General features: G+C 62.9%; 229 protein-coding genes, 4 tRNA genes, 3 rRNA genes and 2 pseudogenes (2 of these 238 only partly in view). 108 read left to right on the forward strand and 130 right to left on the reverse strand.

What is annotated here, in order from left to right:
• From BDK88_RS15295 to BDK88_RS15310, 4 genes are all read left to right on the forward strand, one after another.
• On the forward strand, positions 1 to 615 hold the 3' portion of the coding sequence (locus BDK88_RS15295) for a hypothetical protein (RefSeq protein ID WP_130501194.1). The gene continues 81 nt to the left of window position 1, outside the view; the window shows 615 of its 696 coding nt (coding positions 82-696); its start codon lies beyond the left edge, outside the window; the stop codon is at positions 613 to 615.
• Positions 616 to 743: 128 nt separating this feature from the next.
• Positions 744 to 1,229 (forward strand): Lrp/AsnC family transcriptional regulator, encoded by a 486-nt coding sequence (locus BDK88_RS15300; protein ID WP_008010425.1) that lies wholly within the window; start codon positions 744 to 746, stop codon positions 1,227 to 1,229.
• A 2-nt stretch (positions 1,230 to 1,231) separates the two neighbouring features.
• Positions 1,232 to 2,389, forward strand: a complete 1,158-nt coding sequence (locus BDK88_RS15305) for a pyridoxal phosphate-dependent aminotransferase (protein ID WP_130501195.1) — start codon at positions 1,232 to 1,234, stop codon at positions 2,387 to 2,389.
• A 248-nt stretch (positions 2,390 to 2,637) separates the two neighbouring features.
• A complete protein-coding gene (locus tag BDK88_RS15310) occupies positions 2,638 to 4,497 on the forward strand; it encodes a PAS domain-containing sensor histidine kinase (protein ID WP_130501196.1) in 1,860 nt (619 codons plus the stop codon).
• 141 nt (positions 4,498 to 4,638) lie between these two features.
• Here the strand turns inward: BDK88_RS15310 and purL are convergent, their stop codons facing one another.
• Together purL and BDK88_RS15320 are read right to left on the reverse strand one after the other, a co-directional pair.
• Positions 4,639 to 6,795 carry a phosphoribosylformylglycinamidine synthase subunit PurL gene (purL, locus tag BDK88_RS15315; RefSeq protein WP_130501197.1) on the reverse strand — a complete coding sequence of 719 codons (2,157 nt, stop codon included), beginning with the start codon at positions 6,793 to 6,795 and terminating at the stop codon, positions 4,639 to 4,641.
• Between the two features lie 162 nt (positions 6,796 to 6,957).
• The gene (locus BDK88_RS15320; RefSeq protein ID WP_130501198.1) at positions 6,958 to 7,506 is read right to left on the reverse strand and encodes an OsmC family protein; all 549 of its coding nucleotides are present in this window, start codon (positions 7,504 to 7,506) and stop codon (positions 6,958 to 6,960) included.
• Between the two features lie 366 nt (positions 7,507 to 7,872).
• Between BDK88_RS15320 and BDK88_RS15325 the strand changes: the two genes are divergently transcribed.
• The 3 genes from BDK88_RS15325 to BDK88_RS15335 all read left to right on the forward strand — a co-directional run bounded on the left by BDK88_RS15325 (position 7,873) and on the right by BDK88_RS15335 (position 10,407).
• A complete protein-coding gene (locus BDK88_RS15325) occupies positions 7,873 to 8,388 on the forward strand; it encodes an OsmC family protein (RefSeq protein ID WP_165396976.1) in 516 nt (171 codons plus the stop codon).
• Positions 8,389 to 8,578: 190 nt separating this feature from the next.
• The gene (locus BDK88_RS15330; protein ID WP_130501200.1) at positions 8,579 to 9,262 is read left to right on the forward strand and encodes a PHP domain-containing protein; all 684 of its coding nucleotides are present in this window, start codon (positions 8,579 to 8,581) and stop codon (positions 9,260 to 9,262) included.
• The gene (locus BDK88_RS15335) at positions 9,259 to 10,407 is read left to right on the forward strand and encodes an asparagine synthase C-terminal domain-containing protein (RefSeq protein WP_130501201.1); all 1,149 of its coding nucleotides are present in this window, start codon (positions 9,259 to 9,261) and stop codon (positions 10,405 to 10,407) included. Before BDK88_RS15330 ends, BDK88_RS15335 begins: the two co-directional genes overlap by 4 nt.
• Positions 10,408 to 10,421: 14 nt before the next feature.
• Here BDK88_RS15335 and BDK88_RS15340 read toward each other — a convergent pair whose 3' ends face one another.
• From BDK88_RS15340 to BDK88_RS22120, 8 genes are all read right to left on the reverse strand, one after another.
• The gene (locus tag BDK88_RS15340; RefSeq protein ID WP_130501202.1) at positions 10,422 to 10,748 is read right to left on the reverse strand and encodes a cupin domain-containing protein; all 327 of its coding nucleotides are present in this window, start codon (positions 10,746 to 10,748) and stop codon (positions 10,422 to 10,424) included.
• 153 nt (positions 10,749 to 10,901) lie between these two features.
• The gene (locus BDK88_RS15345) at positions 10,902 to 11,993 is read right to left on the reverse strand and encodes an Mrp/NBP35 family ATP-binding protein (protein ID WP_130501203.1); all 1,092 of its coding nucleotides are present in this window, start codon (positions 11,991 to 11,993) and stop codon (positions 10,902 to 10,904) included.
• A gap of 241 nt (positions 11,994 to 12,234) precedes the next feature.
• The gene (locus tag BDK88_RS15350) at positions 12,235 to 12,546 is read right to left on the reverse strand and encodes a hypothetical protein (RefSeq protein ID WP_130501204.1); all 312 of its coding nucleotides are present in this window, start codon (positions 12,544 to 12,546) and stop codon (positions 12,235 to 12,237) included.
• The gene (gene nrfD / locus BDK88_RS15355; protein WP_130501205.1) at positions 12,543 to 13,895 is read right to left on the reverse strand and encodes an NrfD/PsrC family molybdoenzyme membrane anchor subunit; all 1,353 of its coding nucleotides are present in this window, start codon (positions 13,893 to 13,895) and stop codon (positions 12,543 to 12,545) included. The genes BDK88_RS15350 and nrfD overlap by 4 nt, the downstream gene beginning before the upstream one ends.
• Entirely contained in the window at positions 13,892 to 15,580 is a 1,689-nt protein-coding gene (locus BDK88_RS15360) for a 4Fe-4S ferredoxin N-terminal domain-containing protein (protein ID WP_130501206.1), read from the reverse strand. The genes nrfD and BDK88_RS15360 overlap by 4 nt, the downstream gene beginning before the upstream one ends.
• Before the next feature lie 409 nt (positions 15,581 to 15,989).
• Positions 15,990 to 16,664 carry a helix-turn-helix domain-containing protein gene (locus BDK88_RS15365; RefSeq protein WP_130501207.1) on the reverse strand — a complete coding sequence of 225 codons (675 nt, stop codon included), beginning with the start codon at positions 16,662 to 16,664 and terminating at the stop codon, positions 15,990 to 15,992.
• 123 nt (positions 16,665 to 16,787) lie between these two features.
• Positions 16,788 to 17,708 (reverse strand): alpha/beta fold hydrolase, encoded by a 921-nt coding sequence (locus BDK88_RS15370; protein ID WP_130501208.1) that lies wholly within the window; start codon positions 17,706 to 17,708, stop codon positions 16,788 to 16,790.
• A 96-nt stretch (positions 17,709 to 17,804) separates the two neighbouring features.
• Entirely contained in the window at positions 17,805 to 17,930 is a 126-nt protein-coding gene (locus BDK88_RS22120) for a hypothetical protein (protein WP_277613483.1), read from the reverse strand.
• Positions 17,931 to 18,147: 217 nt separating this feature from the next.
• Between BDK88_RS22120 and gatC the strand changes: the two genes are divergently transcribed.
• From gatC to BDK88_RS15385, 3 genes are all read left to right on the forward strand, one after another.
• A complete protein-coding gene (gene gatC / locus BDK88_RS15375) occupies positions 18,148 to 18,426 on the forward strand; it encodes an Asp-tRNA(Asn)/Glu-tRNA(Gln) amidotransferase subunit GatC (protein WP_130501209.1) in 279 nt (92 codons plus the stop codon).
• 2 nt (positions 18,427 to 18,428) lie between these two features.
• Entirely contained in the window at positions 18,429 to 19,697 is a 1,269-nt protein-coding gene (gene gatA / locus BDK88_RS15380; RefSeq protein WP_130501210.1) for an Asp-tRNA(Asn)/Glu-tRNA(Gln) amidotransferase subunit GatA, read from the forward strand.
• 88 nt (positions 19,698 to 19,785) lie between these two features.
• Positions 19,786 to 20,571, forward strand: a complete 786-nt coding sequence (locus BDK88_RS15385) for a formate/nitrite transporter family protein (RefSeq protein ID WP_130501383.1) — start codon at positions 19,786 to 19,788, stop codon at positions 20,569 to 20,571.
• 77 nt (positions 20,572 to 20,648) lie between these two features.
• On the opposite strand, the gene BDK88_RS15390 is transcribed toward BDK88_RS15385, so the two are convergent.
• Together BDK88_RS15390 and BDK88_RS15395 are read right to left on the reverse strand one after the other, a co-directional pair.
• Positions 20,649 to 20,999, reverse strand: coding sequence for a helix-turn-helix transcriptional regulator (locus tag BDK88_RS15390; protein ID WP_008010453.1), 351 nt, complete (start codon positions 20,997 to 20,999; stop codon positions 20,649 to 20,651).
• Positions 21,000 to 21,072: 73 nt separating this feature from the next.
• Positions 21,073 to 21,876, reverse strand: a complete 804-nt coding sequence (locus tag BDK88_RS15395) for an NRDE family protein (RefSeq protein ID WP_130501211.1) — start codon at positions 21,874 to 21,876, stop codon at positions 21,073 to 21,075.
• A 307-nt stretch (positions 21,877 to 22,183) separates the two neighbouring features.
• Here BDK88_RS15395 and BDK88_RS15400 point away from each other — a divergent pair, with 307 nt between their 5' ends.
• Positions 22,184 to 23,770 (forward strand): BCCT family transporter, encoded by a 1,587-nt coding sequence (locus BDK88_RS15400; RefSeq protein WP_130501212.1) that lies wholly within the window; start codon positions 22,184 to 22,186, stop codon positions 23,768 to 23,770.
• 94 nt (positions 23,771 to 23,864) lie between these two features.
• Here BDK88_RS15400 and BDK88_RS15405 read toward each other — a convergent pair whose 3' ends face one another.
• From BDK88_RS15405 to BDK88_RS15430, 6 genes are all read right to left on the reverse strand, one after another.
• Positions 23,865 to 25,442: a class I adenylate-forming enzyme family protein gene (locus tag BDK88_RS15405; protein WP_130501213.1), complete on the reverse strand. Its 1,578-nt coding sequence runs from the start codon at positions 25,440 to 25,442 to the stop codon at positions 23,865 to 23,867.
• The gene (locus tag BDK88_RS15410; protein WP_130501214.1) at positions 25,442 to 26,512 is read right to left on the reverse strand and encodes a mandelate racemase/muconate lactonizing enzyme family protein; all 1,071 of its coding nucleotides are present in this window, start codon (positions 26,510 to 26,512) and stop codon (positions 25,442 to 25,444) included. Before BDK88_RS15410 ends, BDK88_RS15405 begins: the two co-directional genes overlap by 1 nt.
• The gene (locus BDK88_RS15415) at positions 26,509 to 27,453 is read right to left on the reverse strand and encodes a 1,4-dihydroxy-2-naphthoate polyprenyltransferase (RefSeq protein WP_130501215.1); all 945 of its coding nucleotides are present in this window, start codon (positions 27,451 to 27,453) and stop codon (positions 26,509 to 26,511) included. Before BDK88_RS15415 ends, BDK88_RS15410 begins: the two co-directional genes overlap by 4 nt.
• Positions 27,454 to 27,516: 63 nt before the next feature.
• Positions 27,517 to 28,713, reverse strand: a complete 1,197-nt coding sequence (locus tag BDK88_RS15420; RefSeq protein ID WP_130501216.1) for a DUF7350 domain-containing protein — start codon at positions 28,711 to 28,713, stop codon at positions 27,517 to 27,519.
• 150 nt (positions 28,714 to 28,863) lie between these two features.
• Positions 28,864 to 29,754, reverse strand: coding sequence for a 1,4-dihydroxy-2-naphthoyl-CoA synthase (locus BDK88_RS15425; protein WP_130501384.1), 891 nt, complete (start codon positions 29,752 to 29,754; stop codon positions 28,864 to 28,866).
• Positions 29,755 to 29,995: 241 nt separating this feature from the next.
• A complete protein-coding gene (locus BDK88_RS15430; RefSeq protein WP_130501217.1) occupies positions 29,996 to 31,750 on the reverse strand; it encodes a transposase in 1,755 nt (584 codons plus the stop codon).
• Between the two features lie 105 nt (positions 31,751 to 31,855).
• On the opposite strand from BDK88_RS15430, the gene BDK88_RS15435 reads away from it, so the two are divergent.
• Positions 31,856 to 32,203: a hypothetical protein gene (locus BDK88_RS15435; RefSeq protein ID WP_015298774.1), complete on the forward strand. Its 348-nt coding sequence runs from the start codon at positions 31,856 to 31,858 to the stop codon at positions 32,201 to 32,203.
• Positions 32,204 to 32,465: 262 nt separating this feature from the next.
• On the opposite strand, the gene menD is transcribed toward BDK88_RS15435, so the two are convergent.
• From menD to BDK88_RS15450, 3 genes are all read right to left on the reverse strand, one after another.
• Complete coding sequence (menD, locus tag BDK88_RS15440) at positions 32,466 to 34,301, reverse strand: 2-succinyl-5-enolpyruvyl-6-hydroxy-3-cyclohexene-1-carboxylic-acid synthase (protein ID WP_130501218.1); 1,836 nt, start codon at positions 34,299 to 34,301, stop codon at positions 32,466 to 32,468.
• Between the two features lie 6 nt (positions 34,302 to 34,307).
• A complete protein-coding gene (locus tag BDK88_RS15445; protein WP_130501219.1) occupies positions 34,308 to 35,651 on the reverse strand; it encodes an isochorismate synthase in 1,344 nt (447 codons plus the stop codon).
• A gap of 61 nt (positions 35,652 to 35,712) precedes the next feature.
• Positions 35,713 to 36,309 carry a sulfite oxidase-like oxidoreductase gene (locus tag BDK88_RS15450; RefSeq protein ID WP_130501220.1) on the reverse strand — a complete coding sequence of 199 codons (597 nt, stop codon included), beginning with the start codon at positions 36,307 to 36,309 and terminating at the stop codon, positions 35,713 to 35,715.
• A 186-nt stretch (positions 36,310 to 36,495) separates the two neighbouring features.
• Between BDK88_RS15450 and BDK88_RS15455 the strand changes: the two genes are divergently transcribed.
• Together BDK88_RS15455 and BDK88_RS15460 are read left to right on the forward strand one after the other, a co-directional pair.
• Positions 36,496 to 36,795: a hypothetical protein gene (locus BDK88_RS15455; RefSeq protein WP_008014353.1), complete on the forward strand. Its 300-nt coding sequence runs from the start codon at positions 36,496 to 36,498 to the stop codon at positions 36,793 to 36,795.
• Between the two features lie 156 nt (positions 36,796 to 36,951).
• On the forward strand, positions 36,952 to 37,179 hold the full coding sequence (locus BDK88_RS15460) for a ribbon-helix-helix domain-containing protein (protein ID WP_008014354.1): 228 nt from the start codon (positions 36,952 to 36,954) through the stop codon (positions 37,177 to 37,179).
• Positions 37,180 to 37,361: 182 nt separating this feature from the next.
• On the opposite strand, the gene BDK88_RS15465 is transcribed toward BDK88_RS15460, so the two are convergent.
• On the reverse strand, positions 37,362 to 37,556 hold the full coding sequence (locus BDK88_RS15465; RefSeq protein WP_130501221.1) for a DUF7550 family protein: 195 nt from the start codon (positions 37,554 to 37,556) through the stop codon (positions 37,362 to 37,364).
• Positions 37,557 to 37,664: 108 nt separating this feature from the next.
• On the opposite strand from BDK88_RS15465, the gene BDK88_RS15470 reads away from it, so the two are divergent.
• The 4 genes from BDK88_RS15470 to BDK88_RS15485 all read left to right on the forward strand — a co-directional run bounded on the left by BDK88_RS15470 (position 37,665) and on the right by BDK88_RS15485 (position 41,544).
• Positions 37,665 to 38,369: a hypothetical protein gene (locus BDK88_RS15470; protein WP_130501222.1), complete on the forward strand. Its 705-nt coding sequence runs from the start codon at positions 37,665 to 37,667 to the stop codon at positions 38,367 to 38,369.
• Entirely contained in the window at positions 38,366 to 39,733 is a 1,368-nt protein-coding gene (locus tag BDK88_RS15475) for a transposase (RefSeq protein ID WP_130501223.1), read from the forward strand. The genes BDK88_RS15470 and BDK88_RS15475 overlap by 4 nt, the downstream gene beginning before the upstream one ends.
• Positions 39,734 to 39,792: 59 nt before the next feature.
• A complete protein-coding gene (gene hisF / locus BDK88_RS15480; protein WP_130501224.1) occupies positions 39,793 to 40,608 on the forward strand; it encodes an imidazole glycerol phosphate synthase subunit HisF in 816 nt (271 codons plus the stop codon).
• 63 nt (positions 40,609 to 40,671) lie between these two features.
• Positions 40,672 to 41,544, forward strand: coding sequence for a hypothetical protein (locus BDK88_RS15485; protein WP_130501225.1), 873 nt, complete (start codon positions 40,672 to 40,674; stop codon positions 41,542 to 41,544).
• Between the two features lie 78 nt (positions 41,545 to 41,622).
• Here the strand turns inward: BDK88_RS15485 and BDK88_RS15490 are convergent, their stop codons facing one another.
• A complete protein-coding gene (locus tag BDK88_RS15490) occupies positions 41,623 to 41,904 on the reverse strand; it encodes a DNA-directed RNA polymerase subunit L (RefSeq protein WP_130501226.1) in 282 nt (93 codons plus the stop codon).
• A gap of 1 nt (position 41,905) precedes the next feature.
• Entirely contained in the window at positions 41,906 to 42,043 is a 138-nt protein-coding gene (locus BDK88_RS21285) for a hypothetical protein (protein ID WP_165396977.1), read from the reverse strand.
• 27 nt (positions 42,044 to 42,070) lie between these two features.
• Here BDK88_RS21285 and BDK88_RS15495 point away from each other — a divergent pair, with 27 nt between their 5' ends.
• Positions 42,071 to 43,882, forward strand: coding sequence for a rhomboid family intramembrane serine protease (locus tag BDK88_RS15495; protein ID WP_130501227.1), 1,812 nt, complete (start codon positions 42,071 to 42,073; stop codon positions 43,880 to 43,882).
• A gap of 1 nt (position 43,883) precedes the next feature.
• On the opposite strand, the gene BDK88_RS15500 is transcribed toward BDK88_RS15495, so the two are convergent.
• Positions 43,884 to 44,534, reverse strand: coding sequence for an METTL5 family protein (locus BDK88_RS15500; protein ID WP_130501228.1), 651 nt, complete (start codon positions 44,532 to 44,534; stop codon positions 43,884 to 43,886).
• A 132-nt stretch (positions 44,535 to 44,666) separates the two neighbouring features.
• On the opposite strand from BDK88_RS15500, the gene BDK88_RS15505 reads away from it, so the two are divergent.
• Complete coding sequence (locus tag BDK88_RS15505; RefSeq protein ID WP_130501229.1) at positions 44,667 to 44,849, forward strand: zinc finger domain-containing protein; 183 nt, start codon at positions 44,667 to 44,669, stop codon at positions 44,847 to 44,849.
• A gap of 70 nt (positions 44,850 to 44,919) precedes the next feature.
• Here BDK88_RS15505 and BDK88_RS15510 read toward each other — a convergent pair whose 3' ends face one another.
• Positions 44,920 to 45,951, reverse strand: a complete 1,032-nt coding sequence (locus BDK88_RS15510) for a disk-shape morphogenesis protein volactin (protein WP_092933622.1) — start codon at positions 45,949 to 45,951, stop codon at positions 44,920 to 44,922.
• Between the two features lie 96 nt (positions 45,952 to 46,047).
• Positions 46,048 to 46,965, reverse strand: a complete 918-nt coding sequence (locus tag BDK88_RS15515; RefSeq protein WP_130501230.1) for a DUF7139 domain-containing protein — start codon at positions 46,963 to 46,965, stop codon at positions 46,048 to 46,050.
• Positions 46,966 to 47,142: 177 nt separating this feature from the next.
• On the opposite strand from BDK88_RS15515, the gene BDK88_RS15520 reads away from it, so the two are divergent.
• From BDK88_RS15520 to BDK88_RS15545, 6 genes are all read left to right on the forward strand, one after another.
• Complete coding sequence (locus BDK88_RS15520) at positions 47,143 to 47,727, forward strand: HalX domain-containing protein (protein WP_130501231.1); 585 nt, start codon at positions 47,143 to 47,145, stop codon at positions 47,725 to 47,727.
• 81 nt (positions 47,728 to 47,808) lie between these two features.
• Entirely contained in the window at positions 47,809 to 48,858 is a 1,050-nt protein-coding gene (gene dph2, locus BDK88_RS15525) for a diphthamide biosynthesis enzyme Dph2 (RefSeq protein ID WP_130501232.1), read from the forward strand.
• A gap of 240 nt (positions 48,859 to 49,098) precedes the next feature.
• Complete coding sequence (locus BDK88_RS15530) at positions 49,099 to 49,863, forward strand: DUF7344 domain-containing protein (RefSeq protein WP_130501233.1); 765 nt, start codon at positions 49,099 to 49,101, stop codon at positions 49,861 to 49,863.
• Between the two features lie 145 nt (positions 49,864 to 50,008).
• Positions 50,009 to 50,842 carry an MBL fold metallo-hydrolase gene (locus BDK88_RS15535; RefSeq protein ID WP_130501385.1) on the forward strand — a complete coding sequence of 278 codons (834 nt, stop codon included), beginning with the start codon at positions 50,009 to 50,011 and terminating at the stop codon, positions 50,840 to 50,842.
• Positions 50,843 to 50,898: 56 nt separating this feature from the next.
• A complete protein-coding gene (locus tag BDK88_RS15540; protein WP_130501234.1) occupies positions 50,899 to 53,067 on the forward strand; it encodes a midas domain-containing protein in 2,169 nt (722 codons plus the stop codon).
• An 80-nt stretch (positions 53,068 to 53,147) separates the two neighbouring features.
• Entirely contained in the window at positions 53,148 to 54,074 is a 927-nt protein-coding gene (locus BDK88_RS15545) for a hypothetical protein (protein WP_130501235.1), read from the forward strand.
• Between the two features lie 20 nt (positions 54,075 to 54,094).
• On the opposite strand, the gene BDK88_RS15550 is transcribed toward BDK88_RS15545, so the two are convergent.
• From BDK88_RS15550 to BDK88_RS21830, 4 genes and pseudogenes are all read right to left on the reverse strand, one after another.
• A complete protein-coding gene (locus BDK88_RS15550) occupies positions 54,095 to 55,408 on the reverse strand; it encodes a hydroxyacid-oxoacid transhydrogenase (protein ID WP_130501236.1) in 1,314 nt (437 codons plus the stop codon).
• Positions 55,405 to 56,211, reverse strand: a complete 807-nt coding sequence (locus tag BDK88_RS15555) for an N-acyl homoserine lactonase family protein (RefSeq protein WP_130501237.1) — start codon at positions 56,209 to 56,211, stop codon at positions 55,405 to 55,407. Before BDK88_RS15555 ends, BDK88_RS15550 begins: the two co-directional genes overlap by 4 nt.
• A 1,019-nt stretch (positions 56,212 to 57,230) precedes the next feature.
• A complete protein-coding gene (locus BDK88_RS15560; RefSeq protein WP_130501238.1) occupies positions 57,231 to 58,280 on the reverse strand; it encodes a tyrosine-type recombinase/integrase in 1,050 nt (349 codons plus the stop codon).
• A pseudogene (locus BDK88_RS21830) lies at positions 58,270 to 58,485 on the reverse strand (DUF5805 domain-containing protein); the annotation flags it as partial. The pseudogene BDK88_RS21830 and the gene BDK88_RS15560, both read right to left, overlap by 11 nt.
• A gap of 243 nt (positions 58,486 to 58,728) precedes the next feature.
• Here BDK88_RS21830 and BDK88_RS15570 point away from each other — a divergent pair.
• Complete coding sequence (locus tag BDK88_RS15570) at positions 58,729 to 59,118, forward strand: DUF5805 domain-containing protein (RefSeq protein WP_130501239.1); 390 nt, start codon at positions 58,729 to 58,731, stop codon at positions 59,116 to 59,118.
• Positions 59,111 to 60,118, forward strand: a complete 1,008-nt coding sequence (locus tag BDK88_RS15575; protein WP_130501240.1) for a tyrosine-type recombinase/integrase — start codon at positions 59,111 to 59,113, stop codon at positions 60,116 to 60,118. The genes BDK88_RS15570 and BDK88_RS15575 overlap by 8 nt, the downstream gene beginning before the upstream one ends.
• A 3-nt stretch (positions 60,119 to 60,121) precedes the next feature.
• On the opposite strand, the gene BDK88_RS15580 is transcribed toward BDK88_RS15575, so the two are convergent.
• From BDK88_RS15580 to BDK88_RS15595, 4 genes are all read right to left on the reverse strand, one after another.
• Positions 60,122 to 60,973 (reverse strand): site-specific integrase, encoded by an 852-nt coding sequence (locus tag BDK88_RS15580; RefSeq protein ID WP_130501241.1) that lies wholly within the window; start codon positions 60,971 to 60,973, stop codon positions 60,122 to 60,124.
• Positions 60,974 to 61,089: 116 nt separating this feature from the next.
• Positions 61,090 to 62,676 carry a PH domain-containing protein gene (locus tag BDK88_RS15585; RefSeq protein ID WP_130501242.1) on the reverse strand — a complete coding sequence of 529 codons (1,587 nt, stop codon included), beginning with the start codon at positions 62,674 to 62,676 and terminating at the stop codon, positions 61,090 to 61,092.
• Positions 62,673 to 63,161 carry a PH domain-containing protein gene (locus BDK88_RS15590; RefSeq protein WP_130501243.1) on the reverse strand — a complete coding sequence of 163 codons (489 nt, stop codon included), beginning with the start codon at positions 63,159 to 63,161 and terminating at the stop codon, positions 62,673 to 62,675. Before BDK88_RS15590 ends, BDK88_RS15585 begins: the two co-directional genes overlap by 4 nt.
• Before the next feature lie 196 nt (positions 63,162 to 63,357).
• Entirely contained in the window at positions 63,358 to 63,591 is a 234-nt protein-coding gene (locus BDK88_RS15595) for an HVO_2901 family zinc finger protein (protein WP_092933652.1), read from the reverse strand.
• 300 nt (positions 63,592 to 63,891) lie between these two features.
• On the opposite strand from BDK88_RS15595, the gene BDK88_RS15600 reads away from it, so the two are divergent.
• Complete coding sequence (locus tag BDK88_RS15600) at positions 63,892 to 65,013, forward strand: CNNM domain-containing protein (RefSeq protein ID WP_130501244.1); 1,122 nt, start codon at positions 63,892 to 63,894, stop codon at positions 65,011 to 65,013.
• 93 nt (positions 65,014 to 65,106) lie between these two features.
• The gene (locus BDK88_RS15605; RefSeq protein WP_130501245.1) at positions 65,107 to 65,538 is read left to right on the forward strand and encodes a universal stress protein; all 432 of its coding nucleotides are present in this window, start codon (positions 65,107 to 65,109) and stop codon (positions 65,536 to 65,538) included.
• Positions 65,539 to 65,578: 40 nt separating this feature from the next.
• Here BDK88_RS15605 and BDK88_RS15610 read toward each other — a convergent pair whose 3' ends face one another.
• Genes BDK88_RS15610 through BDK88_RS15620 form a run of 3 tightly spaced genes read right to left on the reverse strand, consistent with a single transcriptional unit; the run spans position 65,579 to position 69,085 of the window.
• Positions 65,579 to 66,994: a class II fumarate hydratase gene (locus BDK88_RS15610; RefSeq protein WP_130501246.1), complete on the reverse strand. Its 1,416-nt coding sequence runs from the start codon at positions 66,992 to 66,994 to the stop codon at positions 65,579 to 65,581.
• Between the two features lie 20 nt (positions 66,995 to 67,014).
• Entirely contained in the window at positions 67,015 to 68,634 is a 1,620-nt protein-coding gene (locus BDK88_RS15615; RefSeq protein ID WP_130501247.1) for a PH domain-containing protein, read from the reverse strand.
• A complete protein-coding gene (locus BDK88_RS15620; RefSeq protein WP_130501248.1) occupies positions 68,624 to 69,085 on the reverse strand; it encodes a PH domain-containing protein in 462 nt (153 codons plus the stop codon). Before BDK88_RS15620 ends, BDK88_RS15615 begins: the two co-directional genes overlap by 11 nt.
• A 212-nt stretch (positions 69,086 to 69,297) precedes the next feature.
• Here BDK88_RS15620 and BDK88_RS15625 point away from each other — a divergent pair, with 212 nt between their 5' ends.
• Positions 69,298 to 70,110, forward strand: coding sequence for an enoyl-CoA hydratase/isomerase family protein (locus BDK88_RS15625; RefSeq protein WP_130501249.1), 813 nt, complete (start codon positions 69,298 to 69,300; stop codon positions 70,108 to 70,110).
• Positions 70,111 to 70,137: 27 nt separating this feature from the next.
• Here the strand turns inward: BDK88_RS15625 and BDK88_RS15630 are convergent, their stop codons facing one another.
• Both BDK88_RS15630 and BDK88_RS15635 read right to left on the reverse strand, forming a co-directional pair.
• The gene (locus BDK88_RS15630; protein ID WP_130501250.1) at positions 70,138 to 70,398 is read right to left on the reverse strand and encodes a BolA family protein; all 261 of its coding nucleotides are present in this window, start codon (positions 70,396 to 70,398) and stop codon (positions 70,138 to 70,140) included.
• A gap of 64 nt (positions 70,399 to 70,462) precedes the next feature.
• On the reverse strand, positions 70,463 to 70,789 hold the full coding sequence (locus tag BDK88_RS15635) for a NifU family protein (protein ID WP_130501251.1): 327 nt from the start codon (positions 70,787 to 70,789) through the stop codon (positions 70,463 to 70,465).
• A 110-nt stretch (positions 70,790 to 70,899) separates the two neighbouring features.
• On the opposite strand from BDK88_RS15635, the gene BDK88_RS15640 reads away from it, so the two are divergent.
• The 4 genes from BDK88_RS15640 to BDK88_RS15655 all read left to right on the forward strand — a co-directional run bounded on the left by BDK88_RS15640 (position 70,900) and on the right by BDK88_RS15655 (position 75,329).
• Positions 70,900 to 71,403, forward strand: coding sequence for a DUF7523 family protein (locus tag BDK88_RS15640; protein ID WP_130501252.1), 504 nt, complete (start codon positions 70,900 to 70,902; stop codon positions 71,401 to 71,403).
• A gap of 83 nt (positions 71,404 to 71,486) precedes the next feature.
• Positions 71,487 to 72,533 carry a PAS domain-containing sensor histidine kinase gene (locus BDK88_RS15645; RefSeq protein WP_130501253.1) on the forward strand — a complete coding sequence of 349 codons (1,047 nt, stop codon included), beginning with the start codon at positions 71,487 to 71,489 and terminating at the stop codon, positions 72,531 to 72,533.
• Positions 72,534 to 72,625: 92 nt separating this feature from the next.
• A complete protein-coding gene (cysS, locus tag BDK88_RS15650) occupies positions 72,626 to 74,140 on the forward strand; it encodes a cysteine--tRNA ligase (protein ID WP_130501254.1) in 1,515 nt (504 codons plus the stop codon).
• 79 nt (positions 74,141 to 74,219) lie between these two features.
• Positions 74,220 to 75,329: a PAS domain-containing sensor histidine kinase gene (locus tag BDK88_RS15655; RefSeq protein WP_130501255.1), complete on the forward strand. Its 1,110-nt coding sequence runs from the start codon at positions 74,220 to 74,222 to the stop codon at positions 75,327 to 75,329.
• Here BDK88_RS15655 and BDK88_RS15660 read toward each other — a convergent pair.
• The 4 genes from BDK88_RS15660 to BDK88_RS15675 all read right to left on the reverse strand — a co-directional run bounded on the left by BDK88_RS15660 (position 75,326) and on the right by BDK88_RS15675 (position 78,157).
• Complete coding sequence (locus BDK88_RS15660; protein WP_130501256.1) at positions 75,326 to 76,351, reverse strand: presenilin family intramembrane aspartyl protease PSH; 1,026 nt, start codon at positions 76,349 to 76,351, stop codon at positions 75,326 to 75,328. The two genes, BDK88_RS15655 and BDK88_RS15660, sit on opposite strands and share 4 nt — an antisense overlap.
• A gap of 102 nt (positions 76,352 to 76,453) precedes the next feature.
• Positions 76,454 to 76,702 (reverse strand): H/ACA ribonucleoprotein complex subunit GAR1, encoded by a 249-nt coding sequence (locus BDK88_RS15665; RefSeq protein ID WP_130501257.1) that lies wholly within the window; start codon positions 76,700 to 76,702, stop codon positions 76,454 to 76,456.
• Position 76,703: 1 nt separating this feature from the next.
• A complete protein-coding gene (gene srp19 / locus BDK88_RS15670; RefSeq protein ID WP_130501258.1) occupies positions 76,704 to 76,985 on the reverse strand; it encodes a signal recognition particle subunit SRP19 in 282 nt (93 codons plus the stop codon).
• A 107-nt stretch (positions 76,986 to 77,092) separates the two neighbouring features.
• Positions 77,093 to 78,157 (reverse strand): PGF-CTERM-anchored ABC transporter substrate-binding protein, encoded by a 1,065-nt coding sequence (locus tag BDK88_RS15675; RefSeq protein ID WP_130501259.1) that lies wholly within the window; start codon positions 78,155 to 78,157, stop codon positions 77,093 to 77,095.
• Between the two features lie 60 nt (positions 78,158 to 78,217).
• Between BDK88_RS15675 and btuC the strand changes: the two genes are divergently transcribed.
• The 4 genes from btuC to BDK88_RS15700 all read left to right on the forward strand — a co-directional run bounded on the left by btuC (position 78,218) and on the right by BDK88_RS15700 (position 84,407).
• Entirely contained in the window at positions 78,218 to 79,315 is a 1,098-nt protein-coding gene (btuC, locus tag BDK88_RS15680) for a vitamin B12 ABC transporter permease BtuC (RefSeq protein ID WP_130501260.1), read from the forward strand.
• The gene (locus tag BDK88_RS15685; protein WP_130501261.1) at positions 79,312 to 80,670 is read left to right on the forward strand and encodes an ATP-binding cassette domain-containing protein; all 1,359 of its coding nucleotides are present in this window, start codon (positions 79,312 to 79,314) and stop codon (positions 80,668 to 80,670) included. The genes btuC and BDK88_RS15685 overlap by 4 nt, the downstream gene beginning before the upstream one ends.
• A 512-nt stretch (positions 80,671 to 81,182) precedes the next feature.
• Complete coding sequence (gene gatE / locus BDK88_RS15695; RefSeq protein ID WP_130501263.1) at positions 81,183 to 83,051, forward strand: Glu-tRNA(Gln) amidotransferase subunit GatE; 1,869 nt, start codon at positions 81,183 to 81,185, stop codon at positions 83,049 to 83,051.
• Between the two features lie 273 nt (positions 83,052 to 83,324).
• Positions 83,325 to 84,407 carry a DUF1214 domain-containing protein gene (locus tag BDK88_RS15700; protein WP_242611682.1) on the forward strand — a complete coding sequence of 361 codons (1,083 nt, stop codon included), beginning with the start codon at positions 83,325 to 83,327 and terminating at the stop codon, positions 84,405 to 84,407.
• Between the two features lie 36 nt (positions 84,408 to 84,443).
• On the opposite strand, the gene BDK88_RS15705 is transcribed toward BDK88_RS15700, so the two are convergent.
• Complete coding sequence (locus BDK88_RS15705; RefSeq protein ID WP_130501264.1) at positions 84,444 to 84,926, reverse strand: Lrp/AsnC family transcriptional regulator; 483 nt, start codon at positions 84,924 to 84,926, stop codon at positions 84,444 to 84,446.
• Positions 84,927 to 85,106: 180 nt separating this feature from the next.
• Here BDK88_RS15705 and BDK88_RS15710 point away from each other — a divergent pair, with 180 nt between their 5' ends.
• Complete coding sequence (locus tag BDK88_RS15710) at positions 85,107 to 86,060, forward strand: DMT family transporter (RefSeq protein WP_130501265.1); 954 nt, start codon at positions 85,107 to 85,109, stop codon at positions 86,058 to 86,060.
• A 208-nt stretch (positions 86,061 to 86,268) separates the two neighbouring features.
• Positions 86,269 to 86,928 (forward strand): HTH domain-containing protein, encoded by a 660-nt coding sequence (locus BDK88_RS15715; RefSeq protein WP_207225303.1) that lies wholly within the window; start codon positions 86,269 to 86,271, stop codon positions 86,926 to 86,928.
• Positions 86,929 to 86,955: 27 nt separating this feature from the next.
• Here BDK88_RS15715 and BDK88_RS15720 read toward each other — a convergent pair whose 3' ends face one another.
• Positions 86,956 to 88,011, reverse strand: a complete 1,056-nt coding sequence (locus tag BDK88_RS15720) for a hypothetical protein (RefSeq protein ID WP_130501266.1) — start codon at positions 88,009 to 88,011, stop codon at positions 86,956 to 86,958.
• Positions 88,012 to 88,066: 55 nt separating this feature from the next.
• Complete coding sequence (locus BDK88_RS15725; RefSeq protein ID WP_130501267.1) at positions 88,067 to 88,843, reverse strand: RNA methyltransferase; 777 nt, start codon at positions 88,841 to 88,843, stop codon at positions 88,067 to 88,069.
• A gap of 969 nt (positions 88,844 to 89,812) precedes the next feature.
• On the opposite strand from BDK88_RS15725, the gene BDK88_RS15730 reads away from it, so the two are divergent.
• From BDK88_RS15730 to BDK88_RS15740, 3 genes are all read left to right on the forward strand, one after another.
• Positions 89,813 to 91,042, forward strand: coding sequence for a Cdc6/Cdc18 family protein (locus tag BDK88_RS15730; protein WP_008014438.1), 1,230 nt, complete (start codon positions 89,813 to 89,815; stop codon positions 91,040 to 91,042).
• Positions 91,043 to 91,165: 123 nt separating this feature from the next.
• Complete coding sequence (gene folP / locus BDK88_RS15735; RefSeq protein WP_130501268.1) at positions 91,166 to 92,359, forward strand: dihydropteroate synthase; 1,194 nt, start codon at positions 91,166 to 91,168, stop codon at positions 92,357 to 92,359.
• 200 nt (positions 92,360 to 92,559) lie between these two features.
• The gene (locus BDK88_RS15740) at positions 92,560 to 93,264 is read left to right on the forward strand and encodes a 6-hydroxymethylpterin diphosphokinase MptE-like protein (protein ID WP_130501269.1); all 705 of its coding nucleotides are present in this window, start codon (positions 92,560 to 92,562) and stop codon (positions 93,262 to 93,264) included.
• Between the two features lie 29 nt (positions 93,265 to 93,293).
• On the opposite strand, the gene BDK88_RS15745 is transcribed toward BDK88_RS15740, so the two are convergent.
• From BDK88_RS15745 to BDK88_RS15755, 3 genes are all read right to left on the reverse strand, one after another.
• The gene (locus BDK88_RS15745) at positions 93,294 to 93,479 is read right to left on the reverse strand and encodes a hypothetical protein (protein ID WP_130501270.1); all 186 of its coding nucleotides are present in this window, start codon (positions 93,477 to 93,479) and stop codon (positions 93,294 to 93,296) included.
• A gap of 121 nt (positions 93,480 to 93,600) precedes the next feature.
• The gene (locus tag BDK88_RS15750) at positions 93,601 to 94,596 is read right to left on the reverse strand and encodes an MBL fold metallo-hydrolase (protein WP_130501271.1); all 996 of its coding nucleotides are present in this window, start codon (positions 94,594 to 94,596) and stop codon (positions 93,601 to 93,603) included.
• Positions 94,597 to 94,708: 112 nt separating this feature from the next.
• Positions 94,709 to 95,869: a tubulin/FtsZ family protein gene (locus BDK88_RS15755; RefSeq protein WP_130501272.1), complete on the reverse strand. Its 1,161-nt coding sequence runs from the start codon at positions 95,867 to 95,869 to the stop codon at positions 94,709 to 94,711.
• Positions 95,870 to 96,150: 281 nt separating this feature from the next.
• On the opposite strand from BDK88_RS15755, the gene BDK88_RS15760 reads away from it, so the two are divergent.
• Entirely contained in the window at positions 96,151 to 97,548 is a 1,398-nt protein-coding gene (locus BDK88_RS15760; RefSeq protein ID WP_130501273.1) for a cryptochrome/photolyase family protein, read from the forward strand.
• Positions 97,549 to 97,680: 132 nt separating this feature from the next.
• The gene (locus tag BDK88_RS15765) at positions 97,681 to 97,989 is read left to right on the forward strand and encodes a HalOD1 output domain-containing protein (RefSeq protein WP_130501274.1); all 309 of its coding nucleotides are present in this window, start codon (positions 97,681 to 97,683) and stop codon (positions 97,987 to 97,989) included.
• A 9-nt stretch (positions 97,990 to 97,998) separates the two neighbouring features.
• Here the strand turns inward: BDK88_RS15765 and BDK88_RS15770 are convergent, their stop codons facing one another.
• The 8 genes and pseudogenes from BDK88_RS15770 to trmB all read right to left on the reverse strand — a co-directional run bounded on the left by BDK88_RS15770 (position 97,999) and on the right by trmB (position 107,060).
• Positions 97,999 to 98,967, reverse strand: a complete 969-nt coding sequence (locus tag BDK88_RS15770) for a sugar phosphate isomerase/epimerase family protein (RefSeq protein WP_130501275.1) — start codon at positions 98,965 to 98,967, stop codon at positions 97,999 to 98,001.
• Between the two features lie 113 nt (positions 98,968 to 99,080).
• A complete protein-coding gene (locus BDK88_RS15775; RefSeq protein ID WP_130501276.1) occupies positions 99,081 to 99,326 on the reverse strand; it encodes a DUF7127 family protein in 246 nt (81 codons plus the stop codon).
• Positions 99,327 to 99,452: 126 nt separating this feature from the next.
• Positions 99,453 to 100,520 carry a Gfo/Idh/MocA family protein gene (locus BDK88_RS15780; protein ID WP_130501277.1) on the reverse strand — a complete coding sequence of 356 codons (1,068 nt, stop codon included), beginning with the start codon at positions 100,518 to 100,520 and terminating at the stop codon, positions 99,453 to 99,455.
• A 264-nt stretch (positions 100,521 to 100,784) separates the two neighbouring features.
• Positions 100,785 to 101,969: an ABC transporter ATP-binding protein gene (locus tag BDK88_RS15785; protein ID WP_130501278.1), complete on the reverse strand. Its 1,185-nt coding sequence runs from the start codon at positions 101,967 to 101,969 to the stop codon at positions 100,785 to 100,787.
• 4 nt (positions 101,970 to 101,973) lie between these two features.
• Positions 101,974 to 103,032, reverse strand: coding sequence for a carbohydrate ABC transporter permease (locus BDK88_RS15790; protein WP_130501279.1), 1,059 nt, complete (start codon positions 103,030 to 103,032; stop codon positions 101,974 to 101,976).
• Positions 103,032 to 104,111 carry a carbohydrate ABC transporter permease gene (locus BDK88_RS15795; RefSeq protein ID WP_242611683.1) on the reverse strand — a complete coding sequence of 360 codons (1,080 nt, stop codon included), beginning with the start codon at positions 104,109 to 104,111 and terminating at the stop codon, positions 103,032 to 103,034. Before BDK88_RS15795 ends, BDK88_RS15790 begins: the two co-directional genes overlap by 1 nt.
• A pseudogene (locus BDK88_RS15800) lies at positions 104,112 to 105,570 on the reverse strand (extracellular solute-binding protein). It lies immediately after the preceding gene.
• Positions 105,571 to 105,992: 422 nt separating this feature from the next.
• Positions 105,993 to 107,060 (reverse strand): HTH-type sugar sensing transcriptional regulator TrmB, encoded by a 1,068-nt coding sequence (trmB, locus tag BDK88_RS15805; RefSeq protein ID WP_130501280.1) that lies wholly within the window; start codon positions 107,058 to 107,060, stop codon positions 105,993 to 105,995.
• Between the two features lie 139 nt (positions 107,061 to 107,199).
• Between trmB and BDK88_RS15810 the strand changes: the two genes are divergently transcribed.
• Positions 107,200 to 108,204, forward strand: a complete 1,005-nt coding sequence (locus BDK88_RS15810) for a mechanosensitive ion channel family protein (RefSeq protein ID WP_130501281.1) — start codon at positions 107,200 to 107,202, stop codon at positions 108,202 to 108,204.
• Positions 108,205 to 108,314: 110 nt separating this feature from the next.
• Positions 108,315 to 108,758, forward strand: coding sequence for a universal stress protein (locus BDK88_RS15815; RefSeq protein WP_130501282.1), 444 nt, complete (start codon positions 108,315 to 108,317; stop codon positions 108,756 to 108,758).
• A gap of 24 nt (positions 108,759 to 108,782) precedes the next feature.
• Here BDK88_RS15815 and BDK88_RS15820 read toward each other — a convergent pair whose 3' ends face one another.
• Positions 108,783 to 109,193, reverse strand: coding sequence for a universal stress protein (locus BDK88_RS15820; protein WP_008014462.1), 411 nt, complete (start codon positions 109,191 to 109,193; stop codon positions 108,783 to 108,785).
• 183 nt (positions 109,194 to 109,376) lie between these two features.
• Here BDK88_RS15820 and BDK88_RS15825 point away from each other — a divergent pair, with 183 nt between their 5' ends.
• Together BDK88_RS15825 and BDK88_RS15830 are read left to right on the forward strand one after the other, a co-directional pair.
• Positions 109,377 to 109,616: a DUF5816 domain-containing protein gene (locus tag BDK88_RS15825; protein ID WP_092933727.1), complete on the forward strand. Its 240-nt coding sequence runs from the start codon at positions 109,377 to 109,379 to the stop codon at positions 109,614 to 109,616.
• A 234-nt stretch (positions 109,617 to 109,850) separates the two neighbouring features.
• Positions 109,851 to 110,159, forward strand: coding sequence for a DUF7116 family protein (locus BDK88_RS15830; protein ID WP_130501389.1), 309 nt, complete (start codon positions 109,851 to 109,853; stop codon positions 110,157 to 110,159).
• Between the two features lie 27 nt (positions 110,160 to 110,186).
• On the opposite strand, the gene BDK88_RS15835 is transcribed toward BDK88_RS15830, so the two are convergent.
• The gene (locus tag BDK88_RS15835; RefSeq protein WP_130501283.1) at positions 110,187 to 111,398 is read right to left on the reverse strand and encodes a pyridoxal-phosphate-dependent aminotransferase family protein; all 1,212 of its coding nucleotides are present in this window, start codon (positions 111,396 to 111,398) and stop codon (positions 110,187 to 110,189) included.
• 158 nt (positions 111,399 to 111,556) lie between these two features.
• On the opposite strand from BDK88_RS15835, the gene BDK88_RS15840 reads away from it, so the two are divergent.
• The 4 genes from BDK88_RS15840 (at position 111,557) to BDK88_RS15855 (ending at position 114,154) form a co-directional block, all read left to right on the forward strand.
• On the forward strand, positions 111,557 to 112,546 hold the full coding sequence (locus BDK88_RS15840) for a metal-dependent hydrolase (RefSeq protein ID WP_130501284.1): 990 nt from the start codon (positions 111,557 to 111,559) through the stop codon (positions 112,544 to 112,546).
• 64 nt (positions 112,547 to 112,610) lie between these two features.
• A complete protein-coding gene (locus BDK88_RS15845; RefSeq protein WP_130501285.1) occupies positions 112,611 to 113,225 on the forward strand; it encodes a hypothetical protein in 615 nt (204 codons plus the stop codon).
• Positions 113,218 to 113,877, forward strand: a complete 660-nt coding sequence (locus tag BDK88_RS15850) for a hypothetical protein (protein WP_130501286.1) — start codon at positions 113,218 to 113,220, stop codon at positions 113,875 to 113,877. The genes BDK88_RS15845 and BDK88_RS15850 overlap by 8 nt, the downstream gene beginning before the upstream one ends.
• Before the next feature lie 76 nt (positions 113,878 to 113,953).
• The gene (locus BDK88_RS15855; RefSeq protein WP_130501287.1) at positions 113,954 to 114,154 is read left to right on the forward strand and encodes a dodecin; all 201 of its coding nucleotides are present in this window, start codon (positions 113,954 to 113,956) and stop codon (positions 114,152 to 114,154) included.
• Between the two features lie 132 nt (positions 114,155 to 114,286).
• On the opposite strand, the gene BDK88_RS15860 is transcribed toward BDK88_RS15855, so the two are convergent.
• The 6 genes from BDK88_RS15860 to BDK88_RS15885 all read right to left on the reverse strand — a co-directional run bounded on the left by BDK88_RS15860 (position 114,287) and on the right by BDK88_RS15885 (position 118,669).
• Positions 114,287 to 114,661, reverse strand: coding sequence for a HesB/IscA family protein (locus BDK88_RS15860; RefSeq protein ID WP_130501288.1), 375 nt, complete (start codon positions 114,659 to 114,661; stop codon positions 114,287 to 114,289).
• A gap of 174 nt (positions 114,662 to 114,835) precedes the next feature.
• A complete protein-coding gene (locus BDK88_RS15865; protein WP_130501289.1) occupies positions 114,836 to 115,033 on the reverse strand; it encodes a hypothetical protein in 198 nt (65 codons plus the stop codon).
• A gap of 89 nt (positions 115,034 to 115,122) precedes the next feature.
• Positions 115,123 to 116,415, reverse strand: a complete 1,293-nt coding sequence (gene hisD, locus BDK88_RS15870) for a histidinol dehydrogenase (protein WP_130501290.1) — start codon at positions 116,413 to 116,415, stop codon at positions 115,123 to 115,125.
• Between the two features lie 43 nt (positions 116,416 to 116,458).
• Positions 116,459 to 116,680 carry a hypothetical protein gene (locus BDK88_RS15875; RefSeq protein ID WP_130501291.1) on the reverse strand — a complete coding sequence of 74 codons (222 nt, stop codon included), beginning with the start codon at positions 116,678 to 116,680 and terminating at the stop codon, positions 116,459 to 116,461.
• A gap of 70 nt (positions 116,681 to 116,750) precedes the next feature.
• Complete coding sequence (locus BDK88_RS15880) at positions 116,751 to 117,593, reverse strand: ABC transporter permease (RefSeq protein ID WP_130501292.1); 843 nt, start codon at positions 117,591 to 117,593, stop codon at positions 116,751 to 116,753.
• A complete protein-coding gene (locus BDK88_RS15885) occupies positions 117,590 to 118,669 on the reverse strand; it encodes an ABC transporter ATP-binding protein (protein ID WP_130501293.1) in 1,080 nt (359 codons plus the stop codon). The genes BDK88_RS15880 and BDK88_RS15885 overlap by 4 nt, the downstream gene beginning before the upstream one ends.
• A gap of 359 nt (positions 118,670 to 119,028) precedes the next feature.
• Here BDK88_RS15885 and BDK88_RS15890 point away from each other — a divergent pair, with 359 nt between their 5' ends.
• From BDK88_RS15890 to BDK88_RS21290, 6 genes are all read left to right on the forward strand, one after another.
• Entirely contained in the window at positions 119,029 to 119,661 is a 633-nt protein-coding gene (locus BDK88_RS15890) for a metal-dependent hydrolase (protein ID WP_130501294.1), read from the forward strand.
• A 686-nt stretch (positions 119,662 to 120,347) separates the two neighbouring features.
• Positions 120,348 to 121,821 (forward strand): 16S ribosomal RNA (locus BDK88_RS15895).
• A gap of 139 nt (positions 121,822 to 121,960) precedes the next feature.
• Positions 121,961 to 122,032: transfer RNA gene (locus BDK88_RS15900), tRNA-Ala, on the forward strand.
• Between the two features lie 227 nt (positions 122,033 to 122,259).
• Positions 122,260 to 125,177, forward strand: a 23S ribosomal RNA gene (locus BDK88_RS15905).
• 136 nt (positions 125,178 to 125,313) lie between these two features.
• A 5S ribosomal RNA gene (gene rrf, locus BDK88_RS15910) occupies positions 125,314 to 125,435 on the forward strand.
• The 16S, 23S and 5S rRNA genes sit together here with 1 tRNA gene alongside, the layout of an rRNA operon.
• Positions 125,436 to 126,057: 622 nt before the next feature.
• Positions 126,058 to 126,231: a hypothetical protein gene (locus BDK88_RS21290; protein WP_008013067.1), complete on the forward strand. Its 174-nt coding sequence runs from the start codon at positions 126,058 to 126,060 to the stop codon at positions 126,229 to 126,231.
• Between the two features lie 364 nt (positions 126,232 to 126,595).
• Here BDK88_RS21290 and BDK88_RS15915 read toward each other — a convergent pair whose 3' ends face one another.
• Entirely contained in the window at positions 126,596 to 127,987 is a 1,392-nt protein-coding gene (locus tag BDK88_RS15915) for an NAD(P)/FAD-dependent oxidoreductase (protein ID WP_130501295.1), read from the reverse strand.
• A gap of 177 nt (positions 127,988 to 128,164) precedes the next feature.
• Here BDK88_RS15915 and BDK88_RS15920 point away from each other — a divergent pair, with 177 nt between their 5' ends.
• Positions 128,165 to 129,139 carry a D-2-hydroxyacid dehydrogenase gene (locus tag BDK88_RS15920; RefSeq protein ID WP_130501296.1) on the forward strand — a complete coding sequence of 325 codons (975 nt, stop codon included), beginning with the start codon at positions 128,165 to 128,167 and terminating at the stop codon, positions 129,137 to 129,139.
• Between the two features lie 380 nt (positions 129,140 to 129,519).
• On the opposite strand, the gene BDK88_RS15925 is transcribed toward BDK88_RS15920, so the two are convergent.
• On the reverse strand, positions 129,520 to 129,828 hold the full coding sequence (locus BDK88_RS15925) for a HalOD1 output domain-containing protein (protein ID WP_130501297.1): 309 nt from the start codon (positions 129,826 to 129,828) through the stop codon (positions 129,520 to 129,522).
• A 142-nt stretch (positions 129,829 to 129,970) separates the two neighbouring features.
• Positions 129,971 to 131,005, reverse strand: coding sequence for an aspartate-semialdehyde dehydrogenase (asd, locus tag BDK88_RS15930; protein ID WP_130501298.1), 1,035 nt, complete (start codon positions 131,003 to 131,005; stop codon positions 129,971 to 129,973).
• Positions 131,006 to 131,254: 249 nt separating this feature from the next.
• On the opposite strand from asd, the gene BDK88_RS15935 reads away from it, so the two are divergent.
• The gene (locus BDK88_RS15935) at positions 131,255 to 131,512 is read left to right on the forward strand and encodes a hypothetical protein (RefSeq protein ID WP_394295556.1); all 258 of its coding nucleotides are present in this window, start codon (positions 131,255 to 131,257) and stop codon (positions 131,510 to 131,512) included.
• A gap of 259 nt (positions 131,513 to 131,771) precedes the next feature.
• Here the strand turns inward: BDK88_RS15935 and BDK88_RS15940 are convergent, their stop codons facing one another.
• The 4 genes from BDK88_RS15940 to BDK88_RS15955 form a co-directional block, all read right to left on the reverse strand.
• On the reverse strand, positions 131,772 to 131,963 hold the full coding sequence (locus BDK88_RS15940) for a 30S ribosomal protein S17e (protein WP_008013056.1): 192 nt from the start codon (positions 131,961 to 131,963) through the stop codon (positions 131,772 to 131,774).
• A 239-nt stretch (positions 131,964 to 132,202) separates the two neighbouring features.
• Positions 132,203 to 133,501, reverse strand: coding sequence for a cation:proton antiporter (locus BDK88_RS15945; RefSeq protein ID WP_242611684.1), 1,299 nt, complete (start codon positions 133,499 to 133,501; stop codon positions 132,203 to 132,205).
• Positions 133,502 to 133,648: 147 nt separating this feature from the next.
• A complete protein-coding gene (locus tag BDK88_RS15950) occupies positions 133,649 to 134,233 on the reverse strand; it encodes a DUF447 domain-containing protein (protein WP_130501299.1) in 585 nt (194 codons plus the stop codon).
• Positions 134,230 to 135,081, reverse strand: coding sequence for a triphosphoribosyl-dephospho-CoA synthase (locus BDK88_RS15955; RefSeq protein ID WP_130501300.1), 852 nt, complete (start codon positions 135,079 to 135,081; stop codon positions 134,230 to 134,232). The genes BDK88_RS15950 and BDK88_RS15955 overlap by 4 nt, the downstream gene beginning before the upstream one ends.
• 218 nt (positions 135,082 to 135,299) lie before the next feature.
• Here BDK88_RS15955 and BDK88_RS15960 point away from each other — a divergent pair, with 218 nt between their 5' ends.
• Positions 135,300 to 135,644: a cupin domain-containing protein gene (locus BDK88_RS15960; protein WP_130501301.1), complete on the forward strand. Its 345-nt coding sequence runs from the start codon at positions 135,300 to 135,302 to the stop codon at positions 135,642 to 135,644.
• A 25-nt stretch (positions 135,645 to 135,669) separates the two neighbouring features.
• Here BDK88_RS15960 and BDK88_RS15965 read toward each other — a convergent pair whose 3' ends face one another.
• From BDK88_RS15965 to BDK88_RS21295, 3 genes are read right to left on the reverse strand one after another with little or no spacing between them, the layout of a single operon-like run.
• Positions 135,670 to 136,185, reverse strand: coding sequence for a DUF7122 family protein (locus BDK88_RS15965; protein ID WP_130501302.1), 516 nt, complete (start codon positions 136,183 to 136,185; stop codon positions 135,670 to 135,672).
• Complete coding sequence (locus BDK88_RS15970; protein WP_130501303.1) at positions 136,185 to 137,093, reverse strand: RsmB/NOP family class I SAM-dependent RNA methyltransferase; 909 nt, start codon at positions 137,091 to 137,093, stop codon at positions 136,185 to 136,187. The genes BDK88_RS15965 and BDK88_RS15970 overlap by 1 nt, the downstream gene beginning before the upstream one ends.
• Positions 137,029 to 137,256 carry a hypothetical protein gene (locus tag BDK88_RS21295; RefSeq protein WP_165396978.1) on the reverse strand — a complete coding sequence of 76 codons (228 nt, stop codon included), beginning with the start codon at positions 137,254 to 137,256 and terminating at the stop codon, positions 137,029 to 137,031. The genes BDK88_RS15970 and BDK88_RS21295 overlap by 65 nt, the downstream gene beginning before the upstream one ends.
• 34 nt (positions 137,257 to 137,290) lie before the next feature.
• On the opposite strand from BDK88_RS21295, the gene BDK88_RS15975 reads away from it, so the two are divergent.
• The 5 genes from BDK88_RS15975 to BDK88_RS15995 all read left to right on the forward strand — a co-directional run bounded on the left by BDK88_RS15975 (position 137,291) and on the right by BDK88_RS15995 (position 141,904).
• Positions 137,291 to 138,037: a proteasome assembly chaperone family protein gene (locus BDK88_RS15975; RefSeq protein WP_130501304.1), complete on the forward strand. Its 747-nt coding sequence runs from the start codon at positions 137,291 to 137,293 to the stop codon at positions 138,035 to 138,037.
• 177 nt (positions 138,038 to 138,214) lie between these two features.
• On the forward strand, positions 138,215 to 139,696 hold the full coding sequence (locus BDK88_RS15980; protein WP_130501305.1) for an amidase: 1,482 nt from the start codon (positions 138,215 to 138,217) through the stop codon (positions 139,694 to 139,696).
• A 148-nt stretch (positions 139,697 to 139,844) separates the two neighbouring features.
• Positions 139,845 to 140,687: an aldo/keto reductase gene (locus BDK88_RS15985; RefSeq protein ID WP_130501306.1), complete on the forward strand. Its 843-nt coding sequence runs from the start codon at positions 139,845 to 139,847 to the stop codon at positions 140,685 to 140,687.
• 144 nt (positions 140,688 to 140,831) lie between these two features.
• Entirely contained in the window at positions 140,832 to 141,590 is a 759-nt protein-coding gene (locus BDK88_RS15990) for a hypothetical protein (RefSeq protein WP_130501307.1), read from the forward strand.
• A 119-nt stretch (positions 141,591 to 141,709) separates the two neighbouring features.
• Positions 141,710 to 141,904, forward strand: a complete 195-nt coding sequence (locus BDK88_RS15995) for a DUF7333 family protein (protein WP_130501308.1) — start codon at positions 141,710 to 141,712, stop codon at positions 141,902 to 141,904.
• Positions 141,905 to 142,045: 141 nt separating this feature from the next.
• Here BDK88_RS15995 and BDK88_RS16000 read toward each other — a convergent pair whose 3' ends face one another.
• Positions 142,046 to 143,017 (reverse strand): phosphoadenosine phosphosulfate reductase family protein, encoded by a 972-nt coding sequence (locus tag BDK88_RS16000; RefSeq protein ID WP_130501309.1) that lies wholly within the window; start codon positions 143,015 to 143,017, stop codon positions 142,046 to 142,048.
• A 350-nt stretch (positions 143,018 to 143,367) separates the two neighbouring features.
• Between BDK88_RS16000 and BDK88_RS16005 the strand changes: the two genes are divergently transcribed.
• A complete protein-coding gene (locus BDK88_RS16005; protein WP_394342677.1) occupies positions 143,368 to 144,510 on the forward strand; it encodes a glutamate-cysteine ligase family protein in 1,143 nt (380 codons plus the stop codon).
• A gap of 157 nt (positions 144,511 to 144,667) precedes the next feature.
• Here the strand turns inward: BDK88_RS16005 and BDK88_RS16010 are convergent, their stop codons facing one another.
• The 7 genes from BDK88_RS16010 to BDK88_RS16040 all read right to left on the reverse strand — a co-directional run bounded on the left by BDK88_RS16010 (position 144,668) and on the right by BDK88_RS16040 (position 150,166).
• Positions 144,668 to 144,979, reverse strand: coding sequence for a DUF7577 domain-containing protein (locus BDK88_RS16010; RefSeq protein WP_130501311.1), 312 nt, complete (start codon positions 144,977 to 144,979; stop codon positions 144,668 to 144,670).
• Positions 144,980 to 145,093: 114 nt separating this feature from the next.
• Complete coding sequence (locus BDK88_RS16015) at positions 145,094 to 146,371, reverse strand: PQQ-dependent sugar dehydrogenase (RefSeq protein ID WP_130501312.1); 1,278 nt, start codon at positions 146,369 to 146,371, stop codon at positions 145,094 to 145,096.
• Positions 146,372 to 146,536: 165 nt separating this feature from the next.
• On the reverse strand, positions 146,537 to 147,523 hold the full coding sequence (locus tag BDK88_RS16020) for a patatin-like phospholipase family protein (RefSeq protein ID WP_130501313.1): 987 nt from the start codon (positions 147,521 to 147,523) through the stop codon (positions 146,537 to 146,539).
• Positions 147,524 to 147,638: 115 nt separating this feature from the next.
• Positions 147,639 to 148,223 carry a DUF7110 family protein gene (locus tag BDK88_RS16025; RefSeq protein WP_008013015.1) on the reverse strand — a complete coding sequence of 195 codons (585 nt, stop codon included), beginning with the start codon at positions 148,221 to 148,223 and terminating at the stop codon, positions 147,639 to 147,641.
• 120 nt (positions 148,224 to 148,343) lie between these two features.
• Positions 148,344 to 148,688 carry a glutaredoxin family protein gene (locus BDK88_RS16030; protein ID WP_130501314.1) on the reverse strand — a complete coding sequence of 115 codons (345 nt, stop codon included), beginning with the start codon at positions 148,686 to 148,688 and terminating at the stop codon, positions 148,344 to 148,346.
• Between the two features lie 65 nt (positions 148,689 to 148,753).
• On the reverse strand, positions 148,754 to 149,551 hold the full coding sequence (locus BDK88_RS16035) for a M14 family metallopeptidase (RefSeq protein ID WP_130501315.1): 798 nt from the start codon (positions 149,549 to 149,551) through the stop codon (positions 148,754 to 148,756).
• 129 nt (positions 149,552 to 149,680) lie between these two features.
• The gene (locus BDK88_RS16040) at positions 149,681 to 150,166 is read right to left on the reverse strand and encodes a DUF309 domain-containing protein (RefSeq protein WP_130501316.1); all 486 of its coding nucleotides are present in this window, start codon (positions 150,164 to 150,166) and stop codon (positions 149,681 to 149,683) included.
• Between the two features lie 101 nt (positions 150,167 to 150,267).
• On the opposite strand from BDK88_RS16040, the gene BDK88_RS22125 reads away from it, so the two are divergent.
• Both BDK88_RS22125 and BDK88_RS16045 read left to right on the forward strand, forming a co-directional pair.
• Complete coding sequence (locus tag BDK88_RS22125) at positions 150,268 to 150,396, forward strand: hypothetical protein (protein ID WP_008013006.1); 129 nt, start codon at positions 150,268 to 150,270, stop codon at positions 150,394 to 150,396.
• 211 nt (positions 150,397 to 150,607) lie between these two features.
• Positions 150,608 to 150,690: transfer RNA gene (locus BDK88_RS16045), tRNA-Leu, on the forward strand.
• Between the two features lie 150 nt (positions 150,691 to 150,840).
• Here the strand turns inward: BDK88_RS16045 and BDK88_RS16050 are convergent.
• Together BDK88_RS16050 and BDK88_RS16055 are read right to left on the reverse strand one after the other, a co-directional pair.
• Complete coding sequence (locus tag BDK88_RS16050) at positions 150,841 to 151,494, reverse strand: hypothetical protein (RefSeq protein WP_130501317.1); 654 nt, start codon at positions 151,492 to 151,494, stop codon at positions 150,841 to 150,843.
• Positions 151,491 to 152,093 (reverse strand): hypothetical protein, encoded by a 603-nt coding sequence (locus BDK88_RS16055; RefSeq protein ID WP_130501318.1) that lies wholly within the window; start codon positions 152,091 to 152,093, stop codon positions 151,491 to 151,493. The genes BDK88_RS16050 and BDK88_RS16055 overlap by 4 nt, the downstream gene beginning before the upstream one ends.
• A 451-nt stretch (positions 152,094 to 152,544) precedes the next feature.
• Here BDK88_RS16055 and BDK88_RS16060 point away from each other — a divergent pair, with 451 nt between their 5' ends.
• From BDK88_RS16060 to BDK88_RS16095, 8 genes are all read left to right on the forward strand, one after another.
• The gene (locus BDK88_RS16060; RefSeq protein ID WP_130501319.1) at positions 152,545 to 153,135 is read left to right on the forward strand and encodes a protoglobin domain-containing protein; all 591 of its coding nucleotides are present in this window, start codon (positions 152,545 to 152,547) and stop codon (positions 153,133 to 153,135) included.
• Between the two features lie 57 nt (positions 153,136 to 153,192).
• Positions 153,193 to 153,993: an inositol monophosphatase family protein gene (locus BDK88_RS16065; RefSeq protein ID WP_130501320.1), complete on the forward strand. Its 801-nt coding sequence runs from the start codon at positions 153,193 to 153,195 to the stop codon at positions 153,991 to 153,993.
• 88 nt (positions 153,994 to 154,081) lie between these two features.
• Positions 154,082 to 155,203: a DUF63 family protein gene (locus BDK88_RS16070; protein ID WP_130501321.1), complete on the forward strand. Its 1,122-nt coding sequence runs from the start codon at positions 154,082 to 154,084 to the stop codon at positions 155,201 to 155,203.
• 114 nt (positions 155,204 to 155,317) lie between these two features.
• Positions 155,318 to 156,190: an NOP5/NOP56 family protein gene (locus BDK88_RS16075; protein WP_130501322.1), complete on the forward strand. Its 873-nt coding sequence runs from the start codon at positions 155,318 to 155,320 to the stop codon at positions 156,188 to 156,190.
• Complete coding sequence (locus BDK88_RS16080; RefSeq protein WP_130501323.1) at positions 156,183 to 156,815, forward strand: fibrillarin-like rRNA/tRNA 2'-O-methyltransferase; 633 nt, start codon at positions 156,183 to 156,185, stop codon at positions 156,813 to 156,815. Before BDK88_RS16075 ends, BDK88_RS16080 begins: the two co-directional genes overlap by 8 nt.
• A 73-nt stretch (positions 156,816 to 156,888) precedes the next feature.
• Positions 156,889 to 158,484, forward strand: coding sequence for a fatty acid--CoA ligase (locus BDK88_RS16085; protein WP_130501324.1), 1,596 nt, complete (start codon positions 156,889 to 156,891; stop codon positions 158,482 to 158,484).
• A gap of 73 nt (positions 158,485 to 158,557) precedes the next feature.
• The gene (locus BDK88_RS16090; RefSeq protein ID WP_130501325.1) at positions 158,558 to 159,640 is read left to right on the forward strand and encodes a glutamate--cysteine ligase; all 1,083 of its coding nucleotides are present in this window, start codon (positions 158,558 to 158,560) and stop codon (positions 159,638 to 159,640) included.
• 52 nt (positions 159,641 to 159,692) lie between these two features.
• Positions 159,693 to 160,286, forward strand: a complete 594-nt coding sequence (locus BDK88_RS16095; protein ID WP_130501326.1) for a helix-turn-helix domain-containing protein — start codon at positions 159,693 to 159,695, stop codon at positions 160,284 to 160,286.
• 24 nt (positions 160,287 to 160,310) lie between these two features.
• Here the strand turns inward: BDK88_RS16095 and BDK88_RS16100 are convergent, their stop codons facing one another.
• The 8 genes from BDK88_RS16100 to rpl7ae all read right to left on the reverse strand — a co-directional run bounded on the left by BDK88_RS16100 (position 160,311) and on the right by rpl7ae (position 167,454).
• Positions 160,311 to 161,414, reverse strand: a complete 1,104-nt coding sequence (locus tag BDK88_RS16100) for a M24 family metallopeptidase (protein ID WP_130501391.1) — start codon at positions 161,412 to 161,414, stop codon at positions 160,311 to 160,313.
• A 99-nt stretch (positions 161,415 to 161,513) separates the two neighbouring features.
• Positions 161,514 to 164,528, reverse strand: a complete 3,015-nt coding sequence (locus BDK88_RS16105; RefSeq protein WP_130501327.1) for an FAD-binding and (Fe-S)-binding domain-containing protein — start codon at positions 164,526 to 164,528, stop codon at positions 161,514 to 161,516.
• 163 nt (positions 164,529 to 164,691) lie between these two features.
• The gene (sod, locus tag BDK88_RS16110; RefSeq protein WP_130501328.1) at positions 164,692 to 165,294 is read right to left on the reverse strand and encodes a superoxide dismutase; all 603 of its coding nucleotides are present in this window, start codon (positions 165,292 to 165,294) and stop codon (positions 164,692 to 164,694) included.
• 215 nt (positions 165,295 to 165,509) lie between these two features.
• Positions 165,510 to 165,887 (reverse strand): DUF7344 domain-containing protein, encoded by a 378-nt coding sequence (locus tag BDK88_RS16115; RefSeq protein WP_130501329.1) that lies wholly within the window; start codon positions 165,885 to 165,887, stop codon positions 165,510 to 165,512.
• Positions 165,888 to 166,119: 232 nt separating this feature from the next.
• Positions 166,120 to 166,584 carry a nucleoside-diphosphate kinase gene (gene ndk / locus BDK88_RS16120; protein ID WP_008012982.1) on the reverse strand — a complete coding sequence of 155 codons (465 nt, stop codon included), beginning with the start codon at positions 166,582 to 166,584 and terminating at the stop codon, positions 166,120 to 166,122.
• Positions 166,581 to 166,856, reverse strand: a complete 276-nt coding sequence (locus BDK88_RS16125; RefSeq protein ID WP_130501330.1) for a 50S ribosomal protein L24e — start codon at positions 166,854 to 166,856, stop codon at positions 166,581 to 166,583. Before BDK88_RS16125 ends, ndk begins: the two co-directional genes overlap by 4 nt.
• The gene (locus BDK88_RS16130) at positions 166,856 to 167,080 is read right to left on the reverse strand and encodes a 30S ribosomal protein S28e (protein ID WP_006064297.1); all 225 of its coding nucleotides are present in this window, start codon (positions 167,078 to 167,080) and stop codon (positions 166,856 to 166,858) included. The genes BDK88_RS16125 and BDK88_RS16130 overlap by 1 nt, the downstream gene beginning before the upstream one ends.
• Positions 167,081 to 167,091: 11 nt before the next feature.
• Complete coding sequence (gene rpl7ae, locus BDK88_RS16135) at positions 167,092 to 167,454, reverse strand: 50S ribosomal protein L7Ae (protein ID WP_008012956.1); 363 nt, start codon at positions 167,452 to 167,454, stop codon at positions 167,092 to 167,094.
• Between the two features lie 398 nt (positions 167,455 to 167,852).
• On the opposite strand from rpl7ae, the gene tmcA reads away from it, so the two are divergent.
• The 5 genes from tmcA to BDK88_RS21300 all read left to right on the forward strand — a co-directional run bounded on the left by tmcA (position 167,853) and on the right by BDK88_RS21300 (position 172,225).
• Positions 167,853 to 170,105: a tRNA(Met) cytidine acetyltransferase TmcA gene (gene tmcA, locus BDK88_RS16145; RefSeq protein WP_130501331.1), complete on the forward strand. Its 2,253-nt coding sequence runs from the start codon at positions 167,853 to 167,855 to the stop codon at positions 170,103 to 170,105.
• A gap of 70 nt (positions 170,106 to 170,175) precedes the next feature.
• A complete protein-coding gene (locus BDK88_RS16150) occupies positions 170,176 to 171,048 on the forward strand; it encodes a DUF5518 domain-containing protein (RefSeq protein ID WP_130501332.1) in 873 nt (290 codons plus the stop codon).
• Between the two features lie 81 nt (positions 171,049 to 171,129).
• Positions 171,130 to 171,540: a hypothetical protein gene (locus BDK88_RS21835; protein ID WP_242611685.1), complete on the forward strand. Its 411-nt coding sequence runs from the start codon at positions 171,130 to 171,132 to the stop codon at positions 171,538 to 171,540.
• A complete protein-coding gene (locus BDK88_RS16160; RefSeq protein WP_130501333.1) occupies positions 171,525 to 172,010 on the forward strand; it encodes a DUF456 domain-containing protein in 486 nt (161 codons plus the stop codon). The genes BDK88_RS21835 and BDK88_RS16160 overlap by 16 nt, the downstream gene beginning before the upstream one ends.
• 44 nt (positions 172,011 to 172,054) lie before the next feature.
• Positions 172,055 to 172,225, forward strand: coding sequence for a hypothetical protein (locus BDK88_RS21300; RefSeq protein WP_165396979.1), 171 nt, complete (start codon positions 172,055 to 172,057; stop codon positions 172,223 to 172,225).
• An 86-nt stretch (positions 172,226 to 172,311) separates the two neighbouring features.
• Here the strand turns inward: BDK88_RS21300 and BDK88_RS16165 are convergent, their stop codons facing one another.
• The 3 genes from BDK88_RS16165 to BDK88_RS16175 form a co-directional block, all read right to left on the reverse strand.
• A complete protein-coding gene (locus BDK88_RS16165; protein ID WP_130501334.1) occupies positions 172,312 to 174,030 on the reverse strand; it encodes a glutamate--tRNA ligase in 1,719 nt (572 codons plus the stop codon).
• Between the two features lie 153 nt (positions 174,031 to 174,183).
• Positions 174,184 to 175,236 (reverse strand): geranylfarnesyl diphosphate synthase, encoded by a 1,053-nt coding sequence (gene idsA3 / locus BDK88_RS16170; protein ID WP_130501335.1) that lies wholly within the window; start codon positions 175,234 to 175,236, stop codon positions 174,184 to 174,186.
• A gap of 1 nt (position 175,237) precedes the next feature.
• Complete coding sequence (locus BDK88_RS16175) at positions 175,238 to 176,590, reverse strand: ribonuclease J (protein ID WP_130501336.1); 1,353 nt, start codon at positions 176,588 to 176,590, stop codon at positions 175,238 to 175,240.
• Between the two features lie 375 nt (positions 176,591 to 176,965).
• On the opposite strand from BDK88_RS16175, the gene trkA reads away from it, so the two are divergent.
• On the forward strand, positions 176,966 to 178,297 hold the full coding sequence (gene trkA / locus BDK88_RS16180) for a Trk system potassium transporter TrkA (protein ID WP_130501337.1): 1,332 nt from the start codon (positions 176,966 to 176,968) through the stop codon (positions 178,295 to 178,297).
• 12 nt (positions 178,298 to 178,309) lie between these two features.
• Here the strand turns inward: trkA and BDK88_RS16185 are convergent, their stop codons facing one another.
• The 4 genes from BDK88_RS16185 to BDK88_RS16200 form a co-directional block, all read right to left on the reverse strand.
• On the reverse strand, positions 178,310 to 178,519 hold the full coding sequence (locus tag BDK88_RS16185; RefSeq protein ID WP_130501338.1) for a hypothetical protein: 210 nt from the start codon (positions 178,517 to 178,519) through the stop codon (positions 178,310 to 178,312).
• Positions 178,516 to 180,066, reverse strand: a complete 1,551-nt coding sequence (locus BDK88_RS16190; protein WP_130501339.1) for a TrkH family potassium uptake protein — start codon at positions 180,064 to 180,066, stop codon at positions 178,516 to 178,518. The genes BDK88_RS16185 and BDK88_RS16190 overlap by 4 nt, the downstream gene beginning before the upstream one ends.
• 114 nt (positions 180,067 to 180,180) lie before the next feature.
• Complete coding sequence (locus tag BDK88_RS16195; RefSeq protein ID WP_008012940.1) at positions 180,181 to 180,867, reverse strand: potassium channel family protein; 687 nt, start codon at positions 180,865 to 180,867, stop codon at positions 180,181 to 180,183.
• Between the two features lie 111 nt (positions 180,868 to 180,978).
• Positions 180,979 to 181,224 carry a hypothetical protein gene (locus BDK88_RS16200; protein ID WP_130501340.1) on the reverse strand — a complete coding sequence of 82 codons (246 nt, stop codon included), beginning with the start codon at positions 181,222 to 181,224 and terminating at the stop codon, positions 180,979 to 180,981.
• Between the two features lie 426 nt (positions 181,225 to 181,650).
• Between BDK88_RS16200 and BDK88_RS16205 the strand changes: the two genes are divergently transcribed.
• Positions 181,651 to 183,189 carry a TrkH family potassium uptake protein gene (locus BDK88_RS16205; RefSeq protein ID WP_130501341.1) on the forward strand — a complete coding sequence of 513 codons (1,539 nt, stop codon included), beginning with the start codon at positions 181,651 to 181,653 and terminating at the stop codon, positions 183,187 to 183,189.
• 28 nt (positions 183,190 to 183,217) lie between these two features.
• On the opposite strand, the gene BDK88_RS16210 is transcribed toward BDK88_RS16205, so the two are convergent.
• On the reverse strand, positions 183,218 to 183,958 hold the full coding sequence (locus tag BDK88_RS16210) for an isopentenyl phosphate kinase (protein ID WP_130501342.1): 741 nt from the start codon (positions 183,956 to 183,958) through the stop codon (positions 183,218 to 183,220).
• On the reverse strand, positions 183,955 to 184,941 hold the full coding sequence (mvk, locus tag BDK88_RS16215) for a mevalonate kinase (protein ID WP_130501343.1): 987 nt from the start codon (positions 184,939 to 184,941) through the stop codon (positions 183,955 to 183,957). Before mvk ends, BDK88_RS16210 begins: the two co-directional genes overlap by 4 nt.
• Before the next feature lie 115 nt (positions 184,942 to 185,056).
• On the opposite strand from mvk, the gene BDK88_RS16220 reads away from it, so the two are divergent.
• Positions 185,057 to 185,980 (forward strand): thiamine-phosphate synthase family protein, encoded by a 924-nt coding sequence (locus BDK88_RS16220; RefSeq protein WP_130501344.1) that lies wholly within the window; start codon positions 185,057 to 185,059, stop codon positions 185,978 to 185,980.
• A 114-nt stretch (positions 185,981 to 186,094) separates the two neighbouring features.
• Here BDK88_RS16220 and BDK88_RS16225 read toward each other — a convergent pair whose 3' ends face one another.
• From BDK88_RS16225 to moaA, 15 genes are all read right to left on the reverse strand, one after another.
• The gene (locus tag BDK88_RS16225) at positions 186,095 to 186,511 is read right to left on the reverse strand and encodes a hypothetical protein (RefSeq protein WP_130501345.1); all 417 of its coding nucleotides are present in this window, start codon (positions 186,509 to 186,511) and stop codon (positions 186,095 to 186,097) included.
• Between the two features lie 183 nt (positions 186,512 to 186,694).
• The gene (gene rpsB / locus BDK88_RS16230; RefSeq protein WP_130501346.1) at positions 186,695 to 187,501 is read right to left on the reverse strand and encodes a 30S ribosomal protein S2; all 807 of its coding nucleotides are present in this window, start codon (positions 187,499 to 187,501) and stop codon (positions 186,695 to 186,697) included.
• On the reverse strand, positions 187,498 to 188,703 hold the full coding sequence (gene eno / locus BDK88_RS16235) for a phosphopyruvate hydratase (protein WP_008012924.1): 1,206 nt from the start codon (positions 188,701 to 188,703) through the stop codon (positions 187,498 to 187,500). Before eno ends, rpsB begins: the two co-directional genes overlap by 4 nt.
• Positions 188,700 to 188,885 (reverse strand): DNA-directed RNA polymerase subunit K, encoded by a 186-nt coding sequence (locus BDK88_RS16240; RefSeq protein WP_008012923.1) that lies wholly within the window; start codon positions 188,883 to 188,885, stop codon positions 188,700 to 188,702. Before BDK88_RS16240 ends, eno begins: the two co-directional genes overlap by 4 nt.
• 2 nt (positions 188,886 to 188,887) lie before the next feature.
• Complete coding sequence (locus BDK88_RS16245; protein ID WP_008012920.1) at positions 188,888 to 189,082, reverse strand: DNA-directed RNA polymerase subunit N; 195 nt, start codon at positions 189,080 to 189,082, stop codon at positions 188,888 to 188,890.
• 12 nt (positions 189,083 to 189,094) lie between these two features.
• Positions 189,095 to 189,493 (reverse strand): 30S ribosomal protein S9, encoded by a 399-nt coding sequence (locus tag BDK88_RS16250; RefSeq protein ID WP_008012916.1) that lies wholly within the window; start codon positions 189,491 to 189,493, stop codon positions 189,095 to 189,097.
• Positions 189,487 to 189,936 carry a 50S ribosomal protein L13 gene (locus BDK88_RS16255; protein WP_130501347.1) on the reverse strand — a complete coding sequence of 150 codons (450 nt, stop codon included), beginning with the start codon at positions 189,934 to 189,936 and terminating at the stop codon, positions 189,487 to 189,489. The genes BDK88_RS16250 and BDK88_RS16255 overlap by 7 nt, the downstream gene beginning before the upstream one ends.
• Complete coding sequence (locus BDK88_RS16260) at positions 189,933 to 190,286, reverse strand: 50S ribosomal protein L18e (RefSeq protein ID WP_130501348.1); 354 nt, start codon at positions 190,284 to 190,286, stop codon at positions 189,933 to 189,935. Before BDK88_RS16260 ends, BDK88_RS16255 begins: the two co-directional genes overlap by 4 nt.
• Before the next feature lie 87 nt (positions 190,287 to 190,373).
• A tRNA-Leu gene (locus BDK88_RS16265) sits at positions 190,374 to 190,458 on the reverse strand.
• Positions 190,459 to 190,587: 129 nt separating this feature from the next.
• The gene (locus tag BDK88_RS16270) at positions 190,588 to 191,337 is read right to left on the reverse strand and encodes a DNA-directed RNA polymerase subunit D (protein ID WP_130501349.1); all 750 of its coding nucleotides are present in this window, start codon (positions 191,335 to 191,337) and stop codon (positions 190,588 to 190,590) included.
• A gap of 3 nt (positions 191,338 to 191,340) precedes the next feature.
• Positions 191,341 to 191,730 (reverse strand): 30S ribosomal protein S11, encoded by a 390-nt coding sequence (locus BDK88_RS16275; protein ID WP_008012909.1) that lies wholly within the window; start codon positions 191,728 to 191,730, stop codon positions 191,341 to 191,343.
• A 3-nt stretch (positions 191,731 to 191,733) separates the two neighbouring features.
• A complete protein-coding gene (locus BDK88_RS16280; RefSeq protein WP_130501350.1) occupies positions 191,734 to 192,255 on the reverse strand; it encodes a 30S ribosomal protein S4 in 522 nt (173 codons plus the stop codon).
• Positions 192,255 to 192,773 carry a 30S ribosomal protein S13 gene (locus BDK88_RS16285; protein WP_130501351.1) on the reverse strand — a complete coding sequence of 173 codons (519 nt, stop codon included), beginning with the start codon at positions 192,771 to 192,773 and terminating at the stop codon, positions 192,255 to 192,257. The genes BDK88_RS16280 and BDK88_RS16285 overlap by 1 nt, the downstream gene beginning before the upstream one ends.
• Before the next feature lie 73 nt (positions 192,774 to 192,846).
• A tRNA-Ser gene (locus BDK88_RS16290) sits at positions 192,847 to 192,929 on the reverse strand.
• Between the two features lie 190 nt (positions 192,930 to 193,119).
• A complete protein-coding gene (moaA, locus tag BDK88_RS16295) occupies positions 193,120 to 194,109 on the reverse strand; it encodes a GTP 3',8-cyclase MoaA (protein WP_130501352.1) in 990 nt (329 codons plus the stop codon).
• Between the two features lie 151 nt (positions 194,110 to 194,260).
• Between moaA and BDK88_RS16300 the strand changes: the two genes are divergently transcribed.
• The 5 genes from BDK88_RS16300 to BDK88_RS16320 all read left to right on the forward strand — a co-directional run bounded on the left by BDK88_RS16300 (position 194,261) and on the right by BDK88_RS16320 (position 198,179).
• Positions 194,261 to 194,920, forward strand: a complete 660-nt coding sequence (locus tag BDK88_RS16300) for a helix-turn-helix domain-containing protein (protein ID WP_130501353.1) — start codon at positions 194,261 to 194,263, stop codon at positions 194,918 to 194,920.
• Positions 194,921 to 194,979: 59 nt separating this feature from the next.
• Positions 194,980 to 195,201, forward strand: coding sequence for a hypothetical protein (locus BDK88_RS16305; RefSeq protein ID WP_130501393.1), 222 nt, complete (start codon positions 194,980 to 194,982; stop codon positions 195,199 to 195,201).
• Positions 195,202 to 195,363: 162 nt separating this feature from the next.
• On the forward strand, positions 195,364 to 195,969 hold the full coding sequence (locus BDK88_RS16310; RefSeq protein WP_130501354.1) for a flavin reductase: 606 nt from the start codon (positions 195,364 to 195,366) through the stop codon (positions 195,967 to 195,969).
• Entirely contained in the window at positions 195,966 to 197,162 is a 1,197-nt protein-coding gene (locus BDK88_RS16315; protein ID WP_130501355.1) for a M20 family metallopeptidase, read from the forward strand. Before BDK88_RS16310 ends, BDK88_RS16315 begins: the two co-directional genes overlap by 4 nt.
• Before the next feature lie 9 nt (positions 197,163 to 197,171).
• Positions 197,172 to 198,179 (forward strand): DUF1611 domain-containing protein, encoded by a 1,008-nt coding sequence (locus BDK88_RS16320; protein ID WP_130501356.1) that lies wholly within the window; start codon positions 197,172 to 197,174, stop codon positions 198,177 to 198,179.
• Here the strand turns inward: BDK88_RS16320 and BDK88_RS16325 are convergent.
• Both BDK88_RS16325 and BDK88_RS16330 read right to left on the reverse strand, forming a co-directional pair.
• Complete coding sequence (locus BDK88_RS16325) at positions 198,176 to 199,636, reverse strand: RtcB family protein (protein WP_130501357.1); 1,461 nt, start codon at positions 199,634 to 199,636, stop codon at positions 198,176 to 198,178. The genes BDK88_RS16320 and BDK88_RS16325 overlap by 4 nt on opposite strands.
• Before the next feature lie 126 nt (positions 199,637 to 199,762).
• A complete protein-coding gene (locus BDK88_RS16330; RefSeq protein ID WP_130501358.1) occupies positions 199,763 to 200,194 on the reverse strand; it encodes an archease in 432 nt (143 codons plus the stop codon).
• Between the two features lie 186 nt (positions 200,195 to 200,380).
• On the opposite strand from BDK88_RS16330, the gene BDK88_RS16335 reads away from it, so the two are divergent.
• The 4 genes from BDK88_RS16335 to bcp all read left to right on the forward strand — a co-directional run bounded on the left by BDK88_RS16335 (position 200,381) and on the right by bcp (position 203,825).
• Positions 200,381 to 200,857, forward strand: a complete 477-nt coding sequence (locus BDK88_RS16335) for a GNAT family N-acetyltransferase (protein WP_130501359.1) — start codon at positions 200,381 to 200,383, stop codon at positions 200,855 to 200,857.
• Positions 200,858 to 200,938: 81 nt separating this feature from the next.
• Entirely contained in the window at positions 200,939 to 202,114 is a 1,176-nt protein-coding gene (priS, locus tag BDK88_RS16340) for a DNA primase small subunit PriS (protein ID WP_130501360.1), read from the forward strand.
• Positions 202,111 to 203,124 (forward strand): DNA replication complex subunit Gins51, encoded by a 1,014-nt coding sequence (locus tag BDK88_RS16345; protein ID WP_130501361.1) that lies wholly within the window; start codon positions 202,111 to 202,113, stop codon positions 203,122 to 203,124. The genes priS and BDK88_RS16345 overlap by 4 nt, the downstream gene beginning before the upstream one ends.
• A gap of 227 nt (positions 203,125 to 203,351) precedes the next feature.
• A complete protein-coding gene (gene bcp, locus BDK88_RS16350; RefSeq protein ID WP_130501362.1) occupies positions 203,352 to 203,825 on the forward strand; it encodes a thioredoxin-dependent thiol peroxidase in 474 nt (157 codons plus the stop codon).
• A 183-nt stretch (positions 203,826 to 204,008) separates the two neighbouring features.
• Here bcp and BDK88_RS16355 read toward each other — a convergent pair whose 3' ends face one another.
• Positions 204,009 to 206,270, reverse strand: coding sequence for a CDC48 family AAA ATPase (locus BDK88_RS16355; RefSeq protein WP_130501363.1), 2,262 nt, complete (start codon positions 206,268 to 206,270; stop codon positions 204,009 to 204,011).
• The gene (locus BDK88_RS16360) at positions 206,267 to 206,515 is read right to left on the reverse strand and encodes a DUF7127 family protein (RefSeq protein ID WP_130501364.1); all 249 of its coding nucleotides are present in this window, start codon (positions 206,513 to 206,515) and stop codon (positions 206,267 to 206,269) included. The genes BDK88_RS16355 and BDK88_RS16360 overlap by 4 nt, the downstream gene beginning before the upstream one ends.
• 223 nt (positions 206,516 to 206,738) lie before the next feature.
• Here BDK88_RS16360 and BDK88_RS16365 point away from each other — a divergent pair, with 223 nt between their 5' ends.
• Positions 206,739 to 207,515 carry an alpha/beta fold hydrolase gene (locus tag BDK88_RS16365; protein WP_130501365.1) on the forward strand — a complete coding sequence of 259 codons (777 nt, stop codon included), beginning with the start codon at positions 206,739 to 206,741 and terminating at the stop codon, positions 207,513 to 207,515.
• A gap of 83 nt (positions 207,516 to 207,598) precedes the next feature.
• Here BDK88_RS16365 and BDK88_RS16370 read toward each other — a convergent pair whose 3' ends face one another.
• Together BDK88_RS16370 and panB are read right to left on the reverse strand one after the other, a co-directional pair.
• The gene (locus BDK88_RS16370; protein WP_130501366.1) at positions 207,599 to 207,793 is read right to left on the reverse strand and encodes a DUF7511 domain-containing protein; all 195 of its coding nucleotides are present in this window, start codon (positions 207,791 to 207,793) and stop codon (positions 207,599 to 207,601) included.
• A gap of 314 nt (positions 207,794 to 208,107) precedes the next feature.
• Positions 208,108 to 208,920, reverse strand: a complete 813-nt coding sequence (gene panB / locus BDK88_RS16375) for a 3-methyl-2-oxobutanoate hydroxymethyltransferase (RefSeq protein WP_130501367.1) — start codon at positions 208,918 to 208,920, stop codon at positions 208,108 to 208,110.
• Between the two features lie 103 nt (positions 208,921 to 209,023).
• Between panB and BDK88_RS16380 the strand changes: the two genes are divergently transcribed.
• On the forward strand, positions 209,024 to 209,266 hold the full coding sequence (locus BDK88_RS16380) for a DUF5822 domain-containing protein (protein WP_130501368.1): 243 nt from the start codon (positions 209,024 to 209,026) through the stop codon (positions 209,264 to 209,266).
• 98 nt (positions 209,267 to 209,364) lie between these two features.
• Here the strand turns inward: BDK88_RS16380 and BDK88_RS16385 are convergent, their stop codons facing one another.
• From BDK88_RS16385 to BDK88_RS16400, 4 genes are all read right to left on the reverse strand, one after another.
• Complete coding sequence (locus tag BDK88_RS16385; RefSeq protein WP_130501369.1) at positions 209,365 to 209,904, reverse strand: HAD family hydrolase; 540 nt, start codon at positions 209,902 to 209,904, stop codon at positions 209,365 to 209,367.
• A 49-nt stretch (positions 209,905 to 209,953) separates the two neighbouring features.
• Complete coding sequence (locus BDK88_RS16390) at positions 209,954 to 210,871, reverse strand: dihydrodipicolinate synthase family protein (RefSeq protein ID WP_130501370.1); 918 nt, start codon at positions 210,869 to 210,871, stop codon at positions 209,954 to 209,956.
• Between the two features lie 56 nt (positions 210,872 to 210,927).
• Complete coding sequence (locus BDK88_RS16395; protein ID WP_130501371.1) at positions 210,928 to 211,608, reverse strand: helix-turn-helix domain-containing protein; 681 nt, start codon at positions 211,606 to 211,608, stop codon at positions 210,928 to 210,930.
• A 199-nt stretch (positions 211,609 to 211,807) separates the two neighbouring features.
• Positions 211,808 to 213,073, reverse strand: a complete 1,266-nt coding sequence (locus BDK88_RS16400; RefSeq protein ID WP_130501372.1) for an HAD family hydrolase — start codon at positions 213,071 to 213,073, stop codon at positions 211,808 to 211,810.
• Positions 213,074 to 213,235: 162 nt separating this feature from the next.
• Between BDK88_RS16400 and BDK88_RS16405 the strand changes: the two genes are divergently transcribed.
• Together BDK88_RS16405 and gfcR are read left to right on the forward strand one after the other, a co-directional pair.
• Entirely contained in the window at positions 213,236 to 214,360 is a 1,125-nt protein-coding gene (locus tag BDK88_RS16405) for a glucose 1-dehydrogenase (RefSeq protein ID WP_130501373.1), read from the forward strand.
• Positions 214,357 to 215,010 carry a transcriptional regulator GfcR gene (gene gfcR, locus BDK88_RS16410; protein ID WP_130501374.1) on the forward strand — a complete coding sequence of 218 codons (654 nt, stop codon included), beginning with the start codon at positions 214,357 to 214,359 and terminating at the stop codon, positions 215,008 to 215,010. Before BDK88_RS16405 ends, gfcR begins: the two co-directional genes overlap by 4 nt.
• A gap of 99 nt (positions 215,011 to 215,109) precedes the next feature.
• Here gfcR and BDK88_RS16415 read toward each other — a convergent pair whose 3' ends face one another.
• On the reverse strand, positions 215,110 to 216,072 hold the full coding sequence (locus BDK88_RS16415; RefSeq protein ID WP_006184711.1) for a transcription initiation factor IIB: 963 nt from the start codon (positions 216,070 to 216,072) through the stop codon (positions 215,110 to 215,112).
• A 162-nt stretch (positions 216,073 to 216,234) separates the two neighbouring features.
• On the opposite strand from BDK88_RS16415, the gene rnhA reads away from it, so the two are divergent.
• A complete protein-coding gene (gene rnhA, locus BDK88_RS16420) occupies positions 216,235 to 216,828 on the forward strand; it encodes a ribonuclease HI (RefSeq protein ID WP_130501375.1) in 594 nt (197 codons plus the stop codon).
• Between the two features lie 74 nt (positions 216,829 to 216,902).
• On the forward strand, positions 216,903 to 217,520 hold the full coding sequence (locus BDK88_RS16425) for a DUF7108 family protein (protein ID WP_130501376.1): 618 nt from the start codon (positions 216,903 to 216,905) through the stop codon (positions 217,518 to 217,520).
• On the opposite strand, the gene BDK88_RS16430 is transcribed toward BDK88_RS16425, so the two are convergent.
• Positions 217,517 to 217,876: a PadR family transcriptional regulator gene (locus BDK88_RS16430; protein ID WP_130501377.1), complete on the reverse strand. Its 360-nt coding sequence runs from the start codon at positions 217,874 to 217,876 to the stop codon at positions 217,517 to 217,519. The genes BDK88_RS16425 and BDK88_RS16430 overlap by 4 nt on opposite strands.
• A gap of 206 nt (positions 217,877 to 218,082) precedes the next feature.
• Here BDK88_RS16430 and BDK88_RS16435 point away from each other — a divergent pair, with 206 nt between their 5' ends.
• The 6 genes from BDK88_RS16435 to bluB all read left to right on the forward strand — a co-directional run.
• Positions 218,083 to 218,616: an inorganic diphosphatase gene (locus BDK88_RS16435; RefSeq protein WP_008012826.1), complete on the forward strand. Its 534-nt coding sequence runs from the start codon at positions 218,083 to 218,085 to the stop codon at positions 218,614 to 218,616.
• A gap of 134 nt (positions 218,617 to 218,750) precedes the next feature.
• On the forward strand, positions 218,751 to 218,885 hold the full coding sequence (locus tag BDK88_RS22130) for a hypothetical protein (protein WP_277613484.1): 135 nt from the start codon (positions 218,751 to 218,753) through the stop codon (positions 218,883 to 218,885).
• A 237-nt stretch (positions 218,886 to 219,122) separates the two neighbouring features.
• The gene (locus tag BDK88_RS16440) at positions 219,123 to 220,466 is read left to right on the forward strand and encodes an alkaline phosphatase family protein (RefSeq protein WP_130501378.1); all 1,344 of its coding nucleotides are present in this window, start codon (positions 219,123 to 219,125) and stop codon (positions 220,464 to 220,466) included.
• A gap of 66 nt (positions 220,467 to 220,532) precedes the next feature.
• Positions 220,533 to 220,946 carry a DUF371 domain-containing protein gene (locus BDK88_RS16445; RefSeq protein WP_130499821.1) on the forward strand — a complete coding sequence of 138 codons (414 nt, stop codon included), beginning with the start codon at positions 220,533 to 220,535 and terminating at the stop codon, positions 220,944 to 220,946.
• A 69-nt stretch (positions 220,947 to 221,015) separates the two neighbouring features.
• Positions 221,016 to 221,828, forward strand: a complete 813-nt coding sequence (locus BDK88_RS16450) for an endonuclease III domain-containing protein (protein WP_130499822.1) — start codon at positions 221,016 to 221,018, stop codon at positions 221,826 to 221,828.
• Positions 221,829 to 221,944: 116 nt separating this feature from the next.
• Positions 221,945 to 222,041, forward strand: the 5' end (the start) of a protein-coding gene (bluB, locus tag BDK88_RS16455) for a 5,6-dimethylbenzimidazole synthase (protein ID WP_130499823.1). It continues 605 nt past the right edge of the window; the window shows 97 of its 702 coding nt (coding positions 1-97); the start codon lies at positions 221,945 to 221,947; the stop codon falls past the right edge of the window.

Below are 222,041 nucleotides of genomic sequence, written 5' to 3' on the forward strand. Positions count from 1 at the left end.
AAGTACGGCTTCGTCCGCGAACGCGATGCCGTCCAGTTCCTGATCGACAATCTCGACGGCGAGATCGAACTCGACGCCGACGAGTTCGACTCCTCGGCGACCGACGACGTCGCGGCCTCCGTCGGCGCTGCCATCGACGGCGACGACGATCCCTACGAACTCGAGGAAGTCTCCTACAGCGAAGACGAGGCAACGACGGGCGACAAGCGACTGGACGACGACGCCGACCGCGAACCCGAGGTGACTGACCTGGCGGCGACCGACGACGAATCCGCAGAGAGCGGCTCGGAGACGGACGACGGGAACGACGAATCCGGTCTTGGGACGGACGCAGCCGACAGAATCGAGACGGATGTCGACGAAGGCACGACGACGGACAGCACTGATGGCACTGATGCGATCGGCTCGACCAACGATGGCAGCGACGGGGATGGATCGGCCGACGATGACGATATGTTAAACGAGATGATGAGCCTGCTCGAGACCCACGACGACAAGTGGCAGGAATCGAGTTCGGCGGACTACCGGTATGCCGTCGACCTCCCCGACGGCTCGACCGAACAGGTCCAGACGAAAGACGACGTGCGGGCGTTGCTGTTCAAGAATTACCGCTGAACCTCGACGACGAGTACGGCACGGTCTTTGCCTCATCCGGGCAGTCACGCGGGAACGCAGCCTGTCGTCGGTGCGCCGAACGCGACAAGAACGTTAGACCTTTACTCGCGCTCGCGCTTCGAAGGGATATGAGCGAACGCGAGGTGCTCGAGTTGCTTCGTGAGAACGCGCGATACTCGGCGGCCGATATTGCGCGAATGACCGACCTCGAGGAAGCCGAGGTCGAGGCAGCCATCGAGGAACTCGAGGCAGCAGGTCTGGTACGTGGCTACCAGGCGGTCGTCGACTGGGATCGGCTCGAGGACGAGCGCGTCCGCGCCGAGGTCGAGTTGAACGTCCGTCTCGACCGCGAGACGGGCTACGACGACATCGCAGAGCGCCTCGCACGGTTCCCGCAGGTCACGGCCTTGCGGCTGGTCAGCGGCGATTACGACTTCGATATGGAAGTCGAAGGCGACTCCATCCGCGAGGTTTCCCAATTCATCAGCGAGAAGGTCGCGCCCGTCCCCGAGATCACCCAGACGGTCACCCATTACGTGATGACCTCCTACAAGGAAAACGGGATCGAACTCGGTGATGGCGAGGACGACGACCGCCTCTCCTATTCACCCTGACAATGACGTTCGAACTGTCAGACCGCGTGCAGGCGGTCCCACCGTCGGGCATCCGTCGGTTTTTCGAAATCGCCGAGGAACGCGACGATGTCATCTCGCTTGGCGTCGGCGAACCCGACTTCGCGACGCCATGGGCGGCCCGCGACGCCGCAATCACGTCCTTAGAGCAGGGCAAAACCTCGTATACGGCAAACCGCGGCAAGCGCGAGCTCCGCGAGGCGATCGCCGACTACGTCGCCGACCGGTTCGAGCTGGGCTACGACCCCGACGAGGAGATCATCGTCACCGCCGGCGCGAGCGAGGCCGTCGATCTGGCCTTCCGGGCGTTCGTCAACCCCGGCGACACGGTCGCGATCGCCCAGCCGGCGTACATCTCCTACGAGCCCGGCGTGATCTTCGCCGGCGGCGAGATGTTGCCGGTCCCAACCAAGGAGGAAGACGACTTCCGGCTTACCGTCGAGGGCCTCGAGGAGGCCGGTGCGGACGACGCCGACGTACTCGTCCTCTGTTATCCCAACAATCCAACGGGGGCGATCATGCCCGAAGGGGACTTAGAGCCGATCGCCGAGTTCGCCCGGGAGCATGACCTGACGGTCTTCTCCGACGAGATCTACGCCGAGCTCACCTACGACGGTGAGCACACCTCGATCGCGAGCCTCGAGGGGATGCGCGAGCGGACCATCGTCTTCAACGGCTTCTCGAAGGCCCACGCGATGACCGGTCTCCGACTCGGCTACGCGCTCGGGCCCGCAGACGCCATCGGTGCGATGAACAAGATCCACCAGTACACGATGCTCTCGGCTCCGACGACGGCCCAGTACGCCGCGCTCGAGGCGCTCGACTCCTGTGACAACGACGTCGCGGAGATGGTCGAGGAATACGACCGCCGGCGGCGGTTCGTTCTCTCGCGGTTCCGTGAGATCGGGATGGACGTCTTCGAGGCCAAGGGGGCGTTCTACTGCTTCCCCGAGGTACCCGAGGGCTTTACCGCCGAGGAGTTCGCCGAGGAAGTCCTGCGCGAACAGGGCGTCGCGGTCGTCCCCGGCGACGTCTTCGGTGACGTCGGCGAGGGCCACCTGCGCGTCTCCTATGCGACCGGCCTCGAAGACCTCCGGAAAGCGCTAAACCGGATCGAAGCGTTCGTCGCGGACCACACCTGACTCGCGCTCGAGCGTCGGTCCCTGGTATTGAACGAGAGCGTCCCGATCGGCGACGTTGATGGAGTTGCAACCCGAGTGACAGACACTGTTGGACACTCCCCACAGCGCCGCTCAGTCACGGCACTCAAATAGGGGTTTCACAAACAATGGGCTGACTGTCCGTCGATGATGGGAGCGATTGCGAGTGGTGTGTGCCTCGAGCGCACGAGTGAGACGAGCCGATCGGCCTGTGGAGGGACAGCGTCGTGATGACGCGCTCCATCCCGATCGTCGATCGCGTCACCGACGCCTTCTTCGCGCTCGACACTGGCTTTCGGTTCACCTACCTCAACGAGCGGGCCGAGACACTGCTGAAACGCTCCCGCGAGGAGCTGATCGGCCGGGTCATGTGGGACGAGTTCCCCCAGACCGTCGAGACGCAGTTCCCCGACGGGTTCCACCGCGCGATGGACGAGCAGGTACCAGTCTCCTTCGAGATCTATCACACACACCTCGAGACATGGTTCGAGGCCCGCGCCTATCCCTCCGAGACGGGGCTCTCGGTCTACATGCGCGACGTCAGCGAGCGTAAGGCCCAGGAGACGACACTGGCCCAACACGCCGCGGTCGTCGAGGCGATCCGCGACGCCGTCGTCACGTTGGATCGCAACCGCGAGATCGTCACCGTCAACGGCGCGACCGAGTCGGTCATCGGCGCGGATCGGTCGCAACTCGTCGGCGAACACGTCGAGACGCTGACCGAGCTGGCGGGCATCGACGACGACGATACCGTCGAGATCGGGCGGGCGATCACCGACATCGACATCGGCACCGCCGAGCGTCGCCAACTCGACCTTCCGTATATCGGCCCGGACGGCGACGACCGGATGGGCGAGTTCCGATTCGTCCCCATCGAGGACCACGCGGCGACTGTCGCCGCCATCATCCGAGATATTACCGATCAACACGAGTACGATCGCGTCGTCACGTCGCTTCACGAGGTGACCCGGTGGCTCCTCGGGTCCGACGACCCCGAAGAGATCTGTGCGATCGCCGTCCACTCGGGCAGCGACTTGCTCGATTTACCCATCAGCGGCATTTGGTTGCTCGATCAAGAACACGGCTATCTCGAGCCAGTCGCCGGCACTGCCGGTGCCCACGACGAGTTCGGCGGCCTGCCGCGGTTCAACCCCGGCGAGGGCCTCGTCTGGGACGTCTTCGAGGGCGGCGACGTCGAACTATTCGACGACCTCTCGGAGACTGACGACCTCTACAATCCCGAGACACCGCTTCGCTCGGAGATCATTGCGCCTATCGGTACCCACGGCGTGCTCATGACCGGCTCGTTCGATCCTCACCGCTTCGACGAGACCGACGTCGACCTCGTCTCGACGCTCGTCGAGAACACGCGCGCCGCGCTCGACCGGGCCGACAGAGAACGAGTCCTCAGAGACCGAACCGCCGAACTCGAGCGCCAGACCGAGCGTCTCGAAGCCGTCGCGGACATCCTCTCGAACGACTTGCAGCGCCAACTCGAAGCGGTCGCCGACGCACTCGAAGACGACGATATCGATGAGTGGGAGTTCCCGCTGGCAGAAAATACCGTCGAGACCACGCTCGACCGGGCCGAACGCCTCGTCGACGACGTCCGCGAGTTCGCCCGGAACGCCACGGCCGTCGGCACCCGGAGCCGCCTCCGTCTCGAATCGGCGATCGGCGATGCTGTCACCGACTCTCAGATCGACGAGGACGCACTCGTCGTCGACGCGACGGCCACGCTCCGGGCCGATCCCGACCGATTCGTTCGCCTCCTCGAGACGGCCTTCGACAGCGCCGCCGCGCGAGCCGACGACGACGTGACGATTCAGATCGGACTCGTCGGGTTCGACGACGACGGAACGCGCGGCTTTTTCATGTGCGACGATGCTGCTGAAATCCCGCCAACTGCACACGATCGGGTACTCGATCCGACCGCCGACGATGAGACTGCGATCGACGGACTCGGCCTCGCGCTCGTCCGTGCCATCGCCGAAGCCCACGACTGGACGTGTACCGTCACCAGTGGCGAAAACGGCGGCACGCGAGTCGAAATTCGAGATATCACGACCCTCGAGCGACGGCTCTCGTAGGCCTCCGCGTCGACGAGAGAATCGTGGTCGACGTCGGACTCGTCATCGAGCGCTCTCCGGTACTGATCGTTCGGTGGTCGAATCGATCCAATAAATACCAATATAAATACCGCCAGCGGAATCGATCCGTCGATCCGGCCGTTACTCGAGTTCGCGTTCGATCGTCGCGCGTCGCTTGGCGATTTCGCTCGCGTCGGTCTCGATCGTTCGATCGCCGACGTCGATCGTAAGCTGACCGTCGTCGGTCGCGGAGCCGAGTTCGATGACCGGTGCGACGCCGTCGAACGCCTCGCGAACCGCCTCGACCGACTCGGTCTGGATCAGTGCGCGACCGGGCTGTTCGTGGAAGAGCTCGCCAGCGGGATCGTCGCCGGGAAGCGATACCTCGAGTCCGGCGTCGTCAGTGACCATCTCGGCGAGTGCGACCGCGAGGCCACCGTGGCTGATGTCGTGGACGGCGAGTGTCGACTCGTCATTTGCGATTGCCGCCAGCGTTTCGACGACGGCAGCCGGCTCGTTGGGCAGTTCGGGGAACCGGTCGCTGCCATCGAACTGCGCGAGATACTCGGAGCCGCCCAGCCGAACGTCGCCGGCCTCGAGTCCGAGGTCACCGACGAGTACCAGCTTGCCGTCGGTTTCGACCGACAGCGGCGGCGCGTCGTAGCCGTCTTTGGCACCGACCATCGCCAGCGTCGGCGTCGGCGGGATCGGCCCTGCGACGGAGTCGTTATAGAGCGAGACGTTCCCGCCGACGACCGGCGTCGACAGCGTCTCACACATCTCGGCGAGACCGTCGACGATACCGGTGAAGCCGCCGTAGACGTCGTCTTTCTCCGGGTTGCCACCGTTGAGACAGTCGACTGCAGCCAGCGGCGTCGCGCCCTTGGCCGCGATGTTCGTCGCGTTCTCGAGCGCAACCGCGCGGGCTCCCTCGTAAGGGGCGACGTCGGTCCAGTTGGGTGCCGCACCCGAGGAGATGGCCAGTCCCTGTTCGGCTTCCCGAACTGCGATAATAGCCGCGTCGTCGCCCGGGCCGACGCTCGTGCGGACACCGACCTCGTGGTCGTACTGGCGGTAGACCCACCGCTTCGAGGCCGTGTTCGGACTCGCAACGACGGCGTCGAACGCCGACTCGAGATCGGCATCGGGCAGGTCGGTTTCGGGCTGTTCGGGCTCCTCGGTCGGAAGATCGTTCATCGGCGCGCCTTCGCCGAGGAAGTAGGCGTCGACGTCGACGACCGTCTCGCCGTCGAACGTACAGACGTAGTTGCCGTCGGTAACCTCGCCGATGACCGAACAGCCGAGATCGAAGCGCTCGACGATCTCGCGCACGCGGTCGACGTTGTCGGGCTCGACCTCGTAGCACATCCGCTCTTGGGATTCGGCGAGCAGGATCTCCATGGCGTTCATATTCGGCTCGCGCTGGTGGACGCGGTCGAGTTCGATCTGTGCGCCGAGATCGGCTTTGGCGACCATCTCGCTCGAGGCACCGCCGAGGCCGGCGGCACCGAGGTCGCGGGCCGATTCGATCAGGTTCTCGTCGACGAGCGCCTCGTTGGCCTCGATGAGCAGCTTCTCGGCGTAGGGGTCGCCGACCTGCACTGCGGGGCGGTCTTCGGTTTCGGCGTCTTCGGCGAGGTCCTCGCTGGCGAAGCTCGCGCCGCCGAGTCCGTCACGGCCGGTGGCGTTGCCCACGAGGACGAGCTTGTTGCCTGGCTCCTGGGCCTCGGCGGTGACGAGTCGCTCCTCGTTGGTCAGGCCGACACAGGCGACGTTGACCAGCGGGTTGCCCTCGTATTTGGGGTGGAAGTCGACGCTGCCGGCGACCGTGGGGACGCCGATACAGTTCCCGTAGTGGCTGATCCCCTCGACGACGCCCTCGAAGAGATACTTCGAGTGGTCGTCGTCGAACTCGCCGAAGTACAGCGAGTCCGCGAGCGCGATCGGGTACGCACCCATCGAGAGCGTGTCCCGGACGATGCCGCCGACGCCGGTTGCTGCGCCGTCGAACGGGTCGACGTAGGAGGGGTGGTTGTGGCTCTCGATTCCCATCGTGATGTACGTGTCACTGGTCCCGTCTCCGTCGCCGCTGTCGGGGAGTGCAACGACTGCCGCGTCGTCGCCCGGTCCGATGACGACCTGGTCACCCTCGCTGTCGAACGCCGACAGCAGCGGTCGCGAGGAGCGGTACGCACAGTGCTCGCTCCAGAGGTTCTCGAACAGCGCCGCCTCCGCCCGGGTGGGCTCTCGGTCTAACTCGGAGACGACGAGTTCGCGGTCCGAATCGGCAAGACTCATTCATCTAGGTGATGAAAGTCGGCCGGTAAAGGGGTTTCCATATGCACGTTCGTGGATATTGGTTTCGGTCGCTCGAGCGGGTGGCTCGCGGTCGAGCGATCAACAGCAGGAAAACGAAGCAGGAGTTGACGGTCCTCGACGGCTACGCGCGTCGTGACGTCCTTATTCGAAATCGAGATCGAAATCGAGGGATACCTGATTCGTCACGTTATCGTACAGCGGTGATGTCTCGAGGACTTCCTCGTGTAACGCCTCGAGTTCCTCATCCGACGCGTCGGCGTCGATGTGGGTCGTGGCACGAATCTCTTCGTACCCTGCCCGAACGTCGTCGCTCAACCCGAGGAAGCCCCGTAGGTCGATGTCACCCTCGAATTCGAAGTGCATATCGTCGATCTCGATGCCCTTCGCAGCGGCGTGTCCCGCGTAGGTCACGCTGAGACACGAGCCGATGGCAGCCAGGAGGTGTTCGACCGCGTTCGGGCCGTCCCGTTCGCCGAGCAACGCCGCTGGCTCGTCGCCGGTCACGGTGAACTCCGGCGACTCGATCGTTGTCCCGTCCTGTTCGAAGTCGCTAATGCGTGTCTCGCTTGCGAAGCCACCCGTCCACTCCGTCTCGGCACGGAACGTGAACGACGCTTGCGCTGGCTCTGCAGCGACTCCTTCGATAAGCGACTCGAGGTCGTCGACGTCGAGTCCGTTTACACTGGTCATGAGTAAATTGTGCAATACTCAGTTGTCTGCGGACTACGATAACCCTTTCGAAGTAGTCACAATATATGGTGTCGGATTAGGAAGAACTAGCAATATTCATATCTACTTAACACCGACTATTTTGCGTTCCTGGGTCGGGTCGCGATCGGCACTCGTTATTGAACCCTCTTGAACGAACAGTACTGGCCGTAGTACGTCTGCTTTCGAGACTACCATGCTCAGCGACACGCCTCAGAACGAGCTGTACGTCGAGTATAGTTATCTCATCCCATTCGGAAATAATGTCTATTTCCGCCGGGTTTACAACCGGTCCAGCGCTACCTGGTATTGGATAGTATCTGCATGACTCTGAAGAACGGAATCGATATGGAGAAGTTTGAACAGCTCACCGCCGCTGCCGAGGACGATCCGGAAAACGCGGCATTCCGGTTTTTCGCAGAAACGGAGTGGACGGGCGACACGACGTGTGAAACAACCGTCAGTGAGATCGAGAAAGGGGGCACGCTCGTCGACTCGCCCGAGTTCACCATGGAAGGTGCGTTGTTCGGCCATCGTGACGCACCGAACGCACTCGAGCAGTTGCTGTCTTCGCTCGGAACCTGTCTGACGATTACCTACGCCGCCCACGGCGCAAAGCGAGATATCGAGATTTCCGAGATTCGACTCGAGTTCGAAGGCCGTGCCGACATGCGCGGCCTCCTTGGGCTCGCCGACGATATCCGCCCTGGCTTCGATCACATCGAGTGTACCGCACACATCGAGTCGCCCGCATCGACAGCCGAACTCGAAGCGGTACAGGAGGCGGCACACGCGAGTTCGCCCATCCTTGACAATCTCGAGAACGAAGTGACGGTCGACATTCACCACGCGACAGCGGAGTAACGCGGCGTCGCGTTCGATCCGTGCATACTCACTCTGGCCTCGACGTCGACTGATCGAACGCTCGCGTTCCGCTGTCGCTTCCGAGCCGCCTCAAGTTCACTCGTTTTCCGTCTCGACGCGTGCCGTAATCGCGACGCGAGTCGCACGGCTAATCGAGGCGCTTTTGGTCAGGCCGTCTAAACGTACGTTCGTGCTGTCGGTCGAACTCCACACGCACTCGGCGCTGTCTTACGACGGCCGGGATCCGGTCGAACTCATCTTGGAGCAGGCCGAGGCGATCGGTCTCGATGCGATCGCAGTGACCGATCACGACGAGATCGACGCGAGTCTCGAGGCCGTCGAACGCGCCCCCGACTACGGCCTCGTCGGGATTCCAGGCATGGAGATCTCGAGCCAAGCGGGCCACGTGTTGGGGCTGGGCCTCGAGGAAGCGGTGCCACCCGGCTTGTCCTTCGAGTCGACGCTCGAGGCGATTCACGACCAGGACGGGCTGGCAGTCATCCCACATCCCTTTCAGGAGGCGCGCCACGGCGTCATGGCCCGGATCTCTCGCGAGCAACTCGCAGCAGGCGATGCCATCGAGGTCTATAATTCGCGGCTGTTTACAGGCCGGGCGAATCGACAGGCTGAACGCTACGCGCGATCGCGGAACCTGCCGATGACCGCCGGCAGCGACGCCCACATCAGCGAAATGGTCGGGCAAGCGGTCACCCGCGTCGACGCCGACGAGCGCTCCACCGAGGCGATCCTTGCAGCGATTGCGGACGGGCGGACGACCGTCGAAGGAAAGCGCACGCCGTGGCGGATCAGCGTCCAGCAGTTCGCCGGCGGCGTCACGAGACGAGTCGGCCGTGTTTTGAACCTCCTCAGATGACCGAACCAACGATCCGCGGTGCCGATCCAGCGACCGTTCGCGACGCACTCGCCGACGCCGAGTCACTCCCGGGAACGACCGGCTTCGCCGGCGAGCTCGACGGCCAACTCGTTCGTGACGTGCTCGGGCGGGTACCCCTGTACGTCGAAACCGACCCCGACCTCGACCCCGATGCCGAAAGCCAGACTGCGGCATGGGCATTCGAACCAAGCGCACTCGAGGATCCGACGCTTTTCCCGGCCGGCGCGGCCGCACCTGTCGGTGAGTCGCTGCCCGAGCCGGAATCACATTGGACACTGCCCGATCTGACTCCCGAGACGGACCACGCAGCCGCTATCGACGCCCTCGAGCGCGCCGTTCGGACGGCCAGCGAGGCCGTCAACCAGGACGACCGAGATATCGCCGTCGCCTTCTCGGGCGGCGTTGACTCGGCGCTGGTTGCCGAACTACTCGACGCGCCGCTGTACGTTGTCGGCTTTCCCGACAGCCACGACGTCGAGGCAGCGCGGACGGCCGCCGACGCGATGGGCCGCAACCTCACGGTCGTCGATCTCGAGCCGGCCGATCTCGAACGGGCCGTCCCCGAGGTCGCACGGGCGATCGGACGGACGAACGCGATGGACGTCCAGATCGCCCTGCCGCTGTATCTGGTGGGCGAACGCGTCGCCGCCGACGGATTTGACGCGCTCGCGGTCGGGCAGGGAGCTGACGAACTGTTTGGCGGCTACGAGAAGGTCGTCCACCTCGACCATCGGGTCGATGCCGAAACAGTCCGCGGAGCCGTCCGTGAGGGAATTCGGAGCCTTCCCGACCAACTGCCGCGGGACGTGCTGACAATCGAGGCGACAGGGCTGGAACCAGTCGCGCCGCTGCTTCACGACGCCGTCGTCGAGGCGGCACTTCGGCTCCCGGACGACTTACTGGCCGATGAAGACGAACGAAAACGTGGCTTCCGACGCGTGGCGGCCCGTTATCTGCCCGCCGAGGTCGCCAACAGAGATAAAAAGGCCGTCCAGTACGGCAGCCTCGTCGCCCGCGAACTCGACCGCCTCGCCCGGCAGGCCGGCTACAAACGCCGGATGGACGATCACGTCACGAAATACGTCGCGTCGCTGCTCGAGGATGGGGAGACGACGGCCGAGTAAGGACGTGCCTCGTCTCAGGACGGCATCGGACAGAGACTCGCGGTAAAGACGACCGTCTCGTCGGTTTCGTTTCTCGCACCGTGGATGACGCCCCGGTCGTGGTGGACGATCCCGGGCGCACCGATTTCGTCGTGCTCGTCGCCCTGGATGACTGTTACCGTCCCCTCGAGGACGTGAAAGACGTTCGTACTGTCTCCGTGTTCGTGTGCCTCGAGTTCCGCGCCCGGCCCGAGCGCGAACGCTTTCACGAGCACGTCGTCGCTGACGACCAGTTCCGTACTTTCGACAGCGCCGTCGGCCGGCTCGAGGTCGGCGATCGCGTTGGCGTATTCGTCGCGCATATCGAGTTGGTTCGACGGGCGAGCCTATAACGGCAGGGGAGAACTGCAGGTCAGAACGAGCTGTATGCGCTCATACGGGCTGCTATCGCTGTGTCCCGGCGCACCTGCGACACCTCATCCGGGTGTACCGGAACTGACTGGGAGGCGTCCGTCTCAGTCTTCCGTCTCAGTCGGCAGCTTGTTCGCCGGTTCTTGCGTGACGTTTTCCGAGACCGTCCGGCGGTTGGCCTCGCCGACGCGGTCGGCGACTTCGCCGACGACGTCCTCGAGATGACTCTGGACTTCGCTGTCATCGCTTTTGACGAGTGCGCCCTGGCTGCCGTCGGCCCCGAAGTCGGGATGGATCGGGATCCGGCCCAGCAATGGCACGTCGTACTTGTCGACGATGGTGTCTGCCCCGCCGGTGCCGAACAGGCCGTGCTGGTCGCCACAGGACGGGCAGATGAAGGAACTCATGTTCTCGACGACGCCCAGGACGGGGGTGTCGTGTTTGTTGAACATCTGGATCCCCTTGCGGGTGTCGTCGAGTGCCATCTCCTGGGGCGTCGTGACGACGACGGCACCGGTAACGGGCATCGACTGCAGCAGGTTCAGCGTCGCGTCACCGGTTCCCGGCGGCAGGTCGACGATCAGGTAGTCGAGTCGGCCCCACTCGACGCCCTCTAAGAACTTCATCATGAACTTGTTGACCATCGGGCCGCGGAGGATCGCGGGGTCGTCCTCGTTTTCCATCATCATGCCCATGCTGATGATGCGGACGCCGTCCGAGCGCGGCGGCACGATTTCCTCGTTGGGCGTGACGCCTGGGTCGCTCTCGGCCGGGAGGATCTGGGGAACGTTTGGCCCGTGAATGTCGGCGTCGAGAAGCCCGACCATCGCACCGCGTTTCTCGAGCCCGGCCGCGAGGTTGGCTGCAACCGTCGTCTTGCCGACCCCACCTTTCCCGGAGGAGACGGCGATGACGTTGCGAACGCGGGGGAGAACCTCGTCGTCGAAGCCGTGTTCCTCGTCGACGTGTGCTCGCAGGTCGGCCTCGAGACCGGCGTCTTCGATGACGTCGCGGATCTGGTTGCCAATCTCCATCTCGGAGGGCGCGTATGGCGCGTTAAACGCAAGCGAGATGCGAGCCGTCTCGTCGTCGATTGTGACGTCGTTGACCAGCCCAAGCGAGACGATGTCCTCGCCGATGTCCGGATCCTCGACCTCCTCGAGTTTGATTTCGAGCTCGTGTGCAGTGATGGTCATAGTGTCGATGTGCTAGCCGTACGAAGGGCCCGGAACGGGATACGTGTGATGGTTCGAGCGTGGAGAACGATATACGGAGTGGGGACTAGGAGCCACTAAAAGTCAGTGGCTACCTGATCGCACGACAGCTGTGCGGATAGTATAGAAGTTGTTTCAGGTGTTACTAGAGCGGTCGCAATCGGGGCTCTGACTGTAATCGCAAAAAACGAAATCGCTATTCAGAATTCGATACTGACGTCGGTTACGGTGGGCCGACGCTGCTGATCGGCTCCGGCGGACCGCCGTAGAAGACGACGCCGATCAGGACGGTCAGGATGAACATCCCGACCCACATCGAGGTCGTCAGGCCGACGAGATAGCCAACGCCGAGCAGTCCGGTCGACGTGTCTCGCGGCTTTCCAAGGAACCATGCTGCGAGCATGATGTAGACCGGAACCAGGATGATCGCGAAGATGACCCAGGTCCCCTCATTGGGGAAGCCGGTGAAGCCGCCGGTGCCGTCGTAGCCGTGATACAGGAGTTCCGATGCGAATGTTGTCAGTGCTGGACTCATGCTTCCACCTCGGGTTCGGTCGCCTCGTCACCGTGTGCGTGGTCGCCACGCATGTGCTCGACCGCGTGGAGCTCGACCACTGGGACGAGCTTCGAGAGGTTGAGGAATAAAAGTGCCACCAGTCCCGCCGTCCCAGCGAGCGACGCCCACTCGATCAGGCTCGGGAAGTAGGTCCCGGGCGTGTTGGCGTAGATGTCGAACACTGGGTGCTTGAATCCTTCGACGACGAACAGGACCTTCTCGGTCAGCGTGCCCGTGAGGATGATCCCGCTGGCGAGGAGCGCTCGCTTCTTGCTGAACAGCGACGGACGGATCGTCTGCAGGAAGATGTACACGAGCGTACTGAAGATCAGGAACATCGCAGCCTGATAGAGCGGATGGGCGAGCTTCGCTTCCGCCGAGACCGCTTTCGCGTTTGGTCCAAGGAAGACACCGTTGAGGACGAACTGGAGCTGGAACCAGAGGAACAGCAGGGTGAAGAACCCGAGCCACAGGAGCAGCCCGCGGAAGATGTCGTCAGTGATGATGTGGTCCCAGTCGTAGGCGCGACGGAACGCATACGAGATGATGGTCACACCGCCGATTGCCGACATCAGCGCGATGCTCAGGAACATCGGGCCCTGAATGCCGCCAGTCCAGGCAGGCATCGCCGGGAGCAGCGCGAACAGCCACGGGATAACGCCACCGTGGAGCAGGAGCGGGGCCATAATGATGACTGCGGCTGCGAGCCACCAGACCATCCGCTCGATGATCTCGTCTTCTTGCTTGGTGTAGCCAAGCGTCATGATCTTGTAGATCGGCTCGAAGCGGTCAGGGAGCTGGTCGCGCAGTCGGCTGACGTCGTATCGGAGCGTGAGCCCAAGATAGGTCGCCGACAGCACGAAGTAGGCCGTAATGACCGTCACGTCCCACACCAGCGGCGAGTTGTTGACCGTAATGTGGTAGTGACCGATGACGCTCGTGACCATCCGGTCCGGCCGGCCCATGTGGACCAGAATGTAGAAACCGGCAGCCGAGAGGCCACCGATGGTCGTCATCTCTGCGAGTCGGGCGATCGGCATGTACCGATCCATCCCGAGCAGCCGGACAGCCGCCGAGAGGATGATACCGCCGTGAGCGACACCGACCCACCAGATGAACGCGCCGATGTACAGTCCCCACGTCGAACCGCCACCGGAGCCCCAGTCACCGAGCCCGGTGACGACCAGCCCTTCCTGGAGCTGGTAGGCCCAGCCCGCGAGGAAGACCAGAAGGGCAAGCGTCGCGACACCGTACAGGACGAAGTACTTCTTCGTGAGCGTGTTGATCGGACGAAGGATGTCCGCTTCGGTTGGCTCCTTCGTGCTCATAGCGACACCCCGTCAATGTGACCGACGGTCTCGTTATCGAGTTTTTCCTGCCGCTTGTCGAGGAGCCCGGCGTCTTCGTACTTGGTCGGGCCGTCGACCTGATAGGCGTCCGATCCAGGCTCCGCACCGAGGTACGTGACGTTCGGGTTCGTCCCGATGTGGTCGAGCAGGTTGAACGAGCTCGGATTGCCCACGTACTGCTGGAGCTGGAACCGTGCGTTCTCTTCGCTGCCGTCGTCAAGGTTCAGCGTATCGAGGGCTTCCTCGCTTTCGAGGTCGACGTACCCTTCGATGGCGTCGAGGGACTCGAGAATGGTCCGTTCGTTCTGGATCATGGTGGTGTTCTTGTTGTCACCAGGCTCGAGTCGCTCGCTGACGATGTCGATCGCTTTCATCATCGACAGCACCTCCTCGTCGAAGGTCCGGCTCTCGTTGGCGGCGTCGAGCGCCGCGATCGCGGACTCGATGTCGTCGCTCTCGCTGAGCGTTTCGTTGACCGTCTCCGGACCGGGAACGTACCGATTGCTGCTGATGTGGTCGCCGCTCAGGTGGGCGACAGCTCGGCTCTTGACCGGGTGCTCGCGGTGCTGGTACGAGTCGCTCTTCTCGTCGTTGACGTCACCGAACTGGATCGCGTTCGGCGGACAGGCCGATTCACAGGCGGTCGTCCCGACCTGCTCGTCGCCCTGTTTGCCGTCCTGCATGGTCGGACAGAACGTACACTTGCTCATGACGCCACGTGGCGCACGACTGTCGACCCACCGCGTGCCGTGTTCGTACTCGGCGTGCGTGATCTCGTCGGGGTCTTCAGGGTTCTCGAGGCCGTCGATGTCCTCGTATTCGACGCTGGGATCTTCCCACTGGAAGTAGTTGACACCGTACGGGCAGGCGACCTGACAGTATCGGCAGCCAATACAGACGTCGTAGTCAGTCAACACGATCCCGTCCTTGTCGCGGGTGTGACGGGCCGTCGTCGGACAGACCTTCTCACAGGGAGCGTCCGTGCAGTGCTGGCACGGTCGCACGAGCATGTTGAAGTCACTCCCCATGTTGAAGTCGGTGTAAGCACCGGAGTCGACCAGTCCTTGCCCACCATCGGGAGAGGAGTGATTGCGGTCTTCCCAGGCCATGACGTACATCCAGTTGACGCCCGCGTCGAGGTCGTTTTCCTGCTGGCAGGCCGTCATGCAGGTCAGACAGCCGTCACAGCGTTCCAGGTCGATCGTCATGCCCCACTGGGTATCGGGGTGCTCGTGAGTCTCGGTGCCCCCACCGTGGCCACCTTCGGCGACGCTAGCCTCGGGACCGTCGTCGACGGTGCCCCACGCACCGACGCCGACGGCTGCCGCGCCGACACCCATCTTCTTCATCGCTTCACGACGGGTCTGCTCGCCGTCACCGTCGAACTTGTCGACCATCCGCGAGAACGTGCCCTTGGCCTCTTCCTGGGCCTTCTCGTAGGCCTCTTTCGTCGGGCGCTCGTCCTCACCGAACTCCTCCATCACGTCGTCGTGATATTTCTCGTGGAATTCGGCCTCGGAAAGTTCGCCTTCGGTGACCCGCATCGCGTCACGGGCCATGTCCATACCGAGTTGGCTATCGTACTCGGTATCATCGAGCATCGACTCGAGTTCGCCTTCCCACTCGTTTCCGAGTGGATGGAATGATTCGTCATCCGTACTCATCAGATCAGAACACCTCTGAATATGACACTGATGTCATGCCGAGAGTACTCGACGGCATGCACTTCAAATCGTTCATTTGTGGATCCTCATCCCTCGCTCACAACCCAAATCGGATGAAGTATAGAGCCGATTTCCAGCACGTGAGAATCGGGCCGACTATGTTCGTATATATAAGTCAACGACTGTCAACGTGGACCAGTGAGCGGGTTCGAGCGCGGCTGATATGTTTCGTTCAACGGTCGTGGGTCGCTCTCAACGCGTCGGCTCGACACCCGAGAAACGACAGTTCGGCACCAGATCGCCCGGAACACGGGTCAGCGTAACACTTCGATGAATGTTCTTCCCGGCGACAACTCTCGCAATGGGATCGATGTGTCTCGACGCAGTGGCCGACGATACAGAGACTGTCTCATGCGCTCGTCGGTCGATCCTCGAGCTCTACATGCTCGGCAACACCCGGAAGCGCTGCAACGAACTGCTTGATAATCGCTTCCTCGGCTCGGTGAAGCGTCTCGCTACACGTCGATTTGGCGATGTCGAGGTGAGCCGCGAGCTCGGTCAGCGAACAGCGCCGTGGGGTGTCGTAGTAGCCCGCGTCGATAGCAGCGACCACGACTTCGAGTTGTCGCTCCGAGAGAAGTTGCCGTTCCTGAAGTCGCTCGCGGACGTCGTCGATCCGGTACTGGAACCCAAACCGCTCGAGTTGGTCGGCGAGTTCCGCCAGCCGCTCTCTGGAGCCGGTGACCTCGACGGTTGCCTCGCCATCGACGATTTCGATCGGGAGTTCGATCGGCACACCAGACTCTCGTGAGGACACCAACAGCAGTGGCGTCGTTGCCTCGAAGTGAACCGTCGCCTCGTGAATATCCTGTTGGGCGACCGTAAGTTCCGTGAGCTGTGGATGCTCGGCCATCGCCTCAATCACTGCCGAGACCGTCGGACCAGTGATCCGAACGAGGGCAAACCCGGATTCAGGCCCGGGAACGGCCGCGAGTACCCGAAAGGTCGATTCGGGGTAGGCCGTCGATAGCTCATGAATCCAGACCTCCTCGGGCATCGTGATCGTGAGTGTCGCGTGGGCCATACGAGCGCGTTCAGTGTTCCCTCTGTCCTGTGGCTACGAATATGTTCGCAATCTTTTCAACCGTGATGAGCTGCTATGATCAAGCGTTGCCACCGCTCCGACCGGTTAAAGATGGGGACAGACCTATTCCCCTTCGAGGTGTTCGGTGAGGTGGTCACAGAGTCGGTCGGGCGCTTCGTGGGGTACCCAGTGACTCGTCGCCGGCAGGAGCTCGAGGCGACTCGTCGCACAGAACCCCACGCTATCGACCGCCAGCGAGGGGACGAGCGCCGCGTCGTCCTCGCCCCAGACGACGAGCGTCGGTGCGTCGATCCGGTCGGTCGGAAGCCGTGGCGGATCCCGCAGCGCCGCCCGATACCAATTCAACATCCCGGTGAGCGCACCGTCTCGGTCCCAGGCCTGCCGGTAGCGGGCCAGTTCACCGTCGGTGAACGTTCCCGGCGCGGCCGTCCCCCGAAGTGCTCGCTCGAGGAGACGATAGTTGTCGGACCGACAGGCGAGTTCAGGAAGCCATGGGAGCTGAACGCAGACGGCATACCAGCTCCGGCGCAGTTGCTCGGGATTTGAGAGTAGCTGCCGCCGGTAGGCGGTCGGATGGGGCGCGTTGACGATGGCGAGCCGATCGACGACCTCGGGGAACCGACAGGCAAGCTCCCAGGCGACGACGCCACCCCAGTCGTGGCCGACGACGTGGGCTGTGTCGCACGCTTCAGTTGCGATCAAGCCGACGATGTCCCGTGTGAGTTCGTCCGTTCGGTATGCTGGCACGCCGTCGGGTTTCTCGCTCCGGTTGTATCCCCGCTGGTCCGGAACGAGGACGCGATAGCCGGCATCGACGAGCGGGCCGATCACCTCCCGCCAGCCATACCAGTACTCGGGAAACCCATGGAGCAAGACGACCACCGGATCCGCTGGATCGCCAGCAGTGATGACGTGTAACTCGACGCCATTGACTGTTCTGCGGGTCGACATCGCGTCGACAGCCGGTGGCAGCACAGCCTCGAGTTGCGCCGCCGACGCCGTCGACCTCGAGTCCGTCCCCATTTGAGGACACCTGCACCGCGGATCGGGATATCGGTTGGGATATTATCGCCGCGGGTGAGGGTTGCATCCGGCGTGGGCCGAACCGCAGGCGGGTCATCACGTCCAGACGCGAAGACAGTCAGTCGAACAAAAGTGGAGATCGATGCGCTCCTCGCCGTCGGATTCGACGTAGGTTGTCAGTGTGTATGCAACCTCGTCGGACTCGCAGTTATCACAGTCCATAGTCCTCCTCGCGGGACAACACCCTTGAGTATGAACCTATTAGCCGATCACTTTCACAGTTAGTGATGTATTAGATCTAGATAATATCGTGTTGAACAGGTATTTTGATACGTTGATACTCTCAGATAAGTTATGAGTCCGCAGGAACAATCGAAGGAGACAGCGTCGCGACAGCAGTATCGAAACCCTTACTCTCCGGAAGCCGGTGCGAACACGTATGAGCGACGACGCCGTCAGTCCCGAGGAGGTCCGCCACGTCGCGGATCTGGCCCGCGTCGACCTCGACGACGATGAGGTCGACCGGTTCGCCGGACAGTTCGCGGACATCCTCGAGTATTTCGAGACCCTAGACGAGGTGCCGGAGGTCGACCGCGAAGCCGATCTCGCGAACGTGATGCGGCCGGACGAGGAACGGCCCTCCCTCGACAGCGAGGACGCGCTCCGGAACGCACCGGAAACGGAAGACGGCTACTTCAAAGGGCCGAACGTCTCGTAATCATGTCTGAGGATATTTTCATCACCGAAGAACGGATCGAGGGAGCCGACGACGGCCCGCTGGCCGGCAAAACGGTCGCGGTCAAGGACAACATCTCCACCGAGGGCGTCCGAACGACCTGCGGCTCGAAGATGCTCGATGAGTACGTTCCGCCCTACGACGCGACGGTCGTCTCCCGGCTCAAAGAAGCCGGCGCGACCATCGTCGGCAAGGCCAACATGGACGAGTTCGGGATGGGGACGACCACCGAGACCTCCTACTTCGGGGAGACGGACAACCCCGCCGCGCCCGGCCATGTTCCTGGTGGCTCCTCCGGTGGCTCGGCGGCCGCCGTCGCTGCCGGCGAGGCCGATCTCGCGCTGGGCTCCGACACCGGCGGCTCGGTCCGCTGTCCAGCCGCCTTCTGTGGCGTCGTTGGCATCAAGCCCACCTACGGGCTGGTCTCGCGGTACGGCCTCGTCGCCTACGGCAACAGCTTAGAGCAGATCGGTCCCTTCGGCGAAACCGTCGAAGACGCTGCCGCGTTGCTCGACGTGATTGCCGGCAGCGACGAGCGCGACGCGACCACCCGGGAGGCTGGTGACGACGCGAACTACGCCGACGCTGCGACCGGCGATGTCGACGGGCTCCAGATCGGGATTCCGACCGAGTTGCTCGAGGGTGCCGACGAGGGCGTCGTCGAGACGTTCTGGGACGCTATCGATGACCTCGAGGACAAGGGTGCGTCGTATCACGAAGTCAGCCTCCCATCGGTCGAACACGCCGTCGAGGCCTACTACGTGATCGCGATGTCGGAAGCCTCGTCGAACCTCGCGCGGTTCGACGGCGTCCGCTACGGGCATTCGGGGGGCTACGACGGCAACTGGAACGAGACGTTCGCGAAAGCCCGCGAGGAAGGGTTCGGCGACGAAGTCAAGCGTCGCATCCTGCTTGGCACCTACGCGCTCTCGGCGGGCTACCACGACAAGTACTACAAGAAAGCCCAGGACGCTCGCGCGTGGGTCAAACAAGACTTCGACGAGGCGCTTTCGGAGGCCGACGTGCTCGCCAGTCCGACGATGCCAGTGCCGCCGTTCGAACTCGGCGAGAGCCTCGACGACCCGCTCAAGTTGTATCTCGCCGACGCGAACACCGTGCCGGTGAACCTCGCGGACCTCCCCGCGATTTCGGTTCCGGCAGGCGAAACCGACGGACTCCCTGTCGGTCTCCAACTCGTCGGGCCAGCCTTCGGCGAGGAACGGTTGATCCGGGCCGCAAGCGCGCTCGCCTGAGAGACATCGGTCGCTCGTCGTCGTTGACCGGCCCCATCACGGCGTATTCAAGTCCGCTCCTTATTTATCAGCGATCAGTACGATGGGCGTGTCCGTCGCTCCGAATCCCACCGAAATATTCGACCGCGCCGTCGACGAAGGCGAACGGCGACTCACGCAGTCGACGCTCGAGCTCGCGGCGACCAGCTTCATTGCGGGGTTCACGGTCGTCTTCGGTATCGCTGCGCTGGGGGTCGTCGACGGACTGGTTCAACCGCGGTTCGGGGACATCGCGCATATTGCGGGTGCGCTTGCCTTTGGCGTCGGCGTTGTGTTCCTGGTCATCGGTCGAACGGAGCTCTTCAACGAGAACTTCGTTGCTCCGGCCGCCAAGGCGGTCGATCAGGACGGCTCGTGGATGCTTCGATCGCTCGGCCGCCTCTGGACTGTGACCCTTGTTTTCAATCTCATCGGTGGATTCCTCTTCGCGTTCGTCTTCGCCGTCGACGGCGTCCTTCCGTCAGGATCGGCGCATGCGTTGGCGCAGACCGCCGAGGGGATCGTTCATCGACCCACAACAGGGATGTTCGCGAGTGCGATCGTCGGGGGTGCACTCGTGAGCCTCCTGTCGTACCTCCTCGAGGCAGTCAACAGCGTCCGAAGCCGCATCACGCTGGCCTACATCGTCGGCTTCCTGCTCGCGCTCGGGCCGTTCGATCACGTCATTGTCACTGCGGTCCACGTCTTCTTTGGCTTCCTCTTCGATGCTGCGATCGGCTATGGCGCGCTGTTCGAGACGGTCGTCGTCGCTACTGCAGGGAACATCGTCGGGGGGCTTGGGTTAGTGACGTTCACCCACGTTGCGCAGGTTCGAGGTGCGAGAAAATCGGAGTAGTTCGCCCCGGACGGTCTGTCAGAGCAACTTGACGGGGCCGAAAACGGAGTTTCGATCTCGAGCGGCGATCGCGCCGATTATTCCTCGTATGCGAGGTTCATGATCCACTGCGAGAAGGCGTCGCTGTTGGGATCGACCTCTTCCTCGCCGATAAACGGCGAGAGCATGTCGCCGGCCATCAGCAGTCTGAAATCGAGGTCTCGTGCGGTCGGCGAGATGTAGTAGGTGTTGTGACCCTCGTAGACGGTTTCTTCGCGATCGACCAGGTCCTTTTCGACGAGCGATTCGACGATCCGGCTGCCCTTGCGCGAGGAAACGTCCAGTTCCTTCCAGAAGTCGCTCTGGTGGATGCCGCCGGACTCGCGGACGAGTTCGAGGCCGGCACGCTCGTCCTCGGTGAGTTCGGCTTCGGCCGTGGAAACGCTCACGGTGACCACCTCGCCGTGCGCGTCGCTACAGGCAGGAGTGCGTCCATACTACATCCAAGCGAGGGCGAGCCGCTTAAATGTGCCTTTCGTCGTCGACTGTCGATTCGATCGCGGTGCCCTGCCCCTCGAGCCCATCGCCGATCGTGAGGTCGACCTCGTCGTAGCTCGTTCGACATGGCGGCCCCGGCGCGAAGGCGTGATATTCCAGTTCGGGGCCGATCGCGAGCAGTGACGACGACTGGGTGCCGTATCCGTTCTCGTGAACGCAGGCCCCGTATTCGTGGTCGCCAAGGATCTCGCTTGCCCGCTCGAGCCAGTCCATCGCCGTCTCGTCTGGGTGAGCCGTCAGCACCTCGCGAAGCGCGTGCGCGTCGGCTGCCTGCTCGTGTCCGATCTCGGCCCGGCGCTCGGGAATGTCGACGTCGTCGTCGACGGCGACGTTGACGACGACATGGACGCCCGGCTCGAACGCGGTCAGCGAGCGCGTGCCGTCCCACTGATAACAGAACGCGTCCGTCGCGTCGGCGGCGACAAGGTAGAAGCCGCTGTACTCGTCTGCGTCGGTCGCCGCGTCGACGATCGCTTTCGCGTCCGCGGCGGAGCGAGCCTCAAGAACGTCCGCGACGAGCAGGCCACGCGAGCGCTCGCCGGCCAACTCGGCGTCAGTCCACTTGTTCGTGAGACCAACGAAGACGCCGAACTCGTTGTAGCCGATCCACGTGCCGCCTGCTTCGGCGTCCTGTGGCGCGATGGCCAGCGGTTCGTCGTTGTAGACGGCAGGTGGAAGCGACTCCCGGTCGACCATTTCGTCACGGTTGGCTGCGACTGCGACCGGCGCGTCATCAAAGACCTGCCAGGCGAGCGTGAGCGTACACACGCGTCTGGTTATGAACGCCATCGGCTTAACTTCGCGTCCGGCGGCAATCCGGTTCGGTCGACTGGTCTGGCAGTCTACAGCGAGGGCCGCGAGTCGTCCGACCCATCACTAGCCGATCGCGTGCCGGGTGCAGACTGCTCGATTGCGGTGTGGTAGCAGTACTATATCGGGTCCCGAGACAAAGAGCACTTGAGTAGCTAGTGGTGGGATCAGAGACACATCCGATGGTGACTCACAGATCCGTGAGTAGCAACGGCACGCGGTCGAACGACTGGGATCGAAACGACGCTCTCGGTCGGTACGAACGATGAACGGTGCGAAACTCTTCGGCCTCGAGGAAGCCTCGTGGGCGGAACGAGGGCTCTTCGTCGTGACGATGAGCGTGATGCTTGCACTCGGCGGAGTCGGATTGGCGCGTCCGTCGCTGCTGAGTCGCGCGCTCACCGGCGCGAAGGGGTGGATCCTTACCTACTTCGGCTGGTGGTTCATCCTGCTTGGATTCGTCTTGCTCGCGGCCGTGTTCGCCTTCACGGCCTCCCAATACGGACGGCTCCGAATCGGCGGGCCCGACGCCGAACCGGAGTTCGACCTGTTCTCGTGGCTGGCGATGGTGTTTACCGTCGGGTTCGGTGCCTCAGTGCTCATCTGGGGCGTCGCCGAACCGATCTCGATCGTCCAGCATCCGCCGCCGGAGCCGGCTCCCGTCCAGGGGGCATCCCTCGAGTCGATGGCACTGGCGTTTATGTTTATTCACGAGGTGTTCCCGGGGCTGGCGATGTGGTATCTCCCCGTCGCGATCGCCTTTGGGATCGTGGTCTACACCGACGGCGTCGGCGACTACAAGATCAGTTCGATGCTCGCCGGCGTCGTCGACGAGGATCGGATTCCTGGCCTCTACTGGCTTGTCGATCTGGCGGCGCTGATCGCGACGATCGGCGGCATTTCGACCACGCTCGGCTTCAGCGCACAGACGATGTCGGCGATCCTCGGCCGAGTGTTCGGGCTCGACGCGGCGCTTCTGACCTACGTCGTGTTCGCGCTCATCGGGATCGTGTTCCTCGGCGACGTCTGGCTCGGGTTGCGAAAGGGCATTCGCAACGCGGCCCGCGCGACGGTGATCCTCATCGGCGTCGCGATGGCCGTGCTCGTGGTCGTCGGTCCAAGCCTCTACATGCTCGAGTTGAGTCTGGACGCGACGGGCGTCTGGCTCAGCGAGATGTTTCGCCTGACGCTGTACACGGCCCCGAACGCCGACAGCAACTGGGCGGCCAACTGGACCGGCTTCTGGTGGGCCTGGTGGGCCGCCTGGAGCATTTTCGTCGGGAGCTTCGTCGCCCGCGTTTCGAAAGGGCGGACCATCCGGGAGATGTTCGCCGTCCTCGTCGTGGTCCCGACGGTCTTCACCTGGATCCAACACGGCCTTATCGGTGGCTGGGTGCTCGCACCGGACTATCAGGGACCGGTCGCCGAGGCGATGGCGTCGGCGGGCAATCCCGCAGCGATCGCGAAAGCCCTCCAGATCACGCCCTTTGGCACGGTGCTTGCAGTGTTGTTCGTCTTCATCATCGCCGGCTACATCATCACCTCACTCGACTCGGCGGTCTTTATGATCTCGGCGATCACGCTCGGTGACGAGAACCCGAACCCGCGAAACCGTGCGTGGTGGGGTGGGCTGCTTGCTGTCTTCGGGATGATGTCGCTCCGACTCGAGGAGTTCAGCGCCATCGAGTCGCTCTCGGTGACCATGGCGCTTCCGTTCTCGCTGTTCCTGTTGCTCGTCCTCTATGGCAGTTACGTCGTTGCCCGCGACTCCGTCCGCGACGACGAGACTGCCAACTCGGAGTCCCAGCAACCCAGTCAACAGCCAGCGGCCCAGAGCGCAGCCGACGACTGATCGACGCGTCGGCACAGAAATTCTGAACGCTGAGCGACGAAAAACACCCATCGCCGCGGCGCTCAAGACGGTTCCGTGGACGGAACGACGCCGATTAACTCATATCGATCCCAACTTCGAGCAGCCGCTCCCGAACCGCCTCGCGATCGACAGTCCCCGACGCCGTCCGGGGGAGCGCGTCGACGATCCCGACCGTCTTCGGCTGTTTGAATCCAGCAAGCTGGTCGTCGCAGTGGGCGAGGAGCGCTCGCGGCTCGATCTGACTGTCAGCTGCGCTCGAGTCCGTGGCTGGAACGACGAGTGCTGCAACCCGCTCGCCCCACTCCTCGTCTGCGAGCCCGACGACGGCAGCGTCCTCGACGCGAGGATGGTCACGAAGGGCTGCGACCACCTCACCGGGGTCGACGTTCTCGCCGCCGGTGACGATGCGGTCGCTGCGGCGGTTGAGGATCCAGAGCCGCCCGTCCGCGTCACGGTACCCGACATCGCCGGTGTGCAAGCCACGGTCGCCGAACGCCGCGTCGGTGTGTGCGTCGTCGAGATAGCCCGGCGTCACTGTCGGCCCCGAAACGACGAGTTCGCCCTGTTCGCCCGCCTCGACCGCCGCGCCGGTCTCGTCGACGACAGTGACGTCTGTGAACATGAGCGGCTGTCCGACGGTCCCCTCGTGGGTGGCAGCCGCCTCGGGCAGCGCCGTCGCGATCTGAGAGGCCGTCTCGGTCATGCCGTAGGTCGGACAGACCGGCACGTCACGCTCCCGGCAGCGCTCGAGCAACTCGCTCGAGGCCGGCGCGCCACCGAGCAAGACGAACCGAAGGGCGTCGGTCGGTTCCCAGCCGGCATCGAGCAGACGCTTGCACATCGTCGGGACGAGCGAGACGCCGGTTATACTGTAGTCTTCGAGCACGCGCGCGGTCGCAGTCGGGTCGAATGCGCGCTGGATCACGACGGGCGTGCCGTACAGCGCCGACCGAACGACGGGTGCCAGCCCGCCCATGTGATACATCGGGAGACAACACAGCCACCGGTCGTCGCGGTCGACGCCAAGCCGGAACGCGGAGGCGGTCGCGCTCGCGACGAGGTTGCCGACCGTCAACCGGACGGCCTTCGGCTCGCCAGAGGTGCCGGAGGTGAACATGATGAGCTGTGTCTCGTCGCGTGCGAGCGTGGCCGACTCGACTGACTGCGCGTCTCGCTCGGGGACCGACTCGAGCGTCGCGTTCGTTGCCGGCCGCGCCAGTGCCCGTGTCCGATCGCGCTGTGGGTCGTCGACCGAGTACACGTCGATCGAGTCGGCTTCAGACGCGACTGCAAGCGCAGCCGTCTCGGTCTCGCGTTCGCAGACGATGGCAGTGAGGTCAGTCCGTGCGGCTTTCGCAGCGAGTTCGCCGGTCGTTTCGCGGATGTTCAACGCGACCACGGTCGTGCCGGTCCGCATCGCGGCGAAAAAGAGCGTCGCGAACGCGGGGCGCGTGTCCATGAGGACGCCGAGCCGCTCGCCGGCGAGGCCCGCCGACTCGAGCGCCGCCGCAACGCGGTCGATCCGGCGGTCGTACTCGCGGAACGTCCAGTCCGTCTCCGTTGCGACGTCGATCAGTGCCGTCCGCTGAGGTGTCGCCGCAACGCGGTGGGCGACCGGATCGCGCGTCGGCCAGTCGATCGGGGCAGTCATCACTCGGTCCACACGTCGGCGACGCCGAGCCCTTTCGCTTGCGGAACGACTGCCGATCCCTTCTCGAGCAAGACGGGATCACGACCGAGGTCCTCCGCGAGGAGGTTCCCAGTCGCGAGCCCGCAGGCCGGGACGTCGGGGATCGCCGCCGCCAGGTGGACCGCACCGGTCCGCGCGACGACGCCGTCGATCGTCGTCGTGACCAGCGGCATCACCTCGAGTTCGGCCAGCCAGGCCGCAACCTTGCGTGCCACGTCGATCCCGCCCAGCGCCATCGGTTTCAGGACGACGACGTCTGCCGCGTCGGCGTCACAGATCGTGTCGACGCCATGCTCGAGGAGGCCCTCATCGAGTGCGATCGAAACGCCCGTGTTCTGAGCCCGCAGATCGGCGTGGCCCTCGAGTGCGCCTGCGGGCAGCGGTTGCTCGAGGATCGAGACGTCAAGGTCCGCAAAGGCCTCGAGTGCCGACTGGGCCTGTTCGTAGGTCCAGGCCTCGTTTGCATCGGCCCGGAGTTCCACGTCGGGGCCGACGGTCTCGCGCACGCGGCGAACGCGTTCGACGTCTTCCGCGACGCTTCGGAGCCCCACCTTCAGCTTGCAGGTGTCGAATCCACGGTCGACGGCTGCACGGACGTCACGTGCGGTGTCGGCCAGCGAGCCGTCGCCGATCGTCGCATTGACCGGCACCCGACCGACCATCGGTCCCTGGCCGAGATAGCGATACAGCGGCGTCGCCTCGCAGGTCGCCTGCAGATCGGCAAGCGCAAGCGAGACCGCGTGGCGGGCAGCGACCTGTTGATCGACGACCTCGAGAGCCTCGCTCGGACCGCCCGTTCGGAGTGCGTTCTGGGCGCGCTCGAGTGCCTGTTCACAATCCGCGAGCGACTCCGTCCAGCCCGGCAGCGGCGTCGCCTCGCCGTAGCCGACGACGGAATCGTCGCCGGCCTCGTCGACGAGTCGTACGAGAAACCCCTCGCGGGAGGTGATCGCGCCGTCGGCCGTCTCGAGTGGCTCCGCGAGCGCAAGCGAGAACGGGCGATACGCGAGCGAGAGGTCGGCGTCGGTCATAGCACCACCAGCCCACCGGCGAAGCAGACGGCATAGAGCGCGAGCAATTTCCCCGTCTGCTCGAGTGCGGGATTGAGCGCCTCGCCGTCGGTTCGCGTCAGGACGGTTCGGGCGACCATCGCGGCGTAGGGGAGCGTGACCAGCGCCAGTAACACGCCAGGGCCGTAGTCGGTTCCGAGCCAGAACCAGACGGGGACGACGTAGGCCAGTGCGAGCATGGCGAAGTACTCGAGGCGGCTCCACCGGTAGCCGAGTCGCACTGCCAGGGTTCGCTTGCCGGTCTCGGCGTCAGTTTCCAGGTCACGGATGTTGTTCACGACGATGATCGCCGTCGAGATCGCGGCGATCGGCAGGCTCGCGACGACGGCAGCAGTCGTGATCGTTCCTGCGGGGAGCGTCGTCGTCAGCGGCTCGGCGAGGACGGCTGCGGCCTGCACGTAGTAAGTCCCCGTCACGGCGACGAGCCCGAAGAAGACGAACACGAAGAGATCACCCAGACCGTGATACCCGAGCGGGTAGGGGCCGCCGGTGTAGGCCCATCCGCAGACGACACTTACGAGCCCGATGACGAGGATCGGCAGTCCGCCGACGTAGACGAGATAGGTTCCCGAGAGGATCGCTAGCCCGAAGGTCACGATGGTCGCGAGCTTGACCTGTGCGGGCGAAATCAGCCCCGACTGGGTAACCCGGGTAAATCCCTCGCGGTCCTCGGTGTCGGCACCGTTGATCGCGTCGTAGTAATCGTTCGCGAAATTCGTCCCGATCTGGATCAGCGCTGCCCCAACGAACGCAAACAGCGCCGGCAACGGCGCAACGACCCCGTCGGCGACTGCCAGCCCCGTCCCCACGATCACTGGAGCCGCAGCCGCGGGCAAGGTCTGGGGACGGGCTGCCATCAGCCACGCCTTCGTCCGTGAAATGTCGACCTCGGCCGAACTCATTACTCGTCTATCCGACTCGAAAGAGTGTCAACGTTGGCATTGTGAGCCGACACGACCGCGCGGTCACGCCGTGGGGACTACACACTCGAGGGGCTCCATCTCGAAAAACGCCGTTTCGTACCCCTGATGGCGGACCAGTTGCGGCGGGGACTCGACTGTGATCGTCACCGAATCGCCCGGCTGGATATCCGTGAGTGAGTGCCCGTAATGGAAGCCGAGTTCACCGTCGAGCGTCCCGACGTGGCGCTGTCGGTCGACGACCGTCGAGCCGTCGCGGTCGACAGTGGCCTGCAACGACATGTTCGAAAGTGGCACCCGGTTGTACGGTGTCCGCGGCGAGACGAGCAGATACCTGTCGTCGCCGTCGGCCAGTCGCGAGCCCGACTCGAGCAGCGAGACCACGAACACCGCGTCGCCGCTTCGTGGCAGGCCATCCCGTTGTTCGGGGTCGGCCTCACGTAACAGGGTGCCGGGATACGCATCGGCAGATGGAAGTACGGAGTACGGTATCTCGGAGTGCCTCCCACTATCTCCGTCACCACCGTGTGTCATCGGCTCGAGCGCGCCGCGTTCGCCCCACCGTTCCCGTTCGAGCAGTTCGATCCCGTCGACGACGGCTTCTCGGAACGCCGAGTCGTACGTAAACTCGAACGTTGCGGTCGCGCCGTCGTCGAACCGTCCCGCGAGCGCGCCGGTTCGCCGCGTCGTAACCGGTGGCAGATCGACACGCACGGTGTAGGTGCCGTCGGCCGGCAGCGTGACGTTGTCGCCAAAGTGGAGTCCCATCTCCTGGGAGAGCATCGGCCACAGCGACAGGCGTCGCTGCCAACCGTCGTCGCCCTCGAGCGTGGCCTGCGGACTGATATCGACCGGAAGCACATGTCCCGTCACGGCGTCCCAGACGACGAGCATCAGGTGGACGCCGCGACCGGCTTCCGGTTCGACGAGCTGGCGCTCGGTTCCAGTGACGAGCCAGAACGGATGCGGGTACGTGACCATCGGTGCCAGTCTGTAGTCACCGGCGGCGACTGGCTCGAGCATCCGCATCGATTTCCGGTGCCCGGGGAGATACACGGCGTCCGGCGGGTCCTCGAGCATCGGGATCGGCGCGGTTCCCGTAACGTTCCCGCCGCTTCCGGCCCCACTATCGCTTTCACTTTCGTTCCGATCGTCGGTACCATCCTCCGGAGCCCCACAGCCTGCGAGGGAAATTGCAGCCGGAAGCGGGGCCGTCCGATGGAGGAACTTCCGTCGGTTCATCAGTGGTGGACTCGAGTCGTGTCGCCGTCGACGTCCCGGTTCATACTGCTGGACAGAACGACGTGAAGCCGGTCGCACGTATGCGGCCGTCACCTATGGGGACGGCCGCGAATTCCCGACCGGCTTCGTATTGACTTCTGTCCAGTAGTATCAGTAGTGCCACGGGAACTCGTCGAACTCCGGCTCGCGCCCCTCGACGAACGCGTCGCGGCCTTCCTTTGCCTCGTCGGTCATGTAGCCCAGCCGCGTCGCCTCGCCGGCGAAGACCTGCTGGCCGATCATCCCGTCGTCGGTCATGTTGAAGGCGTACTTGAGCATCCGCATCGCCGTCGGGCTCTTCGAATTGATCCGGCGGCCCCACTCGAGGGCGGTCTCCTCTAATTCCTCGTGGGGGACGACCTCGTTGACCATCCCCATCTCTTCGGCTTCGTCGGCGGAGTAGGTCTTCCCGAGGAAGAACACCTCGCGGGCCTTCTTTTGGCCGATCTGTTTGGCGAGATACGCCGACCCGAAGCCGGCGTCGTAGCTGGCCACGTCGGGGTCGGTCTGGAGGAACTTCGCGTGCTCTTCGCTTGCGAGGGTCAGATCACAGACGACGTGCAGCGAGTGACCGCCGCCGACGGCCCAGCCCGGCACCACGCAGACGACGACCTTCGGAATGTGACGGATCAGGCGTTGAACCTCGAGGATGTGCAGTCGACCCTGCTCCGAGGCCCGTTCCTCGTCGCCGTCGTACTGGTAGCCGTCCTCGCCGCGGATCGTCTGGTCGCCGCCCGAACAGAAGGCCCAGCCGCCGTCCTTCGATGAGGGGCCGTTCCCGGTCAGCAACACACAGCCGACGTCTGTCTGGCGTTTCGCGTGATCCAAGGCGTCGTAGAGCTCGTCGACCGTTCCGGGGCGAAAGGCGTTGCGAACGTCGGGCCGGTCGAACGCGATCCGTACCGTCCCGGAGTCGACCGCGCGGTGGTAGGTAATGTCTCTGAACTCGTCGTTCAGGTCCGTCGGCTCCCACTGCTCGGGATCGAAGAGGTCCGAAACCATTTGCTCGAGTGTCATCGGCGACGCGTGAAATAGGTTCGCGTCCACGTTTCTGGGATGTAGAGCGTCTACAAACGAGCTTCGGAGGAACCAAATAAAATCCGAGTAGATATCTCTCGAATCCTATGTCGCAATCCTTGGTTCGCTAAGCAAGATGTGCTGAGCAGCGTTCAACACACGATTTAGGAGATAGAACGCGAGTCCTGCGGCTTGCCGCAGGCGAGCGACACCGAGTGCTTTCCGCTTAGCCACCTTGTCGGAGAGATTGACTGACCGCCCGGACGAATGTCCTGGCGGTCACGACCGGCGGCGACCTGATCTCGCGGTCTGTTCCGAGCTTCACCAAGTAATCGGTAAGCCTCCAGAGATTGTACAACAATGCTGCGAACGTGAAGCTGAACAACCGAACACGGTAGTCCTTCGAGGACGTCCTGGGAAGAAACGCTTTCACCGACTTGTACTGATTTTCGATATCCCAGCGTCGGCTGTAGCTGTTGGTGACGTGCATGATCTCCTTGGGAGCAACGTGATCACGGTTGGTCACGAACACGGCATAGCTTCCGTCAGCTTCCTCATCAGTCGCTGGTACGTACAGGAACTCTGCGGTGTGGTGGAGTTCGCCATTAATGGCGAACGGAACATCGTTCTTGACAGCGGCGTCAACTCCTTCTTTGCTCTTGATTTTCCCGATTGCCTCATAATCGTCTTCATACTTCGGCACTGGCGTCAGGTACACAAGCCCGCGGTCGTGAATCGTTGCGTACACCTCGTTACTGTAGAATCCCCGGTCTAGGAGCACTTCGTCGAGATCGACGTACTGCTGGGCTGTGTCCAGCAGTACGTCAACCACATCCGCCTTCGAATCGGCTGGCGCATCTTCTGGTTCCCACGCAGAGCGTTCCTTGACTGGCTCGATACCCAGGATGATTGGGACATCGTTCCCGACGATCGTGATCGTCGCGAACGTATACCCGTGCTTGATTTCACCGTCTTCTTTGTACCCGCTGACCATCGGCGGATACTCTGCTTTCGGGATTTTCTCGTCCTTGTCGATCCACGGCCAGACGTGGTAGGGAACGTGTGTGAAGTCGACGGCCGCCACGACGTGGCGGTCGTCGAAGGGATCCTCGTGACGAATCGTCTTGAGGATATTTTCGGTCGCCGCGTTGAACGAGGCCATCACAGCCTCTCGATACAGCTCAGTGAACGCGACGATATCCTCAATCTGCAACTCCTGAACGGAGCGCGTTACTTCCTCGTCGGATGGCGTCGCAAACTGCTTGATTACTCGGAGAAACGTCGAGTCGTCACAGATCTCGTTCTCTTCAAGGAACCACCCAGCTTCTCCCTCTGAATGAGCGCTCCCCTGCGTGAGGCACGCGTTGGAGAACAGATCAAGGATCTGTTCGTCCTCATAGACCCTGTTGTCGGCTCTATCGGAGTCGAACTCGGCGAAGCCGTGTCGGCGAGCGAGTTCGACGACCTTACTCCCGTGCTCGCGCACGTGTGCGCGAGACACTGTCGAATCGGATTTATCGTCGTTCGCTTCCTTTTCATCCAGGTTAATTGGAATGAGTGCCTCCGAAATAACGTCGTGATCACGGGCTTCACGAGCTATTCCCTTCGCAGCGGCCTCAAGCGTGGTCTTTGTCTGCTCGCTGAATTGGTTCCAAGCGTATGAGAGATTCTGCTGAGTCGGCACCCTGTTCAAACCTAGCTGTTTCAGCAGTGCTGGACGGTTCTCAAGCCGATCTGCGACCTCGCTTTGGGCGAGGTCGTAGATCGTCTGGTAGATGTAGACTCGTGCCATTGACTCGGTTCCGAACGAGACTTTGTGCTGTTGTCGAGTGTCTGTTAGTCCATCCACGGGAATCGAGACGTCTCCAAGTACACGCCAAAGATGATCAGCTGTTTCACAGACTTTCTTGGCGTGGATGACGATCGCCCCCGCCAAAGCGGGGGCATCGTCATCAACTGCAGGAGTGATGTTAGATGCCATTAACAGTCAGTCCAGATACTGAAACCGAAGGAGAGACTCCCCATTAGGGCACCTCATTTGGACCTACGCCGAACGGTTATTTACGCGCCAAGAGCTACTTGGAGTATGGCTCAAGATGGATCCCTTGTTGAATCGCTTCCAGACCGCCCACTCAAGGATACTGAGCGTGACTCACTCGAACGACACGAGAGCATCCAGTCAATAATGCCTCAGACGACGAAATTTGATCCGGAACACGGGATGGTTATGGACACCGCGATGTTCATTGGCTACGACTGGGTGACAGCCGTGACCTACGAAGCAGGTCACGGCTGGAGGATTATCTACGAGAGCGGTATGGAAGATAACATCCTCTCAGATGGGTTTCTGCGAAGCGAAGAACTCTACGAAGAGCATCCGATTCAGCAAGGAATGGACGCTATGAGCGCTGTTGCCTCGGAAGACGAAGAATAGTTTCTTTTTCAAACAGCTTCTCTGAGGACGATCGTAACGGGTGTCAGCTGTATGGTGGTTTGTAGAATTTGAGATCCCGAAGTTGTGTCGCGTCGCGACCCTCCGAATTTTGTATCGCATATATTGGTTCATCTGTTAGAAGCAGACCAAGTCAGGTGCTACCATATATCGTGGCAAGGACACACCAATCGCAGATGTGAGCAACGAGAGCCGACTCGAGCGATCGACAGACGATTGCAGGACTGCGGAGAAATCTTCGCGTTCAGTTCGACCCGTCGACGATGTTCTCGACGGCGCTCGTCACGCGTTCGTCGAGCGCTTCGCGCCGTCGATGGCTCGCTTCGGACTCGAACTCGACAGCGAGAACCTGCGTCCCCGGTGTCTCGAGTGAGTCGTGATAGGCAGCCGAGAAGTCAACGGGCGCGACGCGTTCGAACTCGAGCCCATACATATCGCCAAGCGCCTCGAACTCGAGGCCGTGGGGCGTCTTGAACTGGTCCGTAAACGGCGGTTCGAACTCCTCGATGGGCAGCTTGTGGAAGATACCGCCACCGTCGTTGTCCAGTAACACGATCGTCGCGTCCACGTCACAGCGCTCGACCGCGAGCAGCCCGTTCGAGTCGTGGTAGAAGGCCAGGTCGCCGGTCACCAACACCAGCGGATCGTCGGTCGCGCTGCCGGCTCCGAGTGCCGTGCTCGCGATACCGTCGATGCCGCTCGCACCGCGGTTCGCGAGCACCGTCAAGTCGGCCGCCCGCGGCCGACCAAAGCGGTCCGCGTCCCGGATCGGCATACTGTTCGAAACGAACACCGTGGCCGGGTCCGGCGCGTTCGCGATCGCCGATGCGAGGATTGCGCCCTCGAAGGGCTCAGACTCGAGCGCGGCCGCGGCCAGCGCATCGTCGCGGATGTCCCAGTGGCGGCGTTCAGCCGCGTCGAACCGGGCGCGCCACGCGTCGTCAGCCGAGCCGGGTGTGGCCGGCTCGGCGGGCTCGCGCTCGTCGAGTGCTTCGAGCACTCCCTCGACCACAGTCCCGGGCTCGGCAGCTAAGAGATCGGTCGCAGTGAACGTCGCTTCACGCCACGCGCCCGCGGGATCGATCAAGAACTGTCGTGCATCGGCGCCCCGAAGCCAGTGGCGAAGCCGTTTCGACGTCGGAGACGCGCCAAACCGGAGGACGACATCCGGTGCTGGCAGTGCATCGATGTAGGCATCATAGCCACCGTAGATCGTCTGCAGTGCATCGCTGTCTCTATCCGGTCGTTCGACGTGTGGGCCGTATCGCAGTCCCGAGAGTGGATCCGCAAGGAGCGGCGCGCTGAGCAGGTCTGCGAGGTCAGTGACCGCACCGGGATCGAGAGAGCTGAGAGCGGTCGGATCGGCAGGCCCCGCGACGAGCAGCGGCCGGTCGGCCGCCTCGAGCGCCTGTAGCAGCTTCTGATATTTGTCGTTCGTGAGCGTCTGCGTCCCGTCCGTCGTCTCGACGAACGGGCCGTCTCGTCCCACTGCTGCCAGCGTGTCGGCGAACGAGTCGGGGACGTCGCCGGGAACGTCGATCGGCTCGAGAGGCTTGCGGAACGGGCAATTGCAATGAACGGGGCCAGGCGAGACACCGGTCGTCTCCGCAAGCGCACGCGCGGCGGTCGTCCGGAGGCTCCGAACTTTCCGCTCGTCGGCTTCGGGTTCGGGCAACTCGGTGTACCACCGAACCGCATCGCCGTAGAGTTTGACCTGATCGACGGTCTGATTCGCGCCGCTGTCGCGCAACTCAGGCGGGCGGTCGGCAGTGAGCACGAGCAGCGGAACGCGGGCCTGATCGGCCTCCATCACGGCGGGATGGAAGTTCGCGGCTGCCGTCCCGGAGGTACAGACCAGTGCCGTCGGCTCGCCAGTGCGGCGAGCGCGACCGAGCGCGAAATAGGCCGCCGAGCGCTCGTCTAAGTGCGAGTAGACGTGGATATCCGGGTGGTCAGCGAACGCGACCGTCAGCGGCGTCGACCGGCTGCCGGGGGCGATACAGACGGCCTCGAGGCCGCCCTTGGCGAGTTCGTCGGCGAGGACGCGACCCCAGAGGGTCGCACGGTTCGGTGCAGTCATTGGATACTACCGCAGTTCGTCGAGAATCGGGCGGAACTTCAGCTGGACTTCGTCCCACTCCTCGTCGGGGTCGCTGTCGGCGACGATTCCGTTGCCCGCAAACAGCGTCACCGTCTCGTCGGCCGCGACGCCCGACCGGAGCCCGACCGCGAACTCGCCATCACCGGCGGCGTCGAACCAGCCAACCGGCGCGGCATACCAGCCACGGTCGAACGGTTCCGTGTCGCGGATCGTCTCCCAAGCTGCATCGGGTGGGACGCCGCCGACTGCGGGCGTCGGATGCAACGCCTCGACGAGTTCGAGAACGTGGTGCTCGCCCTCGAGCGTGGCCTCGATCGGCGTCCGCAGATGCTGAATGGTCGCCAGCCGGCGGATCGTCTGTTCGCTAACGGTGAGGTCGCGTGCGAGCGGCGCGAGTTGCTCGCGGATCGCGTCGACGACGAGGCCGTGTTCGCGTTGGAACTTCGGATCGTCGCGCATCCGGTCGACGTGTGCCTCGTCTTCGGCCGGCGTTTCGCCGCGGGGAACCGACCCGGCAAGCGCTTCCGTCTCGACGCACGCGCCGCGTTTCGAGACCAGTCGCTCCGGTGGCGCGCCGAAAAACGTGCCACCGATATCGTGGTCGACCAGGAAGCCATAACAGTTCGGATACCGACGGCGCAGCCGCTCGAGCGTCGCCGGGACATCGATCGGTTCCTCGAGATCGACCGACAGCGACTGTGCGAGGACGACTTTCATCAGCTGACCGTCAGCAATTCGCTCGAGGGCGGTGTCGACCTGTTCGGTCCAGGCCGTCTGCGAGGTCGTCCGCCGCGTCGCAGCGACGCCGGGCGTCGCGTCGGCTGGTCGCGTCGCCGGCTGGTTCATCAAGCGATCGTGCCAGCGCTCGAGGCGGTCGTCGACCGTCTCATCGTGTTCTCCAACGGCGGTCAGCCACGTCCCGTCGTCAGTTCGGGTTACGAACAACTGTGGAACGACGAACGAGGCCGCGTCGAAGCCGGTCCAGGGCGGGCCGGCCTCGTGGCCGTCGTGAAAGGAAAAGCCGCCGAACGCCCGCGGTCGCGCGTGTTCGGGGCCATCGTGTGCGAGTCCGTCGAAGGCACGGCTCGCCTGTGTTCGAATCCGATCGAATCGGTCGGTGCCGGTAGCGGTAAAGCGGGCGGCAACGCCACGACCGACGATTTCGAGTCCGTCAGGTGTGGCCCACTGAATTCTCGACGCGGTTTCATCCTCGAGCACCGCACCGAACGCGGCGGTCTCGAGTTCGCGACTCCGGCTGACGAGGTCGACGGCGTTGTCAACCGACTCGGCCTCCCCCGTTAGTCGACCTTCACCCGACGATCGGTCCATCGACACAACCTCAGGACCGGCCCGCCTTCAGCCTAACTATTCGCTGACCTGGTGTATACGTCTAGCTGTACCGTTCTTCCTGCCACGGATCTGCGGTCCGCGAGTAGCCGCGTCGCTCCCAGTAGCCACGCTCCGGTTCGGTGAGGAACTCGATACCGTCGACCCATTTCGCGCCCTTGTAGGCGTACTTGTGCGGTGTCACTACCCGAAGTGGGCCACCGTGGTCTGCGGGTAGTTCGTCGCCGTCGAACGCCCACGTAAACAGGACCTCCTCACGCATGCAGTCCTCGAGGGGCAGATCCGTGGTGTAGTTGTCCAGCGCGGAAAACAGCACGTGGACGGTATCGTCGTGAACGCCGGCCCGTTCGGCGATCTCGGGAAACGGAACGCCGGTAAACTCGCAGTCGAACTTGCTCCAGCCGGTCACGCAGTGAAAGTCCTGGCGCTGAGTTACGCTCGGCAGCGATCGGAACTCCTCCCACGAGAAAGACAGTTCCTCCTCGACCGCCCCGGTGACGGTAAACTCCCACGTCTCGGGGTCCCAGTCGGGCGTCGCGCTCTTCGAGAGAACGGGGAACGCGTCCGTCTCACGCTGTCCCGGCGGCAGTCGCTCGTCGCCAAACTCTCGATACAAGTCCGTTACGTCCGTCGCATCCATACACGTGGCTTCGTGCCGATCGACGTAGGTGTGACGCCATCGCCCGCCACCCTTCGAGAAACGCCGAATTTGGCAGCAAGCACAGGGGCAGAAACGAATTGAAACGGTCTCGAGACGACCACAAGCGGCAGTTTCCATTGAAACCCTCGCTACGCCTTAGTATGATCTCCCCGAGGCTATCGATGCATGGCGAGCAGACAACAACTCACGGAGCAGGACGTCACCGAGAAGCAACCGGAAGCGATCAGTGACGAGGCGATGGGCCCCGCAGTCCTCGCATCGGCGGCGTCGGTCGGACTCTCGCTGTACTACTACTTCATTCGCGGCGATCGCCAGCTCGGGACGTTCGTCGGTCTCTGGCCGCCGACGATCCTCGCGTTCGCGAGTTACTTCAACCAGCGAAAGATGCGCCGCCAACTCGAGACGCTGACCCAGCCGGGGACGAAGCTGCGAGAGGCGTTCGACTCGATGATGGGCAACCGATAAGCCAGCTCCGTCCTCGAGTCACGACCACCGATCAGGTCGTCAGTGAGCCAGCGGCGCTCGCACACCAACTGTCGTTTCGGCTGCCTGAATTTTTCTTTCCACTCCGTGTAGATTCCCCGTCAAACCTAAATACCCCCTCGCCGAAAGCCGAATCAGATGCCGAAAGTAGAGATCACTATCCCGGAGCACCTCGAGATGCAGATCGCGCAGATGGTCGAACGCGGTGAGTTCGTCAACCGCGAGGAAGCGATCGAGGACCTCCTGTCGACGGGTATCAAGGCCTACAAGACGAGTGGACCGATGGACGAAGATGAGGGCGCGACCGGCGGCACTGGCCTCGAAGACGACGGCATGATGGGCCACGACGACGAATACGTCTTCTAACGTCTGGTTTTTCGGCAGTTCGTTCGAGCGTCCGGCAGCGCATCGACCCGTCCCGCCGTCGATGACCGATTCGGCCTGCCGGACGACGATCAGTGCCGACTCGAGTATCGTGCGTCGCGGCTCGGCACCGTCACCTCCGCCGATCGCACGCGACCGGCGTCTAAATCGTGTTGACCGCCGGTTTACACGCCGACCGTGAGCAGCGGGATCCCGAAGGCAACTGCCACACCGACGAGCATGACGACGAAGCCGATTGCAACGTCCCGTGCTGAGTAGGGACTCATCGGTGCAGTCGTTCGCTCGGCCTCGAGGTCGTGACCGACGTCGGCTGCCGAGTCGTGATCAGTCTCCGTCGCGTGCTCACTATCGTCTGCCATGCCCGGGCGTTGGTCCCTCTTCGTCTTAAAGACACCTACGTGATGCTTGGAGGAATCGGTGAGACGTATCACCTAAGTATATTTATCAGGAGGATAACCTATCCCACGATGCCCTCCAGTCTCGGACCGTGCTCTCGCCGGCAACTTCTCGCCGGTGCGAGCGGTCTTACAGTCGCACTCGCCGGCTGTACCGGCACAGAGGAATCGACGAGCTCGAGCAGACGCGATCACACGACGCGTCAGTACGAGTCAACTACCGAGTACGAACCGTTGTTCGTCCGCTTCGAGAACGACGACCGCTTCGTCTATCGGAACGAGGACGAGGCCACGGCGGCGGAAAACGGCAAGGCCGCAGTGGGCAGCCGCTCGCCGCTGTTCGTCTGCTCTGAGAATGACGTTGCGGAACTCTGGATCGATCCTGCCCTCGCGGACGGCAAGACGCGCGAGTTCCGTGACTTCCTCGAGGCGACTGACTTCGGGAGCCAGTCGATCGTCGTCCTCCAGTGGCCGATCGAAGACTGTTACGAGCGGCACGTAATGGGCGTCCGAGCGCTCGACGACGATTTCAAGACATCGTTCTGTCGGTCCCTGAAAGCGCCAACGACGCCCTGTGAGACAGACCGGGAACTGATGGAAGCGATTATCCTCCGAATCGACCGGGCGTACGCGGAGCGTCCTTTGAGCAGCGGCGGTTCCGAGAGCGCCTCGTGTCGTGGTCCAATTATCGTTGCAAAGAGTAGCCCCGGCAGAACCGAGAACGCGAGTGCAGACGCGGCGCTGAACGCGACTGTGAAGATGGAGGGAGACGAATGATCGGAAACGACCGGCAGACACGCCGTCGGTTCCTTGCCGGTCTCGGTGCGGTCGCTAGCGTTGCTGTCGCCGGCTGCAGCACCCTCCCCTGGGGGGACGCCGGGACGGCCACGTCACTCCGGATGTCGCCGGCCGAGGCCGGGAGCGTCCTCACGGACAACGAGCCGACGATCGAGTGGCCGGCTCCGGTCCGGCCCGCCAAGAGCGCACTCGAGACCGAACTCGAGCGTGTCGACGCGTTGCTAGCCGACGTTCCCGACCCGTTGAGACCTGATGACGTGCCAAACGGCGTCGTTCGCGAGACGATCGTCGAGAAGCGTGACGAGGCGATGACCATTCGAGCGGACGGTGCCGACGCAACGGGAGCGGCGCAGTATCACGCGTTTCGGGAGACGAGAGACGCACGTGAGGCGGCCCGACACGCCGTAACGACGTGGCACGCTATCGACGCGGATAGAAAGTCGCTCGCCGCCGATCTCCACGACGAGCGAGACGCAGTCGATACCGCAGTGACGGACCGACACGAGGCGCTCGAGTATCGCGGCACCGACACGGCCGACGGGCGACTCCGTGCGTGTCTGTACTACTACCAACACGAGACCGACCTCACCAATGCGGCCCGGAGTCTCGACCGCTGGAGCGTTGCCGAGGCTGACGACGTTCTAGAACTCGGCGAGTCCGCCGGCACTCTCGAGTTCGCGACGGCGACGACGACCGTCTGGGAGCACCTCGATGCCCAATGGCTCGCGGACGACGAACCCGTCGCCCTCGAGTCGACTTTCGAGACCGTCCTCGAGCGCTCCATCGAGGCGGCCGACGAAGCCGGGTTCTCTGCCCAAGACGACGACTGGTTCGAAGCGATCGGGCTCGGCGATCTGGACGACCAGTACCTCGAGTTCGTCCTCTGGCGGGCCGGACAGCCGGTCGAGGACGCCCAGAATGGCATGAAAGAGGCGTTGCGAGAGGGCGACCTGGCGACTGGACTCTCCAACGCCCTCGAGTTCGAGGTGGCGTATCGGGGGTTCCAGACGGTTCGCGACCGGATCACCGACGGCGACGTTCGTGATCTCTCGGTCGAGGACGTTCGCGCCGAGCGCCGGGAAGCGCTCGCTGCTGCCCAGCAGGCGCGCGAAGCAGAACTCGAGGGCGGATCGCTCACCGAGCCGTCACTCGGTGCGTACATCCTCGCGGAGACGCTCCGGTCGCTCGCATGGGTTGACGACAGCGTGCGACGCGCTGCCGATCGGGAACCCGAGACGACCGTCTCGCTGACCAGCCAGTACCGCGACTACGTCCGATACCGGAGCCACCTCGAAGCACTGCCGGCCGCCGTCGAGGCGTTTCGCGCTCGGCTGCTCGAGTAGCCGGTTGTCCGATCCAGACCCCTTTACTACCCTCGGTGCGAACGATCCGCTAAGAACACATGGCACTGACCAAGCGAATCATTCCCTGTATCGACGTGGATCTCGACGAGGATGGGAATCCGGCGGTCTACACCGGCGTCAACTTCGAGGACCTGAAATACACCGGCGACCCCGTCGAGATGGCCAAAGCGTACAACGAGTCGGGAGCGGACGAGTTCGTCTTTCTCGATATCACCGCTTCCGCGGAGGGCCGCGAGACGATGCTCGATGTCGTCGAGCGCGTCGCCGACGAGGTCTTCATTCCGCTGACGGTCGGCGGCGGCATCCGCACCACCGACGACATCAAAGAGACCCTGCGGGCTGGCGCGGACAAGGTCTCGATCACCACCGGCGCGCTCGAGCGACCCGAACTGATCAACGAGGGCGCACAGGCCTTCGGCAACCAGTGTATCGTCATCAGCGTCGACGCCAGACGGCGCTTCGACGAACAGGGCGAACACTACGTCGAGATCGACGGCGAGTCCTGCTGGTTCGAGTGTACGAAGAAAGGTGGCCGCGAGGGCACCGGGATCGACGTCCTCGAGTGGGCCGCCGAAGCCGAGTCTCGCGGTGCGGGCGAACTCTTCGTCAACTCGATCGACAAGGACGGCACGAAAGACGGCTACGACCTGCCGCTGACGAACGCCGTCACTGACACCGTCGACACGCCGGTAATCGCCTCCTCGGGCTGTGGCAGTCCCGAAGACATGTACGACGTGTTCACCGAAGCCGATGCCGACGCCGGCCTCGCGGCCTCGATCTTCCACTTCGACGAATACTCGATCGAGGAGACGAAAGCCTACCTCGACGAGCACGGCGTGCCGGTTCGCCGCTAGACGAGACGGCCGGCCCGGACGACACCCACACGTTTATTTTCTCGGAGTCCCCCGTCTCAAGTAGTGAAATGGCGGTGTACGTGGTGTGGGAAACCGCACGCGGAGAACGACCCTCCCTGTGACAACTGCGGGCACAACACCTTCGAGAAGGCAGTCGTCCGAGCGGACGAGACCCGCGAGGGCCAGGGCGCGGCCGCCGGCGACGATGCCGACGGCGAACCGATACCGTCCGGAACCGTCGACACCGGCCCCGACTACGTCTGGGCCTGCACGAACTGTGGTCGCGAGCACGTCCGCAACTCCCCGCCGTGTTCTCGCTGTGGCAACCCCGACCTCGAGAAAGTCGAGCAGACCTACGAGGGACTCGAGCGCGACCTCGAGACGTCGAGCTGGCTTGCGGTCGCGAAACCCTACCTCCCGATCCTCGCCGTCGTCGGGATCGTCATCGCGCTGTTCGCGACGGGGATCATCCCACCCTCGATACTGCCTGGAATCGGCGCGCCGTCGCCGCCGGACGCGCCCGGCGAAGGGTCCGAAGCGGCAGGGATCGACCTCGAGGCGACCGAACGGGCGGTCCACGATCGGCTCGAGGCTGACCGAAATCAGTCCGAGTCACGAACGTACGACGCCGGGCTCGCGGACTACGCCGAATACATGAATCGTGCGTTCGTGGTGATCGAGTACGAGGAGTCGAGACCCGAGCCGGTCCAAGCGAGTGACTTCGGCACCAACTGCCAGCGTGAGCCATACGCCGGACGGCTCCCGGGGACGCTGTCGATCGCCGACTACGACGACGAGGCGGCACTCGCCGACGACGTCGCCACAGCCCTCAGCGAGGAGACCGGCGACAGCGATTTCGACAGGGAAGGGCTCGACCTCCACGTCGTTGACGGCTCTGTTTACGTGTTCTACGCGGCGTGTAGCAGTTCGAACTGATCGATCGATTACAGCTGGACCTCGGTCGTACTACACTACCGAAAGAGAACGATCGGGTCGAACCCGAGACGACAGTGCTTACGCAGCCGCTTCGAACGCGTCGCGGAACGACGTCGCCTTCTCGCGGACGTCGACCGCGGACTCCTCGAGCGCCTGCAGTGGGTCCGCGCCCTCGGTCTTGATCGTCAGGATGGGCTCGGTCTGGCCGCCCGACTGTTCGGGGTTGACGTCGTAGGTCGCTGCACTCACGTCGTCGTGCTCGAGCAGCGCGCCCTTGAGCACGTTCATGAACGTGTGGTCCTCGCCGGCGATTTCGATCGAGAGTTCGTCCTCGGTGCTCTCGGTGACCCGCAGTTCCATGTCAGTCAGTGCGGCCGTCGGCCGCTTGTACCTTTCGAAGCCGGCCCTCGGCACGGCTCACGTCACGCTCGCCGTCGCTTGCCGCGACAGCGGGGTCGACTGATCCGACAACGAGCGAGTTTCGCTGAAGGCAAACCACTATACGGCCCCGTTCGAACCACGGCATATGCGCACCCTCGCGGCCCTGCTTGCGGTCCTCGTCGCCGCGTCGCTGATCGGGTCGATCGCGGTCGTTAGATGGATCCACCGGCCGGGACAGCGCTGGCGCGACGTCGCTCGAGCGCGGCTCGTCTACGGGATTCCGTGGGGATCGCTGGTCGTGATCGCGTTCGTCCTCGCTGTCTATCTGTTCGTCCAGAGCGGACTGGCGGACTTTGACGATCCCGTGACGATTCCCTTCCGCACATGGTCGTATTTCTACCCGCTCGGGATGGCGACGGCGTCGTTTTCTCACGCCGGCCCCGGCCATCTCATCGGAAATCTCGCCGGGACCGCCGTCGTCGCCCCGATCGCCGAGTACGCCTGGGGCCACTATCCGGACGAGCGCGATCCGGTCCGAACCGACTCGTGGGCCGCCGATCCGCGCGTCCGGGCGGTCGTCGTCTTTCCGCTTGTCGTCATCGGCGTCGGACTCGTGATGAGCCTGTTCGCGCTCGGCCCCGTCATCGGCTTTTCCGGTGTCGTCTTCGCCCTCGCAGGCTTTGCACTCGTCCAGTATCCGATCCTGACGATTATTGCCACGCTCGGCGTCCAAGACGTCGTCTTGCGGCTCTACTACGCGCTCCAAGAACCCATCCGTGTCTATACCGCTGCGCCCCGCCCGCCGTCGGCACCCTCCTGGGCCGGTATCGCCATTCAGGGCCACGCACTCGGGCTCTTCGTCGGCTTCGTTCTCGGGGTCGCCCTCCTCAAACGCCGCCACAGCCGCCCCGATCCGCTACGGCTCTGGCTTGCCGTCCTGTTGTTTGGCTTCTCGAGGGAGCTGTGGGCGATCTATTGGTTCGGTGCCGAAAACACGTTCATCCTCTACCAGGGGCCGGGCGTCGCCATCGTCTCGATACTCGCACTCGTGGTCACGCTCTCGATGACCGCCCCCGACACGCCTCTACTCCCGCCGCCGCTCCGGCGACTGGTCGCACAGCCGGTCGACGACGAGTCGTCGCCGGTCACCAGGCCGCTAGAGCTCGCTGGCAGCGCTCGCGACCGCGTCGTCACTGCTCGTCTCGAGCGCGTGCGCGAAATCATCGGTGCGGGACAGGATCGCGAGCCGGGCCTGCTGGCGACGCTGACTCGCAGACGAGCCGCGTTTCTGGCGGTCCTTGGCGTGCTCGCAATCCTCGCTGGCATCGCCGTCCCCGCGAACTTCCTTGCCGTCGACGACGCGACAGCAGCATCGGATTCGCCACTCCAGATTCGAGACTACACGGTCGAGTACGTCGAGGGGGTCCCCAACGAATACGTCTCCGGGATCGGTATCGAGGCCATCGAGAGCGACGACGGCCTCGAGTCGAGCGGGGTGATCGTCGCCAGCGAGCAACGTGAGATCTGGCTCGAGGCGGTCAGCACCCAACGACTGGCCTTCACGGGCGAGGAGACGATTACCGTCGGCGGCCCCGGCTGGCGCGAGACGGTTCACGTCGACCGCAGCGGCTGGGAGCCGGTCGGCAACGACACCGTCTATCAGGTCTGGCTGTGGGAGGACGGCACCGATCGCCAGCTCGCGTACGAATCCAACGATTCGCGGGCCGATGTGCGGATCGCCGGCCGAAACGTGACCATCGGCACCGACGACGGCACGTTCGATCTCGCGGTCAACGCGAGCGAGGATACCGCCACCGCGACGACAGCGATCCCAGCCGAAAACGAGACGACGACGGCTGGCGGGCTGACCTTCGAGCGAGACGGAGAGACGATCTACGCGGCCGCAGACGGGACGCGGGTCGCGATCGCGAGCAAAGAGACGTACAACGGCTTCTGAACTATTCCGACGCTCGAGTCGGCCACTCGATACGGAAAACCTCGGCCTCGAGCGTCGCTTCTGCTTCGGTATGGAAGTCGAACTGCTTTGGCAGCGGGAACGCCGCCCGAAACGCGTGCGTTACCTCCCCGCCCTCGTCGGCGGCGAACGACTCGACGAACTCCTGGCTGCCCTCGTTGTGGATCGTATAGGAGACCGCCCCGATCTCGCGTGCCGTCTCGAGGAAGTCCCGATCCGCGTGGCGATTCCCACGCTGTGCGCCGAAGGGTGGATTCGAGAGCACGGTCGCATTAGTGACCGAAAACGGATGATGGGTGACGTCGCCGCGAAGCCAGTCGATAGCGCGACCGCGGTCATCATCAGCCACGACTGCCTGTTCGTTCCGTTGGGCGACTGCGAGCGCGTCAGCGTCGACATCGATCGCCGCAACGCGGTCGCCACCGGCCAGTGTGGCCGCGATCGCGAGCATCCCGGTTCCAGTACCGAGGTCGACGACCTGCCCCTCGAGATCGCCCTGCAATCCTGCCAGATGGCAGAGATGCGCGGCTAACTCCGGCGGGGTGAGATACTGCTCGAGGGCTGGTGACGGCTCCGAAAAGTCCTCGAGAGACTCGAGTCGGCGGGCAAGCGTGCGCCGAGAGGGACGGGACATGGTCAGGTGTCGGTACTCGAGTGTAATGGATCTCTCGAGGTCGCGGGCACGTTGCCGGTCGTGTGAGCGTATACGTTCCGCTTTCGTGATATATTCGAATAGAGTTAAGGAGAGTCCGTGGAAGTGATAGATATGGACGAGTGTCCACGGTGTGGGGGATCGATCAACGAACTCTCGCTTGGCGATGTGTCGACAGTCATGTGTTCACGCTGTGGCTTTGCCGACATCCCCGTCGAACACCAGCCGACCAGCGAGGAGGTCGAGTCCTGGCGGGACGCGCTCAACCGGTTTTACGAGCAGTCGGCCGATCGCTGAGGCCTCCGTTCGCTCGCTGCGCTGACTGACCGCAATAAACGCGAAAAAGAAACCCCACTGCGTCGACGGCTTACTCGTTTGCAGGCGCTGCTTCTGCCTCGTCCGCTTCTTCCTCGTGATCGACGTCCTCGTCGGAGCGAGCTGCGACGAGCCCACCGCGAGCGACGCTGTACAGCGGTTCGTTCGCGTGCGAGACACCGCTGATCGAGAACGGAATGTTCGCCTCCTCTAAGTGGTCGCGGAACAGCGCCTCGAAGCCGTTGGGGCTCGAGGTGCCGCCGGTGACGACGACGGGAATGTCGAGTCCTTCTTCGACGTCTTCCTCGTCGACTTCCTGGACGATGTTCTCGATGACGTAGTCGAGTAAGTTCTCGTAGTAGATCGACAGCGCACCCTCGACGCCGCCGACGTCGGTCGTGAAGTCGAGTTCGAAGTCGTCTTCCTTGATCGAGGTGACCTTGTCGACGGGCGTGCCGGTTGCGCGGGCGGCCTGTTCGTCGACCCAGTCGCCACCGCGGGCGACGGAGAACTTCATGACGGGCACGGCGTAGTAGGCCAGACAGACGTTGGTCATGCCGGCACCGAACGAGATCCCGAGGCCGGTGAAGTTGTTGTCCGCGAGTTCAGAGTAAATGACGGACATCCCTTCGTTGATCGGCTCGGCGTCGTAGCCCATGTCGTCGAGGAAGGATTCGATCGTCTTCTGGTGGTACAGCGTCGAGAGTTCGGAGTCGATCGGGTCCGCTGGTGTCGAGAAATAGAGCTTCTCGTCGGGATAGGCGGGCTCGCCGACGACCTGCTCGATGATGAGTTTCATCATCGGGATCGCACTCTGCTCGTCGTTCGAGAGGATCCCGTGTTTCATCGGCCGTCGAGTCTCCTTGTTGAAGATGTTCGCGAAATTGAGTGCGTCGTCGCCGACGACGTAGACCTTGTCGTCTTTGCGGATGTGGAGCACTTCGCTTCGCGAGAGCATCTGCTCGGCCATATCCGAGTACTCGATCTCGACGAATGAGTTACGCTGTTGCACGAATACCGTGTCGGTTCCATCCTGCTGTGCAGACAGGATGTTCATCGTCCCGACGTCTAGGCCTTTGGCCATGTGTGGGGAAGGAAACCGACGGATTATAAATCTATGTACGCCACTTACAGATCTGATACTATGAAGAACGATGCTATTTCTTTCCGCCGCCCTGCGTTAATTTCGTCGTGTCAGATCCCGGATCCGATCGAGTAGCTTTGCGATCGGTGACGTCACCGTCTCGACCGTACTCTTCTCGTCGGCCGTCGCCAGTTCCTCGGCCCGCTGTTGTTCGCGAAGCTCTTTGAGTTTCGCCGTCTGATCGTCGACCGTCGAACTCGAGGTGGTCTGCTTTGTCTCGCCGCCTTTGAGGCCTTTGAGACCGGCGACCTGTGCGTCGACACCCGACGAGCGGGTCGTCGTGGTCCCGACGTTGGTTTCGACGTCGACATCGTCGAAATCGTCCTCGGAGAAGCTCAGTCGTTTGTGCTCGGTCTTCTCGACGCCACCCCACGAAAGTTCGACGCCGTCCATCGCGTCGTCGATGTCCTGTTGGACTTCTGCGTCGGTTACGTCGGGGTCGTCGTCCTCGTCGTCGGTTGCCACTACGTCGGCCTGCTGTGCCATATCGAGATAGTGGGCGATCAGTGCCGCACCCGTTGAAGCGGTGATACCAGCGAGCCCGACGGCGTATACTGCGACCACCTGAACGGTATAGTCGTTGTTGTAGCCGTTCCAATGGCGTGGATAGGCGAAAAGGAAGCCAGCGACCGCAGCGACGGTGATCGCCGCGCCGCCGATCGACGTATACAGCATCCGCCGTTCCGACGGGAGGAGCGTAACGATCCCGAGCATCACGACGGGAAGCGACACCATCGCAAGTGCGTATGCGGGACCGACCCACGCGAAGTAGCCGGCGGACCGGGCTTCGTGCGTGTTGCCCCACAGAAAGAGCACCAGCGCGACGACGGCCAGCCCGATCCCGCCCAGAAACAGACCGAAGCCGACGTAGACGTCGGTCCGATCCTCCGGTTCACCGATGTATCGACGATAGAGGTCGAAGAGATACCCGTCAGGGGCCTGTTCCGCTGCCATTGACCCCCCGTTTACACTCCAGTACTATGACTGTTGGGACGAGAAACGAACTCGATACCCGCCCGCCTCGCTCCGCGAACGGCACACTTGGTGCCGACGCGACACGACGTGTAAGTCACAGTGAACGACACCATAGTTTGATGATGGCTTGGCCGAAAGCTACTTCTATCTCGAATAATGGTTGGTAATGCAAACACCGTCCTCGTCGCGGACGACGATCCCGCCGTCGTCGATCAACTCCGGTCGTGGCTCGACGACTATCGAGTTGAGGCGACGACGGATGGCGACGAGACGATCGCATGCCTTGAGACCGCCGACGCAGTAGTGGTTGATCACGACCTTCTGCCAGTATCCGGAGCCGTCGCAGCCGAGCTCGAACACCGTGCGACGACACAGACGCTGGCATTCCTCTGTGAGCAGACGGATGCCCATCATCATCCGTTTTCGATCGGCAACACGCTCGTCAAGCCCGTCGAAAAGGACACAGTGGTCGAGACCGTCGACAGGCTCCTCCGTCGCGCCCGATACGACGAGCTGATCGCGGAATGTACGACGCTTGCAACGAAACGAGGGGCACTCGAGGCCGGTGGCGACACTGCATCCGACGCACGATCTGAGACGCTGCAGCGGGATCTCGACGAGCTGTTTACGGAACTCGATGACCTGGTGGGAACGTTCGACAGCGATGACTTCCGGGCCGCGTTCGCGACGTGTGAGTTCGGGACGGCCATCCAGCCACGGCGTGCAAGCGAGTACTCCTGACGGTACCGAGCGTGAGCACCATCGATATTCTCCGCTCTCGACAGCGTGCAGTATATACGTTCGTGGCAGCAAGGGCTGTCAATGAGTCAGGAGCCGGAGTACAGCGAGGGCGACCTCCGAAACACCGGGATGAGTCTCAAACACGACCGTGAGTGGGACTACGAACTCGAGCAGATCGTCGAGGCGATCGAGGAACGAGACGCAACGAAAGTCGGGCTACAGTTCCCCGAAGGGCTGAAGCGACGCGGTCCAGCCGTCGCCGACGACCTACGAGAACTGACCGGCGGCGACGTGACGTTCATGCTCTCGGGCCAGCCCTGCTATGGGGCCTGTGATCTTGACACCTATCTGATGAAACGCACCGATGTGTTCGTTCACTTCGGTCACTCGCCGATGAAGAACACGGACAAGGTCATCTACGTGCCGCTGTTCTCGAACGTCGAGGTGACGCCGATCATGGAGGAAGCACTCGAGACGCTCGAGCCGCCCGAGGAGACGGAGGGTGTCGGGCTCGTCACGACGGCCCAGCACATGAACCGCTACGAGGAGATGACGGAGTTCTTAGAGGAGCGTGGCTACGAGGTCCACAGCCGTCGCGGCGACGAGCGACTGACCCACGAGGGGCAGGTGCTCGGCTGTAACTACGCGAGTGCGGACGTCCCCGCCGATCAGGTGCTGTACGTCGGCGGCGGTAAGTTCCACCCGCTCGGACTGGCGATGGAACACCCCGACAAGCACGTCGTCATCGCGGACCCGGTCAACAACGTCGTCACCGTCGCGGACACGGAGAAGTTCATGAAACAGCGCTACGGCGCGATCCACCGCGCGATGGACGCCGAGAAGTGGGGCGTCATCTTCTGTACCAAGATCGGACAGGGGCGCTGGGAGCAGGCCCAGGAGATCTTGGACGACAACGATAATGCCTACCTCATCACGATGGACGAGGTGACCCCGGATAGGTTGCGCAACTTCGATATGGACGCGTTCGTCAACACCGGCTGTCCGCGGATCACGACCGACGACGGCCCGCAGTTCCACAAGCCGATGCTGACCCCCGGCGAGTACCGGATCGCCGTCGGCGACGAACCGCTCGACAGTCTCTCGTTCGACACCTTCCACGGCACCTGGTAACGCGCCCGACCGTCGGTGCTCGTTTTGACGCCGCCGTCACACCCCAGTTCCTGTGACCGGTTTCGTCCGTTGATGGGTTCGTAGAATGGGACATTCGCTGAACGCGACGCAACATAGTACTACCGTATCCACAGAATGAGAGTCTATCGTCGAATAGAGTGTGGTAATTCTGTACTCTCGTGCAGATTCCAAAGCAGTTTGGGGGAGTTCTTTTGCCCACTAGTCACCGACCAGTAGTCGATGAGTAACTCAGCTTCGAGCGGCTCGACGGCCGCTGTCCGTGATGAGTTCTTCGACGCCCTCGCCGACACCCGTCGCCGAACCGTTCTCCGGCTCGTCCACCGGCAGTCGCCCGACTGGATCGGGAAAGACGAGCTTGCGCGCCATCTCGCAGCAGTAACGATGGACAAACAGCCCGCCGAGGTGACTGACGACGACCACCGGCAGGCGCTCATCGCCCTCCATCATCGGCTGGTACCAGCGCTGACCGACGGCGGCCTCCTCGAGCAATCCGACGACGGGACGATCGCGCTCGGTGAACATCCAGCCTTCGACGAGCCTCACCTCGAAGCAGTCGTTTCGACGCGCCACGGCGCTGACGACGCGGTGTTCCGTGCGCTTGCCGACGACCGTCGGCGAACGATCCTGTCAGTACTGGCCGAGGAGGACCGTCCGCTCGAGACCGAAACGCTGGCCCGTCGCGTCGCGGCTCGCGAGGCTGGGACGGCCGAGCGCGAGGTCGCTCGAGAGCGTGTTGAAGAAGTGGAGGCCGCGTTCGTGCACGTTCACGGACCCATGCTGGCGGACGCCTCGCTCGCCGACTACGACACTGCGGCGGGGCGGGTCGCCGACGCAGATCACCCGGTTGTCGACCTCGAGTGGATCCAGTCCGGCGGCGCGGCAGCGACAGCGACCGGCGAGCCGGCAACCGTTGAACGACGTGTCGACGACGCCATGCCAGCGACACACCAACTGATCTACCGCGCCCAACCGCGTTCTCCGTGACGAATCAGGCAACGGCGAGGAGAGATGGGGCACCGTGAGCAGCGACACGATCGTAGTAGCCCCGTTCCCTACGTCGACTGCGCTTCGTCGCGCCGTCGGTGAGGAGACGACAACACTTACCCAGTCGGTCCCCACAGCCTCGAGTATGATCGAAAGCGACTGGGACGACTGGCTCGTCCGCGACATCGAAGACGCGACGCCGGCGGAGGTCGCGATCTGGTATCTCGGCTGTAACGGCTTCGTCCTGAAGGGGACCGAGGGAACGACGATCTACATCGATCCCTATCTCGGACTCGGCGACCCGCCGCGGACGGTCCGGATGATTCCCGTGCCGTTCGATCCAGACGATGTCGCGGAGGCCGACGCCGTCCTCGCAACTCACGAGCACACCGACCACGTCCACGGCCCGAGTCAGGCCCCGATCCTCGCGAACACGGGCGCGACCTTCTATGCACCCGACGATAGCGTCGCGAAAGCCCGCAACGAGGAGGCGTGGACCGACGAATGGGACGTCACCGACGAGCAGTTGACCGAAGTCACCGAAGGAGAGACCCTCGAGATCGGCGAGTTCACCGTCCACGTCGAGACGGCCAACGATCCCGACGCGACCCATCCCGTCAGCTACGTGTTCGAACACGACGCTGGCACCTTCTTCCACGGCGGCGATACGAAGCCGACCGACGAGTTCGAGCGGATCGGCGACGAGTACGACATCGATCTCGCGGTGTTTGCTTTCGGCACCGTTGGACAGATTCCCGACAAACAAACCCGCGAGCCAAAGCGAACCCGCTGGTATAACGACGAGAACCAGGTTATCGAATGTGCCGCCGCCCTCGAGTGTGACCGCCTCCTGCCGAGTCACTGGGATATGTGGAAGGGCCTGACCGCCGATCCGAAGGCGTTACACCACCACGCAGCGAGCTTCGAGTATCCACAGCGGCTCGAGGTCGCCGAGATCGGCGATCGGGTCGATTTGTAGCGATTTCCGAACTGTCCGCACGTTTTATAGTAATGGTATGGTAACGTTGGGCCCATATGACCAGCACCGCCGATACGGACGACGTAATCGAGGTCAGCGCCGACGGGATCGCCGTCAAGAAGACGTTCGAAGCAGACGAGTTTCCCGTACCGGCGATCCGATTCGAGCTCGAATCGGACCGTGACGAGCCGGTCACGGTGCAACTCTCCGAGGAGATTCCTGAATCGTTCCCGATGGACAAAGTCGGGTTCCACCCAGACTATCACAGCGACGACTGGACGGCCTACCAGGACAACCACGTCGAGTTCACGGCGACGCTCGAACCCGACAGCAAGCTCGAGACGGTCTATGGCATCCAGATCGACGACGACGACAGCCGAGCCACGGCGTTTCTGACGGAACCGACGATCGTCGAGCTCGCAGCCGACGACGACGGCTCGCGTGCCGACGAAGTCGACGACGCCGTTATCGGCAATATCGTCTCCGAGGACCGCAATCAGGCCGTCAAGGATATGATCGCGGGCGAATCGGACACCGTCCCCGGGCTCGAGGATGAGGACGAAGACGAGGCCGAAGCCGAGGACGGAACCGACGATGATGACGCAACTGACGACTCCTCGGGACTCGATCTCGATCTCGGTGATGTCGACACCGACCCCGATCCGGTCGATGACGAGGACGGCGATGACGAGACACCGGATATCGATCTCGGATTCGGGGACGAACAGCTACCGGACGACGAGCCCGCAGCCGCCGACGAGCCGGATATCGACCTCGGATTCGACGAGGACGAGGAGCTGGAAATCGGAGACGACGAGCCGGATATCGATCTCGGCTTCGACGAGGACGAGGAGCTGGAAATCGGAGACGACGACGAGTCGACTGCTGCGGAAGACACCGAATCGGCAGCCGAGAACGACGAACTGACCGCCGAGGTCGATGCCGAATCGATCACCGACGGCGAGACCGACTCGACTGGCGACGACGAGGCCGAACTGGCTCTCGAGGACGACTCGGTCGCTGCGGAAGACGATGAGTCGACTGTCGAAGCTGACGACGAACCGAGTGCTGAGGAGGGCGACGAATCGGCTATCGAAGCTGATGATGAACCGAGCGCCGAGGAGGATGACGAATCGGCTATCGAAGCTGATGATGAGCCGAGCGACGAGGAGGACGACGAATCGGCTGTCGAAGCTGACGATGAGCAGAGCACCGAGAAGGACGACGAATCGGCTATCGAAGCTGACGATGAACCGAGCGCCGAGGAAGACGACGAACCAGCTGTCGAGGACGACGAACCCGACGTAACGATCGAGACCGACGTGGACGAGACGGCTGCCGGAGACGAAGCGAGTGGGGCTGCCGAACCGGACGCTGATGACGAGGCGGACGAACACGATACGGCCCTCGAGACTGCCGACGACGCGGCTGAACCGGTCGAAGCGAGCGCCGATGAGTCCGAAACGCCAGAACCCGAGGCTGAGGCCGACACGGCCGACGACGCCGCCGAGTCACTCGAGCAATCTGGCGATCGTGACGAGACAGCCGATTCGGCAGTCGAGCAGCCGGACTCGGCCGACGCAGCTGACGCCGACGAACCGACGGCGGACGCCGACGACGCAGCTGACGAGTCGACTGTCGCCGAAACCGCGACCGTCGAATTTGAGGGGTCGGTTGCGGCCCGTCTCGCGACCGAGATCCGCGACGGGACTGTCGACGACGACGATCTCGAGACGATTCAGGCCGAACTCGACCTCGAGCCGTCGGGGCCGGAGATCGCGAAAGTCGAGCACCTCCAGTCCCGCGTCGAGGAAGTCACAGCCTACACTGACGCACTCGAGACGTTCCTCGAGGACAACGGCACGGGCGCACAGCTCATCGAGGACGTCCAGGACGATCTCGCGGCGCTCGAAGACGACCTCGCGTCGATGGACGACCGACTCGAGGGGACCGAATCGCACGTCGACGAACTCGACGCGGACGTGGCCGATCTCACCGACTGGAACGCCGATCTCGAGACGGACCTGAGCGACGTCAGCGACGACGTCGCCGAACTGGACGACACCGTCGCAGGGATCGACGACGATGTCGACGACCTCACGGATACCGTCAACGACGTGGAATCTGAGCTCGAAACCGTCGCGGACGACCTCGAAGCGGTCCGGGAGGACGTAACGGACATTCAGGACTGGCGTGACCAGCTCGGTTCGATGTTCGCTAACTGAGCAGCGCGATCGTCGGCTATCGGATTCAGACTGTACTGGAAACGCAACTCGTTTATCCGTCGCCGATTGAGAACTGGTCGATGGGCGAGACGATACCGATCGCTGTTCCACGAAAGGGGCGACCGCTCGAGTCTGTACTCGATCGGATCGCAGATCGCCTCGGCGTCCCCGACCTCGCCGACGACATTACATCGACGCTTCGTCACGAAAAGGCACTCACGAAGGGGTCCATCGAGCCCGACGAAGAGGACGTCTACCATCGTCTCGCAGACTACAGTACCGTCGCCGATCCAACCGCGCCCGAATATACGCTGTTGCGCGACGACCGCGCCGGCAAGCCACGACGGATCGTCTTCGACAGCGTCACGATTTCGCTATCGAATGTCGAAGGTGCACCCGACGACGCGGCGGTCCAGCTCGTGGGCCGCGAGGAGCCGTTTCGAGCGCTGCGAACCCACGAGTTCGCGCTCGGATTCGACAGCGCCGATCTGGTCCTCGAGGAGGTCGTCGAGCTCCGACCGGAGCCACTCGATCGGATCGCCGACGTGAACGCCCGCATTAATCCCGCCGACACCGACGTGCAAGTCGTCACCGGACTCGGCGACACTGTCTACCACACGCTACTAGCCACGCCCGAGGTCGCGCCGTCCGCCGAATCGATCGATCGGAACTTCCTCGAGCCCTACGAAGGACCGCTCTGTATCGAGCCCAGATACGAACGGCTCGTCCAGGCCGTGCTTGGCACGCGGCTTCTCGACGGTATCGACTTCCGGTATCCGGACGACGGCCGCGAGGAAGAGGCAGCGATCGCCGACGCAGGGCTGGGCGTCTATCTGACTGTGACTGGCTCGACCGCCCGCGAACACGGCCTCTTGCTCGGCGAACAGCTGTTCCCAAGCGAGACCGTCTTGCTCGAGAACACGGCAGAAACGACCGACACAGTTGACCACGTCCGCTCGCTGCTGAACGGCCCCGATCTCGAGACGGAGCTTGCGGTCGGCCAATAAGGTGTCCTCGCGAGTCTCTCCTACTCCCAGTTGTACAGCGAGTCGCGGAAGATTTCCGCGATATCAGCTTTCGTGACCGGCCGCGGATTACACCGCAGCAGCCGTTGCTGGGTGTCGACCGTCTGTTCGGCCAGCCAGTCGATCTCGTCGTCGGTGATGCCGGCGAGGTCGTGGAGTCCGCTCGGGAGGACGTTCAGATCACGCTGGAGTGCAACGAATTCCTCGCGTGCGCGATCGGCCGCCGCTCGCGTGCTCAGTCCGTCTGTATCCGCGCCGAGCAGCTCGGCGATGGTCGCGAAGCGTTCGGGATCGCTGGCGACGTTGTACCCCAACGTGCTCGCCGGCGTGAGCACGGCGATCGTTTCGCCGTGATAGGTGTGGTACTTGTTGCCGACTGGATACGCCATCGCGTGGCAGAGGCTTGCACCGGCCGTGAGACCGGCGATCGCGCCGTAGAGCGCTCCTTTCAACATTGCCTCACGCGCCTCGAGATCGTCACCGTTGTTGACCGCCCGTCGCACGTTGCTCGAGAGGAGGTCGATCGCCTTCTCACTGAACAGTTCGGTAAAGCCAGTTCGGCCGGCGTAGACCGGTCGGTCGGCAGGATCCTCGGGACGGAGCAGGGTGTCGTACCGATGTGTGGTATATCCCTCGATGGCATGGCCGAGTGCGTCCATCGCCGTTTTCGCGGTGAGATCAGGCGGGAGCGACGTCGTTAGCGTCGGATCGAGCACCGCGGCGTCGGCCCGCACGTTATTGCTCGAGATGCCCTCTTTGATTTCTTTCTCGGCGACGGAGAGGATCGCGACCGGCGAAATCTCCGAGCCGGTGCCGGCCGTCGTCGGGAGCAAGACGAGGGGTGGGCCCGACTCGGTGAGCGCCTCGCCGGAGCCGGTCGGTTCGGCGACGTAGTCGAGGATTCCGCCGCCGTTGGCGACGACCGCACGCGTCGTCTTCGCGGTGTCGAGACAGCTGCCGCCGCCAAGCCCGATATAGAAGTCGTAGCCGTCCGTACCCATCTCGTCCCGAACGAACGAGATACATTCTTCGACGGCCTCGATCGAGGGTTCGCGCTCCGAGCCGTCGTAGACGTCGACGTCGAATCCCGCGTCTTCGACGTGGTCGGCGACCCGGCCTGCATGGCCGAGCTCGGCGAGCGTCTCGTCGGTCACGATTAGCCCGCGTGCATCGTCTGCGACGCCTAAATCCTCGAGCTGAAAGCCGAGTTCGCTAACTGCGCCGCGGCCCACGCGGATCTGTGGCATCTGGACGTGCCAGACGGTCTCGGGTGTGAGTTCGTGCGGGCTAGCGGAGACGGACCGCTCGTAGCTCACAGCCCCCACCCCGGCTGCATAGCCTCGAACTGCTCGGGATCGTGTCCATAGACGACCTCGGCGTCGTGACGTCGCTCGAGTGCTTTGATGCGACGGAGGCTGTCGAACCACTCGGTTTTGCCCCAGAGGAGGTGTGCCCCGAGCGGAATCTCGTCCTCGAAGTTGTCGGCCATATAGACCTGATCGCCGGTAAACACGAGCGTCCCCTCGTCGTCAAGATGGATTACCGTCCCGGTGAGTCCGGGCGTGTGACCGGGGAAGCGGACGAACTCCATGTCCTCGAAGTGTTGCTCGCGATCCTGGTGTAACACGTGCCAGTTGAGGTCGTGGTCGAAGTCCTCGAGGATGTACGCGCCGCTGCCTTCGTCGGTCTTTGCGCTGTAGTAGGCGAACTGGATCTCGCGCTCGTGGACGAAAACCGGGACATCAGTTCCGTCGAAGAACTCCAGTCCGCCGGCGTGGTCGAGGTGCAGGTGGGTCTGGAAGACGTAGTCGATGTCGTCGATGCCGAATCCGGCCTCGTTTAGATCGTCGTCGAGCCGATGTTCGTGGGCCTCGTGCGGATAGAACGCCTGAAGTAACCCCTCGGGCCAGTGACCCTCGAGTGCGTCGTGATGTGACCCGGTATCCCAGAGGATCGTTCCCTCGGGATGGTCGATCACGAGGCTCCAGACCGGAATTTCGCCGTAATCGATGTCGGGGTTGGGCTCGTCGTGTGTGCCGAGCACGTGCCCTTCCATCATGTAGTTCATGTCGACCTCGAGCCCACCGCGATCGAGAACGTGTATGGTAGCACCAACCATGGTATGAAACCACAACTAGCCGACCAGAACCTGGCTAATAATCGTTCGGGAGAACGAATCTGTCGCCGGTTGCATGCTAGTCGACAACGAGAGCGCAGGCTCGCACGGGAGAACAACGTAACGCGTGAGACTACAGACGGAAACAACCTGGATGACAGCTGATTACGCGTCTGTAGTCACGAATGCCAAAGTTGCTGAACGAGATACTTAGATTACTAATCCCTGTGTTGTTTATTTGACTCTAACGCTATGCGATGGATTACTGAAAAGAACGCCCCGTTCGTCAAGCGGACACGCGTTGTGTTGCTCCTAATCGGAACGGTTGGTGTCGGGCTATGGATTGGCGTCAACCAATCAACGATGTATGGCCCGCTTGCTGAGATACCGCAGGTACTGGCAGTCACCTGCTTTCTTGGATTCATATCATTATATGTAACACGACTTATTGTAAAAAGCAGTATACGTCGGACAGACCCCACTCGGAACGAGAGAAAGTGGCTAACAGTAATCGAGAATATCGGGACAGTTCTGATTTTACTGCTTATCGGACTCTCGTTCGTCGCACTACTCAACGGTGTTGCCTATTTCGCACTTGGCAGGCAATGGTTTATTTCACCCGCACAAGCTGGCGGAGTTCAATTTTTCTTTCTCGCTGGAATCGTCCTTACCCCCATTGCTGTTGGAGTACTCTCCACTATTCTCATGGCTCATTGCTCTCATACTCAGTAACGACTTTGGCTGAATATTTACCGTAAGTGTAGCGGCGCGACAAACCTGAAGACAATTCCATTCAGCAAATCCCGCAAGCACGCACGCGCGAATTGATATAGCTGTATTTAGTTTACTAGACCGAGGAGAGACACAGATATTGAGTTCGAATATAGTAAGTATTATTTTGCTGTTCGTCATAGAGCCCAAATTTGTCGACGTGAGATGTTGACACCAACAGTCTCCCTGTTAAGAGTGTGGGAGTGCCAGAACACGCTACTGAAACTCGAGGGTGACTACCAGCCCGGCACTCAGCACCGAGTGACAGTGTAAATCGACTCGAGATAGGTCTCCCGGACACGATCACCCCAGTTGTGTGTGTAGGTATCGATCACGTCGCCGGCGACGTCACCCCGGAGATACTGGACGATCCCCCGATCCCCGGTTCGATCCCGCAGATGTGTCGTGAAGAAGTGCCGGAAGTAGTGTGGTGTGACGTTCTCCTGGGTCCCCCCACCGGTGCGATACCAGCCGTGATCGCGGGCGTGTTTCTCGACGATATAGCGGACGTCCGACGGCGTGAGCCGCTCGCCCCACGCGTCGCGGGTATCGAGAAAGAGCGGCCGTGCCGACGACACCGCGTCCGGGCGAATCGCCAGCCACTCACAGATCACCTGCCGGAGTTCGTCGTCGACGGGGACGACTGTATCCCGTTTCCGTTTGTTCGAGGCTGTCCGTTCCTCGCCGTTGACGGTCTCACCGCGGGCCGGCTCGGCCGAGACGAACACCGATTTGGGGCGTCGCTCGAGGCCGACGCGGGGCGTCCACGTGAGGTCGAGTGCCGGCGTCTCGAGGTGCAGGTCGCGCAGATCGAGGTTGCAGAGCTCGCCAACGCGCATCCCCGTTTTGAGGAGTGTGACGACGGCGGCTCGCTCGAGAGGGTGGGCGATTTCGGCGACGAACGACTGCATTTCCGGCACCGAGATATCGCGTCGCGTCGGGTTCGTCTCGATCGATTCGGACAGTTCCTCCATGACGAGTGCCATCGGGTTGTCGTCGAAGACGCCGACGCGGGTCATGTAGTCGTAGAACCGATTGAGATAGGACGCGTACGTCGCGATCGTGCTGTCTTCGAACTCGTCGCGCAGCGAATGGACCCAGGCCATACACTCCCGGCGTTGGGCCGTGCCGACCGCGTCGACGTCGAAGCGCTCGCGAAGGAAAGCCTCGAATCGCCGCAGCACTCGCTCGTAGGCTGCAAGCGTCCGTTCGCTCTTGCCGTGATAGCGCTGGTCATCGAGGAAGTATGCGATTGGATCCGTTACATCCGCCGGCGCGTTGCCGGTCGGTTCAGTCGCCATCGCCACCACCGTCGACGGTCGTGTATCCGCCATGGCGTCCGCTGTATCGAATCCGGTTGGTCGCCTGTAGCTCCTCGAGTGTCTCGTCCAGTCGTGACTCGATGTCATCTGAGACCGCCTCGAGTAGTTCGTCCCACGAATACGTGTCAGAAGAGAGTAATTCGAGGACCTGTCTTTCGAGGCCGTTACCCCCAGGGTCTGGGTCCGAGAAATAATATAATATTTATAACAAATTTTGACGCCGGTTATTCGTCTATAGAACTGAGTCGTACCAAAGATGTTCGAAATAATTATTTGGTATTTTGGTACTGTTTAGGAGTGGCTAGAGGACTACAGATACAAATAAGAAAAATAGATCACGGTGATTACGACACTACATCCACAAATAAACATCCTTATTTGTGAATGTAGGAAAGACTGAAGTGATAAGAGTTCGAATACTGAGAATATGGCTACTGACGACCGAACTACCGTGAAAACCTACGTTCCTCGGTATCAAAAAGAGAAATGGACCGAACACGCTGATAAACTCGAGATGAGCCAAAGCGAGTTCGTTCGAACGATGGTACAGGCCGGTCGCTGTGATTTCGATGTTCCTTCAATAGACAGTCGTGTTGTCGATGCTGATGAGTCGCCGGAGTCGAACGACGACGATTTTCGGGAACGAATTCTCGCTTTACTTGATCGAGAGGATGTTTTGGACTGGGATGAGCTCATTGAGCACCTTATTGACGACATAGAAGACGACGTTGATGCAGCATTAGGACAGCTCCAAGACGATAATCTCGTCCGATACAGTGGCCGTGAGGGAGGATACATCCGGACCAGCAATGAGTGACCGATCAGAGTCGATCGACTACTTTCTCGAGGATATCAAGCAGCACGGCCGTAATGAACGAACTGTTTCGGCATATCAGCGCGTCTTATCTAAATTCGAGGGCTTCCTCTCCGAACGGTTCGGGAAAACTCCGACAGAAGCCGGATATCGGGATTGTATGGCGTTCACACATGAACTTCGTTCGCAGTATGCAGAAAGTACAGTGGCAAGTTACGCTTCTTACTTGAATCGATTTTACGGATATCTCGTTCGTGTTGGACGACACAACGAAAACCCGATGGAACTTGTTTTAGAGGAAATGAACGAGTCGATCGAGTCGAATCCGTCCCGTCGTGATATTCAGCTTGCAGATATGCGTGACTTCGTTACAACCGTTCGGCATCCACTCCACCGGGCGGTCATATTAATATTATTGAAAACAGGGATTCGGTCTGGTGAGTTGTGTAATCTTGATTTGATTGATTTGAATCTCGCTCACGAAGCCGCCGACTGGCATCCTCGGGCCCAGATCAACGGTAAATCAAGTTCGATTTATATTTCACCAGAACATTCATATGGTAAAGAGTCCGGAGGAGCAGTGCGAACGGCTTCAAACAAGCGTAAGCGTGAGACGATCATCCCCGTCGATAGCGAACTTGAGGACGCACTCATTCGCTGGCTCGCCATTCGACCGAATTCGGCCTCTAAAACCGAACCGCTGTTCGTCGGAACTGTCGACCGATGGGGAAAGCGGATTACCATAGATTCGGTCCACCACATTGTGGAGCAATACGCAACAGAGCATGGTTGGTATCGAACCGGTGGAGGTGCAACAGAGAACGTCACACCACACTACTTCCGGCACTTCTTCACGACGCATCTACGGGATCGAACTGGTGACCGTGGCGTTGTAAAATACCTCCGTGGCGACGTTGCGAGCGATATCATCGATACGTATACACACAATTGGGGAGACCGTGTCCGAGAGACATATCTTGAGAATGTTTATTCACTCGTATGACAATTACCCGAAAATTTTTAATATGTTGTTCCTGTAATCATCTTCAAATGACGAAACGTCGATATCCGACCTCGTTCGTCGACCGAGGATGTACTCACGATGGGCTGGCCGGCCACCAAATCGCTCTTTGAAAAAATATCGTAAGGAAACCGGTGTCAGATTTTCCATCTCGTTATTTTCGGAATATAACCCATGATCTCGGCCTATTTTCTCAAACACGTATCGAACCGTGGATGGATCAATTCGTTCGCCCCATTTCTCTTTCGTTTTTACGAATAGCGAATCGGTGTCAGGATGATCCGGCCGAATTGCTAACCACCTCAATAAAACGTGTTCCAGTTCAGAATCAACTGGGATCACGGTGCTCTCACGTCTCTCACGACGATTATTATATGGAATGTCACCGCCGTATCGTATCTGTAGGCCGGGTCCAGACAGTTCTGGGAGAGTGTTACTACTATCATTTTTGAGAGTAACATCCTGAAGATCAAGGTTACAGATCTCACCGACTCCAATTCCAGTTTTTATAATAATAACAATGAGTGCAAGATGAAGCGGGTGATGAGTTGACCGGCAAACGGTCGAAATTGTACCTTCGGTGAAGATTTTTCGTGAAGGGAGTTCTGAAGATGATCCGTTCTCTATTCCCGATCGGTGATTATGTGCGGCTCGATGGCATTGTCGGCAAAGGGTAACCAGATTCGTCAGTTGATTCGTTCCGTGATTGCTGATAGGGACGATATGGTGAACGACTAAATTACTTTCTTCCGCACAGTTGCGACATTGCCAGTCATCACGTTCCATCACTTGTTCACGGATCTTGAACCATTCGTGTCCGCGAATTCGCTCACCCATACCAATATAGTATTACATGTTTAATTTAAAGGTGTCTGACAGGAATTGTCTGGTGTAAATCTCATTATGCTATATTAATTCTCGTAGTCTACGACAGAGGAACATTAAAAGTTTCCTCAATTATCATTCTCCCTCTTTTTCGATGGGCAAGAGTCCGACTTCTCACTTTCATCTTGACGCCAGCGACCACTTGCCCGCTGTTGCTTTCGCGCGTGAAGCTGCCTCTGCAGTCGCCCCTCGATGCCCGCCTGCAACTCTAGTCCGCGATCGGCATCGATATCGTGGGCCGTCGCAGCCCGACCGAAAAACGAGGCGGAACTGGCGGTGTCGGCAGTCACGCTGGCGAGGTGGCGACGGCGCTGAAAGATCGTCGCCTCGTGAAGGACGGCCTGCACCCGGTAGTAGGGAACGATCTTCGTCGTTCGCCGCCAGAACCCCGTCTGCGTGAAGAAGTATCGCTCACCGGTGTGAAACCCACGATTCGTCCATTTGAGGTGGGCAGCGACGGGGACGACTGCGACGAGAACCGCGGCGACGTACCACCGGTCAAGCGGCGTGTAGCGCGCGACGGCAAACGCACCGGCGACCGACGCAGCGACGACCAGCAGGTAGCGGACTGCGTACCGTTCTCGAGCGCGCCGGGGCGGCGACTCGAGGTCGATCGGGCCGAATGGTTCGATCGCACGCGCAAGCGCGACGACGCGGTCGGCATCGGCGAGGGGAATCGCGGATTCGGTCCCGCGAGAGTCGGACTGGCCGGGGGCGTAGCCGGCCGTCTCGACGCTCAACGCGGCGTAGCCGAACCAGCGGAAGGGAATCGCTTCCGAGATCGTCAGTGCCTGAACCTTCTCGAGGGGGATCGTCCCGCTGTAGCGCTGGAGGAGCCCCCGCTCGTAGTAGAGTTCGTCGCCGGCGCGGGTGAGCCGGAAGCCGTAATAGCGGGTGAATGTGAGGAGCGCACTGATAACCCAAGCGGCGAGCAGAAAGAGCAAGAGCCCCCATGCGAGCGCGAATATCCCGGTTGCTGGTCCGGGGAGGCCGCCGACACGATCGGCGGGGACCAGCGTGGCGGGATCGAATCCGCTGGCAAACGAGAGCGCGATCCCACCCAGCACGCTCGCACCCGGATCGATGGTGAAGACGCTCAAGATCGCGAGTTCGCGGGGCTGGATCTCGAAGAGGAGTTCTTCCTCCTCGACCGCCGCTGCTGGGGATTCGGCAGTGGCTTCCTCGCCCTCGAGTGATTCTTCGTCTTCGGCCTCGGTACGTGCCCCCTGTCGCAGTTGCTGTCTGAGGCGATGGGCTTCCGCCTCGGAGACGTATCGAAGGTTGACCTCGGTCTCGCCACCGCCAGCGGTTTCGATGTGGACGGCAGCGATGCCGAGGAGTCGATTGACTACGTTCTGTCTGATGTCGACGTTTTGGATCCGTCCCAGCGGGAGTTCGCGGGTGCGACGTGAAAGGACGCCGGAGGTGACGTCGAACGTGTCCGCGGTGAGTTCGTACCTGAATCGCTGGTAGTAGGCGAACTCGTAGACGATCCCCGTGATGATCCCGAGGACGACGAGGCCGACGATCGACAGCAGATCCATCCCGTTGCCGCCCGGCGAGACGACAACGCCGATAATAAAGAAGACGAAGCCGGTGTTGAGGCTGCGCGAGAGCGACCGAACGGCGACCGACGTTGGATGGAGTTTCTTCATACCGCGTCCTCACCCTCGCTCTCGATCGCGAGTCGGCGAAGCGACTCCTGAAGCGCCTCGGCGCGTGCCGGCGTCAGGCCAGGGATCGCGACGTCCGAACTCCGCGAGCCAGCAGTGTAGACGACGACCGTCGCAAGGCCGACCGCTCGCTCGAGCGGTGAGCGCCGGGAATCGACGTGCTGGACGCGAACGAAGGGAACGACCGTCTTGGTTCGCGTAAAGACACCCCGGCGGATGTAGAGATCGTCGTCTCGAAGCTCGAACCGCCAGACGCCGTAGCGTCGCCAGGCGATGAAGACGCGAATCACGGCGAGTGCAACTGCGATCACCGCGGCGGCAGGGACGATCGCAACCGGCACGGCGTCGCCGAGTTCGGTTCGCGAGAGGCCGATCGCCCCGCCGACGATGAATCCACCGATGATCGCGGCTCGAGCGAGCGCGAGTGCGAGCCAGACGATCCGAACGCGCGGCGTGAGCCGTTCCATACGTGTCGTGACGGAACTGACTCGATTAAAGGGTGGGAAAGCGGCGGTCGTTTGCACCGGGTGAGAGCGCCGATCGAGACATGGATTTCGTTCGAGTCGGAGTTCCACGACCCTCTACAGGTACGACCGAGAGTCGTCGACGTAGACTCCAGTAACTAGAAGACAGAAAAGAACTCCGGGATGAGACTGACTCCTATCAGTGAGTCGTCGTTCGAACGTCTTCGACGCGATAGAGGTCGTCCTGCAGGCCGTCGCCATCACAGTCTTCGTTCGGACACTCGTAGTGCCAGCCGTCTTGGGTCGCGTCTCCCTCTCGGAATCGGTCTCCACATACCTGACAGAAGAGTTGTCCCTTTTTGCACGTATCGCGGTGTAGCTCGAGGGCGAGCTCGGTCTGGAACGACTGGTTGCAGTTACGACAGGTGTGCATATTTCGTCTGACGTGAGCATCCGCCAAAACTGCTTGGGTTCTTTTATTCCGCTAGATTCGGGCGTGATTCGGCGTCACTGACCCGATTTGGGAACGATAGCCAGGCAAAAAAGAACGGTTGAAATTCGTGTTTACTCGACTTCGGGTTGTTCATTTGTTGGTAGATCGACCATCTCGTGTTCTGTGTGATAGCGTGTCATCACTGGGTGTCGAAATAGTGGTAGTTAGAGTCACGGGACTGGGTCAAACCGGCGATGGTCTCCCTGATTGATTTCTGTCTGGCGATATAACCGATCGGTAATGGACTCGCTCGTCATCGGCGGCCGGCTGTTCGCAGGAGTGTTGCTTATTCTGGCGAACGCCTTCTTCGTCGCGATCGAGTTCGCGTTGACTCGCGCTCGACAGTTCACCAAGGAGGAGTTCGTCGGAGACACGCCCGCACTCGAGCGGGCATGGAAGATGACCGACAACCTCGAGCTCTATCTCACCACGTGCCAGGTCGGGATTACGGCCTCGAGCATCGCCGTCGGGATCGTCGCGGAACCGGCGCTGGCCGCGATATTCGAGCCGCTGTTCGTGAACACAGCACTTGCTTCGATCGGCAGCGGGGCGATCATTGCCTTCCTCATCATCAACCTCGTCCATCTGACCCACGGGGAACAGACGCCGACGTATCTCGGCGTCGAGCGCTCACGGCTGGTCTGTCGGTACGGCGCGACACCACTGTACTGGTTTCACTGGATTATTTCACCGATCATCACCCTCGGCGACGGCATCGCGAAGCTGACTCTCAAGCTCTTCGGGATCGAGATGACTGGCGCGTGGCTCGAGACCGAAGAGGACGTCATCGAGTCCCGGGCCGACCTCCGGAACAAGCTCGGTTCGGTCCTCGAGAAGGGAGAACTTCCGGAGGAACGCCGCGAAGAGGTGATGAACGCATTTCAGATCGGCGAGCAGGCGATTCGTGAGGTGATGGTGGATGCCGAGGATATTATCGCGCTGTCGACAGAAGCGAGCCCCGAGGAGAACTTTCGAAAAATGGAAGACCGTCCGCAGACGCGGTATCCGCTGGTCGGCGACGACCTGACTGACTTTCGCGGGATCGTCTACACACCGATCCTCGTCAGATACCGCGAGGAACTGGCGAGCGGTGACATCGACTTCGCGGAACTGGCAGCGCCGCCGATGACGCTGTCCCCCGATACGGACGTCAGTGACGCGGTCGACCAGTTTCAGGCGGAAAACCAGGAACTCGCACTGGTGATCGAAGACAGCGAGGAACGGAGTTCCTCGAGCAGCCGGACGCAGTCCGGCGATGGCAATGTTATCGGCCTCGTCACTGTAACCGACTTGCTCGAGGCGGTGATGGGCGACATCGAGGACCCGCTCGATCAGCGGCAAGTCGAAGCGGCCGATCGGTAACGGGATCGAACCGACGACTCGATCTCGCCATCGAGAGCGGACTACGCGACTGCGCGCCGCCGGCTTTTCCGTGTCACGATGGAATGAACAGCCATGTATCACGACATTCTGGTACCGACCGACGGCAGCGACTCGAGTACGGCGGCGGTCGATGAAGCTGTCGCGATCGCCGACGGGGAGGGGGCGACGGTCCACTTTCTCCACGTCATCGACGAGGGAACGGAGATGTCCGCGGGCGCGTCGGGGATGATCGCACCGCAAGTCACGGAAACGCTCGAGGAGGAAGCGGAGTCGGCCCTCGACGATGCCGAACGACGGGCCGAGAATGCCGGCGTGACCCACGACCGGACGATCCGCGAGGGCGACCCCCACGAGGTGATCGCAGCCTACTGCGACGATGCGGACGTCGATCTCGTCGTCATGGGTGCAAGCGGCCGCTCGAGATTAAAAGAACACCTCCTCGGGAGCACGACCGATCGCGTCGTACGAACGGTCGAAACGTCGGTGCTGCTCGCACGGCCCTGAGCAGGTCGAATCGCAGAGGGAAAAAGCGCTGTCGACTCGGTTAGTCGTCCTGGCCGAGAATGCCGCGCTCGGTCATCTTCCGGGGGTCGAGGACCTCGTCGGCCTCGTCCTCATCGAGGTAGCCCTTCTCTAAGACGACCTCACGAACCGTCTTGTCCTCCTTGAGTGCGGTCTTTGCGACCTCGCTTGCTTTGTCGTAGCCGATGTGGACGTTGAGCGAGGTGGCCATTGCCATCGACTCCTCGACGCGGTCTGCACAGTACTCCTCGTTGGCCTCGAGTTTGCGGACGAACCGGTCGCCGAACACCTGGCTCGCGTTCGAGATGAGTTCGGCCGACTCGAGGAAATTGTGCGCAAGCACGGGCTTGTAGAGGTTGAGGTCGATCTGACCCTCGGCTGCGCCGGCGGAGACGGCGGCGTCGTTGCCGACGACCTGCTTGTGGACCTGGTTGACGGCCTCGGCGACGACCGGGTTGATCTTGCCGGGCATGATCGAGGAGCCGGGCTGGTTCTCAGGCTGTTCGATCTCACCGAGCCCGTTGCGCGGCCCGGAGGCGAGCAGGCGCAGGTCGTTGGCGATCTTGTTCAGCGAGCCGGCGACGGTTCGCAGCGCGCCGTGGGCCTCGCTCATGGCGTCGTGGGCGGCCTGGGCCTCGAAGTGGTTGTCGGCTTCGCGGAACTGGACGCCAGTCTCTTTTGTGATGTACTCGGCTGCGCGACCGGGGAACTCGGGGTGAGTGTTCAGGCCAGTGCCGGTCGCCGTCCCACCGAGGGCGAGTTCCGCGAGGTGGTCGCGGACGTTGTCGACGCGGGCCAGGCCCTTCTCGACCTGCGTGCGGTAGCCGCCGAACTCCTGGCCAAGCGTGACCGGCGTCGCGTCCTGGAGGTGCGTGCGGCCGGTCTTGACGACGTCATCGAACTCTTCTTCTTTCTCCTCGAGCGCCTCGCGGAGTGCGTCGAGTGCCGGAATGACGTCTTTCTCGACGGCCTCGAGGGAGGCGACGTGCATCGCGGTCGGGATGACGTCGTTGCTCGACTGGCCGTAGTTGACGTGGTCGTTGGGGTGGACGACGCGGTCGCCGATCTCGCTGCCCATGAGTTCGGCGGCGCGGTTGGCGATGACCTCGTTGGCGTTCATGTTCGAGGATGTGCCGGAGCCGGTCTGGAAGACGTCGACCGGGAACTGGTCGTCGTGGTCGCCGGCGATGACCTCGTCTGCAGCCTCGATGATCGCCTCGGCGACGTCCTCGTCGACGAGGCCGAGGTCGCGGTTGGCCTGTGCTGCGCCTTTCTTGACGACGCCGAGTGCGCGGACGAACCGACGGCTGAACGTAATTCCCGAGATGGGGAAGTTCTGGATCGCGCGCTGGGTCTGTGCGCCCCAGTAAGCGTCTGCGGGCACCTGCATCTCGCCGAGACTGTCCTCCTCGATTCGGTATTCGTCTTCGTCTCCCATACGCGAGAACTCTCAGTCAGTCAGGTAAAATCCACCGAAAGCCCAGTCTCGTCCGAGCGAGCGCGCTCACGGACGGCCGACTGGAGCCGTTCCCGGCCAATGCCGTGGATCTCGCGGGCCGTCTCGAGTTCGAGATCGGGAACTGTCGGCGTCCCCCAGGAAAACGTCCGTGAGCTAGCGGTATCGACGGCGAGTGACGCCAGTCCGAGCCGGCGCTGGAAGATCGACCGCCGCGTCGAGACCGTCTGAATCCGATAGTAGGGGATCACGATCGTTCTGCGGTTCCAGAACCCTGATCGGATCACGAGATGGTCGTCGCCGACGTGATAGCCCAGGTTGACGTACTTGAGATGGGCTGCAATGGGTACCGCGACGAAGACGGCCACGGAGAGATACCAGCGCTCGAGGCCTGTACCCTGTGCAAGTCCGAACGCGACGGCGACGACGACGGCTGCGATGAGCGAATAGCGGACGAGGTACCGCTGCCGAGCCAGCGTCGGCGGCCGCTGGAACCGTGGCGTTTCGACGCCGGTGAGGTTCTCGGCGAATCGATAGCTGCGGTCGGTCTCGGCAAGTGGGACAGCTGATTGGCTGCCACCGCTGCTTTCTGGCCCATAGCCTGCGGTTTCGACCCAGAGGCCGGCGTAGCCGACCAGTCGCTGGAGCGGGTTCTCGGTGATGGTCACCGACTGAACCTTGTCGACGGGGATCGAGCCGCTGTAGCGCTGGATCAGTCCCCGTTCGTAGACGAAGTCGGACCCTGCGCGCCCGAGACGGAACCCGTAGTAGTTCGCGACCGTGTAGATCGCACTCGCGACGTACGTTGCGACCGACCACTGGAGCGCAGTGACAGCGATCAAAACGAGCAGCGACCCCACCGCGGCACCGTCGAGCGACGCCGGCCCGCCGACGGGACGCGCGATCTCGAGGACGAACGCGGGAACCAACCCCGAGCCGGAGTCAGCGCTCGTAAGGAAGATCACCAGCGCGATCGGGAAGATCGCCGCGCCCCACCGGAACGATGTCAGAGCATACACCAACAGTTCCGTCGGCTCGAGTTCGAACAGCAGCGTCGGCCTGCGGTCAGGGTGTGAGCGCTCGTGGCGCGTCGGCTCATCGACGCCGCTGGTCGAGGCCGACCCACTCGCCGAGGCCGCGCGCTCGTCGCTGCTCGCGTCGTCGTCCGCTCGAGCGGTTTGCCGGCGGATTCCGGCGCGAAGCCGCTCGGCTTCGGCCTCGCTGACGAAGTTCAGCGTCGCCTCCGTCTCGCCGCCGCCGGCAGTCTCGAGGGAGACGACGGCAAGCCCGAAGATACGGTGCAAGACACTCTGAGAGACGTCGACGTTCTGGATACGGCGATACGGAATCTCGCGCGAGCGCCGGGAGAACACGCCCGAAGTAACGTCGAACGTCCGCGACGTGATCGCGTACGTGAACCGATAGTAGTACGCGATGCCGTAGCCGACCCCGCCGACGAACCCGATCGGGGCCAACATGAAGATCCAGTCGATGTCGATGCCGTCGAAGACAGTCGAGAGGACCATCACGACGAAAAACGGCATCGAGAGCCCAGTAAGACCGCGCTGGAGCGCCAGCGTCACCGCGCTCAGCGGATGCAATCGATTCACATCAGACGGCATCGTCAGCCTCGCTTTCGACGGCCAGTTCACGAAGCGTATTCTGCAGCGTTCGTGCGCGATCCGGCGTCAGCCCCGGAATGCGAACGTCCGCGTTTCGGGACCCAGCCGTGTAGACGACGACGCTCGAGAGGCCGAGAGCACGCTCGAGAGGACCGAACTGCGTGTCGACGTGCTGGACGCGGACGAACGGAACGGCAGTTTCGACGACCGTGACGACGCCACGCTCGAGGTAGAGGGCGTCGTCTTGCAGTTCGAACTGCCAGACCTGGTAGCGCCGGAGGGCATAGCCGACCCCGATGACGAGTCCGAGTGTAACGATGCCGCCGACCGCCGGGAACGGGACAGTGAACTGCCACTGATCGATGGCGGTGAGGACGACGCCGAGGACGACCGCAGCGAGCGCCCCACGGGCGATCCAAAGGAACCTGATGCGGGGATGGAGGGTCTCCATAGTAATGAAATGTCATTTCTAGTGGATAAAATTACGGTTCCACTCGACGTGCCGCTCGCGGTATTGACGTCCGCTCACGGCAGAACCGGCCAATGGCGGGCGTCCGTCGAAAATCCGTGATCGTCGTTCGCGGTTCGCTGATGGGTGATACCGATGGCGAGTCGTAGTGGGTAATGACATCATTTATCACCCCATCTAGTCAATCAGCTCACATGGCTTCCGAGACGTCCACGACCGAGCAGTTGGAAACCGTCGACTGCAGCCGTGACGATCACGTCGGCCGGATCACGCTTGCCCGCCCCGAGGCGATGAACACGTTTAGCACCGAACTCGCACAGGACCTCGACGCAGCGCTGCACGCACTCGACGAGGACGACGACGTGCGGGCGATCGTCGTCGACGGCGCAGGCAAATGCTTCTCGGCCGGCATCGACCTCTCCGAACACGGCGACCACGAGACCGAGTCGGAATACGAGGCGTGGGTTGCACGGATGGAAGAACCGTTTCACACCCTGACCGAGATGCGAACACCCGTGATCGCTGCGGCCCACGGCCACGCCGCCGCCAACGGGATCGGACTGGTCGCAGCCTGTGATCTCGCCGTCGCCGCCGAGGGAACGAAATTCGGCGCGACAGCCCCCAAGGTCGGCCTGTTCTGTATGGGGCCGGCCGTCCCGCTGATGAAGGCACTCACCAGAAAGCGGTGTCTCGAACTCATCCTGACCGGCGAACTGATTGACGCCGAAACGGCCCTCGAGTGGGGACTGATCAATCGCGTTGCACCCGAGGGCGAGCAGCTGGACGCGGCGATGGAACTCGCCAAAACGATCGCACAGAAGAGTCCGATGGGTGTCCAAATGGGCAAGCGAGCGTTCTACGAGATGGTTGAACTGGACTACGACGAGGCACTCACGTACTCGAACGAGCAGTTCGCCACGCTCTGTACGACAGAAGACGCGAACCAAGGCATTGCGGCCTTCCTCGAGGGTGAGCCACTCGCCGCCGACGAGTGGCCCGGCGAGTAACGACTGCGCGGTTCGATGCGTGGTCGATTACTGGTCGGCCTCGAGTTCCTCGTATTCGTCGGGTGTGTACGTCGACAGTTCGAGGGCGTGGATATCGGTCGTCATGTGCTCGTCAAGTGCGTCGTAGACCTGCTGGTGTTGCTGAACCAGCGGCAGGCCCTCGAAGACCGGCGAGACGACCGTCGCGGCGAGGTGGTCCTCGTCGTGTTTGTCGCGGGCGTGGGTGACCGTCGCCTCGGCGTCCTCGAGATTCGATTCGATGAGTTCCTCGACGGTTGCTGGCTTCATACGGAAAGGATGTGTCGCTCGAGGCAAAAACGCCGCGGTCGCGGCCAGCGACACGGTTGCACGCTCAGAACGGGACGTCCGGCGGCACGTCCGGGCCCGACGATCCCTGCTCGCTCAGTCCGTCGAGGCCGGTCGTAACGGTGACGTGATCGATCGCGTCGATCTCGGCCGGAAGTCGCCGCTGGATCGCCTGGGTCGTCATCGAACTGACCCCACAGCCGCTGCACGCGCCATGCAAATTGATCCCGACGTGGCGCTCCTCGAGGTCGACCTCGGTGATCGAAGAGTCGCCGCCGTGGCCCTCGATCTGGGGGAAGTTGCGACGGAGGAACAGGGAGACGGCTTCGCGAACGGCGTCCTCGGGGGATTGGTCCGGCTCGGACTCGCTCATGACTGTGGCGAGGGGCTGGAGCGGTATATATGTCGGGCATCGGTCCGTGCGACCGCAATCAGAGCGGCAATGACGGCGACTTTATGCCGGCTCGAGACGCCGTCCCCGATATGTCACTGGCAGCCGAGACGCGCCGGGCAGTCGATCGTCGGCCGTTCCTCCGAACCGCGCTACGGGCCGGCGTCGTCAACTACACCGCCGCCGCTCGCTCTCTCGCGGTCGACGGCGAGACCGACGCGATCGCGACGGCGCTGCGCCGCTACGCCGAGGAGTTACCGGCCTACGAGACCGAGTCGCGAGACGTCCGTGTCCGGATGGAAAGCGGGATCGGCCCGCTCGAGGACGCAAGCGGCGATGCCGACGCACTCCTGACGGTCGGCGGGCAGGCCTTCGGTCCCGTCGACGGCGATCTGACCGCCATCGTCGCCGCCGGCGACGTCGATGCGGCCGCGCTCGCGGCCGTGCTTGCACGACTTCTCGCCGAGGGGCTGTCGCCGACTGCAGCCGGCGTCGCCGGAGACGTGATGGTAGTCGTGGCCGAGCGACTCGAGGGTGCGAACGCGCTGCGGGCGGTCGAGGACGCGCTCGAACGTGTGGGTGCACAATCCGGATGAGGGCACTCGATCGATGACGGCAGTCGCGGGGGGCTACTTCTGTTGGTTATGACTTTTTATACCCACACTTTCTGAGATGTTATATGGGGATTTCCCAGGGCGTGTCGTTACCGGCAGCGTTCGACGATCTCGAGATCGGCATCGTCTTACGCGACCCGGAAACCGGCGCAGCTCTCGACGTAAACGACCGGATCGAGGAGTTATACGGGTATTCTAGAGTGGACATCCTCGAGATGGAAATCGGAGAGTTCACAGCACCATCGACGACGTTTTCTCAGGACGAAGCGGTCGATCGACTGCACGCTGCTGCCGCCGGCGAGTCGCAAGTGTTCGAGTGGCAGATCGAACGGCCCACGGGTGAACTGGTCTGGATTCGCGTCCGGCTCAATCGGACGACGGTCGACGACACCACGTGTGTCATCGCCGAGGTTCGGGAGATCACTGAGTACAAGGCGCGGGAACGTCGATTGCGCCTCCTCAATCGTGTCGTTCGACACAACCTTCGAAACGAGACGAACGTACTCATGGGGTATGCCGACCGTCTCAAACAAGCCGTCGAAGAAGAGACGCTCGAGAAGGAAGTCGAGACGATCCGCGAGATCGCGTCGGAAATCGGGACGATGAGCGACTCGATTCGCCAGATCGAGGAGATCGCAACGCCCGACGCAACGCAGCGATCGCCCACGGATATCGGCGAATTGGTCGAAGAGATCGTCGCGGAGGCGCGAGCGGACGCGCCGGCGGCCGAGATAACCGTCGACATCCAGGACGATGTCTGTGTAAACGCCGATACGGGCCTTCGGCACGCGATCACCCACGCCATCGAAAACGCGATCGAGCACAACGATCGCGAAGTCCCGTCCGTCGAGGTGTCAGTCGCCATCGATTCGACCACTGGACAGGCCGAGATCGCTGTCAGCGACAACGGCCCACCGATCCCGGAGGTCGAAGTTGACGTTCTCAGAGAGGACGTCGAGTCGAGTGCGACCTACCACGGCTCCGGCATCGGGCTGTGGGTGATGCAGTGGTGTGTCGACTCGCTGGGCGGCGAACTCGTCTTCGAGGAGAACACTCCCCGTGGAAACGTCGTCCGGTTCTTACTGCCACGGGTCGATCGCGCCGAGCCGTAGCGACGGTCAGCAGTCTCGCTGCCGGGACTGGCCGGCCGTCGGGTCCGGAGGGCATCACACGCTTTAACTTTCGGCCGGGGGAAGAGAGGATAATGACCCTGCACGTGACGAACACGTTGACGGGCGAAAAAGAGCCGTTCGAGCCACAGGACCCCGAGAACGTCTTGCTCTACTACTGTGGCCTGACGGTCTCTGACCCGCCACATCTGGGCCACGCACGCTCGTGGGTCCACGTCGACGTCATGCACCGCTGGCTCGAGCACCTCGGTTACGACGTGCGTCACGTCGAGAACTTCACCGACGTCAACGAGAAGATCGTCGCCCGGATCGGCGAGGACGACCTCGGTGAGAGCGAAAGCGAGGTGGCCGAAACCTACATCCAGCGGACGATCGACGACATGCGCTCGCTGAACCTCCTGCGTGCGGAGGTGTATCCGCGGGTGTCCGAACACGTTCCAGAGATCGTCGATCTCGTCGAGACCCTGATCGAGAAGGACTACGCCTACGAGTCCAACGGCTCGGTCTACTTCGACGTGACCAGTTTCGAGGAGTACGGCAAACTCTCGAATCAGGAACTCGACGAGATCGAATCCCAGGGCGATCCCGACGAGCGCACCGAGAAGCGCCATCCGGCGGATTTTGCGCTCTGGAAGGCCGACGGCGTCGACCCCGATGCGATCGACGAACACAGCCACGAGGGCGTCGACCACGGAGACACTCCGCCCGAGGGCCTGACCTGGGACTCGCCGTGGGGCGAGGGGCGTCCCGGCTGGCACATCGAGTGCTCGGCGATGAGCATGACCCATCTGGGCGAGACGCTCGACATCCACGTCGGCGGGCGGGATCTGGTTTTCCCGCATCACGAAAACGAGATCGCTCAGTCCGAGGCCGCAACCGACCAGCAGTTCGCAAACTACTGGCTTCACTGCGAACTCTTCCAGATGGACGACGAGAAGATGTCCTCGAGTCTGGGCAACTTCGTCACCGTCGACGAGGCCATCGACCGCTGGGGGACGAACGTCATGCGGACGTTCCTGACCGCGGGGTCGTACAACAGCAAACAGCTGTACGCCGACGAGACGATCACCGAGGCCGAAGAACGCTGGGACCAACTCGAGCGGGCCTACGAGGCCGCCGTCGACGTGCTGGATTCTCCACAGGCGAGTGCGAAAGCAACGGACGAGTCGCTGCGCAACGAAATCGACAGTGCGCGCGAGGCGTTTGCGACCGCGATGAACGACGACTTCAACACCCGGGAGGCGCAGTCTGCACTGCTATCGGTCGCGACAGCGATCAACCGCCATCTCGAGGCGATCGGCGGTGATACCGACGGCGAGGGCGGCTCCGATTACCGTGGGCTTCGACGCGCCGTCGAGACGCTCGAGGAACTGGGTGGCGTCCTCGGGCTGTCCTTTACGGGCGAGACGACGGGCTCGGCCACACTCGCCGGTGACGTCGTAGAACTCGTCCTCGACGTGCGCGAGGCCGAACGCGACGTCGGCAACTACGAGCGTGCCGACGAGTTGCGCGACGAACTCGAGGCCCTCGGCATCGAAGTCCAAGATACCGACGAGGGGGCGACCTACCGGCTGCCATCGGGGGAGTGAGACTGTCTCGTCCGAGTTCGTGAAAGGATACGTACCTGTTACCTTATCGCTCAAGTAGGTGGCGCGTCTCTAGGCGATAATGACTGATTCTCGGTCGGTCGTCACCGCTGGGTTCGATGCCATGCCTGCACACGTGGCGATTCTCGACGAGATGGGGGAAATCGTCTACACCAACAGGGCATGGGACGCGTTCGGCGACGAACAGGGGTTGTCTGACGCGGCGGGCGGGGTCGGCACGAACTATCTCACGGTCTGTGAGGGAAGCAACGCCAACGAGGCGGCGGAGACGGAACGCGGGATTCGGGCGGTCGCAAACGGCGACCGCGAGGAGTTCAGCCTCGAGTACCCCTGTCACACGCCCGAGTGCAAGCGCTGGTTCATGATGCAGGCGACGCCGTACGACCACGCGGGCGAGCGGTTCGTCCTCGTCATGCACGTCGACATCACCGAACGTCGCCGCCTCGAGCAACGAACCCAGGCCCAGGCCGAGCGTATGGAGCGGTTCGCGAGGCTCCTCTCACACGATCTGCGAAACCCGCTGTCGGTCGCACTGGCAGAGGTACACACCCTCGAGCGCGACGACGATATCGATCTCAGATCCGACGACGGCGACCGCAGTTCGTTGCGGTCGTCGCTCGAGCGCATGGAGTCGATTACCGACGACGTGCTGGCGCTCGTGACGATCGACGAGGTCGCGGAGGCCGAGCGAGCGGCAATTCCGCTCGAGAGGGCAGTCGAGGACGCCTGGGCACACGTCCATACGGAGTCATCGACCGTCGAGGTCGTCGGGACCGTCGCGATCCGTGCGAACGAGTCGCTGGTGAGCCATCTCTTCGAGAACCTCTTTCGGAACGCGATCGAACACGCCGGCGACGACGTGACTGTCGAGGTCGGCCCGCTCGAGCACTCGAGGACGGATGCAGACGATACTGCGTTTACCGGGTTCTACGTCGAAGACGACGGTCCGGGGATTCCACCCGATCGCCGCGAACGGGTGTTCGAATCGGGGTATTCGGCAGCGTGCAGTGAGCCTGGAGCGGGAGCGACCATGGGTGGCTCTGGACTGGGGCTTGCGATCGTTCGGGAAGTCGCCGACGCACACGGCTGGTCGGTTTCGGTGACGACAGGCGAAGACGGCGGCGCTCGATTCGAGATTCAGGGCGTCTCGATGCTCGAGCAGTCGTCCTAGAACCCGAGTGCAGTAACGATCGAAAGCCCACTGGCGAGCGCGCCGAGCAGATAGCCGCCGATCGCGCCGCCGTTGAGCAGCGGCAACCCGGCGTGAGGTCGACCCTTGAGGACCATGTACATGAGTACGAGCAGCCCGGCGATCGTTCCAACCAGCGCGCCGAGTGCAGGCAGGTTCAGCGCGATCAGGGGCACTGAAATCGTCCCGGCCTCGAGGAAGTACGCCGCGCTGGCGACGAGAATCGACGGAATGACGGCGTCACCGAGGCCGATGAACAGCGCGTCGCGGTCGAGGGCTCCTGCATCGTCAGCAGCAGACCTATCGTCGGTGTCGGGGTCGATGCCGCCGTCGGCAGCGCTCGTGTCGGTCTCGCGGTCGTCCTCGAGCACGTCGTCGGTGCTGCCGTCGGCGAGGTAGGAATAGGACAGCGTCATCGGGACGACGAGGACGACGGGAATCTTGAGGTCCATGACGCCTTCGGCGAGGTCGAGCATGTGTTCGGTGCCGTAGACGCTGATGGCGTCGTAGACTGCCAGGACCGCGAGCAACAGCAGCGCCGGCAGCAGACCGAAGCTGATCCCGAACAGGGCGGCGGCACCGGCACCCATCACGACGCCCGTCGTATCGATGACGTACCACTCGGGGTACAATAGGAGCGCCGCGCCGACGGCAAGCGCGACGACGATCGCGAGCGCGTCGGCTACAGCCGCAGCGAGCGGCGGTGCGAGCAGTGCCGGCACGAGTTCGGCGAAGACGTACCACGAGATCATCACGCTGACGCCGACGATCAGCAGCCGGATGAGCCACTCGAGATCGTACTTGAAGGCCGCGAGCATCAGCCCGGTTGCGACGAGCATCACCCCGAAGTAGAGAACACTGTTCGTCGGATTCTGGGGATTCTCAACGGCTTGCCGACCCGATTCGTGGAAGGGCTCGACCAGCGCCAGCGCGCCGAGCTGGACGCCGAGAAAGAGCAGGACCGTCGTGCCTACGGCGACGAGGACCCGCGTCCGATCGTTCATGGCGCGGGGTTTGTACCCCGCTCGTATTGGCTTTTCCACTCCGTGGTCGCGTCTTTCGACCACGGGGACGGACTCAATGAGGCCGATACCCGCGAACCAGCGCTACCGCGCGTACAGCGTCGAACTCACCAGCGACGGCAGGTGCACGTCGTCGTCCGGCGTCACCGCCAGATACGGCTGCGAAACGGGCCCAAAGACGTCGACGACGCGGCCGACTTCCTCGAGGGAGTCGTCGAGGACGGTCGTGCCGATCTCGTCGCGGTACGCCTCGGCTGCCTCGTCGTCGACGGCGTCCGCGCGGAGTACCGCAAGTCCCTGTGCCGTACGGACGACTGCGCCGATCCGGCGCATCTCACTCGCGCATCGCGACGACGTACGCCGCGACGGCTTGCACGAGGTCGTTTTTCGTCGAGTCGTCGGCTCCGCGGACGACGACCCGGCCCCGGTCGAGCCAGTGCTCTCGGGAATACGACTTGTCCCGCTCGATCGTGGCATCGTACCCGATCTGCTGGACGGCCTTTGCGATCTCGTCGACCGTCGGTTCTTCGACTGCCAAGTCCTGGGACACGCGTCGTCCGTCGCTCCGCGAGAGGTCCGCATCGAGATAAGCGGGCCAGATGACGTTCTCGACCATGCGCCCCTCTGGGCGGTCCGGCGAGTAAACCCTTTTCAAAACGATACGTCGGCTGCCGTCGAGAAGACGACCGAAACGAATCAGAAGCGTGACTCTACTTGCCCGCGTTATCGTCGCCGTGCGACGAATCCGATGGCAGCAAGCAAGGCGACGAGGGTGGCAGGAACGCCGAATCCAGGAATGCTGTCGTTTTGCTGGTCGTCCGACGTGGTGTCGTCCTCGGGTGCGGCGTCGAGTTCCGCGCTCGCCTCTTCGTAGGCCTCCGGATGGACCGTTTTGACGATGTCAGTAATCGCGTAGACGACCCGTGGCGCGGGCTGGCTGATGTAGTTTGCGTTCACCGGGAGGATGTTGTCGTTCTGGTAGGCAGGCGTCGCCGTAACCGACTCGTGGATTGGGACCTGCTCTCGGTCGTTCGGATAGACGATCCAGGCGGGGCTCTCGTTGACGACTGTTTCGGGGTTGATCTGTTTGTATGACTGGACACCCGCCTCCGCTGCAATGTTCGTCATGCCGGCCGTCGTCAGGACCTCGTTGATGAACGTTCCCGACCCGGCGGTGTATCCATCACCCATCGCGTAGTACGCCGTCGGGCGGTCCACCTCCTCGAGCGTCCGTTCGACGATCTCGAGTTGCTCGTTCATCCATGTAATCGTCTCTTCAGCACCGTCACACTCGCCGGTGAGTTTACCAGCCGTCCGGACGTTTTCACGAACGTCGTCGAGCGATTTGGCGTCGCTGAACTGATAGACGGTAAGGCCCGCGTTCCGAAGCTGTTCGATGTCACCTTCCTTCGTCGCGTTCGCCGCTAGCACGATGTCGGGATCGAGATTGATCACCTGTTCGTGCTTGACCGTCCAGCCGTCACCGACGTTCACACGCTCTCCACGGTCGAAATCGCTGGTTGCATAGCTGTAGGGCATCCCCACGAGCCGGTCCTCGGCGCCGATTTCGTACACCGTCTGGGTGTCGCTGGCCTGCAGCGTGACGATCGAGTCGGGTCGCTCCTCGAGCGTGATGGTCGTGCCGGTCGCATCGGTCAGCTCGAGGGGGAACTCACACGAAACGTCGACGGTCGATTCAGTGTCGGCGTTCGACTGCCCAGCGGCGGTGGGCGCAACCGCGGAACCGACAATTAGCAGGGCAAACAGGACGGTTATGTGGCGTCGCATCGCTCCCACCTCAACCCTACTTCAACAAATATTTGCCTACTGCAAGGTTGGTTGTCGGGTATGTATCGATCGGGTCGGACAGCAGTGTGGTCGGCGGGGCTGTTCGTCCTGCTCGTCGCGGTCGTTCTCACCAGCGCCGCACTCGGACCAGTCAGGATCGATGTCGTGACCGTCGCGATGGCGATGTTGAACGCGGTCGTCGTCCCTGTCGGCGTGACGAGTAGCAGTGCGTCGCTTCCCGTCCTCGGCGTCTCCGTTCCGACTCCGGGACTCGAGTACGCGACCGTCTTTTCGTTCGACGTGCCGGTGACACACCAGATCATCGTCAAAGACATTCGACTGCCACGGATCACGCTCGCGGCGACGGTCGGACTCTCGCTCGGTGCCGCGGGAACGGTGATGCAGGGGTTCTTCCGGAACCCGTTGGCGGATCCGTCGATTATCGGTGTCTCTTCGGGTGCCGCAGCGGGTGCGGTCGCGGCGATCGTCTTTCCGGGGCTCATTCCCTTCGGAAGCCTCCACGTCTCGGCCTTTCTCGGCGCGCTCGCGACGGCGTTTCTCGTCTATGCTATCGCGACAGAGGGTGGCCGAACGCCAGTCGCGACGCTATTGCTCGCCGGCGTTGCGATTCAGACGTTTCTCGGCGCGATGATCTCGTATATGCTCGTCCATAGCGGTGACTCGCTTCGACAGGCCGTCTACTGGATGATGGGCCATCTCAACAACAGCCAGTGGGGAGACGTGGGATTTGCCCTCCCGGTCACGCTGGCGGGCGTGCTCGCGCTCTGTGCGTTCCGACAAGAGCTGAACGTTCTATTGCTCGGCGAGGAAGACGCACACCACCTCGGCGTGGAAGTCGAGCGGACCAAACTCCTCTTGCTCGTGCTTGCGAGCATCGTAACCGCCGCCGGCGTCGCAGTTGCAGGTGTCATCGGCTTCGTCGGCCTCGTCGTGCCACACATTATGCGGCTGATCGTGGGACCGGACCACCGGATCCTGTTGCCGACCAGCGCACTCGCCGGCGCATCGTTCCTGGTGGCGACCGATACCCTCGCTCGGACCGGTCCGGCCGTCGTTCCGGTCGGGATCATCACGGCGGCGCTTGGCGCACCCTTCTTCCTGTTCCTGCTCAGCCGCCGGGAGGTGCACTCGGTATGACCGAGCCCGGGTGGCCCACCGATACGGCTGATGCAGACCCCGAGAGCGACGAGCAGTCGCGTCCGGATCCAGCGACGATCTCCGTCGAGGGCTGCTCGCTGTCATTCGGCGACCTCTCGGTGCTCGAGGACGTCTCGCTCACCATCGAACCGGGCGAGTTCGTCGGTTTCGTCGGACCAAACGGGGCCGGAAAGACGACGCTGTTGCGGACGATCAGCGCCGCGCTCGAGCCAGATTCAGGCACTGTCGCGATCGACGGGGCCGACGTTCACGACCTTTCGTCGCGGGCCTCGAGTCGGCTCGTCTCGGTCGTGCCCCAGGACACCTCGATCTCGTTTTCGTTTCCCGTCCGTGATGTCGTCGAAATGGGGCGTCATCCACACCGCTCGCGGTTCTCGTCGGCGACACCTGATGACCATGCTGTCGTCGAGCGCGCCTTAGAGCGCACCCGGACGGCGGAGTTGGCCGACCGACCGATCGACGAGGTAAGCGGCGGCCAGCGCCAGCGGGTCGTCCTCGCGCGGGCGATTGCCCAGGCGACGCCAGTCATGCTGTTAGACGAGCCGACGGCGAGTCTCGACGTCAACCATCAGGTCGAGACACTCGAGCTCGTCCGCGAGCTGGTCGACGAGGGCCGAACCGTGATCGCAGCGATCCACGATCTCGATCTCGCGGCGCGGTACTGCGATCGACTGGTGTTGCTGTCGGACGGCACGGTCGCCAGAGACGGCCCACCAGCGACGGTGTTGACCGGCGACGCGCTGGCCGACTCCTTCGACGCGAACGCGGTCGTGACACAGAATCCGGTGACGGGAACCGAGACGGTGACGGCGCTGGCAGACACCCACGAGCCGGAGCCAGCGTCGCGTCCGGACCGGGTTCACGTCCTCGGGACAGGAGCCGCCGCAGCCGGCGTCGTCGCCAGACTCGCGGCCGCGGGGATCGATGTGACGCTCGGACCCGTCTCGAGCGGCGACGCTGCAGCCGAAACCGCTCGCTCGCTGGGCGTCGAGGCAATCGAGACCGAACCGTTTGCGCGCTTGGCCCCCGAGGACCGCGCCACCGCCGAGACGCTCGTTCGAGAGGCCGATGTCACGGTGCTTGCCGATCTCGTCCTCGGTGCTGGCACCCAGCCGCTCCTCGAGGCGCTCGAGACGAGCGACGGGCTGGTCGCCGTCGAGACGCGGCCGCTCTCCGAGCGTGATTTCGCGGCCACGGACGCTCGAGCGCGGTACAGCGCCTGTTGTGAGCGCGCAGTGGACGCGACGCTCGAGGGCGTCTGCGAGGCGGTCGCCGACGCGGCAGTGGGTGGTTCGTCCTCACGGCAGGTAGACTCGATCGACGTCGACGACTGAGACGGGATGCTATCACGGGTTTCCGGAACGTTCCACGGCGGTCGTGAGTGGGTTGGTACTGACTCCGCAGCCGATAGTAGCACGGTTTCCGTGTGCAGAAGCACTCGTGATTCCGGTAAGTACAGCCGGCCACCTGTTCGCTACCCTCTACACAAATAATATAAATAAGAATGTATTCGTCATTAAATGTGACTACAAAAAGCTCCTCAATTCTCATTCCCGGCGTTATCTGTATGGTTATTGGATTTTTCCTTTTCAACGTAGTTGGGGCCGGTTTGGGGCTGATACTGGGATTTGCGATGGGTGAACAATATTACAACCGTCGTGAGTTAGAAAAGCAGATAGACGAATTGAAAGGCAGTGACTAATACTATTTCTAACATTCGCACGATATAGATAGTTCGCATCTGTAGTTACCGAATCGGACGTTAAATTATGACCGGCGGTATGACACTGTCATCCCGCGAGCGGACTGGACGGTTTTTTACCCCTCCGCCTCCGAGTGGCCGCCAATGACCGAGTACGATTACGAGGCCCTCGGACTCGTCGCCGGGCTGGAGATCCACCAGCAACTCGACACGGCGACGAAGCTGTTCTGCCAGTGTCCGACCGACCTCCGCGAACCCGACGCGGCGACGCGGTCGTTCACGCGCTATCTCCACCCCACCCGGAGCGAACTGGGCGAACTCGACGACGCCGCCGTCGAGGAGAGCATGGTCGAACGCGAGTTCGAATACCTCGCCTACGACTCGACCTGTCTCGTCGAGGAAGACGACGAGCCACCTCACGAACTCGACGACGAAGCCCTCGAGACGGTGCTCGAGATCGCCCAGCTGATGGACATGAACCCGGTCGATCAGGCTCACGTCATGCGCAAGATCGTCGTCGACGGGTCGAACACGAGCGGCTTCCAGCGCTCGTCGCTGGTCGCCACCGACGGCGAAATCGAGACGAGCGACGGGGCCGTCGGCATTGAGGATCTCATGCTCGAGGAAGAAAGCGCCCAGCGCGTCGAAGAAACCGACGACGGGGTGCGCTACAGCCTTGACCGACTGGGGATCCCACTGGTCGAGATCGGCACCCGTCCGGACATTTCGACGCCCGAGCAGGCCCTCGAGGCTGCCGAACGGATTGGGATGCTGTTGCGCTCGACGGGGAAGGTCAAACGCGGCCTGGGGACGATCCGTCAGGACGTCAATGTCTCCATCGAGGAGGGTGCCCGCGTCGAGATCAAGGGTGTCCAAAGCTTAGACGACATCGACGATATCGTCCACAACGAGGTCGGCCGACAGGTCGAACTTGTCGCGATCCGTGACGAACTCGAGGAACGTGACGCGTCGGTCGGCGACACGCAGGACGTGACTGCGGTCTTCGAGGACACCGACAGCGGCGTCATTCAGGGCGCGCTGAATTCGGGTGGCTCCGTGATGGCGGTGCCGCTCTACGGCTTCGACGGCCTCGTCGGGCGTGAGATCGCACCCGACCGCCGCCTCGGCACCGAGTTCTCGGATCACGCCAAGCGCCACGGCGCGGGCGGGATCTTCCACACCGACGAACTCCCCGCCTACGGCGTCACCGACGAAGAGGTCACGGCCCTGCGCGATGCAGTCGGTGCCGATCCCGAGGACGCCGTCGCGATCGTCGCCGACGAGACCGACATCGCCGCAAACGCCATCGATGCCGTCGCCGACCGGGCCGCGACCGCGCTCGAGGGCGTGCCCGAAGAAACCCGCGGTGCGAACGACGACGGCACCACCCGCTACCTGCGGCCGCTGCCCGGCGCGGCGCGGATGTACCCCGAGACGGACGTCCCGCCGGTCGAACCCGATCCGAGCGAGGTGCCCGAACCCGAACTCCTCACCGCAAAGGTCGAGCGCTATCAGGACGAGTACGATCTCGGCGAAGGGCTGGCCGAGCAGGTCGCTTACGGGAAGTACATGCCGCTATTCGAAGACGTGGTCGCCGACGGAGTCGATCCGACGCTGGCTGCGACGACGCTCGAGTCGACGCTGACCGAACTCCGGCGCGACGACGTCCCCGTCGAGGCGCTCACCGAGGAACACATTACGAACGTGCTGGGCATGGTCGAGGACGGCGACTTGCCCAACGAAGGCGTGCCGGACCTGTTGACGGAACTGGCAGAGAAGCCAGACCAGACGGCCGAGGCGGCAGCCGAAGACGCCGGACTCGGCGGTGCCGACGAGGACGAGGTCCGCGAGGCCGTCGTCGAGGTCGTCGAGCGCAACGAGTCGCAAGTCGAAGACGAGGGCATGCAGGCGTTCTCCGGGCTCATGGGAGAGTGCATGGGCGCGCTTCGTGGCAAGGCAGACGGTGACCTAGTGAGCCAACTGCTGCGCGAAGAGATTCAAAAACGCGCCTAACAGGCGTCGATACCGCGACTCGTTTACTGCCGGTGTTCGCGACGCTCCGCTGCAGGGACGGCACGGGGAGCCAGCGTAGTGGGTGCAGTGAGTAACATCCAGTTTATACCCTCATCATGTCAAGAGAGTGCAGGCTAGTCGCGTCTTCGTATTATATGGAGCGCTGGTGTGTGACCCGTTGAGTCGCCCGCACGGCCGCTGTGGGGCGCTCGGAGAAACATGGGTATGTGCAACGAGACACAGCACACGAGGGACGAATCGGACTCCGAATGGATGCGAACGACGCGCCGAACCGCGCTTCGCGGGACTGGTCTCGCCGGCGCGCTCGCGCTTGGCGTCGGCAGCGCCAGCGCGAGCCAGAACTTCTCGGAGGCGACCGCTCGCCAAACCCGAACCGAGACAACCGACGACGAGTCCGTTCCAGTAACGTGGGAGAATTACACGCGCGCAGAGTCGGACACGTACTTCGCGAGCTACGCCGAGCTGGGCGGATTCGGCGAGTTCTATCACATCCGGGAGCCAGTCCCCATCGACCAGCAGGACGTCATCCAGATGAATCGTGATACGCTCTACTCGGCTGGCGTCTTCGATCTGACGGAGCCAGTCACCGTCACCCAACCGGACACTGGTGACCGCTACCAGTTGCTGATCGTCATCAATCAAGATCACTACGTGAAGGGGTCGTCCACGACTGCCGGCGAATACACGCTGACACAGGACGAAGTCGGGACACGGTACTGTCTGGTCCTGGTCCGCACGTTGGTCGACCCGAACGATCCGGACGACATAGAGGCCGTTCATGCCATCCAGGACGGGCTCACGGCGAGTCAACGATCGCCCGGAACGTTCGAGATTCCCAACTGGGATCAGGAGTCGCTCGAGGAAATCCGCAATGCGCTCATCACGGTTGGAGAGACGATGGAGGACTCCCGGGGCGTGTGGGGCGACGTCGACGAGGTCGATCCCATCAAGCACTACCTCGGCACCGCGGTCGGCTGGGGCGGCAGTCCGGAGACGGACGAGTTTGTCCTCTGGCGAACGCCCGAACGGAACGACGGCGACACGCCATACACGCTCACCGTCGAGGACGTCCCCGTCGACGGATACTGGTCGGTCACCGTCTATAACAGCGACTGGTACCTCGAGGAAAACGAGTACGACGCGTACGCGATCAACAACGTGACCGCAGAGCGAGCCGACGACGGCAGCGTCACGATTCACTTCGGCGGCGATCCCGACCAGCCGAACTTCCTCTATACGCCGGCGGGGTGGAACTACACGGTTCGGCTCTACGAGCCGCGCGCGGAGATCCTCGATGGGAGCTATCAGTTCCCCGAAGCAGAGCCGCTCGAATGAGAGATGCGACGCGTTTGGGATGGTTCACGCTGCTTGTCAGGTCTCGACTAGCTCCTCGAGCAGCGTCTCGAGACTGTAGCTCTGTAAGGCGTCCCGTTCTTCGACCGCCGAGATGACGAACGTCGAGACGGTTCGGTCGACGCCCTCGAGCTGTTCGAACTCGGCGATCAGCCGCTCGACCATCTCGCTGCCGCTCAGTCGCGCGATAACGATGAAATCCGTCTCGCCCATCGTGAAGTAGACGTTCGTGACGCCCTCGACGGTCAACAGCCGATCCGCGAACTCCTCGTAGGAGCCCTGATAGTCGGCGTGGATCTCGACCAGCACGGTGACGCCGAGGCCGAGTTCCTCGAGGTCGATTTCGTAGCGGTCGTTTGCGATGATCCCTTCTTCGCGGAGATTGTTGAGCCGATAGTGGATCGTCGAGACCGGGATACCAGTCGCCTCGTGGAGCTGTTCGGGGCTGCCAGTCTCGAGTTCAGCGATCGCCTTGAGCAGGCGCACGTCGCGGTCGTCCATACGACCGCGTCGGACGGCAGTCCGTATGTGTCTTCCGACCGATGTAATTGGAGAAATCTACAAGACTAATTCCTGCTATAGTTCATCCTTCGGATGACATTCGTATGTGTGATTTGTAATTCAGGAATTCGCGGTTGCTTGTAGAAGCATCTAAATAGAACAGTTGTTTCCGAACCGTGTATGACTACGATCGGTTCAGTGCCAGATGGGTACCGTGATGCGGTGCTCTTTTCGATACTCGCACTCTGCTGGGGCAGTTCATTCGTCGCAATCGAGATCGGCCTCGAGTACGTGCCGCCGCTTTTGTTTGCCGGGCTTCGCTATGCGCTCGCGGGCGTGATCGTTCTCGGATACGCGGTCGTCGTGGCCGATCGTACGCGACCACGAGGGAAGGCGGAGTGGCTTGCCGTCACGGTCGCCGGCGTCTTCGTCATCGCGCTCTATCACGGGCTGTTGTACCTCGGCGAACTGTACGTCTCGGGGGCTGTGGCAGCGACCGTTGTCAGCACAGCACCGATCCTGACGGCAGCGTTCGCTGGCGTCATCCTCCCGTCGGAACGGCTCGCACCCGCTGGCGTCGTCGGCTTCGTGCTCGGGCTCGCTGGCGTGATCGCGATCGTCCAGCCCTCACCCGACGCGCTCGCGGGTGAGGTCACTGTGGGTGCGACGCTCGTGTTTGCCTCCGCGGTCGCGTTCGCTCTCGGCAGCGTCCTCGTTCGGCCGATCGACGCGGCGGCGTTGCCACTCGAGACGCTCCAGGCGTGGGCGATGCTCATCGGCGCGGGTGTGTTGTTGGGGTGGTCGTCGCTGCGCGGCGAATCGGTCGCGGCGGTCGAGCTAACCGCCGAGATGCTGCTTTCGTTTGGCTACCTGACGATCGTCTCCGGCGTGTTCGCCTTCTTGCTCTACTTCGAACTGCTCGAGCGAAGCGGTGCGACACAGGTCATCCTCGTCAGCTACGCCGAGCCGGTCGTTGCGATGGGCGTCAGCTGGCTCGCGCTGGGACATGTCGTCGACTCACTGACGCTCGTCGGGCTGGTGACGATCCTCGCCGGCTTCGTCGTCATCAAACGCCGGGCGCTCCGGTCGTTGCTCCGCTCGATCCTCGAGGAGCGGTCGGCTACGACCTCGTGAAGACGTTCGGCGTGCGCCAGCGACGTCGCTCCGCAGCCGGCAGATCTGCTTCGGGCTCTGATGGACTGACTGTTCTGAGCGGCACCCGACATATCGCCCACAGGCCCGTGTGGATTGTTACCATTATACTATTTTGAAGCGTGAAACCTCGAATACCTGCACTGGCGGAAACATTTATCAGCACGCACGTTGGCCGATTGCATGACCAATGTCCGAGACGCGAGATTCCGAGACCACGGCGCTTACAGCGGTTTGTCACGTGCGCGCACCGTTATTGCTCGAGCCGATCGACGAGCAGATCGAGACACTGCAGGCTTGCGAGTCCGAGGGCGCGATCGACGAGTTGCTCCTGCGCAGTTGGCCCCAGGAAGTCGCACTCACCGATGAGAGTCCGTATCAGGAGGTCATCGACACCTATGACCGGTTCGCACAGTGGGCTGACGGCCGCGGCGTGAGCATCCGACCGCCGTTCCGGGAGCGGTCGACGACGTCACAGGTGACCGGCAAGACGCGAGACCGGCTGGTGACGCCGCTCCTGTGTCTCGAGGTGTACGCCGACGACGAACTGGTCGGTGTGTTCCCACACACGGACGAGCGAACCGAGGAGACGTACACGACCGACGAGGCGATCGCCACGCTCAGAACCGGCGAGGTGCCGGAACCGCTCGGCTCGGTCACACGCGAGGACACGCGCGCGTCTGCGACGAATACGTGTCCCGACTGTGGCGGAACGCTGGTCGACGGCCAAGGACTGTTCGCCTGCAGTGACTGTGGGTGGATCGGAACCATCACCGAAACCGGACGATACGAGCCACAGCCAGTTGAACTCACGAACGAGCGTGACCCGTCACCCGTCGCGACCCGGTAGTCAGCGCGTCAGGACGACCGCACGCAATCACTCGCGAGCGAACTCCCCGCCGTACTCGGCGTCGACCGTCACTGTCGTCTCGGCGCGGTTGACTGTGGCCGTGTTCGCTTCCGTTCCCAGCGAGGACTCGAGTTTTCCTTTATCGATCACCTCATCACTGCTGTAGCTGACGGTGGCGCGTGCGGTTGCGGTATCGCTACCGGTGACCGAAAGGTTCTGATGGACGCCGTATGCGCCCTCGAACGCACCGAATTCGAACTGTAATCCGTTCTCGGTGCTCGTCTGATCGTCCGAGAGCGTCCCCGACGCGAACGCGTCGTTCGCTGTGTAGAGACAGCAGGCGATACCACTGTTTTCGCCGGCACGAAGCAGTTGCTCGAAGTCACCGTCGGCCTCGTGTTTCGGTGTTCGGTCGCCGGCTGCTGTCGCGACTGTTCGCTCGACGGCGGCCGCCGGGTCGAACGACGAGTCGGCTGCGTTGGGATACGAATATGCGTAGACAGTCTCCGTGACACCGACGATCTCGTCGCTTCCGCTGTCAGCATAGACAGCGTATCCGTCGGACTCGGTCTCGAGGGTGTATCCAGCAGCCTCGAGATCGGTTGTAATGCCGTCGCGGTCGTACGAGCCCACGAGCGCGTACACGCCGTCGGCATAGACGAACTGTTCTTCTCCGTTGGCGGTCTCGTTGTTCTCGTTGTATGCGTTGAAACCGGCGGATGTGGCCAGCTTTTCGAGTCCGAACGAACTGAGGAGTGCGACGACGACAGGGTTACCGACGAGTGGGTCCGTCGGCTCTTTGCCCGCCTCGGCACCCTGGTCTTCGAGCAGGGTCGACATCGTCCCGACGTCGATCGCTCCGTAGAAGTACGCCGGTTGATCGGTCGTCGGTAGCATCGAAGCGTACGGCGGGAGCGTCCGCGCAGCCGCGTTCGTGTTCCCACTGTCGGCGGTATCTGTGCTACTGTCATTGGAATTTCCATTCCCGTTGCCGTTTCCGCCGGACGACGACGAGCAGCCGGCGAGAAGCGCCATTCCGCCAGCGAGCAATCCGAGCGCGTTTCGGCGACGAATGTCAGTCATCCTGTGGAGATGGTCACTGAATCCGTATTATTGTACTGACTTGCGAGATGTCGTATCACACACTGTCACTGTTCTCGGCCGGCCGTTCGGTTGCCCGACGGAGAATCCCAAGCAGTGTGTTTGCCTCGCGTTCGGTCACGTCGGCCCGACCGAATACCCGTCGGACCATCCGCATCGTCTTGTCGTGTTTCTCCGCGGGGTGGTTGAGTTCCTCGAGGAGGGCGCTCCATTGGTCGTAGAGCCGATCGACAGTCGGCTCGGGAGCGCGGACGCGCTCGACGTCGGGTAACTGCGTCTCGTCACCGAGGGTCAGCGACCGGAGTTCGTAGAGCGTGATCGTGGCAGCCTGTCCGAGGTTGAGGACGGGATAGTCGGCGTTTGCCGGGATCGAGCAGATTTCGTCGATCCGGGTCAGTTCCTCGTTCGTCAGGCCGACGCGTTCGCGGCCGAAAACGAGCGCGGTCGGTGCCTCGACGGTCGGGAGCCGGTCGGCGAGGTCGGCGGGCGTCGAATAGGGGAATCGAACGTGGCTGTTGTCGTCTTCGTTCGTCACCGCCGTACAGCCGATCGTATGATAATTCTCGACGAGGTGGTCGAAGCTGATCTCGTCGGCGTTCGGCAGCACGTCCTCGCGTGCGTGGCCGGCGAAGCCGTAGGCCTCGCCGTCGGGATCGAGTTCGGGTGGGTCGACGAGCAGGAGGTCCTCGAAGCCGAAGTTCTTCATCGCGCGGGCGATGGTGCCGACGTTGCCGGGCGACTGTGCGTCGACGACCGCAACCGCTGGCGGCGTTCGACTGGCAGGTGGCTCGGGTGATGGCGAATCGTCGGTCATTGGGACGAAGGTGAGACGAACTCGAGACGAGTCGGTGCAGTCAGGTCGCCAAACGAGTCGCTGGGAGACGGCGATCGTGACTGAAACGCTGTGGCCGTCGGATTCATAGCCGAGATTCGGAGTGGGACCGCAAAAAGAGACGCGTTCGCGGTTCGATGGTGAGATGACCGACGACGAGGTAGCGACGGCTGTCGAGAATCGACTTCTCTAGATGTTCTAGAGATATATTCCTAGAGAAGAGAGCTAGATAGACTAGTGCTAGATAGACTAGTATTATACTAGTACTATAATTATTAGCACTATAACTACACTAGTACTATACTAGTGTCAGAACACTCTATAGTAGCTGTTCTCGTCTTGCGTCGTAAAACGACGGGGGACACTAGCGAATGTATTTTCGACCGGAGAGCGCTCAGAACGGGGCAGAATTCGTGTATCGGCTCTGAAAGCGGAGTGTGAGAGGGACACACCCCCCTCGCGTTTGTAACTCCATATCCGTGTGTGGGTTCTGATTTGGAACACACCAGTATCGCGGATGTAAATTCGGCTCAAAACCGGTGTTTTCTTCCGGATATTCGACGATCAATCTCGACCACCCCAACCCTCACGGCGTTACAAACGCGAGGGGGGTGTGTCCCCGGTCGATAATCGATAAATCAGTCACTCGAGTCGCTCTCGAGTGAGATTTCGACGGTCGCTGCGGAATTCCGTCCGTGGCTGTCGGACGGGGCCGTGGAGCCGAAACCCAAGCCAACGTGTCGCTGACCGGGTCGAGCATCCGAGCCTTACACTCGCGATGGGGGTGGGGGTAGCCACCGCGAGCGGTTAGAAGCGCGAGGGCGGCGGTTCGAGCAACTCTCAGGTATACGGCTAGGAATGCCACGTTGCGACGCTCTGACGGCAGGTTTACACTCGCGAGCGATCTCCACAGCTTTATTTCAGTCCAGTTGAAAGGGGCGGAGTAACGCAATGTCCGCCAACGACGATCGAGACCCGCTCTTTCGGTACGACGATCCGGTCTTTGCCGACGAGCGTCTGCTCGAGATCACGCACCTGCCCGGTCCGGATCGGATCGTCGGGCGTGACGAGCAGATGCAACGGGTTGCGGACGCCCTGAACCCGGCGATTTTCGGGAGCGAACCCAACCACCTGTTCATCTTCGGCAAGACTGGGACCGGCAAGTCACTTATTTCACGGTCGGTCACCCAGCGCGTCATCACGGAAGCCGAACACGACGACGTCACCGTAAAGTACGCCTTCATCGACTGTGGCGAACAGAACACGGAAGCGTCGATCGTCAAGACAATCGCCCAACTCGTCAACGACCCCGACGAGAGCGGGATCACTGTTCCCGACCGCGGCCTGGGGACCGGCGATTACTACAAGCGTCTCTGGCAGGCCGTCGACCACTGCACTGATGTCACCATCGTCATTTTAGACGAGATCGACATGCTCGAGGACGACGAGGTCCTCCGCAAACTATCGCGAGCCGGGGAGAACCGCCGGATTTCGGACTCGAGCATCGGCATTATCGGCATCTCGAACAAGATCGACTTCCCGGATCACCTCTCCGAACGCGTCAAGTCGAGCCTCTCGCGTGACGAACTCGTCTTCTCACCGTACGATGCCAACCAGCTCGTCGAGATTCTCGAGAAACGCCGCGACGCCTTCCACGACGGCGTGCTCTCCGACGACGTGATTCCGCTAACGGCCGCCCTCGCGGCCCAGGAACACGGTGACGCGCGCAAGGCGATCGACATCCTCCGGAACGCCGGCCGGATCGCCAAGAAACGAAACGAGTCTCAGGTCACGGCCGACCACGTCCGCGACGCCAAAGAGAAGACCGAGGCCGACCGGTTCAACGAGTTGATCGAGGGCTCGCCCCAGCAGGCCAAGGCGATTCTCTACTCGCTGACGCTGCTGACCGAGAACAGCTCGGAAAAGGAGTTCCCGACGAAGATCATCTACAACCAGTACAAGGAAGTCGCCCGCCAGCTCGACTTCGATGTCCTCTCCGAACGCCGGGTCCAGGAGATCCTCCAGGAACAGAACTTCCTCAACGTCATCCAGTCCGAACGCGAAGGACGCGGGCGCGGCCGCGGCGCACACGCGAAACACCGCCTGCTCGAGAACCCCTCGATCGTCAAGAAAGTACTCTTGCGAGACTCACGGCTGGCCGTCTTGGAAGACGACGAGTAGCCTACCGGCTGCCAGGTTTTCGCTTTCCATCGTGTCGGTCTTGGCTCCCCGACTCAGCCGACGTGAGCGAGCACCGTTCGCCGGAACCACGATACCTTTTGGCGTCGCTTCCACAGACGGGATATGGACAGCGTCGACGCCGCCGGACTGGGGATCGGTGACGAGTATCCGCCCCGGATCATGGGTGTGTTGAACATCAGCGAAGAGTCGCCGTACGATCCGAGTGTCTACGACGACCCCGGCGAGGCGGCCCGGTATGTCGACGAGGAACTGATCGGTGAAGGGGCCGACATCGTCGATATCGGCCTCGAGTCGGCCAACAAACGCTTCGACGTGCTCTCGGCCGAGCAGGAACTCGAGCGGCTCCATCTCGCGCTCGAGACGATCGAGAGCGTCTCCGGGGATGCGATCTTCTCGATCGAGACCCGCTATGCAGCGGTCGCCGACGAGGCCCTCTCGCAGGGCTTTGACATGGTCAACGACATCTGTGGCTTCGCCGATCCGGAGCTGCCCACCGTCTGCGAGGACCACGACGCCGCGGTCGCGAAGATGGCGAGCCCACCGGATATAGAGCGGCCGGGTGCCGTCGAGGAGACCGACTGGGCCGCCCGGAAATCGCCTGCGTGGGCTGCAGATGCTGACTACGTCGATCAAGTCTACGAAGCACTGAAGCAGAACGGCCTGACCGACAAGACGATTATCGACCCTGCCTTTGGCGGCTGGAGCGAGTCCCAGACGCTCGCCGACGATCGTGAGACGTTCCGCCGACTGCGGGAGTTTCGCGCGCTCGAGCGACCGATGCTGGTCTCTATCAATCGAAAGAACTTCCTCGGCGAAATCGCGGGCCGCGAGACCGACGAGCGACTGCCGGTCAGCCTTGCGGCAACGTCGATGGCCGTCGAGCGCGGCGCACACGTGATCCGGACCCACGACGTGGCCGAGACGCGGGACGCGGCCCTGATCGGGAAGGCGTTTACCGAGCGCGCGAGCGCGACCGCAGACGGGATCACGATCTCACAACTGGACGTCCACTCCACCCGCGAGTTCCGGACGCAACTCCGCGAGCGCGGCGTCGATCCAGCGGTGGCCGACGACTGGCAGGGCCAACTCCTCGAGGTCGATGGGCTCGATCCTGATGCCAGCGACCGGCTGGCGGCCGTCGCGGCCGACCAGGGAGCGGCCGTCAGACGGACGGCTGACGGGACGTGCTTGCTCGTCGGATCAACAGCCGACGTTTCCGGCGTTGCTGGCGAGCTATCGGGTGGAAAAAGCAGTCTCGGGGATTTCGCTGAAAAGCTGTCAGGACTGCTGCGTTAAGAGAAAGCTTATGCCGGAGGGTTGAAAATGAGCGAGTGGACGCCGGGTAGCCTCCCGGGTAGGGGTACTTTGGAGGTGACCCCCGGCCCACAACACGGAATTATTGTGGTACTACGTTGCCCAGTGACGACTGGGTCCGTTCTTTGGTGTCGGTCGAGACCGAACACACAAACCCGTCCAGCGCCGAGCACGAGCCGACTATGGAGTTCGACGAGTGGGAACCGGTCTACGAGGCGATCTTGGACGATTTCGGCTACGACCGGGCCGGCGACGAGCGCGGGCGTGATCTCCTCGCGTCGCTGCTCGAGACGTCGTTCGACCCCGCCGATCTCTCGCGCATCCGTGACGCGACCGTCGCCGTCGCCGGTGCTGGCCCATCACTCGAGACCGAGCAGGCTCTCGAGCGAGCGCGCGCGGCCGACGCCGTCGTCGCCGCCTCGACCGCCGTCGACACCCTCGCGAGCCATGGGATCGCGGTCGACTGCATGGTGACCGACCTCGACAAGAATCCCGATACTGTCGTGGACCTCACCGAACGGGGCGTTCCGGTCGCGGTCCACGCCCACGGCGACAATCTCGACGCGACCCGTGCGGTTGTCCCCAATTGTGACGCTGCATACGTCATCCCGACAACGCAGGCCGCGCCTCGCGGCTTCGTCAGAAACTACGGTGGCTTCACCGACGGCGACCGCGCGGCGTTTCTGGCGGACCACGTCGGCGCTGCACGCCTCACGTTCGTTGGCTGGGATTTCGACGACCCCACAGTCGACGCGGCGAAAGCCCGCAAACTCGAGTGGGCCGAGCGACTACTCGTTTGGCTCGAGTCACGCCGCGGCGAGCGCTTTGCGGTACTCGACGGCAGGCGAGAGGAGATCGATACCGATGCCATCCCGATCTCGGAGTAATTACGCCGCTGCAGCGCCGATCACGGACATCACCGAATCCGATACTCGACAATGTCGTTGCTGCCACAGGCCGGACACGTCGACACGGACTCGAGCGTGGTCCCACAGCGTCGACACTCTTCGATGACCGTTCGGTCGTCCGTCCGGAACAGAACCGTCTCGAGCGCTTTCCGCACTGTCGACTGCGTCGTGGTACCGTCCTCTCGACTCCTCATGAGCGGTCAGTTGTGAATATCACAATTCGTTATTGTCTCGTTATACGAACTGACACGGGATTCGATACCGATGTGACGTGGTAATCGCCACCTACGACCCAAAATCCCGTTCGATCGGACCTCAGCGGACGATGTCGTACTGGACGGGGCCGTCGGCGACCCGTTCGACCAGGCCCTCGCGCTCGAGCGCTTGCAGGTGTGCCGTCGCTTCGCCGGCACCGAACTTGACGTGGATACCCTCGAGGTCGCCGAACAGTTGGCAGGCGACCTCCCACGGCGTTTTCGCGGCTGCCGTCGGCTCGCCGTCCTCGAGCGCTGCGAGTACCCGCTGGGACCGTTCCCGGTGGTGATCCAGAATCTCCGCGATGCGCCCCCGTTCGATTCCAGATCCGTGACCGGCCAACAGCCGATCTGAGCGATCGGCGAGTCGCTCGAGCGTCGCACGAAACGCCCCGAGCGGATCGCGTTCGATCCCCAATTCGGTGGCGTCGGTCGCGGACGCTACCGCTGACTCGCGTCCGCCGTTCCGGAGCGTCCGGGTATCGCTGCCCCCGACGTTCGGTGTAACGGTCGGCAACACGGCGTCGCCGACCAGCAGGAAGCCGTCGCCGGCGAAGGCCGTATGGCCGAGCGTGTGGCCGGGCGTCGCAACGGCCTCGAGCCCCGCGACTCGATCCCCGTCCGTGAGCCGTTCGACCGGCGTCTCGTCGGGTATCGGAGAGACCGAATCACCGTCGATCACGCTATCGACTGCTGCCGTCGGCACGCCACAGCGTCGCATCACTGCGGCGTCACGCTCGAGGCGGCGCTCGCGTTCACGTGCGTAGTCCGCCACTAGGGCCGCGTCGCCGGCACCCATTGCGAGCGTCGCGTCGGCTGTCTCGGCCAGTCGGGGCGCGAGCCCGGCGTGATCGGCGTGCCAATGGGTGACGAGGACGTACTCGAGGGATGTGGGAGTCACGCCGGCGCGTTTGAGGCCCGTATGCAGCTCTTGCCACGCCCGTTCGGTCGGCGGCCCGGGGTCGATGACGGCGCGATCGGCGACGAGATACGCGCTATTCCCTCCTTCGGGCCCGTCCCCGCCGACCTCGATTCGCGAAACAGAAGTAGCAGCCATTACGCGGGTATCCGTCTCGAGCTCCCTTAGTCGCCCTGTTCGACCCTGTGGACGAAATTGCCGGCTTCGAGAGGACGGCTCGCTCGAGGACGAGACGGATCGCACGTCTCGATTAAAACAGCGCGTCGAGTTCGCCGCCAGTGTCCATCAGCGACGCGAACTCCTCGTCGGCGCTGGCTTGGACGTCCGCGGTCGTCTCCTGTGTCTCGATCGCGACCTGCTGGAGCTGGTCGATTCGCGGGACGTCGGTCACACCCGACAGCAGGACGATCGCGCCGACCTCGTCGCGCTCGGGAATCGGGTAGTCGCCGCCGCGGATCTCCATGCTGCCGGTCTCGTCCTCGAGCCACTGGCGGCCGCGCTCGACGCCCTTCCGGTTGAGGTACGCTGGCGGCCCGCTGGCGACGACGAGGCCACGGTCGGCACTGGCAACGTCACAGGGCAGCGTCAGCCGACCGAGGGTTGCCTTGCGGACGAGACTGGTCAGCCGGTTGGTTGCCGCTCCGTCGTCCAACGTCTCGCTACCGCCGGTCAGCGAGGAGAGGAGTCCGTCGTTCGTCTCGACGGTCTCGCTCGCGTAGCCGATGGTCGAGACGCCGTTCGAGAGCGTGTTGATGATCTCCGAGGAGTCGACGACGCTCTCGGCGACGTGGTCGCCCTGCTGAACTTCGCCAGCAGCAAAGAGGAGGCCGAATCGCTCGACGATTTCGCGGTTGATGCGGTCGTAGCCGCTGCCGACGGATTCGCCGGCGCTGCGCCAGGCGTCGTTGTCGAAGACCAGGAGGTTGTCGACCTCGTCGACGAACGTCCGGAATGACCGGGCGGCGTTGAGCGTGTAGATGCTGCCCTCGTCCGTCCCGGGAAGGAGACCCAGCCCGTAGACCGGCTGGGTGTAGATCCGTTTCAACTGTCTCGCGAGAACCGGCGCGCCGCCGCTCCCGGTGCCACCGCCCATGCCGGCGACGACGAGGAACGCGTCGATCTCGTGGATCGGGATTCGATCGATCGCGGCCTGAATCTCGTCGCTGTCCGCTTTGGCGATCTCTGCACCGAGTTCGTTGTCCGCGCCGACGCCGTGGCCCTTAACGCGAGCCTGGCCGATGAGAACGCGGTTTTCCATCGGGACGTGCTCGAGCCCCTTGAGATCTGTCGTCGCGGAGTTAACCGCGATCGCCGATTCGACGAAGCCGCCACCGATCCGAGCATCGAACGCCAGGAACTCGTCGACGACCTTCCCGCCTGCCTGACCGAAGCCGATGAGTGCGAGTTTCATAGCTGTCTCTCGTGGCCGTCCCCGTGGGTGGCCGCGACCGATCGGCGAGGATCGGTGCGCCCCGATTACATGAGGACTGGTTCCACACCACACTTACCCGGAGACACTGACATTGTTATGGACAACATACAAACGAATAGAAAACTCTCTTTACTCCGTTAATGTCTCCAAACCACTAGTTTCACCAGTGAAAGACTATCCGTCATGCCATGCGAGCGCGGCCGTCGCTCACGGATCGCCGGTAACACGATATTTTCCCGCCTCGAGTCGTCAAGTCGAGTGTGATCGTACACTGGCACCGCCGGGATCTCCGCCCGAACGACAATCGCGGGCTCGCACGTGCCGCTGGTGATGGGCCGGTCGTCCCGCTGTTCGTCCTCGATCCGACCATCCTCGAGTACGCCTCACCGATCCGGGTCGCGTGTTTGCTCGAGGCCCTCGACGACCTGCGGGCGTGGTACCGCGAGCGCGGGAGCAACCTGCTCGTCGTCCGCGGCGAGGCGAGTGCGGTCGTCCCCGAGGTCGCAGCCGAATACGACGCGACGCGCGTCGTCTGGAACGAGGACTACAGCGGGCTCGCAGCGGAGCGCGATCGAGCAGTTCGGGCAGCGCTCGAGGACGACGGCGTCGCCTGTGAGTCAGTCCACGACGCGATCCACCACGAACCGGGGTCGATCACGCCGAATCAGGGTAAGCATTACTCGGTGTTTTCGTACTTCTGGAAGAAGTGGCGCGACCGCGAGAAACGGGACCCAGCCGACGAGCCCGACACGGACGACCTCGCGGACGTCTCGGACGACCCGATTCCGTCGCTTGCGGATCTGGGTTTCGACGAGCCGGCGGCGACACCACCGACGGTGACGACGGCCGCGGCTCGAGAGCGCGTCGCGGCGTTCTGTGCGGGGCCGATCTACGACTACGCAGCGCGACGCGATTACCCCGCCGAGAGCGGGACCTCGCGGCTCTCCCCACATCTCAAGTGGGGGACGATCGGCCCGCGGGAACTGTACGCCGCAACGGAGCGAGCCGCCGAGCGCGCGCCGACGGACGACGACCGCGAGAACGTCCGTGCGTTCCAACGCCAACTCGCCTGGCGGGAGTTTTACGCGCACGTGCTCGAGTTCAACCCCGAGACCGTCACCGAGAACTTCAGCGGCTACGAGAACGAGATCGAGTGGCAGAACGACCCGGCCGAACTCGAGGCCTGGAAAGCCGGCGAGACGGGGTATCCGATCGTCGACGCGGGGATGCGCCAGCTTCGTGCGGAAGGGTGGATGCACAACCGCGTGCGGATGCTCGTCGCCTCGTTTCTGACCAAGGACCTGCTGACCGACTGGCGGGCGGGCTACGACTGGTTCCGGGCGAAACTCGCGGATCACGACACCGCAAACGACGTCGGCGGCTGGCAGTGGGCGGGCTCGACCGGCACTGACGCCCAGCCGTACTTCCGGGTGTTCAATCCGATGAAACAGGGCCGCGAGTACGATCCCGACGGCGAGTACATCCGCGAGTACGTCCCCGAACTTGCCGATGCAACTGCCGCGGAGATCCACAGCTGGCATGAGTTAGCGCCGGCTGAACGAGAGCAGATTGCTCCCGAGTATCCAGCGCCGATCGTCGACCACGCCGACCGCCGGGAACAAGCGATCGGCCTGTTCGAACGGGCACGTGGTGAGTAATCGCCACAACGGCGATCTGACATCGACACTCGATTGGCTCCGCCCCAAAACACGAGCAGAAACGTTACTATCATCCACTCAACCACTGAATTAGCCAATATACTTATCAATATGTATCTCTACGGTGCTAGTATGTCCATGCCGGATGAAACGTCGGTGCCCGATGGGGGGAGATCGCCATCACAGGCGATCATCGCGGCCATCGCTTCCGAAGAGGGCATCGACGTGACTGATGTCGAGCCCCCGGAATACGACCCGCTGTTTACGGTCGTCAATCCGGAGGCACTCGACGATCTGTTCACCACCACCGGCGGTGGTGCCAGCAACGTGGTGGTCCACCTCGAGTACGAGGGCTACGAGATCGCCGTCCGTCCCGGGTGCGATGTCGAGGTCCGTGACCGCTCGTCGAGTGACTCGACCGGCCAGCCGATCGAGGAGTAGTCTCGCCGCTTACTCGGTCCAGTACGCTTCGCCGGGCTGAGTCTCGAAGCGCGCGCGCTGCAGTAGATCGATCGCTTTCTCGAGGCCCTCCCGGGAGCTGGTCAGGGAGTCCTCGTGTTCGATGCTCAACGCACCGTCATAGCCGACCATCCGCAGCGTGGAAACGATATCCTTCCAGTGGGCTTCGCCGTGGCCGTAGCCTACCGAGCGGAACAGCCACGATCGGTTGGGCTCGTCGTCGTACGGCGTCGTATCGAGTACGCCTTTCTCGCGGGCCTGTGCGTCGTAGATTTGGGTATCCTTTGCGTGGACGTGGTGGATCGCGTCGCGCTCGCCCAGATACCGGATCGCGTCGGTGATCGTGATCCCCTGCCAGTAGAGATGCGAGGGGTCGAAGTTTGCGCCGATTCGCTCGCCAGTTGCCTCGCGCAGCCGTGCCAGCCCGTGTGGCTCGTAGATCAACATATTCGGGTGCATCTCGATCGCGATGTCGACCTCGTGGTCGGCAGCGTACGCTGCGAGTTCACCCCAGTACTCGATTGCCTGTTCCCACTGGTACTCGAGTGCCTCGGCGTGTTGTGGCGGCCAGGGTGCGGTGATCCAGTTGGGCGTCTCGTCGCTCGGACTGCCCGCTGGCAGCCCCGAGAAGCAGGTGACTGCGTCGACCTCGAGCTGGGCGGCCAGCCGGATCGCTTCGCGGAGCTCGGTGTCGGCCTGTGTGGCGCGCTCATCGTCGGGGTGCAAGGGATTGTTATGCGTCGCAAGCGCGCTAATGTGCATGTCGTACTCCGCGAGTAGGTCGGCGAGTTCGGCCTGTGCGCGCTCGTCGTCGAGGTACGCCGAACGGGTGAGATGAGCTTGCCCCGGGTGACCGCCGACACCGGGCTCGATCGCGCCGACGCCGAGGTTGTCGAGATACGGCAGCGCTTCCTCGAGCGATTCGTCGGCCAGCGGCGGAGTGTGAACGCCGATCTCCATGGGGGCAGCGACCACACCTGGCGAGATAAAACGACGGCTGGCAGGCACTCGGGAGCGGCAGTAGGCGGTGACCGTCGACGCCACTTCCGGGAACTGACGGACGGTGATCTGGATCAGCCGCTGATCGTCAGAATCCCGTCGTTGACGGTCACATCGCTGGCATCCTCCGGGACATCGAACTCGAACTGCTCGTCGCCGACGACGACGATCGCCGTGTCATCGACGATGTCGACCGTCGGCGTCTCGCCGCCGGGGCCAAAATCGACGGCAATGATGCTCTCGTCTTCATATTCGCGGTTGGTGATCGTGATATCTGTCGTCTCGCCGGCTGCAGCTTCCAGTTCGGGTGGTGTTTCCATACCGTACGTTGGTGGCTCAGTATTGTAAACGTCGTGCCCGATATTGCTCGTCAGCCGCTCTCTGGTGTCGAGGTACTACCGTGACCAGAACGGCTGCTGTAACCCGTACCGCCTCATTCGGCGGTCTCAGTTCTCGAGCGAGACTGTCTCGCCTTTGTCGCTCGAGTCGTAGATTCCGTCGATGACTCGCTGGACTGCGAGTGCCTCCTCGACGGTGTTTTGGCGCGTTCCGTCGTTGATGATCCGGTCGAAAAAGGCCACCTGTTCGTCCGAGTGAGTGTCGTTCTGGCGTGTCTCGATCGACGTGTCCTCGAGGTGGTCGGGACCGACGCTGCTCGCCGAGTAGAGAGAGAGGTCGCCTTCGAGGAGATCGAACCGGGCAGCGGCGTCGGTGCCGCGAGTAATGAACTCGTGGGTCGCCGGCCGGTTGGTCGCCCACGCGACCTCGAGTGAGATCGTTCTGTTGCCCGCACACCGGATGAAGGCGCTGGCGGAGTCGTCGACGTCGAAGCCGTCGGGACCCGCATCGTCGGCCCACATGTCGAGGTAGGCATACTCCTCGCGAGAGCCGAACTCGCTGCGAGCAACGCCGCTGACCTCCTCGACCTCGGGGTATCCGAGCAGATACAACGCCAGATCGATGGCGTGGACACCCAGATCGATGAGTGCGCCACCGCCAGCGATCTGTCGGTGGGTGAACCACGTCCCCCGTCCCGGGATCCCGCGTCGACGGACGTAGTTGGCCTCGACGTGCGACACGTCGCCGAGTTCACCCCGGTTGATACGGTTTTTCACGATCTGAACCGCGTTCGCAAATCGGTTGTTAAACCCCACCATCGCGTAGCCGTCCGAGCCCGCTGCTGCCTCGGCGATCCGCTGTGCGCTCTCGAGGGAGTGAGCCAGTGGCTTCTCGAGTAACACGTGAATATCGCGCTCAAAGGCGTCGATCGCGTACTCTTCGTGGTACTTGTTCGGTGTCGTGATGATGACGGCGTCGACGGTATCGTACAAGTCGTGGTGATCGTCGTAGACGTCGACGTCGTACCGACGGGCAAAGCGCGTTCGCGCCTCGGTGGCGACGTCCATGCCACCGGCGAGTGTCACGCCGTGCTCGACGAGCCGTTCTGCGTGGTACTGGCCGATGTTGCCGAGCCCGACGATCCCGGCTTCGATATCGGATCGATCTCGTATCATTTCGAACGTAGTCTGCTGTCGGCGGTCGGTTCGTTTCAGCCTGATACACCGCTTCCCGCTATATCAAATCATTCGGCTCGAGTGACTTCTCTCCATCGCCAACTGGGGGCGTGGATCGAAGATCGCTTTCTCCGGCCGACACCGGAGACCGTTTCTATCGTCAGCGGAACTGACTTGTCTCTCGATCGCACACGATCGATCGTCGCCAGCGATGAGAGAGGCCGTGTGATGCACTCGAGGACGGTCGAGCCACGAGAGCACTAGCTATTCGGCTTCCGTCGGTGCTGTGCCTGACTCTGGGCCCTCGAGGCCGGTGATACCGTGGACTAGCGCCTCACCGGTGGCTGCATCGAAGAGGTGGATCTTCGAGCGGTCTAACACGACGTTGACGTCCTGATCCGCTTCGATTTCCGTGTCGGGGGTGACGCTCATTAGCAACTGGTTCGGCGACGTGGCGGGGTCTTCCTCCATCGATCCTGCCGCGCCCTCGGCCAGCAGCAGGTAGACGAACACCTCGTCGCCCATGGGCTCGAGCACGTCGGTCTTGGCGTCGATCGGCTCGGTCGGTGCGGCAAGCGAGTCCGCATACGCCGTCAGATGAACGTCTTCCGGCCGGACCCCCATCGTGACGGCGTCACCGACCGCGACCTTTGGCAGCCGCGCGGCATCCAGTTCGACGGTGAAGTTGGCCGTCTCGAGGCTGCCGTCGACGAGTTCGCCCTCGATGAAGTTCATCGAGGGTGACCCGATGAAGCCGGCGACGAACCGATTTGCGGGCTCGTTGTAGCAGGTCAGCGGCGGTGCGAGTTGCTGGAGTCGCCCCTCGTTGAGAACGGCGATCCGGTCGGACATCGTCATCGCCTCGGCCTGATCGTGGGTGACGTAGATGATCGTCGTCTCGAGTTCCCGGTGGAGCCGCTGGAGTTCAGTCCGCATGTGGACGCGCAGCTTTGCGTCTAAGTTCGCCAGCGGCTCGTCCATCAGGAAGACGTCCGGGTTGCGCACGATCGCGCGGGCGATCGCCACCCGCTGGCGCTGGCCACCGGACAGTTCGTCGGGCATGCGATCTAACATCCCCTCGAGTTGGACGATGTCGGCGGCCTGCTCGACGCGACGGTGGACCTCCTCGTCGTCGTACGTCCGAAGTCGCAGCCCAAAGGAGATGTTCTCGAAGACGTCCATGTGCGGGAACAGCGCGATGTTCTGGAAGACCATCGCGACACCCCGATCCTTGGGTGCAAGGTTCGTGACGTCGTCGTCGCCGATGTACACCTGCCCCTCGGTCGGCTGTGTGAGTCCAGCGACAGTCTCCATCGTCGTCGATTTCCCACAGCCTGACGGGCCGACGAAGGTGACGAACTCGCCGTCTTCGATCTCCATACTGACGTCGTCGACCGCGGTGACGTCGTCGTAGCGTTTCGTGATGTGTTCGAGTCGTACTCGTGCCATTGGGTTACTCCTTGAGTGCGCCCGCGGTGAGTCCGCTGACGATCTTTTCCTGTGCGATGACCACGAGAATCGCGACGGGGATCACCCCGAGGATGCTCGCAGCGGCCATGAGGTTGTACAACACCTGATACTGTCCCTGATAGGCGAGGATGCCGTCGAGGATCGGTGCCCAGTTTTCGGGCTGGCCGTCGGTCATCAGGAACGAGAAGAAGAACTCGTTGTAGACGGCGATGAAGGTCAACACGCCGGCAGTTGCGACGCCGGGTGCCGACAGCGGGATGATGACCCGAAAGAGCGCGCCGAGTCGGGTCGTCCCCTCGACGCGTGCTGCGTCCTCTAACCCGTCCGGGATCTGCGAGTAGAACGTCGTGAGGATAAAGATCGCCAGCGGCATGAAGATCGCCGACAGCGGCGTCACCAGCGCGAAGGGCGTGTTGTAGAGTGTCCCGTCGCCGGTGATCGGCCTGAGAATGGCAAACGAGGTGTTAAAAAGGTCGTTCAGCGGGATGAAGAAGGCCGCTGGCGGGAAAAACGAGATGACCAACACCAGCAACATGAGTGGCGTTCGACCGGGGAACTCGAGGCGGCCGAAGGCATACCCCGCGAGGCTGGCGATGACGAGGACGACGACCGTCGACGCCAGCGCGATCACGAAGCTATTGAACATGTAGATGTGGAAGGGGATGACCTGAAAGACTTCGACGAACGCGCCGGGATTGAAGCCGTTTGGCGTGAAGACGATGTCCTGAAGCTGTCCCTCCGGCGTCAGCGCGACCATGAGCAGCCAGTAGAAGGGAAACAGCGTGGTAAACAGGAAGAAGATCGCCGCGACGTAGAACATCGCCCGGTAGACCCGCTCGGGGTGTGAGATCGAGTCGGACACCCACTGCTGGAACGGGCCGCGGTCAAGCTCCGCGTCGCGGTCGTTCTCGAGGACCGCCCCGCCGTCGGGGCGGTGGAGCGTGGGATCACGCGGCTGGCCATCGCTGTCATCGTTGCTGGTGGTGGTGTCGCTCGAGTCGGTGTCGGTCGTCGGACCGGTGGAATCGGTTGGGTCAGTCATCAGTACATCCCTCCTTCGGTGTCGCGGAAGAGCAGTACGTACACGCCGATGATCAGGCCGATGACCAGCGCCGTCGAGAAGGCCACGGCGGCGGCCGTCGCGTAGATGCGCGTGCCGCCGAACATCGCCTCGACGACGAGACAGCTCAGCGACGGCACGGTCGTACAGCCGGCGGTCGACTCGATCAGGCCGTACACCCGCATCGCGTCCATCGTTCGGAACAACATTGCGACCAGCAGGGCCGGCATCACGAGCGGGAGCGTGATCAGTTTGAACCGCTGCCACGGCGAGGCTCCGGCGACGCGGGCGACATCGTACAGACTCCGGTCGACGCTCTGGAGCCCGGCGAGGATCAGCAGGGCCATGAACGCCGACGACTTCCAGATGTCGGCCACGAGGATAATGATGAACGCGTCCTGGCTGTTTGCCAGCGGCGTCCCGCTGAAGACCCCGAGACTCTGCATGAGATCGGAGCCGAATCCGACCGTCGGCTGGAACAGCAGGAAGAAGATCATCCCCTGAATGACGATCGGCACCGCCCACGGGAGGATGATCGCCACGCGAACCCAGCGCCGCCCCGTAAACTCCTGATCAAGCACGTAGGCCTGCCCGAACCCAATCACCGTCTCGACGACGACGCTGATGACCGCAAAGGCGAGCGTGACGAACAGCGCCTGTTGGAAGAGCGGCGTGCCAAGTTCGATAAATGGGAACGACGATGTCAACCCCACGTCAAGGAACTGTCTGGCAAGTCGCGCGTTCCCGGCGAGAATGTCGATGTAGTTCTCGAGGCCGACGAAGCCACCGAGCGGGTCCAACCCTCGCGTCTGGTTAGCGCGCAACGACATGACGAACGTCCGGATCATCGGATAGAACGCGATCAGCGTCAGCAACGCGAAGGCCGGCAGCAACAGCAGGTACGCGTAGGCCGCTTCGCTCAGGTTCTCCATCCAGTTGACGGCAGCGTTCCCGGTCCGCTCGTGTTCGTGGCTCGTTCCCCTCTCGCCGCCGGTTAGCGTTCCGCCGTCGGGCACGGGTTCGGTGTCGGTCCCCGTCCCGTCGTCGGTTTCAGTTGCCATTCATGACACCTCCGCTTCGCTCTGCTCGAGTTCGTTCGCGAGGTCGTTCATCGCCGCCTCGGGCGCTTGCGCGCCGCGGTAGGCCGCGTTGACCGCCTGATAGATCAGTGCGGACTGTTCCGGCCAGAGGTCGGTTGCCGGTCGTGGAATCGCGTTCTCGCTGGCCGATTTGACCACGTCGGCGTAGCGAGCGACGGGACCGACGTCGCTCGCATCGGCTTCCGCGACCAGGTCGAGGTTCGGCGGCAGAAATCCGCCAAGTCGGAAGACGCTGAGCATGACCTCCCTGTTGGCGAAGGCCTCGAGTACCTGCAGCGCCTCCTCCTCACGGTTCGAAAACGGGCTGACCGCGAGGTTCCAGCCGCCAAGTGCCGCAGCGGTCCCACCGACGTCCGAATACTGGGCCTCCTGTTGGGAGACCGCGTACGGCCTCGTCATTACGCCGAGATTCTCACCGAAGGCGTCCTCCGTACCTGTCTCCGCGATCGCGTACGACCAGTTGCGGTTCGAGACTGCTTCGCCGCCGGCAAACGGGTTGAGCGACTGCTGTTCCGTCCACTGAACGATCGCCGACGGGCAGATCTGGGGGTACCCATCGAGGGTGTTCTCCTCTTCGCCCTCGATGAACGAGCGCATCATCCGGATCGCGTCGATGACCTGCTGATCGTCGACTGGTGATCGGTCGATCACCGGCGGTAAACAGGTTGTCAACCCCGCCGTAGTACGCCCCGCCCCACGACGTCATCACCTCGTTGAACGTACAACAGGACAGCCCCTCGTAGGCGGCCGCCTGCGTCGTGTAGCCGTAGTCGAGGCCGGCCTGATCTCTCGCGTCACGAACCGCGGCCGAAAACTCCTCCCAGCGCGGTGGGTCCGTCGCCCAGCCGCCGGTATCGTAGCCAGCGTCCTCGATGAGATCCTGCCGATACAAGGTAAAGCCGAGGTCCGGAAACAGCGGTAAGGCATGGAGATCGCCGCCTTGGGGCGCGCGCGCCGTCTCGAGGCTCGCCTCGAGATAGTTGTCGTTGACGTACTGTAACGTCTCATCCGGGAGTTGTTCGGTCAGGTTGACCGTCTGATTCCGAAGGATGAACGGAACCGTCCAGCCACTGTCCATCATGTGGATGTCGGGTGGGGCACGGCCCGCCTCGAGTGCCGACTGGGTGGTCTGCATCCGTGCTGCGGAATCGCTGACGACGGTCTGGATCTCGACGCGGATGTCTTCGTCGAGACCGGCGTCCCAGAGAGCCTGCTGGATCGACGGCTGATCGCCGTCGCTGTGCATGATCCCCGCGACGTCCGAGGCGGCGGTCATCACCACCGTTCCCGGCTGGCGACCACGCCCGAGACAACCGGTGACGGCCATGGCCCCGGCCGCGGTCGACACTGATGCAGCCTTCAGAAACGACCGTCGCTCGAGGCGCGACCGGTCGCGTCGACCGGCAGTATCGCGTCCCATGACCAGTAGAACGCCGACGGCCCCGAACTTAGTTGTTAGTTATAAATACTGTACTAAACTGTGACTTTCGAGTCGTCGTGTTGGTTACACCGGTTCGGCCAACGTATGCGGCGGTGTTGGACGGGTACGTTCCCGTTCGATGGCGATATCGCCCCTTTCAATCACTGATTGTCGCTTGATGGTCGGCAGATGCCTGCAGACGACGGATATATCATTGGACCAAACAAGAACGGACCCGTCTCGGACACCAGTCTGTGCCCGCTCGAGTACGGTCTGCGACCAGTCGACGGTGGCCCGGTCCATGTCATCGGGACGGGGCCGTCGTTCGTTGTACTGTTATCATACTGGCCATTGTCAGTCAGCGCCGGCGCACCCACGACCCGTCATGCGGGTGCGCCGGGACATCGGTACAGCAGACCGTCTCAGGCGTCCTCGATCGCCGGGGGTTCGTCGCGGCCGATATGGATCTCGTGGGCCTCGACGTCCTCGAGGGCGGCGACGCGGCCGCCGACGGTGACTTCCTCGCCCTCCTCAGTCTCGATCGTGAGGCTGGCGACTTCCTCGCTGACCTCGAATGAGATATCGCGAACCTGCCCGCGGACGATCCGCTGGCCACCGATTTCGACGTCGCGGCCGTCGATAGTCGCGTAGAACTCGCCGCCTTCATCGAGCAGATCCTTCACACATCGGCGAATCGAGGCGTACGTTCGGGGGTACGACCGTGCAGTGTCGTCCTCGCCGAGCGTTCGATCGGCAGTTGTCCAGAGAACGGTTCCGAAGAACCCGGAGATGAGAAAGCCGAGTGCCGACCGGTTGAAGATGACGCCGTAGCGGTCCTGATCGTCACGCAGGGCATCCTGGGTTGCGTACATCGAGTAGTTGCCGTCGGCGACAGCGACCACCGGCGTCGTGATCCCGCGACGAGCACGAGCGGTCGATGCAACCGCACCGTAGTCGAACGCGTCCGGATCGGGTGCCTCGCTGGCTGGCGTCACGATCAGGTCGACGCTCACGCCGGCGTCGACCGCATCACGGAGATCAGCCTCGAATCTGGTCAGCAGGTCCGGTGTCAGCGACAGTGCGAGTTCGAACTCCGCGCTGTCGATGACCTCCTCTAAGTAGCGCAGGATCGTCGACCGCGATTTGACCAGCGAGACGGCCTCCGTGTCTCTGGCCGGTGCGGTATAGCGGGCCTCGAGGTCGGCGATCATCTGCTCGAAGGACGTCTGGACGTCGTCGAATGCTTCCGCAGGGTCGATCGCGACGACTTTCATCGGGCGGGACTCGCGCAGTTCGACCAGCCCGCGGTCGCTCAGGCTGCGGACGGTGTCGTACACCCGGGGCTGGGGAATCTCCGTTCGGTCCGCGATCTCGCTTGCGGTGAGCTGGCCTTGCTCTAAGACGGTGAGATAGGCGTCGATCTCGTACTCGCCGAGATTAAACCGGTCGCCGACGCGTTCGACCGTCGAGCGAAGTTCGTCTGGTGCCATATCTCACGCTACGGGTCCAATGACTAAATGATTTATTATACATCGAGTAGCACGCATTTTCGAAATCGGGTTGTTTCGAGATCGGTCGCTCGGAAAGAGGGTCAGAACGCTTAACCACAGTGAGCCAGAGTGTGTTGGCATGCGCGGGGTCCTTCAGGCTAACGAGGGTACCGCCGAGAACTCGGTAGCCGAGGCGATCCAAGAGCTGCTCCCGCGAACGGTCCCCCTGGACGTTATCGAGGTCGTCCTCGCACTCGTCGTGCTCGCCGTCGGCTGGTACCTCTCGAAAGTCGTCGTTCGTCTCGCCGGCCGGACGGTCGCCCGCCGGATCGAACGACCGAGCGTCACACGATCGGTTCTCAGCGGCGTCAGAGTCGCTGCCCTGCTCTGGACCGTCACCATCGCTGCCAGCATCCTCGGCGTTGGCAATACGCAGATCCTCCTCTCGGTGACCGTCATTTCGGCCGTGATCGCGGTCGTCCTCGCTCCCGTGGTCGGCAGTCTGATCAACGGGTTCTACGTGTTGGCCGACCGCCCCTACGAGATCGGCGACATGATCGAAGTAACCGACGCCGGTCACCGTGGGTTCGTCGAGGACATCACGATCCGATACACCAAGATCTTCACCCTCCAGAATACCTTCATCGTCATTCCGAATTCCGACATTCACGCGCGTGACGTGATCAACTATTCCGCGGAAGACGAGCGCACGCGGGTCTCACTGACCCTCGAGATTACCTACGACAGTGATCTCGAGGCGGCGCGTCGGGCCGCCGAACGGGCTGCCCGGTCCGTCGATGACGTCATCGCCGGGGGACCAGACATCCGAATCGGCAGTGCCCGGTACGCTGCGGCACCCAAATGCAACATCAAAACGTACGGCGATCACGGGATCGTCCTCGAGCTCTTCTTCTGGATGGAACACCCCTACAAACAGCCGATCATCCGGTCGGCGGTCCAGGAGGCAATCGGCGACCGATTCGCGGAACTCGATGTCGAGTTCGCCTACCCGCGCCGTCACCACGTCTTCGACGAGACCAGCGGCGTCGCCCGGTTGGCTGTCGACGAGTCGGGCTTCGAGCGACCGACGACCGACTCGCCTGTCGAGCCAAGCGAGAGTCCCGCGGATCCAGCGGATCGGTGACGGTTTCGTCCACGAGATGACCTGCCTGAATCGGTCGAGATGCTCCCAGCGACTCGTAGCGTGGGTGTAATTTATACTGGGGCCGGCCCAATTCGGAACCTGACCGAGAGATGTACGACGATATTCTGATTCCCACGGACGGAAGCGACACGATTTCCGAGACACTCACCCACGGGCTTTCGATCGCCGCCGACAACGACGCGACGGTGCATGCGCTGTACGTCGTCGACAGCCGGATCACCGCCGCCGCCGACGACGAGACCAGCACGGACCTCGAGCGCTCGCTCCAGGCCGAAGGACAGGCGGCTGTCGCCGACGTCGAAGAGCGAGCAGCCGACGAGGGCCTCGAGACGGTCAGTGACGTCCAACACGGGACGCCGTCGAAAACGATCCTCGAGTACGCCGACGAACAGGAAATCGACCTGATCGTCATCGGGACGCGGGGGAAGAGTCCACGCGAGAAGGTCACGTCACTGGGCAGCGTTTCGGAGCGGGTCGTCGACAACGCTTCGATCCCGGTGTTCGTCGTTCGGAACGCGGGAGCCCACGAGTAATCCGAGCCCGTCTGCTGGCACCGCTTAGGCGCGTGCGCTTTCGACCGTGATGACCTCACAGTCGAGGTGGCGTCGCAGATACTGTTCGATGTCCGGATTGTCGGTAAATCGCTGGAAGATCCGTCGGAGCCGACTCGCCTGTTTGGAGCCGATCACGACGACGTCGGCACCCTCGGCGGCGACCTCGTCGAGGATACTTTCTTCGACGAGAAAGCCGGTCCGGACGACATATCGAGCCCGTTCGATCCGACCGAACGCCTTCTCGACGGCATTTTTCAGATCGACCCGCGTCACTTTCTTCCCGTTCTGGTAGAGGTTCACGTGCAGCACCGTCAGCGCTGCATCTCGCGACCGGGCGATCTCGATTGCCCGCTCGAGCGTTCGCCGCGAGTGCTTCGACAACGGGTACCGAACGGGAACGACGACCAGCGACATTAGCCAACCGGACGATTTCCGCGCGGGTAAACCTTTCAGTACGGACTGTCATCCTTGTGAACCTGTCACGGGTGGGTAGTTATGACACGACTGCGGACCGCGGTCGTGGGAGCTGTTCGCCGCGTGTCGGCCTACCTATGCCGGACAGACAGTCATTTATCGGAAGCGACGTTATCGCTGGGCATGCAAGCTTGGTCGACCGACGACGGTGATACCGTCTACATCTCGGAGACGGAGGGCGACAAGGGATCGAAAGGGCCGTTTCTCGTCGTCTATGAGTCCAGCGACGCCGAGCGCCGCTATGGCTGGTTCTGTACGAACTGCGAGTCCCTCGATACCGCGATGGACGCGATGGGCCGGATCAAGTGCAACCGGTGTGGGAACTTCCGCAAACCGACCGAGTGGGACGCCGCCCACGAGTAACGGTATGCCCGCCGCTCTCGTGGGTATCGGTCGTGCTGCCAGCGTTTCGTCGTGGCCTCGCTGTTGGCAGCCGACCGCTCCTTGTTACTAGTCGCAATTCCCATTCACATAATACAGATGATCGAAACTATTGCAGGTTGCTTCGAAGACGCGCAGTGATACGGCGAATCTTTGTCACGTACTAACATTTATGAGGGATGGTCTCATAGATGGTATCGAATGGGTCCTGTTAACATGCGACTCGTCGAGCAGGCCAGGTCGATCTTCGCAGAGTTGGGTTACACCGTCGAAGGCAACGGCCCCGAATTCCGCGCTGAACGTGCGTGGAAAGTCGTTCACGTAAACACCGTTCTCGAGACGGGAGAGCTTCCGTCCGCGTCGTCGGGACAGTTCCACTGTTTCGTCGCCGAACCGGGGGACGCCGACGACCTCGAGACACGGCTCGAACGGACGAATCCGAGCTACGAGTGGGCCATTATCGTCGTCGACGGAGAAGACTATCAGGTCGAACGAGCGCCCCCAGGACCCCGAGCATCGGCATAGAAACGGCAGAATACCGCAGTCGACTCCCTATTCTTTCAGCGCGCGTCGCGTCGCAGTCACGGCTTCGCCCGGCTCGACGTCCGCGCCCATCGACTCCAAGACGTCACCCAGCGCCGTCACGACGTAGATGACGTTCTCGGGACGTGCGGAGTAGCCCATACAGCCGATCCGGAAGATCTCGCCGGCGAGATCGCCCAAGCCGCCGGCGATCTCGAGATCGTACTGCTCGAGTAAGGCGTCACAGACCGCGCCGTCGTCGATGCCGTCGGGGACGCGGACGGCGTTCAGACTCGGGAGCCAGTACTCGTCGGGGGCGTTCATCTCGAGGCCCATCGCCTCGACGCCGGCTTTGAGCGCGCCGGCGAGCCGTTCGTGGCGTGCCCAGCGATTTTCGATCCCCTCCTCGGCGACGAGCCGCAGGGCCTCCCGGATCGCGTAGACGTTCGTGATCGGCGCGGTGTGATGATAGGAGCGCTCGTCGCCCCAGTAGCCCTCGAGCAAGGAGAGATCGAGATACCACGAGCGGGGATCTTCCTCGCGCGAGAGGACTTTCTCCATCGCCTCGTCCGAGAGCGTCAGCGGGCTCGCACCCGGCGGACAGGAGAGACACTTCTGTGGACCAGAGTAGGCCACGTCGATGTCCCACTCGTCGACGCGCAGTTCGACGCCGCCAAGCGACGTGACGGTGTCGGCGATCACGAGCGCGTCGTGGTCGTGGGCTGCGGCCGTCAGCTCGGAGACATCTGGCTGAAGCACGCCCGTACTCGTCTCGGCGTGGACGAACCCGAAGATATCGGGGTCGTGTTCGGCCAGTGCGTCCGCGACCACGTCAGGCTCGAGGGGTTCGCCCCACGGCGCATCGACTTCGACGACCTCGCCGCCGGCCCGCTGGGCCATCGTGGCCATCCGGCCGCCGAAGTAGCCGTTGGTCGGGACGAGCATCGTATCGCCGGGTTCGACGACGTTGCCGATCGCGGCCTCCATCGCGGCCGAGCCGGTCCCCGAAACCGGAATCGTCCACTGGTTGTCCGTCCGGAAGGTATAGCGCAACAGTTCCTGGACCTCGTTCATAATCTCGATGAAGGAGGGATCGAGGTGTCCCACGAGCGGCGTGCTCATTGCCCGCAGCACACGTGGATTGACGTCGCTCGGTCCGGGCCCCATCAGGGTGCGATCCGGTGGTGTGAGTTCGCCAACGGATGGCGCGCGAGTCGCCTCGGTCGACGGTTGCTGAGCCATGGGCGTGTGCTCGCCGGCCACTTGCAAAGACCTACCGACAGCGGCGAACGACAGCCGGCGTTTGGATACGCCGCTTGCAGACGCTTCGCGGAACCTGTGGTGGGTGTTGACATAGCTACGAGGCGCTTAAGATGACCCGCCACATACCCGATATATCCATGTTCGTCGGGCACGCCCTGCTCGCGTTCGCCGTCGCGGCGCTGGTCGCGGACTGGCGGGGATGGGATCGTCGGCCGGCCCTGCTCGTCGGAGCCGTCGCAGGTACGTTCGCCGCGATTCCGGACATCGACGTCGCGTACGCGCTCGTCGGCCTGCTCGAGTGGCAAGCTCTCGGCGGCGATCTCGGGGCCCCAGCGGCGTTCTGGGGCGCAAGCCGGGCCGTCCATCGCTCGGTCACGCACTCGTTGGTCGTCGGGGCGGTCGCCGCGCCGGCGTTCGGGCTGCTCGCCGTCCGCGGGCGCTCGGCGCGCTCGCACGCCAGCCATCTCGCCGGGATCGCCATTCTCGTGGCGCTCGTCGCGGTCGCGCTGATCTGGGACGGCCCACTCGCTGCGTTCGTGATGGTACTGTTCGTGGCCAGTGGAATCCTCGTCTCCCGCGGGATCGCCCGGTTGTCGGCGCTGCCACCGACGACGGTCGCCCTCGCTGCACTTTGGGGGCTCTGGTCGCATCCGTGGGGCGATCTCGTGACTGGCTCGCCACCCGACTGGTTGTTCCCTGTTGGATCGCCACTTCTCGAGTCACGCGTCGTTCTTCATCCGGATCCGACGCTGCATTTACTCGGTGCGTTCGCGGTCGAACTCGCCACGATCGCGTTCGCGATCGCGGTCGTGTATCGGGTCTCTAATCGATCGATCCTCGCGTCCGTCGACCGCCGGGCCGCCGTCGGCGCTGTCTACGGCGTCGCCGCACTCGCCGTGACGCCGCCAACACTCGAGGTCTCCTATCACTTCGTCTTCTCCATCCTCGGCGTCGGCCTCCTCTGTGGCGTCGTCCAGGATCCCGACTGGCTGACGCCGTTCGACACGAGAGATCGGTGGCTTCCGTCTCGGGAGGCCATACTCGAGACGGCGCTCACGACGGTCGCAGCTGTGGCCATCGCATTGGCCGCGTACGCTACCGTCTACCTGCTTGTCGTGCCGGCGTGATACGTTCATGACGAGTCACTGCGCGACGACTACGTTTTTGTGAGAACGGTCAGTACGATCCAGTGTGTCGCAGGCTTCTCTCGAGGACCTGATCGCGGACGGCCGAACCAACGCAGCGATCGCGTGGGGATTGGTTAGTGCAATCGCGGCCGTCGGCATCGGCGCGCTGGTGACCGGGAGCATCCTCTGGACGACGTTTGCAGTGGCGCTCGTGGTCCTTGCACTGTTCCCGCCGCTTGCCCTCCAGTCGCCACAGGTCATGCTTCCGTGGGAAGTGTTGTTGCTGGCGGCGCTCCCGATCTTCGATGCTGGCCTCGACATCGAAATGACTGGGCACGTCACCTCGTATCTCTCCGTGGCGGCGATTGCACTCGTTCTCGCTGTCGAACTCCAGACGTTTACGTCCGTGCAGATGACGTCCAGTTTTGCTGTTATTTTCGTCGTCATCACGACGATGGCCGCTGCCGCTCTCTGGGCGCTCTTCCGGTGGAGTCTCGCCGGTATGCTCGGCGTCCCGTTTCTACCCGATCACGACGACATTATGTGGGAGTTCGTCTATTCGGCCATCGGCGGCTTCGGGGCTGGCGTCGTCTTCGAACTCTACTTCCGGCGACTCGGCCGGTCCGAACACTGCAGTCCACCGGACGACACACCCATCGCGAGAGGTGACGATGCGTAGCCTCTCCAGTGTGTTGCCATCCCGGGAGCGCCAGCGCCAACTGACGTATCTCATGGAACTCGGGTTAGTCGGAATGCTGTTCATCGGCATCGACAGGGGCAACGCTGGGATCGTCGTGAACACTGCAGTGGCGCTTGTCGTCACGCAACTCCCGCCGATTCTCGAGCGCGACTACGAGATTCCGATGGACCCGCGGCTCACACTCTGGATCACCACTGCCGTCTTCCTCCACGCGTTTGGCACCGTTGGCCTTCCGGGGACGACCAGAACGCTCTACACGCAGCTCGGGTGGTGGGACCATTTGACCCACGCGCTTTCGGCATCGATCGTCGCCGGTGTTGGCTATGCGACCGTCCGCGCGCTCCACGAGCACGCCAACGGTATTCATTTCCCCCGACGGTTCGTCGCCGTCTTCATCCTGTTGTTCGTCCTCGCGTTCGGCGTCCTCTGGGAAATCCTCGAGTTCGCGATCGCGCTGTCAGCCGACGCGTTCGGGATCGACGCCGTCCTCACGCAGTACGGGCTCTCGGATACGATGCTCGACCTCGTGTTTAATTCGATCGGCGGACTGATCGTCGCGCTATGGGGTGGTGCCTACCTCGCGGATGTCTCCGGCGCGATTCGTGACCGTCTCGAGGCCCGAACCGAGTAGGCGACATCACGCGTTCCCTTCCGACCCGAAAACGACGCGCAGTTTTACGTCGGGTTGTGGTGTAGTGACATGGGCGATGGTCTTCAAAAAAATCACGCTCATCGGAACCAGTCCTGACAGCTTCGATGCAGCAGCCGACGACGCAATCGACCGCGCAGAAGAGACACTTCAGAACGTTCACTGGATCGAAGTCGACGAACTCGGCGTCGAGGTCGCAAGTGTCGACAACCGGGAGTACCAAGCCGAAGTCACCGTCGCGTTCGAACTCGAGGAGTAACCCGACGGCCACCAAACCGGTAGGAAGTCGATCAGCCGCTCGTCGGTTGCCACTCCTTTTTCACAGCAGCCCTGGCTCGTGAGATGAACGGAGATCGGAGCCGTGACCGCTCAGAAACGAGAACGGGATCGATTACGTTCGGAACGATTCGCCACAGCCACACTCGCTGACGACGTTTGGATTGTCGACGTGGAATCCTTCGGCCTGCAGCCCGCTTTCGTAGTCGAGGACGCTTCCCTCGATGTACTTCAGGCTCGCTGGATCGACGAACACGCGCAGGTCGTGGTGTTCGTATACCGTATCGTCCTCGTCGGGTGCATCGTCAAAGCGCATCCCGTACGAGAGGCCGGCACAGCCTCCCTGCTGGACGAACAGCCGGAGGCCCGCCTCCGAGACGTCGAGGCCCTCTCCCTCGAGCAGCGAAATGGCCTGCTCGGCCGCGTCTTCGGTCACTTCGATCTTCGGACGCGTGTCAGCCTCCCCGCCGTCCATACTGTCCGTGCTCATACCATCCCATTCCGGCGCAACGATGTTAACTGTGACGCCCTCAGTAGACAGATGTACTAGCCTAATTCGGTTACGTCGCTGTCTCGCCCCGATGCCCGCTTCACACGGCTCACAGCTCTGTCGTTCGATCGGGCGTGCCGCGACGCGCAGTGGTTACCGACAACACCTCGAGCGTTACCGCAGCAACCGGTACCAGGCACCGAACTGCCGCCGATCGTTTCGCGACAGCTCGATATCGTGTTCTGCCAGCAGCTCGAGCATCCGTTCGAGTTCGCAGTCGTACCACATCGAGAGGAGCCGCACGTTCCGCTGTGCGTAATCGTAGTTGCGCTCGAGGACGCGCCCGTCCATCGGATCGACACGCGGTTCCATCTCACTGCTTACTCCGTGTTCCAGCTACGTAAAACCGATATGCGCTTCCGTAACCTATTTCCAGCCGCTCAATCGCGGATTACCACCCGTTAGCGGTCGGTCTCGTCGTCCAGCCGGAGCCGGACGCTCGCGGCGTGGGCCTCGAGCCCTTCCGCGTCGGCGAGAGTGGTGATCGTCTCACCGAGGTCGGCCAAGCCGTCCGCGGAGAGGCGCTGGACCGTCGTCGACCGAAGGAATGTCTCGACCGAGAGGCCGCCGGCTACGCGCGCCCCACCGTTGGTCGGCAGGACGTGGTTCGTGCCGCTGGCGTAGTCACCCGCTGCGACAGGCGTGTTTGGCCCGAGGAAGACGCTGCCTGCGCTGTCGATGCGCTCTAAGATCGACTCGTCGTCATCGGCGATGATCGAGAGGTGTTCGGGGGCGTACGCCTCCGTAAAGAGGATCGCCTCGCTCATCGAGCGTGCGTGGAGGACCCCACTCGCATCGTTCGCGAGCGCCTCCCGGATGATCTCTTCGCGCTCGCGGTCGCCGACCTGTTCGTCGACAGCCACAGCCACGGCGTCGGCGGTCGCCTCGTCGTCCGTGACGGCCACGACCGAGGCGTTCGGATCGTGTTCAGCCTGAGCGACCAGCTCCGCGGCGACGAGCGCTGGGTCTGCGCTCTCGTCTGCTACCACGACGACTTCGCTTGGGCCCGCAAGGAAGTCGATCTCGACGTCGCCCCGGACCTCGGCTTTGGCCGCGGTGACCCACTTATTGCCGGGTCCGACGATCTTCTGAACGTTGGTGATCGTCTCCGTTCCATAGGCTAGCCCCGCGATCGCCTGTGCGCCGCCGACGCTGTAGACCGCGTCCGCGCCCGCGATGTGGATCGCCGCCAACGTCACCGGGTTCAACTCGTCTGCCGGCGGCGTGACGACCGACACATGGTCGACGCCGGCGACGACCGCCGGGACGATCCCCATGATCGCACTCGAGGGATACGCTGCCGAGCCGCCGGGGACGTAGACGCCGACGCGCTCGAGCGAGCGAAAGCGCCGCCCGAGCGTCCGTCCCTCGCTGAACTCTCGTTGCCAGTCGTCGGGGAGTTGCGCCTCGTGGAACTCGCGGACGTTCGCCACGGCCGTCTCGATCGCATTGCGGATGCCGTCGTCGACCTCGTCAGCGGCCCGCTCGCACTCGTCGGTAATCTCTACGTTGCCGACTTCGATACCGTCGAACTCGCTCGTGAACTCGCGGACGGCGACGTCACCTTCGGTGCGGACCCGGTCGACGATGTCGCGAACGTCTCCCCTGACCGCCTCGATGCCAGCGTCGCGCTCGAAGAAGGCAGCGCGATCGTCCGGCCCGAGGTCAGAAATCGCCTGCACGTCGATTGTCATGCCTCTGGGTTCGGACGGCGGGCGAAAAACGGTTTCCTTCCGCTCATGTCTCTCCGCGTTCGATCGGCCAGAGGCCCACGAAGTCGAGGGTCGCCCTGACGAACAGATAGACGAGCAGCCCGAAGCCGACGATCGCTAGCGGTGCCTGGATGAGATCCGCAACCGCCACCTCGAGGACGATCCGGCTCAGCCCGCGGATGACGAAACTCACGATCACGAGCGCAAATCCGATAAGCGAGAGTTTGACGAATCCCGACTGATCCATGGCGAGCCGTACGCCTGGGATCGCTAAATGCTGTCGGTTGGGTCTACGGCGGCGAGCGCGGCAACAGCCGTCACTGAACGTCGGCGCTGGCAGCACGGCTGATCGCGTAGATCGCGACCGACCCGAACGCGAGCGCGAGCGCGACGAGGACGGCCAGCGCCGGCACGAGCGTCTCCCACATCCCCCCAAAGCGGGTGACTTCGATCACCGTCATCGTGTCCTCGCCGAGCATCACCGCACGGGTGGCGTCGACGCCGTACGTGATCGGATTGAACGTCGCGACCGTCTGGATCCACGTCGGGAGCGCCGCCAATGGGAGGAACGCGCTCGAGACGAACAGCAAGGGCAACTGGAGCAGGTTCGCTCCGATAATCGTCGACTCCTCGTCGCGGGTCACCACGGCGAGTACGTTCGAGAACGCGGTGAACCAGATCGAAAACAGGACGCAGATACCCGCGATCGCGACGGCCCCAACCAGCCCGGTCGCGATTTCGGCACCCAGTACCACGCCCAGACTGAGCACGATCGTCACCTGTGCGATGATACGGACGACCTCGGCCAGCGTCTTGCCGACGAAGACGGCGACACGGTTCATCGGACTCACCAGCGTCTTCTCGAACATGCCGTTCTCGATGTCGTTGACCAGCCCGATCCCCGACGTCGCCGCCGCTACCAGCGCGACCTGGATCACGATCGCCGGCACGAGATACGTCTCGTAGGTAACTCCCTCGAGTGCACTCGTCGCAACGCCGCCGAACACCTGCGTGAACAATACGAGGAAGATGATCGGCTGGACGAGTGAGACGACGAGGACGAACGGGTTCCGCACCGATTTGATCGTCCACCGGACGAACGTGGTCCACACGTCCCTCGCGAAGGTCCCGCCGTAGCGGTCGCCGGTCTGGACACTCATCGGCTTACCCCGTTTGCGTCCGCGGCGGCCCCCGTTTCGCCGTCGTCTGTCACCGTCGTTTCTCTCGCGTCACCGCCGTTACTGACTGCCTCGGCTTGCACATCGCTCCCGTCAGCTGCGGCCGCTTCGGTTCGCTCCCCAGTCACCGCGAGGAACACGTCGTCGAGCGTCGGCGCGCGAACGTCGAACCCGACCACGCCGATGTCGGCGTCCCGCAGCGCGACCAACAGATCTGTTCCGCGCGTTCGCGCGTCGCGCGCTGTCACCGCCAACCCCGATTCGGTCGGCTCGATCGTCGCCCCCTCTGCGAACAGCGATTCGTCGCGGGCGACCGCCACCGCGCGCTCGCTTTCGGCGGGCTCTGCTAGTTCGACAGCGAGGATCTCGCCCCCAACACGCCGTTTCAGCGTCTCGGGTGTCCCGTCCGCGACGACCGCGCCGTCCTGAATGACCGACAGCCGGTCGCACAGTTGGTCGGCCTCCTCGAGATACTGTGTCGTCAGAAAGACCGTCGTTCCCTCGTCGTTGATCCGCTGGAAGTACTCCCAGAGCCGATTTCGCGCTGCCGGATCGAGTCCGGTCGTTGGCTCGTCGAGGAACACGAGCGGCGGCCGGTGGACCAGCGCCGTCGCCGCGTCCAACCGCTTTTTCATCCCGCCGGAGAAATCGTCGGCGACCTTGTCCGCGACGTCGGTCAGCTCGACGAGTTCGAGTAACTCGTCGATCCGGTCGCCCCGCTTGGCCCGTGACACGCCGTAGGCGTCACACGCAAACCGGAGGTTTTCTCGAGCCGTCAACTCGGGGTCGATGCTCGTTTCCTGTGCCATGTACCCGACAGTCGCGCGCACGCTCTGGGGCTCTGCGACGGTGTCGAACCCGTTGACCGTCACCGTGCCATCGGTCGGGCGCAACAGCGTTACCAGCGTCTTGATCAGTGTCGTCTTCCCTGCGCCGTTGGGCCCCAGAAAGCCGAAGAACTCCCCAGTCTCTACGAGGAGATCGACACCGCGGACCGCTTCGGTCCCGTCCGCGTATGTCACCGCCACGTCGCGAGCCTCGATAGCGTACTCGGTCACAATCGTTCTAGGTCGACCACGGGGATATACCTGTGAGTTCGAAATCACTTATACTGGTGATCTTCGATAGCCCACCGCGTGGTAGCGACCGAACACCACGCTAGGAATACCGCATACTGGACGACGTTCACGCCATGATCGACGGTGAAAATTATTTTCTGATATTTATCCACGAACACCGATGGGCCGGACGTCGTCGGTCACCGTCCATCGCGGTGTCCGTGACCGGTAATACACTATTACCGCTCTCAACGCATCACAGATAGTGACGTGACTACTGCACTCCCGAGTGAACGACCCGTCACTTCGAGGCAAAAAAGCGCTGCATAACTATTCATCACCCACCACACCACCGTCCTATGTGGCCGTGGGAACACGCAATCGTCGCCTACCTCGCCTACTCGCTGTGCTGTCACATCGCCTTTCGGAAGTCACCGACTGGACTCGAGGCGTTCGCAGTCGTGTTCGCGTCAGTCCTCCCGGATCTGATCGACAAGCCACTCGCCTGGGAGTTCGGCGTGTTCGACAGCGGCTACGCCATTGGCCACTCGATCTTCTTTGCAGTGCCACTAGCGATACTCATCGGATCGATTGCACACGCGGCCACGCGCCCAGGCGTTGGACTCGCGTTCGGACTCGGCTATCTGTCCCATCTTCCCGCGGATATCATCGACTCCGTGTTCCGACAGGGCGTCTTCCAGGTCGAGCTCATGCTCTGGCCGATCGCACCAGTTGAGGGACAACCACCCGGGCCGGGCCTCCTCGAGGGGTTCTTCTACTTCTTCGACCGCTACTGGAGCGCTGTACTCGCCGGCGACCTCTCGACGTATCTGTTGTTCCAGTTCGGTCTCGCCGGCGTGGTGTTGCTGGTGTGGCTCGCCGACGGCGCGCCGGTCCTCCGTGAGAGCCTCCACGCTGGATTCCGCGTTACTCGAGCATTCCTCAGCCGCGTCCTCGGCCTCTCGCGTTCGAATCAGCCTGACCGCCGATAGTTTTCGTTTCCTGTCTCGTTTCGACTTGAGCGGCTCGAGGTATCGCATCTTGTGACTGTCCAACGTCGTTCAGTGATCCCTCGAGACGACGGCCTTATATATACACCCAGCACTCGATATGAATGCGAACGACGTGGCCCACGCGCCACGTCCCCTCCGGCCGTTTCCCGGCACGGAGGCAGGATTATACCCCCACTCTCGAGACGGTCGTTGATTCAGTTCGACGACTGTCACAGCTCGGGCATACCGGCTGTGTCACGATCGGTTTCCGATCGTGACGATCCGGTTGCCTTATATGTGGCAGGGCATTCAGTTGTGATCGCACACACCCACGCCGGCTATGATTTCCGGCGTGGACGCGATCCGACGCCCTTATATATCTCAGGGTGGTTGGGTGTAAACGCGAAGAACGCGTGATCGACGGGCCGTTCAATTCGGTCCGTCATCTCGTCTCGGACGGTTCAGGTCCGAAGGGGTTATGTACCCCCGATGGCTTATGAACACGTCCGAAGGAAATGAGGATCCTACCCCTGCGGTCCGCCGTATAGATGGGATCTGATGTTAGCCTTGGTAGTTCGGTGACGCCCGATCGGTCGTTCGATCGTGTCACCGAACGTGTGGACCCATGTGTGAGTGTATTTACATTCACCGCCAACTCCCCCAGTTTTGCTGGGGAAGAGCATTTCATTCCGGTTGATCCTGCCGGAGGTCATTGCTATTGGAGTCCGATTTAGCCATGCTAGTTGCACGAGTTTAGACTCGTAGCAGATAGCTCAGTAACACGTGGCCAAACTACCCTATGGATCCGGACAACCTCGGGAAACTGAGGCTAATCCGGAATACGGCTCTCAGCCTGGAAGTGGCGAGAGTCAGAAACGCTCCGGCGCCATAGGATGTGGCTGCGGCCGATTAGGTAGACGGTGGGGTAACGGCCCACCGTGCCCATAATCGGTACGGGTTGTGAGAGCAAGAGCCCGGAGACGGTATCTGAGACAAGATACCGGGCCCTACGGGGCGCAGCAGGCGCGAAACCTTTACACTGCACGAAAGTGCGATAAGGGGACTCCAAGTGCGAGGGCATATAGTCCTCGCTTTTCACTACCGTAAGGTGGTAGTAGAATAAGTGCTGGGCAAGACCGGTGCCAGCCGCCGCGGTAATACCGGCAGCACGAGTGATGACCGCTCTTATTGGGCCTAAAGCGTCCGTAGCTGGCCACGCAAGTCTATCGGGAAATCCGCGCGCTCAACGCGCGGGCGTCCGGTGGAAACTGTGTGGCTTGGGACCGGAAGATCCAGAGGGTACGTCTGGGGTAGGAGTGAAATCCCGTAATCCTGGACGGACCACCGGTGGCGAAAGCGCTCTGGAAAGACGGATCCGACGGTGAGGGACGAAAGCTCGGGTCACGAACCGGATTAGATACCCGGGTAGTCCGAGCTGTAAACGATGTCTGCTAGGTGTGCCACAGGCTACGAGCCTGTGGTGTGCCGTAGGGAAGCCGTGAAGCAGACCGCCTGGGAAGTACGTCCGCAAGGATGAAACTTAAAGGAATTGGCGGGGGAGCACTACAACCGGAGGAGCCTGCGGTTTAATTGGACTCAACGCCGGACATCTCACCAGCATCGACAATGTGCAGTGAAGGTCAGGTTGATGACCTTACTGGAGCCATTGAGAGGAGGTGCATGGCCGCCGTCAGCTCGTACCGTGAGGCGTCCTGTTAAGTCAGGCAACGAGCGAGACCCGCACTCCTAATTGCCAGCAATACCCTTGTGGTAGTTGGGTACATTAGGAGGACTGCCAGTGCCAAACTGGAGGAAGGAACGGGCAACGGTAGGTCAGTATGCCCCGAATGTGCTGGGCGACACGCGGGCTACAATGGCCGAGACAGTGGGATGCAACCCCGAAAGGGGACGCTAATCTCCGAAACTCGGTCGTAGTTCGGATTGAGGACTGAAACTCGTCCTCATGAAGCTGGATTCGGTAGTAATCGCGCCTCAGAAGGGCGCGGTGAATACGTCCCTGCTCCTTGCACACACCGCCCGTCAAAGCACCCGAGTGGGGTCCGGATGAGGCCTCGATTCCGAGGTCGAATCTGGGCTCCGCAAGGGGGCTTAAGTCGTAACAAGGTAGCCGTAGGGGAATCTGCGGCTGGATCACCTCCACAGACCGGGACTGGGGCGTTGCCCCAGCCCACCTTAGCGGTATTCCGCACGTTCGATCGCGCCGTTTGGCCGATCGGGCACCTTTGAACTACCAAGGCTAACACAATCTCTCTGTCCACCCTCTCTTAGGGGTGGACGTGGGCCCATAGCTCAGTGGGAGAGTGCCTCCTTTGCAAGGAGGATGCCCAGGGTTCGAATCCCTGTGGGTCCATGCTTCGTACTCGGTCGCCGAATCCGTGCCCTTAAGTGGGAGACGGGACTTCGATCGAGTACGACCGAACCGATGCACCAGCCCGCGTAAGTGTGGCTGGGAAGGGTTAATGCAGGCCAGCTGTCTACTGGCGTGCAGATGAGACCGTGTGTACGTGTAGTCCAGGCGTCCACTGGACCCGTTCCCGGGTCACTCAACGTTGCGACTCTGTCGCAACGCCGATCCGATGAACGTGGCTACTGTGCCAGCTGGTGGATCGCTCGGCTTGAGAGCTGAAGAAGGACGTGCCAAGCTGCGATAAGCCTAGGGGAGCCGCACGGAGGCAAAGAACCTAGGATCTCCGAATGGGAATCCCCACCGCAATTGCTTCGCGCAATGGGGAACGTCGAGAATTGAAACATCTTAGTATCGACAGGAAAAGAAAGCAAACGCGATGTCGTTAGTAATGGCGAATGAACGCGATACAGTCCAAACCGAAGCCTTCGGGCAATGTGGTGTTCGGACTGACTTTCACTTCTCGAAACGCGACACGAAGTCTCTTGGAACAGAGCACGAAACAGGGTGACAGTCCCGTAATGTCGTCGAGTACGGAACGCGTCAGTTCCAGAGTATCGGGGGTTGGATATCCCTCGTGAAGATCGCGGGCATCGACCGCGAAGACTAAACACTCCTCAAGACCGATAGCGAACAAGTAGCGTGAGCGAACGCTGAAAAGCACCCCAAGAAGGGAGGTGCAATAGGGCGTGAAATCAGTTGGCGATGGAGCGACAGAGCACACAAGGTCCCGGACAAAACGACCGCAGCGCGAGCTGCTAGTAGGAAGTTTGGGAAGCCGGTGTTCTGTCGTACGTTTTGAAAAACGAACCAGGGAGTGTGCCTGTTTGACGAGTCTAACTCGATTATCGAGGAAGGCGTAGGGAAACCGATATGGTCGCAGTGCTTTGCACCAGGACCACCGTGTTCAAGCGCGGGGAGTCAAACGGGCACGACCCGAAACCGGACGATCTAGGCGTGGACAAGGTGAAGCGTGCCGAAAGGCACGTGGAGGCCTGTTAGAGTTGGTGTCCTACAATACCCTCTCGTGATCTACGTCTAGGGGTGAAAGGCCCATCGAGTCCGGAAACAGCTGGTTCCAACCGAAAGATGTCGAAGCATCACCTCTGCCGAGATAGTTCGTGGGGTAGAGCGACGGATTGGGGGACCGCACTCCGAGAGGAGTGCGCCCCCCTGTCCAACTCCGAACCTACGAACGTCGTTTGACGCAGGGAGTCCGGTGCACGGGGTAAGCCTGTGTACCGTGAGGGAGACAACCCAGAGCTGGGTTAAGGTCCCCAAGTGTGGATTAAGTGCGATCGAAGGTGGTCTCAAGCCCTAGACAGCCGGGAGGTGAGCTTAGAAGCAGCTACCCTCTAAGAAAAGCGTAACAGCTTACCGGCCGAGGTTTGAGGCGCCCAAAATGATCGGGGCTCAAATCCACCACCGAGACCTAGCGGCACCTGTCACAAGGTGATCCCGTAGGTTGGCGTTCTGTTCGGGTGGAAGCACGGTCGAGAGATCGTGTGGACCGTTCAGTAACGAAAATCCTGGTCATAGTAGCAGCGTGAGTCGGGTGAGACCCCCGACGGCCGAACGAGTAAGGGTTCCTCAGCACTGCTGATCAGCTGAGGGTTAGCCGGTCCTAAGTCAGCCCGTAAGTCGAAGCTGACAACAGGGAAATAGGTTAATATTCCTATGCCAGTGTGCACTCAAAGCCGACGCTTTGGGGCCGCCTGAGCTGGGCTTTCGCCCAGTCGAACTGTCGAAGTTCGTGGAAGCCGTAATGGCACGAAGCGACCGAATGGCAGGATAGCGCAAGTCAGGTCAACCGAGAGCCCGTGAAAAGGTGAGCACACTGTCCGTACCGAGATCCGACACAGGTACTCGTGGCGGCGAAAGCCAAGGTCTGTCGGGAGCAACCGACGTTAGGGAATTCGGCAAGTTAGTCCCGTACGTTCGCAATAAGGGATGCCTGCCCTGTTAGGGGCAGGTCGCAGTGACTCGGGCGCTCCGACTGTCTAGTAACAACATAGGTGACCGCAAATCCGCAAGGACTCGTACGGTCACTGAATCCTGCCCAGTGCAGGTATCTGAACACCCCGTACAAGGGGACGAAGGACCTGTTAACGGCGGGGGTAACTATGACCCTCTTAAGGTAGCGTAGTACCTTGCCGCTTCAGTAGCGGCTTGCATGAATGGATCAACGAGAGCGCCACTGTCCCAACGTTGGGCCCGGTGAACTGTACGTTCCAGTGCGGAGTCTGGAGACCCCCAAGGGGAAGCGAAGACCCTATAGAGCTTTACTGCAGGCTGTCACTGAGACGTGGTCGCCATTGTGCAGCATAGGTAGGAGCCGGTACACAGGTACCCGCGCTAGCGGGCCACCGAGGCAGCATTGAAATACTACCCGATGGTGACTGCGACTCTCACTCCTGGCGGAGGACACTGGTAGCCGGGCAGTTTGACTGGGGCGGTACGCGCTTGAAAAGATATCGAGCGCGCCCCAAGATTTCCTCACCCGCGTCGGAGACGCGGGAAAGAGCGCAAGAGCATACGGAAGTCTGACAGTGTCCGGCACAACGACGGACGCTGACGCGAAAGCGTGGTCTAGCGAACCAATTAGGCTGCTTGATGCGGCCAATTGCTGACAGAAAAGCTACCTTAGGGATAACAGAGTCGTCACCCGCAAGAGCACATATCGACCGGGTGGCTTGCTACCTCGATGTCGGTTCCCTCCATCCTGCCCGTGCAGAAGCGGGCAAGGGTGAGGTTGTTCGCCTATTAAAGGAGGTCGTGAGCTGGGTTTAGACCGTCGTGAGACAGGTCGGCTGCTATCTATTGGGGGTGTTACGGTATCTGACGGGAACGTTCGTATAGTACGAGAGGAACTACGAATGGGTGCCACTGGTGTACCAGCTGTTCGAAAGAGCACGTGCTGGGCAGCCACGCACCACGGGGTAAGAGCTGAACGCATCTAAGCTCGAAACCCACCTGGAAAAGAGATACCACTGAGGCCACTCGTAGAAGACGAGATCGATAGACTCGGGATGTACGCACCAAGGCAACGAGGTGTTGAGTCCGCGAGCACTAACTGGCCAAGCCACACACTCATAACTACAACTATAACGCATTGGATCCGTGACGCGGTGAGCGGGTCCGGACGCAAACTGGACTACACGTACATGACGGTCTTAGACACACCACCGATTACGGTTTGACGACGGTTCGAGTCCGTCGGTCGGCATTACGGCGGCCACAGCGGCGAGGTGCCTCCCGTACCCATCCCGAACACGGAAGATAAGCTCGCCTGCGTTACGGTGAGTACTGGAGTGGGCGACCCTCTGGGAAACTCGTTTCGCCGCCTCCACTCATACTCAATACAGTAGCCCCACAGAGCAACCGCAAACGCGGTCGTTCTGTGGGGCTTTCTGCATTTAATACGCACCACTACTTACTACCAACACTGACTATCACACTACTCACCATTCATAGCAACAACCAAATGCCATATAGCGGCCGTACAGCCGGTGTGCAGCAACTTCCAATCGCTACTTCAGCAAGTTCGCGGCGTCCCCAAATTGACCAGTCTCGAGTGAGATCTCTCCGGAGAGGGAACGTGTACGCCCGGAACACTAACGTCCAGCCTCATCCCGTGGCGGCATGCCGTGTCAGCTGGCTAACCCTCGTGCCGGGCGGGAGAACGCAATGCGTTCTCCGAGTACTACTGTCGCGTGCCCGGGTTCGCCGTACTGTCATCGCACCCGAATGGGTCTGCTCGGACGGGGACTAAAGGCACGCAGTTTCTCTAGGGACGCGGCCCGTTTAACTCTTGCAGGCTCGAGCCGTCTGTTCCTGTCCTGGTGACCGTGTCGAACCACACGCAAATACAGTGAAACTGGTCGTGGCGTGGATGGCATCCCACGAGGGTGTCACTGCCACGAGGGTTTTTCATCGCTCGCTGTGGTAGAGAGGTCCCTCGAGGTGATGCTGTGGGTAACGACGACAAGCAACGCGCAGCGGCGACGTGCGATCGCTGTGGAGAGATCGGTATCGTTCAGATCTGGCCCGACGGCAGTTTCCAGCCGCTCGGTCAATCGACGTTCTGTGACTGTGAGTCGTCGGAACTTCGGGTGATCGAGACGGATCCGGATGAGCTGCCGTAATCCGTCGACCGACGTTCTCGAGGGCCTTGTGCGCTGTGGATGGTCGCACTGACAGTTATTAACAAGGCGATGGTGGCGGTCTAAGTGAGTCAAACAGCAGCGGCAACGAGTAGCGATCGGTTTCGGGCGATCGTGGTTGGTATGCTTTACAGCGATTCCCTCTCGACTCCCACGTCGTCCTCTGAATAGACCACTTCAAATCGTCGGAGGAACTGCAATGACAGCCCGGTTTGGAACTGCCACACGCTTGGCGTGGCAACGGAAGTCCCGACAGCCGGCAGTATCAGACGGTTACTGTACGTCAGTGCCAGTGGGACCGCGACTGCCCTGCGGTCCCATCGGGAAATCGGTACAGCAGACCGTATCAGTAGAGATAGTCTGCTTCCGATAGCTGGACGTAGCGGCCGTCGCGGTACCCGAACTTGCGTCGTTTGTACGCTGTGAGGAGTTTCACTGCGTCGAGTCCGGCAGTGTACCGGTTGCTGAGAAGGGCGTTATCACCGCTGACGCCTTGCATGTTGGTGATAGTATCGAATGCCCAGTCCCAGTCATCTGGATCGTAGTCGTTGACGATATCTGCGAAGGCCACGTTGCGCAGGATCTCGTCGCCAACTGCGCGTTTCCAGACATCGTTGTAGTTTTCGAGCGAGTTCGTCCCGGCCAGTCGACCGGCGATTTTGCCGGTGCGGACGGCGACGTGGTAGCCACCCTCGTGGAACGCTGAGGTGGTGCCCATCGCACCGCCAGCGACGGCGATGTTCGCGCCGACGGGCGACTCGATTGGTCGCGTCGACGAGATGGGGTAGGTTTCCGTCCCCTTGGACTTGCCGCGATCCTCGACGCGGGGAATGTCTTCCTCGATGTCGTACTCGTCGCCGTACTCCTGTTCGAGCAGGCGGCTGATATATTCCGCTCCCGACGGGAGTTTCTCGTCATCGGGCCGCAAGAGCTTGTAGCTTCCTGGGTTGTCGACGTCGTTGAGTTCCATCCCGATTGGCATCGTCAGCCCAACACGGGCGACTGTGCCGTCGTTCGGGAAGACCCACGGATAGGCAGTTTCGCCCGGCATGTATCCCCACCAGAACGTAAGGGTGTCCTCAAACTCCGCGAACAACTCCTTAGGGAACTCCCGGTACTCTTGGTACGCGATATGGTTCGCCTCCGGCGGCGAGAGGTAATCGGAGACGCTTCGGCCCGGTGCGGTAAACTGATCGAGCGCCTCGAGCGTGATCCGCCGTTGTGGGCCGTCCGCGAGGACGACGTACTGTGCCTCGAGTTCGTCGCCGTTCGAGAGCGAAAGCGTGTGGGTCGGCCCCTGCGGACTCGTCGCTCGGAGGTCGGTTTCGAGGGATTTGACGCCGACGCCGACACGCAGGTCGGCACCCGCCTCAGTCGCGCGGTCGTAGAGCCAGTCATCCATGCGCGCGCGGTTGAAGGTATAGCCGAACTTGGGATAGCTGGCGTCGATCCCGGTCGTCCGCAACTCGACGGCGCTGTTCGGGCCAATGAACTCCGTGGCCTCGAGTTCCTGCAGGATGACATCGTCGGGGATCTCACGGTAGTCGAATCCCATGATGTCGATCCAGTAGTCGAGCATCCCGGCGGCGTCGGTCGAATCCGGACCGAGCTCTTCTCGATCCTCGCGCGGGACCCCTTGCTCGAAGAGCACGGTCTCTGCGCCGTGGGCAGCGGCCTGTTCGGCCGCGGACGCGCCTGCGGGGCCACCGCCGACGATCGCAACGTCTACGCGTTCCATACGCCATTTGGACTCAGTGAGCCATTATAAAAACTGCGAGGGAGGTTTCGACAGACTGCGCCGGGTTCGATCGCTGGCTGTTTCGATACGGTGTTGACCGTCTCCGTTTCTCTCGAGTGCGAACGAGACGGTGCCGCGAGACGAACGCTTTTGAGCGCGCTGGGCGAGGGCATGACCATGAGCGATGCTGACGCGCCGGACGTACTCGTGCTTCGGAGGGGAACCCACGGGATTCCAATTGAACAGTACGCTGATACAATCCGCGACCGACTCCCGGACCACACCGTCGCGCTTGCGCGCACGCCGGCCGCCGAGCGAGAGGCGATCCGGGACGCGACGTTCGTCACCGGCATGACACTCGAGGAAGAACTCCTCGAGCGCGCCGACGATCTTTCGGTCTTCGCCTGCGCCTACGCAGGCACCGGCCATCTTCCCCTCGATGAACTCGCAGGACGTGACGTCACGGTGACCAATGCGTCGGGCGTCCACGGGCCGAATATCGGCGAGCACGTACTGGGATCGATTCTGTACTTCACTCGGCGGTTCCACGTCGGCGCGCGTCGCCAGCATCGCCGTGAGTGGCGACATTACAAGGCCCACGAGCTGCAGGGATCGACCGTCACCGTCGTCGGACTGGGTGCGATCGGACAGGCGGTCTGTGAGCGCCTCGAGCCGTTCGGCGTCGAGACGATCGGCGTCCGCTACACGCCAGCAAAGGGTGGGCCAACCGACGAGGTGATCGGTTTCGAGGGCGAGGCGTTCGATGACGCGCTCGCGCGGACCGACTATCTCGTGTTAGCGTGTCCACTGACGGAGACGACCCACGGGTTGCTCGACCGCGAGGCGTTCGTGACGATCGACCCCGATGCAGTGGTGGTCAACGTCGCTCGCGGTCCGGTCATCGAAACGGATGCGTTAGTCGAGGCACTGCGGTCGAATTGGATCCGCGGGGCTGCACTGGACGTCACTGATCCGGAACCGCTGCCCGAGGCGCATCCGCTGTGGACATTCGAGAACGTCCAGCTCACACCACATAACGCAGGCCACACGCCGCAGTACTACGATCGACTGGCCGATATCGTCGCCGAGAACGTCCGCCGGATTGATGCGGACGGCGCGGATGCCGACCTCGAGAATCAAGTACTCCCCTGATCAGCAGCCGTTCACTGGCTGATATGGGCTGCTGTCAGTCAGTGACGGCCGGCCGCGACTGTCCTGCGGTCCCACCGGGAACCAGTGACGGAAGCCGTATGAATCGGGGTAGGAACCGACCACGGTCATACGGTTCCTCACTAGATGACGCGCTCGAGTGCGGGACGCCAACGATTCAGCAAGCCGGCAGTGTCCCTAACAGGACCTCACGCGAACAGTGAAGGGTCTGTACCCGCAACTCATCGTCCTGTTTACGCTCGTCATTCGGTACACCTCGTATGCCCTCTCGCTGTTTTTCGGCTCGTGAGACGCTGGTGACTCGTTTGGCTGGTAACAGTGACACTGTCGCCGTGTCCGACGGCAGCAGTTTCGAGTACCCGTTACTGCCGTTCGGTAAGGACGACTCGTCCGGTCTGGTCGACTGAAACCCGATAGCCGGCGTAGGCGAACGTTACACAGCCGACGGTTTGGTTCGTCTCCCCGGCAGACTGAAACAGCGAATCGAGTGCAGTCGGATCGATCGCGTCGTACAGCGGGCCGAACTCGTCTGCGATCTCGAGGGCGTCCAGATCGGACTCTGCTGCGATCGCTTCGATCACAGCTTCGCTGAGCGGCTGGTCCGGCTGGGCCTGATAGGCATCGTATCCGTCCTGCGGACGTGATTTGCAGAGAGCGGTTTCGGTTTCCATACCACGCCCTATCGGATCAACCAACGAAGTGACTCCGATTGAACAGTCAACGTTTTAAAACGGGGCGGCTCTCGGCTCTCCTGTCAGTGATGAACGGTCACTCGAGCCGTTGAACGGAAAGTCGGCTGATTAGCTGTCGACGCTAGAGATAGCCGTTCTCGAGCAGCAGTTCGCCGTTGAGCACGCTCGCGCCGGCCGCGCCGCGCATCGTGTTGTGTGCGAGACAGTTGTACTGCAGGCCGAACGTCGATTCGCGAATGCCGCCGGCGGCGATCGACATGCCGTCGCCGAGGGTGCGGTCGAGACGTGGCTGTGGCCGCTCGGGATCCTCGAAGACCTCGATCAGCTGGTCCGGCGAGGAGGGCAGGTCGAGACTCGGATACTCGCGCATGGCCTCGGCGGCCTCGTCGGGGGTGAGGTCCTCGGCAGTCTCGACGAAGACGTTCTCTAAGTGGCCGTCGATCGTCGGGATGCGGTTACACGAGGCACCGACCTCGACGTCGTTGAGCGAGAGTTCCGCGCCGTCGAAGCTACCGAGCAGTTTCTTCGATTCGGTCTCGAGTTTGTCCTCTTCGCCGCCGATGTGGGGGATGGCGTTGTCGATGATCTCCATCGAGGTGACGCCGTCGTAGCCCGCGCCCGAGACGGCCTGCAGGGTCGCGACGTGGACCTTCTCGAGGCCGTACTCCTCGAGGGCGGCGAGCGTGGGGACGAAGGTGATCGTCGAGCAGTTGGGGTTTTTGACCATCGCGCCGTCCCAGCCGCGCTCGTCGCGCTGGACCTCGAGCAAGTCGAGGTGCTCGGCGTTGACTTCGGGGATTACGAGGGGGATATCCTCGTCCATCCGGCCGTTCGAGGAGTTCGAGGAGACGACGTAGCCGGCTTCACAGAAGCCGGGTTCGACGGCCTCGCCAACGCTCGAGGGGAGCGACGAGAACAGCAGGTCGACGTCGTTTGGAACGTCGTCGGGGTCGGTCGCTGTCACGGTCATGTCGGCGACGTCGTCCGGAATCGGGCTATCGACGCGCCACTTTACGGCCTGCCGATACGTCTTGCCGGCGCTTGCGTCGCTTGCGGTCAGTGCTGCGATCTCGAAATCAGGGTGCGGATCGAGCAGTTGGATAAGTCGCTGTCCAACAGCACCGGTCGCACCGAGTACGCCTACTCGTACTGCCATTTTCCGCCACTCCGAGTCGTGTCCGCAAAACCGTTTGGGTTTTCGGTAGCGCATGTCAGCCGACAGAGTTGCTCGAGTAAGTGGCTCTCCGATGCCAATCGAGCACGAGAGCGTGGCTGAGAGTGAGGACACGCCATCACAGGCGGTTCGCTAGTTCGGATAGAAGATATTAAGAAACGGGAGCAGTACCTAGAAACCGATGCACTACCGACAGGATCGACGCGAGGCCACTGGCCAGAGGTGGTTCCGATGACGAGTTCGACCGCGAGTACCCGCAACGGAGGACTGCTCGAGACGCCGTTTAGCATGGGTGCGACGGCTGTCGCGGCCGTCACTGCCCTGCTGTCCGTCTTTATCGCGTGGACGGGCTACAACGACGGCGTGTTCCCTGTGATCGGCTATCAGCTCGATATCTTGACCGGAGCCGTCGCGCTCGTGTTCGGGCTCACCCTCGCCCTCGTGGCGCTTACTGCCGCAGCCTACATGGAGCCCGGGTTCGGCGAATAGCTCGACTTTTGCGACGATTCGATATCGTTTCGCGAGCCCGATGAGGCCATCGCTCTTCGTTGCGCTCGGGTAGCTTCTCGGAGACAGACCACTGATACGGACTACTGTCAGTCATGTCTGGTGCAACCGCGACCCGCACTGCGGGCCCACCGGGACATCGGGACAGCAGACCGGATGAAACGAGTGACACGCCGATCGCTATCGCTGTCGTGCGATCGGGTGTGCAGTGACGTTCCGTCGCTAGTATAAGAAAACCGACTTACGCAGGCACTTGCGCGCCTTTCTTTCGGGTTACGTATCCCGCGATGCGGTTACGAACACCTTTGGAATCGACGTTGGTGAGTTTCTCGACGCTTTCTTTGTTCTGTTCGAAGTCGGTCGTGAACGCCTCCGGGTACTGCTCCAGGAGGAGGTTGCCGGTCTTCTTGACGTAGGCCGGTTTGATTGCCATACAGGGGTTTCCGTCTAGAGGCCCTTATAACGCACCATTTCCACCGATTGACGACCATGGGGAATGGGGGTCCGTTGCGTCGCGGTGCGCTGAAAGAGACCGGATTGAGACGAGCTAATCACCTACTCGTGACCCTTTGTGGCCTTCTCGAACGAGAGTCGCTGTGTGCGTCTGCCGTCTGTACCGGCCAGCGATACGTTGTCGTCCACGAGAGATGTCCCTCCCAACAGAACCCCCCTCTATTCCTCTACTTCAACGACGCCGAACGCGGCTGCGATCTGTCTCGCAAGGCCCGCCTCGACGACATCCGTGACGAGGATGATAAGGAAGACCGTTCCGAGGAGGATGTCCGCACCTGCGGGATCCGTCGGCGGTGTATTCGTCTCGAGGCGAATCGCAAATAGCGTTGCGACTGAGGCCGGAATGATCCCGCGCGGGCCGATGAAGCTGATAAACAGCCGTTCGCGGACTGGAAACGTCTCGCCGGCCGTCGAGATGAAGACCACCAGTGGGCGCAGCACCACCGTCACCACCCCCACGACCCCAAGCCCGGCGACCCCGAGCGCGCGGAGTTCGGAGAACTCGAGCAACGCCGCGAGCGTGATGAACACGAACGAGAGGACGAGCAATGTCACGTCCTGATTGAATCGCAGCATGCTCTCCCGGTGGGGCAACTCGAGGTTCCCGAGCGTAAAGCCTGCGGTGGCCGCGGCTGCGATGCCGGCTTCCGAAAACACCGAATCGGCGATCGCGAACGCAATAACGGCTCCGGCCAACGCGAGCAACCGGGCCGTCTGTGGCGCTGCTTGTTCCGGGAGGTCGACTCGCGTGAGGAGATACCAGACGACGCCTGCAATCACCAACCCCGTGATGATTCCCAGTCCGAGCCGCTCTATGAACAGGAAAATGAACCCTCTCGGTGCGAGTTCCTGCGCCGTCATCGTCTTGAAGATGACGACTGCGAGGATCGCGGCGGTGACATCGTTGATGATGCCTTCGGTCTCGAGGATCGTTGCGACCTCCTCGCGGACGGAAATCACCGCGAGAATCGGCGTGATGACCGTCGGTCCAGTCGCGACCAGTAACGCACCGACGAGAAACGCGACGTCCCAGTTCGCATCGAGGAAGAGCCGCACGGTCAGCGCGGTTCCGAGAAACGACAGCGCTGCACCGATCGTGATCAACCGCTTGGCCGCCTGCGGTGCGGTTCGGGCGGTCTCGAACGTGAGTCGAAACGATCCCTCGAAGACGATGATCGCGACGCTCACCCCGACGATCGTCGAGAGCGAATCGCCGAAGGTCTCGGTCGTGATGATGCCCAGTCCCTCGGGGCCGATCGTAATGCCCGCGACGATGAGAAACAACACGCTGGGAACGCGGTATTTCGCGGCGAGAAACTGGGCTGCGGTGCCGAACCCGACGATGGCCGCGACGAGGGCGATGAGCTCGAGGTCGACGTGGATCGACACCGGATCATCGACCTCCCGGACTGTGACGCTTCGTTTGAACAGTAACGGACGAACTGACGATCCACTCACGCTGGTCGGACATCGCGACCGGCATGCCACGTCCTATCACTCCGACCGACAAAATTCTCTGCCCCCTCGAAACCACCGTCAGCTGAGCGGTGCCACCACCGATCGATCGTCAGACGCACACCCAAATGGTGCGCTACCCGCGGCGGTTCACCACGATGAGTGCTCGCGCACGCGCTCGAGCGCCTCCCGCTCGCGCGGGCCGCCGGCACGGTCGACGACAGACTCGAAGTACGCCAACCGGTCCCGAAGCTCGGCCTCGTCGTACGCAGCGACCTCGAGCCGTGATGCCGCGACGGTCGCCTCGACGACGGCTCCGAACCCGCGGTCGATCGTCGGGACCGTTTCGCGTTCGACGCCCGACTCGGATGGTCGAAGCTCCCACTCCTCCCAGTCGGTGTCACCTTCGCTGCCGGCGTCGACCTGTTCGACGACCACGCGGGCCCAGGCACACGCCGACTCGAGAATCGGCTCCTCGAACTCCACGATCGAGAGGGCGGCGTCGGCGAAGACGACTGGGTCGTCGATAAACTGGACGTAGCCCTCGCCTTGCCGGTGGAAATTCCGGCGCGTGCGGGTGTTGCCCCACGTCCGCGCGGTGACGGGCTTGCCGGCGTGGAGGCCGAGCGGGGCGGCGTTCCACAGCCCGTTCGGTCCCAGCGTGGTCACGACCGATTCGGTCACTCCCGAGAGGGACACGGGCCACGTCGCCGTCGGCGTTCCCTCGTCGCTCATACAGTAATCGCCTCGTGCTCGAGGGCGATGAACAGCCCGGCCGCGGTGATATCGGCCGTCGTTCCGGGATTGACCCCGCGCTCGACAAGCTCGTCAGCGAAGGCCTCGACGGCGGCCGGCTCAGTCTCGAGGGCGTCGCCAGCGACGAGTTCTCCAGCCCGGTCGGTCACTTCCCGTGCGGTCGTCTCGTCGTGGCGCGTCGCGACGAGCGTATCGGGGCGTTCGGCGAGCAGGGAGAGAAAGACCGTCGCGGTTCGGTCGGTCACCGGGCCGTCGGCGTCGGCGAGTCGCCGGGCCGCCCCAAAGGTGCGGTCGAATCCCTGAACCCACTCGCGGGCGACGTCGTCACCCGGAACGCTTCGCTCCATGATCTCGTAAAGCGTCAGGCCGCGCTCTTCGATGGCCGACACCGCGTCCGAGCCGCGGCGGACGTCGAGATCGTCCATGTCCGCCGGGGGGTCGGCCACACCCACGTCGACGTGGTCGAACGCGCGGTAGAACGCCGCCGCATCCCCAACTGTCGTTTCGCGGACGACGGCTTCGGCGACGGGCTGGGAGAGGTCCTCGCGAGCAGCCCGAACGAGCGGCACGAGCAATAGGAGCGCGCCGAACTGCGTGTTGTCGCCCTCCTGTGTGGCCATCCCCGCGACGGCCCGCTCGAAAGCCGGCCCGACTGCGGCCCCATCGGCCGCCAACTCGAGGCCCTCACGGGCACCAACCGCACCGGCGAGGAAGTGTTCGAACCGTAGCTCCGCGAGGTCGCGCTGGCGGTCAACGTTGCCCGGTTTGGGGGTGCCCGCCACCTCGAGAAGCAACGCCAGTTCCGCGTTCGCCGCTGACGATCGCATACGTCCCGTTGTGTGCTGTGGTGGCTTATACTGTCGGACACTGTACGGACTACTGTAAGTCATCGCCGGTGCAACCGCGACCGTCCTGCGGTTGCACCGGTAAATCGTTACAGCAGACCGTATGGACCATGCGATCCAATCGCGTCGCGCCGTCTCTCGCCGATCCCAACGGCGGGCCGCGCCCCCGAAGTTAAGGCTCGAAACGAAGAGATCAAGGTATGGGATACGATATCGCAGCCAAGACCGATCCCGAGTCCGTCATCGACGATGAGTGGGGCGGCATGTGGTTTCTCAAAGCACCCCTCGAGACGGACGAACTCGGTATCACCGTCCTCGAACTCGAGCCGAATGGCAAGGGAATGGAACACGACGAGACCGAGTCCGGCCAAGAGGAGGTGTACTACGTCGTCAAGGGAACGGTCGATGTCGAGTTGCCCGACGCCGACGAGACGGTGACGCTCGAGGCCGACGAGGCGATTCGACTCGATTCCGGCGAAACGCGACAGATCCACAACCGCGGCGACGAGCGCGCGAAACTCGTGCTGGTGGGCGCGCCGCTGTAGGCCAGTCGCGTCGACCTGATTGTTATCAGTCGAGGTCGCGCTGTCGGCCCTTCGGCACCATCGAGCGCAGTTCGCCGTGGACGTAGAGACCGATACCAATCGGCTCCAACTCGCCGGCGACATCGTGGGCGGCGATGAGATACCCCCAGTCACCGTCCCACTCGAGTTCTTGGTCCTCGCCGGTTGCGAACCGGCGGGCCTGCTCGCGGTCGAGTTCGATCACGCAGTCGGTCGCTTCCCGGCCGAATCGCTGGACGAAGTCCGTCGTGGGCTTCCAGTGTTCCTGTCGGGTCCGCAGGCAGGTCATCCCGATCGCTTCGATCTCGATGGGCGTCGGCGCGTCGCCGCTGTAGATCCAGATCTTGCCCGCGCCTTTCTCCCAGAAGGTGTAGTCGTCGAAGGTCTCGGGCGGAATCCCAAACCGGTCTTCGAAATAGTCGACGACCGCCGCGCGCGTCGCGCGCCCCCCGACGGTCCGCTCGGCTTCGGTTGCGGGCAGGCGATCGAACCGCTGCCCGTCGTTCGCGTGCTCGTCGCTCATTACGCGGTCACCTCCAACTTCGCGACGAAGAAGCCGCCGGTGTCGTTCTGGTGGGGATAGATCCGGGCCGCCTTCTCGAGACTCGAGTCGTAGGTCTCGTCGTCCCATTCGGTTAGCCCAGGCGCGTGCTCGAGGCCGAGGTCGAAGTCGACGACGCGACAGGATTCGGTTTCGAGGGCGTGCTGGACGACGGCCTCGTTTTCCTCGGGGGCGAAGGTACACGTCGAGTAGACGACGGTGCCGCCCTCGCGGGTGGCCTGGATCGCCCGGCGGATAATCCCTTTCTGGATGCCCGCGACCGAGGAGAGATGACCTTCCGACCAGTTGTCGAGCGCGTCGGGGTTCTTCCGGATCGTTCCTTCACAGGAACAGGGCGCATCAACCAGCGTCCGATCGAACGCGTCGAAGTCGAAGCGGTTGAGCGAGTAGTTGCGCGCGTCCGCGTTGGTCACTGCGAGGCTGGTCGCGCCGAGTCGTTCGGCGTTGAATCGCAGCGCCGAGATGCGCCCGAGGTTGTTGTCGTTGGCGACGACCGTCCCGCGGTCGTCCATCAGCGCCGCGAGTTGGGTTGCTTTCCCACCCGGTGCGGCACAGCTGTCCCAGATCCGTTCACCGGGCTGCGGATCGAGGACGACTGCTGGTACCGCAGACACCTCCTCCTGGCCGTGTGTAAAGCCGTGAAACGAGGTCCACGTCGATCCCGGCGAGTCGGTCTCGAGGTCCAAGACGCGAGGGTTCCAGTCGGCCTGGTCGTAGCCGACACCCTCTCGGTCTAAGGCCGCGAGCGTTCGCTCGACTGAGGCCTTGATCGTATTCACGCGGACGGCGTTGCCGAGCGGCCGCTTACAGGCCGCGAGAAAGGCGTCGAAATCGTCGATAATCGACCGATACCGCTCGAGTGGCTCCATTGGCCGCGAGTTCGAGTGCCCGGCGTTTGTGGGTTTCGAAGCGGGCGGCAGCAGTCGAATCGCCGCTGCCTTCGTTCCACTCGAGTGCCAGTGCCAGTCTGGAACTAACGGCGCTGGTCGCCCGCTCTCCACCGGCGTGGGGCGACACGACGGCATTCGCCATCGATTTTATACGGCTGACACCCCTCGATTTACGCATGACTGGCATTCGCATTCATGGGCCGGAACCGGACCTCGAGAACCCGACGCTTGTCGAGGGATTCCCCGGCGTCGGCCTCGTCGGCAAGATCGCGACCGACCACCTCGTCGAGCAACTCCAGATGCGCTACTACGCGAGCGTCCACTGTGAGGGACTGCCTCGGATCGGTGTCTATCGGGGTGGCGATCGGACGGTACGCCCGCCGGTACGGCTCTACGTCAGCGAGGAACAGGATCTGGTCGCCCTTCAGAGCGACGCACCGATCAGCTCCAGAGCCGTCGAAACCGTCGCTACCTGTCTGACTAACTGGATCGTCGATCAGGCTGCGACGCCGATCTATCTCAGCGGTCTCCCCGCCGACCGTGACGAGGCGGACCAGCCCGATCTCTACGGGATTACGACCGGCGAGGGTGACGAGCGACTCGAGGCGACCGAGGTCCCGATCCCGCCCGAGGACGGCGTCATTACTGGGCCGACGGGGGCGCTCATCAACCGCGCCGCACAGGAGAACCACGACAGTATCGGCCTCGTCGTCGAGTGTGATCCGCAGTTCCCCGATCCCGAAGCCGCGAGCGTGCTGCTCGAGTACGGTGTCAGCCCGATCGCCGACATCGATGTCGACGTGCAGGATCTCGTTGACAGAGCCGCGGAGATCCGAGCGAAACGGGAGCGGCTGGCACAACAGATGCAGGCGATCGGACGAGAGGAGAGCTCTCAGGCCCAGCCGTTACGGATGTACCAGTGATCGCTGCTGTTTGCTCGCCGCTTACTGCTCAGTTGATCCGCGTTACCCGTTGAGCCGCCTCACCACTATCCTCCAGCGAGCGTATCGCGGTGTGAACGCTGGACGAGCGACGACTCAATCGAACTGTCCACGGGGATCACAATAACGTCTATCTCGCCCGCGTGCGGTTTTAGTCACATGGCACACGCCCCGGACCTCACTCGACTTTCTGCGACGGAACTCGCGGCCCGGATCCGAACCAACGACGTTACGGCGACTGCGGCAGTCGAGGCCCATCTCGAGCGAATCGACGCCCGCAACGACGAGATCAACGCATTCGTCACGGTCTGTCGAGACGGGGCGCTCGAGGAAGCCGCGGACGCCGACCGTGCGCTCGAGGAGCGCGATGAACAACGCACGTCGGTGAGTCGCACGGGGAGCGAAGTGTCCCACGAGACCGGCGAGGACGTGGAGCCGCTCTCCGGCGTGCCGGTAGCGCTCAAAGACCTCGGCGCACAGAAAGCGGGCGTCCGTCACACGTACGGGTTGGCGCTCTTTTCGGACCACGTCGCCGATCGGACGGCGGCGATCGTCGAACGGCTCGAGGATGCCGGTGCGATCGTGATCGGGAAGACGAACACTCCGGAACTGGGCCACAAGGGGACGACCGACAACGAACTGATCGGGGCGACAGCGTCGCCGATCGACACCGACCTGAACGCCGGTGGTTCTTCAGGTGGGTCGGCGGCAGCGGTCGCCGCCGGGATGACGCCGATCGCGACGGGCAGCGACGCGGGCGGGTCGGTGCGCATCCCGGCCGCCGCCTGCGGCGTCTACGGGTTCAAGCCGACCTTCGGGTTAGTGCCCGACGACCGCAGACCGAACGCCTTCGGTCGCGAGACCCAGCACACGACCGCGGGACCGATAACCCGAACCGTCGAAGACGCCGCAGTGGTCCTGTCGGTGATGGCCGGGCCGCATCCGGCCGATCCGAACGCCGTTCCTGTCGACATCGAGTATCGCGGCGCGCTCGAGTCCTCTATCGACGACTATCGCATCGCGTACAGTCCGAATCTCGACGTCTTCCCGGTGACCGAGGCCGTCGAGACGGTCATCGATGACGCAGTCGCCGCGCTCGCGGCTGCCGGTGCGACCGTCGAGCCGGTCGACATCGATCACGGCTACACCATGGCCGAACTCAGCGAGGCAGCAATGGCACCGTACGCGACCGGCGTCATAGAGAGCGCGACGCTGCTCGAGGAAACACATGGGATCGACCTCCGGGATCACCCCGACGAGGTCTCGGACAGTCTGCTCGCGATGCTCGATGTCGGCACGGCGTACGGACCGGACGATATCGCGCGGTCGGGTATCGTCCGCACGGACATGTACGATACTGTTCAGGCTGTCCTCGACGAGTACGACCTGCTCGTGACGCCGACGCTCTCGCGAGCGGACGTCGGCCTCCACGACGTCCTCGAGACCGACGCCTGGGAATGGCCGTTGACGTGGCCGTTCAACTGGACCGGCCACCCCGTCGCGTCCGCCCCCGCCGGACTGACCGACCGCGGCCATCCCGTCGGCCTCCAACTCGTCGGCCGGCGGTTCGCCGATGACGGTGTCCTCGCGGCCAGCGCAGCGCTCGAGCGCGAACGTCCCTGGGACCACCTGTACGAGTGACCGGCGGTGATCCAGGACTCCTCTCGCGCGAGTCAGCCGGGATGCTGTTCTCGAGACACATATCGAATTCTCGTCAATTTCGCTGTCGCATGGCGAACCGCTGACCGGTACCAAAACCTCTTTTCGCGTTCTGGCCCTTCGGTCGTACATGGTGACTTCCGACGAAGAGACGATTCCGCCAGAGACGTGTCCAACCACTGATAGCATGCCGATGCTCGGCCTCGGCACCTGGCAAAACGAGGACCCCGAGCAGTGTGCCGAGAGCGTTCGGACGGCGCTCGAGACGGGCTACCGACATATCGACACCGCCCAGATTTACGGCAACGAGGACGCCGTCGGTGACGGAATCGCGGCCGCGGACGTCGACCGCGAGGAGATCTTCCTCGCGACCAAGGTCTGGATCGACAACCTCGAACACGACGACGTCCTCGAGACGACCCGCGAGAGTCTCGACCGACTGGGCGTCGACTACGTTGACCTACTGTACGTCCACTGGCCGTCCCGGACCTACGACGCCGAGGAGACCCTCGGGGCCTTTTCCGAGCTCGTCGACGAGGGCCTGACCGAGCGCATCGGTGTCAGTAACTTCCAGCCCGAACAGCTCGAGGAAGCCGTCGACGTCTGTGACGTGCCGATCTTCGCAAATCAGGTCGAGTTGCATCCGCTGCTCCCACAGGCGGAGCTTCGGGAGGCCTGTGAGGCCCACGACGTCGAGGTCGTCGGCTACTCGCCGCTCGCCCGTGGGCAGGTCCTCGACCAGCCCGACATCCAGGAGATCGCCGACAAACACGACGCCAGCGAGGCACAAGTCAGCCTCGCCTGGGCACGCGAGAAGGGCGTGACGGCGATTCCGAAGGCGACTAGCGCAGATCACATTACGGACAACTGGGAATCGCTGGCGGTGGACCTCGACGACGAAGACATCGACGCGATCGACGCCATCGACGAGACGAGTCGCGAAGTCGATCCCGACTTCGCCCCCTGGAACTGATCGGCGCGCGGATAGCTAGTCCGTCGAGACTCCCCTTCTTGCGTTCGCTCGAGTGTTGGTTCTGCAAGTGTGGCAGTAAACCTATATATCGAGTGTAAAGAAAAAGCAGGAAAGTTTACGGTACGGCAGCTTTTTGGCTCGCGTATGTCTACCCGCTCACAACGTAGTGGCGGTGGTGGGCTTGTCGGCGCGGTCAGGACCGACATTCAGCGGTTACACGGGGCCTGGATGGAACTCGTCTTCCGCAGGCAACGTGGCCGCGGCCACTCCGTCATGGGCAAGTGGAAGCCCGAGACGCTGCCACAGAAGGTCGGCTATCACACCTGGAGCGCTTTGGGAGTCATCGGCTTGCTCGTCCTCTATCCGTTGACTGTCCTTGGTCTCGCAACCCGCTTTTACGCGGCGAAACTCGACTCGACGCGGACACGACTCGGCATCGTCGGCGTCACGGCCGTCGCACTCGTCGGCTGGGGGACGCTGTCGGTGGTCGCATACGTGCTGAATCGGGTTCCCTTTGACGCCTTCCTCGCGATCGCAGCCGCAAGCGCCGTCGCGATCGTCTCGACCACGCTTGCGGCTGTCACCTCGAAGTTCGGTGGCCGGGCGCTTTCGGTCTTGCTTGCCTATCCGTTCGCGATGACGGCGCTGTTCCTGCCGCCGGTCGTCGCCGCGCTCGTGACGCCGTCGCTCCATCCGTACGTCCTCGATCCCAGCTACGACTTCGCCGTCTGGGCGCTCGATAACGTGCTGGTCGTCGGCGGCATCAACGACTACCTGCGCAGCAACTTCAGCCTCGAGGGGCCGGCCTACGTCGCGATGTGGCTCGGGATCTCGTTCCCGCTGGGCTGGGTCCTCGGCGGTGCGGTGACGCTTGCGAATCTGGTTCGCCCCTCCGAGGAGTAGCCGCGATTCGTGTTCTCCTGTTTCGTTAGTATCGGACAAAAGTAGTGACTTTCATTCGATAACATGAACGGACTGCCGATTCCCGATACCATTAGGTGGCCGATTCCTAACCCCCGCATATGGAGTTCGATCTTCCGAAGACGGCAGCCGTGTTCATCGTGATAATCGCGATCGGCGTCGGCGGTCTGGCCGCGTCACCGATGATGGCTGCGGACACCGTCCTGATGATGGTCGCGCCGTCGATGATCGCCTTCGGCCTGATCATGCTCGCACTCGGCGTCAAACACGGCGAGTACCGCGCAGCAGGTCGCTAACGGCCGAGACGTAGCCCTTGCTTTGTATCGCTATCGGACCACCGATCCGTTCTCTCCAAGCCGTCGCTCGCGACACTCTCGAGCGGCGAAGCCGAGAAAAGAAGCAGTTAGCGAGTGACGCGACCGTCGACGGCGACCGGCCTACATGTAGCCGAGATCGCGCAGGCGCTCCATCAGGTCTTCTTTGTCCTGGGCGCGGCCAGCGCGTTCGGTCGTTCCCTCGAGGTCCTGGAGCCAGGCGGGCTCCTGGTCGCTCTTTTCGGTGCTGACTTCGCTTCCGAGCGAACGGAAGCCGGCGAAGTACTTCGGCGAGATCGGGATGTCGTCCTGTGCGACGCCTTCCGGCAGGTCGTCGTCGCTCTCGGGGACGTAGCCCTCCTCGGGGAAGTTCTCGACGGTGTCCGGCACCACGAAGTTCCAGAAGGCATCCCAGACGGCGGCCTCGTCGAACTGCAGGATGGGCTGAATGCGGTCGTGGGGCGGGTAGATGTCAGGATCGTGACGTGGCGAGAAGAACGTCTCATCGGCGCGGGCTTCCTGTTCGTCCCAGCGGACGCCGGAGATGACGCCGTCGATATCGTACTCCTCCAAGGCGTCGTTGAGTGCGACCGTCTTCAGCAGGTGGTTGCCGACGTAGGTGTCAAGCAGGAACGGGAACGTGTCCTCTTCATACTCGAGGATGTCACGGACGTGGTGCTGGTTGTGTTCGGAGAGCTCCGAGATGTCGATGTCGTCGCCCGGCTCGAGGTCGTGTTCGTCGACGTACGCGCCGACGTCCTCGTTGCGTGCATAGATGACTTCGAGGTCCCACTCGTCGGCCCAGTGGTCGACGAAGTCGTGGATCTCGTCGAAGTGCTGGTAGTGGTCGATAAAGACCGCTGGCGGTACCTCGAGGTCGAATCGGTCGGCGACCTCCTTGATGAAGTACAGGGTCAGCGTCGAGTCCTTGCCGCCGGTCCACATGACAGCGGGGTTCTCGTAGGACTCGAGGCCTTCACGGGTGACCTCGATCGCTTTTTCGATCTTGTCCTGAATGTGGGCGTAGTCCTCGGGATCTTCGCCTTCGCCGTCGGTATAGTCGACGTCGACGTAGTCGGGGAAGTTCTCGCTCATCTCGTAATTAGATATAATTAGGAGAGGTAAATTCTTTGGGTCGGCGGAAAGCTCTGTCGCCATTTCGGACCCGTCGGTGCCTGGTTCCCGTCGGCCGGCGCGGATAGCAGCGGTGATACCGGCGAATCGGTCGGTCTCGAGAGCTGAAACCCGACCATGTGCGATCGACACGAACGAGACGGGCAGGACTGCTGGGCCGAGCCGGCTCCGTCGCCGCCCCGTGTGCGAATGTTACCACTCGCGAAAAGTTCTTGTAGTAGCTCCCTGATGTGGATGTGTGGTTAGTTAGCAATCGGTAAGCGGCGGGCAAGTGATGGACAGTCGAGAGCGCTGGGGGACCACTGGTCCGCATGAGACGATGCCGCAATCCGGAGGACACTGTGTCAGCACATGAATCCGAGCCGACACGACGGAGCATCGAAGTCGAGTATTGGGTCATCGACGACGAGGGGCGGCTGGCCGAACCGGCGGAACTCGTCGAGGCGTCGGCGGGAGCCGAGCGCGAGTTCGTCGAGCCGTTGCTCGAGATCAAAACGACGCCGTGTGAGACGACAGCGGAGCTACGCGACGAACTGTTCGACCGACTCGAGAGCGTCCTCGACCGGGCCGACGAACTCGACAAGGGCCTCGTTCCGCTCGCGACACCGGTAAATCACGACGAGGTGCGGGATCGCCCGAGCGACAGGACGCGGATCCAAGATCAGGTCATCGGTGACGAGTTCGAGTACGTCCGCCACTGTGCGGGAACTCATATCTACGTTGAACAACAACCGGGACGCGAGATCGACCAGTTGAACGCGCTCATCGCGCTCGATCCGGCGCTGGCGTTAGTCAACTCCTCGCCGTACTTCCGGGGTCGGTATCTGGCCGGCGGGGCGCGATCGAAACTCTACCGCTGGATGGCATACGATGGTGTCCCCCATCAGGGTCGGCTGTGGCCCTATGCCGACGACGCAGACGAGTGGACCCGCCGACTCGAGCGCCGATACGAGGAGTTCGTGACGGCAGCCATCGAAGCGGGTGCCGATCGGGCGACTATCCAGTCGAGTTTCGACCCCGAAAGTGCCGTCTGGACGCCCGTACAGCTCCGAGAAACGTTTTCGACCGTGGAGTGGCGCTCGCCCGATACCGCCCTCCCGAGTCAGGTCGTCCGGCTGGCCGACAGGATCGCCGAGGTCACCGCTCACCTCGAGGACGCCGAGATACGCATCGAGGGGGAGTCCGGTGCCGTCACGACCGACGAAGTCGTCCTGCCGGAGTTCGACGCGGTGATCGAGTACGTCAACGCCGCGATCCGAGAAGGGCTGGCGTCGGATGCGGTTCGATCGTACCTCGAGCGTATGGGGTTCGACGTCGCAACCTACGACCCGATGTCACACGAGATCGATGGCCGGGGACCGGTCAGTCTCGAGGAGGCACGGCAGCTCCGACTCGAGTACGCCGAGCGCCTCGAGCGGGACGTTCGGCAGGCACGGACGGTCGTGGGCGACTAGTCTCTCCACAGCAGTGCTCGATGGCAGATCCCTCATACGGCCTGCTGTCACGATGTACCGGTGCAACCGCAGTGCGGTCATGGGTGCACCGGCACTGACTGACAGGAGTCCGTATCACGGGCTTCCGAGTTCTGTCATCCACTGCGGGATGATCCACCTATAACTGGTGTTGACAGCCGTGACAGTACGTCACATCAGCCTGATTTCGCGTTCCGCATACAGCACACCGAACGGACGACGAGTCACCGGTGTCGACGCCGTGCTCGTTCGTCAGCGCCGCGAAGAGGTCATCGTTGTCGGTCACGTCTCGTTCGTGGCCGTGTGTCCGCGCCCACTCGTTGATGAGATCGTCGTCTCGCAGTCGCTCGAGTCCGCGAACCAGCCCTAGAAAACACAGCGTCGGAGCAATCATGACGGCGGCTGCCACGGCGAGGCGGCCGACGAGCGCGTACTGTCCCGGATCGTCCATAAACGCCGTTTGCAAGTACCGGGGGAAACGTCTATCGTTGTCCGCGGGGCCTGCAGACGGTCCGAACCCCGCCGCTCCCCTCGAGTATACTGTGATACCCAGACACAAGCCCGACTACGTATCGGGAACGATGCGAAAGAGCCCGCCGGTATCTGCAGTGGTGCCGAGTGCATAGACGGCACCGTCGTCGTCACGGCCGAACGAGTACAGCTGCTCGAGAGACGTCTCGCCGGCGATCCCGATGGTAGTCGTTGGCCAGAGCTCGTCATTGTCGTCTGGGCGGATGGCGGCGAACAGCCGCCCGTTCGCCGCAAAATCGCCGAAGACGTACGCGCCTTCCAGCGCTGGCAGTGTGTCGCTCCGGGAAACGTAGCCGCCGATGACTGAGACGCCGCTGACGTTCTTCTCGGCCGGCGGGTGTGGATACTCGATGATGGGGTCCTGAAACCGGTCGCCGCCCAGACCGGGTCCGGATGCCTTGTCCGGACAGTCCTTCTCTCGGTAGCAGTGAGTGCCCTCTTTGACGTTCCACCCGTAGTTGCCGCCCTTCTCGATGCGGTTTACTTCCTCGTAGTCGTTCTCGCCGACGTCCGCGACGAAGCAGTCGCCGTCGTCGAACGACAGCCGCCAGGGATTCCGAAATCCCCACGCGTAGTATTCGTCGAGCCCCTTGCGACCAACCAGCGGGTTGTCGTCGGGGATGGTGTATTCCCCGGCGGCCGAGCCGCCGTCAACGTCGATTCGGATTACGCTCCCGAGCAGATCCGTCGTCACGTCCTGTCCGCCGCCACCACCGCCGCCGCCCGCACCGATGCCGGCATAGAGGTAACCGTCCGGTCCAAAGGCGAGGTCACCGCCGTTGTGAAAGTTCGCCGGCTGGGGAATCTCGAGGACGACGCGTTCGGAGTCCGACCGAACTCGCGTCCCCTTGTCGTTCGTTTCGAACGCTGCGATGATACCCGTATGGTCGAACCTCCGTGGCGTTCCGGGTTGCCGCGGTGCGCTGTAGTGGACGAACAGCCGGCGGTTCTCGGCGAAATCGGGATGGAGCGTCATGCCGAGCAGTCCCCGCTCACCGCCGGTGACGACCGTTTCACGCAGGTCGAGCAACGGTTTGCCACGGAGCCCATTGGGCTCGTGGACCCAGATGTTGCCGTCGCGTTCCGCAACGTACCGCCGGTTCGCATCCGGTGGGAATTCGACGGCCAGCGGAAACCCCAGCCCGTCGATCACCGTCTCGAGCCCGACTTCGTCCGGTATGTCCTCAATGTCGTCCGGTCCATTCGTGTCGGCGCTGGCGGCTGACGACCGCGATGCGGTGCCGACGAGCCCGGTCGCCGCACCGACAGCCGCTCCCGTCAGGAACCGTCGTCGGCTGGATGATCGGTTCATTTGGGAAGTCCATACCGCACCGAGACCCAAATACACCGTTCTGCCTTCAGTGAACGGTACGTCAATCCGATAGATTGCTGCCGTCCTCGTCAGTCGGGTCGCTGGCTCGAGTCCGACGGCCATCGCCCGTAACCGTGTCCAATGGATTCGGCTACCTGCAGCGCGTCACGACCGGCCGTCGAGGAAGCGTTCGGCGCGCCGCTGGCCTCGCTCTATCAACCGATCGATGAACGCTGGATCCCGGTCGACTTTCGACGGCGACGAGAGGTCGCTACCCAGGTCGATGAACTCGACGCCGATCGGCTTGTATTCCTGCGGGAGGCTCCCGCTTTTGATCAGGTCGTTGATCGTCTCGATGAAGTCCACTTCCTGATACAGCGAGAGGTTCCCTGCCAGTTCGTTGCGCCGGTCGGCGATGTCTTCCATCGACTTAGGGACGTCCTCGCGATGCTTGGGATTGATCTGGATGATCCAGATTTCGTCAGGTTTGTCGGCTGCCTTCTGTGGCACTGTCAGGAAGTCGCGAATCGGCGGGTTCTGCGAGAACAGCCCGTCCCAGTACCAGTGATTGTCGATCCCGACGGCTTCGAACAGCGTCGGAATCGCTGCCGATGCAAGGACCGTCTTTTCGGTGACTTCCTCGTTGCGAAAGGTTTTGAACTTCCCTTCGGTAACGTCCGCCGCGCCGAGGATCAGGTCCATCGACGTGTCGGCGGCGAGTGTCGGCACGCGGTCGAACTCGATGTGTGACTCGAGCGTCTCGAGAAACCGATCTCGCCCGAGTTCGGCAGCGGGGAGTTCGTACGGACTGAAAAGCGGCAATGGCCCGCCGCGTGCGGCGAACTCAGCCATCCAGACGAACCAGTCGTTGGCGATCCTTTCCGGCGGCGAGTGCGCTGCGAAGTCCCGCCAGATCGCATCGAGCGTCTCGACTGCACGGTCGGTCCCGCTCGTAGCGAGTCCGTACCAGGCGGCGGTCGCACAGACGGCACCGCCGGACGTCCCGCTCAATCCGACGAGCTCGTATGAACGCATCGCACATGCGCGAAGGAGTCGTTTGAGCACGCCCGCGGTGAACGCCGTGTGGCTCCCACCACCCTGACAGGCGATCGCGACTCGAGTAGCACTGCCGGTATCGACACCATCAGCCATGGGTGTCGGTGACAACAGGCTGTGGTTTAGTGGTGCGGGTGCGGAGTCGAGCGCGGAGAAGTCACTTGTCGGTTCGGTTTACGTGCGACTCGGCCGAAGAACGTGCCGCGTCGATTCAGTCGCTGATGAACTTGTTGTCTCGCCAGTTGACGCCGCCTTGCCCCGAATTGTGGTCGCGGGGGCCTTCGACGACTTCGATGTCGGCGGGTCGCGGTTCGCCGTCGACGATCCGGGTTGCCTCGAGGTCGCCACCGCGCTCGGAGATTGCCGTCAGGGTGCCTTTCTCGGCGGCTTCGGCGATGCCACAGAGAACGAGGAACATCTGATACTGCAACAGCGAGTTCTGCAGGACGGTCTCGCGGTCGCCTTTGAACGCGGCGAACTCGACGAGTTCGGATTCGATCTCCTCTTCTTCGTCCTCGTCCCAGCTAAAGGACTTCTGCCGGCGCTCGTCAGGATCCTCTTCGTAAACCCGGTTTTCCGTGACGCTGGCTTTGAGCTGGGCCGTCGGAGTGTACTTGCTGACGGACTGGTCCTCGGCGACGGCTTTGAGGATCAGCGTGTTGTTGCGCCGCGTGATCTCGACATCGTCGACTCCATCGGGGAACGTTGCATCGTCGATGTGGTCGTGAAGATCTTCGAGGGGCAGTTCGAGCGTCGAGTGCAGCCGATATACGTGTCTGGATTCCTCTGTTGACATAGTGGGAAGGTGTCTACGGCGACAGTCGTGGTCTGTTACTACGAGACCGCGACTTATATGACCTGCTATTAAATCCGTGAGATGCAACTCGTGACAAATCTGTGTTCACGGTCGGACGCCCTACGCCGCGTTGAGCGTCTCCGCGAGTTCACCGCGTTCGTCGAGTTCCTCTAAGATGTCGGAGCCGCCGACGAATTCGCCGTCGACGAACGTCTGCGGGATCGTCTCCCAGCCGCTTTGCTCGTTGAGCGCCACGCGATACTCGTCGAGCGACTCGAGGACGTCGACGGTCTCGAATTCCTCGCGGTGCTGGCTGATCAGCCCGAGGGCTTTGCGGGAGTAGCCACACTGGGGCATCAGTTCGGTCCCTTTCATGAAGAGGACGATTTCGTTTTCCGCGAGCGTTTCGGCGACCTGCTCGTTGACCTCCTCCTGGTCGAGACCCTGGTTCGGTGGAAACTCCATACGAACGTGTATGGCAGTGAGGGGGATATGCCTTGCGTCCTCGGGACTTGCGGGACTGGACTCCGTCAGTCAGCCGCCGGCGGTGACTCGAGGACGTCGAGTTTCTCGGCGGTGTACCCGAAGACGTTCTGGTAGCCGTTCGGTGACATGAGAACCGGGTAAAACGACTCGTCGGCGATCTGTTTTTCACCGTCGGCTGCAGCAAACGGCGCGCCGGCTTCGACCTCCGTGAAGTTCTCGACGAACACCTCGTAGGTGTCGGCCTGTTCCTTGTCGATGACGTCGGTGAGCCGATAGACGGGGAGATCACGGCGGACGGTATCGCCAGGCAACGCATCGACCGCAGTGAGAAACGCTCGCGTCAGCCGGTCGGCGTTTTCGGCAGCCGTCTCCGATCCCTGCAGGCCACACTCGACTTCGACGGTGTCGACCGTCGAGAAAAGCCGTCCCTCCGCGAAGTTGCTCGTTTCGACCATTGCCGTCACGGGCAACTGCGGGACGATCGATTTGGCCGTCTCACTGACGCCGTTGACGATGGCGAAGGGATCGGCGTGACTCTGCGTGGAGTGCATCGAGAAGGTGAGACAGCCCTCGAGCTCGTTGACGAGGGCGGCTGCGAGCTGGCCTTCGTGTGTCTTCGCGTTCGGAGCACCGGGGAACGTGCGATTGAGATCTTCGTCGATGAACCGCACCCGTCGCTCGAGCGCTTTCTCGTTGGCAACAATGAGCTTGACGGGGCGTTTGACGGTCGGGCGTTCGTCGAGCAATCGCTCGACGGCCCGGACGCCACAGGGTTCGTCGCCGTGGACGCCCGCGACGACTGCGATTTCCGGCGTTCCCGACCCGAGCTGTGCAACTCTCATTATTCAGTTGTTTGGCTGAAACGGGAAAGGCGATTCGGTCTTTCACAGCGCAGGGGTCGTGCTCATTGAGCTATGTAAACACCGCACCCGGACTCTTGATGGCGCGCCACGGCGGGCACCCCATCACTGCTACTCCTCGAGCGCGTCGGCGTACGCGTAGTCGTCGCTTTGCGCGATTGGCTGTGTGCCGTCGAGTGTGAGCTGCCAGCTGTCGATCTGCGTCGGGTCCTCGAGGGCGTTGGTCAGCGTGGTTCGAACCGCGAGCACGTCGACGCCGTAGTAGTCACGCGGGATGTCCTGTAAGTACCCCAGCGCCGTCTCGAAGAGGCTCCGCATGCCGTCGTCGTTCTCGAAGTCGACGCGTTTGTACACACCGGCAGCCACCTGAACCATCCCATGGCAGAACTTGCTCTCGGTGGTGCCGGCCCCGTAGTTGTACCACTCCGCCTCGAAGCAGTCGTGAGACTCGTGGAACGAACCGTCGTTGAACAACTGCACGCCGTGGACGGTCGCCCGGCGCAACGTCGCATGCTCCCAGCGACCCGCGGACTCGTTCCAGCCGGTCGGGGTTCCCGCCGGCGGGTCGACGGTCGGATCGCGGGTGTGGTCGTCCATGGTTGACTCGAGGTGCGACGGCCGGGTAATTCCGTCGGTTAGGCAGTCCGTAGCGAGTGTAAGCACGGTATTTATCCCGTTACGAGGTCCATATCGACGTAATGGCTCAGCCATACGGCCGCTGCCAGCACTGCGGGGAACGCCTGTACGCCCACATCGAAGGGGGGTACCAGTGTCTGAACTGCGATCGGCGGTACACGGAGGCGGACTTCGAGAGCCGAGCGACGTGAGACGGGCTGCTGTCTCGAGTTCCCGGTACATCCGCGATCCGTCCTGCGGATACACCGGACCCCACTGACCGGAGTCCGCCTGCGCGAGTCCGCTGTGTTACACGCGCCGAGAAGCTTCGTCGGTCCAGGAGCGACGTGTCTCGTCATCGAGCGTGGCTCACGCGACAATCGGACGATTTAACCCCTGCGAGCGTCTCTGCTCGAGATGCGTGCGAGGGTAGCCAAGCGGTCAACGGCGGCGGACTCAAGATCCGCTCTCGTAGGAGTTCGTGGGTTCGATCCCCTCCCCTCGCACTCACCATAGTGCGCGGCAAGACGGAGCGTCTTGCCCTCGCAAACTTCTGTGCCCGATACTAGCTATCCGAGATGCATCCCCACTCTCCCTCAGTTCAGCGCTCGAGCGACACATGGTACGAGCACGCTCGGCGCTGTCACAGCGACGGATCAGGCGCTCAACCGCTCGGCTAACTCGTCTGAGACGCCAGTGAGGTGTGCGGTCCCGAAGACGGCAGCGAGCAGCCCGCCGACCATGTCGTAGACGAGGTCGAGGATGGTATCGTCGATCCCGTACTGCGTGAGGATTCCCGGGATGCCGAGGAGTCGAGATGCGACGCTGACGTAGAACTCGAGGAGTTCCCAGATGACACCGAACGCCATCATAAAGAGGAGGAGGTACGCGAACATGAATTTCGGCGGAAAGGTGACGGCATCCGTGTGGACATCCAGCGCTCGTGCAGTGGCATACCCGACCCCGGCGACGAGTGAGGAGGAGAACAGGTGGGTCATGTGATCCCACCACCACACGGCTCTGTATGGTGTCATGAAATCGAGACCGGGCAACGGGAGCGTCCCGAGTGCGTGAAGGAGCATCGGAACCGTAATCCAGAGGACAAGCCCAGCGTCCATCGTGAACTGATAGCGGCGTTCAAAGAACGCGGGGAGCTGTGTCACGAGGAGGCCAATGGCAGCATTGATAGCCACGCCCAGACTCTTGAGCCAGAGGCCGGCCACGAGGATCGCGAGGATGACGAGTTGGAGAAGACGGACGAGCAGGACGGTCCGTTCGGGACCGAGTCGCAGCCGCTCGCGGATGGTCACGTCGATTCCACCCCCTGCGGTGGTGTGGCGTGTGCGCGGCGGAGTTGCCATCGGAAGTACTGCCAGAAGACGAGCCCCGCAGAGAGCCCTGCGATGAGCGCGACGCTGAACGTCCGCATGAGTTCATCGTTCGTCTCGACGAACGTACCGCCGAGGTACGCGGCAGCAAACGCCGATCCGACCGCCCAGAATCCGGCGACAGCGAGCGTGGCGATAACGACGAAGACCACGGCGAACCCGGGTGTCATCCGGAGCGGCGTCGTGAGCTGGAGTGCGCTGACGACGAGCATTCCGAGCGCTGCGACACCGATACTGACGACGAACTGGACGCGAAGCGTTGGCTGAAGCGGTGCGAGCACGAGTGGGAGCGATGCGATGGTGAGCAGGGGCCAGGGAAGGGTGTGGGTCCACGACCGGGCGATCAGCGGCGGGACGACGGCAACTGCCATCGCGACCGCCGCGAACGCTGCGCCGACGAAGTGGCCCGCGAAGAGATGCGTGACCACCGTGACGCTAAGAGCCCCAGTAAGCGCCCACGTGAGTACTGCATTCGCACGCGTGTCGGTGGCGAACCACTCCTCGGGTCGTTCCTGCCCCATAGTATCCTCACAGCGTCTTGACGGCTATCGAATAGTACGAGCCGTCGAGCACAGCCGCACAGGGATATCAATCATCTGGGACGGCATTAAGCGTTATTTTACGAGTGGTGAAAGACAGGCACGCGTTGATTGGATACGGACAGTGCCCCTCGCTGCGAGCAGTGTACCACCACACCAGCCCCGTGGGCTGGCGACAGCCGGACCCGACTCGAACTATAGTAGCCGCTAAAAGTCACTGCACACCCGATCGCACAACTGTCGTGCGATCGGGGCGTCAATCGGTTCATACGGACTCCTGTCAGTCATTTCCGGCGTATCCGCAGGACGAGTCACGGATACGCCGGTAAATCGTTACAGTAGACCGTATCAGTTGTTACTGTACTCACCACTCGTAGCCGACGTCCCATCTTTATACCCTCGAGTGTGGGAAATTGCCATGGTTATAAACTCCATGAACAGCGACAAGATTCCAGGCTACACCTACGGTACTGAGGAGATTCCCGATGCGCCGATCAGTATGGACGAGTTCGAACGACTCCAGCAGGCAGTGTTGTTCGACGAGGACGACGAGGAGTACCTGCAGCTGGCCGGCGATGTCCTCGAGGATCGGATCGATGACGTTCTTGACGTGTGGTACGGCTTCGTTGCCGATCACGACTTTCTGGTGTATTACTTCACGGACGGCGAGGGAAACCCCGATGAAGAGTACTTAGACCGAGTACGTGACCGGTTCGGCCAGTGGATTCACGATACCTGTGAGACGCCCTACGACGAGGACTGGTTGAACTATCAGTTCGAGATCGGCCGGCGACATACCCGTGAGAGGAAAAACGAAGCCGACGACGCCGACGCGGTCGACCACATCGATATGCGCTATCTCGTGGCCTTCATCTACCCGATCACGGCAACGATCAGGGAGTTTCTCGCCGACAGTGACCACTCCGACGAGGAAGTCGACGCGATGTACCACGCCTGGTTCAAGTCGGTCGTGTTGCAGGTAACCCTCTGGAGCTATCCGTACGTCCCAGATGAGAACTGGTGACGGGAACTGTCGGGTCGCATCACGGTTACTTTTCAGGGAGGGTCGCCGAGAGAGGGCATGAGCGACGCCGATAATGCCAGCCGTGCAACTGTCACCGTCCGCGCGGCACGTGCGGGGGCCGCGGTCGCGGCCGACTCCTTTCGGACGGACCTTGCCGTCGAGCACAAAGACGAGAAGACCGATGTCGTCACGCAGGCTGACCACGATGCCCAAGAGACCGTCATCGAAACCATCCGAGAGACGTTCCCGGACGATCCGATCGTCGGCGAGGAGGCCGACGCGTTAAAGCAGGTTCCCGAAACGGGGCCTGCGTGGATCGTCGACCCCATCGACGGGACCAACAACTACGTCGGCGGCATTCGCGCGTTCGGGACCGCCGTGGCAGCCGTCGTCGACGGCGAACCGGTCGGTGCCGCGTTCGACTGTCCCGCCCTCTCGGATCGCTACCGCGTCGGCCCCGACGGGGCGTTTCGCAACGACGAACCGCTCTCGGTCAGCGAGTGTGCCGAGCCCGAGGCAGCCACCGTCTGCCCGACGTTCTGGTGGGACTTCGACCAGCGCGACCAATATGCCGCGGCAAACCGCGCTCTCGTCGACCGCTTCGGCGACATGCGACGCTTCGGCTGTGCCCAACTCGAGCTCGCGATGGTCGCCGCAGGCGCACTCGAGGGGACGATGACCAACCTGCGGGCGAACCCGTGGGACACCGTCGCTGGCGTCCACCTCATTCGTGAGGCCGGGGGCGTCGTCACCGACCTCGAGGGTGAACGCTGGCGACACGACAGCGACGGATTGGTCGCGTCAAACGGCGCGATTCACGACGAGTTGCTCGCAGCGGCTCGCGAGATCGAGGCGTGAGCTGATCGGCGCTCAAGGCCGACTGACCCGACAGTCTCGCTCGTTGAAAACCGGAAACGGTAAGCGGCCCCCACTACCGGATTCGGGTATGGACGACTTCATCGACCGGTACGGGGCCGAGCGCGTCTGGGCCGCGACCGTCGCAAGTCTTGCCGCCATCGTGGTCCTCGTCGCGGTCCTATTCCCTCAGCGAGTGTACGTCGAGTTCATCTGGCAGTACTTCTGGGGGCCGGTCGTCGCCGACGCCCACAGCTGGTCCTGCGTCGCCTGGGCCGGCGGCGAACAGGTCCAGTGTAGCCCTACCACCACCGGCCCGACGGCCGAACCCGGCTACACGTTCGTCTCGTATGCCGGCTACATCCCGACCCTCGTCCTGTTGCTAATCGGGGTCATCTTCATTCTCCGCCGCCTCGAGATCGAACGCTTCCGCGCGGGCTTTTTCGCGCTGTTCCCGTTCATGCTCTTCGGCGGTGCCCTCCGTGTCGTCGAGGACGCCAACGCCGCATCCTTCGCGTACAACGGCGAGATGGCCATCCAGCTTCCCTGGTCCGGCTTCATCATCAGCCCACTGATCTACTTCACGGTCTTCTTCATCGCCCTCGCGGCGCTCGTGAGCTCCATCTGGCTCGATCGCAACGACTACGTGTCGCGCTATGAGTATCCGCTGGCAGGAATCGGGACGGCCCTGCTGACGGTTTCTATCGCCTATCTCGGCTACACGGCGGCGACGGAGCCGTACTCGGAGTTTTATCCGCTGATCCCGCTTGTCACCCTCGTCGGGGCGACGCTCGCCACCGCGATCACCTGGTTCGCAATTGAGCGGTTCGCGCCGGAATTGAACCGCGGCACCCGATATATGGGGCTCGTCGTCATCTGGGCGCACGCGGTCGACGGCGTCGCGAACGTCGTCGGTCTCGACTGGGCGACCACGCTGGGGCTGCCGGCGAACCTCGTCCCTAAACACCCCATCAACGCGGCGATCGACAGCACGACGGCCGACGTGTTGCCTGCCAGCGTCGTCTCCGCGACCGGCTCAGCGTGGCCGTTCCTCCTTGTAAAGCTCGCCGCCGCCGTCTTCGTCATCTGGATTTTCGACGAGACCGTCTTCGAGGACAACCCCCGCTATGCGATCTTGCTCATGATCACCGTCGTCGCCGTCGGGCTGGGGCCCGGAACCCGCGACATGCTGCGGGCGACGTTCGGGGTCTGATCGTCTCTTTCCGTTCTGGCCGCATTCGAGCCCGTCGAGGCCGCAGTCCGTTCTGACCACACACCGAGCGCCACGAACGGGGCCTTTAATCGCCCGCGGCGGAAACGGGCGTGCATGAATACGACGGACGGATGGTTCGCGGACGTCGACCGCGACGATCCCGATGGGATGGCGACTGCGGTTCGCGAGGGGCGTGCCGACAAGCCCCGCGACTGGCCGGCCCTCGCGCTCGAGGCCGGGTTCGCGGACGACGAGGACGACTACTACGACGCCGTCTGCGAGGCGACGACGGCAGCCACGCGGGCCGCGGTGACCGAGCGCGAACGGGCCGACGACCGCCAGCTCGTCCACGCGGTGCGCGCGATGGACGACTGTAATCGGACGGCGAACGAACTCGCGGAACGACTGGCCGAGTGGGCCGGCACGATCGATCCCGAGGCCGGAACCGGCGTCGCGTACGCTCGCAAACTGGCACGCGGTGAGACTGACGACGGCCTCGAGGAACCTGCAGTCCGCTCGCTCGCCGAACGCGTCGCCGACCTCGCCGACGAGGCAGACGACCTGCGAGCGTTCGTCGAACGGCAAACGCCTGCTGTCGCACCGAACCTCGCAGCCCTCGCCGATCCCGTGCTCGCAGCACGGCTAATTTCGCTTGCCGGTGGCCTCGAGGAACTCGCAAAGAAACCCAGCGGGACGATTCAGGTACTCGGCGCGGAAGACGCCCTGTTCGCCCATCTACGGGGCCACGCGCCCTCGCCCAAACACGGGATTATCTACACCCACGACGCGGTACGGGGCACCCATCCCGAAAACCGGGGCTCTGCAGCACGCGCGGTCGCCGGCAAACTCGCGATTGCTGCCCGCGTCGACCACTACTCGGGCGAGGTAAAGCCCGAACTCGAGGCCGAACTCGTAGATCGGATCGAGACGATTCAGGCGCGGACGGCGGGCAATGACGAGGCCGACGGAGGTGCCGACGATGAGTGACCTTCCGGCGGGTGTCACACGCCACAGCTTCGACGGTACCGAACGACTCGCAACCCGCGGCGAACCGGTCTACGGCGAGTCCACTGACGGAGCGTGGCGAGCCTGGAACCCGAACCGATCGAAACTCGGCGCGATGCTCGAACTCGAGATGGACACCGGTCTCACGGGCGGTGAGACTGTCCTCTATCTCGGCGCGGCAAGCGGGACGACGGTGAGCCACGTCGCCGACTTCGCCGGCCCGACCTATGCCGTCGAGTTCGCGGCGCGGCCGGCGCGGGACCTGCTCGAGGCCGCGGAGAGCCGCCCGCGGCTGTTTCCGCTACTGAAAGACGCCCGCAAGCCCGAGACCTACGCCCACGTCGTCGAGTCGGACGTCGACGTCATTGTCCAGGACGTGGCGACGCGCGGGCAAGCTCGCGTGGCGCTCGAGAATCGCCGTTTCCTGGCCGACGACGGCCGACTGCTGTTGGCGGTCAAGGCCCGCAGCGAAGACGTAACCCGCGAGCCGGCGGCCGTCTTCGCGGACGTCCGTGAGGAGCTATCCGAGGGGTGCGAGATTCTCGAGACGGAACGACTCGAGGCGTATCACGCGGATCATCTCGGAATCGTCGCGCGGCCGCGGTAACCCAGTCGGCAGCGATCTCCTCATTTCGTGCTCAGCAACTGATATAAGGCAGTTCGTGGTGCAGTTCCATGGTATGCCTGAACATCCCACAATTGGTGACACGCTCGAGGGAACGGTCGATCGCTATCCCGACCGCGATGCGATCGTCTACCCGCGCAAGGACCAGCGGTGGACCTACGCAGACTTTGACGAGCGGGTCAACCGGCTCGCGAACGCGCTGCTCGAGGCCGGCATCGAGAAAGGAGACAGGGTTGCGACGGTACTGTACAACGGCTCCGAAATGGCGCTGACTGTCTACGCGTGCTCGAAGATTGGGGCCGTCTTCACCCCACTGAACTTCCGTCTTCCCGCAGGTGAGATCGAATACATCGTCACTGATGCCGAAGCCGAGATGATCCTCTTCGAGTCCGCGACACAGGAAGCAGTCGAGGGCGCGCGCCCGAACCTCGAGAGCGTCGCGGAGTACGTGTTCATCGATGATGACCGCGAAGCGGTACCGAACTACGCAAATGGGTTCTACGAGTTGCTCGAGTCGGGGTCGGCCGACCGGCCCGGGGTATCCGTCATGGAAGACGACGTGTACGCCTTCATTTACACGTCAGGAACGACGGGCCGACCGAAGGGGGTCGTCCACGAACACCGGGACATGGTCGAGCACAACCTCCTCAATATCGTCGAGTTGAACCTCACCCGCGACGACGTCGGCCTGTCGGTGATGCCGCTGTATCACTGTGCCGAACTCCACTGTAGCCTGTTTTCGCGGATCCATCGCGGTGCAGCGAACGTGATCCACCACGAGTTCGACCCGGATGCCACACTCGAGGCGATCGAAGATCACGGCGTAACGGTCCTCTTTGCAGCACCGACGGCCTGGAACGCGCTGTCACGTTCCGCTGCTGAGTCTGACGTCGGTGTCTCATCGCTCCGAATCGGGCTCTATGGTGCGGCCCCGATGCCTGAACAGGTCCTCGAAAACTGCATGGAACACCTCTGTGAGGACTACGTGCAGGCGTACGGCATGACTGAGATCGGGCCCGCCGGTGTCTTCCAGTCGCCGGACGACCAACTGCCGAAACAGGGCTGTGCCGGCCTGCCTGCGCTCAACCACCGCTTGCGGATCGTCGAACCCGATGCGGATCCGGATCAAGCGGCCGACGAGGGCGAGATCGGCGAGATCCTGATTGCCGGCCCATGTACGATGCGCGAGTACTGGAATCGCCCCGAGGCGACCGCACGATCGCTGCGCGACGCCGACGGGACGACCTGGTACTACACCGGAGATCTGGGCTACCGTGACGAAGACGGCTACCTCTTTGTCGTCGATCGCAAAGACGACATGATCGTCTCCGGTGGCGAGAACATCTATCCCACCGAGATCGAGGATGTGTTGTTCGCACACGACGCCGTCGAAGAGGCGGCCGTCGTCGGCGAACCCGACGAGGAATGGGGCGAACTTGTCGTCGCGTACGTCGTCGCTGACGATGGCATCACTGCGGCTGACCTTGATTCGTTCACCCTCGAGAGTGACCGGCTCGCTGATTTCAAGCGGCCGCGGAAGTACTACTTCGTCGACGATCTCCCGAAGAATCCGAGCGGCAAGATCCAGAAGTTCAAGCTCCGCGAAGGCGAGACTGACATCGAGCGCGAGGCCGAAACCGTCCCGTCCTGACCGGCTGACGAGCACCAGACCGATCGTCCCGACTCCAAACCGTATTTACTGTCGGCGACGAAAGCACGACACGATGGAACGCGGGTCGCGAGACGCGTTTACGCGCATGGGAACGCTGGGGATCGAAGAGGAGTGTTTCGTCGTCGACGAGGACGGCCGGCCTACCAGCGGGACCGACGACCTCGTCTACGAGTACGACCCGCCCGAGATTCTCGAGGGACGGCTCGATCACGAACTGTTCAAGTTCGTCATCGAAACGCAGACGCCGCTGATCGAGGATCTCGGTGACGCCCGCGAGTCGCTGCTCGACATCCGCCAAGCGTTAGTCGACCACGCCGAGGCCCACGGCTACCGGATCGCCGCCGCCGGCCTCCACCCGCTTGCGAAGTGGCAGGAACTCGAGCACGCCGAAAAGCCTCGCTACCAGGCCCAACTCGACCGGATTCAGTATCCACAGCATCGGAACACGACCGCGGGCGTCCACGTCCACGTCGGCGTCGACGACGCCGACAAGGCGGTCTGGATCGCCAACGAACTGCGGTGGTACGTCCCGATCATGCTCGCACTCTCCGCGAACTCTCCCTACTGGAACGGCTTCGACACCGGCCTTCAGTCGGCGCGCGCGAAGATCTTCGAGGCGCTGCCGAACACGGGGATGCCGACCTACTTCGAAGACTTCGAGGCGTTCGATCGGTTCGAGCGGCTGATGCTCGAGACCGACTCGATCAACGATCGTGGCGAACTCTGGTACGACGTGCGCCCCCACACCGAACACGGCACGGTCGAACTGCGGACGCCGGACGGGCAGGCCGACCCCGATATCGTCATGGCGTTCGTCGAGTATGCCCACGCGCTCGTCGAGGCGCTGGCAGAGGAGTACGAAGATGGCACAAGCGGCTACCAGCATCGCCGAGAACTGCTCGACGAGAACAAGTGGCGGGCCATCCGCTATGGACAGGACGCGTCGTTTATTGACCGCGACCTTGAGGGAACGGTCGACCTCGGCGACCTCGTCGACCGTGAGTGCGAGCGGCTCGGGATCGATGGCATCAAACGGGTCTACGAGCGCGAAAGCGGCGCGGCTCGACAGCGACGGCTGTTCGAGGAGGACGGTCCAGACGCGCTGTGTGAGTCGCTCTTTTTGCAAACCGAATGACCGCCACAAAGGTTTAACTCCGCGCGAGGCCTCATCCTGTACGAGACGCCACATGAGTTCCGACGACGCAGACGACCATCCGGTCGACGACGCTGACGAGAGAGAAGAATCGCTCGCGGGACCGGACGACGTCGTCGAGACCGAGATCGGCCGTAGTCCGGCCGTCGAGGAACTCGACCAGCGGATCGTCGATCTGCTCTCGTGGATTCTGGATACGGAAACCCGTGCGAAGATCTACGTCTATCTGCTGGACAATCCGGGCAGTACCTCCGAGGAGGTCGCAAAGGGGACTGGACTCTATCCGAGTACGGTCCGCGAGGCACTCGCGGAACTCCACGAGGAAGCCCGCGTCAGCCGCGAAAAACGCGCCAGCGAAGGGGCCGGCAACAACCCATACGAGTACACCGCGATCCCGCCAAGCGACCTCGTCGGCGATGTCGTCGATCAGGTCCAACAGGAATTAAACACCATCTTCAGGCTCGATCGCGTCCTCGATCGCGAGCGCGAACCTGAGCCGGATACCCTCGCGGAGACCGAGCCGGTGACGATCACCGTCGATGACAGTACACCGCCGCTCGGCGACGACGAGGTTGAAGTCGAATCCGTCGACACTGAGAGCAACGAGGACGACACCGACGACAGCTAGCTGCTTGAATCGACCCGATGGACGCTACTCCTCGAGATCGAGAATCACGGGACGCTCGAGTTCGAGGTCTCGGTTGACCGCAGAGACGGTCGTCGTCGGCCAGCGATCCGTCGCTGTCAGGACCTCGACGTCGTCTGCCGTGACGAGTGCAGTGTCTTCGCTTTTTGCACCCTGTACCGTCGGATTCCACGCGTAGGCCATCGGCGCTTCGACCGGCGTGTCGTGGTCCGGCGTGGCGATCCACTCCCGGCCTGCGAAGCCGGCGGCTCCACCCTGATGGTGGTGTTCCCACTCGCCGTCGTAGCCCACCGCGTCGTAAGCGTCCTGGAGAGCAGCGAAGACGTCGCCAGCCGTGCCACTGGTATTTGCGGCTTCCTGCGTCGCTGCAAGTGCCGTCGTCTCCACGCGGGCTGTGGCCTCGTGGCGTTCCTCGAGCCACGCCGGCGGATCGAAGGCGACGGTTCGGGTACAGCTTGCATGGAGTCCGGCCCGTTCGGCAGTGACGGAGACGAGCGCGTACTCGCCGAGTTCGGCGTCGGTCGGCGTATAGTGGCGGTACTGCTGGGCCCGTGTTGCCCCGCCGACGAGGACAACGGGGGCCTCGATGTCACGGGCAGAGAGTGCGACTCGCAGGGCGGAGGCGACTTCGTGCTCTGTGTCCTCTGACTGGAGTTCGCGACAGACGGCTTCGACGGCGGCGGCCGTCTGCCTGCTGAGGTCACGATAGCGCTTCTGATCGCGGTCGGTCAGTGGCTGGCGCAACGGGGTCGGATCAACGCGCTCGAACCCAGAGAGGTCGATATCGATCGCAGCCTGCTCGTCGTCGCCGACGTACTCGGCGACGGCTTCGTCCAGCGACGACGCGTGCCAGGGGAACGATTCAACTACGAGTCCGTCGGTGTCTAGATCTGGAATTTCCTCGTTTACGATGCGATCGGTTTCGATGTTGTTCGCCACGATGGTCACGTTGGTCCCGTCGTAGCCCACCGCGGCGACGCCGATATCGCCCTCGCGGTCGACGACGTTGTTCCCACCGGTCAGCCATGCAAACGAGTTCGGCCGCACGAACCAGACCGAATCGAGGTCGTGGGACTCGAGGTAGGCCTCGAGACGCTCGCGTTTGTCCATGTCGGGTGCTGGCGAGGGGAGTTCTTCATACTGTCGGACAGCAGTCAGTGCGACGGCACACTGCATTCCGGTTCCCGATCGCTGCTCGAGATCGGTTCGCTACGTCTCGAGTGCGTGGGCGAGCATCTCGACGGGATGGGTGGGCCGGTCGTAGCCCTCGAAGTCGCCAATTTGTGTCCGACAGGAGGTTCCGGGGGCGACGACCGTCGTCTCGGTGCCGTCGCGGCGCGTGTGATCCTCGAGTTGGTCTCGCAATATCGAACCGATCGCCCGCGAGAGGTCGTAGTGGTCGGCTTCGTAGCCGAAACTGCCGGCCATGCCACAGCAGCCCGAATCGACGGGCTCGACGGGATAGCCAGCCCGCCGGAGCACGCCGACCGCGTGGTGGTCCGCGCCGCGGGCCTTCTGGTGGCAGTGACCGTGAAACGTCAGCCGCGTGTCCGCGGTTGTGGCACCGTCGAACGACAGGGCTTCGTCCAGCCGGTGGTCATCGAGGTATTCACAGACACCGAACGCATTCGCAGCGAGCGTCTCGACGCGCTCGTCGTCGAGCAGCGAGCGATACTCGTCGACAACCATCGCTGCATCCGAGGGCTCGACGAACAGGACCGCCCAGCCGCGCTCGAGATACGGCTCGAGATCGTCGAGCAGCGCTCGGCCCTGGTCGGCGGCGGCCTCGAGCAGCCCCTGGGAGTAGGCCGCGCGCCCGGTCGGCCCCAGTTCGGGAACCGCGACGCGAACCCCCGCCGCCTCGAGGACCTCGACGGCTGCTTTCCCGACTGCCGGATTCGAGTAGTTGGTGTCCGTGTCCGGGTAGAGGACGACCCCCGCGGTCGCCGTGTCCGCATCGAGCTGGGGCCCCCGCGCTCCGTACCAGTCGACCAGCGTTTCCCGCTGGAACGTCGGCAGCGACCGCTCGGCAGCGATCCCGACCGTCTTCTCGAGGGCGGTCCGCGCACCCGGCACCTTCGTGGCACGATTCGCAAGCGGTGCGACCGTACTCCCCAGCGACGCCAGCCGATCGACGTTCGCGAACAACTGTTCCCGGAGACTCGTCCCTTTGCGGTCGTGGTACTGCTGTTTGACCTCGGCTTTGAGCTTCGCAAGGTCGACCCCGGTGGGACAGTCGCTCTGACAGCCCTTACAGCCGATACAGAGGTCGAGTACCTCCGACTGAAACTGCTCGCTGTAGAGTTCGTCGGGGTCGATCTCGCCGCTGATCGCCGCCCGAAGCAGGTTCGCACGGCCTCGCGTGGTCGTGAGCTCCTCCTCGGTCGCGCGATACGTCGGACACATCACGTCGCTACCGGTCTGTCGGCAGGTCCCACAGCCGTTACAGAGTTCCACGAGGTGGGAAAAGCCGCCCTCCTCGTCGAAGTCGAGCGTCGTCCGCGGCTCGAGCGAGGCATACTCCGGCCCGTATCGGAGGTGATCGCGGATGTCAGTCGAGTTTTCACCACGGTAGACAACGTTCCCAGGATTTAGCCGCCAGTCCGGGTCGAACGCCGATTTGAGCTCCTTGAACGCGTCCCAGAGTTGGGGGCCGTACAGCTTCGGGTTGAACTCCGTTCGCGCGAGGCCGTCACCGTGCTCGCCCGAAAAGGAGCCGTTGTGTTCGGCGACGAGGTCGGTGACGTCGTCGGCGATGGCACGCATTGTCTCGACGTCGTCGCCGTCTTTCAGATTGAGGACCGGCCGAATGTGAAGCGTCCCGACGCCCGCGTGTGCGAAGTACGCTGCCGTCGTGTCGTGGGTCTCGAGAATCTCCTGGAAGCCCGCGACGTACTCCGCGAGTTCTTCGGGCGGGACGGAGGCGTCCTCGACGAACGGGTAGGGCTTCGGATCGCCCTCCATGCTCATCAACAGCGGGATCGCGGCCTTCCGAAGCTTCCAGAGTCGATCCTGTTTCGCCGGCGAAAACGCCTCGAGCGATTCGAACGCCCTGCCCTCGTCTACGAGGTGGGTCGTTGCCGCCGCCACTGCGTCCGGGAGGTCGTCGACGACCTCCGAATCGAACTCGAGCATCAGCGCTGCTTCGGTTCCCTCGGGAATCGGCTCCGCGTACTCGGCGTACTCCGCCGAGTCGGCGGCCAGCCGAAACACCTCGTCGTCCATGAGTTCGACCGCGCTGGCCTCGAGGTCGAGTGCTTCGGGGACGGCGGCAAGCGCCTCGAGCAGATCGTCATAACAGCAGACTGCGAGCGCGGTCTCGTCGGGGCGGGTCACGAGCGAGAGCGTCGCCTCGACGACGACACCGAGCGTGCCTTCGGCACCGACGAGCAGTTTCGAGAGGTTGATGATCCGATTCCCTTCGCTATCCGTTCGGATCACTTTTTGCAGATTGTAGCCGCTGACGCTGCGTTTGAGGTCTGGATACCGAGCTTCGATCTCGTCGGCGTTGTCCTCGACCAGCGCTCGAACCGTCCGGTAGATCGCAGCCTCGCGGTCGTCTTTCGAGACGAGCCGGTCCCACTCTGGACTGTCAAGGACGACGTCCCGGGTGTGGATCAGCGAGCCGTCGGCGAGCACGACCGCACACTCCTCGACATAGGCGTCCGTGATACCGTATCGCACTGAGTGTGCGCCCGTCGAGTTGTTCCCGATCCCGCCGCCGATCGTCGCGCGGTTCGACGAGGCCGGATCCGGTGCGAAACGAAGGCCGTGGGACTCGAGTGCGGCGTCGAGATCGTCCTGAACCACGCCCGGCTGGACGACAGCGGTTTGCTCGTCCGGATCGATCGCCTGAATCTCATCCATGTGTCGCGACAAATCGAGGACGACACAGCCCGGCCCGACGGTCTGACCGGCAAGCGAGGTGCCAGCGCCCCGCGGCACCACCGGCGCGTTGTGGTCGGCTGCGACGCGGACCGCTGCACGAACGTCCTCGACGTCCCGCGGGAAGACGACGCCGGCAGGCTGTGCGCTGTAGATGCTGCCGTCGGTCGCATAGAGCACGCGCGTGTACTCGTCGAAGCGCACGGCTCCGTCGCAGGCTGCCTGAAGGGCAGCCGCGAGCGATCCACTCGGCTCGACCGGTTCGGTTTCGGGGGATGGCTGGTATCGCTCCCGGTCTCGATCCTCGACAATCGTGTCGACGCTGTCCTCGGCGGCCATGTGGGGTGAGACATCATTCCACATATAGTTAAACCATGGTAGTCACAACCAATCAAGCGTCGTTACCCACCGATCTGACGGCGCGTCGACATCACCCGAACGCTACTGCGTCCGCTGTCGGGTGTCTGCGGGCGATAAAAATAGGGAGTTGACAACTCGTCGCTTACTCGAAGTGGTCGAGACACTTCTGGTACTCTTCTTCGGCCTTCTCCCAGTTGACGACGTCGAAGAAGGCGTCGATGAAGCTCCCGCGGTCCGGACCGTAGTCATAGTAGTAAGAGTGTTCCCAGACGTCCAGCGCGAGGACCGGATGGGAGCCCCAGAGTGCGCCCTGGTCGTGCTTGTCGACTGCGACGTTGCGCAGTTGCTTCGCAACCGGGTCGTATACCAGCAGTGCCCAGCCACTGGCGGCACCGGCTGCGGCCTCGAACTCGCCTTTCCAGCCCTCGTAGGAGCCGAAGTCCTCCTCGATGCGATCGGCGAGGTCGCCCTCGGGCTCGCCGCCGCCGTTCGGAGACATGTTCTCCCAGAACAGCGTGTGGAGATAGTGTCCACAGCCGTTGTGGGTGACGTTACTAATTGCCCCGGGCGTCGTACTGAAGTCGCCCTCTTCGCGGTTCTCCGCGAGGGTCTCTTCGGCCGCGTTGAGGCCGTTGACGTAGCCCTGGTGGTGCGTGTCGTGATGCCAGGTCAGGACCTGTTCGGAAATCGATGGCTCGAGTGCGTCGTAATCATACGGAAGTGGTGGAAGTTCGTGATCAGTCATAGTGTTTGCTTCATGTTCTGTATCGGTTCCTCGCCTGTTAAGTTTTGAGGAGTGGGACGTTATCACCCCGAATAAACTCACAGCTATCCTGTCGTGCGATTTCCCGATACTCACGAGCATCCACCACAGACTCGCTATTAAAAGTTTCAGCGGTCGGTGAGTCCCCGTCTCGCATCCGCTGGTCGCCGCTGCCGATTGCCGTGAACTCGCCCGTGTTACGTGATCTCCTTGTGACGAGCGTGTTCGAGCCACTCCTCGACTGATGGCTGTCGCCAGTATCGCACCATCTCGCTGCGTCGGTCGTATTCGAGAAGGCCTGCGTCTTCGAGTTTCGGGAGGTGGGTGTGTGTGAGCGCCAGTCGAACGCTCGCATGCCGGTCCGTCGTGTGTTCTCCGTCGCTCGTACCTGTCTGTTGTTCAAAGGCGACGACGTTCTCGGTGAGCGTTTCAAGCGTCGCGACGCCGTCCGGTTGATCATTCAGATGGTACAGTGCATACCGTCGTCGACTGTTCGAGAGGAGTTCGAAAACGAGATCCAGCGACGGCGTCGCGTCCGTCATCAACGGGGTCACTTTCCCGTCCGTTTCACGCATTCACGGCCCACCTCCTGTGTGTTACCATTCGAAACCACCAACAGCCTCTACTCTAGCCGTGACATTAGATGTTACGTCTCTCTAGATGAATACGTGTATTCTACTCTAGAATATTTGGCGGTAGTATTATCGAGAGAACACCCGCAGCGGTGTTGCCTTTGTTACAGCACAGAACACGCTAACGGGACGTGTACGTCCAGAAAATCGGAAACAGATGTGGGCTCGAGATCGATTACTCGTAGAGCCACTCGGCGTCGTGCTGATCGTAGTCGATCAGCTCGTCCTCGTCGAAGTGGATCGCGATCTCGCGTTCGTTTGCGCCCTCGTCCTCGTGGTCGGCGGCGTGGACGACGTTCCGACCGAGATCGAGCGCGTAGTCGCCCCGGATCGTGCCGGGTGCGGCCTCGAGCGGGTCGGTCTCGCCGATCATCTGGCGGACCTGTCTGGTCGCGTCCTGGCCCTCCCAGACCATCGGCACGACTGGACCCGAGGTGATGAAGTCCACGAGGTCGTCGTAGAACGGTTTGTCCTCGTGTTCGCTGTAGTGTTCCTCTGCCCGTTCACGGGGCATGTTCTCGACTTTGATGCCGACGAGCTTGAGCCCGCGGTCCTCGAGTCGGGAGACGACCTCGCCGACGAGGCCACGCGCGAAGGCGTCGGGCTTGACCATCACGAAGGTGCGCTCGTGATCGCTCATGCTTCCTCAGCCTCGATGTCGTCGCTCTCGTCCTCGGTGGACGTCTCAGCTTCGGCTTCGTCGGCTGCAGGTGCCTCTTCTTGGGCTGGGCCTTTGGCGCGACGACCCTCTTCGGTCCACTCCAGATCTCGGGGTTCGCGCCCGAGCTTGTAGTTTTTCTCCGCTTTGGAGTCGACGAAGTGGAGCACGGTGCCGTCGGTTTTGACGTACATGATGCCCGTGCCGGGTTCGATCTCTTCGCCCGTGTAGTCGCAGGTTCGTTTCTCGACCATTATTGTCCTCCGATGGAGTCGGCCTCGCGGGCGGTCTCGCGAAGCTGGAGTACGTCCCCTTCGCGGACCGGCCCGAGGCAGTTACGGGTGATGATGCGTCCCTGGTTCTCGCCCTCCTTGATCCGGCATTTGACCTGCATGGCTTCGCCGTGCATGCCGGTCTTGCCGACGATCTCGATGACCTCGGCGGGCGTAGAGCCGCTTTCTTCCTCTTCAGCACTCATCTCTGATCACCTCAGTCGAGGTCCTCGACCTTGTCGGCGATGTCCTCGACGTCGCCGTCGGCCTCGCCGGCGTCGACGATCGCCGCAGCGGCCGAGCCGACCTCGAGGCCGGCGGCGTGGCCGACGTCGTCTTGGGTCTCGATGAAGACGACTGGGATGCCTTTCTCGTCTGCGAGCTCCGGCAGGTGCATGACGATCTCCTCGGGGGAGACGTCTTCGGCGACGTAGACGAGGTCGGCGTTGCCGCGCTCGATGGCCTTCGTCGTTTCGTTCGTTCCTTTCTTTACTCGTCCGGTGTCTCGTGCGACCTCGAGCGCCTCGAGGGCGTCGTCTGCGAGGTCGGCTGGGATGTCGGTGGTTACGTAGACTGACATTGGTTGTTCACCTCTCCTACACGTGGGCTCGCGCTCCCCTGCCATCCGGGCACTGGGTACCCGTGCCGGAACGACTCCGGCGGAAGTCCTGTAGGGCTAGGAGCATCATCAACCCCGTGTAGGGTGTACACCTGAGTAGCGCTGCCCTCCTTAAAAGCGTGTTCAAACGAGCGAGTGCGTGAGATCGCTCCGCACGGATCGTTCGGTCGTGTGGACCGTTCCATCCGCTCGCGGCGAGAGCACCTCGCGTGCAATCATACGGACTACTGTCAGTCAGTTCCGGCGTATTCGCAGGACGAGTCGCGGAGACGCCGATAAATCGGTACAGCAGACCGGACAGTGTGTCCGCGCGTTGTCCAGCAGTATATTACGCTCGAGACGCCAACGCCACCACACACATGGACGTCGACGCCGTCGGCCTCGCCGAGTCGCTTCGCGGGGAAGCCGAGCGAACCAACGAGCGCCGACTGCTCGTGCTCGCGGGCGCTCGTAAACGGGGGTACGATACCCTCGAGTCGGTCCTCGATACCCTCTCGGTTCCGATCACCGAGACGACGCTTGTCGGTCCCGACGACCGACTCCGCTGTGAACAGCTCCCGCAGTCAAACGCCGGCGAACTGTTGGGAACAACCAGAGACGTGATCGCCGTCGACGCCCACGACGACCTCCGGCCGAACGCGCTCGGCAAAGTCGTCGGCGCAGTCGACGGCGGCGGCCTGCTCGTCCTGTTGACCCCGCCGCTTGCGTCCTGGCCGGATCGCCGCGACGAGTTCGATGCCTCGCTTGCAGTGCCGCCGTTCGACATCGACGACGTCACCGGCCGGTTCAAACGCCGGCTCGTCGAGACGCTGCGAGTCCACCGTGGGATCGCGATCGTCGACCTCGAGACCGACAGCGTCGACGCCGACGGACTGACCGATCCGGCCCCGCAGATGCCGACGGAGCCGCCGACGCCGCCAGTCGACCACCGATTCCAGACTGCGATCTACGAGGCTTGCCTGACGGCCGATCAGGTCGACGCCGTCGCCGCGCTCGAGTCGCTTTCCGAGACCGAGCGGGCTGTCGTCCTCGAGGCCGACCGCGGCCGGGGCAAATCGAGCGCCGCGGGACTGGCCGCTGGTGCGTACGCCGTCGCCGGCGAGGACGTGCTCGTGACCGCGCCCGCCGCCCGGAATACGGCGGAACTGTTCGATCGTGCCAGCGACCTTGTCGAGCACCTCGAGTCCGACGCTGTCGTCGACTCCCGCCGGATCGAGACGACCGCGGGCGGCTCAGTTCGTTTTCGGAAACCCAACGCGGCCATCGATGCACTCGCGTCGGCCGACATCGTCATCGTTGACGAGGCTGCCGCCCTGCCAGTCGCGACGCTCGAGTCGCTGCTTGCAGCCGACCGCATCGCTTTCGCAACGACGATCCACGGCTACGAGGGTGCAGGACGTGGCTTCTCGGTCCGGTTTCGGGAACGACTCGCCGAAAGCGATCACGAGGTGATCGACTGCCAGCTCGCCGAGCCGATCAGGTACGCGGCGGGCGATCCCGTCGAAGTGTGGGCCTTCCGCGCCTTGCTACTCGACGCCCGCCCGCCGGTCGACGCGCTCGTGGCCGACGCGGTCCCTGAAACGGTCGACTACCGGCGGCTCGAGCCTGCCGACTTACTCGCGGACGAACCCCTGCTCCGGGAGGCCTTTGGCCTGCTCGTGCTCGCCCACTACCGAACCGAACCCAACGATCTCGCGCGGTTGCTCGACGCGCCCAATCTCGAGGCCCGCGCGCTCGTCCACGACGGCCACGTCGTCAGCGTGGCGCTGCTCGCTCGCGAGGGGAATCTCTCGCCGGCCACGCGAGCGATGATGTACGAGGGCGGCCGCGTCCGTGGCAACATGCTGCCGGACGTACTGACCAGCCAGTTGCGGGACGAGGCGGCAGCCGAGCCGGCTGGCCTGCGCGTCGTCCGTATCGCGACCCACCACGCTGCCCGCTCGCGGGGGCTTGGCTCGCGTCTGCTCGAGTGCGTTCGCGACGAATTCGGAACCACGGTCGACTGGCTCGGCACCGGCTTCGGCGCGACACCCGGCTTGCTGGCGTTCTGGCGTGAGAACGGCTATCGAGCGATCCACGTCTCGACGACACGCAACGACGCCAGCGGCGAGTACTCCGCGCTCATGCTCGCGCCGACGAGCGCCGATGGACAGGCATTACACGACCGCCATGCCGACTGGTTCGTCCGCCGATTCGACGCCCTCTGTTCCGACGCGCTCGACGACCTCGAGCCCGACGTCGCTCGTGCGCTGCTCCGTAGCGTCGCCGATGGGGCCGGGGCGTCACTTTCGTTGACCGATCATGAATGGCGTGTCGTCGCGGGAGCGGCCTACGGACCGGGGCTGTTCGATATCGATCCCGGGCCGTTTCGCGACCTCGTCGTCCGGTACTTCGTCGACGATCCAGCGGCCGTCGACCTGAGCGACCGCGAGGAACGGCTGTTCATCCTGCGTGTCCTCCAGAGTCGCGACTGGGACGTCGTCGCCGATCGCCTCGGATACCACTCGACGGGACAGTGTATGCGGGCGCTCGGCGACGCCGTCTGCCCGCTGGTCGACCAGTACGGGGGAGACACGGCGCTTGCGGTTCGGGATCGATTCGCCGAGCGCTGACCGCGAGGCTCCACGCGATACGCCCAGCAATAATTTTAACATTCTAACAACAACTGGGCGAATGGTACTGATGCCCTCCTTTCGATCCCTCCTCGAGCGACTGACCGACGACCGGTTACGAGCCGCAACCCTCGTCGGGCTCGCGTCGATTCCGATAACACTGGTCTTGGCGTTGGACGCCGTCCCGCGTGATGGTGTCGTCATCGGCGGTCTCAGTCCAGCAACACCGTTGCTCGCGGCTGGACTGTTCGTCGGCTATCACTACCATGACCGGTCGATAGCAAGTCGCCGCGCTGGCGTGCGAACCGGCCTCGTCGGGTCGGGTGGCGTCCTCGCGGAGTCCGTCGCCGATCTGGTCACGACGCTCGGCTCCGAGTCGCCGGCGATGACTGCCGTCACTGTCGTCTTGTTCCTCGTCGAGCTCGTTCTCGGTGTTGCGTTCGTAGCGCTGCTCACGATGGCCAGCGCGATCGTCGGCGCGTGGGTCGCCAGCAATGTCGCTCGGGTGCGCGATCCCACGGCACCGCGAGCCGAACGTGAACGGCCTGTCGACGACTCGCGGTGGTGGCTCCCAGTCGTCGTGTACGTGCTCGTTGCCCCGCTGGTGTTGCTCTTCGTGTTCTGGATTGTGTCCGACGGTGGCGGTGGTTCAGTGATTATTGGCGCGTTGTTGCTATTTTGTCTGGTTGTCACTGCGATCGCTGCAGTCGTCTCGCTCGTCAAAGATACAGAGACGCTCGTGGATGCGAGCGCGGCCTGGCAACCGCTTTCGGTAGTGTACGTGGCTGGTCCGGTGGGCGTGTACGCGCTCGTCTATCTGGTCGCCTCACTTCGCCAGTCGATACACCCACCCGGGGACGCCATGTATGGATTCGTCGTTGCACTCTGGGGGTCGTCGCTCGTGTATCTCATCAACAGACACCGGTACGTCGGCACGCCTTGACATCATCCAGCGTACCGCCTTCAGCCCGCGGAGAGGCGGCCACCATTATTTGACGTTCATGCTGGAAGGCTCCAAAACTGGATGGCTCAGTTGACGACGGGTGCGTTGCTGGTCTTTCTGATTATTGCCGTCGCGCTCGTGTCGCTCCCATCGACCACCGTCCAGAGCGGCGATGTCTACACGGTCCAGCTCACCGACGACGCGCTTCAGACGCTGCTCGAGGTCGACGGCGTCGACCTGGTGCCCGGCGTGACGGCCGAAACCGACCTCGAGACGCTCGCCCCGGAACAGACGCTCGTCGAGATCATCCTCACGGCAGGGTCGGACCTGATTGGCGAGACGATCGACTCGGCAGGCTTTTCAGTGAGCTTTTGGGGCGTGTCGTCGTGCTTCGGACGCTACGAACCGGCCGCCGACCGAGCCGACTCGAGGCAGCCGGCAGCATGGCTTTGGCGTTTGAGCCCCTCGAGTGACATATGGTCGACGCGGTAACGGTCCTCGCGATTGCCTTGCTCGTCGGTGCCATCGTCGGAGCGGCCGTGCCGATGGTTCCGAGTGGGCTCCTCTCGCTTGCCGGCCTCGGCGTCTACTGGTGGGGTGCCGGGTTCGCCGAGTTGAGCGCACTGGCCTTCGTCGTGCTCGCTGTCCTCGCCATCGTCACGGCACTCATCGAGTTCTTCGGCGGCTCGATCGCCGCCCGCGCAGGCGGTGCGTCGTGGCTGACGACCGCGGCTGCTGCTATCGTCGGGATCGTCCTCATGGTCGTCACCGGGCCGCTTGGCCTCCTCGTCGGCCTCTTTGGCACTGTCTTCGTCCTCGAGTTCGTTCGTGACGGCGAACTCGAGGGGAGCACCCGCTCAGCCGTTTACACGACGATCGGCGTTCTCGCGTCGACAGCGGTGCAAGTGCTGCTAACGGCGTCGATCCTCTTTGGGTTCGTCGTCGCCGTCTTCGTACTGTGATCGCGGGCAAACACTGAAGCTGTGGCTCTCGTTCACACGGACGAATGAAACCGGAGTGTTCCGAGCCTGACTGCGAGCGCCCCGCCACGGTCGAGTTGCACATCCCATGGGACGAGAACCGGCTCGTCTGTGCCGCCCACGCTCGCGTGTTGGGTCGGCAAGATGGTGTCGTCGCCGACCCGGATCCGGATCGTGCGGACGACTTACTCGAGTAACGTATCAGACGGCTCGCTGTCGGTCAGTTCCGGCGCACTCACGACCGCACTGTGGGTGTGCCGGGAACTCGGGACAGCACTCCGTCTCAGGGATGGGCGTAGTAGACGACCGTCTCGTCTTCGTCGTGGCGGTCGATCCGCGCGAAGCCGACGCGCTCGAACTGGACCATCTCGTCGGACTCGAGGGCGGCGACACCCGGCTCGGCGCGTCCGGAGACGTCGCCATCCATCGTTCGCATCCGGACGGGAACGCTCTCGCTGGCAGGCACCCAGTGGACGACGTCGACGTCTCCCTCGCGGACGACGTCGATGTCGTCGCCGGTATACTGGAGCGTGTCGCGGGTGTACTGGAAACAGCCCAGTCCCTTGAGCCAGATCCGTTCCTCGCGGCCGGGGAGGTCTCCTTCCTCGAGTAAGACGGCATCGCTGACCGGGATCTCTCGCACGCCGCGGTCCTCGTGGTTGGGGTGGAGCGGCGGGTTCGCTTCGTCCGGTGGGCTACCGCCGAGCGGGAGCTGGACGCCGTCACGGACCAAAAAGCGGCGGTCGGTTTCGTCGTCGATCAGGTCGCGGTTGTTCGCGTAGATCGAACTCATCGCGAGGTCGACGTCGGTGGTCGAGGTACCCAGCTGAGTCATCGCGTCGACGATAGCCTCGCCGCGGATGCCGCGCCGGCGCAGGCTCTTGAGCGTCGGCGCGCGCGGGTCGTCCCAGCCGTCGAGTTTGCCTTGCTCGATCAGTTCCGAGATGGTCGACGTGCTCATCTTGACGTCATAGTCGTCGAGTTGGACGTGACCCCAGTGGATCACTTCGGGGTAGTCCCAGTCGAAGTAGTCGTAGACGAACTGCTGGCGTTTCGCGGAGTCCTGTAGGTCGATCCCGCGGATAATGTGTGTGATCCCGATGAGGTGGTCGTCGACGCCCGACTGGAAGTCCAACATCGGCCAGCACCGGTACTCGCTGGCCTCCTCGCGCGGGTGTGGCGTGTCGATCATCCGGAAGGCGACCCAGTCGCGCAGCGCGGGGTTCTTGTGCTCGATGTCGGTTTTGACCCGCAGGACCATCTCGCCACTGTCGTACTCGCCGTCGATCATGGCCTCGAACTCGGAGCGCACGGTCTCAGTGTCCTTGTCGCGGTGGGGACACGGCTCGCCCGAGTTCTTCAGCTCCGAGAAGTCCTCGCCTGAACACGAGCAGGTGTAGGCCCCGCCCAGGTCGATCAGCTCGCGGGCGTGGTCGTAGTAGGTCTCGAGACGGTCGCTCGCCTTGTACGTCGCGTCGGGCTCGAAGCCGAGATAGTCGAGATCCTCGAGAATGTCGTCGTAGGCCGCGAGATCCGGCCGTTTGGTCTCGGGGTCGGTGTCGTCGAAGCGCACGCAGAACCAGCCGTCGTAGCGGTCGCGATAGGTGCCGATGACGGCGGGCATCCGGGCGTGGCCGACGTGCCACGGGCCGTTGGGGTTTGGCGCACATCGCATCCGGACCTCGTCGTACTCCTCGGCGTTCGGCAGGTCGGGGAGGTCGTGTTCGTCTTCTTCCTCTTCGGCTTCGATCTCGGCGAGTTCCTCGGGGGCGAGTTCCTCGAGGCGAGCGCGTTTTTCCTCGTAATCAAGATCGTTGACCCGTCCGACGACGCCGCCGGCGATGCCCGGAATCTCGTCGCCGTGCTCGCGGAACTCGGGGTTGTCGCCCATTAGCGGTCCCATGATCGCGCCGACGTCGGCGTCGCTTTCGTGTTTGACCGCGTTCAACAGCGCGTGCTTTTCGACCTCGCGCTCGACGCGCTCGCGTAACTCGTCGTTCATTACCGTGTGCTATCCGCGCCCGGTCAAAAACCCTCGCGATTCGCGGTGTTGCTCGATCTGTGCGGCGACTGATGTCAGACGGACTGCCGTCGTCGTGCCGGTACGACCGCGATCGTCCTGGGTCTCACCGGGAACGCGGTATAGCAGCCCGTCTCAGTAGCCGCGTTCGATCAGGTAATCCGCGAGTTCACAGAGGAGGTCACGCGCCTCGTTGTCCGGCAAGACCTCGAGTCGGTTCTTGCCGCGTTCGACCAGATCGCGGGCGGTCTGGTTCGCATAGGAGATCGAGCCAGCCGCCTCGAGTTCGGCGACTGCGTCGTCGATCTCGGCTTCGGTGACCGCGTCGACGTCGTCGGTGTCGACTAAGTTGTCGACGTCAACGCCCTGCTCGCGGGCGTGGACGGTGATCAGCGTCTGTTTGTTCTCGACGAGGTCGCTGCCCCGCTGTTTGCCGAGTTGCTCGCTGGGGACGGTCAGGTCGAGGACGTCGTCCTGAATCTGGAACGCACGGCCGACGTCGAGCCCGTAGCCGTAGAGTTCGTCGATCGTCTCGTCGTCCGCGCCGAGCAAGATCGCCGGCAAGCACGCCGATGCTGCGTAGAGGACGGCCGTCTTCTGTTCGACCATCTCGAGGTACTCGTCGGGCGAGACGTCGGTGCGTTCCTCGAAGGTGACGTCGAGCGACTGCCCTTCGCAGATGTCCGTACAGGTGGTCGCGAGGACCTCGAACGCGTCGACGACACGGTCCGACTCCGCGTTCGTCTCGAGCATGATCTCGAACGCTTTCGAGTAGAGCGTGTCGCCGGCCAGAATGGCCGTCTCGAGATCGTACTCCTTGTGGACGGCGGGGACGCCACGCCGGAGGTCGTCGTCGTCCATGATGTCGTCGTGGATCAGGGTAAACGACTGGATGACCTCGACGCTGACAGCACCAGCCATCACGTCCACTGGGCCGCTGTCGTCGAGTGAGGGAAACGACCGATACCCGGTTGAGAGCGCCTCGACGTCGGCCAGCGCCTCCGCTGTCGTCAGGAAGACGGTCGGCCGGAGCCGCTTGCCGCCTGCATCCAGCAGGTACCGAGAGGCTTCGTAGAGCCGCTCGGGTCGCTGGATGGGAAGCTCCTCGGGAATCGCGTCGTTGACGAGTTCACGACGCTTGCGCACCGCTTCGAGCACCGCCTGTTCGCGTGCCTCGGGACTCGTCATATCAGTCGACGAGCTGGATGAGGTTCCCGTTGCGCGTGACGTGGAGGTCCCGTCCGAGCTTGTAGCCCTCGTTCGAGGCGAGGTCGACGTAGCCCGAGAACCCTTTCATGTCCTGGTGGGCCGGAATGACGTGCTGGGGCTGGAGCGCGTCGAGCATCTCGTAGTGACCCTCCTGGTTCATGTGCCCGGAGACGTGGATGTCGTCGTAGATGCGCGCGCCCTGCATGCCCAGGAGCTTCTCGGCCTGGTAGCGCTGGCCCTCGTTGGTCGGCTCGGGGATGACCCGTGCCGAGAAGACGACCTTGTCGCCCTCGTCCAGTTCGTAGGGCGTTTCGCCGCGGGCCATCCGGGTAAGCATCGCGCGGGGCTCGCCCTGGTGGCCAGTGACGACTGGCAGGTAGTCGCCTTTCCCCTCGTTCATAATGCGCTTGAACGTGCGGTCGACGGACTTGCGGTGGCCGAACATCCCCAGATCAGTGGGGAAGTCGATAAAGTCGAGCCGTTCGGCGGTGCCCGAATACTTCTCCATCGAGCGACCCAACAGGACGGGCTGGCGACCGATATCGTCGGCGAACTCGACGAGCGACTTCACGCGGGCGATGTGACTCGAGAAGGTGGTGGCGACGATCCCGCCGTCGTAATCCTCGAGGCTATAGAGGACGTCCCGGAGGTGTTCGCGGGCGACGTTTTCGGAGGGCGTCCGGCCCTTCTTGTTGGCGTTGGTACAGTCCTCGATGTAACAGAGGACGCCCTCTCCCTCGCGACCGATCTCACGGAACCGCTCCATGTCGATCGGGTCGCCGATGACGGGCGTGTGGTCCATCCGTTTGTCCAGCCCGTAGACGATCGCGCCCTCGGGCGTGTGGAGGACGGGGTTGATCGCGTCGATGATCGAGTGGGTGACGTTGACGAACTCGAGGTCGATCTTTCCGGAGTCACCGATCGACATCATTTCGCCGGCGTCCATCTTGATCAGGTCGTTCTCGACGCCGAACTTCTGTTCGCCCTCGATCTGCTGTTTGACGAGCTCGATCGTAAACGGCGTTGCGACGATCGGCGCGTCGTATCGGTGCGCGAGCTTTGAGATCGCGCCGATGTGGTCAAGGTGACCGTGGGTCGGGACGATCGCCTGGACGTCGCCCTCCAAGTCGCTCATGACTCGGTCGTCGGGGATCGCGCCCATGTCGATCAGGTCGAGACTGTGCATCCGTTCGGTTTCGACGTTGTCGTGGATCAGCACCTTCGAGAGGTTCAGACCCATATCGAAGATGACGACGTCGTCACCGGCGCGGACGGCAGTCATCTGCCGTCCGACTTCTTCGTAGCCGCCAATCGTTGCGATTTCGATTTCCATGGTTCGTAGCACTGAAAGCCGCGTTGTGGACTCTCATCGAAACGGTCCGCGGACTCCTGGTTGTTCGGCCCCGGCGTCTTGCAGCGCGTCGGCCATCCCGCTATGCGCTCGCGGAGACAACCAGTCTCCGGCCGGCCTCCGACATCGGAAGCCCCGAACGCACTTGCCCGCGGGTTTCGCTATGTGCTCGTACACGCCCAGGTCTTAAAAACACAGTGGGTTAGCTCATCGGTTCGTATCCGCCTCGGTGATGGGGTCTCGCGTGTCCAACATCGCCGGCCTACCGCGCCGCTCAGCCCGTCTTCGCGCATCGTAATCCATTTCCCGGTCGCCCCGAAATACGGTTTCAGTACGCATGCTTTCGGAGGGATCGTCGTGTACGTAATCATCGTCGGTGCCGGTGAAGTCGGGCGGTCGATCGCCGCGAATCTCGAGGACACCCACGACGTCGTCGTCGTCGACCGCGACAGCGACGTGACCGAGGAACTCACCTACTCGCTGGACGTCCTTACCATCCGTGGCGACGGGACCGATCTCGAGGTGTTGCGTGAGGCCGGCCTCGAGCAAGCCGGGCTCGTCATCGCCTGTACCGACAACGACGAGACCAACGCGGTCGTCTGTGGCGCGGCGAAAGCCACGGCCGAGGTCTTCACGATCGCCCGTGTTCGCCGGCGGACGTTGCTCGAGACGTGGCAGGGCTCGCAGGGGGCGTTCGGTGTCGACTTCATGGTCTGTACCGACCTCCTGACTGCACAGACGATCTTCCGGATCTCCGGGTTGCCAAGCGCTCACGACGTCGATACGTTCGCTGGTGGGCTCGTACGCATGGCCGAGTTCGACATTCCAGAAGACAGCCCGATCGTCGACCGGACGGTCAGCGAGGCAGACTGCTATGACTCGCTGACCTTCGCGGCGATCTTCCGGGACGACGAGATGATCGTCACGCGGGGCGACACCGTCATCCGGGCGTGTGATCGGGTCGTCGTCATCGGCAGTCCGGACTCGATGCACGATTTCGCCGACGAGGTCGCGACGACGCCGGACGACACCGAGGAAGTCGTCATCGTCGGCGCGAGCGAGATCGGGTTTCAGGCCGCCCGCGAGTTCGAAGAACACGGCTTCCGGCCGCGATTGATTGAACAGGATCACGAGCGAGCCCGCGAGGTCGCCGAAGCGCTGCCGAATACGATGGTCATGGAAAGCGACGCGACCAACTCCGAGTTCCTCGCCCGCGAGCACGTCGGCGAGGCCGACGTCGTGGTCGCGGCCTTAGACAGCGACGAGAAGAACCTGCTCGTCTCACTACTGGCCGACAGACTCGGCGTCGATCGGACCGTCGCCATTATCGAAACACCCGAGTACGCCGATCTCTTCGAGACCGTCGGCGTCGACGTCGCGGTCAATCCACGCGAGGAGACCGCCGAGGAGATCATCCGGTTTACACGTACTGATCACACCGAGAAAATCGCGATGCTCGAGCACGCTCGTGCCGAAGTCATCGAGATCGAGGTCGGCCCCGACAGCATCCTCGTCGGGCAAGAGATTGCGAAGGCGGCCACCGACCTCCCACACGGCGTCGTCATCGGTGCGATCTCTCGCGGTGGCGAGCACATCACGCCGCGGGGCTCGACGACTGTCCGACCCGGCGATCACGTGATCGTGTTCGTCGACGCGGCCGTGCTCGACGAGGTCGTCGAACTGATCTGATTCTGATCGGCGTCACGCACCCTCGAGAATGCCCCGATAGAGAACGTAACCGACGAAACTCGAGAGATACGCGACCGCGATACCGGTCGTCAGTGCCGACCGTCCGAGGACGGCGATGAGCGCGACGATGACCGGGCCAAGTAACAAGAGCGAATCGAAGACCCGATCTTCGGCACCTTCCTCGAGCGGGTCGCCGACGTACGGCAGGTCGCCGATCCTCATTGGTAGATCCCTCCTCGGTCCAAGACCGTTCGCAAGGTCACCAGCACGGGAATGATCTCGAGGCGACCGATCCACATGTTGAACAGGAACATGACTTTCCCAAGTGTCGGCAGCGATTCTGGGCCGGTGATGCCCGCAGAGAGTCCGACGTTGCCCTGGGCGCTGGCGACCTCGAAGATGACGTTCTCGAGGGTGTACTCGCCCTGTGGGAGGATCACCAGCAGGCCGAAGGTACCGACCGCAAGGAAGACGAACCAGAGGAAGCTAATGATGGCCGCTTCTTCGAACTCTTGGCGGACCTCTCGTTCGTCAAGGCGGCGACCGTTGATTTTCAGCCGGCGAACAGCGGTTTCGGGATAGAAGACCTCCGCGACTCGAAAACGGATCCCCTTGAGAAGTGTGATCGACCGAATCAGCTTGATCCCGCCAGCCGTTGACCCGGCTGCGCCACCGACGATCATCCCAAAGGCCACGATGAGCTGGGCCTGTGCCGGCCACCGGCCAAGCGCCACGTTGGTCGTGTCGACTGCAGTCTGAAAGCCAGCACAGGTCGCCGCCGAGACGAACTGGAAGGAACTGTAGCGAAACGCGGTAAACAGGGTGTCGTACGTTTCGGTGACGGAGACGAGCGCAGTGAGCACGACCGTCCCGGCGCTCATGTAGATGAACACCCATCGGGTCTGGAGATCAGTATAGAAGTTTCGGAGATCTCCCTGCAGGATGAGATAGTGAACCGGGAACGCGATACTGCCAAGCAGCATGATCGGTATAAGTGCGAAGTCGATAGCAGCGCTATCGTAGGTGGCAATCGAGTTGTCGGTGATCGAGAATCCACCGGTCGAAAGCCCGGTCATGGCGTGGTTGATCGCCCCCCAGAGCGGCATGCCGACGACCCACAGTAGCAGGATCGAGACGAACGTAAAGAGGAGGAAGATCCACCAGATCGTCTGGACCGTCGAGACGATACTCGGATGTATCCGCTCGGAGCGGGCTTCGCTCTCATACAGGGTCAACGAGCCACTGCCGGGACGCGAGAGGATCGCTGTCGTGAGGACGATCACGCCGACACCGCCGACCCACTCGATGAATGACCGCCACCACTGGAGCGTTCGCGGCAAGACCTCCTCGTTGTCGGTCATCGTCAGCCCGGTACCAGTAAAGCCGCTCATGCTCTCGAAGACGGCGTTGAGCGGGTCGGTAAACGCTGCGAGCGTCGCCGTCTGAGACGGCGTCTCTATAATCGGGAGGCCGACCTCGAGCGTCCACGCGATGAACAGAAACGGCAGCGAGCCGAAAAGCGCGACGCAGAACCAGCCCGTCGCGGCGATGATCATCCCGTGTAACTTGCTCGGCTGGGCGGCCCCCTGAAACCGCGCTGTCAGAGCATAGCCGATGACGAACGGCACGAGTCCAGAGATGAACAATGCCGGCATCGCCCAGTACTCGCCCCAGACCAACGGAACGAGCAGCGAGACGAACAGGAGGCCGGCCAGCGCCTGAAAGATCCGCCCGAGGTCTCGGCCGATCGTTGCCGCCGCCTCGTTCATGTATCGCTCACTGCCCCGCCGCGGTTGATATACACGTCGAAACCGTGACGTGCTCGAGTCTCCTTTTACAATCGCTGTCGATCACTGCGAGTCTGTCGCCGTCTGGGTCGGTCATCATTTTACCCGGTCCTCGTAGTGGCCGAACACGTTCGTGAGTTCGGGGTCGGCACCGAACCCCGAGTAGACAGTCAGCAGATCGCCGGTCTGGATAGTCGTACTCCCCTGTGGCGTAAGCGGCGACTCCTGTCCTTCGCGTTCGATGGCGACGATCAGAACGTCGTCGGGAATGATTCCCTCGTTTGCGGCCTCAAGGATCGTCTTCCCGACGATCGGCGCGTTTTCACTGACACGGATCTCGAATACCTCCGCCTCCTCGCCGATTCGCATGTAGTCGACGATCGCCGGGCGCGCGACCGACCGATACAGATACTCGGCGATGAGTTCCTGGGGGTTCTCCATCGTGTTGACGCCGATCTGGCGGAACACGTTCATGTGATCGGGATCGTGGACGACCGACACGATCGCGGGAACGTTGTGTTCCTGTGCGAGCAGACAGACCATGATGTTGGTTGCGTCCCGGTCGGTCGTGCTGATCAGGGCGTCGGCCTTCCCGATTCCGGCGTCGATGAGCGCTTCGTGGGCCGTCGCGTCGTCGTTTAAAATCAGACAGTCGTACTCACCGGCGGCCCGATCCGCGCGTTCGGGGTCTTTCTCGATGACGACGACCTCGTTTCCCGATTGGGTCGCGATATCGATCAGCGGGATCCCGATATCACCCGCACCGACAACGATGATGTACATTACGTCGGGTTTCTTCCGTCTCCGATGAAAATATACCGCTTCCCACCAGTCCATCCCACGGCCTTGAGCGACAGTCGACTGACTTCGCTCGGCAGACGGCCGTCACCACCGTTACTGATTCCAAGGTGGTCGCTGCCGTCGTCGCTTCGACCGTTCCTCTGATTCGGCCAGGATTCGCTCGATCGCCCACCCAGCCCATAGAAAGACGATCGCCATGAACGCGGCCATCTCGATCCGGATGACCGACCCGTACCGAACCGTGAGGATGAGAGCCATGGTCGCCACTGCCGCAGCGACGACGCCGAACACGTCGTAAAACGAATGCGGATGGCGAACGCTTGGCATGCGTACGTTCATAGATCACTCTACGCACGGTTCGTATAAAGTACCTGTTCCCGCCTCATACGGACTCCTATCATACTACTGAACAGCAGTCAATACGAAGCCGGTCGGGAATTTGCGGCCGTCACCTATGGGGACGGCCGCATACGTGCGACCGGCTTCACGTCGTTCTGTCCAGCAGTATCAGTCAGTGCCGGCGCACCCGCGACCCGCACTGCGGTCCCACTGGGACATCGGGACAGCAGCCCGTCTCAGTCGGTTGTATGAGTCCAGGACCGGCGCTCGCGGTGGTGATCGGACACAACACACCCTGCCGTACGGAGCGAGCGGCTGCCGGAGCGACGATGCCGGGCAGCGCGTCAGTCACGATGGATTCATTACGACCTTAGCGAAATGCCGTTACAACCGTGTCCAGACGTGACTACGTGAGTGGGGTGTTCTATGCGGCTCCGAACTGAGTGGCGCGCCAGCTTCGCGCTCGTCGGGACCGTTCTCAAGTATCTCTCCGTTCCGTTAGTGATCCCGGTCGTCGTGGCGCTCATCTACGGTGACCCGGTGTTCCCGTTCGTCGCGACGATCGCGCTGACGATCGCCGTCGGCCATGGGCTCGAGCAACTCAGCCCCGAACCGGACCTGCAGATCCGGGAGGCGATGCTGTTCGTCGCGATTTCGTGGCTCGCCGTCGCCGCTGTCGGCGCGGTTCCGTACGTGCTCGCGGGCTGGGGAACCGAATCGACGCTCGCCGATCCCGTCAACGCGCTGTTCGAGTCGATGTCCGGCTTCACGACGACTGGGGCCACCGTCCTCGGGGAGATTTCGCTGGAACAACACTCCCATGCCGTGATGATGTGGCGACAGCTCACCCAGTGGCTCGGCGGGATGGGGATCATCGTGTTGATGGTCGCGATCCTGCCGGAGGTCGCTGTCAGCGGTGCCCAACTCATCGAATCGGAAGCCCCGGGCCCGGAGCTACAGAAACTGACGCCGCGGATCGCCGAGACGGCGCGGATCCTCTGGCTCGTCTACTTCGCCTTTACCGCCGTCTATATCGCGTTGCTCTATGGCTTTCATCTCGCGGGGATGGCCCCCAACATGGGGCTGTACAACGCTATCGCCCACGGGTTCACAACGCTCCCGACGGGCGGGTTCTCCCCAGAGGCCGACAGCGTCGCGGCCTTTTCCGCGATCGTCCAGTGGACGGCGGTCCCCTTCATGATCATCGCAGGGACGAACTTCGCCCTGTTCTGGCACGTCTTCAGCGGCGAGGGCCACCGCTTCGTTCGCAACTCCGAGTTCCGCGCCTACATCGCCGCGATCGCTGGGCTGACCGTTCTCCTCGCCGGGATGCTCTACTCTGGCACCGCACCGGCGCTTGCGGGCCTTGGCGGTGTAACCGAGGGCGTCCTCGAGAACTCGCTACGACAGAGCGCCTTCCAGATTGCGTCGCTGTTGACCTCGACCGGCTACGCGACCAGCGACTTCGTCGAGTGGTCCTCGACGGGAAAGATCGTCCTCCTCTTTGCCATGCTCGTCGGCGGTTCGGCTGGCTCGACCGGCGGTGGCGTCAAGGTCGTGCGATGGCTGATCGTCTTCAAGTTCCTCCGCCGGGAACTGTTCACCGCATCCCATCCCGAAGTCGTCCGGCCGATCCGCCTTGGCGGCAACGTCGTCGACGAGGACGCCATCCGCGGCGTCCTCGGATTCACGTTCATGTATCTGTTCATCTTCGCCGTCGCGTCGCTGTTCCTCGCACTCGATGCCAGTCGCATCGGCTACACACTGACGCCACTCGAGGCGTTCAGCGCCAGCCTCGCGACGATCGGCAACATCGGCCCCGGGTTCGGCTCGGTCGGCCCCTATGGGAACTATCTCGCGTTCCCGGACAGTTCGAAGCTCCTCATGGTCTTTCTCATGTGGATCGGCCGCCTCGAGATCATTCCCGTGCTCGTCTTGCTTACCGGCGGCTTCTGGACCCGCTGAAAACAGTCGTCTTGGCTTCGTTGGGCTGTCAGTCGATCGTCGTCCCTGGATTCTCGCCCTCGAGGAACGTAGCCAGCGCCTCGAGTCCGAAGATCGACGCTTCTGCCTCGAGTGCCAGCAACGTCCGCACTTTGCCGGCCATGCCGCCGGTCACGTCGGTAGCCTCGCTGGCCCCGAGAACGTCGGCGACAGCATCGAAGTCGTCGATCCGGTCGATAACGGCGTCTGCGTCGTCTAACACGCCGGGAACCGTCGAACAGAGCCCGATTCGATCGGCGTCGAGATCCGCAGCGAGTTCGGCCACGAGTTCGTCGCCGCTGACGATCGTCGCACCCGCGCCCGCGTGGGCGATCACGTCACCGTGGAGGACGGGGACGAATCCCTCGTCGAGCATCGTCTCGACCTGTCCGGTCGGGAGCTCGAGCGTCCCATCACGATCGCGGTGGCCCGCCGAGAACGGATGGACCGGCACTGCCTGCACATCGCGCTCGAGCAGTCGACGCAGCACGAACTGATTTAGCGTCTTCATCGCGCCGTGGATGGCGAGCGCTGCGTCCACGTCGTGGGTTCCCGCGGTCGTGCTGACGCCGTGTTCGCTGGCGTTGTGGTGGCCGAAGCTCCCGCCGCCGTGGACGATGACGAGATCCTCGAGTCCACCTTCGAGTGCCGCTGCGATCGCGTCGGCAGCCCGCTCGAGTGCGTCGCCGTCGAGCGTTTCCGGGCGGTCCTTCTCGGTGATGACGCTACCGCCGAGTTTCAGGACGATCATTCGAGTCGCTTCACCCCGTCCTCGGCGAGTTCGGCGCGGAAGGTGTCCTCACAGCCCGGCGTAAAGGACAGCGCCGTCTCGGTTTCGGGCGTCGGATCCAGCGCGACGATGCAGCCACCGCCGCCAGCACCAGTGAGCTTCGCGCCGTGTGCGCCCGCGTCGCGGGCCGCCCAGACCATCGTATCCAGCGACCGCGAAGAGACACCGAGCGCCGACAACAGGCCGTGATTGAAGTCCATGAGCCGGCCGAGTTCCGCGATGTCGCCGTCGGCCAGCGCCTGTTCACCGTTGCGGACGATGTCGCCGATCGCTTCGACCGTGTCTGCCGCAAAGTCGTACTCCTCGCGCAAGTCGCGAACGCCCGCGACCAGCTGGCCGGTATCGCCCGCGCCGCCGTCGAACCCGATCACGATTGGTAGGTCGGGTGCCTCGAGCGACCGACAGTCGTCGCCCTCGACGCGGACCGCGCCGCCGGTCGCCGAACAGAAGGTGTCTGCCCGGGAGGCCTGTCCGTCCTGCACCTGGTATTCGGTCTGGTAGGCCCGCTCGGCGAGTTCGTCGGGCTCGAGCGTGACGCCGAGTTCGCGTGCGGCAGCGTCGATAGCTGCGACGACGACCGCTGCCGAGGAGCCAAGGCCCGCACCCAGCGGAATGTCACTTTCGATCGTCACGTCGAAGCCGACGTCGTCCTCGCCGGTCACGTCGCGAACCTGCGCGATTGCCTCATCAACGTAGCCCATCGCAGCGCTGATCAGCGACTCCGAGACGTCGACATCCGGGCCGTTCCCCGGCGTGCCGTCGTACTCAACGGTAAAGCCGTTCAGACTGAGATCCTCAGCGTGGACGCGGAGCTTACCGTCGTCGCGTCGCTGTACTTCCACCCGCGCTCGCCGCTCGATCGCACACGGGACGGCGGGCTCGCCGTAGACGACCGCGTGCTCCCCGAACAAATACACCTTGCCGGGAGCGCTCGAGAGTGTCATGCCCGGCGATTCGCACGACGACGGTTAATACCTATCTTTGTCTTGGTGCTCGCAGTCGTCGCGGCACCGACGGAACGCAGGCGGAGTTATAACGCTGGGCCCGAACGACGGTCGTATGACACTCGTCTTGCCGAGCGAACTCGTCGTCGATCGGTTCCTGCCGACCGTGCGAGCGATGCTGGCGACGCGACTCGCTGACCGTGGGCTGACCCAGAAGGAAATCGCCGCCGAACTCGGCGTGACCCAGGCCGCGGTCAGCAAGTACGTCGGCGGCGAGGGTGGCGGCGACGACCGCTTTCGCGACGACCCCGAAACCGTCGCCACTGTCGACCGGATCGCCGATGGCCTCGCAAGCGGCGAACTAGACGGCTACGACGCGCTCGCCGAACTCCTCGCATTGATCCGCACCCTCGAGGATCGCGGCCCGATCTGTGAACTCCACGAGGAAGCGATGCCCGAGTTACAGGGACTGGGCTGTGATCTCTGCGTTCGGGGGCTCGATCCCGACGTGCGTGCCGAACGCGACGTGCTCTCGAACGTCCGCACCGCCGCGCGGACGCTCGCTGCGATCCCTGGCATGGCCGACTCGATCCCGAACGTCGGGACCAACGTCGGGATGAGCCTGCCCGATCCAGCCGACGAGACCGATGTCGCTGCGATCCCCGGCCGGATCTACGCCATGGGCGGCCGGATCGAGATCCCGGCCAATCCCGAGTTCAGTGCCTCGAAACACGTCGCGACGGCGATCATCGCCGCCAACACGGTCGACTCGAGTATCCGTGGCGCGACCAATGTCGCTACCGACGACGACCTGCTCGCGGCCGCCACGGAACTGGGTATCGAGCCACTCGAGTTCGACGCCGCCTACGAGGACCGCGGCGAACACCTCAGACGCCGCTTCGAAGAGCGTGGGTCGGTTCCCCGCGTCGCCTACCATCGCGGCGCGTTCGGGATCGAACCCGCGACCTACGTCTTCGGGACGACGGCCGTCGATGCCGCAGAGTTGGTTGCGGGGTTGCTCGAGGACAGTTCGTCGTGAGGTACCGGTATAGGAACACTCGAAACGATTCACACTGATCGCACAGCTGTCATGCGATCAGGTGTCAGTGACTGTCTGTGGCTACTATCGTCCACCGTCGGTCTTGGGTCTGGCTTACTCGTTGCCGCCGGATTTTGAATGGCCACCCGCTCGCTCCTGCTCGAGCGAGTCACAGCCGATGACCAGTCGGTCGGGAATCTCCGTGGCGTTCGCATGAAGGCTTTCGAGAACGACACTCACCTCTTCGAAATTAGGGCCGCGATACGCGCGTAATGGATCGGATTCCCAGTGGACGACACCCTCCGCTTCCAGCAGTGGGAGATGGTGGTGGCACAATCGGAGCCGCAATCGATCGGCCGCACTCGAGGCGCTCCCGTCTACCACCGCTTCCGGGAGTGGGATCGATTCGCCTGCAGAAACGTCGACGAGTTCGTCGACGATCTGCCGCCGCGGTTCGGCGGAGAGGACGGCGAACACTCGATCCCATCGGGAGGTCGCGTTCGCTTTCGTTCGCGACGGTAAACTGACCATGCTGTCGTTGATTCTCCCCCGCTATAGTAAACCTTGCGGGGGTGTGGGGGTTTACGCCACATGTATCATGAGAACAAGCAATATCACTCGTCGTTGTCGTCCGTTGTCCGATTGGAGCGCGGTCGCTATCGTATAGAACGCGCGGTACGGCGGCGAGAAAACGAACAGCGCCGATGTCGAACGTTAGACCGTGCTCTCGAAGTCCTCGAGCGAGTAGGACGGCTCTGCGCCGCGGCGGTCGAGGACCTCGTTTGCGAGCAGCCAGTAGACGACCGAGAGGGCCTTGCGACCCTTGTTGTTCGTCGGGACGACGAGGTCGACGTTGCTGAGCTGGTTGTTCGAGTCACACATCGCGATGACCGGGATGCCGACCGTGATGGCCTCTTTGACGGCCTGAGCGTCGCCGATCGGGTCCGTGACGACGAGCACGTCCGGCTCGATGTAGCCGTCGTACTTCGGGTTGGTCAGCGTGCCCGGGATGAAGCGGCCAGTGCGGGCGCGAGCGCCGACGGCCTCGGCGAACTTCTCGGCCGGGAAGCGACCGTACTGGCGCGAGGACGTGACCAGGATCTGTTCGGGGTCGTAGTTGGCGAGGAAGTCCGCGGCCGTGCGGATCCGGCCGTCGGTCTTCGAGACGTCCAGCACGTAGAGACCGTCGGTCCGGACGCGGTGGATGAACCGCTCCATGTCGGCGGTCTTCTGCTGGGTCCCGATGTGGACGCCAGCGCCGAGGTAGTCCTCGACGGGGATCAGCAGGTCCGCTTCCTCGTCGGACATGACGTCGTCGTCGAGGGTCGGACCGGCGTCCTCCTCGGCGGCGTCGTCGGCTTCTTCGGCCTCGGCCGCGGGGGCTCCCTCGGCGTCGGCGGGCTGTTCGGCTGCAGACTCGACGTCCTCCTCGGCGGCGGGGCCAGCCCCTTCGGCTGGCTCCTCGTCGGTTTCCTCCTCGGCGGCGTCGAGCCCTTCTTGGGTTGCGTCGTTGTCTGTCATGTCGCGTCGTCTGCGATTCGAATGAGCTCGTTTAGCTTTGCAGTTCGCTCGCCGCCGACGGCACCCGTCTTGATGTAGGGGGCGTCGGTCGCGACGGCGAGGTGTGCGATCGTCGCGTCTTCGGTCTCGCCCGACCGGTGAGAGACGACCGAGTCGTAGCCGTTCTCGGTTGCAAGTTCGATCGCGTCGAACGCGTCGGTCAGCGTTCCGATCTGGTTTGGCTTGATCAGGATGCTGTTGGCCGCGTCGCGATCGATGCCCTCGACGAGACGGTCGGTGTTCGTGACGAACAGGTCGTCACCGCAGATCAGCGTCTGATCGCCGACTTCGTCGGTGAGGTCTGCGAATGCGTCGTAATCGTCCTCGTCGAGCGGGTCCTCGACGTAGACGAGGTCGTACTCCTCGACTAACTCGGCGATGTACGCGATCTGCTCGTCGGTGTCGCGGCTCCCGTCGCTGTACTCGTAGGTACCGGAATCGGCGTCGTACAGCTCGGCACCGGCGACGTCGAGGCCGAATTTGATCTCGAAGCCGACCTCGTCTTCGACCATCGAAACCGCCTCGTCGACGATTTCGAACGCGTCGCCGTCGTCGATCGACGGTGCCCACGCGCCCTCGTCGCCCTTGCCACAGGGGACGCCGCGCTCGGACAGCAGGTCAGAGACGGCGGCGTGGACGGCCGCGTTGGCAAAGACGGCGTCTTCGACGCTCGGTGCGCCGACGGGTGCCGCCAAGAACTCCTGAATGTCGGTTGCGTCGGCAGCGTGTTCGCCACCGCCGACGACGTTACCGAGCGGAATCGGGAAGTTGTTGCCGCGGAACGTCCCACCGAGATGCTGGAACAGCGGGGCACCGAGCACGTCGGCACCGGCCTTCGCGGCGGCCATCGAGATGGCGACCGCGCTGTTGGCACCGATCTCCGAAAAGTCGTCGGTACCGTCGGCAGCGTGCAGTGCGGCGTCGACGTCACGCTGGTTGCCCGCATAGACCTCGCCGACGAGCCGCGGCACGGCGTGTTCTCGAGCCGCAGCGATCGCCTCGGACGGCGGCCGCTCGACGGCTTCGTACTCGCCAGTGCTGGCACCGCTCGGTGCTGCAGCACGGCCGAAGCCGCCGCTTTCGGTCACGACATCGGCTTCGACCGTCGGATTGCCTCGCGAGTCGAGGATGCGTCGCAGTCGGATATCTGTGATGAGTGTCATTTACGATCGTACCCCCGCTTGACGGTAAACGGCAACACGCCAGCGTCGTACTCCTCGGCGGCGATGAGGATCGGTTCCGTCTGCTCGGTTTCGATCAACACCGGCGCGCCATACGAGACCTGCAGCGCTCGCGCGCCGAGGATGCGTGCTTTCTCGTAGCGGTTGTGCTGTTGTTGTTGCATTGTTACTGGTACGGGGAGACGATGTCGACCAGGTCTTTGTGACTGACGAGCATCCGCCGACAGCAGTAGCGGTCGACGCCGAGCTCGTCGAGGACCTTTTCGGGGTCCTCGTCGCCCTCGTTGGCTCGTTCGTCGAACTCCTCCCAGTGTTCGCCGACGACGTTACCACAGGTGAAACACCGGACCGGTACCATCATGCGTTGATCACCTTAGCGGTAGGACTTCTGGTAGCGCGCCCGAGCGCCCGGGCCGCCCCATTTCTTGGGTTCGGACTGGCGAACGTCGTTGACCAGCAGCGACCGGTCGAACTCCATGAACGCGTCGCGGAGTTCGGCGTCGTTGGTGTGCTGGACGATGCCGCGTGCGATGGCGGTGCGGACGGCGTCTGCCTGACCGCTGATGCCGCCTCCCTCGACGCGGACGTCGATGTCCATCTCACTACGCAGGTCCTCGCCGACGATGCGGAACGGCTCGAGCATCTTGAGCCGGGACATCTCGGGTTCGACCAGTTCGACGGGCTGGGAGTTGATTCGAACGCGACCCTCGCCCTCGTGGACCGTCGCTCGCGCGACGGCCGTCTTTTTCTTGCCACTCGTGTTGGTTACCATGTGACGTTAGCACCTAACTGTTCGGACACTTCGTGTAGGTGGACGAAGCGGATGTTCGATAGGCGATCCAGCGACGTTCCCTCGAGCACTTCCGAGTCGCGCTCGTCGTCGTCCTCGTAGGGGTTGCCGACGTAGACGCGGACGCTGTCGAGCGCTTCGCGGCCGCGGGGTTTCTTGTACGGCAGCATGCCGCGGACGGACCGCTTGAAGATCGTGTCCGGTCGCCGCGGGTAGTATGGCCCGCTGTCGGAGCCAAGCTGTAGTCGCGTGCGGTACGTCTCGAAGATGTCTTCTTTGTCGCCGGTGATGACCGCGTCCTCGGCGTTGACGATCGCGACGCGCTCGCCGTCCAGCGCGCGCTGGGCGACTTCGCTGGCGACGCGACCGAGGATGCAGTCACTGGCGTCGACGACGGTATCGGCGTCGAACTCTGCGAGACTCATCGAATCACCCGGACGTCGGAGCCTTCTGGGTTCTCTTCGAGCGCTTGCTCGAGCGGTACCGGTTCGCCGACCTGTTCGATCTTCGTCTCTGCGGACGAAGAGAAGTTGACGGCGGCGACGGTGACGTTTTTCTGTAGTGCGCCGGAACCCAGCACTTTGCCGGGAACGACGACAGTCTCTTCTTCGCGTGCGTACCGCTCGATGCGGCCCAGGTTCACCTCAGCGTGGGTGCGCCGGGGCTTCTCGAGTCGATCCGCAACGTCTCGCCAGACGTCGGCGTCCTCTTCGCGGGACGTCGACTTCAGCTCGGCGATGAGATCGGTGAGCCTCGGATTAGTCTTGCTACTCATTGGTTTCCTCCAAATACTGCAACTGTTGGCACGTCGACGACACACGCGTGTGTCTCGTCGACGGTGGAATCGATTCGTGAGAAGTGATGCAGGGAGCAGGATTTGAACCTGCGGACTCCTACGAGACAGCGCCCTGAACGCTGCGCCGTTGGCCTGACTTGGCTATCCCTGCTCGCACTTCCACGTATCCGTCGCCCCTTCAAACCCCTTTCGATTCCAGTGGACGAGCGCTCGCCGATCTCGTCGCTCACGGCGTCGGCGAACGGCGCGTCCTGATCGGGTCGGGGGCGTCGGTTCATATCTATAGCTGTACTGCGTCTTCGAGTTCGGTCGCGCGCGCTGCGATCGTCTCTGCAGCTCGCGTGACCAGCTCTTCGACGGTAAAGGAGCCGTCCGTCTCCACGTGGAAGACGAAGGCGTTGGGCACGTCCTCGACCCGGACCTGCTTGTCCGGGTATCGGTTCGAGAGGTCGTGATCGAACTCGCTCGTGGGAACGAGTTCGCCGTCGTCTTCGATCACACCGCGGATGATCCGGCGTTCCTGTTCTTCGAACTCGGGGAGATCACCGTCGACCTCCACGCGCTGGAGGTGTCGGTAGCCGACCGCGACCCCGCCCTGATGTTTGGCGTGGTCTTTCCCGCGGTCTAAGACGGCGTCGGCCTCGGCCTCGAGGCGCTGGTCGTCTTTGAGTTCGATGATTGGGATGTTCTCATCCGCGGGCTGGACGAGCTCGTCGCTCGAGACGAGATCGCCGGAGTAGGCGGTGGCCGGCCCTTCGACGTCGATCGAGAGCGTGACGGTGTCGTCCTCGGCGAACTCGCCGACCGGTGGCGTCGTCAGTGGGACGAGCCCGAGCCGTAAGGCGAGTTGCTCGTCGAACATCACCGACGAGTTCTCGACGAACCGGACGGTGTCGATCGCCATCGTGGGGACGTCGGCGACCATTGCGCGACGAATGCCGTTTGCGAACGCGGGCGTCACGCCCCGAACGAGGAATCGTGCCTCACGATCCTCGCGTTCGACGAACTCGACGTCGTACTCCTCTGTCATGATCTAGTAGCCGCCCTTGCCTTTGGGTGCGCGCGATCCGTCGTGTGGGATCGGCGTGACGTCCTCGATGCGCCCGATTTCGATGCCCGAGCGCGCGAGCGCGCGGATCGTCGCCTGCGCACCGGGACCGGGGGACTTCTGGAGGTTGCCGCCGGGGCCACGCACGCGAACGTGCAGACCCGTGATGCCGGCCGCTTTGACCTCTTCGGCGATGGACTCGGCCATCTGCATGGCCGCGTACGGCGACGCCTCGTCGCGGTTCTGTTTGACCGCCGTCCCACCGGAGGACTTGGCGATCGTCTCCGCGCCCGTGAGGTCGGTCACGGTCATGACGGTGTTGTTAAACGATGCGTGCACGTGGGCAATGCCCCACTTGTCGTCGTCCTGGCTCATGGTTTACTGACCCTCCGCGCGTTCGGGGTGAAGTTCGTCCGCGAGCGGACTGTTCTCGTCGAAGGCCACCAGGTCCTCCTCGTCGATGTCGACGACGTAGGATGGGACGCTGTGGCGCTGGCCGTCGACCACGATGTGACCGTGGCTGATGAACTGCCGAGCCTGCTGGGTCGTGTTCGCCAGTCCGGATCGGTAGACGACCGTCTGCAGTCGGCGCTCTAAGACGTCCTCGATCTCGAGCGACAGGACGTCGCCGAGTTCGTCGGTCTCGTCGAGGATGCCGACGCGCTTGAGCCGACCGAGGAACTCCTCGGAGCGGCGGATGACGGTTTCGTCGCCTTGGGCCTGGCCGAGCAGGTCACGGGCCTCGCGCCGGTAGGAGCGAAGCTCGGACTGGGCACGCCAGAGTTCTTCTTTGTTCTTGAGGCCGTAGCGGTCGACAAGGGAGTGTTCGGAGGCGATGCGTTCACCCTGGTAGGGGTGATTCGGCGTCTCGTACTGCTTGGTGTCGGTGCCGAGTGGCATTATTCGCCCTCACCTTCTTCGCCGCCTTCAGCCTGTTCTTCGCGGATCTCTTCGACGTTGACTCCGATGGTGCCCTCCGTACGACCGGTGGACTTGGTGCGCTGTCCACGGACCTTCTGGCCGCGCTTGTGGCGAACGCCCTTGTAGGAGTCGATCATCTTCATCCGGTTGATGTCGTGCTGTCGAGTCAACTGAAGATCGTTGCCGATCTCGTGGGTCGTCTCGCCGGTGTAGAAGTCCGCCTGGCGGTTGTTGAGCCAGTCAGGTACTTCGTTGGCGTAGTTCTCGACGACCTCGACGACCTCGTCGATGACGTCGTCGTCGAGTCGGCCGAACGTCGCCGTTCGGTCGACGCCCGCTTCGTCAGCGATGAGTCGGGCGGTCCGGCGACCGATCCCGTTCATCTCCGTGAGCGAGCGCTCGACGGACTTCGTCCCATCGAGGTCGGTTTGCCCGATGCGGACGAAGTAGCGGAGATCTTCGTCGTCTTCTTGTTCTTGAGGTTCTTCCGCGCTCATGATGTCGTGTATCTGTCTCTAGTCTGCGTGCGGTGCAAATCGACTGGCGGGAAAACGCCAGTGAAGGATCCGACGTTGTGGCGGGGATTCGAACCCCGGAGGCTTGACGCCACATGGTTAGCAACCATGCGCCTTGGGCCGCTTGGCTACCACAACACGGTCGGTCTATCATCGCCCTCCCGGACTCGGGGATCGCTCCCCTACACGTATTGCACTCGCTCCTACCCCCGTCGAATACTTAAGGGCAACGAAAGACAGCGGCCGATTGTGTGACGCTCTTGCAGAATCTGTCGCGCTCGAGTCCCATCCTAGTGGCCCAAACGCCTCCAGCGCTGGAACTCGATGGTTAGGCCTCGGCGTACTCCTCGATGTACTTCTCGTTTAGCTCCCACTCACCCTCGTCGTTTCGAATCAGGTACTCACCGTAGTAGGGGACCCGGTTGGCGACGACGTCGCGGAACGCCTCGCGGATCTCGGAGGTGGTCATCTCGCCCATCGATTTGAGGTCGTCGTTGCGATTCAGACAGCCCTTCAAGTAGCCCTCGTGGGTGACCCGAACCCGATGGCAGTTCGCACAGAACGTCGGGTTCTCGACGGGGTCGACGATCTCGACCATTCCTCGACCCTCGCCGTCGTCGTTGCTCACCCAGTAGCGTTTCCGGTCGTGCATCTCCCGATGTTCGATCTCGTCGGCCTGCTCGGCCAGCCAGCCGTGGACCCGCTCGATCTCGATGTTCCACTCCGGCTTGCCAGTCAATTCGGGCATGTACTCGATCAACTGCAGTTGGAGCCCGTCGTTTTCGGCGACATGATCGACCATCTCCGGCACGTAGCCCGCCGTATGCTCGAAGACGACCATATTGAGTTTGACCGGGTCCAGCCCTGCGGAAAGCGCTGCCTCGACGCCTTCGATGACCTTCTCGTAGGCCCCGCTTTTCGTGATCTCGGCGAAGTCAGCCGGATCGAGCGCGTCCTGAGAGACGTTGACCCGTTCTAAGCCGGCGTCTGCGAGGCTCTCGGCGCGGCCGGGGAGAAAGGAGCCGTTCGTGGTCAGCGAGACTTCCATCTCGTCGGGCGTGCGTGCGATGATCTCCTCTAGGTCCTGTCGAAGCAGCGGTTCGCCGCCGGTGAACTTGACTGCCTCGACGTCGAACTCGGCAACGACCTCGAGAAAGCGGACGACATCGTCGGCGCTCATCTCGTTGTCCGCCGGCTCCATCGGCCCACGGGTGTCGCCCAGCCCTTCGTTGTGACAGTAGACACAGTCGAAATTACACCGATCGGTGAGGGAGACACGGACGCCGGTTACCTCCCGCCCGAATTCGTCGGTGAGCATGCTACTCGTTTGCATCCGAATCTGCTTAAGTGCGCCGGCATGTTCGGAGTCTCGTAACCGATTTCGGTTGCAGGGCAGCGTGTGCCGCGCCGGACGGTCGCAGAGCGTGCTCGACCCCACTCTCATGCCGCTCCGTGTGGTTCCCTCTCCCATGAGTACCATCGCGGAACTCGCCGTCCCTGCCGCCGAGGTTGCACTCGGTGACACGCTCGAGGCGGTGCCCGACGTCGACGTGGCGGTCGAACGCGTCGTCGCCGCCGATCCGGGACACGTCATGCCGTACGTCTGGTTTGCCACCGATTCATCGACGCTTGCAGCCGTCGACGACGCACTGGCAGCCGATCCGAGCGTCGACGACGCGACCCGCCTCGTCACTCGTGACGACACCGCACTGTACCGGATCGAGTGGATCGACGACGTCGCTGTTACGGTCGCTCTGTTGACCGACGCGCACGCGACGGTGCTCGACGTAACCGTCGAGAAGACGCGGTGGCAGTTCCGCATGCTTTTCGACGACCGGGCAGCACTCTCGCGTACCTACGAGTTCGCGACCGAGCAGGGACTTTCCATCGAGATCTTGCGTATCAACCGACTCGAGGAGCGTCGCCATGGCCGGTTCGGCCTCACCGACGCCCAGTACGAATCGCTGATCGCGGCCCTCGAGTACGGCTATTATGAGATTCCCCGCGAGATGGACATGGACGAACTCTCGGACGAACTCGACATCTCCCATCAGGCGCTCTCTGAGCGGCTTCGCCGCGCCCATCGGACGCTCGTCGAGGAACTCGTCACGCTCGACGAGCTGTCGTGACGGGCGACCCGGAGCCGAACCGGCAGAAAACCTACCTCGCCCACGCTCGAAGCCGACGTATGGACGAGGACATGCTCACAGACCAGCGTCGGCTCGTCGAGCTCATCGAAGCCGAGGGCTGGGAGGTCACCGATCTCGAGCTCTCGGCATACGACAGCCCGTGGGCCGACGAAGACGATCCCGAGGCGACGGTCACGATCACGGCGCGAAAACCCTACGAGGGAGAGTCGACTGGGGACGAAGACGACAGTGACGACGAGAACCCGTTCCGACTGAAATAGTCCAGCGGCATCGACCGCTGGGCGCTCGCTCGCGTTCACGCACGGCCGTCGATGGCGGTGTCCGATCTGATCGACCTTCAAATGGCCGCGTTATTCCAGCGTTCGGATAACTAACACAACCAGTATTGGCCGTGGGTGTCTATGTGACTCACGGCCAACCGAATGACTCTCTCGAACGATCCCGACCTCATCACGTTGCAGCCGGACCAATCGTTCTTCGAGACGCTATATACGGCGGCACCGCTGGTGATCGTCGGGACGCGTGACGAAGACGGCTCGGAGGATTTAGCGCCGAAACACATGGCGATCCCGCTGGGCTGGTCGGACCAGTTCGGGTTCATCTGTACGCCCGAGCACAAAACGTACCGGAACGTCGAGCGCACGGGAGCATTTACCGTCAGCTACCCTCGGCCCGACGACATCCTCGACGCCAGCCTCGCCGCGGCACCCCGAAGCGCCGAGGGCGACAAACCCTCACTGACGGAAATCGATACGGTCGACGCCGACGCCGTCGATGCGCCCGCCGTGGCTGATGCCTACGGCGTCCTCGAGTGCGAACTCGACCAGATCGTCGAGTTTGACGACGGCGAACTCATCGCCGGCACGGTCGTCGGTAAACACGTCCATACCGACGCCTACCGCAGCGACGACATCGAGCCCGAGACGCTGTTAGAGCAGGCCCCGGTGTTGGCACACCTCTACCCCGACCGGTTCGCTTCGATCAACGAGAGCCAGGCGTTCCCGTTCCCGGAGGGCTTCAAGCGATGACCGCCTCGGAACCGGAGCCTGAATCCGCCGCCGAACAGCGGATTCAGGAATGGGCACACGCACATCGCGAGGACCTGTCGCAGTACCTCCTCGAGCTGGTCGAGCTTGAGACGCCCACGGAGAACCCCGAGACGTTCGACGACTTCTTCGAGCGGCTGGCGAGCGACCTCCGCGACAGCGGGCTGGAGACCGAGCGCGTTCCGGGCGACGAGACCGGCGGCCGGCTCGAGGCGTGGTCGCCGGGCCGAGACGATGCCGACGAGATCCAGCTCGTGATCGGGCATGCGGACACCGTCTGGCCGCTGGGCACCGCCGAGGAGGACCCACCCGAAGTTCGCGACGACGTCCTCGAGGGCCCGGGCGCACTCGACATGAAAGGCGGCCTAGCACAGGCCGTCTTCGCGCTCCGTGCCCTCGACGAGCTCTCGCTCGAGCCGTCGCTGCCGGTTCACGTCCTCGTCTCGAGCGACGAAGAGATCGGGAGCCCCGAATCCAAGTCCCGGATCATCGACCTCGCAAAGCGGGCGAACCGCGTGTTCGTCCTCGAGCCCGCCAGCGGCCCAGAAGGCAAGATCAAGACCGCACGGAAAGCGGTCGGCCACTTCACGGTCACGATCGAGGGCAAGGCTGCCCACGCCGGGCTCGAGCCCGAAGAAGGGGCCAGCGCGACGGAGGAACTCGGGACCGTCATCCATCGGCTCCACGAACTCACCGACATCGACTCGGGTATCACCGTCAACGTCGGCCAGGTGGAAGCGGGACTGCGATCGAACGTCGTCGCGCCGGAGGCACGGGCTGAAGTCGACGTCCGCGCACCCACCGACGAGGCAGCCGAGGCCGTCGCGGCGGAGATTCGCTCGCTCGAGGCGACGACGCCGGGGACCGAACTGTCGATCGACGGCGGATTCGGGCGGCCGCCGATGGAGCCGACGGCAGGCAATCGACGCCTCTGGGAACGCGTCCAGACGCTCGGAGACCGACTCGGACTCTCGCTCGAGGGGACGCGCTCGGGTGGGGCAAGCGACGGCAACGACGCCAGCCAGCACGCGCCCACGATCGACGGGTTCGGCGCGGTCGGCGACGGAGCCCACCAGACCTTCGAATACGTGGACCTCGAGGCACTCGTCGACCGGGTCGCGCTGCTTGCCGCCTGTTTGCACGACGAACCGCTTCCAACCGACTCACAACCCTGAATTTTAGACATGCACGCAGACGTTCATACGTCAGTCACACGAATCGCCGACCTCGAGCACCGTTCGTACGACATCGAATCCCAACCCACGTCGGAGTGGGAGACGGGAGATTACGTCTTCGCCCGCGTGACCAAACGCCCCAACCCCGGCGTCAGGGTCGAGAACCCACAGGGCCGACGCGTCGAACTGATGGAGGGTGAGACGATCGTCGGCGCGCTGGGGACCCGTCGCGCGACCCGTGAGCTGGTCGGCAGCTGGCGGGATGTCGGCGACGATGGCCTGTTGAATATCCTGACCGGGGGCGGCGTTCTCGGTCGCGTCACCTCGGCGTCGCCGTTCAGTAAGTCGCCGGTCGAAGTCGAATACGAGGGCCACGTCGTCGTCGACGACGACATCGCCCGGATGCGCGAGTACGGCCTGACGGCGACATCGACACCCTCTAACGTGCCGGTCGTCCTCGTCCTCGGCACGAGCATGTCAGCCGGCAAGACCATGACCGGCCGGGTGATCACCCGCGTACTCGTCGAAAACGGGTACGACGTCGCCGCCTGCAAACTGACGGGCGCGGGCACCTACGGCGACGTGTTGTCGATGGAGGTCGCGGGCGCAGACCCCATCTACGACTTCGTCGACGCGGGCCTGCCGACGACGGTCGTCCCAGAAGACACCTTCCGAGAGGCTGTCCGGCCTGTCTTCGATCGGCTGCAGGAGTCGGACGTTATCGTCGCAGAGGTCGGTGCCAGCCCGCTCGAGCCATACAACGGGGAAGCCGTCGTCGACATGCTCGAGGATCACGTCGCGTTCACAGTCCTCTGTGCGTCCGACCCCTACGCAGTCGTCGGGATCGAGGAGGCGTTCGGGCACTCGCCCGACCTCGTGGCGGGGATCACGACGAACACGACCGCTGGCGTCGACCTCGTCGAGGAACTCGTCGACTGTTCGGCACTCAATGTCCAGAACGAGGCGGCCAAGGAACCGCTCGAGGAGTTGCTCCTCGAGGCGCTGGCCGACGCTTAGCCTTTGATGTTACAGACGGGGAACGTCCGCGCGACCTTGTCGCCGATGCCCAGTTCGTCCGAGACGCGGACGACCTCGTCGACGTCCTTGTAGACGCCCGGCGCTTCCTCGGCGACCGTCGCGCCCGACTGGGCCTTGACGTAGATCTGCTCCTGTTCCTCGAGTTCCTGCTGGACGTCGCCGCCCCAGTACTCGTTTTTGGCCTGCGTGCGGCTCATCAGCCGGCCCGCGCCGTGGGCGGTCGACCCGAACGTGAGATCCATCGAGTTTGCGCCACCCCGAAGGACGTAGCTGCCCGCACCCATGCTTCCGGGGATGATGATGGGCTGGCCGACGTCCCGGTAGGCTTTCGGCACGTCGGGATGGCCGGCGGGGAACGCTCGCGTCGCGCCCTTGCGGTGGACGTAGAGTTCGCGCTCCTCGCCGTCGACCGTGTGGGTCTCCTTTTTGGCGATGTTGTGGGCCACGTCGTACAGCAGGTCCATCTCCATGTCCTCCCACGAGCGGTCGAAGACGCGCTCGAAGACCTGCCGCGTGCGGTGCATGATCAGCTGGCGGTTGACCCACGCGAAGTTGATCGCCGCGTTCATCGCGCCGTAGTAGTCCTCAGCCAGCTGTGAACCCGCGGGTGCGGCCGCGAGTTCCTTGTCTGGCAACTGGTTCAACAGCCCCTGGTGTTGCTGTTCGATCTTCCGCAGGTAGTCGTTACAGGTCTGATGGCCCAGCCCGCGCGAGCCACAGTGGATCAAGACGACGATCTGGTCTTCGGAAAGGCCGAACGCCTCGCCGACCTCGTCGTCGAAGACGTCGGTCACGCGCTGGACCTCGAGGAAGTGATTCCCCGATCCCAGCGAGCCGATCTGGTTCTTCCCGCGGTCTTTGGCCTTCTGGCTGATCTTCGAGGGATCAGCACCCTCGCGCATCCCTTCGTCCTCACAGTGGAGCAGGTCGTCCTCGACGGCGTAGTCGTGCTCGAGCGCCCAGTCGACGCCGCGGGCGAGGATCTCGTCGACGGTGTCGACGCCGGCCTCGACGACTCCGCCGCCGCCGAGTCCCGACGGAATGTTGGCAAAGAGAGAGTCGACGAGTTCCTCCTCGTGACCACGAAGGTCGTCGTAGGTCAGGTTCGTCCGCATCATCCGGACGCCGCAATTGATGTCGTAGCCGACCGCTCCCGGCGAAATACAACCGTTTTCGGCGTCGAGCGCACCCACTCCGCCGACCGGGAAGCCATAGCCCTGATGCCCGTCGGGCATACAGATCGCGTGGTTCGTGATGCCGGGCAGATGGGTCGTGTTTTTGATCTGCTCTAGGGTCTTGTCCTCCTTGATTTCCTCGAGGAGCGCTTCGCTCGCGAGCACCCGTGCGGGAGCGCGCATGCCGTCTTCCTGGGGAATCTCCCAGACGTACTCGCGCACCCGCTCGAGCGTGATGCCGTTTGCGTCGAAGGTGGTCATACGCGAACGTCCGTCCGCCGTCAAGAAAGATGTTCGTCTCTCGCATCGCCGATCGGCCGCTGGCCTGCGGTTCGGCGTTCCGGGTCGGCGTCTCGAGACGACCCGCCGACTCGATGGAACTGTCGCTTAGACGTCGAAGACGACGTACGCTTCCCAGCCGCCGTCGTCGGTGCGCTCGAGGGACATCTCGGAGTAGGTCACGGCCTTCACTTCGCGGGCGTCGATCTCAGCGAGGGGGACACCACGGGCACTGGCCTCGAGCGACCACTCCTCGGTGCCGTCGGCTGACTCGACGTCGATCGAGTCGACGCGGTGGGCGACGGGGAGTTCCGCTCGAACGTCGCGCAGGTAGATCAGTTCGTCGAGGTAGTCGAACAACAGCGCCTCGCGGCCTTCGGCGGTGACGGACAGCGAAAAGCGCTCACCGCTTTCGGTCGGGATTTCGTCACAGGAGGCGGCCGCGAGGCCGTCGGCCACCGCGCCGACTGTCGCCTCGAGTGAGTCGCCGGTTGCCGAGACCGCAACGTCGGCCGTGTGGTCGCGCAGTTCGAATCCCATGGCCCCGTTTCGTCGGCCGACTTTCTATGCCCATCGTTTCGACGTATCGTCAGCAGTGATCATTCGGACATGAGGTATGTGAACTGCCGCCTCTGGCAGGCTATCGCTGGCTCTGTCGGCCGTGTCTGACGACCCGCACACCGACTGCCGGTGGAATTATATTGACGACGCTGGTAGAGCATAATAGTGAGCGTCAACATCGACAGTCGGGTCGTCGCCCCGGGGAGCGACGATTTGGTCGACGAAGCCTGGCAGCTAAAGGAGGAGATCAATCGTCAGGAAGACGTGCTCAAGCAGCGGTATGATTTCTTTACTGACGCGTACCGCCGGTCGAAAGTCTACTGTTACGTACAGGACGAGGCCCTCATCGGGTTCGCCGCCGTTCGACGCGACGGCTACATTCTCTTTCTGGCAGTCTCCCCGGACCATCGCGGAGAAGGCATTGGGAAGCGACTCATCGCCCACGTCGCGGACGACCACGAGACGATTACGTGTCACGCCCGGACGAGCAACGAGAACGCGTTGCAGTTCTACGAACACCTCGGCTTCGAGATCAAACGCCGGATCGACAACTACTACGAAGACGGCGGCGACGCCTACTACCTGAAACTCGGCTCGGACGTCGGGCTCGCCGATCGCATCTCCGATCTCATCCGGCGCTGACACTGACGCGTCCGCCACGCTCCGTCTCGCAGGGACAGTCCAATACAGTTATACCCGACCCACGATGAGTAGGCGAAGCGTATGGAAGAGCGAACGAGGGCCTATCTTCGCGGGCGATTTCGCGACCACTACCGCCGGACGGAAATCACGCCGCCGCCCGCGGCCAACGAACGCGAGTGGGGCTATATTCCCTGGACGGACGGCCCGGACACGACGATGGTCCGCCACCGTTCGCTGCTCGAGTTAGGCGATCTCTCGGAGTTTCTCGTCCGCAAGCGCCCGCGCCACGTCTACTTCTCCGCGGGGCGCTTTCGCGACCCCGGCGCGAGTTCGATGCACGAAAAAGATTGGCAATCTGCGGATCTCGTCTTCGACTTGGACGCCGATCACCTGCCGTCGGTCACGCTCGGCGAGGACAGCTACGCCGAGATGCTCGCGAAATGTAAGGACGCCCTCGGTCGTCTCCTCGAGTTCCTCGAGGACGACTTCGCCTTCGAGAACCTCGAGATCGTCTTCTCGGGCGGGCGGGGCTATCACGTCCACGTCCGCGACGAGAACGTGTTGCACCTCGAGCGGGAACACCGTCGCGAGATCGTCGACTACGTCCGCGGCATCGGCCTCGAGTACGACGAACTGATCGAGACCGAGACCGTCGCCGGCCTCGGGCGAAAAACACCGACCGAGCGCCGTACCCTCCAGATCGAGGGTGGCTGGGGGGCTCGTATCCACGACCACTTCATGGCCTTCATCGACGAGTTGCTCGCAATGGAGGAAGACGCAGCCCTCGAGCGCCTCCAGTCGTTCGACGGTATCGGCGAGGGGAAAGCGACGGCGACGCTGAACGCGGCCCGAAACAACCGCGAGGGGCTCGAGGCGGGTAACGTCACCGTCCACACCGCGATCGCACAGTTAGCCGAGCGGTTCGCGAGCAAAGCCGTCGAGCGGGACAACGCGCCCATCGACGAACCCGTCACGACCGACACGAACCGACTCATCCGGTTGCCGGGCAGTCTCCACGGCGGGAGCGGGCTGAAAACGGTCCGCCTCGCACGCGACGAAATCGACGATTTCGACCCGCTCGTCGACGCCGTCCCCGAGACCTTTGTCGGCCATGAGATCACCGTCGACGTCACTGACGGCGGCGAGGTCGAACTTTGTGGAGATAGCTTTACAGTCGCGGAGGGAGACCAAACACTACCCGAGTACGTCGCCGTGTTCCTGATGGCACGCGGCCGCGCCGAGAAGGAGAAAGAATGAATTTAGACGAGTTGCGTTCGGTCCAGAGCAAGGAGCGAAAGAAAGACAGCCTTCAGAATCTGCGCCCCTCGTTCTATCAGGAGGTCGGCGAGTACATCGCCGACTTGGAGGACGAACGCGACCGCGTCGCCGAGCAGGCCGACGACCCCTTTTCCTCGCCCGAAGTCGGTCGGCTAACCGATGAGATCGAGACCGCCAAAGACGTCGTCGAGGCGATCTACGAGCGCCGCATGGGGAAACTCGTCAAGCAGGCCAGCCTCGCTGCGGCCGGCATGGCCGCCGACGACGAGGGGCTGACTGCTGAAGAAGCGGACCTCTTTGACGACCTCGTCGACCGCATCAGCGCGAACAAAAGTCGGGTGCTGGATGTCCTCGAGGGCGTCGAGGAATCGCCCACGGAAGCCGGAGGCGACACGACCGCGGCGGCTGACGAGTCGACACGCCTCGACTCGCACTCGCCCGAGCCAGCACCCGACCAGCCGTCTGCTGACGAGTCGACACGCCTCGACTCGCACTCGCCCGAGCCAGCACCCGACCAGCCGTCTGCTGACGACGCCCCACCCATCCCGCCAGAAGAACCACCGGCAGACAGTGATCCCGCCGCCGGCGAGGATCCAACAGGAGATGCCTCGAGCGGTGTCTCGCCTGCGGACGTCATGGGCGGGGACGGCCCGCCGATCGGTGGTGCGGACGGAGTCGATGGGGACGCGATGGCCGATTCGGCAGTGGCCAGTCCGTCGCAGTCAGCAGAACGTGAAGATGCTATCGACGGCGCTGCATCGAACGCTGACACTGCCGACTCGACAGCCGCGGAATCCGACGCTGAGTCGTCTGCTGACAGCGAGGCCGCCACCGTCGATCGGACGACCGTCAGGATTACCCGCGACATTGGCGAGATCCTCGGCGTCGACGACCGCGAGTACACGCTGACCAGCGACGACATCGTCACGCTGCCGGAGCAAAATGCCGCGCCGCTCGTCGAACGGGAGGCAGCCGAACGCCTCGAGTAACGAGTTGTGACCGCCGGCACTACTGTCGACCACCAGCCAGTGACGACGCGGTCGCGGTGTCTGGCTCGTTGCTGACAATAATCATGTACGTGTGTTGAATGGATGGCGCTGCTTGTCCAATAGTAGCCACCATATTTTCTTATAACGGGCCGTTTGACCAACTGTCACAGACATAGTTTCCGGTAGCGAACCATAACGCATACAATAGCCGTCGCTAACTCGGAGGCATGCTTGATGTCGGTGACGAGGCACCACCGTTCGAACTGCCAAACCAACACGGCGAGACGGTCAGCCACTCGGATTTCGAGGGCCAACGGCTCGTCGTCTACTTCTATCCCCGCGCCAATACGGACGGGTGTACCACCGAGGCCTGCGAGTTCAACGACGTGCTCTCGACGTTTGCAGCCCACGACGCTGCCGTTGTCGGCATCAGTGATGATCCCGTCGACGATCTCGCCGATTTCGCGGCCGACTACGACCTCGAGTTCGATCTCCTCTCGGACGAGCTCGGCGAAGTCGCGACGCTGTACGAGTCCTACGGCGAGAAACGAATGTTCGGCAAGACCTTCGATGGCGTCTTCCGCAACACCTACATCGTCGGTCCCGACGGCCACATCGAGGCCGTTTACGAGGACGTCTCGCCCGAGGGCCACGCAGACGAGGTGCTAGCGGAGCTCGAGCCGGTCGACGTCGCACACTGAGCGGACGCAACCGTGAACTGAGATATCGACCGCACTGCCGCTGGTCGGTCAGTCGAGCGCTGCCATTAAAAAACGCGAGCCGCGGACCGCGGCGACTGATACGGTCTGCTGTCCCGATGTCCCGGTGGGACCGCGGTGCGGGTCGCGGCCGGCCGGCACTGACTGACAGGAGTCCGTACGACCTTACTGGAAGGTCCGACCGAGCTGTTCGTCCTGGGTCGGTTCGGCCTGCTGGAACTCCTCTTCGAGTTCCTCGTAGCGCTCGCGCGTCTCGGGGCTCACGCTCGGGTTGACCTCCTCGAGTGCGTGCTCGAAGTGTTCTTTGCCGACACGGACGTTGCTGATCGTGTCGTCCATCTCGTCGGGGTCGACCGAGTTAATGAACTCGCGGCTGGCGGCCATCGACGCCTCACGGCAGACTGCTTCGATGTCGGCACCGACGTAGCCCTCCGTCTCGCTGGCGAGCCACTCGAGGTCGACCGCGTCGGCCAGCGGTTTGCCGCGGGTGTGAACCTCGAAGATCTTCTTGCGGCCATCCTCGTCGGGGACCGGCACGTGGACGTGACGGTCGAGTCGGCCGGGCCGGAGCAGGGCGCTGTCGATCAGGTCGGGTCGGTTGGTCGTCGCGATGACGACGACGTCCTCGAGTTCCTCGAGCCCGTCGAGTTCGGTCAGCAGTTGGGAGACGACGCGTTCGCCGACGCCGGAGTCACCCTGACGCTGGCCGCGTTCGCCCGCGATCGAGTCGATCTCGTCGAAGAAGATCACGGTCGGGGCGTTCGACCGCGCCTTCTCGAAGACCTCGCGGACGCCCTTCTCGGATTCGCCAACGTACTTGTTCAGCAGTTCGGGGCCCTTGATCGAGATGAAGTTCGACTGGGCCTCGTTGGCGACGGCCTTTGCGAGCAGGGTCTTCCCAGTGCCCGGCGGGCCGTACATGAGGACGCCCTTGGCGGCCTCCATGTCCATTTGCTCGAAGACCTCGGGGTAGTCGAGCGGCCACTGGATCGTCTCGCGCAGGCGCTCTTTGGTGTCTCCCAGGCCGCCCACGTCGTTCCAGGTGACGTCGGGGACTTCGACGAAGACCTCGCGCAGCGCCGAGGGCTGGATCCCTTTGAGCGCCTCTTTGACGTCGGCCTCGGTCACTTTCAGTGACTCGAGGACGTCGGCGTCGATCTCCTCGCTCTCGAGGTCGAGTTCGGGCCGGATGCGACGGAGCGCGTTCATCGCGCTTTCGCGGGCCAGACTCTCGAGGTCGGCACCCACGAAGCCGTGGGTGTTCTCGGCGTAGTGCTCGAGATCGATCGACTCCGAGAGGGGCATCCCGCGGGTGTGGACCTGCAGGATCTCCTTGCGGCCTTCCTTGTCCGGGACGCCGATCTCGATCTCGCGGTCGAAGCGCCCGCCACGGCGCAGCGCGGGGTCGAGTGCGTCGACGCGGTTGGTCGCGCCGATGACGGTGACGCGGCCCCGTTCCTCGAGGCCGTCCATCAGGCTGAGCAGCTGGGCGACGACGCGGCGTTCGACGTCACCGCCTGCCTCTTCGCGCTTGGCAGCGATCGAGTCGAGTTCGTCGATGAAGATGATCGCGGGGGCGTTCTCTTCTGCCTCCTCGAAGACCTCGCGCAGCTGCTCTTCGGACTCGCCGTAGTACTTCGACATGATCTCCGGCCCGGAGATCGTCTCGAAGTGGGCGTCGATCTCGTTGGCGACGGCTTTGGCCATCAGGGTCTTCCCGGTGCCCGGCGGGCCGTGCAGGAGGACGCCCTTCGGCGGCTCGATACCGAGCTGCTGGAACAGCTCGGGGTGGCGCATCGGCAGCTCGATCATCTCGCGGACCTGATCGAGTTCCTCGTCTAAGCCGCCGATGTCCTCGTAAGTGACGTTCGGGACGCCTTCGGCCGACGGGCCGCCGCCAGCGCTGACCTGTTCGGCTGGCGTCTCGGAGATCTCGATGCTCGTCGAGTCCGTGATGACGACGGTGCCCGACGGCGAGGTGCTCGCGATCTTCAGCGGCACCGACTGGCCGGAACTGGCCATCGGCCCGAACGACAGCGAGAACGGTACCGTCTGGCCCTCAGTGACGGCCTGGCCGCTTAACTTGTCACGGACGAGTGGCCCGATGTCTCCCCGAATGCGGAGGTTCTGGGGAAGTGCGACGGTGACCGATTTGGCGGGCTTGACGTCGGCGGGTTCGATGCTGACGGTGTCGTCGATGCCGACGTCGGCCTCCTGTCGGAGGCGGCCGTCGATCCGGACGATTCCGCGTCCCTCGTCCTCAGGGTAGCCGGGCCAGACGCGCGCGACGGCCTGTCCGTCACCGTTGCCCGAGATGACGATATAATCGCCGTTCTCGAGGCCGAGTTCGTTCATCGAGACGCGGTCGATCGCGGCCAGTCCACGGCCCGCGTCTTTCTGTTTGAGTGGTTTGACGGTGATTTTCATCGTTCGTCCTCCAGTTCGACAGTGAGCACGCCGTTTTTGATAAACGTGTGTGCGCGTTCCACGGTCTCGGGGAGATCGATCTCGTACTGGTCGTCAGCGATGACGATGATGACGGTATCGTCGACGACGTCGACTGAGGCCTCAGTCGCCTCGGTACCGAAGTCGACGGCCATCACCGTGGCATCGTCGTACTCGTACCGACGGGCTAACTGCCCCTCTTCGCGGGTGAATTGTTCGAGACTCATGCTTTAACTAACCCGAGGTAAGCTCTGGAGGTATATAAACATTCCGGCGACAATCGCAAGACGGGAGCGAACCGCCCGAAGAGAGCTCTGTTTGTGGTTCACAGCACGACGCGGCGGTTCCAGTCGACTCAACATAGCTATTGGTGAGACAAAACCTCACTGCTGGTGAACTCCAGTGAGCGTGGCTCGAGCCTTTATACTCGTTCCGCACGTGTCGTCGCCTATGGAAACGGTATTACACAACGGTCGGGAGACGGCGTACGAGGTCGTCGACCGGGACGGTGACGGACCGCCCATCTGTTTCGTTCACGGGAGCGGGGGGTCACACGCCGTCTGGAACGGCCAGCACGCACTCGCCGATCGCTATCCGATCGTCACACTTGATCTAAGCGGCCACGGTGACTCGGACGATGTCGATGCGAGCCCCGGCTATACGGCACTGTCGGCATACGCCGACGACGTCTTGGCCGTCGTCGACGATACTGATGCGTCGGTCCTCGTCGGGAACTCACTCGGCGGTGCGATCGTCTTACAGATCTTACTCGAGCGTGAGTTCGATCCCGCGGCGACCGTGCTGACAGGGACGGGAGCTCGTCTGGGCGTGCTCGAGGATCTGCTGACGTGGCTGAAATCCGACTTCGAACGGGCCGTCGCATTCCTCCACGGCCCGGATCGACTCTTTCACGATCCCGACCCGAAACTGCCCGAACGGTCGATGGAGCAGATGTACGACACCGGACAAGAGATTACAAACCGGGACTTCCTCACGAGCCACGAGTTCGACGTTCGCGGGCGACTCGACGAGATCGACATCCCATCGCTCGCCGTGTACGGTGAGTACGACCAGTTGACACCGCCATGGTTCCACGAGTACCTCGCCGACGAAATCGACGGGGGCGAACTCGCCGAGATCGACGACGCGGCACACTTGGCGATGGTCGAACGGCCGGCGGCGTTCAACGAGACCATCGACGAGTTCCTGACTGCGACTCTCGAGTAGGGCCGGCCGGACAGCACACGGCGGGCGAGCGACGTGGGACACGTGCCGGAGATGACCGTCGGAGACGTCGCCTGTGCCGTGGACTACCGCTGTTCTTCGAGGGAGGCGAACGAATCGGCCGTGGCGGTGATCCACTGCGTCGCGGCCGCGTTCTCATCAACATTCTGTGGGAACATCGTACACACCACTACGTCGTCCTGGTTGACGGTGATGTGCTGGAGCCGCGACGTGTGTTCGGTGGTCGATTCAGGCGTAACTCCCATCGGTGACTCGTGCATGGGTGCGATCCTCGCGTTGTAGCTGCACCTCCACCGTCCGAATATATAAACATCGGCCCTATATCGACACCATACCTATGTGGCATATTATTACATATTTATTGAGAGACGGCCCGAAGGTGCGCCACCAGCGATCCATTCACGGCTGACCGGACATAGACGCTCCGTGCGATCGAGTATACTCGCAGTCAACGATCGGCAGTCTCATACTGCTGGACAGAACGACGTGAAGCCGGTCGCACGTATGCGGCCGTCCCCATAGGTGACGGCCGCAAATTCGCGACCGGCTTCGTATTGACTTCTGTCCAGTAGTATCAGTAGAGGTCCTCGAGATCGGCCTCTTCGTGACTGTGTTCTTCGGCAGGGAACTCGCCGGACTCGACGGCCGAGACGTAGTCGTCGACGGCCGATTCCATCTCCGCGCGGACGTTCCCGAACTGTTTCGAAAACGAGGGAGCCCACTCGCTCAGGCCGACGACGTCGTCGACGACGAGTACCTGCCCGTCACAGTCCGGGCCGGCACCGATTCCGATCGTCGGAATCTCGAGTGCCTGTGTCACGTCGGCCGCGAGGTTCGCAGGGACGTGTTCTAAAACGAGCGAGAACGCACCGGCCTCTTCGTGGGCCTCGGCCAGTTCGAGAATGCGTTCGGCGGCTTCCTGGTCAGTTCCCTGTCGCGGATAGCCGCCGTACTGATTGACGTGTTGGGGTGTCAGTCCGAGGTGGGCCATCACGGGAATGCCAAGCTGGACCAGTTTCTCGGTCAACTCGACGGTGTGGGGGCCACACTCGAGTTTGACTGCCTGGGCGTCGGCCTCCTTCAACATTCGACCGGCGTTCTCGACGCTGTCGGACTCGTCGACACCGATCGAGAGAAACGGCATGTCGGCGACGACGAGGGCGTCGTCGGTTACACGCGAGACCGCTGCGGTGTGGCGCACCATGTCGTCGACAGTGACCGGCAGCGTCGTCTCGTAGCCAAGACTCGTGTTGCCGAGGCTGTCGCCGACGAGGATGATGTCGGTGCCGGCCTCGTCGACGATCGCCGCCGTCGGCGCGTCGTAGGCCGTCAACATCGTGATCGGCTCGTCGCCCGCCTTCGCTTTGAGATCCCGCACGGTAGGCATACGCATTGGTTGGTGGCCGGTGCTTAAACGTCGTTGTTCTCACGTCGACGCCGCTCGCGGCACACCCGCGGCGCTTAAGAGGACCGGGTTGCCATACTCGAGCGTGCCTGAACGCGTCGAAACGACCACTCCAGACGGCGTCGACTACGGCTGGGTCATGCAGATGACCTTCGTCATCACGATCCTGATCGGCGCGCCGATCGTCGCCGCACTGTCGACGACCGCGACCCTGCCGACATGGATGGACCGCGCCGAGTTCGCGATCCGGGTCGGGGCCCCCGTCTGGTTGGTCACGTCGCTCATCGTGTTTGCCTACGCGAAACGAAAGCAGACGTCGTCGACCTGAATACTCGACCCGCCTCTCATACGGGCTCCTGTCAGTGGATGCCGGTGGGACCGCAGGTCGATCGCGATCCAACCGGGAACTCGTGACAGCAGACCCCCTCACACGCCCGATGGCCCCGTACCGACGTATTCGAAGTCGACGCCCGCTCGTTCTGCGGTCCGCTGATCCCGCGCGGAGTCGCCGACGAAGAGCGCTCGGTCAGGATCGGCGTCGAGTCGGCGGACGGTCGCGAGCAACGGTTCCGGGTCCGGCTTCCACGTCTCGACCGTATCACGGCCGACCACGGCATCGACTGCCGGCGTGAGCGCGTGTTCCTCGAGTGCGATCCGACAGGCCTGCTCGCAGTTGAGCGAACAGACACCCGCCGGCAGCGACCGCTCGAGAAGCTCGTCTGCGTGGGCGAGTCGGGCCGACGTTCGCGCCCCGTCGTGTTCGTGGGCCGCAATGGCTGACTCGACGTCCGTTGCCAGTCCGACGTCGCTGGCCATCTCGAGCATTCCCCAGAGCCCGTCGCCCGGCGGCTCGATATCTGCACGGTGATAGATTTCGCGAACGTCGACGGCGACGGCGTTCCAGTCGACGTCGAGCTCGACGAGCGTCCCGTCAAGGTCGTAGACGACGGCGTCGTATCCAGTCACAGATGCCGGTACGGGCGGGAAGTGAATATACTGTTCGCCGACAGCCGACCTAGAGCCCAGCGAGGTCCAGTTCCTCGAGTTGCTCGCGCATCTCTCGTGCGGACTCGTCATCTTTGAGCCGGAGCGGGCTCCGCAGCGGGCCGGCGTCGAAATCGCGCATCCGGAGCGCGGTCTTGACGCCGGACATATACGCACCGCCGATCTTGAGTGCATCCCGTACCTGGAAGATCGTACTCTGGAGGTCACGCGCGCGATCCTCGTCGCCCGCGTCGTAGGCTTCGTAGCAGTCGACGACGAGTTCCGGAAAGACGTTCGCGACGGCGCTGACCGCGCCCGAACAGCCTACTTCGAGTCCAGTAAAGACCAGCGAGTCCGAGCCGGCGAGGAAGGTCAGATCGGGATTAGCGTCGACTGCCTGGGCGAGCCACGGCACGTCCTTGCTCGAGTCTTTGACGCCGGCGACGCCGTCGAGGTCCGCGAGGGCGGCGAGTGTCTCGAGCGAGAGTTCGTTGCCGGTCTTGCTCGGAATGTGGTAGATGTAGACCGGTACGGAGACGGCCTCGGCGACGCGGCGGTAATGCTCGAGGGCACCTTCGTGATCGATCGGATAGTAGTATGGCGTGACGACGACGATCCCGTCCGCGCCGACGGAGTCGGCGTGTTCGGCGTGGGCGACGGTCCGATAGGTACTCGGTGCGCCGACGCCGGCGATAACCGGGACTTCGTCGCCGACTTCATCGACGACGGCCTCGACGACCCGGTCGCGCTCGTTGCCCGAAAGCAGCGGGAACTCGCCGTTTGTCCCCAGCGGGAAGACGCCGTGAGCACCGCGGTCGACGACGAACCGGGCGTGGGCGGCAGTCCCCTCGTAGTCGACGGATTCGTCGGCGTCGAACGCGGTGACAGTCGGCGGCACGACGCCATGCAGCGACAGTGGATCGGCAGCGCCGGGATCGTGGTGTGACATACCACGTTCTCCGTCGAGCACGGCCAAAAAACGCCCGCCGGCTATTCCATTCGCCGTCAGTCCGGCGTCGCCATCTCGCTTGCCGATTCGTCTATCTGTTCGCCCGCGAGGACGCGGTTCGCCCGTCGCAGCCGCTCGGAGAGCGCCTGATGAGAAATATCGAGTTCGTTCGCGAGTTCCTCGAGCGAGATCTCACGCGGCACGTCGTAGTAGCCTTGCCGGTAGGCTTCGGCGATCGCTTCCTGTTGAGGTTCGGTCAGCGCCGCCGTCGTCTCGAACTGCTCGTCCTGCCCGGCTTCGACCATTCGTCTGACGTCGATACTGATGCCGTCGTCTTCGATCGCTGTGACGGCCGCTGCCAGCTCCTCACGATGGGGGAAGAGCAACCGGAGCGTCCACTGCTCGTCGCGGACGTGTGCGTCGAGGACCGTCCCGTCATGCCTGTAGACACGCCGACAGACCGACGCGGCGGTCTCGGCGTACTTGAGCCGGTAGAACAGGTCGCCATCGGCGGTGCGCTCGAGCAACTGCCGATACTCGGCGACGGTTGGGTCCGACTCGAGGGCCGACTCGAGGTCGTCGGGATCGACGTTCGAGAACCAGACGAGCGGGGCGGTCCGGGTCGGTCCCTCCGCGACGACGCTTTCGACGCGAAGCTCGAGGGTCGGTCGGTGGTCGACGGTCTGTGCGAGTGCGAACTCGGCCGTCGAAAGCGAGAGTTCTGCGATCGTCGTCATCAGTCACACACCTCTGGGCGGTGTCGAAGCGGTCGCCGAACGACGCCGTTGTTACGGTCGCGCTGGGACAATAGATGGCTCGAATCGAATTGATGGACGGGCCTTTGTGTGCCGGCAGTTTACAAACGCACGTCACGGTTCGTGATAGTCCGCAGACCGTTGTAAAACGGGGATGCGACGACCGCAAGCAGCGTCGTCGCTACCCGAGGCGAGCCAGTCGATTCAGTGCGTACACCGTCCGGAGCACGTCGACGCTTTTCCCGCGGTCGAAGACGAGTTCGTCCGTCTCGAGGACGTGCTGGAGGGTGTCCTGTGAAGCGTGTTCCGGGGCGGCTGCGATGCCGGCGTCGTTCTCCGCGACCCACTGCATCACGCGGAGATCGCTCTTGGAGTCGCCCATCACGAGCGCGAACGGGTCGTCGACCCCGAGGACGTCCAGTGCGCGCTCGACGCCGACGACCTTGTTCAACTCGAGACTGCCGATTTCGGCCGCGTCGGCCTCGTAGTAGGCCACGTCGATCCGCTCTAAGACGGCCGTGAGCGCGTCGGGCACCGCGTCGGCGTCGAGGTCGGGGTAGGAACCCTCGCTCTCGAGGACCGCCCTGAGCTCGGGGTCCTGTGCGGCATAGAAGGCGCGGGTCCAGTCGGTGATCGTCTCGTCGTCGAGCGCCGACTCACCGTCGCCGTTCTCGAGGGTGTCCCCGACGGCGTCGGCCAGCAGATCGATGAGATAGACCAGCGCCTCGTCGATGATCTCGCGGGCGTCCGCGGAGCCGGTCTCGTAGTTGGGCTTCATGGTGACGTTGAACTCGTTGCCCTGCAGGTGACAGCCCCGTCGCAGCTCCTCGGGGGCGTCCGGCAGCACGCGCGAGCGGACGTCGTCGAAGATGGTTCGGATTTCCTCCTCTAAGTCCTCGTAGAGCAGCTGTTTCGTGTCCGCGCCGTGGCCTGGCGTGAACACGCCCGTCCCCGCCTCGTAGACGATCGAGAGGTCTCCCGAGTGGACGATCTCGCTGCCCAGCCCCTGAATCGCGAATCCCTTGACGTTCTCTAAGGTCTGGCCCGTACAGATGACGATCGGGACGCCGGCCTCGTGGAACTCGGTTAACAGATGCAGCGTCTCACGGGGGATCTCGTTGTCGGTCCCGCCCGCAGAGCGCAGCGTCTCGTCGACGTCGAGGACGAGGACGTTGACCGCCCGGTCGTACTTCGCCTCGAGATCGAGCGCAGTGAAGGCCTGATCGCGGGTCGCGCGGGCGGCGATCTCCGCGAACGTCTCGCCGGCCGCAAACGACGAGCGGATCTCGTCTTTGCGCTCCTCGAGTTCCTCGGTCGCTCCCTGCCAGTGCTCGAGGGCGACTCGAGAGTCGACGGCCGGGAAGACGTCGACGAACTCCTGGAACTCCCGTAAGGTCTTCGTGTCGTACTCGTCGTAGAGCTGGTAGACGAGATCGTATCGCTCCATGGAGGCTACAGGCATGGGCAGTCGGATAATCGTTTCCGCTGGCGGTCGCGTTGGGAGGCTGAATCGGCGCTCGTCCATGCCTGACTGTCAGGATCGTCCATACTCCATCAATTAACTCGAGTGGGAATAAATATTTACCCTCACGGTTCCTACTGTGTGTGTATGAAAGCCATCGCAGTCCAGCCCGGAGCGGGCGTCCCCGACGTTGTCGAGCGGCCCGTTCCAGAACCAGCCCCCGGCGAGGCGCTCGTGCGAATCCACCGTGTGGGTGTCGACGGAACCGATTACGAGGTCATCGAGGGGAGCCACGGCGGGGCCCCCGAGGGCGACGACCGGCTCGTCCTCGGCCACGAGGCCGTCGGCGTCGTCGACGACCCGAACGACACCGAACTCGAGGCGGGCCAGTACGTCGTTCCGACGGTCCGCCGGCCGCCGCCGGGGACTGAGACCAACGAGTACTTCGAGCGCGGCGAGCCCGATATGGCTCCCGAGGGTGCGTACGTCGAACGTGGAATCGTCGGCGCACACGGGTTCATGGCCGAATATATCACGAGCCCGGCCGAGTTTCTGGTGCCGATCTCCGCCGACCTCGCCCCGTGGGGCTTTCTCGTCGAGCCGCTCAGCATCACCGAGAAGGCACTCGAGCACGCTCGCACGAGTCGTTCGGCCTTTGCCTGGCAGCCCGACGCCGCGCTCGTCCTCGGCACTGGCTCGCTGGGCCTGTTGACCGCTGCGATGTTTTCGGCAGCGGATGACTTCGAGCGGGTCTACTGTCTCGGCCGGAAAGACCGGCCACATCCGGTGATCGACATCATCGAGCGACTCGGCGCGACCTACATCGACTCCCGGGAGACGCCGGTCGCCGAGATTCCGGCCGCCTACGAGCCAATGGATCTCGTCTACGAGGCCACCGGCTACGCCAAACACGCCTTCGAGTCCATCGACGCGCTCGCCCCCAACGGCGTCGCCGCGCTGCTTGGTGTTCCCGGCGACTGGACGTTCGAGGTCGACGGCGGCCACCTGCATCGCGAACTGGTGCTTCACAACAAGGCCGTCGTCGGCACCGTCAACTCCAACCGCAGCCACTTCGAGGCCGCCATCGACACGCTCGCAGACCTTCCTGACTGGGTCCTCGAGGCAATCGTGACTGGGATCTATGGCCTCGAGGCAGCCGATCGGGCCTTCCCAAACGCGACGGCACACGCCGCGACTGCCGACGACGAGTCGGCAGGAACCCCGGATGACGACACGACTATAAAAACAGCGGTCGAATTCACGGCTATATGAAAAACGTCGACGACCTGATCGAGAGCGCGGCCGAGCTCGCGGCTCGGGGACTCTCGAAAGGCGAAATTGCGGACGAACTGAACGTCTCACGTGAGACCGCGAGCTGGCTCGTCGAGCGCAGCGGCACGACGCCCCAGCAGACCGAGGAAGCGGCCCAGCCGCCGGCCAACGGCGTAAGCGGCCCACAGGACATCCACGTCGATTGGTCTGCGATCGGCCGGGACAGCAAGCGAATGAACCACATCGCCTCGGCGATGGCCGACATGCTGGCCAAACACGGGGAGGATGTCGACCTGACGATCGGCATCGAAAAGGCCGGCGGCCCCATCGCGACGCTGGTCGCACGCGAACTCGAGACCGATCTCGGAACCTACACCCCGGCGAAACACCAGTGGGAAGAAGGCGATATCGAGGAACTCGGCGGCACGTTTAGCCGAAACTTCGCCGGTATCCGCGACCGCGAGTGCTACGTCGTCGACGACATCATCACCAGCGGGACCACCATGCGCGAGACGATCGAGGCCATCCGCGCCGAAGGCGGGAAGCCACTCGCCTGCGTCGTCCTCGCCGACAAACAGGGCGTCGAAGAGCTCGAGGGCGTCCCCGTCTACTCGCTGTTGCAGGTCATCAGCGTCGGCAAAGACGACTAGCCCGCCGGGTTCGACAATCGGCCACTGTGGTGGTGATCGACGGCGCGGCCGCTCCTCTCGGAGTGTTGTGATAAAATCGGAAGTGGAGACGACGCTCGGCTAGCCGTGAATACCCATCGCTTCGATCTGTTCTTGATACCGATTCCGGATCGTCACCTCGGTCACCTGTGCGACATCGGCGACCTCGCGCTGGGTCTTCTTCTCGTTGCACAGCAGCGACGCAGCGTAGATCGCAGCCGCGGCGTAGCCCGTTGGTGACTTGCCCGACAGCAACCCTTCCTCGGCCGTCTTCTCGATGATCTCGTTGGCCTTGGTCTGGACCTCTTCGGACAGTTCGAGTTCAGAACAGAAGCGAGGGACGTATTTTTTCGGGTCGACGGGACGCATCTCGAGGCCGAGTTCCTGCGAGATGTATCGATACGTGCGACCGATCTCTTTGCGTTCGACGCGGGAGACTTCCGAGATTTCCTCGAGGCTTCGCGGGATTCCTTCTTTGCGACAGGCAGCATACAGCGCCGATGTCGCGACACCTTCGATCGAGCGCCCGCGGATGAGGTCTTCTTTGAGCGCGCGTCGATAGATAACCGACGCGACCTCGCGGACCGAGCGTGGCACCCCCAGTGCGGAGGCCATCCGGTCGATTTCACTGAGCGCGAACTGGAGATTGCGCTCGCCGGCGTCTTTGGTTCGAATCCGTTCCTGCCATTTGCGCAGCCGGTGCATCTGGCTGCGCTTTTTCGAGGAGATCGAGCGGCCGTAGGCGTCCTTATCTTTCCAGTCGATGGTCGTCGTCAGCCCCTTGTCGTGCATCGTCTGGGTCGTCGGCGCGCCGACGCGGGACTTTTCCTGTCGTTCCTGGTGATTGAACGCCCGCCACTCCGGGCCGGGGTCGATCTGTTCCTCCTCCACGACGAGCCCACAGTCTTCACAGATGAGCTCTCCCCGGTCGGAGTCCTTGACGAGATTATCCGATTCACACTCGGGACAGGCACGTACCCCTTCCTGATCCTCGGTCTCGTCCGTCTCGCGCGTTCGCTCCCGCTGGCGGGTGGACCGTGTCATCGCACTTTTATAGTAGTATCACCACGATATATAAATGTTTGGTAAGGGTTTTCCTAGCCTGACCCGTACTGCCCGAAAACAGGCAGTACAAGCGTTTATGCCCAGGGTTTACGATTCGGAACCGGAAAACCTTTATCCCATTCTGGCCGATGCCGGACACGAATGCCGGTTATCGAATGTGACGTCGAGACGGCCCGCGAGCGACTCGAGGACGCAGGTGTTTCCGTCGAGTCTGGTAACACGGACCATGAGCGCTGGCGAGCCAGCCGGGGTGGAGCGACAGCCGTCGCCTACGACGACAAGATCGTGATTCAAGGATCGGATCCGCGAGACCTCGAGGCGCTGCTTCGCGAGAGCGGCGGGCGTGCCCACGTCTATTTCGATGGCGGCTCGCGAGGCAATCCCGGCCCCGCCGCGATCGGCTGGGTGATCGTCACGAGCGACGGCATCGTCGCCGAAGACGGCGAGACGATCGGGACGGCGACGAACAACCAGGCCGAGTACGAGGCCCTGATCGCCGGCCTCGAGGCCGCCCGCGACTACGGCTACGACGAGGTCCACGTCCGCGGCGACTCCGAACTCATCGTCAAGCAGGTCCGCGGTGAGTACGACACCAACAACCCCGAATTGCGCGAGAAGCGCGTGACCGTCCACGAACTGCTGGCCGCGTTCGACGAGTGGACCCTCGAGTACGTCCCGCGAGACGTCAACGAGCGCGCGGACGGGCTCGTCAACGAGGCGCTGGATCAGGCCTAACGCCGACACCACGCGGACCAGCACGTACGTCTGGATCGGCAAGCGGAAAACCGCTCGCGTGCGTACGTGCTCTCATGACCGATCCGAACGCGATCGGCGGCGATGAGGACAGTGACGAAGCTGCAAGCAACGAGACGGACCTTCCCCGGGATGTCGTCGACGAAGTCGAACGACTGACCCGGCTGACGCGCACTACTGTCGACGACAACGAAGCGACTGCCTACGAGGACCGGCGTGACGACCTCCTCGACGAACACGATTTCACCTCGCGCATCCGTGACGACGACGGCGACGACGTCCTCGTCCTCCATCCCGAGGAGTGGCACGAGGACGGTGTCATCCGGACCGACCGCATCGAAGACATCGACCGCGCGGTCGAAATCCCGCTCGAGGGGACGGGCGATCCGGACGAGTGGGACGACGTCGACGCCCATAACCGCGACCTCGTCGCGACGGTCAGGGACACCCACGGTGACGTTCACGGCGATAACGCGGCAATTCTGGCCGATTTCGCGGGCAACCACTACGCGAAGGCGGTCGAATCACTGACGGGTGACGAACTCACGGAATTCCGCACGGACTACTTCGTCAGGAACGCCTGGCCATCGGATGACCAACAGGACGTGATTGAGGAATCGATCGAACTGATCTTCGAGACTGCTGACGAGCGAGTCCCGAACTACCAGTTCTAGTAGCTGTTTTCGACGATGTCGCTGATCTCGTCGGCGCGGTCGTCGCCCGTGACGACCTTCGAGAGCGTCCACTCGATGCCGTCGAGGACGGCCTCGTAGCCGTCGTCGGTCAGCGAGTACTGGTTCGTTCGCTTGTCGAGTTCGCTCTTCTCGACCAGTCCCAGGTCGACGAGTTCGTCGAGGTTAGGGTAGAGCCGCCCGTGGTTTACTTCCGTCCCGTAGTAGTCCTCGAGTTCGCGCTTGATCGCGAGGCCGTACATCGGCTCCTTCGCGAGGATGACGAGGATATTGTTCTGGAAGGCGGTGAGTTCGCGTGCAATACTCTGTTCGCCGGTGATTGATTGTGCCTCTGACATACTTGTGCAATTGTCACCAGACTATTTAAGACTTGTCAACTATCACTTCGTATCAGCCGATCCGACACCCGGTGACCGACCGATACGAGGCCGAAGACGGGTGTAACGGGCCTTCGTGGTGTCTGTCGAGTTTCTGGCAACCGTCACTCGAATACTGACAGTCGATTACGAAAGTACTTTTTGATCGACTACGGATGTTCCGATACATGGTCAACCTCTGGGAAGACCTCGAAACTGGACCGAACGCGCCAGAAGAGATCTACGCCGTCGTGGAATGTCTCAAAGGCGAGCGAAACAAATACGAGTACGACAAGGACGTGCCGGGCGTCGTCCTCGATCGCGTGCTCCACAGCAACGTTCACTATCCAAGTGACTACGGCTTCATCCCGCAGTCCTATTACGACGACGAGGACCCCTTCGACGTGCTCGTCCTCGTCGAGGATCAGACGTTCCCCGGCTGTGTCATCGAAGCCCGTCCCGTCGCGCTGATGAAGATGGACGACGACGGCGAGCAGGACGACAAGGTCATCGCCGTCCCGAGTGAGGACCCACGGTACGATCACATTCAGGATCTCGACGACATCCCACAGCAGCAACTCGACGAGATCGACGAGTTCTTCGAGACCTACAAGAATCTCGAAGAGGGCAAGGAAGTCGAGACGCAGGGCTGGGAGGACAAGCAGGCTGCCTACGACGCGATCGAACACGCCCAGGACCTCTACGAAGAGAACTTCCAGTAACGACCACGAACGGTCGTTTTTCGTTTCTGTCGTCGACTCCACCGGTTGATTCCCCAGAGTAATCTCCGGCCGGTTGCCGGATGCGTTATGAGCATGGGTAATTTTATGCCCGTCTCGCCCGTCTGTCTCACTGTATGGCAGCATCCAACCCCACCCCACGCTCGGGATCGTCGGCCGACGACGCAGCCACGTCTGGCGTCGGTATGGCTCACCTCACGGTCGTCCCGACCAACTTCGAGCCAGCAGACTCGAGCGACCGGGACGAGTAACCTGCCGCGCCACGTCCGAGGCCGCAGACGACCCATCGGTCCCGCTCTCGCTTTCGTTACCGCCGGTGTGGTCTCGTCGGTCGGGTCGCGCGTTTACCGTTCACTGAGCATCTCCGTGCGGACGGTCCCATCCGGTCTCCAGTCGGCGGCCGTCGAACCGACGGCTTCCGTCGCAGGTATTCGCAAAACACTGTTCCGAAACGAACCTTCTTGTACCCGGTCGAACTACGTCCGGCCATGGGTCTGTTCGACCGATTACGGGGCGACGGTGACCCCCGAGTCGCGTTTATTGGGGTCGACGGCGTACCGTATAGTCTCCTCTCGGAGCACGAGGAACTGTTTCCCAACTTTGCAGCGCTCGCTGACGACGGCACGGCGGCGGAGATTTCGAGCATCGTCCCGCCGGAATCCAGCGCCTGCTGGCCGTCGCTGACGACCGGGAAAAACCCAGGCGAGACCGGCGTTTACGGCTTCCAGGACCGGGAAGTCGGCACCTACGATACCTACGTTCCGATGGGGCGTGACGTTCAAGCTGACCGCGTCTGGGACCGCGTTCAAGCGGCCGGTCGCGAGGCGACCGTGATGAACGTCCCCGTCACCTTCCCGCCACAGCGTGACATCCAGCGGATGGTCTCGGGCTTTCTCTCGCCCGACCTCGAGAAGGCTGCCTACCCCGACGATGTCGGGAGCTACCTCGAGACGCTCGACTACCGGATCGACGTCAACCCGAAACTCGGCCATCAGGACGACAAAGCAGAGTTCATCGAGGACGCCCACGCGACGGTCGACGCGCGCTTCGAGGCGTTCAAACACTACATCGAGGAAGATGACTGGGACCTCTTTTTCGGCGTCTTCATGACGACCGACCGGGTCAACCACTTCCTGTTCAAGGACTACGAGCGCGACGGCGAGTACAAAGACGACTTCCTCGAGTTCTACCAAAAGGTCGACGACTACATCGGCCGCCTCCGCGAGGCACTCCCCGACGACGCCACCATGATCGTCGCCTCCGACCACGGCTTTACCAGTCTCGACTACGAGGTCCACTTCAACGAGTGGCTTCGCGAGGAGGGCTGGCTCTCCTTCCAGACCGACGACCCCGAGGAACTGGGCGACATCTCGACTGATACGAAAGCCTACTCGTTCATCCCCGGGCGCTTCTACATCAATCTCGAGGGACGCGAACCCCGCGGCTCCGTCCCCGAATCCGAGTACGACGAGATCCGCGACCAGCTCAAAGCCGACCTCGAGGCGCTCGAAGGCCCCGACGGCAACAAGGTCGTCGACCGCGTCGTCGAGAAGGAAGCAGCCTTCCGTGGCGACCACGACGACATCGCGCCCGATCTGGTCGCGATCCCGAACAAAGGCTTCGACCTCAAGTCCGGCTTCAAAGGCGACGCCGATGTCTTTGATACGGGCCCGCGTAACGGGATGCACAGCTTCGACAACACGTCGCTCTATATCGACGATCCGGAGGCGACGATCGACGACGCCGACCTGTTCGACATCACGCCGACGATCCTCGAACTGATGGAGATCGACTACAGCCGCGGCGACTTCGACGGCGCGAGCCTCGTCTAAACGGCGCACGGACTCGCGGTCGGCCCGATCCGATTCCGTTTTCCGACCGGCACCGAACTCCGTTGCATGGAAGAAATCATCCGTGCTCGCGGTCACGAGCACGTCAGCGCCGAACACGCGAGCACCTTCGAAGTGACGACCGATGACTATCTCACTCCTGCGGGCGATTGCATTCTCGCGATCGAGGCCGACCGTTCCCCGGCTGATTTCGACCCCGAGTTCGTCGTGGCATGTCAGGACGCCGACGCAACGATCACGGTCACGCTCGAGGCCGACGGCTACACGGAATCGGTCTCGGGACGTGGCCACCCCGATCTCGAACTGACCAACGAGCGAAGCGCGGTCGGACGAACGAGCGACTACATCGACGACCGGACGATCATGGTTGGTGCAGAGTTCGCAGCCGAGGGGTTCGACCGCGACCTCGTCGACGCACTGGCTGACGGTGCCGACGTGACGGTGACGATTCGCGTCGAGTGACCGGTCGTCAGCGCCGCTCGAGCCACCGCTTCCGTCGCGGTTTTGTCCTGTCCGTTCTATCATCCCGATATGAGCGATGATCCGGAGCCAGCCGTCAACATCAGCGGTGGCACGGCAGGTGGCGGTGTGGCCGCCGAGTTCGATCCAGCGACAGCCGACACCCGCGCAGAGGCGGTCGTCGACCGACTGGGTGAGCTGTACTGGCAGAAGACCTACGGCGGGCAGGACGCCTTTACCTGTCTCGTCCGGACGATTCTGAGCCAGAACACGAGCGATAAGGCGAGCCAGCCGGCTCATGACGCACTGCTCGAGCGCTACGATGGGGACGACGTCGATCTGGCCGAATCGCTCGCCCATGCCGAGCAGTCAACGCTCGCCGAGACGATCAGCTCGGCGGGGCTGTACAACCAGAAGTCCGAAACCATCATCGATACCGCCGAGTGGGTACTCGAGGACTTCGGCTCTGCCGCCGCGTTCGATACGTTCGTCAAAGACGAGGCACCGGCAGCGGTTCGCGAGACGCTGCTCGAGGTTCGCGGCGTCGGCCCGAAGACCGCCGATTGTGTCCTGCTCTTTGCGGGCGGTCGCGGTGGCGTCTTCCCCGTTGACACGCACGTCCACCGGATCTACCGGCGGCTGGGAATCGCGCCGCCGGATGCCGATCACGAAACCGTTCGTGAGATCCTCGAGCGCGACGTCCCCGCGGCCAAGTGTGGCTTTGGCCACACGGCGACGATCCAGTTCGGCCGCGAGTACTGCACTGCGCGCAAGCCTGCCTGTCTGGACGATCCCGAGGCGTGCCCGATGGCCGATCTCTGTGAGCAGGTCGGCGTCTATCCTGCGACGGGCGAGGTCGTCGATCCGGCCGACGCTCCCGAGTGACCGGGCCGGCGACTCCTCTCGTCACTGTTGGCAGCCGGTCTCGGCTGTCCTCGCTCGAGTCCCCTCCCAGCGGCTAGTCACTGGATTTATACAATGTTGATTGCAGTTGTGAAACAATGGTTGCATTCACGGATGCGGAACGGGAGGCAGTGTACAAGACGATTTACGCCCGGCGCGACATCCGGCGGTTTCGTGACGATCCGATTCCCGAGG

Source organism: Natrinema hispanicum (assembly GCF_004217335.1).
Classification (GTDB): domain Archaea; phylum Halobacteriota; class Halobacteria; order Halobacteriales; family Natrialbaceae; genus Natrinema; species Natrinema hispanicum.

Coding starts and splice junctions, on each gene's coding strand:
- BDK88_RS15300 (WP_008010425.1), top strand. CDS start 744: ATGAGCGAACGCGAGGTGCTCGAGTTGCTTCGTGAGAACGCGCGATAC.
- BDK88_RS15305 (WP_130501195.1), top strand. CDS start 1,232: ATGACGTTCGAACTGTCAGACCGCGTGCAGGCGGTCCCACCGTCGGGC.
- BDK88_RS15310 (WP_130501196.1), top strand. CDS start 2,638: ATGACGCGCTCCATCCCGATCGTCGATCGCGTCACCGACGCCTTCTTC.
- purL (WP_130501197.1), bottom strand. CDS start 6,795: ATGAGTCTTGCCGATTCGGACCGCGAACTCGTCGTCTCCGAGTTAGAC.
- BDK88_RS15320 (WP_130501198.1), bottom strand. CDS start 7,506: ATGACCAGTGTAAACGGACTCGACGTCGACGACCTCGAGTCGCTTATC.
- BDK88_RS15325 (WP_165396976.1), top strand. CDS start 7,873: ATGGAGAAGTTTGAACAGCTCACCGCCGCTGCCGAGGACGATCCGGAA.
- BDK88_RS15335 (WP_130501201.1), top strand. CDS start 9,259: ATGACCGAACCAACGATCCGCGGTGCCGATCCAGCGACCGTTCGCGAC.
- BDK88_RS15340 (WP_130501202.1), bottom strand. CDS start 10,748: ATGCGCGACGAATACGCCAACGCGATCGCCGACCTCGAGCCGGCCGAC.
- BDK88_RS15345 (WP_130501203.1), bottom strand. CDS start 11,993: ATGACCATCACTGCACACGAGCTCGAAATCAAACTCGAGGAGGTCGAG.
- BDK88_RS15350 (WP_130501204.1), bottom strand. CDS start 12,546: ATGAGTCCAGCACTGACAACATTCGCATCGGAACTCCTGTATCACGGC.
- nrfD (WP_130501205.1), bottom strand. CDS start 13,895: ATGAGCACGAAGGAGCCAACCGAAGCGGACATCCTTCGTCCGATCAAC.
- BDK88_RS15360 (WP_130501206.1), bottom strand. CDS start 15,580: ATGAGTACGGATGACGAATCATTCCATCCACTCGGAAACGAGTGGGAA.
- BDK88_RS15365 (WP_130501207.1), bottom strand. CDS start 16,664: ATGGCCCACGCGACACTCACGATCACGATGCCCGAGGAGGTCTGGATT.
- BDK88_RS15370 (WP_130501208.1), bottom strand. CDS start 17,708: ATGGGGACGGACTCGAGGTCGACGGCGTCGGCGGCGCAACTCGAGGCT.
- BDK88_RS22120 (WP_277613483.1), bottom strand. CDS start 17,930: ATGGACTGTGATAACTGCGAGTCCGACGAGGTTGCATACACACTGACA.
- gatC (WP_130501209.1), top strand. CDS start 18,148: ATGAGCGACGACGCCGTCAGTCCCGAGGAGGTCCGCCACGTCGCGGAT.
- gatA (WP_130501210.1), top strand. CDS start 18,429: ATGTCTGAGGATATTTTCATCACCGAAGAACGGATCGAGGGAGCCGAC.
- BDK88_RS15400 (WP_130501212.1), top strand. CDS start 22,184: ATGAACGGTGCGAAACTCTTCGGCCTCGAGGAAGCCTCGTGGGCGGAA.
- BDK88_RS15405 (WP_130501213.1), bottom strand. CDS start 25,442: ATGACTGCCCCGATCGACTGGCCGACGCGCGATCCGGTCGCCCACCGC.
- BDK88_RS15410 (WP_130501214.1), bottom strand. CDS start 26,512: ATGACCGACGCCGACCTCTCGCTCGCGTATCGCCCGTTCTCGCTTGCG.
- BDK88_RS15415 (WP_130501215.1), bottom strand. CDS start 27,453: ATGAGTTCGGCCGAGGTCGACATTTCACGGACGAAGGCGTGGCTGATG.
- BDK88_RS15420 (WP_130501216.1), bottom strand. CDS start 28,713: ATGAACCGACGGAAGTTCCTCCATCGGACGGCCCCGCTTCCGGCTGCA.
- BDK88_RS15425 (WP_130501384.1), bottom strand. CDS start 29,754: ATGGTTTCGGACCTCTTCGATCCCGAGCAGTGGGAGCCGACGGACCTG.
- BDK88_RS15430 (WP_130501217.1), bottom strand. CDS start 31,750: ATGGCATCTAACATCACTCCTGCAGTTGATGACGATGCCCCCGCTTTG.
- BDK88_RS15435 (WP_015298774.1), top strand. CDS start 31,856: ATGGCTCAAGATGGATCCCTTGTTGAATCGCTTCCAGACCGCCCACTC.
- menD (WP_130501218.1), bottom strand. CDS start 34,301: ATGACTGCACCGAACCGTGCGACCCTCTGGGGTCGCGTCCTCGCCGAC.
- BDK88_RS15445 (WP_130501219.1), bottom strand. CDS start 35,651: ATGGACCGATCGTCGGGTGAAGGTCGACTAACGGGGGAGGCCGAGTCG.
- BDK88_RS15450 (WP_130501220.1), bottom strand. CDS start 36,309: ATGGATGCGACGGACGTAACGGACTTGTATCGAGAGTTTGGCGACGAG.
- BDK88_RS15455 (WP_008014353.1), top strand. CDS start 36,496: ATGGCGAGCAGACAACAACTCACGGAGCAGGACGTCACCGAGAAGCAA.
- BDK88_RS15460 (WP_008014354.1), top strand. CDS start 36,952: ATGCCGAAAGTAGAGATCACTATCCCGGAGCACCTCGAGATGCAGATC.
- BDK88_RS15465 (WP_130501221.1), bottom strand. CDS start 37,556: ATGGCAGACGATAGTGAGCACGCGACGGAGACTGATCACGACTCGGCA.
- BDK88_RS15470 (WP_130501222.1), top strand. CDS start 37,665: ATGCCCTCCAGTCTCGGACCGTGCTCTCGCCGGCAACTTCTCGCCGGT.
- BDK88_RS15475 (WP_130501223.1), top strand. CDS start 38,366: ATGATCGGAAACGACCGGCAGACACGCCGTCGGTTCCTTGCCGGTCTC.
- hisF (WP_130501224.1), top strand. CDS start 39,793: ATGGCACTGACCAAGCGAATCATTCCCTGTATCGACGTGGATCTCGAC.
- BDK88_RS15490 (WP_130501226.1), bottom strand. CDS start 41,904: ATGGAACTGCGGGTCACCGAGAGCACCGAGGACGAACTCTCGATCGAA.
- BDK88_RS15495 (WP_130501227.1), top strand. CDS start 42,071: ATGCGCACCCTCGCGGCCCTGCTTGCGGTCCTCGTCGCCGCGTCGCTG.
- BDK88_RS15500 (WP_130501228.1), bottom strand. CDS start 44,534: ATGTCCCGTCCCTCTCGGCGCACGCTTGCCCGCCGACTCGAGTCTCTC.
- BDK88_RS15505 (WP_130501229.1), top strand. CDS start 44,667: ATGGACGAGTGTCCACGGTGTGGGGGATCGATCAACGAACTCTCGCTT.
- BDK88_RS15510 (WP_092933622.1), bottom strand. CDS start 45,951: ATGGCCAAAGGCCTAGACGTCGGGACGATGAACATCCTGTCTGCACAG.
- BDK88_RS15515 (WP_130501230.1), bottom strand. CDS start 46,965: ATGGCAGCGGAACAGGCCCCTGACGGGTATCTCTTCGACCTCTATCGT.
- BDK88_RS15520 (WP_130501231.1), top strand. CDS start 47,143: ATGGTTGGTAATGCAAACACCGTCCTCGTCGCGGACGACGATCCCGCC.
- dph2 (WP_130501232.1), top strand. CDS start 47,809: ATGAGTCAGGAGCCGGAGTACAGCGAGGGCGACCTCCGAAACACCGGG.
- BDK88_RS15530 (WP_130501233.1), top strand. CDS start 49,099: ATGAGTAACTCAGCTTCGAGCGGCTCGACGGCCGCTGTCCGTGATGAG.
- BDK88_RS15535 (WP_130501385.1), top strand. CDS start 50,009: ATGATCGAAAGCGACTGGGACGACTGGCTCGTCCGCGACATCGAAGAC.
- BDK88_RS15540 (WP_130501234.1), top strand. CDS start 50,899: ATGACCAGCACCGCCGATACGGACGACGTAATCGAGGTCAGCGCCGAC.
- BDK88_RS15545 (WP_130501235.1), top strand. CDS start 53,148: ATGGGCGAGACGATACCGATCGCTGTTCCACGAAAGGGGCGACCGCTC.
- BDK88_RS15555 (WP_130501237.1), bottom strand. CDS start 56,211: ATGGTTGGTGCTACCATACACGTTCTCGATCGCGGTGGGCTCGAGGTC.
- BDK88_RS15560 (WP_130501238.1), bottom strand. CDS start 58,280: ATGGCGACTGAACCGACCGGCAACGCGCCGGCGGATGTAACGGATCCA.
- BDK88_RS15570 (WP_130501239.1), top strand. CDS start 58,729: ATGGCTACTGACGACCGAACTACCGTGAAAACCTACGTTCCTCGGTAT.
- BDK88_RS15575 (WP_130501240.1), top strand. CDS start 59,111: ATGAGTGACCGATCAGAGTCGATCGACTACTTTCTCGAGGATATCAAG.
- BDK88_RS15580 (WP_130501241.1), bottom strand. CDS start 60,973: ATGGGTGAGCGAATTCGCGGACACGAATGGTTCAAGATCCGTGAACAA.
- BDK88_RS15585 (WP_130501242.1), bottom strand. CDS start 62,676: ATGAAGAAACTCCATCCAACGTCGGTCGCCGTTCGGTCGCTCTCGCGC.
- BDK88_RS15590 (WP_130501243.1), bottom strand. CDS start 63,161: ATGGAACGGCTCACGCCGCGCGTTCGGATCGTCTGGCTCGCACTCGCG.
- BDK88_RS15595 (WP_092933652.1), bottom strand. CDS start 63,591: ATGCACACCTGTCGTAACTGCAACCAGTCGTTCCAGACCGAGCTCGCC.
- BDK88_RS15600 (WP_130501244.1), top strand. CDS start 63,892: ATGGACTCGCTCGTCATCGGCGGCCGGCTGTTCGCAGGAGTGTTGCTT.
- BDK88_RS15605 (WP_130501245.1), top strand. CDS start 65,107: ATGTATCACGACATTCTGGTACCGACCGACGGCAGCGACTCGAGTACG.
- BDK88_RS15610 (WP_130501246.1), bottom strand. CDS start 66,994: ATGGGAGACGAAGACGAATACCGAATCGAGGAGGACAGTCTCGGCGAG.
- BDK88_RS15615 (WP_130501247.1), bottom strand. CDS start 68,634: ATGCCGTCTGATGTGAATCGATTGCATCCGCTGAGCGCGGTGACGCTG.
- BDK88_RS15620 (WP_130501248.1), bottom strand. CDS start 69,085: ATGGAGACCCTCCATCCCCGCATCAGGTTCCTTTGGATCGCCCGTGGG.
- BDK88_RS15625 (WP_130501249.1), top strand. CDS start 69,298: ATGGCTTCCGAGACGTCCACGACCGAGCAGTTGGAAACCGTCGACTGC.
- BDK88_RS15630 (WP_130501250.1), bottom strand. CDS start 70,398: ATGAAGCCAGCAACCGTCGAGGAACTCATCGAATCGAATCTCGAGGAC.
- BDK88_RS15635 (WP_130501251.1), bottom strand. CDS start 70,789: ATGAGCGAGTCCGAGCCGGACCAATCCCCCGAGGACGCCGTTCGCGAA.
- BDK88_RS15640 (WP_130501252.1), top strand. CDS start 70,900: ATGTCACTGGCAGCCGAGACGCGCCGGGCAGTCGATCGTCGGCCGTTC.
- BDK88_RS15645 (WP_130501253.1), top strand. CDS start 71,487: ATGGGGATTTCCCAGGGCGTGTCGTTACCGGCAGCGTTCGACGATCTC.
- cysS (WP_130501254.1), top strand. CDS start 72,626: ATGACCCTGCACGTGACGAACACGTTGACGGGCGAAAAAGAGCCGTTC.
- BDK88_RS15655 (WP_130501255.1), top strand. CDS start 74,220: ATGACTGATTCTCGGTCGGTCGTCACCGCTGGGTTCGATGCCATGCCT.
- BDK88_RS15660 (WP_130501256.1), bottom strand. CDS start 76,351: ATGAACGATCGGACGCGGGTCCTCGTCGCCGTAGGCACGACGGTCCTG.
- BDK88_RS15665 (WP_130501257.1), bottom strand. CDS start 76,702: ATGCGCCGGATCGGCGCAGTCGTCCGTACGGCACAGGGACTTGCGGTA.
- srp19 (WP_130501258.1), bottom strand. CDS start 76,985: ATGGTCGAGAACGTCATCTGGCCCGCTTATCTCGATGCGGACCTCTCG.
- BDK88_RS15675 (WP_130501259.1), bottom strand. CDS start 78,157: ATGCGACGCCACATAACCGTCCTGTTTGCCCTGCTAATTGTCGGTTCC.
- btuC (WP_130501260.1), top strand. CDS start 78,218: ATGTATCGATCGGGTCGGACAGCAGTGTGGTCGGCGGGGCTGTTCGTC.
- BDK88_RS15685 (WP_130501261.1), top strand. CDS start 79,312: ATGACCGAGCCCGGGTGGCCCACCGATACGGCTGATGCAGACCCCGAG.
- gatE (WP_130501263.1), top strand. CDS start 81,183: ATGACCGAGTACGATTACGAGGCCCTCGGACTCGTCGCCGGGCTGGAG.
- BDK88_RS15700 (WP_242611682.1), top strand. CDS start 83,325: ATGCGAACGACGCGCCGAACCGCGCTTCGCGGGACTGGTCTCGCCGGC.
- BDK88_RS15705 (WP_130501264.1), bottom strand. CDS start 84,926: ATGGACGACCGCGACGTGCGCCTGCTCAAGGCGATCGCTGAACTCGAG.
- BDK88_RS15710 (WP_130501265.1), top strand. CDS start 85,107: ATGACTACGATCGGTTCAGTGCCAGATGGGTACCGTGATGCGGTGCTC.
- BDK88_RS15715 (WP_207225303.1), top strand. CDS start 86,269: ATGTCCGAGACGCGAGATTCCGAGACCACGGCGCTTACAGCGGTTTGT.
- BDK88_RS15720 (WP_130501266.1), bottom strand. CDS start 88,011: ATGACTGACATTCGTCGCCGAAACGCGCTCGGATTGCTCGCTGGCGGA.
- BDK88_RS15725 (WP_130501267.1), bottom strand. CDS start 88,843: ATGACCGACGATTCGCCATCACCCGAGCCACCTGCCAGTCGAACGCCG.
- BDK88_RS15730 (WP_008014438.1), top strand. CDS start 89,813: ATGTCCGCCAACGACGATCGAGACCCGCTCTTTCGGTACGACGATCCG.
- folP (WP_130501268.1), top strand. CDS start 91,166: ATGGACAGCGTCGACGCCGCCGGACTGGGGATCGGTGACGAGTATCCG.
- BDK88_RS15740 (WP_130501269.1), top strand. CDS start 92,560: ATGGAGTTCGACGAGTGGGAACCGGTCTACGAGGCGATCTTGGACGAT.
- BDK88_RS15745 (WP_130501270.1), bottom strand. CDS start 93,479: ATGAGGAGTCGAGAGGACGGTACCACGACGCAGTCGACAGTGCGGAAA.
- BDK88_RS15750 (WP_130501271.1), bottom strand. CDS start 94,596: ATGGCTGCTACTTCTGTTTCGCGAATCGAGGTCGGCGGGGACGGGCCC.
- BDK88_RS15755 (WP_130501272.1), bottom strand. CDS start 95,869: ATGAAACTCGCACTCATCGGCTTCGGTCAGGCAGGCGGGAAGGTCGTC.
- BDK88_RS15765 (WP_130501274.1), top strand. CDS start 97,681: ATGTCCATGCCGGATGAAACGTCGGTGCCCGATGGGGGGAGATCGCCA.
- BDK88_RS15770 (WP_130501275.1), bottom strand. CDS start 98,967: ATGGAGATCGGCGTTCACACTCCGCCGCTGGCCGACGAATCGCTCGAG.
- BDK88_RS15775 (WP_130501276.1), bottom strand. CDS start 99,326: ATGGAAACACCACCCGAACTGGAAGCTGCAGCCGGCGAGACGACAGAT.
- BDK88_RS15780 (WP_130501277.1), bottom strand. CDS start 100,520: ATGATACGAGATCGATCCGATATCGAAGCCGGGATCGTCGGGCTCGGC.
- BDK88_RS15785 (WP_130501278.1), bottom strand. CDS start 101,969: ATGGCACGAGTACGACTCGAACACATCACGAAACGCTACGACGACGTC.
- BDK88_RS15790 (WP_130501279.1), bottom strand. CDS start 103,032: ATGACTGACCCAACCGATTCCACCGGTCCGACGACCGACACCGACTCG.
- BDK88_RS15795 (WP_242611683.1), bottom strand. CDS start 104,111: ATGGCAACTGAAACCGACGACGGGACGGGGACCGACACCGAACCCGTG.
- trmB (WP_130501280.1), bottom strand. CDS start 107,060: ATGGCACCAGACGAACTTCGCTCGACGGTCGAACGCGTCGGCGACCGG.
- BDK88_RS15810 (WP_130501281.1), top strand. CDS start 107,200: ATGCGCGGGGTCCTTCAGGCTAACGAGGGTACCGCCGAGAACTCGGTA.
- BDK88_RS15815 (WP_130501282.1), top strand. CDS start 108,315: ATGTACGACGATATTCTGATTCCCACGGACGGAAGCGACACGATTTCC.
- BDK88_RS15820 (WP_008014462.1), bottom strand. CDS start 109,193: ATGTCGCTGGTCGTCGTTCCCGTTCGGTACCCGTTGTCGAAGCACTCG.
- BDK88_RS15825 (WP_092933727.1), top strand. CDS start 109,377: ATGCAAGCTTGGTCGACCGACGACGGTGATACCGTCTACATCTCGGAG.
- BDK88_RS15830 (WP_130501389.1), top strand. CDS start 109,851: ATGCGACTCGTCGAGCAGGCCAGGTCGATCTTCGCAGAGTTGGGTTAC.
- BDK88_RS15835 (WP_130501283.1), bottom strand. CDS start 111,398: ATGGCTCAGCAACCGTCGACCGAGGCGACTCGCGCGCCATCCGTTGGC.
- BDK88_RS15840 (WP_130501284.1), top strand. CDS start 111,557: ATGTTCGTCGGGCACGCCCTGCTCGCGTTCGCCGTCGCGGCGCTGGTC.
- BDK88_RS15850 (WP_130501286.1), top strand. CDS start 113,218: ATGCGTAGCCTCTCCAGTGTGTTGCCATCCCGGGAGCGCCAGCGCCAA.
- BDK88_RS15855 (WP_130501287.1), top strand. CDS start 113,954: ATGGTCTTCAAAAAAATCACGCTCATCGGAACCAGTCCTGACAGCTTC.
- BDK88_RS15860 (WP_130501288.1), bottom strand. CDS start 114,661: ATGAGCACGGACAGTATGGACGGCGGGGAGGCTGACACGCGTCCGAAG.
- BDK88_RS15865 (WP_130501289.1), bottom strand. CDS start 115,033: ATGGAACCGCGTGTCGATCCGATGGACGGGCGCGTCCTCGAGCGCAAC.
- hisD (WP_130501290.1), bottom strand. CDS start 116,415: ATGACAATCGACGTGCAGGCGATTTCTGACCTCGGGCCGGACGATCGC.
- BDK88_RS15875 (WP_130501291.1), bottom strand. CDS start 116,680: ATGGATCAGTCGGGATTCGTCAAACTCTCGCTTATCGGATTTGCGCTC.
- BDK88_RS15880 (WP_130501292.1), bottom strand. CDS start 117,593: ATGAGTGTCCAGACCGGCGACCGCTACGGCGGGACCTTCGCGAGGGAC.
- BDK88_RS15890 (WP_130501294.1), top strand. CDS start 119,029: ATGTGGCCGTGGGAACACGCAATCGTCGCCTACCTCGCCTACTCGCTG.
- BDK88_RS15915 (WP_130501295.1), bottom strand. CDS start 127,987: ATGGAACGCGTAGACGTTGCGATCGTCGGCGGTGGCCCCGCAGGCGCG.
- BDK88_RS15920 (WP_130501296.1), top strand. CDS start 128,165: ATGAGCGATGCTGACGCGCCGGACGTACTCGTGCTTCGGAGGGGAACC.
- BDK88_RS15925 (WP_130501297.1), bottom strand. CDS start 129,828: ATGGAAACCGAAACCGCTCTCTGCAAATCACGTCCGCAGGACGGATAC.
- asd (WP_130501298.1), bottom strand. CDS start 131,005: ATGGCAGTACGAGTAGGCGTACTCGGTGCGACCGGTGCTGTTGGACAG.
- BDK88_RS15935 (WP_394295556.1), top strand. CDS start 131,255: ATGACGAGTTCGACCGCGAGTACCCGCAACGGAGGACTGCTCGAGACG.
- BDK88_RS15940 (WP_008013056.1), bottom strand. CDS start 131,963: ATGGCAATCAAACCGGCCTACGTCAAGAAGACCGGCAACCTCCTCCTG.
- BDK88_RS15950 (WP_130501299.1), bottom strand. CDS start 134,233: ATGAGCGACGAGGGAACGCCGACGGCGACGTGGCCCGTGTCCCTCTCG.
- BDK88_RS15955 (WP_130501300.1), bottom strand. CDS start 135,081: ATGCGATCGTCAGCGGCGAACGCGGAACTGGCGTTGCTTCTCGAGGTG.
- BDK88_RS15960 (WP_130501301.1), top strand. CDS start 135,300: ATGGGATACGATATCGCAGCCAAGACCGATCCCGAGTCCGTCATCGAC.
- BDK88_RS15965 (WP_130501302.1), bottom strand. CDS start 136,185: ATGAGCGACGAGCACGCGAACGACGGGCAGCGGTTCGATCGCCTGCCC.
- BDK88_RS15970 (WP_130501303.1), bottom strand. CDS start 137,093: ATGGAGCCACTCGAGCGGTATCGGTCGATTATCGACGATTTCGACGCC.
- BDK88_RS21295 (WP_165396978.1), bottom strand. CDS start 137,256: ATGGCGAATGCCGTCGTGTCGCCCCACGCCGGTGGAGAGCGGGCGACC.
- BDK88_RS15975 (WP_130501304.1), top strand. CDS start 137,291: ATGACTGGCATTCGCATTCATGGGCCGGAACCGGACCTCGAGAACCCG.
- BDK88_RS15980 (WP_130501305.1), top strand. CDS start 138,215: ATGGCACACGCCCCGGACCTCACTCGACTTTCTGCGACGGAACTCGCG.
- BDK88_RS15985 (WP_130501306.1), top strand. CDS start 139,845: ATGGTGACTTCCGACGAAGAGACGATTCCGCCAGAGACGTGTCCAACC.
- BDK88_RS15990 (WP_130501307.1), top strand. CDS start 140,832: ATGTCTACCCGCTCACAACGTAGTGGCGGTGGTGGGCTTGTCGGCGCG.
- BDK88_RS15995 (WP_130501308.1), top strand. CDS start 141,710: ATGGAGTTCGATCTTCCGAAGACGGCAGCCGTGTTCATCGTGATAATC.
- BDK88_RS16000 (WP_130501309.1), bottom strand. CDS start 143,017: ATGAGCGAGAACTTCCCCGACTACGTCGACGTCGACTATACCGACGGC.
- BDK88_RS16005 (WP_394342677.1), top strand. CDS start 143,368: ATGAGACGATGCCGCAATCCGGAGGACACTGTGTCAGCACATGAATCC.
- BDK88_RS16010 (WP_130501311.1), bottom strand. CDS start 144,979: ATGGACGATCCGGGACAGTACGCGCTCGTCGGCCGCCTCGCCGTGGCA.
- BDK88_RS16015 (WP_130501312.1), bottom strand. CDS start 146,371: ATGAACCGATCATCCAGCCGACGACGGTTCCTGACGGGAGCGGCTGTC.
- BDK88_RS16020 (WP_130501313.1), bottom strand. CDS start 147,523: ATGGCTGATGGTGTCGATACCGGCAGTGCTACTCGAGTCGCGATCGCC.
- BDK88_RS16025 (WP_008013015.1), bottom strand. CDS start 148,223: ATGTCAACAGAGGAATCCAGACACGTATATCGGCTGCACTCGACGCTC.
- BDK88_RS16030 (WP_130501314.1), bottom strand. CDS start 148,688: ATGGAGTTTCCACCGAACCAGGGTCTCGACCAGGAGGAGGTCAACGAG.
- BDK88_RS16035 (WP_130501315.1), bottom strand. CDS start 149,551: ATGAGAGTTGCACAGCTCGGGTCGGGAACGCCGGAAATCGCAGTCGTC.
- BDK88_RS16040 (WP_130501316.1), bottom strand. CDS start 150,166: ATGGACGACCACACCCGCGATCCGACCGTCGACCCGCCGGCGGGAACC.
- BDK88_RS22125 (WP_008013006.1), top strand. CDS start 150,268: ATGGCTCAGCCATACGGCCGCTGCCAGCACTGCGGGGAACGCCTGTAC.
- BDK88_RS16055 (WP_130501318.1), bottom strand. CDS start 152,093: ATGGGGCAGGAACGACCCGAGGAGTGGTTCGCCACCGACACGCGTGCG.
- BDK88_RS16060 (WP_130501319.1), top strand. CDS start 152,545: ATGAACAGCGACAAGATTCCAGGCTACACCTACGGTACTGAGGAGATT.
- BDK88_RS16065 (WP_130501320.1), top strand. CDS start 153,193: ATGAGCGACGCCGATAATGCCAGCCGTGCAACTGTCACCGTCCGCGCG.
- BDK88_RS16070 (WP_130501321.1), top strand. CDS start 154,082: ATGGACGACTTCATCGACCGGTACGGGGCCGAGCGCGTCTGGGCCGCG.
- BDK88_RS16075 (WP_130501322.1), top strand. CDS start 155,318: ATGAATACGACGGACGGATGGTTCGCGGACGTCGACCGCGACGATCCC.
- BDK88_RS16080 (WP_130501323.1), top strand. CDS start 156,183: ATGAGTGACCTTCCGGCGGGTGTCACACGCCACAGCTTCGACGGTACC.
- BDK88_RS16085 (WP_130501324.1), top strand. CDS start 156,889: ATGCCTGAACATCCCACAATTGGTGACACGCTCGAGGGAACGGTCGAT.
- BDK88_RS16090 (WP_130501325.1), top strand. CDS start 158,558: ATGGAACGCGGGTCGCGAGACGCGTTTACGCGCATGGGAACGCTGGGG.
- BDK88_RS16095 (WP_130501326.1), top strand. CDS start 159,693: ATGAGTTCCGACGACGCAGACGACCATCCGGTCGACGACGCTGACGAG.
- BDK88_RS16100 (WP_130501391.1), bottom strand. CDS start 161,414: ATGGACAAACGCGAGCGTCTCGAGGCCTACCTCGAGTCCCACGACCTC.
- BDK88_RS16105 (WP_130501327.1), bottom strand. CDS start 164,528: ATGGCCGCCGAGGACAGCGTCGACACGATTGTCGAGGATCGAGACCGG.
- sod (WP_130501328.1), bottom strand. CDS start 165,294: ATGACTGATCACGAACTTCCACCACTTCCGTATGATTACGACGCACTC.
- BDK88_RS16115 (WP_130501329.1), bottom strand. CDS start 165,887: ATGCGTGAAACGGACGGGAAAGTGACCCCGTTGATGACGGACGCGACG.
- ndk (WP_008012982.1), bottom strand. CDS start 166,584: ATGAGCGATCACGAGCGCACCTTCGTGATGGTCAAGCCCGACGCCTTC.
- BDK88_RS16125 (WP_130501330.1), bottom strand. CDS start 166,856: ATGGTCGAGAAACGAACCTGCGACTACACGGGCGAAGAGATCGAACCC.
- BDK88_RS16130 (WP_006064297.1), bottom strand. CDS start 167,080: ATGAGTGCTGAAGAGGAAGAAAGCGGCTCTACGCCCGCCGAGGTCATC.
- rpl7ae (WP_008012956.1), bottom strand. CDS start 167,454: ATGTCAGTCTACGTAACCACCGACATCCCAGCCGACCTCGCAGACGAC.
- tmcA (WP_130501331.1), top strand. CDS start 167,853: ATGGACGTCGACGCCGTCGGCCTCGCCGAGTCGCTTCGCGGGGAAGCC.
- BDK88_RS16150 (WP_130501332.1), top strand. CDS start 170,176: ATGCCCTCCTTTCGATCCCTCCTCGAGCGACTGACCGACGACCGGTTA.
- BDK88_RS21835 (WP_242611685.1), top strand. CDS start 171,130: ATGGCTCAGTTGACGACGGGTGCGTTGCTGGTCTTTCTGATTATTGCC.
- BDK88_RS16160 (WP_130501333.1), top strand. CDS start 171,525: ATGGTCGACGCGGTAACGGTCCTCGCGATTGCCTTGCTCGTCGGTGCC.
- BDK88_RS21300 (WP_165396979.1), top strand. CDS start 172,055: ATGAAACCGGAGTGTTCCGAGCCTGACTGCGAGCGCCCCGCCACGGTC.
- BDK88_RS16165 (WP_130501334.1), bottom strand. CDS start 174,030: ATGAACGACGAGTTACGCGAGCGCGTCGAGCGCGAGGTCGAAAAGCAC.
- idsA3 (WP_130501335.1), bottom strand. CDS start 175,236: ATGACGAGTCCCGAGGCACGCGAACAGGCGGTGCTCGAAGCGGTGCGC.
- BDK88_RS16175 (WP_130501336.1), bottom strand. CDS start 176,590: ATGGAAATCGAAATCGCAACGATTGGCGGCTACGAAGAAGTCGGACGG.
- BDK88_RS16185 (WP_130501338.1), bottom strand. CDS start 178,519: ATGAGGATCGGCGACCTGCCGTACGTCGGCGACCCGCTCGAGGAAGGT.
- BDK88_RS16190 (WP_130501339.1), bottom strand. CDS start 180,066: ATGAACGAGGCGGCGGCAACGATCGGCCGAGACCTCGGGCGGATCTTT.
- BDK88_RS16195 (WP_008012940.1), bottom strand. CDS start 180,867: ATGTACATCATCGTTGTCGGTGCGGGTGATATCGGGATCCCGCTGATC.
- BDK88_RS16200 (WP_130501340.1), bottom strand. CDS start 181,224: ATGAACGTACGCATGCCAAGCGTTCGCCATCCGCATTCGTTTTACGAC.
- BDK88_RS16205 (WP_130501341.1), top strand. CDS start 181,651: ATGCGGCTCCGAACTGAGTGGCGCGCCAGCTTCGCGCTCGTCGGGACC.
- BDK88_RS16210 (WP_130501342.1), bottom strand. CDS start 183,958: ATGATCGTCCTGAAACTCGGCGGTAGCGTCATCACCGAGAAGGACCGC.
- mvk (WP_130501343.1), bottom strand. CDS start 184,941: ATGACACTCTCGAGCGCTCCCGGCAAGGTGTATTTGTTCGGGGAGCAC.
- BDK88_RS16220 (WP_130501344.1), top strand. CDS start 185,057: ATGACACTCGTCTTGCCGAGCGAACTCGTCGTCGATCGGTTCCTGCCG.
- BDK88_RS16225 (WP_130501345.1), bottom strand. CDS start 186,511: ATGGTCAGTTTACCGTCGCGAACGAAAGCGAACGCGACCTCCCGATGG.
- rpsB (WP_130501346.1), bottom strand. CDS start 187,501: ATGACAGACAACGACGCAACCCAAGAAGGGCTCGACGCCGCCGAGGAG.
- eno (WP_008012924.1), bottom strand. CDS start 188,703: ATGACACTCATCACAGATATCCGACTGCGACGCATCCTCGACTCGCGA.
- BDK88_RS16240 (WP_008012923.1), bottom strand. CDS start 188,885: ATGCAACAACAACAGCACAACCGCTACGAGAAAGCACGCATCCTCGGC.
- BDK88_RS16245 (WP_008012920.1), bottom strand. CDS start 189,082: ATGATGGTACCGGTCCGGTGTTTCACCTGTGGTAACGTCGTCGGCGAA.
- BDK88_RS16250 (WP_008012916.1), bottom strand. CDS start 189,493: ATGGTAACCAACACGAGTGGCAAGAAAAAGACGGCCGTCGCGCGAGCG.
- BDK88_RS16255 (WP_130501347.1), bottom strand. CDS start 189,936: ATGAGTCTCGCAGAGTTCGACGCCGATACCGTCGTCGACGCCAGTGAC.
- BDK88_RS16260 (WP_130501348.1), bottom strand. CDS start 190,286: ATGAGTAGCAAGACTAATCCGAGGCTCACCGATCTCATCGCCGAGCTG.
- BDK88_RS16270 (WP_130501349.1), bottom strand. CDS start 191,337: ATGACAGAGGAGTACGACGTCGAGTTCGTCGAACGCGAGGATCGTGAG.
- BDK88_RS16275 (WP_008012909.1), bottom strand. CDS start 191,730: ATGAGCCAGGACGACGACAAGTGGGGCATTGCCCACGTGCACGCATCG.
- BDK88_RS16280 (WP_130501350.1), bottom strand. CDS start 192,255: ATGCCACTCGGCACCGACACCAAGCAGTACGAGACGCCGAATCACCCC.
- BDK88_RS16285 (WP_130501351.1), bottom strand. CDS start 192,773: ATGAGCGCGGAAGAACCTCAAGAACAAGAAGACGACGAAGATCTCCGC.
- moaA (WP_130501352.1), bottom strand. CDS start 194,109: ATGCTCACCGACGAATTCGGGCGGGAGGTAACCGGCGTCCGTGTCTCC.
- BDK88_RS16300 (WP_130501353.1), top strand. CDS start 194,261: ATGAGTACCATCGCGGAACTCGCCGTCCCTGCCGCCGAGGTTGCACTC.
- BDK88_RS16305 (WP_130501393.1), top strand. CDS start 194,980: ATGGACGAGGACATGCTCACAGACCAGCGTCGGCTCGTCGAGCTCATC.
- BDK88_RS16310 (WP_130501354.1), top strand. CDS start 195,364: ATGACTCTCTCGAACGATCCCGACCTCATCACGTTGCAGCCGGACCAA.
- BDK88_RS16315 (WP_130501355.1), top strand. CDS start 195,966: ATGACCGCCTCGGAACCGGAGCCTGAATCCGCCGCCGAACAGCGGATT.
- BDK88_RS16320 (WP_130501356.1), top strand. CDS start 197,172: ATGCACGCAGACGTTCATACGTCAGTCACACGAATCGCCGACCTCGAG.
- BDK88_RS16325 (WP_130501357.1), bottom strand. CDS start 199,636: ATGACCACCTTCGACGCAAACGGCATCACGCTCGAGCGGGTGCGCGAG.
- BDK88_RS16330 (WP_130501358.1), bottom strand. CDS start 200,194: ATGGGATTCGAACTGCGCGACCACACGGCCGACGTTGCGGTCTCGGCA.
- priS (WP_130501360.1), top strand. CDS start 200,939: ATGGAAGAGCGAACGAGGGCCTATCTTCGCGGGCGATTTCGCGACCAC.
- BDK88_RS16345 (WP_130501361.1), top strand. CDS start 202,111: ATGAATTTAGACGAGTTGCGTTCGGTCCAGAGCAAGGAGCGAAAGAAA.
- bcp (WP_130501362.1), top strand. CDS start 203,352: ATGCTTGATGTCGGTGACGAGGCACCACCGTTCGAACTGCCAAACCAA.
- BDK88_RS16355 (WP_130501363.1), bottom strand. CDS start 206,270: ATGAAAATCACCGTCAAACCACTCAAACAGAAAGACGCGGGCCGTGGA.
- BDK88_RS16360 (WP_130501364.1), bottom strand. CDS start 206,515: ATGAGTCTCGAACAATTCACCCGCGAAGAGGGGCAGTTAGCCCGTCGG.
- BDK88_RS16365 (WP_130501365.1), top strand. CDS start 206,739: ATGGAAACGGTATTACACAACGGTCGGGAGACGGCGTACGAGGTCGTC.
- BDK88_RS16370 (WP_130501366.1), bottom strand. CDS start 207,793: ATGCACGAGTCACCGATGGGAGTTACGCCTGAATCGACCACCGAACAC.
- panB (WP_130501367.1), bottom strand. CDS start 208,920: ATGCCTACCGTGCGGGATCTCAAAGCGAAGGCGGGCGACGAGCCGATC.
- BDK88_RS16390 (WP_130501370.1), bottom strand. CDS start 210,871: ATGTCACACCACGATCCCGGCGCTGCCGATCCACTGTCGCTGCATGGC.
- BDK88_RS16395 (WP_130501371.1), bottom strand. CDS start 211,608: ATGACGACGATCGCAGAACTCTCGCTTTCGACGGCCGAGTTCGCACTC.
- BDK88_RS16400 (WP_130501372.1), bottom strand. CDS start 213,073: ATGGAGCGATACGATCTCGTCTACCAGCTCTACGACGAGTACGACACG.
- BDK88_RS16405 (WP_130501373.1), top strand. CDS start 213,236: ATGAAAGCCATCGCAGTCCAGCCCGGAGCGGGCGTCCCCGACGTTGTC.
- gfcR (WP_130501374.1), top strand. CDS start 214,357: ATGAAAAACGTCGACGACCTGATCGAGAGCGCGGCCGAGCTCGCGGCT.
- BDK88_RS16415 (WP_006184711.1), bottom strand. CDS start 216,072: ATGACACGGTCCACCCGCCAGCGGGAGCGAACGCGCGAGACGGACGAG.
- rnhA (WP_130501375.1), top strand. CDS start 216,235: ATGCCGGTTATCGAATGTGACGTCGAGACGGCCCGCGAGCGACTCGAG.
- BDK88_RS16425 (WP_130501376.1), top strand. CDS start 216,903: ATGACCGATCCGAACGCGATCGGCGGCGATGAGGACAGTGACGAAGCT.
- BDK88_RS16430 (WP_130501377.1), bottom strand. CDS start 217,876: ATGTCAGAGGCACAATCAATCACCGGCGAACAGAGTATTGCACGCGAA.
- BDK88_RS16435 (WP_008012826.1), top strand. CDS start 218,083: ATGGTCAACCTCTGGGAAGACCTCGAAACTGGACCGAACGCGCCAGAA.
- BDK88_RS22130 (WP_277613484.1), top strand. CDS start 218,751: ATGGCAGCATCCAACCCCACCCCACGCTCGGGATCGTCGGCCGACGAC.
- BDK88_RS16440 (WP_130501378.1), top strand. CDS start 219,123: ATGGGTCTGTTCGACCGATTACGGGGCGACGGTGACCCCCGAGTCGCG.
- BDK88_RS16445 (WP_130499821.1), top strand. CDS start 220,533: ATGGAAGAAATCATCCGTGCTCGCGGTCACGAGCACGTCAGCGCCGAA.
- BDK88_RS16450 (WP_130499822.1), top strand. CDS start 221,016: ATGAGCGATGATCCGGAGCCAGCCGTCAACATCAGCGGTGGCACGGCA.